Annotated in this window: 206 protein-coding genes, 1 tRNA gene and 3 pseudogenes; 118 read left to right on the top strand and 92 right to left on the bottom strand. The window is 68.0% G+C overall.

The features are described from left to right. From BGO20_RS09440 to BGO20_RS09430, 3 genes are all read left to right on the top strand, one after another. A partial coding sequence (locus BGO20_RS09440; RefSeq protein WP_299857454.1) for a PLP-dependent aminotransferase family protein occupies nucleotides 1-876 on the top strand: 876 nt, incomplete at its 5' end. After that, entirely contained in the window at nucleotides 876-2,450 is a 1,575-nt protein-coding gene (gcvPB, locus tag BGO20_RS09435; RefSeq protein WP_291661673.1) for an aminomethyl-transferring glycine dehydrogenase subunit GcvPB, read from the top strand. The genes BGO20_RS09440 and gcvPB, both read left to right, overlap by 1 nt. Nucleotides 2,451-2,579: 129 nt before the next feature. After that, nucleotides 2,580-3,842, top strand: a complete 1,263-nt coding sequence (locus BGO20_RS09430; protein WP_291661672.1) for a L,D-transpeptidase family protein — start codon at nucleotides 2,580-2,582, stop codon at nucleotides 3,840-3,842. 5 nt (nucleotides 3,843-3,847) lie between these two features. Here the strand turns inward: BGO20_RS09430 and BGO20_RS09425 are convergent, their stop codons facing one another. The 9 genes from BGO20_RS09425 to BGO20_RS09385 form a co-directional block, all read right to left on the bottom strand. Further along, nucleotides 3,848-4,654: a dienelactone hydrolase family protein gene (locus BGO20_RS09425; protein ID WP_291661670.1), complete on the bottom strand. Its 807-nt coding sequence runs from the start codon at nucleotides 4,652-4,654 to the stop codon at nucleotides 3,848-3,850. A 140-nt stretch (nucleotides 4,655-4,794) separates the two neighbouring features. Beyond that, nucleotides 4,795-5,271 carry a F0F1 ATP synthase subunit B family protein gene (locus BGO20_RS09420; RefSeq protein WP_291661668.1) on the bottom strand — a complete coding sequence of 159 codons (477 nt, stop codon included), beginning with the start codon at nucleotides 5,269-5,271 and terminating at the stop codon, nucleotides 4,795-4,797. A gap of 11 nt (nucleotides 5,272-5,282) precedes the next feature. Further along, nucleotides 5,283-5,876 carry a F0F1 ATP synthase subunit B family protein gene (locus BGO20_RS09415; RefSeq protein WP_291661667.1) on the bottom strand — a complete coding sequence of 198 codons (594 nt, stop codon included), beginning with the start codon at nucleotides 5,874-5,876 and terminating at the stop codon, nucleotides 5,283-5,285. A gap of 112 nt (nucleotides 5,877-5,988) precedes the next feature. Continuing rightward, on the bottom strand, nucleotides 5,989-6,216 hold the full coding sequence (locus tag BGO20_RS09410) for a F0F1 ATP synthase subunit C (protein WP_038360954.1): 228 nt from the start codon (nucleotides 6,214-6,216) through the stop codon (nucleotides 5,989-5,991). A gap of 61 nt (nucleotides 6,217-6,277) precedes the next feature. Then, nucleotides 6,278-7,042 carry a F0F1 ATP synthase subunit A gene (locus BGO20_RS09405; protein ID WP_291661665.1) on the bottom strand — a complete coding sequence of 255 codons (765 nt, stop codon included), beginning with the start codon at nucleotides 7,040-7,042 and terminating at the stop codon, nucleotides 6,278-6,280. A 42-nt stretch (nucleotides 7,043-7,084) separates the two neighbouring features. Further along, nucleotides 7,085-7,435, bottom strand: coding sequence for an AtpZ/AtpI family protein (locus tag BGO20_RS09400; RefSeq protein ID WP_291661664.1), 351 nt, complete (start codon nucleotides 7,433-7,435; stop codon nucleotides 7,085-7,087). A gap of 295 nt (nucleotides 7,436-7,730) precedes the next feature. Next, a complete protein-coding gene (smc, locus tag BGO20_RS09395) occupies nucleotides 7,731-11,186 on the bottom strand; it encodes a chromosome segregation protein SMC (RefSeq protein WP_291661662.1) in 3,456 nt (1,151 codons plus the stop codon). 120 nt (nucleotides 11,187-11,306) lie between these two features. Next, nucleotides 11,307-11,927 (bottom strand): DsbA family protein, encoded by a 621-nt coding sequence (locus tag BGO20_RS09390; RefSeq protein ID WP_291661660.1) that lies wholly within the window; start codon nucleotides 11,925-11,927, stop codon nucleotides 11,307-11,309. A 105-nt stretch (nucleotides 11,928-12,032) separates the two neighbouring features. Then, nucleotides 12,033-12,533, bottom strand: coding sequence for a DUF721 domain-containing protein (locus BGO20_RS09385; protein ID WP_291661659.1), 501 nt, complete (start codon nucleotides 12,531-12,533; stop codon nucleotides 12,033-12,035). 322 nt (nucleotides 12,534-12,855) lie between these two features. Between BGO20_RS09385 and BGO20_RS09380 the strand changes: the two genes are divergently transcribed. Then, a complete protein-coding gene (locus BGO20_RS09380; RefSeq protein WP_291661658.1) occupies nucleotides 12,856-13,476 on the top strand; it encodes an alpha/beta hydrolase family protein in 621 nt (206 codons plus the stop codon). Between the two features lie 137 nt (nucleotides 13,477-13,613). On the opposite strand, the gene BGO20_RS09375 is transcribed toward BGO20_RS09380, so the two are convergent. Beyond that, nucleotides 13,614-14,255, bottom strand: coding sequence for a VOC family protein (locus tag BGO20_RS09375; protein WP_291661657.1), 642 nt, complete (start codon nucleotides 14,253-14,255; stop codon nucleotides 13,614-13,616). A 111-nt stretch (nucleotides 14,256-14,366) separates the two neighbouring features. Between BGO20_RS09375 and mutY the strand changes: the two genes are divergently transcribed. Further along, the gene (gene mutY, locus BGO20_RS09370) at nucleotides 14,367-15,440 is read left to right on the top strand and encodes an A/G-specific adenine glycosylase (RefSeq protein ID WP_291661655.1); all 1,074 of its coding nucleotides are present in this window, start codon (nucleotides 14,367-14,369) and stop codon (nucleotides 15,438-15,440) included. Nucleotides 15,441-15,472: 32 nt separating this feature from the next. Here the strand turns inward: mutY and BGO20_RS09365 are convergent, their stop codons facing one another. The 3 genes from BGO20_RS09365 to BGO20_RS09355 form a co-directional block, all read right to left on the bottom strand. Next, entirely contained in the window at nucleotides 15,473-16,678 is a 1,206-nt protein-coding gene (locus BGO20_RS09365; RefSeq protein WP_465246014.1) for a DNA methyltransferase, read from the bottom strand. Nucleotides 16,679-16,869: 191 nt separating this feature from the next. Continuing rightward, nucleotides 16,870-17,481: a ribonuclease HII gene (locus BGO20_RS09360; RefSeq protein WP_291661652.1), complete on the bottom strand. Its 612-nt coding sequence runs from the start codon at nucleotides 17,479-17,481 to the stop codon at nucleotides 16,870-16,872. A gap of 163 nt (nucleotides 17,482-17,644) precedes the next feature. After that, nucleotides 17,645-18,766: a PA0069 family radical SAM protein gene (locus BGO20_RS09355; RefSeq protein WP_291661741.1), complete on the bottom strand. Its 1,122-nt coding sequence runs from the start codon at nucleotides 18,764-18,766 to the stop codon at nucleotides 17,645-17,647. A 207-nt stretch (nucleotides 18,767-18,973) separates the two neighbouring features. Here BGO20_RS09355 and BGO20_RS09350 point away from each other — a divergent pair, with 207 nt between their 5' ends. Continuing rightward, nucleotides 18,974-19,450 carry a glycosyltransferase family A protein gene (locus BGO20_RS09350; protein ID WP_291661651.1) on the top strand — a complete coding sequence of 159 codons (477 nt, stop codon included), beginning with the start codon at nucleotides 18,974-18,976 and terminating at the stop codon, nucleotides 19,448-19,450. A gap of 223 nt (nucleotides 19,451-19,673) precedes the next feature. Here BGO20_RS09350 and ypfJ read toward each other — a convergent pair whose 3' ends face one another. Then, nucleotides 19,674-20,561: a KPN_02809 family neutral zinc metallopeptidase gene (gene ypfJ, locus BGO20_RS09345; protein ID WP_291661649.1), complete on the bottom strand. Its 888-nt coding sequence runs from the start codon at nucleotides 20,559-20,561 to the stop codon at nucleotides 19,674-19,676. A gap of 189 nt (nucleotides 20,562-20,750) precedes the next feature. Next, complete coding sequence (locus BGO20_RS09340) at nucleotides 20,751-21,587, bottom strand: uracil-DNA glycosylase (protein ID WP_291661648.1); 837 nt, start codon at nucleotides 21,585-21,587, stop codon at nucleotides 20,751-20,753. A 172-nt stretch (nucleotides 21,588-21,759) separates the two neighbouring features. On the opposite strand from BGO20_RS09340, the gene BGO20_RS09335 reads away from it, so the two are divergent. The 3 genes from BGO20_RS09335 to BGO20_RS09325 all read left to right on the top strand — a co-directional run bounded on the left by BGO20_RS09335 (nucleotide 21,760) and on the right by BGO20_RS09325 (nucleotide 26,738). Then, complete coding sequence (locus tag BGO20_RS09335; protein WP_291661647.1) at nucleotides 21,760-23,439, top strand: electron transfer flavoprotein-ubiquinone oxidoreductase; 1,680 nt, start codon at nucleotides 21,760-21,762, stop codon at nucleotides 23,437-23,439. 583 nt (nucleotides 23,440-24,022) lie between these two features. Beyond that, a complete protein-coding gene (locus BGO20_RS09330) occupies nucleotides 24,023-25,798 on the top strand; it encodes a tetratricopeptide repeat protein (RefSeq protein WP_291661739.1) in 1,776 nt (591 codons plus the stop codon). Between the two features lie 13 nt (nucleotides 25,799-25,811). Continuing rightward, on the top strand, nucleotides 25,812-26,738 hold the full coding sequence (locus BGO20_RS09325; RefSeq protein WP_291661737.1) for a 4-(cytidine 5'-diphospho)-2-C-methyl-D-erythritol kinase: 927 nt from the start codon (nucleotides 25,812-25,814) through the stop codon (nucleotides 26,736-26,738). A gap of 109 nt (nucleotides 26,739-26,847) precedes the next feature. Here BGO20_RS09325 and BGO20_RS09320 read toward each other — a convergent pair whose 3' ends face one another. After that, the gene (locus tag BGO20_RS09320; protein ID WP_291661646.1) at nucleotides 26,848-27,783 is read right to left on the bottom strand and encodes a polyprenyl synthetase family protein; all 936 of its coding nucleotides are present in this window, start codon (nucleotides 27,781-27,783) and stop codon (nucleotides 26,848-26,850) included. Between BGO20_RS09320 and BGO20_RS23665 the strand changes: the two genes are divergently transcribed. Together BGO20_RS23665 and BGO20_RS09310 are read left to right on the top strand one after the other, a co-directional pair. Next, complete coding sequence (locus tag BGO20_RS23665) at nucleotides 27,709-28,245, top strand: putative signal transducing protein (RefSeq protein WP_465246013.1); 537 nt, start codon at nucleotides 27,709-27,711, stop codon at nucleotides 28,243-28,245. The two genes, BGO20_RS09320 and BGO20_RS23665, sit on opposite strands and share 75 nt — an antisense overlap. Continuing rightward, nucleotides 28,238-29,011 (top strand): tRNA1(Val) (adenine(37)-N6)-methyltransferase, encoded by a 774-nt coding sequence (locus BGO20_RS09310; protein ID WP_291661645.1) that lies wholly within the window; start codon nucleotides 28,238-28,240, stop codon nucleotides 29,009-29,011. The genes BGO20_RS23665 and BGO20_RS09310 overlap by 8 nt, the downstream gene beginning before the upstream one ends. A 3-nt stretch (nucleotides 29,012-29,014) precedes the next feature. On the opposite strand, the gene BGO20_RS09305 is transcribed toward BGO20_RS09310, so the two are convergent. The 3 genes from BGO20_RS09305 to BGO20_RS09295 all read right to left on the bottom strand — a co-directional run bounded on the left by BGO20_RS09305 (nucleotide 29,015) and on the right by BGO20_RS09295 (nucleotide 30,170). After that, complete coding sequence (locus BGO20_RS09305; RefSeq protein WP_291661644.1) at nucleotides 29,015-29,320, bottom strand: hypothetical protein; 306 nt, start codon at nucleotides 29,318-29,320, stop codon at nucleotides 29,015-29,017. Between the two features lie 160 nt (nucleotides 29,321-29,480). Further along, on the bottom strand, nucleotides 29,481-29,756 hold the full coding sequence (locus tag BGO20_RS09300; protein WP_291661643.1) for a hypothetical protein: 276 nt from the start codon (nucleotides 29,754-29,756) through the stop codon (nucleotides 29,481-29,483). A 132-nt stretch (nucleotides 29,757-29,888) separates the two neighbouring features. Beyond that, on the bottom strand, nucleotides 29,889-30,170 hold the full coding sequence (locus tag BGO20_RS09295; RefSeq protein WP_291661642.1) for a hypothetical protein: 282 nt from the start codon (nucleotides 30,168-30,170) through the stop codon (nucleotides 29,889-29,891). 240 nt (nucleotides 30,171-30,410) lie between these two features. On the opposite strand from BGO20_RS09295, the gene BGO20_RS09290 reads away from it, so the two are divergent. From BGO20_RS09290 to upp, 6 genes are all read left to right on the top strand, one after another. Further along, entirely contained in the window at nucleotides 30,411-31,328 is a 918-nt protein-coding gene (locus BGO20_RS09290) for a glycine--tRNA ligase subunit alpha (protein WP_291661733.1), read from the top strand. Continuing rightward, nucleotides 31,328-33,703: a glycine--tRNA ligase subunit beta gene (gene glyS, locus BGO20_RS09285; RefSeq protein WP_291661641.1), complete on the top strand. Its 2,376-nt coding sequence runs from the start codon at nucleotides 31,328-31,330 to the stop codon at nucleotides 33,701-33,703. Before BGO20_RS09290 ends, glyS begins: the two co-directional genes overlap by 1 nt. Before the next feature lie 338 nt (nucleotides 33,704-34,041). Continuing rightward, a complete protein-coding gene (locus BGO20_RS09280; RefSeq protein WP_291661640.1) occupies nucleotides 34,042-34,203 on the top strand; it encodes a Thivi_2564 family membrane protein in 162 nt (53 codons plus the stop codon). 100 nt (nucleotides 34,204-34,303) lie between these two features. Next, on the top strand, nucleotides 34,304-35,566 hold the full coding sequence (locus BGO20_RS09275) for a GTP cyclohydrolase II (protein ID WP_291661639.1): 1,263 nt from the start codon (nucleotides 34,304-34,306) through the stop codon (nucleotides 35,564-35,566). A 24-nt stretch (nucleotides 35,567-35,590) separates the two neighbouring features. Next, nucleotides 35,591-36,808, top strand: a complete 1,218-nt coding sequence (locus BGO20_RS09270) for a URC4/urg3 family protein (RefSeq protein ID WP_291661638.1) — start codon at nucleotides 35,591-35,593, stop codon at nucleotides 36,806-36,808. Nucleotides 36,809-36,859: 51 nt separating this feature from the next. Next, nucleotides 36,860-37,501: a uracil phosphoribosyltransferase gene (upp, locus tag BGO20_RS09265; RefSeq protein ID WP_291661637.1), complete on the top strand. Its 642-nt coding sequence runs from the start codon at nucleotides 36,860-36,862 to the stop codon at nucleotides 37,499-37,501. 87 nt (nucleotides 37,502-37,588) lie between these two features. On the opposite strand, the gene BGO20_RS09260 is transcribed toward upp, so the two are convergent. From BGO20_RS09260 to BGO20_RS09230, 7 genes are all read right to left on the bottom strand, one after another. Next, nucleotides 37,589-38,020 carry a DUF1236 domain-containing protein gene (locus BGO20_RS09260; RefSeq protein ID WP_291661635.1) on the bottom strand — a complete coding sequence of 144 codons (432 nt, stop codon included), beginning with the start codon at nucleotides 38,018-38,020 and terminating at the stop codon, nucleotides 37,589-37,591. 232 nt (nucleotides 38,021-38,252) lie between these two features. Further along, the gene (locus BGO20_RS09255) at nucleotides 38,253-39,227 is read right to left on the bottom strand and encodes a tripartite tricarboxylate transporter substrate-binding protein (RefSeq protein WP_291661633.1); all 975 of its coding nucleotides are present in this window, start codon (nucleotides 39,225-39,227) and stop codon (nucleotides 38,253-38,255) included. A 64-nt stretch (nucleotides 39,228-39,291) separates the two neighbouring features. Beyond that, the gene (locus tag BGO20_RS09250) at nucleotides 39,292-40,794 is read right to left on the bottom strand and encodes a tripartite tricarboxylate transporter permease (protein WP_291661632.1); all 1,503 of its coding nucleotides are present in this window, start codon (nucleotides 40,792-40,794) and stop codon (nucleotides 39,292-39,294) included. Between the two features lie 3 nt (nucleotides 40,795-40,797). Further along, a complete protein-coding gene (locus BGO20_RS09245) occupies nucleotides 40,798-41,316 on the bottom strand; it encodes a tripartite tricarboxylate transporter TctB family protein (protein ID WP_291661631.1) in 519 nt (172 codons plus the stop codon). Continuing rightward, on the bottom strand, nucleotides 41,313-42,302 hold the full coding sequence (locus tag BGO20_RS09240) for a LysR family transcriptional regulator (protein WP_291661630.1): 990 nt from the start codon (nucleotides 42,300-42,302) through the stop codon (nucleotides 41,313-41,315). Before BGO20_RS09240 ends, BGO20_RS09245 begins: the two co-directional genes overlap by 4 nt. Nucleotides 42,303-42,429: 127 nt before the next feature. Continuing rightward, nucleotides 42,430-43,356: a DMT family transporter gene (locus tag BGO20_RS09235; RefSeq protein WP_291661629.1), complete on the bottom strand. Its 927-nt coding sequence runs from the start codon at nucleotides 43,354-43,356 to the stop codon at nucleotides 42,430-42,432. Nucleotides 43,357-43,446: 90 nt separating this feature from the next. Then, on the bottom strand, nucleotides 43,447-44,109 hold the full coding sequence (locus BGO20_RS09230) for a glutathione S-transferase family protein (RefSeq protein WP_291661628.1): 663 nt from the start codon (nucleotides 44,107-44,109) through the stop codon (nucleotides 43,447-43,449). Nucleotides 44,110-44,442: 333 nt separating this feature from the next. On the opposite strand from BGO20_RS09230, the gene mgtE reads away from it, so the two are divergent. After that, nucleotides 44,443-45,810 carry a magnesium transporter gene (mgtE, locus tag BGO20_RS09225; protein WP_291661627.1) on the top strand — a complete coding sequence of 456 codons (1,368 nt, stop codon included), beginning with the start codon at nucleotides 44,443-44,445 and terminating at the stop codon, nucleotides 45,808-45,810. 34 nt (nucleotides 45,811-45,844) lie between these two features. Here mgtE and BGO20_RS09220 read toward each other — a convergent pair whose 3' ends face one another. Together BGO20_RS09220 and BGO20_RS09215 are read right to left on the bottom strand one after the other, a co-directional pair. After that, a complete protein-coding gene (locus BGO20_RS09220) occupies nucleotides 45,845-47,413 on the bottom strand; it encodes a GGDEF domain-containing protein (protein WP_291661626.1) in 1,569 nt (522 codons plus the stop codon). A gap of 320 nt (nucleotides 47,414-47,733) precedes the next feature. Continuing rightward, nucleotides 47,734-50,769 carry an ATP-binding protein gene (locus BGO20_RS09215; protein ID WP_291661625.1) on the bottom strand — a complete coding sequence of 1,012 codons (3,036 nt, stop codon included), beginning with the start codon at nucleotides 50,767-50,769 and terminating at the stop codon, nucleotides 47,734-47,736. A gap of 222 nt (nucleotides 50,770-50,991) precedes the next feature. Between BGO20_RS09215 and BGO20_RS09210 the strand changes: the two genes are divergently transcribed. From BGO20_RS09210 to BGO20_RS09195, 4 genes are all read left to right on the top strand, one after another. Continuing rightward, entirely contained in the window at nucleotides 50,992-51,387 is a 396-nt protein-coding gene (locus BGO20_RS09210) for a phasin (RefSeq protein ID WP_291661624.1), read from the top strand. 104 nt (nucleotides 51,388-51,491) lie between these two features. After that, nucleotides 51,492-52,340 carry a phasin family protein gene (locus BGO20_RS09205; RefSeq protein WP_291661623.1) on the top strand — a complete coding sequence of 283 codons (849 nt, stop codon included), beginning with the start codon at nucleotides 51,492-51,494 and terminating at the stop codon, nucleotides 52,338-52,340. 168 nt (nucleotides 52,341-52,508) lie between these two features. After that, nucleotides 52,509-52,585, top strand: a tRNA-His gene (locus BGO20_RS09200). Between the two features lie 163 nt (nucleotides 52,586-52,748). Continuing rightward, nucleotides 52,749-53,060 carry a hypothetical protein gene (locus BGO20_RS09195; protein ID WP_291661622.1) on the top strand — a complete coding sequence of 104 codons (312 nt, stop codon included), beginning with the start codon at nucleotides 52,749-52,751 and terminating at the stop codon, nucleotides 53,058-53,060. A 73-nt stretch (nucleotides 53,061-53,133) separates the two neighbouring features. Here the strand turns inward: BGO20_RS09195 and BGO20_RS09190 are convergent, their stop codons facing one another. The 5 genes from BGO20_RS09190 to BGO20_RS09170 form a co-directional block, all read right to left on the bottom strand. Beyond that, a complete protein-coding gene (locus tag BGO20_RS09190) occupies nucleotides 53,134-54,048 on the bottom strand; it encodes a dihydrodipicolinate synthase family protein (RefSeq protein ID WP_291661621.1) in 915 nt (304 codons plus the stop codon). Nucleotides 54,049-54,075: 27 nt separating this feature from the next. Next, complete coding sequence (locus tag BGO20_RS09185) at nucleotides 54,076-55,587, bottom strand: tripartite tricarboxylate transporter permease (RefSeq protein WP_291661620.1); 1,512 nt, start codon at nucleotides 55,585-55,587, stop codon at nucleotides 54,076-54,078. A gap of 17 nt (nucleotides 55,588-55,604) precedes the next feature. Then, nucleotides 55,605-56,093, bottom strand: a complete 489-nt coding sequence (locus BGO20_RS09180; protein WP_291661617.1) for a tripartite tricarboxylate transporter TctB family protein — start codon at nucleotides 56,091-56,093, stop codon at nucleotides 55,605-55,607. 125 nt (nucleotides 56,094-56,218) lie between these two features. Next, on the bottom strand, nucleotides 56,219-57,214 hold the full coding sequence (locus BGO20_RS09175; protein WP_291661616.1) for a Bug family tripartite tricarboxylate transporter substrate binding protein: 996 nt from the start codon (nucleotides 57,212-57,214) through the stop codon (nucleotides 56,219-56,221). Nucleotides 57,215-57,283: 69 nt separating this feature from the next. Continuing rightward, nucleotides 57,284-58,276, bottom strand: coding sequence for a 4-hydroxythreonine-4-phosphate dehydrogenase PdxA (locus BGO20_RS09170; protein ID WP_465246021.1), 993 nt, complete (start codon nucleotides 58,274-58,276; stop codon nucleotides 57,284-57,286). A 250-nt stretch (nucleotides 58,277-58,526) separates the two neighbouring features. Here BGO20_RS09170 and BGO20_RS09165 point away from each other — a divergent pair, with 250 nt between their 5' ends. Together BGO20_RS09165 and BGO20_RS09160 are read left to right on the top strand one after the other, a co-directional pair. Next, nucleotides 58,527-59,993: an SAF domain-containing protein gene (locus BGO20_RS09165; protein WP_291661614.1), complete on the top strand. Its 1,467-nt coding sequence runs from the start codon at nucleotides 58,527-58,529 to the stop codon at nucleotides 59,991-59,993. Then, nucleotides 59,990-60,655 carry a GntR family transcriptional regulator gene (locus BGO20_RS09160; RefSeq protein WP_291661613.1) on the top strand — a complete coding sequence of 222 codons (666 nt, stop codon included), beginning with the start codon at nucleotides 59,990-59,992 and terminating at the stop codon, nucleotides 60,653-60,655. The genes BGO20_RS09165 and BGO20_RS09160 overlap by 4 nt, the downstream gene beginning before the upstream one ends. 90 nt (nucleotides 60,656-60,745) lie before the next feature. Here BGO20_RS09160 and BGO20_RS09155 read toward each other — a convergent pair whose 3' ends face one another. Continuing rightward, the gene (locus tag BGO20_RS09155) at nucleotides 60,746-61,582 is read right to left on the bottom strand and encodes an alpha/beta fold hydrolase (protein WP_291661611.1); all 837 of its coding nucleotides are present in this window, start codon (nucleotides 61,580-61,582) and stop codon (nucleotides 60,746-60,748) included. A 342-nt stretch (nucleotides 61,583-61,924) separates the two neighbouring features. Between BGO20_RS09155 and BGO20_RS09150 the strand changes: the two genes are divergently transcribed. Continuing rightward, nucleotides 61,925-62,353 carry an Hsp20 family protein gene (locus BGO20_RS09150; RefSeq protein ID WP_291661609.1) on the top strand — a complete coding sequence of 143 codons (429 nt, stop codon included), beginning with the start codon at nucleotides 61,925-61,927 and terminating at the stop codon, nucleotides 62,351-62,353. Between the two features lie 119 nt (nucleotides 62,354-62,472). Further along, nucleotides 62,473-62,739, top strand: coding sequence for a BQ00720 family protein (locus tag BGO20_RS09145; protein ID WP_291661608.1), 267 nt, complete (start codon nucleotides 62,473-62,475; stop codon nucleotides 62,737-62,739). Nucleotides 62,740-62,752: 13 nt separating this feature from the next. Here the strand turns inward: BGO20_RS09145 and BGO20_RS09140 are convergent, their stop codons facing one another. Next, on the bottom strand, nucleotides 62,753-63,520 hold the full coding sequence (locus BGO20_RS09140; RefSeq protein WP_291661607.1) for an alpha/beta hydrolase: 768 nt from the start codon (nucleotides 63,518-63,520) through the stop codon (nucleotides 62,753-62,755). Between the two features lie 108 nt (nucleotides 63,521-63,628). On the opposite strand from BGO20_RS09140, the gene BGO20_RS09135 reads away from it, so the two are divergent. Then, nucleotides 63,629-64,846, top strand: coding sequence for a glycosyltransferase family 4 protein (locus BGO20_RS09135; protein WP_291661606.1), 1,218 nt, complete (start codon nucleotides 63,629-63,631; stop codon nucleotides 64,844-64,846). Between the two features lie 117 nt (nucleotides 64,847-64,963). Beyond that, a pseudogene (gene infC, locus BGO20_RS09130) lies at nucleotides 64,964-65,506 on the top strand (translation initiation factor IF-3). Between the two features lie 116 nt (nucleotides 65,507-65,622). Here infC and BGO20_RS09125 read toward each other — a convergent pair. Then, nucleotides 65,623-66,648 (bottom strand): amino acid ABC transporter substrate-binding protein, encoded by a 1,026-nt coding sequence (locus BGO20_RS09125; protein ID WP_291661604.1) that lies wholly within the window; start codon nucleotides 66,646-66,648, stop codon nucleotides 65,623-65,625. 314 nt (nucleotides 66,649-66,962) lie between these two features. On the opposite strand from BGO20_RS09125, the gene rpmI reads away from it, so the two are divergent. After that, nucleotides 66,963-67,163 carry a 50S ribosomal protein L35 gene (gene rpmI, locus BGO20_RS09120; protein ID WP_038361062.1) on the top strand — a complete coding sequence of 67 codons (201 nt, stop codon included), beginning with the start codon at nucleotides 66,963-66,965 and terminating at the stop codon, nucleotides 67,161-67,163. A 28-nt stretch (nucleotides 67,164-67,191) separates the two neighbouring features. Then, nucleotides 67,192-67,566 carry a 50S ribosomal protein L20 gene (gene rplT / locus BGO20_RS09115; RefSeq protein WP_291661602.1) on the top strand — a complete coding sequence of 125 codons (375 nt, stop codon included), beginning with the start codon at nucleotides 67,192-67,194 and terminating at the stop codon, nucleotides 67,564-67,566. 68 nt (nucleotides 67,567-67,634) lie between these two features. Here rplT and BGO20_RS09110 read toward each other — a convergent pair whose 3' ends face one another. Together BGO20_RS09110 and BGO20_RS09105 are read right to left on the bottom strand one after the other, a co-directional pair. Further along, entirely contained in the window at nucleotides 67,635-68,354 is a 720-nt protein-coding gene (locus BGO20_RS09110) for a class I SAM-dependent methyltransferase (RefSeq protein WP_299857412.1), read from the bottom strand. Nucleotides 68,355-68,482: 128 nt separating this feature from the next. Next, nucleotides 68,483-69,244, bottom strand: coding sequence for an LOG family protein (locus BGO20_RS09105; RefSeq protein WP_291661598.1), 762 nt, complete (start codon nucleotides 69,242-69,244; stop codon nucleotides 68,483-68,485). Nucleotides 69,245-69,373: 129 nt separating this feature from the next. Between BGO20_RS09105 and pheS the strand changes: the two genes are divergently transcribed. The 7 genes from pheS to BGO20_RS09070 all read left to right on the top strand — a co-directional run bounded on the left by pheS (nucleotide 69,374) and on the right by BGO20_RS09070 (nucleotide 77,813). Then, on the top strand, nucleotides 69,374-70,456 hold the full coding sequence (pheS, locus tag BGO20_RS09100; RefSeq protein ID WP_291661597.1) for a phenylalanine--tRNA ligase subunit alpha: 1,083 nt from the start codon (nucleotides 69,374-69,376) through the stop codon (nucleotides 70,454-70,456). Nucleotides 70,457-70,484: 28 nt separating this feature from the next. Further along, nucleotides 70,485-71,666 carry a ceramide glucosyltransferase gene (locus tag BGO20_RS09095; protein WP_291661596.1) on the top strand — a complete coding sequence of 394 codons (1,182 nt, stop codon included), beginning with the start codon at nucleotides 70,485-70,487 and terminating at the stop codon, nucleotides 71,664-71,666. Between the two features lie 26 nt (nucleotides 71,667-71,692). After that, nucleotides 71,693-74,116 carry a phenylalanine--tRNA ligase subunit beta gene (gene pheT / locus BGO20_RS09090; protein ID WP_291661595.1) on the top strand — a complete coding sequence of 808 codons (2,424 nt, stop codon included), beginning with the start codon at nucleotides 71,693-71,695 and terminating at the stop codon, nucleotides 74,114-74,116. A gap of 159 nt (nucleotides 74,117-74,275) precedes the next feature. After that, complete coding sequence (locus BGO20_RS09085) at nucleotides 74,276-75,187, top strand: alpha/beta fold hydrolase (RefSeq protein ID WP_291661594.1); 912 nt, start codon at nucleotides 74,276-74,278, stop codon at nucleotides 75,185-75,187. Next, entirely contained in the window at nucleotides 75,184-76,263 is a 1,080-nt protein-coding gene (locus BGO20_RS09080) for a tartrate dehydrogenase (RefSeq protein WP_291661593.1), read from the top strand. Before BGO20_RS09085 ends, BGO20_RS09080 begins: the two co-directional genes overlap by 4 nt. A gap of 86 nt (nucleotides 76,264-76,349) precedes the next feature. Beyond that, nucleotides 76,350-77,054, top strand: coding sequence for a TerC family protein (locus BGO20_RS09075; RefSeq protein WP_291661592.1), 705 nt, complete (start codon nucleotides 76,350-76,352; stop codon nucleotides 77,052-77,054). Between the two features lie 18 nt (nucleotides 77,055-77,072). Beyond that, complete coding sequence (locus tag BGO20_RS09070; RefSeq protein WP_291661590.1) at nucleotides 77,073-77,813, top strand: TerC family protein; 741 nt, start codon at nucleotides 77,073-77,075, stop codon at nucleotides 77,811-77,813. Between the two features lie 3 nt (nucleotides 77,814-77,816). On the opposite strand, the gene BGO20_RS09065 is transcribed toward BGO20_RS09070, so the two are convergent. Beyond that, complete coding sequence (locus BGO20_RS09065) at nucleotides 77,817-78,431, bottom strand: 4'-phosphopantetheinyl transferase family protein (protein WP_291661589.1); 615 nt, start codon at nucleotides 78,429-78,431, stop codon at nucleotides 77,817-77,819. Nucleotides 78,432-78,598: 167 nt separating this feature from the next. Here BGO20_RS09065 and BGO20_RS09060 point away from each other — a divergent pair, with 167 nt between their 5' ends. The 4 genes from BGO20_RS09060 (at nucleotide 78,599) to BGO20_RS09045 (ending at nucleotide 81,633) form a co-directional block, all read left to right on the top strand. Then, nucleotides 78,599-79,336 (top strand): AzlC family ABC transporter permease, encoded by a 738-nt coding sequence (locus BGO20_RS09060; protein WP_291661588.1) that lies wholly within the window; start codon nucleotides 78,599-78,601, stop codon nucleotides 79,334-79,336. Further along, nucleotides 79,323-79,640, top strand: coding sequence for an AzlD family protein (locus BGO20_RS09055; protein ID WP_291661587.1), 318 nt, complete (start codon nucleotides 79,323-79,325; stop codon nucleotides 79,638-79,640). Before BGO20_RS09060 ends, BGO20_RS09055 begins: the two co-directional genes overlap by 14 nt. A 126-nt stretch (nucleotides 79,641-79,766) precedes the next feature. Then, nucleotides 79,767-80,639: a branched-chain amino acid aminotransferase gene (locus BGO20_RS09050; RefSeq protein ID WP_291661585.1), complete on the top strand. Its 873-nt coding sequence runs from the start codon at nucleotides 79,767-79,769 to the stop codon at nucleotides 80,637-80,639. A 16-nt stretch (nucleotides 80,640-80,655) separates the two neighbouring features. Beyond that, nucleotides 80,656-81,633 (top strand): NAD(P)H-dependent flavin oxidoreductase, encoded by a 978-nt coding sequence (locus BGO20_RS09045; RefSeq protein WP_291661583.1) that lies wholly within the window; start codon nucleotides 80,656-80,658, stop codon nucleotides 81,631-81,633. A gap of 4 nt (nucleotides 81,634-81,637) precedes the next feature. Here the strand turns inward: BGO20_RS09045 and murJ are convergent, their stop codons facing one another. After that, nucleotides 81,638-83,164 carry a murein biosynthesis integral membrane protein MurJ gene (murJ, locus tag BGO20_RS09040; protein WP_291661581.1) on the bottom strand — a complete coding sequence of 509 codons (1,527 nt, stop codon included), beginning with the start codon at nucleotides 83,162-83,164 and terminating at the stop codon, nucleotides 81,638-81,640. Between the two features lie 6 nt (nucleotides 83,165-83,170). After that, nucleotides 83,171-84,202, bottom strand: a complete 1,032-nt coding sequence (locus BGO20_RS09035; RefSeq protein WP_291661579.1) for a glycosyltransferase family 2 protein — start codon at nucleotides 84,200-84,202, stop codon at nucleotides 83,171-83,173. A gap of 123 nt (nucleotides 84,203-84,325) precedes the next feature. Here BGO20_RS09035 and BGO20_RS09030 point away from each other — a divergent pair, with 123 nt between their 5' ends. Together BGO20_RS09030 and BGO20_RS09025 are read left to right on the top strand one after the other, a co-directional pair. Next, nucleotides 84,326-85,159 carry a ChbG/HpnK family deacetylase gene (locus BGO20_RS09030; RefSeq protein WP_291661578.1) on the top strand — a complete coding sequence of 278 codons (834 nt, stop codon included), beginning with the start codon at nucleotides 84,326-84,328 and terminating at the stop codon, nucleotides 85,157-85,159. 106 nt (nucleotides 85,160-85,265) lie between these two features. Then, a complete protein-coding gene (locus BGO20_RS09025; RefSeq protein WP_291661575.1) occupies nucleotides 85,266-86,951 on the top strand; it encodes a methyl-accepting chemotaxis protein in 1,686 nt (561 codons plus the stop codon). A gap of 63 nt (nucleotides 86,952-87,014) precedes the next feature. On the opposite strand, the gene BGO20_RS09020 is transcribed toward BGO20_RS09025, so the two are convergent. After that, entirely contained in the window at nucleotides 87,015-87,617 is a 603-nt protein-coding gene (locus tag BGO20_RS09020) for a superoxide dismutase (protein WP_291661574.1), read from the bottom strand. 310 nt (nucleotides 87,618-87,927) lie between these two features. Here BGO20_RS09020 and BGO20_RS09015 point away from each other — a divergent pair, with 310 nt between their 5' ends. After that, the gene (locus tag BGO20_RS09015; protein ID WP_291661572.1) at nucleotides 87,928-89,358 is read left to right on the top strand and encodes a hypothetical protein; all 1,431 of its coding nucleotides are present in this window, start codon (nucleotides 87,928-87,930) and stop codon (nucleotides 89,356-89,358) included. A 36-nt stretch (nucleotides 89,359-89,394) separates the two neighbouring features. Here BGO20_RS09015 and BGO20_RS09010 read toward each other — a convergent pair whose 3' ends face one another. After that, on the bottom strand, nucleotides 89,395-91,560 hold the full coding sequence (locus BGO20_RS09010) for a S9 family peptidase (protein WP_291661571.1): 2,166 nt from the start codon (nucleotides 91,558-91,560) through the stop codon (nucleotides 89,395-89,397). Nucleotides 91,561-91,889: 329 nt separating this feature from the next. Between BGO20_RS09010 and BGO20_RS09005 the strand changes: the two genes are divergently transcribed. The 3 genes from BGO20_RS09005 to BGO20_RS08995 all read left to right on the top strand — a co-directional run bounded on the left by BGO20_RS09005 (nucleotide 91,890) and on the right by BGO20_RS08995 (nucleotide 93,667). After that, nucleotides 91,890-92,306: a Ros/MucR family transcriptional regulator gene (locus BGO20_RS09005; protein WP_291661569.1), complete on the top strand. Its 417-nt coding sequence runs from the start codon at nucleotides 91,890-91,892 to the stop codon at nucleotides 92,304-92,306. Between the two features lie 189 nt (nucleotides 92,307-92,495). Further along, entirely contained in the window at nucleotides 92,496-92,864 is a 369-nt protein-coding gene (locus BGO20_RS09000; protein ID WP_291661567.1) for a helix-turn-helix domain-containing protein, read from the top strand. Further along, complete coding sequence (locus BGO20_RS08995; protein ID WP_291661565.1) at nucleotides 92,864-93,667, top strand: DUF6456 domain-containing protein; 804 nt, start codon at nucleotides 92,864-92,866, stop codon at nucleotides 93,665-93,667. The genes BGO20_RS09000 and BGO20_RS08995 overlap by 1 nt, the downstream gene beginning before the upstream one ends. Before the next feature lie 40 nt (nucleotides 93,668-93,707). On the opposite strand, the gene BGO20_RS08990 is transcribed toward BGO20_RS08995, so the two are convergent. Further along, a complete protein-coding gene (locus tag BGO20_RS08990; protein WP_291661564.1) occupies nucleotides 93,708-94,133 on the bottom strand; it encodes a SufE family protein in 426 nt (141 codons plus the stop codon). A 72-nt stretch (nucleotides 94,134-94,205) separates the two neighbouring features. Then, nucleotides 94,206-94,472 carry a hypothetical protein gene (locus BGO20_RS08985; RefSeq protein WP_291661563.1) on the bottom strand — a complete coding sequence of 89 codons (267 nt, stop codon included), beginning with the start codon at nucleotides 94,470-94,472 and terminating at the stop codon, nucleotides 94,206-94,208. A gap of 319 nt (nucleotides 94,473-94,791) precedes the next feature. On the opposite strand from BGO20_RS08985, the gene BGO20_RS08980 reads away from it, so the two are divergent. From BGO20_RS08980 to BGO20_RS08970, 3 genes are all read left to right on the top strand, one after another. Beyond that, nucleotides 94,792-96,597, top strand: coding sequence for a PAS domain-containing sensor histidine kinase (locus BGO20_RS08980; protein WP_291661561.1), 1,806 nt, complete (start codon nucleotides 94,792-94,794; stop codon nucleotides 96,595-96,597). Nucleotides 96,598-96,748: 151 nt separating this feature from the next. Then, nucleotides 96,749-97,186 (top strand): hypothetical protein, encoded by a 438-nt coding sequence (locus BGO20_RS08975; protein WP_291661560.1) that lies wholly within the window; start codon nucleotides 96,749-96,751, stop codon nucleotides 97,184-97,186. A gap of 16 nt (nucleotides 97,187-97,202) precedes the next feature. Then, the gene (locus tag BGO20_RS08970; RefSeq protein WP_291661558.1) at nucleotides 97,203-97,538 is read left to right on the top strand and encodes a DUF1491 family protein; all 336 of its coding nucleotides are present in this window, start codon (nucleotides 97,203-97,205) and stop codon (nucleotides 97,536-97,538) included. Here the strand turns inward: BGO20_RS08970 and BGO20_RS08965 are convergent. Beyond that, nucleotides 97,535-98,674 (bottom strand): DUF2336 domain-containing protein, encoded by a 1,140-nt coding sequence (locus tag BGO20_RS08965; protein WP_291661557.1) that lies wholly within the window; start codon nucleotides 98,672-98,674, stop codon nucleotides 97,535-97,537. The two genes, BGO20_RS08970 and BGO20_RS08965, sit on opposite strands and share 4 nt — an antisense overlap. A gap of 162 nt (nucleotides 98,675-98,836) precedes the next feature. On the opposite strand from BGO20_RS08965, the gene BGO20_RS08960 reads away from it, so the two are divergent. Beyond that, a complete protein-coding gene (locus BGO20_RS08960) occupies nucleotides 98,837-99,046 on the top strand; it encodes a hypothetical protein (protein WP_291661555.1) in 210 nt (69 codons plus the stop codon). After that, nucleotides 99,043-99,837, top strand: a complete 795-nt coding sequence (locus BGO20_RS08955; protein ID WP_291661554.1) for a hypothetical protein — start codon at nucleotides 99,043-99,045, stop codon at nucleotides 99,835-99,837. Before BGO20_RS08960 ends, BGO20_RS08955 begins: the two co-directional genes overlap by 4 nt. A 13-nt stretch (nucleotides 99,838-99,850) precedes the next feature. Here BGO20_RS08955 and BGO20_RS08950 read toward each other — a convergent pair whose 3' ends face one another. The 3 genes from BGO20_RS08950 to BGO20_RS08940 form a co-directional block, all read right to left on the bottom strand. Continuing rightward, on the bottom strand, nucleotides 99,851-100,390 hold the full coding sequence (locus BGO20_RS08950) for a DUF1254 domain-containing protein (RefSeq protein ID WP_291661553.1): 540 nt from the start codon (nucleotides 100,388-100,390) through the stop codon (nucleotides 99,851-99,853). Nucleotides 100,391-100,515: 125 nt separating this feature from the next. Further along, nucleotides 100,516-101,091, bottom strand: coding sequence for a DUF1214 domain-containing protein (locus BGO20_RS08945; RefSeq protein WP_291661551.1), 576 nt, complete (start codon nucleotides 101,089-101,091; stop codon nucleotides 100,516-100,518). A 770-nt stretch (nucleotides 101,092-101,861) separates the two neighbouring features. Next, nucleotides 101,862-104,081 carry a transglycosylase domain-containing protein gene (locus BGO20_RS08940; RefSeq protein ID WP_291661550.1) on the bottom strand — a complete coding sequence of 740 codons (2,220 nt, stop codon included), beginning with the start codon at nucleotides 104,079-104,081 and terminating at the stop codon, nucleotides 101,862-101,864. A gap of 243 nt (nucleotides 104,082-104,324) precedes the next feature. Between BGO20_RS08940 and BGO20_RS08935 the strand changes: the two genes are divergently transcribed. The 4 genes from BGO20_RS08935 to BGO20_RS08920 all read left to right on the top strand — a co-directional run bounded on the left by BGO20_RS08935 (nucleotide 104,325) and on the right by BGO20_RS08920 (nucleotide 108,963). After that, nucleotides 104,325-104,822 carry a YcgN family cysteine cluster protein gene (locus tag BGO20_RS08935; protein ID WP_291661548.1) on the top strand — a complete coding sequence of 166 codons (498 nt, stop codon included), beginning with the start codon at nucleotides 104,325-104,327 and terminating at the stop codon, nucleotides 104,820-104,822. Nucleotides 104,823-105,004: 182 nt separating this feature from the next. Continuing rightward, nucleotides 105,005-107,689 (top strand): pyruvate, phosphate dikinase, encoded by a 2,685-nt coding sequence (ppdK, locus tag BGO20_RS08930; RefSeq protein WP_291661546.1) that lies wholly within the window; start codon nucleotides 105,005-105,007, stop codon nucleotides 107,687-107,689. 3 nt (nucleotides 107,690-107,692) lie between these two features. After that, nucleotides 107,693-108,247 (top strand): cytochrome c oxidase subunit II, encoded by a 555-nt coding sequence (locus BGO20_RS08925; RefSeq protein WP_291661545.1) that lies wholly within the window; start codon nucleotides 107,693-107,695, stop codon nucleotides 108,245-108,247. Nucleotides 108,248-108,261: 14 nt separating this feature from the next. Then, nucleotides 108,262-108,963 carry an HAD family hydrolase gene (locus BGO20_RS08920; protein WP_291661543.1) on the top strand — a complete coding sequence of 234 codons (702 nt, stop codon included), beginning with the start codon at nucleotides 108,262-108,264 and terminating at the stop codon, nucleotides 108,961-108,963. A gap of 35 nt (nucleotides 108,964-108,998) precedes the next feature. On the opposite strand, the gene BGO20_RS08915 is transcribed toward BGO20_RS08920, so the two are convergent. Then, complete coding sequence (locus BGO20_RS08915) at nucleotides 108,999-109,493, bottom strand: GFA family protein (RefSeq protein ID WP_291661541.1); 495 nt, start codon at nucleotides 109,491-109,493, stop codon at nucleotides 108,999-109,001. A gap of 271 nt (nucleotides 109,494-109,764) precedes the next feature. Between BGO20_RS08915 and BGO20_RS08910 the strand changes: the two genes are divergently transcribed. The 4 genes from BGO20_RS08910 to BGO20_RS08895 all read left to right on the top strand — a co-directional run bounded on the left by BGO20_RS08910 (nucleotide 109,765) and on the right by BGO20_RS08895 (nucleotide 112,272). After that, nucleotides 109,765-109,974, top strand: coding sequence for a cold-shock protein (locus tag BGO20_RS08910; protein ID WP_158443655.1), 210 nt, complete (start codon nucleotides 109,765-109,767; stop codon nucleotides 109,972-109,974). A gap of 177 nt (nucleotides 109,975-110,151) precedes the next feature. Then, nucleotides 110,152-111,636, top strand: coding sequence for a DEAD/DEAH box helicase (locus BGO20_RS08905; RefSeq protein ID WP_291661538.1), 1,485 nt, complete (start codon nucleotides 110,152-110,154; stop codon nucleotides 111,634-111,636). A 91-nt stretch (nucleotides 111,637-111,727) separates the two neighbouring features. Then, entirely contained in the window at nucleotides 111,728-111,997 is a 270-nt protein-coding gene (infA, locus tag BGO20_RS08900; RefSeq protein ID WP_047578165.1) for a translation initiation factor IF-1, read from the top strand. Nucleotides 111,998-112,005: 8 nt separating this feature from the next. After that, nucleotides 112,006-112,272, top strand: coding sequence for a hypothetical protein (locus BGO20_RS08895; RefSeq protein ID WP_291661536.1), 267 nt, complete (start codon nucleotides 112,006-112,008; stop codon nucleotides 112,270-112,272). A 115-nt stretch (nucleotides 112,273-112,387) separates the two neighbouring features. Here the strand turns inward: BGO20_RS08895 and BGO20_RS08890 are convergent, their stop codons facing one another. Both BGO20_RS08890 and BGO20_RS08885 read right to left on the bottom strand, forming a co-directional pair. Next, on the bottom strand, nucleotides 112,388-112,981 hold the full coding sequence (locus BGO20_RS08890; RefSeq protein WP_291661534.1) for a hypothetical protein: 594 nt from the start codon (nucleotides 112,979-112,981) through the stop codon (nucleotides 112,388-112,390). Between the two features lie 180 nt (nucleotides 112,982-113,161). Next, a complete protein-coding gene (locus BGO20_RS08885) occupies nucleotides 113,162-114,355 on the bottom strand; it encodes a cell wall hydrolase (RefSeq protein ID WP_291661532.1) in 1,194 nt (397 codons plus the stop codon). Nucleotides 114,356-114,684: 329 nt separating this feature from the next. On the opposite strand from BGO20_RS08885, the gene BGO20_RS08880 reads away from it, so the two are divergent. Beyond that, nucleotides 114,685-115,917: an MFS transporter gene (locus tag BGO20_RS08880; RefSeq protein WP_291661531.1), complete on the top strand. Its 1,233-nt coding sequence runs from the start codon at nucleotides 114,685-114,687 to the stop codon at nucleotides 115,915-115,917. Nucleotides 115,918-115,961: 44 nt separating this feature from the next. Here the strand turns inward: BGO20_RS08880 and BGO20_RS08875 are convergent, their stop codons facing one another. Next, a complete protein-coding gene (locus BGO20_RS08875) occupies nucleotides 115,962-116,789 on the bottom strand; it encodes a DNA ligase-like domain-containing protein (RefSeq protein WP_291661529.1) in 828 nt (275 codons plus the stop codon). A 143-nt stretch (nucleotides 116,790-116,932) separates the two neighbouring features. On the opposite strand from BGO20_RS08875, the gene acuI reads away from it, so the two are divergent. Beyond that, entirely contained in the window at nucleotides 116,933-117,919 is a 987-nt protein-coding gene (gene acuI / locus BGO20_RS08870; protein WP_291661528.1) for an acrylyl-CoA reductase (NADPH), read from the top strand. A 93-nt stretch (nucleotides 117,920-118,012) separates the two neighbouring features. Here acuI and BGO20_RS08865 read toward each other — a convergent pair whose 3' ends face one another. Together BGO20_RS08865 and BGO20_RS08860 are read right to left on the bottom strand one after the other, a co-directional pair. Further along, entirely contained in the window at nucleotides 118,013-118,915 is a 903-nt protein-coding gene (locus BGO20_RS08865) for a LysR family transcriptional regulator (protein WP_291661527.1), read from the bottom strand. A gap of 112 nt (nucleotides 118,916-119,027) precedes the next feature. Beyond that, complete coding sequence (locus tag BGO20_RS08860) at nucleotides 119,028-120,011, bottom strand: L-threonylcarbamoyladenylate synthase (protein WP_291661526.1); 984 nt, start codon at nucleotides 120,009-120,011, stop codon at nucleotides 119,028-119,030. Nucleotides 120,012-120,184: 173 nt separating this feature from the next. On the opposite strand from BGO20_RS08860, the gene BGO20_RS08855 reads away from it, so the two are divergent. After that, nucleotides 120,185-121,960 (top strand): acyl-CoA dehydrogenase, encoded by a 1,776-nt coding sequence (locus tag BGO20_RS08855; protein ID WP_291661524.1) that lies wholly within the window; start codon nucleotides 120,185-120,187, stop codon nucleotides 121,958-121,960. A 17-nt stretch (nucleotides 121,961-121,977) separates the two neighbouring features. Here the strand turns inward: BGO20_RS08855 and BGO20_RS08850 are convergent, their stop codons facing one another. After that, nucleotides 121,978-122,772, bottom strand: a complete 795-nt coding sequence (locus BGO20_RS08850; RefSeq protein ID WP_291661522.1) for a class I SAM-dependent methyltransferase — start codon at nucleotides 122,770-122,772, stop codon at nucleotides 121,978-121,980. 89 nt (nucleotides 122,773-122,861) lie between these two features. Here BGO20_RS08850 and BGO20_RS08845 point away from each other — a divergent pair, with 89 nt between their 5' ends. The 4 genes from BGO20_RS08845 to BGO20_RS08830 all read left to right on the top strand — a co-directional run bounded on the left by BGO20_RS08845 (nucleotide 122,862) and on the right by BGO20_RS08830 (nucleotide 127,459). After that, complete coding sequence (locus BGO20_RS08845) at nucleotides 122,862-123,734, top strand: SDR family NAD(P)-dependent oxidoreductase (protein WP_291661520.1); 873 nt, start codon at nucleotides 122,862-122,864, stop codon at nucleotides 123,732-123,734. Continuing rightward, nucleotides 123,718-124,578, top strand: coding sequence for an SDR family oxidoreductase (locus BGO20_RS08840; protein WP_291661518.1), 861 nt, complete (start codon nucleotides 123,718-123,720; stop codon nucleotides 124,576-124,578). The genes BGO20_RS08845 and BGO20_RS08840 overlap by 17 nt, the downstream gene beginning before the upstream one ends. A gap of 79 nt (nucleotides 124,579-124,657) precedes the next feature. Next, nucleotides 124,658-125,647, top strand: coding sequence for a magnesium transporter CorA family protein (locus tag BGO20_RS08835; RefSeq protein ID WP_291661515.1), 990 nt, complete (start codon nucleotides 124,658-124,660; stop codon nucleotides 125,645-125,647). A gap of 33 nt (nucleotides 125,648-125,680) precedes the next feature. After that, a complete protein-coding gene (locus BGO20_RS08830; RefSeq protein WP_291661513.1) occupies nucleotides 125,681-127,459 on the top strand; it encodes an SLC13 family permease in 1,779 nt (592 codons plus the stop codon). On the opposite strand, the gene corA is transcribed toward BGO20_RS08830, so the two are convergent. Together corA and BGO20_RS08820 are read right to left on the bottom strand one after the other, a co-directional pair. Then, complete coding sequence (gene corA, locus BGO20_RS08825) at nucleotides 127,460-128,452, bottom strand: magnesium/cobalt transporter CorA (RefSeq protein WP_291661730.1); 993 nt, start codon at nucleotides 128,450-128,452, stop codon at nucleotides 127,460-127,462. It lies immediately after the preceding gene. Nucleotides 128,453-128,618: 166 nt separating this feature from the next. After that, complete coding sequence (locus BGO20_RS08820) at nucleotides 128,619-129,665, bottom strand: cysteine synthase A (RefSeq protein WP_291661512.1); 1,047 nt, start codon at nucleotides 129,663-129,665, stop codon at nucleotides 128,619-128,621. A 141-nt stretch (nucleotides 129,666-129,806) separates the two neighbouring features. On the opposite strand from BGO20_RS08820, the gene BGO20_RS08815 reads away from it, so the two are divergent. The 5 genes from BGO20_RS08815 to BGO20_RS08795 all read left to right on the top strand — a co-directional run bounded on the left by BGO20_RS08815 (nucleotide 129,807) and on the right by BGO20_RS08795 (nucleotide 135,461). Further along, nucleotides 129,807-131,045 carry a class I SAM-dependent RNA methyltransferase gene (locus BGO20_RS08815; protein WP_291661510.1) on the top strand — a complete coding sequence of 413 codons (1,239 nt, stop codon included), beginning with the start codon at nucleotides 129,807-129,809 and terminating at the stop codon, nucleotides 131,043-131,045. Between the two features lie 15 nt (nucleotides 131,046-131,060). Beyond that, nucleotides 131,061-132,473: an FAD-binding oxidoreductase gene (locus BGO20_RS08810; protein ID WP_291661508.1), complete on the top strand. Its 1,413-nt coding sequence runs from the start codon at nucleotides 131,061-131,063 to the stop codon at nucleotides 132,471-132,473. Between the two features lie 169 nt (nucleotides 132,474-132,642). Continuing rightward, nucleotides 132,643-133,716 carry an ABC transporter substrate-binding protein gene (locus tag BGO20_RS08805; protein ID WP_291661729.1) on the top strand — a complete coding sequence of 358 codons (1,074 nt, stop codon included), beginning with the start codon at nucleotides 132,643-132,645 and terminating at the stop codon, nucleotides 133,714-133,716. Nucleotides 133,717-133,933: 217 nt separating this feature from the next. Then, entirely contained in the window at nucleotides 133,934-134,659 is a 726-nt protein-coding gene (locus tag BGO20_RS08800) for an ABC transporter ATP-binding protein (RefSeq protein WP_291661728.1), read from the top strand. Between the two features lie 25 nt (nucleotides 134,660-134,684). Continuing rightward, on the top strand, nucleotides 134,685-135,461 hold the full coding sequence (locus tag BGO20_RS08795; RefSeq protein ID WP_291661507.1) for an ABC transporter permease: 777 nt from the start codon (nucleotides 134,685-134,687) through the stop codon (nucleotides 135,459-135,461). 1 nt (nucleotide 135,462) lies between these two features. Here the strand turns inward: BGO20_RS08795 and BGO20_RS08790 are convergent, their stop codons facing one another. Next, nucleotides 135,463-137,061 carry a gamma-glutamyltransferase family protein gene (locus tag BGO20_RS08790; protein WP_291661506.1) on the bottom strand — a complete coding sequence of 533 codons (1,599 nt, stop codon included), beginning with the start codon at nucleotides 137,059-137,061 and terminating at the stop codon, nucleotides 135,463-135,465. Between the two features lie 47 nt (nucleotides 137,062-137,108). After that, nucleotides 137,109-137,873: an SOS response-associated peptidase gene (locus BGO20_RS08785; RefSeq protein WP_291661505.1), complete on the bottom strand. Its 765-nt coding sequence runs from the start codon at nucleotides 137,871-137,873 to the stop codon at nucleotides 137,109-137,111. Between the two features lie 91 nt (nucleotides 137,874-137,964). On the opposite strand from BGO20_RS08785, the gene BGO20_RS08780 reads away from it, so the two are divergent. Further along, the gene (locus BGO20_RS08780; RefSeq protein WP_291661504.1) at nucleotides 137,965-138,465 is read left to right on the top strand and encodes a hypothetical protein; all 501 of its coding nucleotides are present in this window, start codon (nucleotides 137,965-137,967) and stop codon (nucleotides 138,463-138,465) included. Here BGO20_RS08780 and BGO20_RS08775 read toward each other — a convergent pair whose 3' ends face one another. After that, nucleotides 138,466-139,194, bottom strand: coding sequence for a TlyA family RNA methyltransferase (locus tag BGO20_RS08775; protein WP_291661503.1), 729 nt, complete (start codon nucleotides 139,192-139,194; stop codon nucleotides 138,466-138,468). A 10-nt stretch (nucleotides 139,195-139,204) separates the two neighbouring features. Then, nucleotides 139,205-141,115 (bottom strand): 1-deoxy-D-xylulose-5-phosphate synthase, encoded by a 1,911-nt coding sequence (dxs, locus tag BGO20_RS08770; protein ID WP_291661502.1) that lies wholly within the window; start codon nucleotides 141,113-141,115, stop codon nucleotides 139,205-139,207. 188 nt (nucleotides 141,116-141,303) lie between these two features. Here dxs and BGO20_RS08765 point away from each other — a divergent pair, with 188 nt between their 5' ends. Beyond that, entirely contained in the window at nucleotides 141,304-142,533 is a 1,230-nt protein-coding gene (locus tag BGO20_RS08765; RefSeq protein WP_291661501.1) for an MFS transporter, read from the top strand. Between the two features lie 28 nt (nucleotides 142,534-142,561). Here BGO20_RS08765 and BGO20_RS08760 read toward each other — a convergent pair whose 3' ends face one another. The 5 genes and pseudogenes from BGO20_RS08760 to BGO20_RS08740 all read right to left on the bottom strand — a co-directional run bounded on the left by BGO20_RS08760 (nucleotide 142,562) and on the right by BGO20_RS08740 (nucleotide 145,509). Continuing rightward, nucleotides 142,562-143,062 (bottom strand): pirin family protein, encoded by a 501-nt coding sequence (locus tag BGO20_RS08760; protein ID WP_362889452.1) that lies wholly within the window; start codon nucleotides 143,060-143,062, stop codon nucleotides 142,562-142,564. Nucleotides 143,063-143,077: 15 nt separating this feature from the next. Continuing rightward, nucleotides 143,078-143,887, bottom strand: a pseudogene (locus BGO20_RS08755) (pirin family protein); the annotation flags it as partial. Between the two features lie 167 nt (nucleotides 143,888-144,054). Beyond that, a complete protein-coding gene (locus BGO20_RS08750) occupies nucleotides 144,055-144,312 on the bottom strand; it encodes an exodeoxyribonuclease VII small subunit (RefSeq protein ID WP_291661499.1) in 258 nt (85 codons plus the stop codon). A gap of 76 nt (nucleotides 144,313-144,388) precedes the next feature. Continuing rightward, nucleotides 144,389-144,853, bottom strand: a complete 465-nt coding sequence (locus tag BGO20_RS08745; RefSeq protein WP_291661497.1) for an Lrp/AsnC family transcriptional regulator — start codon at nucleotides 144,851-144,853, stop codon at nucleotides 144,389-144,391. A 143-nt stretch (nucleotides 144,854-144,996) separates the two neighbouring features. Continuing rightward, nucleotides 144,997-145,509, bottom strand: a complete 513-nt coding sequence (locus tag BGO20_RS08740; protein WP_291661495.1) for a tyrosine phosphatase family protein — start codon at nucleotides 145,507-145,509, stop codon at nucleotides 144,997-144,999. 115 nt (nucleotides 145,510-145,624) lie between these two features. On the opposite strand from BGO20_RS08740, the gene BGO20_RS08735 reads away from it, so the two are divergent. After that, a complete protein-coding gene (locus BGO20_RS08735; RefSeq protein ID WP_291661494.1) occupies nucleotides 145,625-146,185 on the top strand; it encodes an acyl-CoA thioesterase in 561 nt (186 codons plus the stop codon). A 3-nt stretch (nucleotides 146,186-146,188) separates the two neighbouring features. Here BGO20_RS08735 and BGO20_RS08730 read toward each other — a convergent pair whose 3' ends face one another. Next, entirely contained in the window at nucleotides 146,189-149,764 is a 3,576-nt protein-coding gene (locus tag BGO20_RS08730) for a hybrid sensor histidine kinase/response regulator (protein ID WP_291661493.1), read from the bottom strand. Between the two features lie 260 nt (nucleotides 149,765-150,024). Between BGO20_RS08730 and mscL the strand changes: the two genes are divergently transcribed. From mscL to BGO20_RS08710, 4 genes are all read left to right on the top strand, one after another. Then, complete coding sequence (gene mscL, locus BGO20_RS08725) at nucleotides 150,025-150,444, top strand: large conductance mechanosensitive channel protein MscL (RefSeq protein ID WP_291661491.1); 420 nt, start codon at nucleotides 150,025-150,027, stop codon at nucleotides 150,442-150,444. A gap of 120 nt (nucleotides 150,445-150,564) precedes the next feature. Continuing rightward, on the top strand, nucleotides 150,565-151,758 hold the full coding sequence (locus BGO20_RS08720) for a pyridoxal phosphate-dependent aminotransferase (RefSeq protein ID WP_291661489.1): 1,194 nt from the start codon (nucleotides 150,565-150,567) through the stop codon (nucleotides 151,756-151,758). Nucleotides 151,759-151,926: 168 nt separating this feature from the next. After that, the gene (locus BGO20_RS08715) at nucleotides 151,927-152,952 is read left to right on the top strand and encodes an AbrB family transcriptional regulator (RefSeq protein WP_291661487.1); all 1,026 of its coding nucleotides are present in this window, start codon (nucleotides 151,927-151,929) and stop codon (nucleotides 152,950-152,952) included. 118 nt (nucleotides 152,953-153,070) lie between these two features. After that, a complete protein-coding gene (locus BGO20_RS08710; protein ID WP_291661486.1) occupies nucleotides 153,071-154,426 on the top strand; it encodes a protoporphyrinogen/coproporphyrinogen oxidase in 1,356 nt (451 codons plus the stop codon). Between the two features lie 15 nt (nucleotides 154,427-154,441). Here the strand turns inward: BGO20_RS08710 and BGO20_RS08705 are convergent, their stop codons facing one another. Together BGO20_RS08705 and BGO20_RS08700 are read right to left on the bottom strand one after the other, a co-directional pair. Further along, nucleotides 154,442-155,374 carry an SMP-30/gluconolactonase/LRE family protein gene (locus tag BGO20_RS08705; protein ID WP_291661485.1) on the bottom strand — a complete coding sequence of 311 codons (933 nt, stop codon included), beginning with the start codon at nucleotides 155,372-155,374 and terminating at the stop codon, nucleotides 154,442-154,444. 60 nt (nucleotides 155,375-155,434) lie between these two features. Beyond that, nucleotides 155,435-156,340 (bottom strand): LysR family transcriptional regulator, encoded by a 906-nt coding sequence (locus BGO20_RS08700; RefSeq protein WP_291661484.1) that lies wholly within the window; start codon nucleotides 156,338-156,340, stop codon nucleotides 155,435-155,437. Between the two features lie 128 nt (nucleotides 156,341-156,468). Here BGO20_RS08700 and BGO20_RS08695 point away from each other — a divergent pair, with 128 nt between their 5' ends. The 8 genes from BGO20_RS08695 (at nucleotide 156,469) to BGO20_RS08660 (ending at nucleotide 165,562) form a co-directional block, all read left to right on the top strand. Further along, on the top strand, nucleotides 156,469-157,905 hold the full coding sequence (locus BGO20_RS08695) for an FAD-linked oxidase C-terminal domain-containing protein (protein WP_291661483.1): 1,437 nt from the start codon (nucleotides 156,469-156,471) through the stop codon (nucleotides 157,903-157,905). Next, nucleotides 157,902-159,089: a glycolate oxidase subunit GlcE gene (gene glcE, locus BGO20_RS08690; RefSeq protein ID WP_465246012.1), complete on the top strand. Its 1,188-nt coding sequence runs from the start codon at nucleotides 157,902-157,904 to the stop codon at nucleotides 159,087-159,089. The genes BGO20_RS08695 and glcE overlap by 4 nt, the downstream gene beginning before the upstream one ends. Next, complete coding sequence (locus BGO20_RS08685; protein ID WP_291661482.1) at nucleotides 159,089-159,724, top strand: DUF2585 domain-containing protein; 636 nt, start codon at nucleotides 159,089-159,091, stop codon at nucleotides 159,722-159,724. Before glcE ends, BGO20_RS08685 begins: the two co-directional genes overlap by 1 nt. 6 nt (nucleotides 159,725-159,730) lie before the next feature. Next, on the top strand, nucleotides 159,731-161,101 hold the full coding sequence (gene glcF / locus BGO20_RS08680; protein WP_291661481.1) for a glycolate oxidase subunit GlcF: 1,371 nt from the start codon (nucleotides 159,731-159,733) through the stop codon (nucleotides 161,099-161,101). Nucleotides 161,102-161,183: 82 nt separating this feature from the next. After that, entirely contained in the window at nucleotides 161,184-162,758 is a 1,575-nt protein-coding gene (gene hisS, locus BGO20_RS08675; protein WP_291661479.1) for a histidine--tRNA ligase, read from the top strand. Between the two features lie 109 nt (nucleotides 162,759-162,867). Continuing rightward, nucleotides 162,868-163,980, top strand: coding sequence for an ATP phosphoribosyltransferase regulatory subunit (locus tag BGO20_RS08670; protein WP_291661478.1), 1,113 nt, complete (start codon nucleotides 162,868-162,870; stop codon nucleotides 163,978-163,980). Beyond that, nucleotides 163,977-164,948, top strand: coding sequence for an ATP phosphoribosyltransferase (hisG, locus tag BGO20_RS08665; protein ID WP_291661477.1), 972 nt, complete (start codon nucleotides 163,977-163,979; stop codon nucleotides 164,946-164,948). Before BGO20_RS08670 ends, hisG begins: the two co-directional genes overlap by 4 nt. A gap of 131 nt (nucleotides 164,949-165,079) precedes the next feature. Next, nucleotides 165,080-165,562 (top strand): META domain-containing protein, encoded by a 483-nt coding sequence (locus tag BGO20_RS08660; protein WP_291661475.1) that lies wholly within the window; start codon nucleotides 165,080-165,082, stop codon nucleotides 165,560-165,562. A 75-nt stretch (nucleotides 165,563-165,637) separates the two neighbouring features. On the opposite strand, the gene BGO20_RS08655 is transcribed toward BGO20_RS08660, so the two are convergent. The 4 genes from BGO20_RS08655 to groES form a co-directional block, all read right to left on the bottom strand. Next, the gene (locus BGO20_RS08655) at nucleotides 165,638-167,731 is read right to left on the bottom strand and encodes an ABC transporter ATP-binding protein/permease (protein ID WP_291661474.1); all 2,094 of its coding nucleotides are present in this window, start codon (nucleotides 167,729-167,731) and stop codon (nucleotides 165,638-165,640) included. Between the two features lie 171 nt (nucleotides 167,732-167,902). Next, nucleotides 167,903-169,009, bottom strand: a complete 1,107-nt coding sequence (locus tag BGO20_RS08650) for a branched-chain amino acid ABC transporter substrate-binding protein (protein WP_291661473.1) — start codon at nucleotides 169,007-169,009, stop codon at nucleotides 167,903-167,905. 390 nt (nucleotides 169,010-169,399) lie between these two features. Next, nucleotides 169,400-171,037 carry a chaperonin GroEL gene (gene groL, locus BGO20_RS08645; protein ID WP_291661472.1) on the bottom strand — a complete coding sequence of 546 codons (1,638 nt, stop codon included), beginning with the start codon at nucleotides 171,035-171,037 and terminating at the stop codon, nucleotides 169,400-169,402. A 54-nt stretch (nucleotides 171,038-171,091) separates the two neighbouring features. Continuing rightward, a complete protein-coding gene (gene groES, locus BGO20_RS08640; RefSeq protein WP_089176366.1) occupies nucleotides 171,092-171,379 on the bottom strand; it encodes a co-chaperone GroES in 288 nt (95 codons plus the stop codon). A gap of 228 nt (nucleotides 171,380-171,607) precedes the next feature. On the opposite strand from groES, the gene BGO20_RS08635 reads away from it, so the two are divergent. Together BGO20_RS08635 and BGO20_RS08630 are read left to right on the top strand one after the other, a co-directional pair. Then, nucleotides 171,608-172,075, top strand: coding sequence for a MarR family winged helix-turn-helix transcriptional regulator (locus tag BGO20_RS08635; protein ID WP_291661471.1), 468 nt, complete (start codon nucleotides 171,608-171,610; stop codon nucleotides 172,073-172,075). 72 nt (nucleotides 172,076-172,147) lie between these two features. Further along, nucleotides 172,148-172,627 (top strand): PaaI family thioesterase, encoded by a 480-nt coding sequence (locus BGO20_RS08630; protein WP_298921831.1) that lies wholly within the window; start codon nucleotides 172,148-172,150, stop codon nucleotides 172,625-172,627. Between the two features lie 15 nt (nucleotides 172,628-172,642). Here BGO20_RS08630 and BGO20_RS08625 read toward each other — a convergent pair whose 3' ends face one another. The 3 genes from BGO20_RS08625 to BGO20_RS08615 all read right to left on the bottom strand — a co-directional run bounded on the left by BGO20_RS08625 (nucleotide 172,643) and on the right by BGO20_RS08615 (nucleotide 174,807). Then, entirely contained in the window at nucleotides 172,643-173,485 is an 843-nt protein-coding gene (locus BGO20_RS08625; protein ID WP_291661469.1) for a DMT family transporter, read from the bottom strand. After that, a complete protein-coding gene (locus BGO20_RS08620; RefSeq protein WP_291661467.1) occupies nucleotides 173,482-173,979 on the bottom strand; it encodes a GNAT family N-acetyltransferase in 498 nt (165 codons plus the stop codon). The genes BGO20_RS08625 and BGO20_RS08620 overlap by 4 nt, the downstream gene beginning before the upstream one ends. A 63-nt stretch (nucleotides 173,980-174,042) precedes the next feature. Then, on the bottom strand, nucleotides 174,043-174,807 hold the full coding sequence (locus BGO20_RS08615) for a sulfite exporter TauE/SafE family protein (RefSeq protein ID WP_291661466.1): 765 nt from the start codon (nucleotides 174,805-174,807) through the stop codon (nucleotides 174,043-174,045). A gap of 178 nt (nucleotides 174,808-174,985) precedes the next feature. On the opposite strand from BGO20_RS08615, the gene BGO20_RS08610 reads away from it, so the two are divergent. After that, on the top strand, nucleotides 174,986-176,425 hold the full coding sequence (locus BGO20_RS08610; RefSeq protein WP_291661465.1) for a lipopolysaccharide biosynthesis protein: 1,440 nt from the start codon (nucleotides 174,986-174,988) through the stop codon (nucleotides 176,423-176,425). A gap of 171 nt (nucleotides 176,426-176,596) precedes the next feature. Continuing rightward, on the top strand, nucleotides 176,597-177,406 hold the full coding sequence (locus BGO20_RS08605; RefSeq protein ID WP_291661464.1) for a L,D-transpeptidase: 810 nt from the start codon (nucleotides 176,597-176,599) through the stop codon (nucleotides 177,404-177,406). Nucleotides 177,407-177,418: 12 nt separating this feature from the next. On the opposite strand, the gene mbfA is transcribed toward BGO20_RS08605, so the two are convergent. Then, the gene (gene mbfA, locus BGO20_RS08600; RefSeq protein WP_291661463.1) at nucleotides 177,419-178,375 is read right to left on the bottom strand and encodes an iron exporter MbfA; all 957 of its coding nucleotides are present in this window, start codon (nucleotides 178,373-178,375) and stop codon (nucleotides 177,419-177,421) included. A gap of 233 nt (nucleotides 178,376-178,608) precedes the next feature. Here mbfA and BGO20_RS08595 point away from each other — a divergent pair, with 233 nt between their 5' ends. Both BGO20_RS08595 and BGO20_RS08590 read left to right on the top strand, forming a co-directional pair. Then, nucleotides 178,609-179,037, top strand: coding sequence for a MerR family transcriptional regulator (locus BGO20_RS08595; protein ID WP_291661462.1), 429 nt, complete (start codon nucleotides 178,609-178,611; stop codon nucleotides 179,035-179,037). After that, nucleotides 178,973-179,371 carry a carboxymuconolactone decarboxylase family protein gene (locus tag BGO20_RS08590; protein ID WP_291661460.1) on the top strand — a complete coding sequence of 133 codons (399 nt, stop codon included), beginning with the start codon at nucleotides 178,973-178,975 and terminating at the stop codon, nucleotides 179,369-179,371. Before BGO20_RS08595 ends, BGO20_RS08590 begins: the two co-directional genes overlap by 65 nt. A gap of 75 nt (nucleotides 179,372-179,446) precedes the next feature. On the opposite strand, the gene BGO20_RS08585 is transcribed toward BGO20_RS08590, so the two are convergent. The 3 genes from BGO20_RS08585 to BGO20_RS08575 all read right to left on the bottom strand — a co-directional run bounded on the left by BGO20_RS08585 (nucleotide 179,447) and on the right by BGO20_RS08575 (nucleotide 182,919). Then, a complete protein-coding gene (locus tag BGO20_RS08585; protein WP_291661459.1) occupies nucleotides 179,447-180,244 on the bottom strand; it encodes a DUF2076 domain-containing protein in 798 nt (265 codons plus the stop codon). Between the two features lie 102 nt (nucleotides 180,245-180,346). After that, nucleotides 180,347-181,057 (bottom strand): L,D-transpeptidase, encoded by a 711-nt coding sequence (locus tag BGO20_RS08580; RefSeq protein ID WP_465246020.1) that lies wholly within the window; start codon nucleotides 181,055-181,057, stop codon nucleotides 180,347-180,349. Between the two features lie 452 nt (nucleotides 181,058-181,509). Continuing rightward, nucleotides 181,510-182,919, bottom strand: coding sequence for an MATE family efflux transporter (locus BGO20_RS08575; protein ID WP_291661456.1), 1,410 nt, complete (start codon nucleotides 182,917-182,919; stop codon nucleotides 181,510-181,512). Between the two features lie 137 nt (nucleotides 182,920-183,056). On the opposite strand from BGO20_RS08575, the gene BGO20_RS08570 reads away from it, so the two are divergent. From BGO20_RS08570 to BGO20_RS08520, 11 genes and pseudogenes are all read left to right on the top strand, one after another. Further along, the gene (locus BGO20_RS08570) at nucleotides 183,057-184,286 is read left to right on the top strand and encodes a M20 family metallo-hydrolase (protein WP_291661454.1); all 1,230 of its coding nucleotides are present in this window, start codon (nucleotides 183,057-183,059) and stop codon (nucleotides 184,284-184,286) included. 9 nt (nucleotides 184,287-184,295) lie between these two features. Next, entirely contained in the window at nucleotides 184,296-185,708 is a 1,413-nt protein-coding gene (locus tag BGO20_RS08565) for an amidase (RefSeq protein ID WP_291661453.1), read from the top strand. A gap of 206 nt (nucleotides 185,709-185,914) precedes the next feature. Beyond that, entirely contained in the window at nucleotides 185,915-187,510 is a 1,596-nt protein-coding gene (locus BGO20_RS08560) for an ABC transporter substrate-binding protein (RefSeq protein WP_291661452.1), read from the top strand. A 133-nt stretch (nucleotides 187,511-187,643) separates the two neighbouring features. Beyond that, complete coding sequence (locus BGO20_RS08555; RefSeq protein ID WP_291661451.1) at nucleotides 187,644-188,585, top strand: ABC transporter permease; 942 nt, start codon at nucleotides 187,644-187,646, stop codon at nucleotides 188,583-188,585. Further along, nucleotides 188,582-189,496, top strand: coding sequence for an ABC transporter permease (locus BGO20_RS08550; protein ID WP_291661450.1), 915 nt, complete (start codon nucleotides 188,582-188,584; stop codon nucleotides 189,494-189,496). Before BGO20_RS08555 ends, BGO20_RS08550 begins: the two co-directional genes overlap by 4 nt. 103 nt (nucleotides 189,497-189,599) lie before the next feature. Continuing rightward, nucleotides 189,600-190,541: an N-carbamoyl-D-amino-acid hydrolase gene (locus tag BGO20_RS08545; protein WP_291661449.1), complete on the top strand. Its 942-nt coding sequence runs from the start codon at nucleotides 189,600-189,602 to the stop codon at nucleotides 190,539-190,541. A gap of 5 nt (nucleotides 190,542-190,546) precedes the next feature. Then, nucleotides 190,547-191,134, top strand: coding sequence for a hypothetical protein (locus BGO20_RS08540; RefSeq protein ID WP_291661448.1), 588 nt, complete (start codon nucleotides 190,547-190,549; stop codon nucleotides 191,132-191,134). 46 nt (nucleotides 191,135-191,180) lie between these two features. After that, nucleotides 191,181-192,344, top strand: a complete 1,164-nt coding sequence (locus BGO20_RS08535) for an amidohydrolase/deacetylase family metallohydrolase (RefSeq protein ID WP_291661447.1) — start codon at nucleotides 191,181-191,183, stop codon at nucleotides 192,342-192,344. A 19-nt stretch (nucleotides 192,345-192,363) separates the two neighbouring features. Next, nucleotides 192,364-192,762: pseudogene (locus BGO20_RS08530) on the top strand (GNAT family N-acetyltransferase); the annotation flags it as partial. 135 nt (nucleotides 192,763-192,897) lie between these two features. Continuing rightward, entirely contained in the window at nucleotides 192,898-193,356 is a 459-nt protein-coding gene (locus BGO20_RS08525) for a RidA family protein (RefSeq protein WP_291661725.1), read from the top strand. Further along, nucleotides 193,353-194,474 (top strand): D-TA family PLP-dependent enzyme, encoded by a 1,122-nt coding sequence (locus tag BGO20_RS08520; protein ID WP_291661446.1) that lies wholly within the window; start codon nucleotides 193,353-193,355, stop codon nucleotides 194,472-194,474. Before BGO20_RS08525 ends, BGO20_RS08520 begins: the two co-directional genes overlap by 4 nt. A 6-nt stretch (nucleotides 194,475-194,480) precedes the next feature. Here the strand turns inward: BGO20_RS08520 and BGO20_RS08515 are convergent, their stop codons facing one another. The 6 genes from BGO20_RS08515 to BGO20_RS08490 form a co-directional block, all read right to left on the bottom strand. Continuing rightward, nucleotides 194,481-195,047, bottom strand: a complete 567-nt coding sequence (locus BGO20_RS08515; RefSeq protein ID WP_291661445.1) for a DUF2345 domain-containing protein — start codon at nucleotides 195,045-195,047, stop codon at nucleotides 194,481-194,483. Nucleotides 195,048-195,129: 82 nt separating this feature from the next. Then, on the bottom strand, nucleotides 195,130-195,858 hold the full coding sequence (locus BGO20_RS08510; protein WP_291661444.1) for a DUF1028 domain-containing protein: 729 nt from the start codon (nucleotides 195,856-195,858) through the stop codon (nucleotides 195,130-195,132). A 12-nt stretch (nucleotides 195,859-195,870) separates the two neighbouring features. Continuing rightward, complete coding sequence (locus tag BGO20_RS08505) at nucleotides 195,871-197,670, bottom strand: gamma-glutamyltransferase family protein (protein WP_291661443.1); 1,800 nt, start codon at nucleotides 197,668-197,670, stop codon at nucleotides 195,871-195,873. 32 nt (nucleotides 197,671-197,702) lie between these two features. After that, nucleotides 197,703-198,581, bottom strand: a complete 879-nt coding sequence (locus BGO20_RS08500; RefSeq protein WP_291661442.1) for an ABC transporter permease — start codon at nucleotides 198,579-198,581, stop codon at nucleotides 197,703-197,705. Further along, complete coding sequence (locus BGO20_RS08495) at nucleotides 198,581-199,525, bottom strand: ABC transporter permease (RefSeq protein ID WP_291661441.1); 945 nt, start codon at nucleotides 199,523-199,525, stop codon at nucleotides 198,581-198,583. The genes BGO20_RS08500 and BGO20_RS08495 overlap by 1 nt, the downstream gene beginning before the upstream one ends. Nucleotides 199,526-199,545: 20 nt before the next feature. Then, entirely contained in the window at nucleotides 199,546-201,063 is a 1,518-nt protein-coding gene (locus BGO20_RS08490; RefSeq protein WP_291661440.1) for an ABC transporter substrate-binding protein, read from the bottom strand. 283 nt (nucleotides 201,064-201,346) lie between these two features. Here BGO20_RS08490 and otnK point away from each other — a divergent pair, with 283 nt between their 5' ends. Continuing rightward, nucleotides 201,347-202,612, top strand: coding sequence for a 3-oxo-tetronate kinase (gene otnK / locus BGO20_RS08485; protein ID WP_291661439.1), 1,266 nt, complete (start codon nucleotides 201,347-201,349; stop codon nucleotides 202,610-202,612). Between the two features lie 65 nt (nucleotides 202,613-202,677). Next, nucleotides 202,678-204,006 carry a malonyl-CoA decarboxylase gene (locus BGO20_RS08480; RefSeq protein ID WP_291661438.1) on the top strand — a complete coding sequence of 443 codons (1,329 nt, stop codon included), beginning with the start codon at nucleotides 202,678-202,680 and terminating at the stop codon, nucleotides 204,004-204,006. 51 nt (nucleotides 204,007-204,057) lie between these two features. Here BGO20_RS08480 and BGO20_RS08475 read toward each other — a convergent pair whose 3' ends face one another. Together BGO20_RS08475 and BGO20_RS08470 are read right to left on the bottom strand one after the other, a co-directional pair. Further along, complete coding sequence (locus BGO20_RS08475) at nucleotides 204,058-204,822, bottom strand: MBL fold metallo-hydrolase (protein WP_291661437.1); 765 nt, start codon at nucleotides 204,820-204,822, stop codon at nucleotides 204,058-204,060. Between the two features lie 100 nt (nucleotides 204,823-204,922). Continuing rightward, nucleotides 204,923-205,516 (bottom strand): NADPH-dependent FMN reductase, encoded by a 594-nt coding sequence (locus tag BGO20_RS08470; RefSeq protein WP_291661436.1) that lies wholly within the window; start codon nucleotides 205,514-205,516, stop codon nucleotides 204,923-204,925. Nucleotides 205,517-205,605: 89 nt separating this feature from the next. On the opposite strand from BGO20_RS08470, the gene soxR reads away from it, so the two are divergent. Further along, a complete protein-coding gene (gene soxR / locus BGO20_RS08465) occupies nucleotides 205,606-206,061 on the top strand; it encodes a redox-sensitive transcriptional activator SoxR (protein WP_291661435.1) in 456 nt (151 codons plus the stop codon). 1 nt (nucleotide 206,062) lies between these two features. Here soxR and BGO20_RS08460 read toward each other — a convergent pair whose 3' ends face one another. Then, the gene (locus BGO20_RS08460) at nucleotides 206,063-206,863 is read right to left on the bottom strand and encodes a creatininase family protein (RefSeq protein ID WP_291661434.1); all 801 of its coding nucleotides are present in this window, start codon (nucleotides 206,861-206,863) and stop codon (nucleotides 206,063-206,065) included. A 140-nt stretch (nucleotides 206,864-207,003) separates the two neighbouring features. Here BGO20_RS08460 and BGO20_RS08455 point away from each other — a divergent pair, with 140 nt between their 5' ends. Genes BGO20_RS08455 through BGO20_RS08445 form a run of 3 tightly spaced genes read left to right on the top strand, consistent with a single transcriptional unit; the run spans nucleotide 207,004 to nucleotide 209,740 of the window. Next, nucleotides 207,004-208,035 carry an ABC transporter substrate-binding protein gene (locus BGO20_RS08455; protein ID WP_291661433.1) on the top strand — a complete coding sequence of 344 codons (1,032 nt, stop codon included), beginning with the start codon at nucleotides 207,004-207,006 and terminating at the stop codon, nucleotides 208,033-208,035. Between the two features lie 20 nt (nucleotides 208,036-208,055). Beyond that, entirely contained in the window at nucleotides 208,056-208,871 is an 816-nt protein-coding gene (locus BGO20_RS08450) for an ABC transporter ATP-binding protein (protein WP_291661432.1), read from the top strand. Next, nucleotides 208,868-209,740 carry an ABC transporter permease gene (locus BGO20_RS08445; RefSeq protein WP_291661431.1) on the top strand — a complete coding sequence of 291 codons (873 nt, stop codon included), beginning with the start codon at nucleotides 208,868-208,870 and terminating at the stop codon, nucleotides 209,738-209,740. Before BGO20_RS08450 ends, BGO20_RS08445 begins: the two co-directional genes overlap by 4 nt. A gap of 25 nt (nucleotides 209,741-209,765) precedes the next feature. On the opposite strand, the gene BGO20_RS08440 is transcribed toward BGO20_RS08445, so the two are convergent. Next, entirely contained in the window at nucleotides 209,766-210,617 is an 852-nt protein-coding gene (locus BGO20_RS08440; RefSeq protein ID WP_291661430.1) for a hypothetical protein, read from the bottom strand. Between the two features lie 299 nt (nucleotides 210,618-210,916). On the opposite strand from BGO20_RS08440, the gene BGO20_RS08435 reads away from it, so the two are divergent. From BGO20_RS08435 to BGO20_RS08415, 5 genes are all read left to right on the top strand, one after another. Then, nucleotides 210,917-212,062, top strand: coding sequence for an ABC transporter permease (locus tag BGO20_RS08435; RefSeq protein ID WP_291661429.1), 1,146 nt, complete (start codon nucleotides 210,917-210,919; stop codon nucleotides 212,060-212,062). A 134-nt stretch (nucleotides 212,063-212,196) separates the two neighbouring features. Beyond that, nucleotides 212,197-212,919, top strand: a complete 723-nt coding sequence (locus tag BGO20_RS08430; protein WP_291661724.1) for an ABC transporter ATP-binding protein — start codon at nucleotides 212,197-212,199, stop codon at nucleotides 212,917-212,919. 2 nt (nucleotides 212,920-212,921) lie between these two features. Then, nucleotides 212,922-214,064, top strand: a complete 1,143-nt coding sequence (locus BGO20_RS08425; RefSeq protein WP_291661427.1) for an MlaD family protein — start codon at nucleotides 212,922-212,924, stop codon at nucleotides 214,062-214,064. A gap of 3 nt (nucleotides 214,065-214,067) precedes the next feature. After that, nucleotides 214,068-214,667: an ABC-type transport auxiliary lipoprotein family protein gene (locus BGO20_RS08420; protein ID WP_291661425.1), complete on the top strand. Its 600-nt coding sequence runs from the start codon at nucleotides 214,068-214,070 to the stop codon at nucleotides 214,665-214,667. Between the two features lie 194 nt (nucleotides 214,668-214,861). After that, nucleotides 214,862-215,593, top strand: a complete 732-nt coding sequence (locus BGO20_RS08415) for a DNA helicase (RefSeq protein WP_291661424.1) — start codon at nucleotides 214,862-214,864, stop codon at nucleotides 215,591-215,593. A gap of 94 nt (nucleotides 215,594-215,687) precedes the next feature. Here the strand turns inward: BGO20_RS08415 and BGO20_RS08410 are convergent, their stop codons facing one another. After that, nucleotides 215,688-221,780, bottom strand: coding sequence for an apolipoprotein A-IV repeat region-like domain-containing protein (locus BGO20_RS08410; RefSeq protein WP_291661423.1), 6,093 nt, complete (start codon nucleotides 221,778-221,780; stop codon nucleotides 215,688-215,690). A 268-nt stretch (nucleotides 221,781-222,048) separates the two neighbouring features. On the opposite strand from BGO20_RS08410, the gene BGO20_RS08405 reads away from it, so the two are divergent. The 3 genes from BGO20_RS08405 to BGO20_RS08395 all read left to right on the top strand — a co-directional run bounded on the left by BGO20_RS08405 (nucleotide 222,049) and on the right by BGO20_RS08395 (nucleotide 223,375). Next, the gene (locus tag BGO20_RS08405) at nucleotides 222,049-222,387 is read left to right on the top strand and encodes an Hpt domain-containing protein (protein ID WP_291661420.1); all 339 of its coding nucleotides are present in this window, start codon (nucleotides 222,049-222,051) and stop codon (nucleotides 222,385-222,387) included. Between the two features lie 112 nt (nucleotides 222,388-222,499). Then, on the top strand, nucleotides 222,500-222,820 hold the full coding sequence (locus tag BGO20_RS08400) for a 2Fe-2S iron-sulfur cluster-binding protein (RefSeq protein ID WP_291661418.1): 321 nt from the start codon (nucleotides 222,500-222,502) through the stop codon (nucleotides 222,818-222,820). Nucleotides 222,821-222,895: 75 nt separating this feature from the next. Further along, nucleotides 222,896-223,375 carry a universal stress protein gene (locus BGO20_RS08395; protein WP_362889334.1) on the top strand — a complete coding sequence of 160 codons (480 nt, stop codon included), beginning with the start codon at nucleotides 222,896-222,898 and terminating at the stop codon, nucleotides 223,373-223,375. Nucleotides 223,376-223,377 lie beyond the last annotated feature (2 nt).

Raw genomic sequence — 223,377 nt, 5'->3', positions numbered from 1 at the left:
GCGGTGCTCTCCGGCGGCCTGCATCCGCATTACACCGCGGTCGTCGAGACGCTTTCCGAGATGGCCAGTGACGAGGTCGTGGCGCTGAAGCCCGACGTCTCGGCCCAAGAGGACATCCTCTCCCGGATCGACGACAGCACCTCCTGCGTCGTCGTCCAGTCGCCGGACGTCTTCGGCAACCTGCGCGACCTGAAGCCGATCGCGGAGAAGGCCCATGCCCATGGCGCTCTCCTGATCGCGGTCTTCACCGAGGTCGTCTCGCTCGGGGCCGTCGTGCCTCCGGGCGCGCAGGATGCCGATATCGTCGTCGGCGAGGGCCAGTCGATCGGCAACGCCCTGAATTTTGGCGGCCCCTATGTCGGCCTCTTCGCCGCCAAGTCGAAATATATCCGCCAGATGCCGGGCCGGCTCTGCGGCGAGACTGTCGATTCGACCGGCCAGCGCGGCTTCGTGCTGACGCTCTCGACCCGCGAGCAGCATATCCGCAGGGACAAGGCGACCTCGAACATCTGCACCAATTCCGGCCTCTGCGTGCTGGCCTTCACCATCCATATGACGCTGCTGGGCCAGGCCGGCCTCGCCCGTCTCGCCGAAGTGAACCACGCCAATGCCGTGAAGCTCGCCGACGCGCTCGCGGGCGTCGAAGGCGTGACCGTACTGAACGACAGCTTCTTCAACGAGTTCACCGTGAAGCTGAAGAAGCCCGCGGCCGAGGTCGTCGAGGTGCTCGCCGCCAGGGGCATCCTGGCCGGCGTCCCCGTCTCCCGCCTCTTGCCCAAGGCCGGGCTGGACGACCTGCTGATCATCGCCTCGACCGAGGTGAATACCGATGAAGACCGGGCGGCCCTCGTGGCGGCGCTCGTGGAGGTGCTGTGATGCTGAACCGTCAGGGACGTCCCACCCATGCCGGCGAGGCCTCGCATGAAGAGCACCTCACCTTCACCGGCAACAAGGCTCTCCAGCAGATCGAGCCGCTGATCTTCGAGATCGGCCATCACGAGGCGACCGGCGTCGATATCGACAAGCCCGCCCCGTTCAAGTCGCGCCTCGGCAAGCATGCCCGCCAGGGCGAGATCGGCCTGCCCGGCCTCTCCGAGCCCGAGACGATGCGCCACTATGTGCGCCTCAGCCAGAAGAACTACGGCATCGATACCGGCCTCTTCCCGCTCGGCTCCTGCACGATGAAGCACAATGCCCGCCTCAACGAGAAGATGGCGCGGCTTCCGGGCTTCTCCGACGTGCACCCGCTGCAGCCGACCTCGACCGTGCCCGGCGCGCTCGACCTGATGCTGGAGCTTTCCCGCTACCTGATGACGCTGACCGGCATGCCGGCGGTGGCCCTCTCGCCCAAGGCCGGCGCCCATGGCGAGGCCTGCGGTATGATGGCGATCAAGGCGGCTATCGCGGCAAAGGGCGAGGGCGCGACCCGCAATGTCGTGCTCGTCCCCGAATCGGCCCACGGCACCAACCCGGCGACGGCGGCCCTGATCGGCTTCTCGGTGCGCTCGGTTCCCGCCCGCCCGGACGGCACCGTCGCGGTCGAGGACGTCAAGGCCCTGCTCGGGCCGGATATCGCCGCGATCATGCTGACCAACCCCAACACCTGCGGCATCTTCGAGCCTGAAATCGTCGAGATCGCCGCGGCGATGCATGAGGCTGGCGCCTATTTCTACTGCGACGGCGCCAACTTCAACGCGATCGTCGGCAAGGCGCGTCCGGGCGATCTCGGTGTCGACGCCATGCACATCAACCTGCACAAGACCTTCTCGACGCCCCATGGCGGCGGCGGTCCCGGTGCCGGCCCGGTCGTGCTCTCGGAGCGTCTGGCGCCCTTCGCGCCGGTGCCCTTCATCCATGTCGAGAACGGCAAGCCGCATCTGATCGAGTCGCGCGATGAAGCCCCAGTGGGCAACCAGCCCTTCGGCCGCATGACCGCCTTCCACGGCCAGATGGGCATGTATGTCCGCGCGCTCGCCTACATGCTGAGCCACGGCTCGGACGGCATGCGCCAGGCGTCCGAGGATGCGGTGCTGAACGCGAACTACATCCGTGCCGGCCTCGCCGACCTGATGTCGCTGCCCTTCCCGGACCATCCGTCGATGCACGAGGTGCTGTTCGACGACGAATGGCTGAAGGGCTCGGGCGTCTCGACGCTCGATTTCGCCAAGGCGATGATCGACGAGGGCTACCATCCGATGACGGTCTATTTCCCGCTCGTCGTCCATGGTGCCATGCTGATCGAGCCGACCGAGTCGGAATCGAAGGCGGCACTCGATCTCTTCATCGCGACGCTGCGCGACCTCGCCATCGCGGCCAAGGGCAACGACAAGGAGCGCTTCACCGGCGCCCCGCATCACGCCCCGATCCGCCGCCTCGACGAAACCCGCGCCGCCCGTTCGCCGGTCCTGAAATGGGAAAGGCCGGCCCCGGCCAAGGAAGCCGCGGAATAGGACGCCCGGCCCCGGTCCTGACGAGGGCCGTCAGCATGGTGAAGGGCTTCGCGCCGCTCTTAAGCTTTCCTTGACCATGTGGATCAATGATCGCTCCCGTGCCGCTCCTTGCGGCTCGGGGGTTGCTTCATGTTCGCGCGTAACTGCATCTTCGCCACGGCGGCTGCCGGCTTCCTCGCCGCCACAGCGTTCGGTGCGCGCGCCGAGGAGCCGAACTACGGCCCCAACACCTATGACCGCACGCTTCAGGCGCTCGTGGCGCATGAGGAGATTGCCAGCCGGGGCGGCTGGCCGCAGGTCCCGGCTGCCGTCCGCAACCTGAAACCGGATTCGCAAGGACCCGACGTCGTTGCGCTGAAGCGGCGCCTCGCCGCCAGCGGCGATCTGCCGGCCGATGCGCTGCCGGGCGACGTCTACGACGCCGCCGTCGTCGAGGCGGTGAAGCATTTCCAGCGCCGTCATGGCCTGTCCGACCTCGGCACGGTCGGCCGCCTGACGCTCAAGGCCATGAACACGCCGGTCGAGACGCGCCTCAACCAGCTCACGGCGACGCTGGAGCGGCTGAAGGGCAACGGCTTCAATTTCGCCCATCGCTATGTCGTGGTGAACATTCCCGGCGCCAGCGTCGAGGCTGTCGAGGACGGGCAGGTGCGCGAGCGCCATCTCGCCATCGTCGGCCGTCCCGACCGACCCTCGCCGGTGATCCAGGCCAACATCACGTCGGTCAACCTCAATCCCTACTGGACGGTGCCGATGTCGATCGTGAAGGCCGACGTCATCCCGCATATGCGCAAGGACCCGTCCTTCATCGCCAAGTCGAACATGAAGCTGCTCGGCGCGGAGAACAAGGAGATCGACCCGGCCAGTGTCAACTGGGCGACTCTGACCAACCCCTATTTCTACGTCCGGCAGGAGCCCGGCCCGACCAATTCGCTGGGCCAGCTCAAGATCGACATGCCCAACGGCGAAGCCGTCTATATGCACGACACGCCGAAGAAGACGCTGTTCCGCAACGATGTGCGCTTCAACTCCTCCGGCTGCGCCCGCATCGAAGGTGTGCGCGACCTCGCCGCCTGGCTGCTCGAGGGCACGGAATGGACCCGGGCGGCGATCGAGGACGAGATCGCCAAGGGCGAGCGCAAGAACATCCCCCTCAAGAAGTCGGTGCCGGTGGCCTGGGTCTATCTCACCGGCTGGCAGGGCGGCGACGGCCAGGTCCAGTTCCGCGACGACATCTACGGGCTCGACACGCCGCAGGGCATCGTCACCTCGACGATCCAGCCGCGCAAGCCGAAGCCGAAGGCGCTCGCCATGCCGCGGCCGCGGCCGGCCACCGTCCCGATGACGGCGGCGGGGAATCCGCCGGTGCCGGCGGCGACCGCGAGCAACTGACCCGGTCAGGGCGTCTTCAGGATCGCCATTACGGCGGAGATCGCTTCGCTGCGCGCCTTCGCGTTCGTGCCGATGGTGACCCTGCCGTCTGGCCGCTGCGAATAGGAGGCACGCCGCTGGCGCAGCGGCAAGTCCGGATGGTCGAAATCGTGATAGGCGCCGGGAAAGCCAACGAAGCGCAGCCCGCCACGCTGCGCGAGTTCTTCGCAAGGAGCAGCCGGCGTCCAGTCATCGGCCAGCCCCTGGAAGATTGCCGTGTCGGTCTGCGCGCGCCAGTCTCGCTTCAGCAGGACGCGGCAGCCGGGATAGAAGGCGATGATATGGCGCAGGCGCCCGGCTTCGCGGTCTCCGGCTACGCGGAGCGCCGTCGAGCCGCCATTGGACCAACCGATCAGGCTGATCCGGTCGGCCATGGCGAAATCCTGCCTGCTGAGCCAATCGACCGCCGCGAAGGCGTCGCGGGCGCGGCCGGCCGGCGTCAGCGCGCGGTCGCGTACGTTGCAAAGCGCCTTGATGCCGCGTGGACCGAAGCTGTCGACCAGCAGCACGGCATGGCCGGCTTGAACGAGGCGCCGCGACCAATCGGCCTCGCGCGCGCCGATCTCGCCCGAGCGCGTATAGAGCCCGGCGCAGCCATGCAGGCCGATGACGGCTGGAAAGGGGCCGGCCCCCGGCGGGCGCGCCAGCCAACCGACGAGATCCGGGGAGTCTCGCGACGGCAAGCTCACCTTGTCGAAGGCGTGAGCCGCGCCCGACATGAACAGGAGAAGGGCGGGTACGACCCGTAAGCGGCGGAGCAGGGGGCCGATCATCGCATCAGTTCTCCGGTTCCGGAACGGGATGCCGACGGCTGGCGCCGCATCCCACATCGCGATTCCGGCGGAAGCCGGGCAAAGAAAAACGCCGCGCTCGGTTGAGCGCGGCGTCGAATGGTCGAGCGATCAGGCCGGGCTCAGTTGAGCTTGGCCTTGACCTCGCCCAGCCCGGCGGCGAAGGCGGCGTCGCCCGCCTTGCCGGCCATCTGGCCGCGCAGGATGCTCTCGGCTGCCTTGCTGGCAGCCTCGGCCGCCGCGGCACGAACCTCGGCCTCCGCCTGGCTCTCGGCCTGGGCGATCTTCTCCTCGGCCGCCTTGGTACGGCGGGCGACGAAGTCGGCGAGCTTGGCCTCGGCCTCTGCCGCGAGGCGCTTGGCCTCGTCATTGGCGGACGAGACGATCTCCGCGGCCTCGGCCTCGGCGGCCTTGCGCTTCGAGTCGTACTCGGCCAGCAGCTTCTCGGCCTCCTGGCGCAGGCGGCGAGCCTCCGCCAGCTCCTGAGCAACCCGCTCGCCGCGTGCGTCGAGCCCCTTCACGATCATGCCCGGCACGCCGAACTTGACGAGAATGGCGAGGAAGATGACGAGCGCGACGCCAACCCAGAAAGTATCCATCAGAACTCTCCTCAGCCGCGGGCCAGGGCCTGGTCGACCGCTTCCGTCGCCTCGGCGGCGCTGGGAGCCTGGCCGGTCAGCTTGGTGACGATCGCGACGGCGATGTCGCTGCCGAGACCGCGGACGTTGCTCATCGCCTCGGTCTTGGTCTTGGCGATGGTCGCTTCGGCCTGGGCGAGCTTGGCGGCGAGTTCGGCCTCGGTCGCATGGCGCTGCGCGTCGCTCGCCTTGGCGCCCGTCTCGCGCGCCGTCTGGGCGATGCCCTGGGCGTTCTTGCGGGCTTCGGCGAGGGCCTTCTCATAGGCCTGCGCCATCTCCTCGGCCTTGGCCTGCATCTCGGCCGCCTGGTCGAGGTCTCGGCCGATCGTGCCGGCGCGCTCTTCCAGGATCTCGCCGATGCGCGGCAGCGCGATCCTCGACATCAGCCAGTAGAGCACCGCGAAGGTGATCGCGAGCCAGAACAGGTTGCTGGCGAAATGCGACGGGTCGAAAGGCGGGAAGGAGGCTCCCTCGCCGCTTTCGCCGTGGGTCTGCTCGGCAGCCCGCGCCGCTCCCGCCGCCAGAGTGGCGAACGAGGCGACAGCCAGCGGCCATCCTTGTCGCACGAACCCTGAAGATCGAACCGGCATAGCGTGCCTTTCAGCGCAAAGAAAAGGAACCGTCGCGCGCCTGGCCGAGTGGCCCGAACGCGCGACGAAAAAGCGGTCGACGGAAGCGTCAGACCACGAAGAGCAGCACGAGCGCCACGACGAACGCGAAGATGCCCAGACCTTCGGCGAGCGCCGCGCCGATGAAGGCGCGCGGGAACTGGCCGTCGGCGGCCGACGGGTTGCGCAGGGCGCCCGAGAGGAAGTTGCCGAAGATGGTGCCGACGCCGATGGCGGCGAGGCCCATGCCGAGCGAGGCGAGGCCGGCGCCGATGAACTTGGCTGCAACAGGATCCATGATGTTTCTCCAGTGGGAAGGCTAAAGGGCGGGTTGAACTCGTCCGGGCGCTGGACCGGCCTCAGTGGCCGGGGTGCAGCGCGTCGTTGAGATAGACGCAGGTCAGGATCGCGAAGACATAGGCCTGCAGGACGGCAACGAGGACCTCGAGCGCCGTCAGCGCGACCGCCAGCAGCAGCGGCAGCGGCGCGATCGCATAGTTCAGCACGGCGCCCGAGCCCAGCAGCACGACGACGAAGCCGCCGAAGACCTTGAGCGCGATATGGCCGGCGAGCATGTTGCCGAAGAGACGAAGGGACAGCGAGACCGGGCGCGAGACGAAGGAGACGATCTCGATCAGCACCACGAAGGGCAGGAGCCAGCCCGGCACGCCCGACGGCACGAACAGGCCGAAGAAATGGCTGCCGTGCTTGGCGATGCCGTAGATCAGCACGACGCTCATCACCAGGACCGCGAGAGCCGCGGTGACGATGATCTGGCTGGTGACGGTGAAGGAGCCGGGCAGGAGGCCGAGCAGGTTCGAGGCCAGCACGAACATGAACAGCGAGAACACGAAGGGGAAGAACTTCATGCCTTCCTTGTTCATCACGCCGGTCAGTGTCGATGCGACGAACTCGTAGACCATCTCGGCGAGCGACTGCAGCCGGCCGGGGACGACCGCGCGCTGGCTCGAGCCATAGACCATGATCGCCGAGACGACGGCGACCACGATCACCATCCACAGCGAGGTGTTGGTGAAGGACAGGTTGAGGCCGAAAGGCTTCAGTTCCACGATCGGATTGATGTGGAATTGGTGGATCGGATCGATTCCGCCGCCAGCCGCCATGGTCTCGTCCCTCGTCGCGCGGCCTCGAGGCCGCCCCTACGGTCAATCTCTCTTCGGATCGCCCTTCGACCCGGAGGTCGGGCGCGAGCCGAGCCGATAGACGGATCTGAAGCCCGCGATGGTTCCGATCACCATGAAGGTGATCAGCAGGAACGGGGACGTTCCAAGCCATCGGTCGCCGAGATACCCGATCAGGGCACCCGCGATGACGCCGCCTGCAAGATCCGTCGCGGCGCGAAAGCCTGAGGACATCGCGCCCGCGAGGGCCTTGTCCTCTCCAGCCGGACCCGCGCCCGGCTTTTCGCTCTCCTCCGCCCGCTTGATTGCGGACTTCAGCGAGCCCAGTCTTGCGCGCAACTCCGAGTCTGAGGCGTTGGGGTCGGGTTCAGACATGGTTCTGGCTCCGTCTTGATCGCGAAAGCGCCGCGATCCGGCGAAAAACCACTATAACCTCGTCCAAACCCGCGCATCGAGCCGTCGTCAGCACGGCCTCCTTTATTGGCAGCCCCCGGCGCTGTCAAGGCAGGTGGATAATGTCTAACGCATTGGAATGTCTATAATTTCTGGCAAACTGCGACATTCTTGCCGCATTGCGGCAGCGAATGTGGCATTTTTTCAGCGGCGCGTGGCCCGTTTCCGTCGCTGCGCCGCGCCGCCCCGGGACGGCCGCAGAGGCCGGTCGCGCCGGCTATCCCGCCTCGCGGATGCGCTCGGCGGTGGCCAGGTCGACCGAGACCATCTGGCTGACGCCGCGCTCGGCCATCGTGACGCCGAACAGGCGCTCCATCCGCGCCATGGTGATCGGATTGTGGGTGATCAGGATGAAGCGCGTCTGGGTGTTGCGCGCCATCTCGACCAGCAGGTCGCAGTAACGCTCGACATTCGCGTCGTCGAGCGGGGCGTCGACCTCGTCGAGCACGCAGATCGGCGAGGGGTTGGTCAGGAAGACCGCGAAGATCAGCGCCGTCGCGGTCAGCGCCTGCTCGCCGCCGGAAAGCAGCGTCATCACCTGCGGCTTCTTGCCGGGCGGGCGGGCGAAGATCTCGAGGCCCGCCTCCAGCGGATCCTCCGAATCCACCAGCCGGAGCTCGGCCTCGCCCCCGCCGAACAGGATGCCGAAAAGCTGCTGGAAATGGCCGTTGACGATCTCGAAGGCGGCGATCAGCCGTTCGCGCCCCTCGCGGTTGAGCGCGCCGATCGCCTGCCGGAGCCGTCGGATCGCCTCCGTCAGGTCGTCGCGCTCGGATGACAGCCCCTCGCGCTTGCTCCTGACCTCGGTCAGTTCCTCCTCGGCGCGCAGGTTGACGGCGCCGAGCCGCTCGCGCTCGCCCTTGAGGTTGGCGAGGCGCCGTTCGACGGCGTCCGCATCCGGCAGCGGGTCTCCCGCCTTGTGCCCGGCAATGGCCTGCAGCCCGTCGAGCCCGGTTTCGAGCCCCTCCTCGATCTGGCGCGCGATGTCGGCGACACGCTGGCGCGCGGCATCGCGGCGCGCCTCGGCGGAAGCCCGCCGCTCGCGCGCGCCGGCCAGCCCTTCCAGCGCGATGCGCGCCTGCCGGTCGGCATCCGCCAGAGTGGACTCGCCGGAAGCCAGCCTGTCGGCCGCCTCGCGCCTTGCCGCCTCGGCCTGCTCGATCTCGGCGACCATCCGCCTGCGTTCGCTCAGGAAGATATCGGGCGCCTCCAGCAGCGCTTGTCGCTCGGCGGTGGTGGCGGCGATTCGCTGCCGGCTCTCCTCGGCGCCCTGGCTGCTGGCATCCGCACGCTTGCGCCAGGCCTGTGTTTCCTCGGCGATGGCGGCGCGCCGGCGCAGGCGCAGCTCGGACTCCCGCGCCAGGGTCTGGAGCCGGGCACGGGCGTCCGATGCCGCGGCGCGCCGCTCTCCCAGAGTGGCCCGCGCCTTCAGCAGCGCCGTTTCAAGCTCCGCCGAAACGGGCAGGTCTGCCAGGGCCTTCTCCTGTTCCGCGGCCTGCGCGCGGGCCTCGGTCACGCTCTGGCCGAGCCGGCCGATTGCCTCCGTCAAGCCGGAGAGGCGGGCAGCCGTTTCGGCCGCCTTGCGCTCGGCCGCGGCAAGCTGGTCGCGGCTCAGGTCGAATTGCCGGCGGGCCTGCCGCGCCGCCTCGATCGCCGCGGTCTCGGCCGTCGCCGCGTCACGCGTCTCCGCGGTCGCGGCCTCCAATGTCTTGCGCATCGCCTCGGCCACCTCGCGGGCGGCGAGCGCCTCGCGCTGGAGGTCGTCGAGCCGGTTCTTTTCGGCGAGCCGCCGTGCAGCGGGCGAGGGGGCCTCGGCGGCGCTGGTGAAGCCGTCCCAGCGCCAGATGTCGCCCTCTCGCGAGACCAGGATCTGCCCCGGCGCGAGCCGGGCGTACAGGTTCTCGCCCTCGGCGCGCGCGACGACGCCGATCTGCGCAAGGCGGCGCGCCAGCGCGGGCGGGCCTTTCACATGCAGGGCGAGCGACTCGGCGCCGGCCGGCAGGGCGGGATCGCGGTCCCCGACGCCGGTCTCGCGCCAATGAGCCGGTGCGGCCGTATCGGCCGATGCATCGAGATCGTCGCCGAGCGCCGCACCCAGCGCGATCTCGAATCCCTTGGCGACCCGGACCGCCTCGACGATCGCCGGCCAGCGGTCCCCCGCCGCCGGCGCCAGCAGCTTGCGCAGCGTGCCGACCTCGGTCTCGAGCCGCTGCGCCTTGCGATCGGCCTCGGCGAGCGGCCCGCGCATCCGGGCCTCGCTCTCCCGGGCGCCCGCGAGCCCTGCACGCGCCACCGCTGCCTGCGTATCGGCCGCCTGCATGGCGGCTTGCGCGACGGCGAGAGCCTGGCGCAACCCGTCCAGCGGCGCGCCGGTGCTGGCGGCTTCGATCGCGGCCTGGTCGCGCTGGAGCTTGTCGCGCTCGGCGCCGGCACGTCCCTCGCGCTCGCGTGTCTCGCGCAGGGTCCGTTCCAGCGCACCGCGCCGCGCGGCAAGGTCGGAGAGGGCGGCCTGCGCGGCTGTCTGCTCGGCCTCGGCGGCGGCGAGCGCCTGCTCGGCCTGGTCCAGGACTGCCGAAGCCGCCTCGGTGCTGCCGCCGCTGCCCGCGCTCTCGCGGGCGAGCACGGCGTCCTCCTCGGCGAGGCGCGCGAGGCTCTCGCCCGCGTCGCGGCCGATGCTTTCCTGCCGGGTCAGATCGATCTGCAGTTCGGCAAGGCGCCTGCCGAGTTCCTCGGCCCGCTGCCTGGCACGGCGGTTCTCGGCTTCGATCTCGTCGAGGCCGCGCTTCAGCCGCACCAGCGCGGCAGCCGCCGCAGCTTCGCTCTCGCGCAGCGCCGGCAGCTCATGCGCGGCAATCGCCTGACGCTTCGCGGCCTCCGCCTGGATGCCGGTCTGATCGGCGACCGCGCGCTCCGTCTCTTCCAGCACATGCTCGGCCTGGGCCTGATGGGCCCGCGCTTCATGGAGCGCGATCAGCGCCAGCATCGCCTCGGCGCGGCGGATATCGGCGGCGAGGCTGCGATAGCGCCCGGCCTGCCGGGCCTGTCGCTGCAGCGCCTCGATCTGCCCATCGATCTCGCCGAGTACATCCTCGAGCCGGGTCAGGTTCTCCTCGGCGCCCCTCAGCCGGAGCTCGGCCTCGTGGCGGCGGCTGTGCAGCCCGGCGATGCCGGCGGCGTCCTCCAGGATACGCCGGCGCGACTGCGGCTTGGCCGAGATGATCTCGCTGATCTGCCCCTGCCGGACGAGTGCCGGCGAACGTGCTCCGGTCGCCGCATCGGCGAAGAGGAGCTGCACGTCCCTGGCTCGCACCTCCTTGCCGTTGACGCGGTAGGTCGAGCCCTCTTCGCGTTCGATCCGGCGCGTGATCTCGAGTGTCTCCGCCTCGTTGAAAGCGGCGGGCGCCTTGCGATCGCTGTTGTCGAGAGTCAGCGCGACCTCGGCCATGTTGCGGGCCGGGCGCTCGTTCGAGCCGCCGAAGATGACGTCGTCCATGCCCGAGCCGCGCATGTTCTTGAACGAACTCTCGCCCATCACCCAGCGCAGCGCCTCGACCAGGTTGGACTTGCCGCAGCCATTCGGCCCGACGATGCCGGTCAACCCCGGCTCGATCGGGAATTCCGTCGGCTCGACGAAGGTCTTGAAGCCGGTGAGCTTGAGCCGCGTCAGCTGCATGGAGGCGCGCCGCGGGCTTGAAACGCGTCAGCCCCCGCCCTGCGCGGCCGCATAGCGGCGCCGCGCGGGGCGGGGGCTGGGAACGATCGGTCCTGGCGAGGGCGCGTCGACGCGCCCCGCTCACTTGGCGAGCAGCGGCTCCAGCACCTTGTCGAACTCGGCGATCGAGACTGCACCGGAGACTTTCTGGCCGTTGACGAAGAAGGTCGGCGTCGCGTCGACGCCGGCCTTGGCGCCGCCGTCCTTCACCTGGGTAATGGCGTCATAGATGTCCTGCCTTTTCAAGCAGGCCTCGAAGGATTCCTGGGTGAAACCGGCCTGCTTCACCAGCGTGGAAAGCGCATCGACCGGCTTGTCGACGAAGGCCCAGTTCTTCTGCTGCGCGAACAGCAGGTCGGTCATCGGGTAGTATTTGTCGTTGCCGTTGCAGCGCGCGAGCATGAAGCCGGCCATCGCCAGGGGGTCGAGCGGGAATTCGCGCAGCGTGAAGCGGATCTTGCCGGTGTCGATGTACTTCTTCTTCAGCTCCGGCCAGGTCGTCTCATGGAAATGGGCGCAGTGAGAGCAGGTCATCGAGGCGTATTCGATCACGGTCACCTTGGCGTCGGCGGGGCCGAGCCAGACATCGCCGAGCGGGCCCGCGTCGGGAAGCTTGGTCTGGGCGCGGGCGGCGGATGTGCCGATCAGCGCGGCGGCGGCGATCCCGGCTGCGCCGGTCAGGAGCTGTCGCCTGTTCGTCATCGTGATGGGTCCTCGAAGGTCAAAGGTCGCAAGCGGGAGCTATAGAGGCCGGCGCATTGTGGCAAGAGCGCATCGGCGCCTGCGGCGTTTGCTCACGAAGCCGTGTCAATCGCGGCCTTCGCCGCTCTGACGACGCCCCTGCTGCGCCACCGCGCGGCCGAGCCGGGCCAGCGCCTGCCGCAATCCCTCGTCCGCGATCGCCGAGACCTGGCCGTCGATCCGTGCCTGCGCCGCCGGGTCGAGCGCCGGCGCCGGTCCTGCTGCGGCGGGGGGAGGCGCAACGGGCCCCTGCTTCAGCACCAGCTTGCCGACGGCCCGCCAGCCGAGATGGGTGTTGACGCGCTCGACCACGAGCGGGCCGAGCTGCTGCATCTCCAGCGCGAAGGCGCCTTCGACCCGGACCACCATCGTCGCCGGCTCCGCCACCTCGCCGGGCGCCGGGCGCCGCTTGGGCCACTCGATCTTGAGCGGGCGGGAGCGCTGGCCCAGCCTCTCGCCGACGATCTCCGGCCACAGCGTCACGATGGCCCGCGTCGCAAAACCCTGTGCCGCGAGCACGGGGGCGATACAATCCTCGATCAGCTCTGCGAGTGGCTTGGCGGACATGGCCTATTGTGCGCGAGGCGACGGCGGCGTGGCAAGCGCGGCGGCGGGGAGGCCGTTGCCGCTCCGACGCCTTTTCAGACGCAGAGGCTCTCGATAGGGTTCGACCGGCTCCGACCGTCGGAAGGCCAGGTCGGGCCGATGGCCTGCCAAGGGATTGCTGCGAGGGAAATCACCGATGGCGAGGTCGTCTCTCTTTGGCCTGGCGCTGGCCGTTCTGCTCGCGCTCCTTGCGGCTCCGGCCCTCGCATGTGCCGGCGCCGACGATTGCGTCGAGGGTCTCGTCTTCAAGCACTACGCGTCGGAAGGGCGTGCGAAAGGCGTCATGGCGGTCTTCCTGCACGGCGACGTATCGAACGGCCGCAATGGCGACTACATGCTCAGCTCGGCGCAGAGGTTCGTGAAAGACGTGCCTGGCGCCGATGCGGTGGTGCTGCTCAGGCCGGGGTATTTCGATCGCGACAATCGCAGGAGCGCGGGGACGGATTGCGGACGCCGCGATTGCTATACCAGCGAGGTCGTCGCGACCGTCGCGGACGCCATCGCGCAGCTGAAGGAGCGCTTCCGTGCGACGACGGTGCTGGGGTTCGGGCACTCGGGGGGATCGGCCATCCTCGCCAATGTCATGGGCCGGCGCCCGGGCCTGCTGCACGGTTCGGTGCTGACCTCCTGCCCGTGCGACATTCGGAGCTGGAAGCCGAATTGGAGGCACAGCCTCTCGCCCCTCGATGCCGTCGCGGGCGTGGCGAAGACGGCAAAGGTGGTCGCCGTTACCGGTCGAGACGACGACAATACGGCGCCACCGATTGCTGAGCGCTATGTCGACGCGCTCAAGGCCGCGGGCAAAGATGCAAGACTTGTCGTCGTCGACGGAACGCATGACTACCGAACCGTCCGCGGCGCAGGGCTTGATGCCCTCGAGACAATGGCGGGCCAGCCACGCTGAGCAGGGCTGCTCGTTCGCGAGATCTGGTTGTCCACAAGCGGCCTGTGCGGCGATTGAAGGCGCCGTCGTTCAGCTTGAGCGCTTGCTCCGCCGGTCGAATGCTCGAGCCGACGTCGCGGAATCCCTTGCGAGAAATTCTAGAAGAGTTCCCTGATCCCGCGCTCCGGCGTCGCGATTCGAGCCAGATAGCGCAGCTCGCCGCCTCGTGTGACAGCTGGTGGCCGGTCGACGGCGAGCTCCCGCAACAGCGCCGCGATCCTCTCGGGCTCGGGATGCTCCAGAGAAAAATCGCACAGCCGCGCGCCCATATCCGGGATCGAGGCCATCGCGCGCGGCTTGCCGCGCCGGTCGATGATCGACGGGGCGGCGCCGTCGAGCGGTAGCGAGCCGTCATCGGGAATGGCAAAGTCGAAGCTCGGCGCCTCCATCGGCAGGACCACCTTCCGTCCGAAAATCGTTTCGCGGCTCTCGATCACGCCGTCGATGTCGTCGGTTCTGGCGACCCAGCCGCGGAGCCGTCGGCCGGCATCCCAGTCGCGCCTGACCTGGCGCTGGTCGTCGAGGCCGAACCAGCGTGCCCGGCCGGGGCTGCGGCCGTCCGGGTCGAGGGCGACGATCTCCAGATAGACCGTGCCTCCGAGCTGGAGCAGGTGGTTGTAAGTGCCCATATAGCCGTGCCGCTGCCCGAACGGGACGTCGAGGTCGAGGCAGGCCCGGACATGGTCGACCCCCTCCGCCAGGGTGGGGGCGATGACGCTGAGGTGGTCGAGCGCGAGCATGGCCCATCAGTGAAGCCGACCGCGGGCGCTGTCCATCGAAAGGCGTGCCTGGCGGGATCGATTGCCGTCCGGGCCTTTCGCAGCCACGCTCCGTCGCGCTACATCGGCGGCATGGACGCTCCCGTTCCGGCTCCACGCGCCGCCGACCTCCTCGCCTGGTACGACCGGCATCGCCGCGCCTTGCCGTGGCGGGCGGGAGCGGGCGAGCGCCCCGATCCCTACCGCGTCTGGGCATCCGAGATCATGCTGCAGCAGACCACGGTCGCGGCGGTGAAGCCCTATTACGAGCGCTTCATGGCCCGCTTCCCGACCGTGCGGGCGCTGGCCGAAGCCCCGTCCGAGGAGGTCATGCAGGCCTGGGCCGGACTCGGCTATTACTCCCGCGCCCGCAACCTCCATGCCTGCGCGCAGGCGGTGGTGGCGGAGCATGCCGGCCGCTTCCCCGATACCGAAGAAGCCCTGCGCGCCTTGCCCGGCATCGGCGCCTATACGGCCGGCGCCGTCGCAGCGATAGCCTTCGACCGGCCGGCGGCCGCGGTGGACGGCAATGTCGAGCGTGTGATGACCCGGCTTTTCGCCATCGAGGACGCCTTGCCCGGTGCGCGGCCGCAGGTCCGGGACAAGGTGCTGGCGCTGCTGCCGCATGACCGGCCTGGCGATTTCGCTCAGGGCCTGATGGATCTCGGCGCCACCATCTGCACCCCGCGCAATCCGGCCTGCGGGCTCTGCCCATGGCGCGAGCCCTGCCGGGCACGGATCGAGGGCACGCAGGAGAGCTTTCCGCGCAAGGCGCCGAAGAAGGCCGGAATCACGCGCTACGGCGCAGCCTTCGTGCTGATCCGCGCCGACCGCGCGATCCTGCTGCGCACGCGCCCGGCGAAGGGCCTGCTCGGCGGCATGGCGGAGGTGCCGACCAGCGAATGGCGGGCCGATTACGAGCTCGACGGCGCGGCGCAGGATGCGCCGCTGCCGCTGCGCTGGCACAGGCTCGCGGAGCCGGTGCGCCACGTCTTCACCCATTTTCCGCTGGAGCTGACCGTGTTTACGGCCGAGGTGCTGCCACGGACCGCGCCGCCTGCCGGTATGCGTTTCACGCCCCTGGCGGCGCTCGCCGGCGAGCCCCTGCCCAGCCTGATGCTCAAGGTGGTGGAACGCGCCGGGCTTGCCGGCCGAAAGGCGAGCTGAAGCCTCGCCTGCCAACGGAAACCGACAAGCGCTCAGCCCGCCTTGGCGAGCTCGCTGCGGGCGGCGCTGCGGAAAACGTCGATCGAGACGAGCTTGTCCGCGCGCTCGACATGCCAGAAAGTCCAGCCGTTGCAGGCGGGCAGGCCCTGCGCCAGCGCGCCGACCTTGTGGATCGAGCCGATCGCCGGGCCCAGCATCAGGGTGCCGTCGGCGCGCACCACCGCCTTGTGGCGGCGCTTCTCGTCGATCACCGTCTCGCCGGCCTTCACCAGCCCAGCCTCGACGATGCTCAGGAAGGGGATGCGCGGCTCGGAGCGTTTCGAAGGCGCTGCCGCGAAGGCTTCCGGCGCCAGCGGCTGCACCGCGGCGATGCGCTCGCGCGCCGCCTTGGCATAGACCTCTTCGCGCTCCAGGCCGATGAAACGGCGGCCGAGCGCCTTGGCGACTGCGCCGGTCGTGCCGGTGCCGAAGAACGGATCGAGGATCACGTCGCCGGGGTTCGAGGCCGAGAGCAGCACGCGTGCCAAGAGCGCTTCCGGCTTCTGCGTCGGATGGACCTTGGCCCCTGCGGCGTCCTTCAGGCGCTCATCGCCGGTGCAGAGCGGCAGATACCAGTCGGAGCGCATCTGCAGGTCGTCGTTGCCGCCCTTCAGCGCCTCGTAATGGAAGGTGTATTTCGAGCTTTCGCCGCGCGCCGCCCAGATCAGCGTCTCATGCGCGTTGGTGAAGCGCCGCCCGCGGAAGTTCGGCATCGGATTGGCCTTGCGCCAGACGATGTCGTTCAGCATCCAGTAGCCGAGATCCTGCAGGATCGCGCCGACGCGGAAGATGTTGTGGTAGCTGCCGATCACCCACAGCGCGCCGTCCGGCTTCAGCACCCGGCGCGCGGCGGCGAGCCAGGCCCGCGTGAAGGCGTCGTATTCGGCGAAGGAGGCGAACTTGTCCCAGTCGTCGTCGACCGCGTCGACGAGGCTGTCGTCGGGCCGGCGCAGGTCGCCGCCGAGCTGGAGATTGTAGGGAGGATCGGCAAAGATCAGATCGACGCTCGCCGACGGCAGCGCGTTCATCGCCGCGACGCAGTCGCCGACGATAATCTGATCGAGCGGCAGCTCCTGAGGAACGCCGTTCTGTTCGGGAAGGCCCTTGGCCTTCATCCGAGCCCCCAGCGCGGGCCGTCCGGTACGCGAAACCTGAATCCGGACGGGAGCGCTGGCGGTCCCGGTACGCGAGATACCCATGACGCCAAGACCGTTACGCAACTTCAACGAGCGCGATACTGGCGAGTCAGGGTAAAGGCGGGGTTTCCGGTTTGAAAAAAATGCGTGCCATTCTGGGGCTGCAGTTTTTGCCTAGCCCTTTGGCAGAAAAAGGAAATTCGTAAACGGGCGTTAACCGGCGAACGTGCCCTTGGGGCAGCCCGGGCCGCGTCCTACCGGAACCAGACGCCCTTCACCGGTGCGAAGGAATAGCGGTGCTCGGGGCAGGGGCCGTGGTCCGCGATGGCGCGGCGGTGGCGCGGCGTCGCATAGCCGGCATGGTCGGAGAAACCATAGGCCGGGTAGTGTCGGCAGAGCCGCGCCATCATCCGGTCCCGCGTCACCTTGGCGACGATCGAGGCGGCGGCGATCGAGGCTATCGCGCCGTCGCCCTCGATGATCGCCTCGCAGCCGCAAGCCAGCGACGGCGGATCGTTGCCGTCGACCAGAACATGCAGCGGCGCGAGCGGCAGGCCGGCGACGGCGCGGCGCATCGCCAGCAGTGTCGCCTGCCGGATATTGACGCTGTCGATCTCGATCGCGGTGGCACTGGCGACGGAGACGGCGAGCGCCCGCTCCATGATCTCGCCGAACAGCTCCTCGCGGATCGGCGCCGCCAGCTTCTTCGAATCGTCGAGCCCGTCCGGCACGCGTGCGGGATCGAGAATCACCGCGGCGACGACGACTGGGCCGGCCAGCGGCCCGCGCCCGACTTCGTCGACGCCGGCGAGCGGCCAGCGGCCTTCGGTGATGGCGAGCGTCTCGCGGCTGAAATCGGCGGGCATGGCGGGGTTATGCAACGGATAGGCTGCCGGTGCCAGAGGGCCGGCGAGTGCTCCGGCATAGAACGAAAACGGAGATGGCGCTGCGTGAAGCCTGTCTCCCGATAGGAGAGGGGTTCCCGCGCTGCCTTCGCCAGCGCGCAATCTGCCCGCGACGACTGCCGACTCAAAACAGGCTGAGCTGCGCTTTCTCCTTCTCCAGCTTGACGAACAGGTCGGTGCGCAGCCGCCGGCGCGCCGTATCGAAGCCGATGCGCTCGGCCGCCATCTCGAAGCGCCGGCCGACCATCCAGGCATAGGGCCCCGAGCCCACCATGCGCTGGCCCCATTGCGAATCGTAGTCCTTGCCGCCGCGGGTGGAGCGGATCAGCGACATCACATGCCGCAGCTTGTCGGGGTGATGCGTCAGCAGCCATTCCTGCACGATGTCGCGCACTTCGAGCGGCAGCCTGAGCAGCACATAGCCGGCTTCGCGCGCGCCGGCCGCCTTGGCCGCATCCAGGATGCGTTCGATCTCATGCTCGTTGATCGCCGGGATGATCGGCGCCACCAGGACCGTCACCGGGATGCCGGCTTCCGACAGCTTCCGGATCGTCTCCAGCCGTTTCGGCGGCGAGGCGGCGCGCGGCTCCATGCCGCGCGCGACCTTCGGGTCGAGCGTCGTCACCGAGAGCGCGACCTTGACCAGTCCTTTCGCCGCCATCGGCGCGAGGATGTCGATGTCGCGCTGAACCAGCGCCGATTTGGTGACGATGCCGACCGGATGGTTGAACTTCGCCAGCACCTCCAGCACCTGCCGCATGATCCTGAGCTTCTTCTCGATCGGCTGGTAGGGATCAGTATTGGTGCCGATCGCGATGGTGCGCGGCTGGTAGGACGGCGAGGACAGCTCCTTCTCCAGCAGAGCGGCCGCATCGGGCTTGGCCGTCAGCTTGCTTTCGAAGTCGAGCCCCGGCGAGAGCCCGAGATAGGCGTGGGTCGGCCGCGCGAAGCAGTAGACACAGCCATGCTCGCAGCCGCGATAGGGATTGATCGAGCGGTCGAAGGAGATGTCCGGCGAGTCGTTGCGCGTGATGATGCTGCGCGCCTTCTCATAGGCGACCTCGGTCCGGAAAGGCGGCAACTCGCCGAGCGAGCCCCAGCCGTCATCCTCGGCGACGCGTTGCTCGGCCTCGTAGCGGCCGCCGGGATTGATCGTGGCGCCCCGGCCCCGCCGCCGCTCGGGATCGATGCGGTGTCCGGCATGGGCGAGCGGATCGGCCGGTGCCACGCGCGCCGAGATCGACATCGACTCGCTGTCCTGGCGCCGGAGCGGCTGGGCCGTCGGCATCGGCCGGGAGGTCGGTCTGGCCTGGCGCATGGCTGTTCGATCCCGTCGGACGCCGGGAATCGGCGCCCGTCTCTTGCTGGAATGTGAACATAAGGAGAACAAAAGGCAAGTGGCAGGATTGCGGCATGCTGCGCTGCGCCATAGACATTGCGTATGCTCACTGCCGTGATCCGCGCGCCCGGCTCGGCGCACGCTTTGGCCGCCACCTTCTCCGTGCTGATTCCCGCGGTGGCGGACGGCTTCCTCGGGCATGCGGTCGTTGTTGACACCCGGGGCGAGAACGATCTGGAGCGCATCGCCGATGCGACGGGGGCAAGCTACCTGCGCGCCGGCGCGGCGGAAGCCTGGCAGGGCGGTGCTGCGGCGGCGCGCGGCGACAGGCTGCTGCTGCTCGATTCCGGCGATGTGCCGCAGCTCCATTGGGTCGAGGCGGTCGAGCGTCATCTGCTGACCGCGCCCGGCATTCCCGCATTGCTGCCTCTGCGGGGCCTTGGCCGTTCGCTGCGGGAACGCGCCGCCATCATCTGCGAGCCCCGCGCGCTGAGGCCTGGCCTTGTCGTGCCGAAGGGTGCTGCGATCCTGGGCCGACTCGCGGCGTCGCCGCAACGCTTGCCCGTCGGCCGAGAGCGCGCCGACGGTTAGCGCAGGCCCGCATGTCTGCCCGTCGCGGCGTCGCCGTGACGGGTCGGTGCTGGCTCTGCCGGAAGACGCTCGGCAGCCCGGAAAAGAAGCGCCCCGCCAGCAGGGCTGGCGGGGCGAGAAGGGGCTCGAAACAGGAGAAGTGCCCTCATTCGTCGCGGCCGCAGGCGGGGCGGTTCAACGCGTCGCAAAAAAAATCGTCGGGTCGCGCCGATGAGGCGCGCCGTCAGACCTGATTGCGGAACGTATCGCAGCTCTGCATGGAGCCCGACTGGAAGCCGGTGTTGAACCACTTGGTCCGTTGCGCCGACGAGCCATGGGTGAAGGAGTCCGGCACGACGACGCCTTGCGCAGCCTTCTGCAGCTTGTCGTCTCCGATGGCCGAGGCGGTCCGGATCGCCTCCTCGATATCGCCCTGGTCGAGACGGCCCATCGCCTCGATGTTGTGCGCCCAGACGCCGGCGAAGCAATCGGCCTGCAGCTCGATCCGCACCGAGATCGCGTTCGAATCGCGCTCGGAGGAGCGTTCCCGCAACTGATTGGCGCGCGGCAGGATGCCGATCAGGTTCTGGATGTGATGGCCGACCTCATGGGCGATGACATAGGCATAGGCGAAGTCGCCGCCACCGCCGAGCTTGCGCTGCATCTCCTGGAAGAAGGAGGTGTCGAGATAGACCTTGCGGTCGTTCGGGCAGTAGAACGGCCCCATCGCCGCCTGCGCCACGCCGCAGCCGGAGCGGTTGATCCCCGAATAGAGCACGAGCTGAGGCGCCTGGTAGCGGGTGTTGGCCTGCTGCGGCAGCACCTTGGTCCAGACGTCCTCGTTCTGCGCCAGCACGGCCGAGACGAAGCGTCCCATCTGGTCCTGCGGCGGACCCGACGACTGGCGCGTCTGCGGCGTCTGCTCGCGCCCGCCGATGCCGCCGATCATCTCGGCGCCGCCGATCAGGATCCGCGGATCGATGCCGAGCGCCCAGCCGAGCAGGCCGAGCACCACCATGGTGCCGATGCCGATGCCGCCGCGGCCGCCGGGCATGCCCGCGAAGCCGCCGCCGCCGCCGCTTCCGCGCCGGTCCTCGACATTGTCGGACTGGCGATAGTCTTCCCACTGCATGTCAGGGCCCCCGACGAAACTCTTCGCAATTTCGCCAAGAGAGACGACGAACTCAAGAGGCGACGAATTCCGGCATCCTCACCGGCGACGGCTGAACGCGGGCTGACTGCGCCGGTTCCGTATCCGCTGCTGCGGCGCCACCGCTCGAGCCCCGGCGCCGCGCGGGCAGGTCGCTCCCGGTTCCCCGTGCTATTGTCCTTCGGTGTCGAGCGCGGCCTTCAAGGCGCGCAGGTCGCGCCAGCTCAGGCGCTTGTCGAGCGGCCGGCGCAGCAGATAGGCCGGGTGCAGCGTCGCGATCGCGCGGATGCGCCGGGCGCCCGTGTCGTATTCCACCCATTTGCCGCGCGAGGCCATGATGCCCTTGAAGCCGAGCAGGCCCTGGGCCGACGGGGCGCCGACGCAGACCAGGATGTCCGGGTCCGCAAGTTCTATCTGGCGCTGGATGAAGGGCAGGCAGATCGCCACTTCCTGCGGCGTCGGAGTCCGATTGCCAGGCGGGCGCCAGGGCAGCAGGTTGGCGATGTAGACATCGTCCTTCCGGCTGAGCCCGATTGCCGCCAGCATTCGGTCGAGCAACTGGCCCGAGCGGCCGACGAAGGGCAGGCCGATGCGATCCTCGTCGGCGCCGGGCGCCTCGCCGACCATCATCACCCGCCCGGCCGGATTGCCGTCGGAAAAGACGAGGTTCTTGGCAGTGGCCTTGAGCGCGCAGCCCTCGAACCTGGCCAGCGCCTCCCTGAGCTCGTCGAGCGTGCGCGCCTCGCGCGCCAGGGCGCGCGCGGTCAGCGCGGCGTCGTCGGGGGCAGTGGCGGCGGCCGCGATCGGGCGGCTCGCGGCCAGCCGCACCGGGCTCCCCGGCGTCCGGACAGGGGAGAGCGGCGTGCGCTGGGCCGGCGGTGATGCGGGTTCGGCAAATTGATCGTGCGGCTCGTCGTCCAGCGCTTCCGTCACGCCCATCTCGGCGTACCAGCTCAGGAGCTCATAGGGGCTCGGCTCGTCTGGAGGGGCTGCGTCGGACAGGCTCATCGCGGCATCCTATACGCTGCAAAGCCGGTTCGCGAGCCTTCGCGGTTGCAAAGCGGCCCATAGGCTTGGATAGAGGTTTTCCAGACTGGATAGCGCCCGGCGTTGAGCGGGCGGGCAAGATGGTTTATATATAAACTAATTGAGTGATGCGTTTTCGCATGCGGAGGACGGGATGGATCTGAAGGAAGCGCAGAGCGAACCGCGCGAGAGCATGGACTACGATGTCGTCATCGTCGGTGCCGGCCCGGCAGGGCTCGCCGCCGCCATCCGTCTGAAGCAGCTCGACGAGACGATATCCGTCGTCGTGGTCGAGAAGGGTGCGGAGGTCGGCGCCCACATCCTCTCCGGCGCGGTCATCGACCCGATCGGCCTCGACCGGCTGGTGCCGGACTGGCGCGACGATCCCGAGCGGCCCCTGACCACCGAGGTCAAGGAGGACGTCTTCTATTTCCTGACCGAGCCGAACGGCATCCGCCTACCGAATTTCGGCATGCCGTCGCTGATGAACAATCACGGCAATTTCGTCGGCTCGCTCGGGCTGGTGGCGAAGTTTCTGGCGGCGCGGGCCGAGGCGCTGGGCGTCGAGATCTATCCGGGATTCGCCGCCGCCGAACTACTCTACAACGAGGATGGCTCGGTCGCCGGCATCGCCACCGGCGACATGGGCATCGCCAAGGACGGCACCGTTTCCGACCGCTTCACCCGCGGCATGGAACTGCGCGGGCGCTATACCCTGCTGGGCGAGGGCGCGCGCGGCTCACTCTCGAAGATCGCGATCCGGAAGTTCGGCCTCGACGAAGGCCGCGAGCCGCAGAAATACGGCATCGGCCTGAAGGAACTCTGGCAGGTCAAGCCGGAGAAGTTCCACAAGGGCCGCGTCCAGCACTCCTTCGGCTGGCCGCTCGACAACACCACCGGCGGCGGCTCCTTCCTCTATCATTTCGACGACAATCTGGTCTCGGTCGGCTTCGTCGTGCATCTGAACTACCAGAACCCGACGCTTTCGCCCTTCGACGAGTTCCAGCGCTTTAAGACCCATCCGCTGATCCGCGACACCTTCGAGGGCGGAAAGCGCATCGCCTATGGCTCGCGCGCCATCACCGAGGGCGGCTTCCAGTCGGTGCCGAAGCTGACCTTCCCGGGCGGAGCGCTGATCGGCTGCGCGGCCGGCTTCGTCAACGTGCCGCGCATCAAGGGCAGCCACAACGCCATCCTCTCCGGCATGCTCGCCGCCGACAAGCTGGTGCCGGCGCTGCAGGCGGGCCGAAGCCATGACGAGGTCGTCGAAATCGAGACGAGCTGGCGCGACAGCGCCATCGGCAAGGATCTGAAACCGGTCCGCAACGTCAAGCCGCTCTGGTCGAAGTTCGGCACCCTCGTCGGCATCGGGCTCGGCGGCATCGACATGTGGCTGAACCAGCTCTTCGGCTGGTCGCCCTTCGGCACGCTGAAGCACGGCAAGCCGGACTACGCGACGCTGAAGCCGCTCGCCGAGGTCACGCCGATCAGCTATCCCAAGCCGGACGGCAAGATCTCCTTCGACAAGCTTTCATCGGTGTTCCTCTCCTCGACCAATCACGAGGAAGACCAGCCGGCGCATCTGAAGCTGGCCGACCCGACGATCCCGATCGCCAAGAACCTCCCGCTCTATGGCGAGCCGGCGCGGCTCTACTGCCCGGCCGGCGTCTACGAGGTCGTCTACGAGAATGCGGAGGCGAAGACCAATCCGCGCTTCGTGATCAACGCGCAGAACTGCGTCCACTGCAAGACCTGCGACATCAAGGATCCAGCCCAGAACATCACCTGGACGGTGCCGGAAGGCGGCGGCGGCCCCGGCTACGCGAATATGTGATCGGTGTGGCCGCCGGCTGCGGCGGAGCCTCGTCAGCACAATGGGCGCGCCAGCCGGAGCGCCCATTGTCGTTTCGTCGCGATGATCAGCCCTTGCGGACGATCGGAGCCGTCGGCTTCGGCTCTTCCTTGGCGCAGCCGGCCACGAATCCGGCAAGAAGCGCCACTGCTGCAATGCTCAGGACGATCTTTTTCATTTGAAAGCCCTCAATAGAACGCCCGCATGATCTACGGGCAGCAAGAATATAGACTTGCCGCTGAGCGGAGGGTGACCGGTTTCAGTTGCATGTTCCTCTCCGTCGTGCGGTTTTGGACGACTGTTGCGCCGCCGCTACGAAATTGTCGCATCTGCGAGGAAACTGCCGCCATTTCGGGCTGTGCAGGCTCGCCGCGTGGCAGGAACATGCGAGAAAACAAGGCATTGCGCAGTTTGCGCCTGAGGGCGTGGTCGGGAAAAGCTGCGGCTTGCCGGTTCGCCCGGAAACGGCCATCTTGACCGCCTACGCGAGCGATCACGGTCCGCTGGAAGGGCGCCCCGGAACAGTGAGGCGTCGGGCCGAGGGAGAATGGCAGTCGTGACATTTATGAAGAAGGTGCGTGCCTCCGGTACGGCTGCCGCATTGTCTCTGGTTCTGGCGCTGCCGGTGGCCGCCGCCGCGCAAGGTGCGACACCGCGCGCCGCCGAATCGCTCGAGCCCGCCGATACGCTCGAGGGCAACTATCTCGCCGCCATCGTCGCCGGCGCCTCGCGCGATCTCGGCGCGGCATCGGTCTATCTGCGCGAGGCGATCAAGGAAGATCCGCAGAACAACGATCTGCTGGAGCGCGCCTTCGTCGCCTTCCTGGCCGATGGTTCGATGCCCGATGCCTTCCGCGCCGCCGACCGGCTGATCCGCATCGATCCCGGCAATGGTCTCGCGCAGCTCGTCATCGGCGTGCGCGCCATCAAGCAGAAGAGCTACCAGACCGCGCGCAACCACCTGCAGCGCGGCGGGCGGGGGCGTGCGGCCGACATCACCGCGACGCTGCTTTCGGCCTGGTCGTATCTCGGTTCCCACAACACCCGCCGCGCCATCGACACGCTCGAGCGCCTCAAGGGCGAACCTTCCTATAATCTGTTCCGGGACTATCACGCCGGTCTCATCCTCGACGCGGCCGGCCGGCGCAGCGACGCCGAAAAGCGCCTGAAGAGCGCCTACGATGCCGAGAAGACGACGCTGCGCCTCGTCGACCTCTGGGCCCGCTTCCAGGCCCGCAGCGGCGATTTCGACGGCGCCGCCGCGACCTATGCCGAATTCGACCGTTTGCTGCCGAACCATCCGATCATCCGGGAGGGCATGGCTTTGGTCGCGAAGAAGGAGGCGCCGCCGCGCCAGATCGCGACGCCCCAGCAGGGTGCGGCCGAAGTCCTCTACGGGCTCGCCAGCGCCGGCAATCGTCAGGGCGACGAGGCGGCAGCGCTGCTCTACCTGCGCATGGCGATCTATCTCGACCCGAGCCACGACCTTGCCGTCCTGACGCTGGGCGACATCCTGGAGCGTTCGCGCCAGCCCGAGGACGCGGTCGCAGTCTACGAGAAGATGCCGGCCACCTCGCCGCTGCGTCCCAATGCCGAGATCCAGGCCGGGCTTGCTCTCGAGAACCTCGGCAAGCACGACGAGGCCGTGAAGCACCTCGACAAGGTCATCGCCGAGCGACCGGACGATGTCGACGCGCTCGCCGCGCTCGGCAATATCTATCGCTCCCGCAAGCAGTTCCAGGAGGCCGCCGACACCTACGACAAGGCGATCGAGAAGCTCGCCTCGCCGGGCCGGGCCAACTGGGACCTGTTCTATTTCCGCGGCATCGCGCGCGAGCGGATCAACCGCTGGCCCGAGGCCGAGGCCGATCTGCGCAAGGCGCTCGAACTCCTGCCCGACCCCCTCGGCCGCGAGCGTGCGCTGGTGCTGAACTATCTCGGCTACTCGCTGGTCGACAAGCACATGAAGCTCGACGAGGGGCTGGACATGCTGCGCCGGGCGGTCGAGCTCAGGCCGCGCGACGGCTACATCATCGATTCGCTGGGCTGGGCCTATTACCGCCTCGGCCGCTATGAAGACGCCTCGCGCGAGATCGAGCGGGCGGCGGAACTGCGCCCCTCCGACCCGGTGATCAACGACCATCTCGGCGACGTCTACTGGAAGACGGGCCGCAAGCTCGAGGCGAAGTTCCAGTGGAACCACGCTCGCGACCTCAAGCCGGAGCCCGAGGACCTGCCGAACATCCTGCGCAAGATCGAGCGCGGGCTGGACGAGCCGCCCTCCGCCAATGCCGGAGACCAGAACACGCCTGCCGAGCAGACCAAGAAGGATGGCGGCTGACGCCGCCGTTCCGATGGCGCCTGAAACCGAGGGCGAACCCCGCGCCGGTTCCGCTTCGCGGGATGGCGCGCCGCTCCTGCGGACGCGCGCCCGCGCCAAGGTCAATCTCGACCTGCGTCTGCGCGGCCGGCGTGCCGATGGCTATCACGAGCTGGAAAGCCTGGTCGCCTTCGCCGGCGTCGCGGACGAGCTGAGCCTAGACCCGCTCCGCCCCCTCGCGCTGACGCTTTCCGGCCCGCGCGCCGCCGGGCTGGACGCCGAGGACGGCAATCTCGTGCTGCGGGCGGCAGGCGCTTTCGAGGATGCATTTCCAGGCGCGCGGACGGGCGCTTTTCACCTGGTCAAGCGGCTGCCGGTCGCCTCCGGCATCGGTGGCGGTTCGGCCGATGCGGCGGCGGCCTTGCGCCTGCTCGCGCGGCTCAATCGAATTCCGCTCGCCGATCCACGATTGCGGGCTTCGGCCGCGAGTGTCGGCGCCGATGTGCCGGTCTGCCTCGAATCGCGGGCGCGGCTGATGTCCGGCATCGGCGACAGGCTGGGGCCGGCCTTGCGACTCCCTTCGCTGTTCGCCGTGCTGGTCAATCCGGGCGTGCCGGTCGAGACTGCCGGCGTTTTCCGCGCTCTGGGCTTGGCGGCGGGCGGCCCCTTGCGGATCGCGCGGGAGGATTGGGCGGCGCCACCCGCCGAAGCTGAGGCATTTCACGCCTTGCTGGCAAGCTCCGGCAACGATCTCGCCGCGCCGGCTGGGCGCCTGGCACCGGAAATCGGCGAGGTCATCGAGCGGCTGGCCGCGCTGCCCGGAGCACGGCTCGCCCGCATGTCGGGCTCGGGCGCAACCTGCTTTGGCCTGTTCGGCGATCGCCAAGCCAGCGCCGCCGCGGCCGCCGCGCTGGCGAGCGAGCGACCCGGCTGGTGGGTGAGGGCGACGCTGTTGCGGTGAGGCTTCCGCCGGCTCGGGTCATCCGATCGGACGCGATAATGATGATGTGTCGTGTTGGCACCGCACCGGACCGTTCTGAAAAGCGGAGTCCGCTTTTCGCTCCGATGCTTCAGTGGGCCCGCGCCACGCAGAAATCGACGGCGTCGTTGAGCGCCTGCTTCATCGGCGAGGCGGGGAACAGGCCGAGCGCATCCTTCGCCATCTTGGCGTAGTGGCGCGCGCGCTCGATCGTATCCTCCAGCGCCTTGTGCCTGCGCATCAGCGCCTGCGCCTGTTCGAGATCGCCGTCGCGGACATCGCCGTCCTGCAAGGTGCGCTTCCAGAAGGCGCGCTCCTCATCGCTGCCGCGGCGGAAGGAGAGCACGACCGGCAAGGTGATCTTGCCTTCGCGGAAATCGTCGCCGGTGTTCTTGCCGAGCTTGGCGGCGACGCCGCCATAGTCCAACGCATCGTCGATGAGCTGGAAGGCAATGCCGAGATTGAGGCCGTAGCTGCGGCACGCGGCATCGTTCGCCTTCGACGAACCTGCGATCACCGGCCCGACCTCGCAGGCGGCGGCGAAGAGCTCGGCCGTCTTGCCGCGGATGACGGAGAGGTACTCGTCCTCGGTCGTCTCGGTGTTCTTCGCGACGGAGAGCTGCAACACCTCGCCCTCCGCAATCACGGCGGCCGCGGTCGACAGGATGTCGAGCGCGCGCAGCGAGCCGACCTCGACCATCATCTTGAAGGCCTGGCCGAGCAGGAAATCGCCGACCAGCACGCTCGCCTCGTTGCCCCAGAGCATGCGGGCGGCGAGCTTGCCGCGGCGCATGTCGCTCTCGTCGACGACATCGTCGTGGAGCAGCGTGGCGGTGTGCATGAACTCGACGGAAGCGGCGAGCTTCACATGGCCTTCGCCCCGGTAGCCGCAGAGGTCTGCCATCGCCAGCGTCAGCATCGGCCGCAGCCGCTTGCCGCCCGACGAGATCAGGTGATTGGCGACTTCCGGAATCATCGTCACGTCCGAGCCGGTGCGCGACAGAATCATCGCATTGACGCGCTCCATGTCATCGCGCGTCAGTGCCACGAGCGGCTCGATGCCTCGCTGGCCCGATTCCCGTTCCTCAAAGGAGACGACGACACCCAATGGACAAACTCCCGCCGGACTCGCACGCCGCGCGGCGCGCCAGAAGCCATTGCCACAACCGTCGCATGGGACGCCAGCCCCCGCAATCGCACCGCAACGCCGCAGGCTCGCCAGATCGCCCTTGCGCCCGGCGCCGCGCTTCGGCTCCATGGCGGCATGCATGAACTCGTCCGCACCAACGATCTGGTCCTGCTCGGCGCGCTCGAGGCGCTTCTGAGCGCGGCCGATCTCGACTGCCTGATTGCCGACCAGCACATCAGCGCGCTCGAAGGCATGATCGGTGCGTTCCCGCGCCGGCTGCTGGTGCGCGAGCAGGATGCGCGGCGCGCTCGCGCCCTGTTGATCCAGGCAGGCTACGGCGCCGAGCTGCGCGATGATTGACGCGGAAGCGACGGGCGGCCTCGGCGAGATCGTCGAGGACCGGCTGCTCGATGGCCGGCTGCGGCTGCGCCAGCCCCGCAAGGGCCATCGCGCCGGCAGCGATGCGGTGCTGCTCGCGGCTGCCTTGCCGGAACGGGATGGCGGGCATCTTCTCGACATCGGCACCGGCGTCGGCACGGTCGGGCTCGCGGCGGCGCTGAACGCGCCACGGCTGCGCGCCACCTTGCTGGAGCGCGATCCCGACCTCGCTGCTCTCGCGGCCGAGAATGCGGTCTTGAACGGCGTGGCCGACAGAACGCGGGTCGTCCTCGCCGATGTGGCGGCGAAGGCGAAGGAGCTTGCGGCGCTCGGCCTGCTGCCGGCCAGCTTCGACGTGGTGACGATGAACCCGCCCTTCTATCCGCCGGGCGGGACGCGCGCCTCGCCGGTGCCGAACCGGCGCGCTGCGCACGTCGCGGAGACCGATCTGGCGCTGTGGCTGCGGGCAGCCCGGCGCCTGTTGAGATCCGGGGGATCGATCGCGGTGATCCACCGCGCCGAGGCCCTGCCCGAGCTGCTGTCCGGCCTCGAAACCGGCTTCGGCGCTCTTGTCATCCGGCCCGTCCATGCCTTGGCCGAGCGCCCGGCGATCCGGGTGATCGTCACGGCGGTTCTCAACAGCAGAAAGCCGGCAGAGCTGCTGCCGGCTTTCGTGATCAACGGACCTGACGGGCGCCTGACGGCCGCGAGCGAGGCTGTTCATCGCGGCCGCTCGAGGCTCGGCTGAGCCTTACCAGTAGCGCGGGCCGTAGAAGTAGCGCGGCCCATAGACCGGCGGTGGGACGTAGACGGGCGGCGCGTAGTAGCGCGGGCCGTAGTACCGGCGCGGGCCATAATAGCGCGGCCCGTAATAGCGCGGGCGGTAGTAGCGCCGCGGGCCGTAATAGTACTGGGCCTGCTGGACCAGCTCGCCGGGGGCGGCGACCGCGCTGGCCGCCGCCGGCGCCAGCGGCATGGCGGAGACGGGGGAGGCGACGAGGGCGGCTCCTCCCAGCGAGGCTGCGGCCACGAGGCCCGTAATCAGAGTCCGGAACATGAGATCCTCCAGGGAGTGCCGCGGCTGAGGGTAGCCGTCGGACCGAAAGTCGCCATGACGGGCAGGCTAGGCCCGGAAACCTGAACGGCGCGAAACCGCGCCGTTCAGCCTCTCTTCAGGGAGCGGCCCGATCATGGCCGCATTGCGACGTCGCCTGCGATCAGCGGCAGACGCGCACCGGGCGGACGACCCAGCGCCAGCCGTTCCAGACCCGCCGGTTCGACCAGAAGCAGCGCGGGCGATAATAGGGGCGGCCATAGTAGCGGCGCGGGCCGCGGTAGTATTGCGCCTCCTGCAGCAGGTCCCCGGCAGGTGCGGCCTGCACCGGCTGGGCCAGCGCCGCGGCGGCGGGGGCGGCGATCGCCGGAGCGGTGGTCAGCGCCGCGCCGCCGACGACACCGGCGAGGGTCAATCCGAGAAGCATCGTCCGGATCATGAGAACTTCCTCCAATGAAAGCGCCGGCCCGATGCCGGCGGATCTGAAAAACGCGCCCTGGGAAGACCCTATTACTCTTGGCATGAACGGCGCGAAACCGCGCCGTTCATCTTGCCTTCATCCAGGCGTGGCTCAGCGGCAGACGCGTACCGAGCGCACCACCCAGCGCCAGCCGTTCCAGACGCGGCGCGGCGCGTACCAGCAGCGGCGACGGTGCCAGTGGCGGCGATAATGGTGGCGGGGCCGGTAATGCGGCCTGCCATGGTGCCAGACCTGCTGCACCAGGCCGGAATCGGCCTGGGCTGCCAACGGCGTTCCGGCCGAAACCGGCGCGGCGTCGGCAGGCGCTGCGCTCATGGCGGCACCGAGAAGGGTCGCGCCGAAGGCGGCGGCGATCATACGGGTTGTCATCATGGGCTTTACTCCTTGTGATTGCGGGCCGAGCCGCAGCGGCTTCAGACCCGACGATCCAAGTGACGGCTGCAGCCCTATCAGACAGTCCATGAACGAATGCTGTCCGAGCCCGGTTCCCCGGTCCGGCTTGACCGCGCCCCGCGCAAACCCCTAATCACGCCGCACTCATCCGCGTTTTCGGAAGGCTTTTCGCCCTTGTCCGCCCTCGCCCAGCATTCGCCCGCCACGCCGTCCCCGGCGCTGGACCCGACCCGCTCCTTTCAGGGGCTGCTGCTGACCCTGCAGCGCTTCTGGGCCGAGCGAGGTTGCGTGGTGCTGCAGCCCTACGACATGGAGGTCGGTGCCGGTACCTTCCATCCGGCGACGACTTTGCGCGCGCTCGGGCCCAAGCCGTGGAAGGCGGCCTATGTCCAGCCTTCGCGCCGCCCCAAGGACGGCCGCTATGGCGAGAACCCCAACCGCCTGCAGCACTATTATCAGTTCCAGGTCATCCTGAAGCCGTCGCCGCCGAACCTGCAGGAGCTCTATCTCGACTCCCTGCGCGCCATCGGCGTCGATCTCGGCCTGCACGACGTCCGCTTCGTCGAGGACGACTGGGAAAGCCCGACCTTGGGCGCCTGGGGTCTCGGCTGGGAATGCTGGTGCGACGGCATGGAAGTCAGCCAGTTCACCTATTTCCAGCAGGTCGCGGGCGTCGAATGCGCGCCGGTCGCGGGTGAACTGACTTATGGCCTCGAGCGTCTGGCGATGTATGTCCAGGGTGTCGAGAACGTCTACGACCTCAATTTCAACGGCCTCGATGGCGAGGACCGCATCTCGTATGGCGATGTCTTCCTGCAGGCCGAGCAGGAATATTCGCGGCACAATTTCGAGCATGCCAATACCGAGATGCTGTTCCGGCACTTCTCGGATGCGGAAGCCGAGTGCAAGGCCCTGCTCGCTGCCGGCGAACCGGCGGCCGGCGCCAACCAGCCCCGCCACGAACTCGCCTTGCCGGCCTATGACCAGTGCATCAAGGCCAGCCACATCTTCAACCTGCTCGATGCGCGCGGCGTGATCTCGGTCACCGAGCGGCAGAGCTACATCCTGCGCGTGCGCGAGCTCGCCAAGGCCTGCGGCGCAGCCTGGCTGAAGACCGCCGGCGGGGGAGCCATCTGATGCCCGATCTTCTGCTCGAACTCTTCTCCGAGGAAATCCCGGCGCGCATGCAGCGCAAGGCCGGCGAGGACCTGAAGAAGCTCGTCACCGACGCGCTGGTCGAGCGCGGCCTGGTCTATGAGGGCGCCAAGGCCTTCGTCACGCCGCGCCGGCTGGCTCTGCATGTCGCCGGCCTGCCGGTTCGCGGCCGCGACGTGCGCGAGGAGCGCAAAGGTCCGCGCGTCGGCGCGCCCGAGGCCGCCGTTCAGGGCTTCCTCAAGGCGGCGGGGCTGAGCTCGCTCGACCAGGCCACCATCGTCAGCGACCCGAAGAAGGGCGATTCCTACGTCGCCATCATCGAGAAGCCCGGCCAGGAGACGATCCAGGCCATCGCCGAGATCGTCCCGGCGGTGATCCGCTCCTTCCCCTGGCCCAAATCGATGCGCTGGGGCAAGGCGTCCGCCGCGGGCGCCAGCCTGCGCTGGGTCCGCCCGCTGCATTCGATCCTCTGCACCTTCGGCGCCGAGACCGAAGACACCGAGATCGTGCCCTTCGAGGTCGACGGCATCGTCTCCGGCAACGTCACCTATGGCCATCGCTTCCACGCGCCCGGCCCGATCACGGTGAAGCGTCTCGACGACTACGTGACCTCGCTGGAGAAGGCGAAGGTCGTGCTCGATGCCGACCGGCGCAAGGAGACCATCCTCACCGACGCCCGCAACCTCGCCTTCGCGCAGGGGCTCGACCTCGTCGAGGACGAGGGGTTGCTGGAGGAGGTCGCCGGCCTCGTCGAATGGCCGGTCGTGCTGATGGGCTCCTTCGAGGAGCGCTTCCTCGACATCCCCGGCGAGGCGATCCGCGCCACCATCCGCGCCAACCAGAAATGCTTCGTGCTGCGCGATCCCGCGACCGGCAACCTCACCAATCGCTTCATCCTGGTCTCGAACCTCGTCGCCAGTGATGGCGGCGTGGCGATCACCGCCGGCAACGGCCGCGTCGTGCGCGCCCGCCTCTCGGACGCCGCCTATTTCTGGCAGACCGATCGCGGCTCGCTGCCGGACCTCGATACGCTCAAGGACAGCGCCGGGAAGCTCGGGCTCGATCTCGCCAAGCCGCTGGACCAGCGCATGGCCAAGCTCGACAAGCTCGGCGTCGTCTTCCACGCCAAGCTCGGTACGCAGGGCGAGCGCGTGCAGCGCATCGCCGCGCTGGCGAAGGAACTGGCGCCGATCGTCGGTGCCGACCCGGACAAGGCCGAGCGCGCCGCCAAGCTCGCCAAGGCCGACCTGCCGACCGAGATGGTCGGCGAGTTCCCCGAGTTGCAGGGGCTGATGGGCCGGAAATATGCCGAGCTGCAGGGCGAGGACGCCTCTGTCGCCGCGGCGGTCGAGGAGCATTACAAGCCACTCGGGCCCTCGGACCGCGTGCCGACCGATCCGGTCTCGGTGGCGGTGGCGCTGGCCGACAAGCTCGACACCCTTGTCGGCTTCTGGGCCATCGACGAGAAGCCGACCGGCAGCAAGGACCCCTACGCGCTGCGCAGGGCGGCGCTGGGCGTGATCCGGCTGGTGGTCGAGAACGAAATTCGTATTGGGTTAGCCAAATTCATTGAGTTAGCTGCTGTGCCAATCCTCAGCGCCGAAGCTGAGAAGTTCTTCGCGCCCAGCCGTGAGCAGGTGGCAGAGGTCTCAAGCATGCTTGATCAGCCAGAGATGGTTGAGGCATTCGAGAATTCGTCGCCGATGGTCGAAGGTTGGTCTGACCACGTCTTTCACGGCGTCCTGCGTATTCAGATGCAATTGCTCGAGTTTATGCATGAGCGCATCGAAACGCAGTTGAAAGCTCAGAACCACCGCTACGATTTGGTGAGGGCGGTTGTGTCGACTTCGGCCGTCAATGAGGCGTTGTTAGATGAGTTTGGTGGGTTAGCCGAAGACGTAGCTGGTAAACTTAGTGGTCAGGATAATCCTTACCTCATCACCCGCCGCGTTGCCGCGCTCGGCCGCTTCCTCGATACCGAGGACGGCAAAAACCTGCTCGCGGGCTACAAGCGCGCCGCCAATATCCTCAAGGCCGAGGAGAAGAAGGACGGGGAGGGCGCCTTCGCCGGCAGCCCGGACCTGCACCTCATCGCCGATGCCGGCCTGATCGAGGAGAAGGCGCTGGCCGTCGCTCTCGCGCAGGCGACGCCGAAGGCGGAGGCTGCCGTCGCCGCCGAGGATTACGAGGGCGCCATGGCCGCGCTCGCCGAAATCCGCCCGGCGGTCGATGCCTTCTTCGACAAGGTCACGGTCAACGATCCCGATCCGGCCCAGCGCGCCAATCGCCTGAAGCTGCTCAACCAGCTCCGGCAGGCAACGCGCGCGGTCGCGGATTTCGATCGCATCGCCGGATAAGGCGGGGGCAGCGCGGGGAACCCTCTCCCGGAGGGAGAGGGCAGGGTGAGGGGTAGGCCGTTGGTCGCCCTTGTCGTGCCCTGACCGCGGCCGCGGTTGGTTTCGCGCCAGACTGGTCCAAGGGTCTACACCTCACCCCTACCCCTCTCCTTGCAGGAGAGGGGTTTTCTGTTTGCGGCTCCCGCGCTGTTCCTGCAAACAGCCGCCTTTCGCCGGCAAACCCACCTCCGGAACCTATTCCCGCCCCGCGACGTTCTGTTCGCGGGGCCGACATGCCGCGAGAGCGTCGCGGCGGGGCTCCGGGGGGCCGGCTCTCCGGCCGAGATACGGAGTTTTCGATGAACATCCTGATTTCGCTGCTGATCACCATCCTCGTCATCGGCCTGGTGCTCTATCTGGTGCGGATGCTCCCGCTCGACGGGCAGATCAAGAACATCGTCCAGATCATCGTCATCGTGATCGGCATCATCTCGCTCTTGCGCTATCTCGCTGTTTTCTAAGGCGATTGACGGCGCCTTCGCGCTGGTTCAGATTCACCGAAATCCAGAGGGCCCCGGACATGCCGTCGCGGGGCCCTTATCCGTTTCAGGGCGAAACCCGATGAACGCGCCGAACCGCAACGGCCATATCAGGCTGACCTCCCATCCCGAGCCGGGCAGCGCCGCCGCGCGCTTCCCCATCCGATGGGGCGCACCCACCGCCGCCGAGCGCGGCCCGATCATCGCCTCGACCACAAACCCCGCCGATCGCAACGTCATTGGCGCCCATGGCGGCTCCTATTCGGTCTATCGGGCGCTGGCGATCTCGGCCCGCGCGATGAACCCGCAGCAGCGCCCGGACCTGACCAACACCCATCCGACGGCGGAAATCCTGCCGCAGCGGCAATGGGCCGACCCGAAGAAGATCGTCTCGCTCGATCCGTTCGGCCACACGGTCGCGCAGGATTTCGGCAAGCTGATCGGCGAGGGCATCGATATCCGCCCCTCGATCGCGATCACAAAGGCCAGGCTCAACCTGCCCGAGATCCTCGCCGCGATGGGCGCCCATCGCCTCGCCGCCGACGGCCATATCCTGCACGCGTCGGGCGATATCAGCGTCACCAAGATCGCGGTCGATCCGGTCTGGTACCTGCCGGGCATCGCCGAGCGCTTCGGCACGACCGAGAGCGATTTGCGCCGCACCCTCTTCGAGCAGACCGGCGGCATGTATCCCGAACTCGTCACGCGGCCGGACCTCAAGGTCTTCCTGCCGCCGATCGGCTCGATCACGGCCTATGTCATGGGCGAGGCCTCGCGGCTCGCCGATCCGAAGACGCGCATCGCCTGCCGCGTCCATGACGAATGCAACGGCTCGGACGTCTTCGGCTCCGATATCTGCACCTGCCGGCCCTATCTCACGCATGGCATCGAGGAGTGCGTGAAGGAGGCCCAGAGCGGCGGCGTCGGCCTGATCGTCTACAACCGCAAGGAGGGCCGGGCGCTCGGCGAGGTCACGAAATTCCTCGTCTACAACGCCCGCAAGCGCCAGGAGGGCGGCGATTCCGCCGCGACCTATTTCGAGCGCACCGAATGCGTCGCCGGCGTGCAGGATGCCCGCTTCCAGCAGCTCATGCCGGACGTGCTGCACTGGCTCGGCGTTACCCATATCGACCGGCTGATGTCGATGTCGAACATGAAATACGACGCCATGGTCGAGAGCGGCATTACCATCGGCGAGCGCGTCGCGATCCCGCCCGAGCGGATCCCGCCCGACGCCTCCGTCGAGATCGAGGCCAAGAAGGCGGCGGGCTATTATTCGCCCGACGGCGCGCCCGGCGACAACGCCCTGAAATCGACGGTCGGGCGCGACCTCGACAAGTTCTGATTCCGCACGCCTGCCGAGTTGACGATGCCCGACCGCGATCCCGAGACGTTCCGCGCCCTGTTGAAACCCGCTGCGGTGCGCGCGCGCGCGCAGGAGATGCTGGAGCTCGGGCTCGCCGGCAGGCTCCTGCATTTCAGCGTTCATCCGGAACGGCTCGAAGCCTGCGCCGACTACGTGCTGGAGACGATCCGTGCGAACTATCCGACGCTCGACATCCCCTTCCACGCCCGCTGGCGCCATTTCGTCGTCGCTGGCGATGATCGCTGGCAGAAGCTCGACAAGGCCGCCGCTTTCGCGAACCCCGCTGCGCGCGGCCGCGCCGCCTATGATCTTGCCGTCGTCAGCGTCCTGCTCGATGCCGGTGCGGGGCCGGACTGGCGCTATCGCGATGCCGCGAGCGGCCGTGAAATCGGGCGATCGGAGGGGCTGGCGCTCGCCTCGCTCGATATGTTCGCCGCCGGCCTGTTCTCCAGCGATCCCGCCAGGCCCCTGCAGGCCGACGCGAACGGCCTGAAGCGCCTCGACGCGGCGGCGCTGGCGCACGGCTTCCAGGCCGGGCCGGACAATCCGCTGCTCGCGCTCGAAGGCCGCGCGGCGCTGCTCAACCGCCTCGGCGAGGAGCTGGAGCGGCAGGGCCTGTCGCGGCCCGGCGCCCTGTTCGACCGCTTCGCCGGCGAGGCCGACACCGGGACGCTCCGCGCCGGGCACATGCTCGGCGAAGTGCTCGGCACCTTCGGCGGCATCTGGCCGTCTCGGCTGACGCTCGCCGGGGTCGCGCTCGGCGATACCTGGCGCCATCCGCTGATCGCGCCGGGCGAGCCGACCGAGGGGCTCGTGCCCTTCCACAAGCTCTCGCAATGGCTGACCTATTCGCTGATCGAGCCGCTGCAATGGGCCGGCATCGCCGTCGTCGATGTCGATGACCTCACCGGCTTGCCGGAATACCGCAATGGCGGGCTCTTCCTCGATAGCGGCGTCATCGCGCTCAAGGACGAGTCGGATCGGACGAAGGCGCATGAGGTCTCGTCGCCGCTCGTGGTCGAATGGCGGGCGCTGACCGTCGCGCTGCTCGACGAGGTTGGCGCGCTCATCCGCCAGCGGCTCGGCCGCTCGCGCGAGGAATTGCCGCTCGCAAAGGTGCTGGAAGGGGGCACCTGGGCCGCCGGGCGCCGGATCGCGCGCGAAAAGCGTGTGGATGGCGGCCCACCCTTGACCATCGTCAGCGATGGTACGGTATTTTGAGGGTAAGCCAAGGTTCAAGAGCAAGGTCCGAGATAGAGGGGTAACCGGCGTATGACTTCGAGCCAGGACGGCGTCACCGTCGTCGATCACCCGCTGGTCCGGCACAAGCTGACGCTGATGCGCGAGAAGGACCGCTCCACCAAGAGCTTCCGCCAGCTCCTCAACGAGATCGGCATGCTGCTCTGCTACGAGGTGACGCGCGATCTGCCGACCGAATTGATCGAGATCGAGACGCCGCTGCAGAAATCGATGCAGCCGGTCATTTCCGGAAAGAAGCTGGTCTTCGCGCCGATCCTGCGCGCCGGCGTCGGCTTTCTCGACGGCATGCTGGAGCTGGTGCCGGCCGCCCGCGTCGCCCATATCGGGCTCTATCGCGATCCGGATACGCTGCAGGCGGTCGAATACTATTTCAAGGCACCCTCCGACATCACCGAGCGCATGATTGTGGTGATGGACCCGATGTTGGCGACGGCGAACTCGGCTGTCGCCGCTGTCGAGCGCCTGAAGGAGCGCGGAGCGAAGGACCTTCGCTTCGTCTGTCTGCTAGCGGCGCCGGAGGGCATCGCCCGCTTGCGTGCGGCTCATCCGGATGTCCGCATCTGGACGGCTGCGATCGACGAGCGCCTCAACGATCACGGCTACATCGTGCCGGGGCTGGGCGATGCGGGCGACCGGATGTTCGGCACGCGCTGATGACATGGCGAGGCCCGCCCCGGAGAACGGAGCGGGCCTCGGCCGAAGGCAGGCGGGATGGGCAGGGCCTTCGGCGCGCTTTCGGTCTTACTGGATGACCTGCACGACGCGGCGCGTACGCGGCTCGACGATCACCGTGCGGTCGTTCACCACCGTGTAATTGTAGCGGGTCGCCTGCGGGCCGTACTCAGCCGGCAGGCGATGGTAGACCACGCCCTCCTCGGGCAGGACCGTGCCGACCGCAACCGGCTCGGCATAGGTGTAGGACGGCACCTGCTGCTCGACGACATAGGTGCGGAAGCGGGGCTGGGCCGCATCGCCGACGATCGCGCCGACAACGGCGCCGCCGACACCGCCCACCACCGCACCGACCGGGCCGCCGACCACGGCGCCACCAACGGCGCCAGCCGCGGCACCGCTGGTCGCGCCGCCGACGGCGCCGCCCGAAGGCTGGCTCTGGGCGAAGGCGACAGCCGGCGCAAGGGTAAGCGCGGCAACGATGGCAATCTTCTTGAACATGATTGTCTCTCCTCTCGAAGTTGACTTCGGCGAGGACAACCGGAGGAACGGGGAAGGGTTCCTCCTGTGACGGTCACGAGATGTTAACGCGCCGTAAGGCTTTCGAAAAACGTTCATCGGAACAAGGGCCTGCTGGTTCATGCGCTGCTGCGCCGTCCAGGGAGCATAACCACGAACGCAAACGGCGGCCCCGGAGGGCCGCCGTCCGTTTGGTGTCCGAGTGCCGGGCGGATTACTGCTTCACCGCCGCGGAAAGAGCCGGCGAAAGCTTGTCGGCATCGCGCTTGATGATCGCGGCGAAGCCGGCCGGGGTGCGGGCCTCGGCGTCCGGCAGGACCGTGCCGAGATCGAGCAGGCGCTTCTTGGTCGCGTCGTCGTTGAGCGCCTTGTTGAGCGCGTCGACCAGCTTGTCCACCGCCTCCTTCGGCATGCCCTTCGGGCCGGCGATGCCGTTCCAGGCCTCGATCTGGAAGTCCGGCAGGCCGGCTTCCTTGGTGGTGGGCACGTCCGGCAGGGCCGGCGAGCGCTCGGCCGAGGTGACGGCATAGGCCTTGATCGTATTGGCGCGGACCTGTTCGGCGACGGAGACGATCTGGTCGCACATGAAGTCGACCTGGCCGGAGACGAGATCGTTCAGCGCCGGGCCGGTGCCGCGATAGGCGACGGAGTTGATCTTGGGAGTGCCCAGAACGCCCTTCAGCAGGGTGCAGGTCGTCCAGGAGACCGAGCCGACGCCGGCATGCGCCTCGTTCACCTTGTCGGTGTTCGCTTTCACATAGGATACGAACTCCTTCAGGTCCTTCGGCTCGAAGGTCTTGCGTGCCACGATCAGGATCGGCGTGCCGCCGGCCAGCCCGATCGGCTGCATGCCGTTGATCGGGTCGTATTTCAGGCCGGGATAGGTCGCAGGCGCCGCCGAGAAGGTGCCGAGATGCCCCATGGCGATGGTGTAGCCGTCGGGCGCGGCGGTGACCGCGCGGGTGATGCCGGTGGTGCCGCCGGCGCCGGCGACGTTCTCGACCACGATCTGCTGGCCGAGCGTCTTGGACATGTGGTCGGCGACGATGCGCGCGATGATGTCGGTCGGGCCGCCGGCCGCGAAGGGCACGATCATGGTGACCGGCTTCGTCGGATAGCCCTGCGCCTGCGCGCCGCCGGCCAAGGCCAGCGTCGCCGCGGCGGCGAGCCCGAGAACGAGTTTCTTCATGCGTATTCCTCCCTGGAGATTGTCGGACGTAAGACTAGGGGGGGATGCCGGGGCGGCAACCCCGTCATTCGGTGAAGACCTCCTCGCGCTTCTTCGAGATCGACGGCAGCAATGCGATCGCCAGAACCAGCACGGCGACGACGAGAAGGCCGGCGGAGATGGGGCGTTCGACGAAGGTCATGAACGAGCCGCGCGAGATGATCAGCGCCTGCCGGAGCTTCTCCTCCATCAGCTTGCCGAGCACGAAGCCGAGCAGCATCGGCGCGGGCTCGAAGCCGAGCTTGATCAGGAGGTAGCCGAACAGGCCGAACAGCGCCGTGAAGGCGACGTCGAGCGGCTGGTTGTTCACCGAGTAGATGCCGATGCAGCAGAAGATCAGGATCGCCGGGAACATCAGGCGGTAGGGCACCTGCAGGAGCTTCACCCACAGCCCGACCAGCGGCAGGTTGATGATCAGCAGCATCAGGTTGCCGATCCACATCGAGGCGACCATGCCCCAGAACAGTTCCGGGTTGCGGGTCATGACCTGCGGTCCGGGGATGATGCCGTGGATCGTCATCGCGCCGACCATCAGCGCCATCACCGCGTTCGGCGGAATGCCCAGCGTGAGCAGCGGGATGAAGGCGGTCTGCGCGCCGGCGTTGTTGGCCGATTCCGGGCCGGCCACGCCTTCGATCGCGCCCTTGCCGAAGCGTGACGGGTCCTTCGCGATCTTCTTCTCCATGGTGTAGCTGGCGAAGGGGCCGAGCACCGCCCCGTTGCCCGGCAGAATGCCGAGGATGCCACCGATCGCCGTGCCGCGCAGCACGGGCGCGATCGACTGCTTGATGTCGTCCCAGCCCGGCAGGAGCCGGCCGATCTTGCCCTTGACGACGTCGCGCGCCTCGGGGCTCTCGAGATTGCGCAGCACCTCGGCGAAGCCGAACACGCCCATCGCCAGCACCGAGAAGTCGATGCCGTCGGAGAGCGAGGCGACGCCGAAGGTGAGGCGCTCCTGCCCGGTCTCGAGATCGGTGCCGACTGTCGAGAACAGCAGGCCGAGCATGATCATGCAGAAGGCCTTGAGGATCGAGCCGCGCGCGAGCACCACCGCGAAGCACAGCCCCATCACCATCAGGGAGAAATACTCGGCCGGGCCGAACAGCAGGGCCATCTTGGTCAGCGGCGCGCCGAGCGCGGCAATGATCACGGTGGCGACGCAGCCGGCGAAGAAGGAGCCGATCGCGGCGGTGCCGAGCGCGACGCCGGCACGCCCCTGCTTGGCCATCTGGTGGCCGTCGAGCGTGGTGACGACCGAGGTGGCTTCACCGGGGATGTTGACCAGGATCGCCGTGGTCGACCCGCCATACTGCGCGCCGTAATAGATGCCGGCGAGCATGATCAGCGCCCCCGTCGGGTCGAGCCCGAAGGTGATCGGCAGCAGGATCGAGATCGTGGCGATGGGGCCGACGCCCGGCAGCACGCCGATCAGCGTGCCGACCAGGCAGCCGGCGAAACAGAGCGCGATGTTCTTCAGCGTCAGCGCGACGCCGAAGCCGAGCGAGAGGTGGGAAAGCGTCTCCATCATCGCTCAGATACCCAGAAGCCAGGGCGCGAGCGGGATCGGCAGGCTCAGCGCGTATTTGAACAGGAGGATGCAGCCCGCCGACATGGCGAGCGCGAAGATCACGAGCTCCTTGAGCTTGCGGTCGTCGGCGGCGAGGCCGGAGAAGAAGATCAGGAGCGGACCGGCGACCAGCAGGCCGAGCGCCGGGACCTGAACCGGGCCGATCTCGAAGCCGCGGATCGTCAGTGCGAACAGGCAGGCGCCGCCGAGGGCGAAGAACACGCCTTTCCAGGACCAGCCCGAGAGCTTCTCGCCATGGTAGCGCAGCGAGGTCAGGGTCAGGATCGCTCCCAGGACGCCGCAGATCACGGCGAAGGCCTTGGGCAGCATGCCGGGGCCGAGCTGGCGCAGCGAGCCGGCCGGGAGGTCCCAGGAGAAGGCATAGGCGCCGAGCGCCAGCAGGATCATGAAGAGCCCGCCCGCGAAGTCCTGCGTCGAGCGTATGCGCAGCCCCTGCGCCCGTTCTATCTGGTTCAAGCTCATCGGGTTCCTCCGGCGGGGGATAGCGGGCGTGCCGACTGCCTTTGCGGCTTGGGCGGGTTGGCGAGCGGCAGAACGTGCCGCTCCTCGAGCAGGGTCACGCTTTCGCGCAGGATGGCGAGGAAGTCGTCGCGGGCCGGCAGCTTCTGCTGCGGCCGCCAGGCGACGCCCACGAGCGCGCCGGGCGGCGGCGGATCGAGCATCGCGCCGCGCAGCCGCCGCATGGTGACGCCCGGGAAGGACAGTCGCGACACCCAGTCGGGCGCCAGCGCCATGCCGAGCCCCGCCGCCACGGCCGACATCATCGCCGGCTTCTCGGTGGCCTCGATCACGACGTTCGGCACGGCGCCGACGCTCTCGAAATACGCCATGACGAGATCGTAGGCATAGGGACGGATCCGCTTCGAGGGAACCACGAAGGGCTCGCCGACCAGGTCGTTCATGCTCAGATGCTCGCGCGCGGCGAGCGGGTGGTCCTCGCGCAGCACCACGATCGGGCGCTCGACGCGCAGGATCTCGAAGGCGCAGTCGGTGGGTTTACGTGGAGGGCGGACCAGCGCGAGGTCGAGCTTGCCGGCCTCCAGCATCTGTACCAGCGCGACCGTCATCGCCTCCGCGAACTTGATCTCGATGCCGGGAAAGCGCTTGCGGAAGGTCATCAGAGCTTCCGGGACGAAGCTCGACGAGGCGGCGTCGATGGCGCCGACGCGCAGCACCTTGCCGGAGGCGAGCGAGGCCTCCCGCACGGCGCGCGAAGCCTGCTCCATCTTGACCAGGATGCCCTTGGATTCCTCCAGCATGATCAGGCCCGCCCGCGTCAGCGCGACCTGCCGCGTGGTGCGGGTCAGGAGATTGACGCCGAGCTCGTCCTCGAGCGCGCTGATCTGGCGGGAAAGTGCCGGGGGAGCCACGCCGAGCCGCTCGGCCGCTCGGCCGAAATGCAGCTCTTCTGCCACCGCGATGAAGCATCGCAGTTGCCGCACATCCATGGTCGTCCCCTGTTCCCCGTATCGCTTGCCGCGATATCTCAGTCAGTGGGGCGTGGCCAATAAAGCGTCCAGCCGCCAAGTCGACCCTAGAACAATTCATAATCTTTCGGCAATAAAGTCTTTGGGCCTAGGCCGGTCTCGTCCGTGCCGTGCCGAACAGCCGGCCGTCGATCAGGGCGAGACCGACGAAGATCGCCGCCATGCCGGCGAAATGGCGCGGCCGCAGCGCCTCGCCCAGCAGGCCGGAGCCCAGCAAGATCGCGCTGACCGGGATCAGGAAGGTGACGAGCATCACGTTGCTGGGTCCGGCCGCCCGCATGATCCGGAAGAACAGGAGATAGGCCAGGGCCGTCGAGATCAGCGCGAGGCCGACAAGGGCCAGAATGGCCTGGTGCGACGGCACCGGCAGCGTCCAGGGCGGATGCAGCACGAAGACGATCGGGATCATCATCACCGTTGAGGCCGAGAGCTGGCCGGTCGCGGCGACCAGCGGCGAGACCCCGCGGAAGCGTCGGCCGAGCAGGCCGGAGAAGGCATAGGAGACGGCGGCGAGGACGCAGGCGAGCTGCGCGGCGAGATTGGAGCCGAGGCCGCCGATCGCGTCCGGTCCCATCAGGATGGCGACGCCGACAAGGCCCGCCAGCACGCCGCCGAGCTTCAGCCCGGTCGCCTTCTCGTTGCCGAAGCAGTGCATCACCAGCACTGCGAAGATCGGCGTGGTGGCGTTCAGGATCGAGGCGAGGCCGCTCGCGATCTGCTGCTGGCCCCAGAGAAACAGGCTGAACGGGATCAGGTTGTTGAGGATGCCCATTCCGAAGAAGGCCAGCCACAGCTCGCGCCCGACCGCCATCGATTGCCCGGCGATCCGGACCACAAGGAGCAAGGCCAGCGCGGCGAGGCCGACGCGCACCTGCACCACGGCGAAGGGCGGCCATTCCGCCACGGTCAGCTTGTTGAAGAAGAACGAGCCGCCCCACAGGATCGACAGGATGATCAGCAGGAGCCATTCGAGCGGGCCCATGCGCGGCGCGGGAGCGGAAATCGGCTGTGTCATGGCGGAAGCTCTGCTCTCGGGCCGGGTCATTCCGCGTCAGTAGGTGGCCGGACGAGGTCCGGCCACCCGGATTCTGTGCGGTCCTGCTGTTCAGGCCGCTTCGGCGTCGCGCGCCTGCCACATCGCCTGGAAGGCCGGACGGGACTGGCAGGCCTCGAGCCAGGCCTTGACGTTCGGATTGGCGTCGAAAAGCTGCGTCGCCGGCTTGGCGTAGCGAATGACCTCGGCGACGTTGATGTCGGCCACGGTGAAGCGTCCGCCCATGACGTTGCCGTTGCCGTCGGCCAGCACCTTGTCGAGCACGGCGAAGGGCGCCTTGAGCGCGGCCAGCGCGGCCTCGACCAGCTCCGGCCGGCGCTTCTCGGGCGGGAAGGCCACGAGATGCTGTTGCAGGTTGAGCGCATGCGTCTCGCATTCCGTCGCGGCCCAGAGCGCCCACATGATCGCGAGCCCTTCCTCCTGCGCATCCTTCGGGGCGAGCGGGCCGCCATGCTTGCGCGCGAGGTAGAGGTTGATCGCCAGCGATTCGTGCAGCTTGAAGCCGTCGTCGTCGATGCTGGGGATGTGGCCGTTGGGGTTGACCTTCATGAATTCGGGACTGCGCGTGTGCAGCGGCGCGCCGGGAGCGCCGGGGTCCGGCAGGCGGTAGGCCTGGATGACCGGCACGTGGTTGAACGGCAGGCCGAGCTCGTTGGCCAGCCAGATGACGCGCGTCGCGCGCGAGCGGTAGCAGCCGTAGATCGTCAGGGTCATCGCATGGAATCCGGTATCGGAAGGGGGGTGGCCGAGGCGGCGGCTGCGCCGCTGCCCCGGGTGTGCCCACCATAGGCGGAGGCCGGCTTTCGACAAGAGCCCGCGATCGATGCTGCATCGCCAAAAAAGGTTTGACGGCGATGCGTTGCGGGTGCATGTGGCCAGCCGTCGCCGGCTCCCGCAGCCGGCACTCACAGGACAACCAGACCCGATGCCAGCCGACAGTCCCAGTCGACAGTCGAAGCCGTCTGCCGCCGCCTCGCGCGGCTGATCCGGGTCCCCGGCTCAGCCTTGCGATCGGTGCCGACGGCCGATCGCCAGGAATTAAGAGCCATGAACGAGATCGAACTCGCCCCCGACCTCCTCTCGGTCGTCGTCGCCAAGACGCTGGCCGAGGAACATGTCGCGGACATCGTCGAGATGCTGGACGAGCAGGACAGCGCCACGATCGCGCATATCCTGCAGGAGATGCCCTTCGAGCGCGCCGTCGAGGTGCTCGACCAGCCCGAGCTCGCCGATGCCGCCGAGGCGCTGGCGCTGCTGCCGGACAAGCGCGCGGGCGCGCTGCTGTCGGCGATGTCGGCCGACCGCGCCGCCGACGTCTTCCAGGAATTCGACGAGCCCACCCGCCAGCGCCTCGGCGCGCGCATGGATCGCCAGACGCGCTCGGACCTGCGCCGGCTCCTGGCCTATCCCGAGCACAGCGCCGGCTCGATCATGACGACCGAGTTCGTGAGCGTGCCGTCGAACTGGACCGTGCAGCAGACGCTCGATCATATCCGGCGCGTCGAGCGCTCGCGCGAGACGGTTTACGCGACCTATGTGCTCGACCCCGCGACGAAGAAGCTCGTCCGTGCCGTCTCGCTGCGCCGCCTGATCAGCGGCGACCCGGATGCGCCGGTCGAATCGGTGGTGCCGGCCCATAAGCCGATCACGGTCACCCCCGAGACCGACCGCGAGGATGTCGCGCGGCTGATCACGAAATACGACCTGCTCTCGGTCCCGGTCGTGGATCCGGACGACCATGTCATCGGTATCGTCACCTTCGATGACGTCATCGACGCGATGATCGCCGAAACGACCGAGGACGTGCAGAAGCTCGGTGGCATGGAGGCGCTCGACGAGCCCTACAACGAGATCGGCTTCGTCGCGATGATCCGCAAGCGCGCCGGCTGGCTCTCGATCCTGCTGCTCGGCGAGATGCTGACCGCCTCGGCCATGCAGTTCTTCGAGGCCGAGCTGGAGAAGGCGATCGTCCTGACCCTGTTCATCCCGCTGATCATGAGCTCGGGCGGCAATTCCGGCTCGCAGGCGACCTCGCTGATCATCCGGGCTCTCGCGCTGCGCGAGATCACGTTGAAGGACTGGTGGCGGGTCGCGCTGCGGGAACTCCCCTCCGGCCTCGTGCTCGGCGCGATCCTCGGCGCGATCGGGATCGCGCGGATCGCGCTCTGGCAATGGCTCGGCTTCTACGATTACGGCCCGCACTGGATGCTGATCGCCGCCACGGTCGGCGGCGCGTTGCTCGGCATCGTCACCTTCGGCTCTCTGATGGGCTCGATGCTGCCTTTCGCCCTCAAGCGCTTCGGATTCGACCCGGCAAGCGCCTCGGCGCCGCTGGTGGCGACGCTGGTCGACGTCACCGGCCTCGTCATCTATTTCGGAGTGGCGGCGCTGATCCTGACCGGAACGCTGCTGTGATCGGCCGCCCTGCCGTCCATCCCCCCGTCGCGCGCTAGCCGGCGGCCGCACCGGCGACTACGCGATTGCGGCCGCGTTCCTTGGCCTCGTAGAGCGCGGCGTCCGCAATCTGCAGCAATTGCGCCCAGACATCCGGCGCAGCCTTTGCTCTGGCAACGCCGAGGCTCGCCGTGATGGAGGTTTCGCTGCCGTCGGGCAGCCGGAAGGGCTTCGCCTCGATCACCTGCCTCAGGCGCTCGGCGATGTCGGCGAGGACGCCCTCCAGCGGGTCGAAGGTCAGGATCGCGAACTCCTCGCCGCCGAAGCGCGCGACGACGTCGCCTTGACGCAACGCGTTCCGCAGCCGGGCGGCGGCGAGGCGCAGGACCTCGTCGCCGGCGGCATGGCCGTGTCGGTCGTTGACCGCCTTGAAGTGATCGAGATCGAGCAGGATGAGCCCGATCACGCCGGTATCGGTCCTCGCCAGCCGCGGGACCATCCGTTCCAGCGCACCGCGGTTGAGCACGCCGGTCAAGCCGTCCGTGTCGGCAAGCTGCTTCAGCTGCGCCTCCAGCCTGTTGCGCTCGGCGTCGATCTCGTCGCGCTCGATCAGCCGCGCGCGCAGCGTCTCCAGCGCCTGGAAGAGCTCCCGCATCTCGCCGCGCAGCCCGGCAGGGGCGACGGCCGGATCCAGGCGGTTGTCCGCGAGGCGCACGATGTGCCGGCGAGCCGACAGCAAGGGACGGAACAGCAGCTGGCGCCCTGCCAGCAGAAGCAGGAGCTCGACGGCGAGGGCGAGCAGAGTGGCGAGCGAAGCCAGTACGAGGGCGCGCTGCGCTCCTTGCCGGCCGGCGTCGAGCTGCCTGATCGTGCTGTCGACGAAGGCGTCGCGCAGGCGCTCGATCGCCACGAAATGCGGAACGATGTCGCGGGTGAAGCTTTCGGGCGTGAGATCGAAGTCGCCGTTCCGCAGGCGGGCCAGCGTGGCGTCGATCAGGGCCATGCCGCCTTGGATGAAGTCCCGTTCGACGGCCCGGCCGGCTTCGACGATGGCCGGCTCGCGGCTGGACGAGGCCTGCTGGCCGATCAGGGGCCATAGCTGCAGCACCCGGCCGCGCGTCTGTTCGAACGCGGCCTGCTGCGCGGGCCGGGGAGGCTGCATCTGCGCGATCGCGATGACCAGGTGGGAGCCGAGCCGCCCGGCATAGTCGCGCATCTCGCCGAGCATCCGCGCGACCATCGCATGCCCGACCAATTGAGGGTCGTCCGCCAGCAGCGCGGTCATTGCGGTGTCGAGCAGGGGCTGCGCCGCATCATAGGCGGAGAACATGGCTTCGATCGCCCGCTCGACCGCTTCCGGCTCGCGTTCGGCCCGCGGACGGTCCAGCAGGCGGTCGACCTCCCTGCGCGCCGCTGCGAGGCGCTCTTCCAGAGCCGCCAGCGATGTGCCGAACGGACCGATGCGACGAACCGCGTCGAGCGCGTCGTCGCTCGCGCGGCGAAAGCTGCGGAACCGGTCGTCCCTCGCTGCGGCGCCGCTCGCGTTCCGCCCGAGGGCGGCATTCGTCGGTCCGCGCTCCGCGGAGACCCTGTTCGCGGCGTCGAGCACTGCACGAAACGCCATCAGCCGCGCCAATCCGTGCCGGCTGTCGGCAAGAGCCGTATAGTAATTATGCAGAAGGCTCGTTCCGAGCCCCAGCGAGCAGGCCAGTATCAGGGCGACGGCGCCGAGGAAATACTGGTTGAGCGTCAGGCTTCCGAAGAATCTGGTTCGACCGCTAGAAATCGTCGCCTCTGGGACAGCGTTGTCTTTGCGCAGCTGGAGCGGTTGCCCCAGAGGAAGCGGTTAAGACGGAAATGTCTTAACAATTGCCAATTGCGGCAGCAGCCGCATCTCGCGGCTACGCAGGTCTTCCAGCCACGCCGACGCGCTGCGGCGCGCCGTCAGCTGGCGAGGACGCGCTGCGGCGGGAAGGTGATCTCGACCAGCGTGCCTTCCTTCTTGACGCTGGTGATCGCCATCGCGGCACGGTTGGCCTCGACCAGTGCCTTGGTCAGCGGCAGGCCCAGGCCGGTGCCGCCTGAGCGACGGGTCGTCGGCACCTGCCGGAAGGGTTCGAGCGCGAGCTTCAGCTCGTCGTCGTCCATGCCGATGCCGGTATCGCGCACCCGCAGGATCGCCTCGCCCTGGTCGCCGAGCGCCGTGGAGATGATCACCTGCCCGCCGGCATCGGTGAACTTCACGGCGTTGGAGAGAAGGTTGATCGCGATCTGGCGGATCGAGCGCTCGTCGGCGACGACCGGCGGCAGCTTGGGCGAGAGCCCGGAGCGTAGCACCACGCGGCCGCGCTGGGCCTCCGGCTGCAGCAGCGCCACGGTCGAGAGCGCGATCTCGTTCAGGTTGACGCTGGCGAAATCGAGCTCGAGCTTGCCGGCCTCGATCTTGGCGAGGTCGAGCAGGTCGTTGACCAGGCTGATGACGTAGCCGCCCGACTGGTGGATGTCGCGCAGATACTCCTTGTAGCGCTCGTTCTCGATCGGCCCGAAGCGCTCCTCCGCCATCACCTCGGCGAAGCCGATGATGGCGTTGAGCGGCGTGCGGATCTCGTGGCTGATCTTGGCGAGCACATCCGACTTCTGGGCGCTCGCCATCTCGGCCGCCTTGCGCGCGTCGACCAGCTCGCCCTCGGTCTTTTTCCAGGCGGTGATGTCGCGCAGCACGGCGCAGAAGCGCGGATCGGCCCCGTGCGCGATCTGGCCCATGGTCATGAACAGCGGGATCTTGCCGCCCTGGCGCACGCGGCCGACGACCTCGCGCCCGTCATTCAGCACCGAGGCGACGCCGCCGCCCTTCAGCCCCTCGAGATAGTCGAGCGCCGGGGCATGGCTCTCCGCCGAGAACAGCAGCGTGAACAGCTCGCCGGTGACCTCGCGCTGGTCGTAGCCGAACAGCGCTTCGGCCGCCTTGTTGAGCGACAGGATGCGGCCGCGCTCGTCGACGGTGACGACTCCGTCGGTCGCCGTATCGAGCATCGCGGTCAGTTCGGCGATGCGGCCGTCGCGCACCTCGGCGTCGAGCCTGAGGGCCTCGACGCGGGCCGCCGACTCGGCCTCCTCGGCCTCGAACTCCGCCGCGAGCTCCGCTTCTTCCGCCTCTTCGGCGGTCATCACCGGCACTTCGCCGCCGCCAGCGGCAGGATGGCGGAAGGCCATCAGCGTCGCCGCCTCGCCAAGCCAGTCGACGCTCGACAGAACGGCGTCGACGCCGACCAGATGCCCGACCCTGTCGATCAGGGTCATCGCCCCGCCGCCGCTGCGCGAGGCCTCCTTGATCAGCCGGCTGACGCCACCGGCCTTCAGGTCGTCCAGGTCGGCATAATCCAGCAGATCGAGCAGGGTGCGGTTGGCGTAGAGCGCCTCGTCGCCACGGTTGACGAGAACCGCCGTCGGCAGCCGGTCCAGCACATCGGCGTGGGAATTGCGCTGACGCGTTGGCGCGGACACCGGCTGGGCCGGCGCATCGACGACGGAGGCCGTCTCCGCCTCGGCTTCCCTCACGCGCAGTTGCGCCGCCGGCGGCAGGCGCGGCGCGTCGCTCGGTTCCTCGTCCGCAAGCCGCGCGCCCAGCGCCTTGGCGATCTCGCGGAAGGCATTGCGCTCGGCCGAGCTGAGGTTCGCCTTGGACGGTTCCAGGACCGGGCGGATCGCCGTCTGCTGGCCGTTGCGCAACGGCACGATATTGGCGGCTGGCAGTTCGTCCGGGCGGGTCGGTGTCGGAGCCGGCTCGGGCACGGCCGCCGGTGCGGCGGCCTTCGGCTCCGGCTCGTCGCCCTCCGGCTTCCGCTCGGCCGGGGGAGGGACCGATGCCTCGCGCGACGCATCGGTGGGCGCGTCGTCGCACTGCCCGGAGATGACCTGCCAGTCACGGGCAGTCTCGTTTTCCGCCGGCTGCCCAGCCTCGGCACTGCCGGGGGCTTCGGTGGCCTTTGCGTCCGATGCCGCGTCGATGCCGGAGCCGGCGGTCTCCTGCGTGTCCGGTCCCGCGATCGCTTCTTGCGCCTCGGATGCAGCGCGGTCCGACGCGGCGGCCCGCTCGGCGGTATCAGGCGCTGAGGCAGCCTCGGCCTCGGAAGAATCCGTCTGCCCGGCAGGTTCATCCGCCTGCGGGAAGGGCTGGCGCGCATTCAGTCGCGCGATCCCGAAGCCGCGGAAGCCGGCGAGCTGCCGGTCGGCGCCGAAGACGGGCACGCCCGAAAGCTCGACGGGGGCGGCCTCGCCCGGCGTCTCCGTGCGCCACAGCACGGTGTGGCCGCTCCAGGTGGCCGGCGTCGCGAGCCGTGCGAGCAGGGTGCCGTCGGTATCGCTGAACCGGCTCGCCGCCAGATCGTCCCAGCGCTCGCCGACGAGCTGCGAGGCGGCGGCGCCGGTCAGGACGGCGACGTTCTCCGACACTTGCGTCAGGCGGCGATTCGCATCGCTCTGCCAGAGAAAGCGAATCGTCGACGCTTGCGCCGGGGCTGGGCCATCGGGGATGACGGCGGATGCCGCCGCCGGAGCGGCGGAAGGGGCCGGTGGCGGGCTCGCCTCCGGCGGAACCGTCACGCCCAGCCGGCGCAGTTCGGAAGCCGGCACGGCGATGGCGAGCACGGTGCGGCCGTCGTCTCGCGTCAACAGCTTGACGCCGCAGGTCACGGGGGCGGCCGTGAAGCCAGTCGTCAGCCTCAAACGTTCCAGGCGGAGGCCGGAAGCGGAGGCCAGCCCCCCCGCGAGCAGGGACAAGCGCTGGCGCGTCGGGGCAGGCAGCGCCGCGGCGGCAGGCTCGGCACCGAGCAGGGCCCGGCCGGCCGGGTTCATGAAGCCGGGGCGGCCGGAGGCCGCGTCCCACAGGACCAGGGCGCCGCCGGCGGCAAAGGCCGTCACGGCCGGGTCTTCACCCGCCGCTGCACCCCATTGCATCCAGTCCTGTCCGGCTTCGCTCATGCTGGCCCGCTCGTCCGATCCGCCTCATTATAGCTAACAAATCTTTAATAGCTTCCAAACGCGGCCGAATCCATGGAACCAAAGATCGCTCTCCCGCTTCTCCTCGAAACAGCGTTAACGTAGCCGCGCGCCGGTTCCGTCGCAGCGTTGTCATCGCACTGCAGTAATGATATTGCAGTGCACAATGAGTTTGAGGCGCCTTTCGCAACAGGAGGAACGACCATGGACGGTAAGCATCCCTATGAGGTGCCGGCAGAGATGCGCGAATTCGCCGAGCGCAGCGTAGAGCAGGCGCGCAAGGCTTTCGACGGCTTCATCGGCGCGGCCCAGAAGGCTGTGGATAGCGCGCATGGCTCGGCCGAGAGCGCGCGCGTCAACACCCAGGAGGCGACCCGCAAGGCGATGGCCTATGCCGAGAACAACGTCGCCGCCGCTTTCGATTTCGCCCAGAAGCTGGTGAAGTCGAAGGATCTGACCGAGGTGATGCAGCACCAGTCGGATTTCGTGAAGGCCCAGATGGCGACCTTCCAGAACCAGCTCAAGGATCTCGGCGCCGCCGCCCAGGATGCCGCGTCCAAGGCCGCCGAGACCGTCAGCAAGGCCACGAAGGGCCGCTGAACATTGCCTCGGGGCGGCCGCGCCTGCCGCCGCCCCGCCAGACCGACGCCGAATCAGGGATCATTCCCCGTCCGTCCATTGCCAGCCGTTGAAGGAGAGCCGTGATGGTCAAGCCGCCTCCGACCCGTACGCGAGCCAAGGCCCCGGTCAGCCTGCCTTCCGTCAAGGCGTTGTCGACGCCGCCTGCCGAGGTGAAGGCCGCTCCGGCGCAACCTGCCATCAAGCCTCCGCCCGCTCCCGCCGCGGCGGCCACAACCTCGCCGCCGGCGCGGCCGGCGCCGGTCGTGATCAAGGCTGCGGTGCCTGCCCCCTCCGGGAATTCCGGCAAGGTTGGTGCTCCCGCCGTCACCGCGGCGGCACAGCCCCCGGCGAAAGCCGCGGCCAAGCCGCCCCGCAAGGCCGTTTCCACCAAGCTGAAGGTCGAGAAGCCGGTCGCGAAGGTCGCTGCGGCGCGGAAGCCGGCGCCATCCGCTCCGGCCGAGAAGGCCGCCGAGGCCAGGCCGGAGCCGGTCTTGGTCAAGCTGCCGCCGAAGCCTGCGGCCGAGGTGGTGCCGCCCCCCAGGCCGGAGCCGGCAGCCGCTCCTCCCGCCACGGCCGTGGCTGGGCCCGCGCAGGCCGCGCCCGCTGCGGCGAAGGAGCCGGTGAAGCCTTCTGCGATCGATTCGCTGTCTCTGCCGCGCCCGCCCGCATTCGCGGCGATCGCGAGCGAGACGGTGATGAGCCAGGCGCTCACCATGGCGCGCGCCTTCGGCGCCCTGCAGGCGCGGATGCTCGAGCATGCCTGCGCCGAGTTCAAGGCGACGCTCGGCGACGCCGAAACGCTGGCGCGGACGGAGAGCGCCTCGGAGGCGATCGCGTTGCAGGCGAAGGCCGTGCGCCGGAGCTACGAATCCTATGCGGAGCATTTGAAGGAGCTCGCGCGCATCGCCAACACCGCGCTTCGCAAGGATTGAGCGGCCCCGGCGGCGCCGAAACCGGCCGGCCATCGCCGCGGCCGCGTTCGGTGCCGGTTTTTCGGTGGCAAAGATGAATTACGCGGTTGCAAAAGCGCGGCGCCGGTTCTAGTTTCCGCGCCGCTGGAGACCCCGCCGGAAGTGCCGGGGCCGCACAGCCTGTCATGGGCAGCCATAGCTCAGTTGGTTAGAGCGCTAGATTGTGGATCTAGAGGTCCCCCGTTCAAGCCGGGGTGGCTGTACCATTCCCCTTCGGAAAATCGATGGTTGAGCTGAGCACGCGAGGCGCTGAGCTGCGGTGCGAAGCCGGCCTGCCTTGCAAGGCAGATGAACGAAGATGAACAATCCTGTTCAGGCAGCGTTCTGTTGGCGAATGCTTCAATGCCGTCAGCAGAAAGGAAGACCCTCATGCGTCGGTTCGCTATCGCAGCCTTGATCTCCCTGGGCGCCATGGCGGCGGTTCCCGCCGCTCGCGCCAACGAAGCCCTCGACCCGTCCGTGGCACATCGTCTCGACGGCCAGTCGGCCGCCTACAGCATGACCGCCGCGAAGCGCGAGCGGCTGATGATCATTCAGGAAAACCTCGCTCGCCAACGCCACTACGAGCACCGCTACGGGCCGCGCGGCCCCTATGGCGGCTACGGCTACGGGCGTCCTTATGGCCCGCCGCCCTATGCTCCCGCCTATGGCTATCGGCGGCCCTATTACGATCGCTGGTAGTCGGCGAGGGTGAAGTCGGCGGCCGATAGGCAACCGCGCCGGCCGATCGGCGAGGACCGGCCGGGCCGGCTTCTCATCGCCAGCGGAGTGCCAGCGGATCGAGCTCACGCGCGAGCTCGATCAACCCGTCGCGGGTCTTCGGATGCAGCGGCGCCAAGGGGTGGCGGACGGCCTCCGATTTGATGACGCCGCCCTCTCTCAGAACGGCCTTGGCGGCGCGCAGCCCACACTGGCGGTTCTCGTAATTGATGATCGGCAGGACCCTGGCATAGAGCGCCGCCGCCTGCTTGCGGTCGCCCGCGGCGTGGGCTGCGAGAATCGGCTTGATCAGGTCCGGGATCATGGCGCTCGTCATCGTCCCGGTCGCGCCGGCATCGAGATCGGCCATCAGCGTGATCGCTTCCTCGCCGTCGAAGGGCCCGACCACGGCGTCGCCGCCGGCCTCGATCAGGGCGCGCAGCTTGGCCGCCGTGCCCGGCATCTCGATCTTGAAATAGCGCACCAGCGGCACTTCCCTGGCCAGGCGCACCATGAAGGGCACGGTCATGGTCACGCCTGAGAGCGGCGCATCCTGCAGGATGATCGGGATGCCGCAGGCATCGGCGACCATCTTGAAGTGCTCGATCATGCCCTGTTCGTCCGCCTTCAGCAGGGCGCCGTGATAGGGCGGCATCATCATCAGCATCTTCGCCCCGGCCTCCGCCGCAGCCTTGCCGCGTTGTGCGGCGATGCGCGTCGAGAAATGCGAGGTGGTGACGATCACCGGCACGCGTCCGGCGACCTGCTCGATCGAGAGCCGCATGACTTGCTCACGTTCCTCGTCGGTGAGCAGGAACTGCTCGGAGAAATTGGCGAGGATGCAGATGCCGTCGACACCCTGGTCGACCATCAGGTCCATGACCCGCCTGTTGCCGGCGAGGTCGAGGTCGCCGTTCTCGTGGAAGACGGTGGGGGCGATCGGCAGGATGCCGCTATAGGGTTCGTTCATGGGAAGCACCTTCGGTGGGGCTGACGGTCAGACGGTGCGTGCTTGGCCCAGGCCGCGCAAGCGCCGGATGCCCGCGCCGATAACCGGCATGAACAGCAGGACGAGCCCGATCGCCATCAGCGTGCCGACGAGGGCGTTCGACCAGAAGATCGAGAGCGAGCCCTGGCTGAAGATCATCGACTGGCGGAAGGCGTCCTCGGCCTTGTCGCCGATCACCATGGCGAGCACGAGCGGCGCGATCGGATAGTCCAGCTTCTTGAAGACATAGCCGACGAGCCCGAAGATCAGCGCGAGCCAGATGTCGAATTCACGGTTCGCCGCGGTGAAGGCGCCGATGAAGCAGATCACGACGATCAGCGGCCCGATGATCGAGAACGGGATGCGCAGGATCGAGGCGAAGAGCGGCACCGTCGCGAGGACGATGACGACCGCGACGATGTTGCCGAGATACATCGAGGCGATCAGGCCCCAGACGAAATCCGGCCGGTCCGTGAACAGGGTCGGGCCGGGGTTGAGACCCCAGATCATCAGCCCGCCCATCATCACCGCGGCGGTCGCGGAACCGGGGATGCCGAGCGCCAGCATCGGCAGCATGGCGGAGGAGCCTGCGGCATGGTCCGCGGTCTCCGGCGCGATGACGCCCTCCGGCTCGCCCTTGCCGAACTTGGCGGGATTGCGCGAGGAGCGCTTGGCCATCGCGTAGCTCATGAAGGAGGCCGCGGTCGGCCCGCCCGGCGTGATGCCCATCCAGATGCCGATCAGCGAGGAGCGCAGCAGGGCCAACCAGTAGCGCGGCATCTTCGCCGCCGTGCGCAGCACGTCGCCGATCCGCACCTTGGCGGCCACGCCCTCGAACTTCAGGCCTTCCTCCATGGTCAGCAGCAATTCGCCGATGCCGAACAGGCCGATCACCGCGATCAGGAAGCTGACCCCGGCCAGCAGCACGTCGAACTCGAAGGTGAGCCGCACATTGCCGGAGACCGAATCCATGCCGACCGTCGCCAGCGCGAAACCGATGCCCATCGAGACGATGGTCTTCAGCGGCGAGGCGCCGCCGAGGCCGATGAAGCTCGCGAAGGTCATGAAGTAGACCGCGAAATATTCCGGCGAGGAGAAGCGCAGCGCGAAGCTGGCGACCCACCCCGACAACAGCGTGATCAGGATGACGCCGCAGAGCGCGCCGAAGCCGGCCGAGAGGAAGGCGAAGGACAGGGCCTCGGTCGCCCGTCCCTGCTTCGCCATCGGGTGACCGTCGAAGGTCGTCGCGACCGAGGAGGGCTCGCCGGGGATGTTGAACAGGATGGAGGTGGTCGAGCCGCCGAACAGCGCGCCCCAGTAGAGCGAGGCGAGCAGGATGATCGCCGAGACCGGGTCCATGCTGAAGGTGAGCGGCAGCAGCAGCGAGACGCCGTTGGGGGCGCCCAGGCCGGGAAGCACGCCGACGAGCACGCCGAGCAGCACGCCGGCGATCATCAGCATGATGTGGTGGGCCGTAAGCGCGACCTCGAAGCCGTGCATCAGGTTGGCGATATTGTCCATGCTCTCTTGCCTGCCTGTCAGAGGCCGAGGAGGGGTTCGAGCGGGCCCTTGAGCAGGCCGATCTGGAAGAATTTTTCCAGAGAGAGATAGAGGAACGCGACGGTCAGGAAGGCCGTTGCCAGGCTGGCGAGCCAGCCATATCCGCCCTGGAAGCGCATCGCGAAGACGAGGTAGAGGATCGTCGCGACATACATGCCGAGCGTGACGCTCAGCACCACGAAGGCGGCGAGCGGGAGCAGGAAGGCGAGGACGCGCCTGCCGCGCTCGGCATCGATGAAGGATTCGGCGAGCACGGGGCTGCCTGCGAGCTGCTTGCCCAGCGTCAGCGCCAGCGTGCCGAGGCTCGCGGCCGCGACGAGCGCGCCGACATAGAACGGGAAGGCTCCCGGCTGGGGCCCGGACGAGTCCCAGCCGATGCCGAATTCGAGCGAGCCCTTCACGATGACGAGCCCGAAGACGAGGGTCAGGATCGCGGTGCCGATCTCGGCCCAGAAACGGGTGATCATGAGGAGATTTCCTCCGCCTTGGCAGCCGGGAGCTCGCTGCGTCTGGATGGAAGGCTCGCCATCCCGGGAGTGCCCCGGGATGACGGCGGTTTCAGAGCCGGATCAGCGCGCGCCGATCACGAACCTCACTTCACCACCCAGCCTTCCTCCTCGAAGACCTTCTTGTTGGCGGCGTCGTCCTTGGCCACGAAGTCGGTGAATTCCTTGCCCTTCATGAACTTCCCCGTCTGGGCGGTCCGCTTGATGAATTCCTTCCACTCCGGCGTCTGGCTGACCTTCTCGAGCACGTTGGCGTAGTAGGTCACGGCATCGGCCGGCACGTCGGCCGGCATCCAGACGGTGCGCGGCATGCGGAAGGATTCGATCGGGATGCCGGCCGATTTGCAGGTCGGGATATCGCCCCAGCCCTTGCCGTCATGGATCGGGTCGCCCTTGGCGAGATGCTCCGGCGCGAAGACGCAGAGCGGCTTCACCTGGCCGGCCTTCCACTGGCCGATGTTCTCGTTCGGGTTGTTGGTGTTGGAATCGATGTGACCGCCGGCGAGCTGCACGGCCGCGGCGCTGCCGCCCTGGAACGGGACGTAGATCCATTTGGCGCCGGTGGCGTCCTGGATCATCGAGGTCAGGGTCTGGTCGGTGTCCTTGGACTGGCTGCCGCCCATCTTGAAGCCCATCGGCTTCGCCTTGACCGCCTCGATATAGGCCTTGGCGTCGGCATAAGGCGCATCGCCCTTCACCCAGAGCAGGAATTCGTCGAGCGCCATCGCCGCGACGGGCGTGAGGTCGGTGAACTTGTAGCCGAGCTTGGCGACGTAGGGCAGCAGATAGGCGTTGTTCGTGCCGAAGATCAGGTGGGTAGGATCGCCCTTCGCACCCTTGCCGTAGACATAGCCCTCGGCGCCCGAGCCGCCGCCCTTGTTCACCACCACGATCGGCTGCTCCATCAGCTTGTGCTTGGTGATGATCGACTGGACGAGACGGGCGAAATTGTCGGTGCCGCCGCCGGCGCCGGACGTCACGACGAACTCGACGGGCTTGGTCGGCTCCCATGCCTGAGCGGCGCTGAAGCCGCCGAGCGTGAGCGCGCCTGCGAGCGCGGCGGAAATCGCGATGGTCTTCATGTGTTTCTCCCTGGGTGTCGATTGAATGATGCCGCTCTTGGATGGCGGCTTGCGGTGAGCGGATCCGGCTCAGGCGGCCGTCCGGGCTGCCTCCTTGCCGTCACGTGCCATCTTGATCGCCAGCGCGAGGGCGGCACGGCTCGCGCCGAGATTGGCGATGCCCTTTCCGGCGATCTCATAGGCCGTGCCGTGGGCCGGCGTGCAGATCGGGAAGGGGAAGCCGCCGATCAGCGTGACGCCGCGGTCGAAGCCCATCAGCTTCATCGCGATCTGGCCCTGGTCGTGATACATCGTCAGCACGGCGTCGAAATCGCCGTTCTTCGCCCGCAGGAACACGGTGTCGGACGGGAACGGGCCCTCCACCGTGAAGCCCTTGGCCTTGGCCGCCTTCACGGCCGGTTCGATCGTCTCGATCTCGTCGCGGCCGAAATTACCGCCGTCGCCGGCGTGGGGATTGATGCCCGCGACCGCGATGCGCGGCGGGTTGAAGCCGGCGGCGCGCAGATTGGCGTCGGCCAGCGTCAGCGCCCGCAGGATCCGCTCCTGGGTGATGTTGCGCGCCACTTCGGACAGCGGAATGTGCGAGGTGACGCGGGCGTTCCACAGCTTGTCGAGGATGTTGAACTCGCTCGCCGCACCGTCGAAGCCGATGGCGTCCCGCACGAAGCGGATCTCGTCGTCATAGGCCGGATAGGCGAAGCGCATCGCCGCCTTGTTGAAGGGCGTGAAGAACACCGCATCGGCCTTGCCGGCGGCGGCGAACTGCAAGGCGCGGCGGAAGTTCCCGGTTGCCGCCTCGCCGCCGGCGAGCGTCGCCTTGCCGCGCTGGAGATCGGCGGGGTTGTGGTTGGCGAGATCGATGAAGAGTGGCTTGTCGGAATTCGCCGGCAGCGCCTCCTCGGAGGCGACGAGCTGAACGTCGGGGTCGACCTTGCCGTCGGCGGCGCCGAGGTCGAGCAGGCGCTTGTCGCCGAAGATGACGTAGCGTGCCGCGTCGCGCAGGTCCGGCTCGCAGAGCAGCCGTGCCAGAAGCTCGGGACTGATGCCCGAGGGGTCGCCCATCGCAATCGCGATGACCGGCTTTGCGCCGTTATCGGAGCTCTGCACCGCCATCCTCCCTCGTCGAAGACTCTGGCCGGATTGCCGCGGAAAAAGGGGCCCGGCATTTCCGTTGGTTTCATTCGTTCCAATCTCGCTAACACAGCTCGAAGGCTCGCCGCAAGTATGCTGTATGCAGCATAATGAAAGCTCGCTAAAGTGACCAGAAGGACGGGCGGGCTCGCGAGCGCGCCCGCGGCAGGAGAGAGAAACGATGAATTTCCACGCGCATTATGCCGCCATCCGCGAGCCGATCGGCACCTGCCTGGTGGGCAGCGGCGGCTTCGGGCGCAGCTATCTGGCACAGGCGCGGCGCGCGCGCCTGATCGAGGCACGTATCGCGGTGGACATGACGGCCGAGGCGGCGGGGCGGGCCTTTGCGGCGGCCGGCTATGACGCCTCCGAGGTCGCATTGTGCGAGACGGCGGCGGAGGCGCGGGTGGCGTGGGAGGCGGGGCGCTGCGTGGCGGCCGGAAAGCTCGAGACGGTGATCGACCTGCCCTTCGCCCTGCTGGTGGAGGCCACGGGCTCGCCCGAAGGCGCGACGCGCCATGCGCTGATGGCGATCGAGGCCGGGCGCCATGTCGCGCTGGTTTCGAAGGAGGCCGACAGCGTCGTCGGTCCCGGCCTTGCGCGTCTGGCAAGGGACAAGGGAGTCCTCGTCACCCCGGTCGATGGCGACCAGCCGAGCCTGTTGATCGCGCTCGTCTCCTGGGCGGAAGTGCTGGGCCTGGAGATCGTCGCTGCCGGCAAGTCGAGCGAGTATGATTTCGTCCTCGATCCTGCGACCGGAAACGTCACCTGCAACGGCGTGACGAGGCATTTGCCGGAGTTGTCGGCGCATTGGCTGCCGGGCGAGCGCCCGGTCGCCGCGGTCGCCGCCGAGCGGGCTCGCATTCTCGGTGCGGCCTTTCCGCTGCGCGCCGTGCCCGACCTCTGCGAGATGACGCTCGTCGCCAATGCGACCAATCTCGCCGCAGACCGCGCGGACTTTCACGCGCCGCCGGCACGCATTCCCGAGATCGCGGACCTGCTCGCGGCACGGGCGCAGGGCGGCCTGCTGTCCGGGAACCGACGCCTCGACGTCTTCCACCACCTGCGCCTGGCCGAGGAGGCGAGCTTCGCCGGCGGCGTCTTCGTCGTCGTGCGCTGCGAGAATGCCGAGACCTGGGAGATGCTGGCCGGCAAGGGCCACGTCCTCTCGCGGGACCGCGAGGCGGCGATGCTCTATCTGCCGCGCCATCTGCTGGGCGTCGAAGTGGCGACGAGCATCCTCGATACGGCGGGGCTGGGCCGCTCCGGCTACGGCGACGACTACCGCCCGCGGCAGGACCTCGTCGCCGTCGCCATGCGGGATCTGGCCGCCGGCACCGTCCTCGCCATGGGCGGCCACCACCACAGCATCGCCGATGTCGCCGCCGAGGTCAGGCCCGCCGTGGCGCTGGCAGAGGATCGCCCGGCCCCGTTCTACCTCGTCGCCGACCGGAAGCTGAAGCGGGATGTGAGGGCGGGGGAGGCGATTCGGCTCGGCGATGTCGAGATGCCCGCCGATTCGCTCCTGTTGGCGACGCGCCGGCGCCAGGACGCGCTCTTCGCCGCCGATCGGTCCGGGCGTGGTTTGACAGAGCAGGGCACCCATGGCGTAAACGAGCGCACTCCGGAACCGATGGCGGCACGATGAGCGAGGCAGCGACCGACTTCCCCCGCATCACCCGCCGCACCTTGCATGACGAGGTGCTGGAGCGCGTCCGCGACATGATCATCGAGGGCAGGCTCGAGCCGGGGCAGCGTATCAACGAGGGACTGATCGGCGCGCAGCTCGGCGTCTCGCGCACTCCCATGCGCGAGGCGATCAAGACGCTCGCGAGCGAGGGGCTCGTCGAGATCCTGCCAGCCAAGGGCGCGGTCGTCCGCAAGTTCTCGGCGCGCGATCTCTATCAGGTGCTGGAAGTGCTGAAGGCGCTCGAGCAGCTGGGTGGCCAGATCGCCTGCGCCGAGGCCTCCGACGAGACGATCGCGGCGATCCACGCGTTGCACCGCCGCATGCTGGAGCTCTACGCGACGCGCGAGCGGCTCGAATATTTCAAGCTCAACCAGGCGATCCACAGCGCCATGGTGGCGGCCTCCGGCAACCAGGTTCTGCTCGAAATGCACGGCACCTTGCAGTCGCGGATCAAGCGACTGCGCTTCATCGGCAATGAAGGGCCGGAAAAATGGGCCGGTGCGGTGGCCGAGCACGAGGAGATGATGGCGGCGCTGCTGAAGCGCGATGCGCCGGCTCTGTCGGCCGCGATCGGCAAGCACATGGAATCGACATTGACGCGCGTGCGCGGCGTGCTCTGAGCCGCCGGGCGGCGCGAGCTTCCGGCGGGGAAGCCCCGGCAGAAGCAGGACGAATGCCGGGGCATCCGCCCTGCTGCCGTGCGGCCCGCCTCAACCCTTCGCGAAGGCGAGCAGGTCGGCGTTGAGCGTCTCGGCGTTGGTGGTCAGCATGCCGTGCGGATAGCCCGGATAGACCTTGAGCGTGCCGTTCTTCAGATGCTTGATCGATTCATGCGCGGAGGCGCCGATCGGCACGATCTGGTCGTCGTCGCCATGCAGGACGAGCGTCGGCACGGTGATGGCCTTGAGGTCGCCGGTCTGGTCGGTTTCCGAGAACGCCTTGATGCCGTCGTAATGGGCCTTGGCGCTGCCCATCATGCCCTGGCGCCACCAGTTCCAGATCACGCCCTGGTCGACCTTGGCGCCCGGCCGGTTGAAGCCGTAGAACGGGCCCGTCGGGACATCGAGGAAGAACTGGGCCCGGTTGTCGGCCAGTGCCTTGCGGAAACCGTCGAAGACCTCGATCGGCAGCCCGCCGGGGTTGGTCTCGGTCTTGACCATCAGCGGCGGCACGGCCGAGACCAGCACCGCCTTGGCGACACGGCCCTGGGGCTCGCCGAATTTCGCGACATAGCGGGCGACCTGGCCGCCGCCGGTCGAATGGCCGATATGGACGGAATTCCTGAGGTCGAGATGCTCGACCACGGCCGAGGCATCGGCGGCATAATGGTCCATGTCATGGCCGTCCCAGACCTGGGCCGAGCGGCCATGGCCACGCCGGTCGCTGGCGACGACGCGATACCCCTGGGCCAGGAAGAACAGCATCTGGGCGTCCCAGTCGTCGCTGCTCAGCGGCCAGCCGTGATGGAACATGATCGGCTGGGCGTCCTTCGGTCCCCAGTCCTTGTAGAAGATCTCGACGCCGTCCTTGGTGGTGACGAATGGCATGGCAATGGTCCTCCTGTGCAAGCGCGCCCAAGCGAAAATGATGCCGTCGGCGAGCAGGGCCGACATTGCAGAGTTTTGTGTCAGCTCGCTGGTCGTATCGAGCGAGACCCTAGCAGATCTTGGCCGGCGGTCACCGGCGTTCCGGAGGCCGCGTATCGTGGCGCCGGTCGGATGCGAATGGGGGCCGACCGGTGCGGCCGCCACGCTTCGCCGGCTCCTCTTGAAGCCGGGCGCGCGCTTCGCCATATGTCGGTCAAGCGGAAGGGTTCGCCTTCCGCCCGCGGGATGCTGCCAGCGGCGGGTCCCGATGGTTCGTGAGGCGCCTTTCGGGGGCTTCGGTTGATGACGCGTACGCCTAGCCTGTCCCATCCGTTCCTGCTCGGCTTCGACGATATCGAGCGCGCGCTGGATCGCGTCGCGAAAGGCGCGAGCGAGGGATATCCGCCCTACAATATCGAGCGGCTGCCCCGGACGGACGATGAGCCCGACCGCCTGCGCATCACCTTGGCGGTTGCGGGTTTCGCGCGCGAGCAGCTTGAGATCACGCTGGAAGAGAACCAGCTCACGATCCGTGGCCGCCAGAGCGACGACAAGAGCCGGCAGTTCCTGCATCGCGGCATCGCCGCGCGCCAGTTCCAGCGCAGTTTCCTGCTCGCCGACGGCATGCAGGTACTGGGAGCGGATCTGTCGAACGGCCTGCTCGCAATCGATCTGGTCCGACCGGAACCGGAGAGGCTCGTCAGGCGTATCGATATCATGAGCCGCGACTAGAGTGAGTAGAGGACGAGGGGTTCGTCCGGCTTTGAAGGATGCGTTCGCGGTTTACGCATCTGTTCATATTTGAAGGCGCAGTATCGAACCGCATTCGCACTGCTCTGAAGGAGGGCGCGATGAAACAGGACATGATTCTAACGCAGGACAGCCCGCTGACCCCCGCCGAATTCGCGGCGCTCGGTACCGGCGAGGTGGCCTATGTCAAGCCGATGACTTCGGACGAGCTGATGCGGATCTTCCCTCAGGCCCCGAAGATCGAATCCGGCCTCAACCTCTACACCCTGCTCTCGGCCGACGGCGCGCCGATCCTTGTGACCGACACCCGCGAGGCGGCCACGGCCAATGCCTGGGAGCACGACCTGAAAATGGTCAGCGTCCACTGACGCGGTCCGGAATTCAGGCGGCGGTCGCCACTGCGGCGACCGCCGCCTGCAATCGGGCGATGTCGGCAGGCGTCGACAGGCGATGATCGCCGTCCTTGACCAGTGTCAGGACCACCGGGTCGCCGCTGAGATGCTCCACCAGCTTGACCGCCTGCCGCCACGGCACGTCCGGGTCGCGCATCCCTTGCAGGATGTGCACGGGGCAGCCCGCCTTGATCTCGCTGCCGAACATCAGATGCCGGCGGCCGTCCTCGATCAGGGCGCGGGTGATCGGCGTCGGATCCGGCGAATACTCGGACGGGCGCAGCCACACGCCTTCTTGCTGGATCGTCCGGCGGATCGCGTCGGGCATCTGCGCCCACATCAGTTCTTCGGAGAAGTCGACGGCCGGTGCGATCAGGACGAGCCCTGCCGGCTGCAGCGGCGAGCCAAGAAGCTTGCGCGCGGCCAGCAAGGCGATCCAGCCCCCCATCGAGGAGCCAACCAGGATCGGCCGCCGCCTGCACTGGCTTTCGATCACGGCTAGCGCGTCGCCGAGCCAGTCGGAGAGGGTGAAATCGCCGAAATTGCCCTCGCTCTCGCCGTGGCCGCCATAGTCGAAGCGCAGATAGGGGCGGCCGTGGTCCCGGGCCCAGTCCGCCAGCGCCTCGGCCTTGGTCGCGCGCATGTCGGAACGGAAACCGCCTAGCCAGACCACCGGCGCGCCATCGCCCTCCTGCGTCAGGAAGGCGAGGCGGCGGCCCTGGCCGATCTCGAGCCATTGCGGGGGCTGGCGCTCCAAGGCAAATCTCCTGTGACGAATCCGGGGAGCCGCGGCGAATAGGGGCTGCGGCAACGATCCGATAGGGGCATATTCGCCCGGCCGAACGAAAGTCCAGACCAAGAGCGCATGTCCTTCAAGCCGGGTGCCCATCTTTCACTGCCTTCGACCGAAACCCACCCGCTCGCCGGGCGCACGATCCTGCAGATCATTCCGGAGCTGGAAGCGGGCGGGGCGGAGCGCACGGCGGTCGACATCGCCAGGGGCCTGACCGATGCCGGCGCGCGGGCGCTGGTCGCCACCGAGGGCGGACGCCTCGTCGCCGAGCTGCAGGCCAAGGGCGGGGTCTGGCTGCCGTTCCCTGCCGCTTCGAAGAATCCGGTCGCGATGGCGCTCAACGTGCGCAAGCTCGTCATGCTCTGCCGCGAGGAGGAGGTCGAGCTGATCCATGCCCGTTCGCGCGCGCCGGCCTGGGTGGCGCTCGCCGCCGCGAAGATCCTCAAGCTGCCTTTCGTCACCACCTATCACGGCTCCTACAACAGCCGTTCGGCGGTGAAGACGCTGTACAACTCCGTGATGGCGCGCGGCGACATCGTCATCGCCAACTCGGCCTATACGGCCGGGCTCATCCTCGCGAAGCACCCGATGGCGCGCGACAAGGTGCGGGTGGTCAACCGCGGCACCAATTTCTCGGCCTTCGCCCCGGCTGCGGTGGGCGCCGAGCGGGTTCAGGCGCTGCGCAAGGCCTGGGGCGTCGAGCCGCACCAGCGCATCGTGCTGCTGCCCGGCCGGCTGACTGGCTGGAAGGGCCAGCGCGTGCTGATCGAGGCGGCCCGCATCATGCGGGATGCCGGCGACACGGATACCGCCTTCATCCTCGCCGGCGACGCACAGGGACGCGACGGCTATGTCAAGGAGCTCGACGCGCTGATCGCCAAGGCAGGGCTGGAAGGCCGCGTCAAGCGCGTCGGCCATTGCAGCGACATGCCGGCGGCGATGCTCTCCGCTGCGGTCGTGGCGGTACCCTCGACCGATCCGGAGGCCTTCGGCCGCGTCGCGGTCGAGGCGCAGGCGATGGGCACGCCGGTTGTGGTGTCGGATCTCGGCGCCGTGCCCGAAACCGTGCTCGCCCCGCCGCAGGTGCCGGCCGGCGAACGCACCGGCTGGCGCATCCCGCCTGCCGATCCGGCGGCTTTGGCGGCCGGCCTGCGCGAGGCGCTGGAGCTGCGCCCATCGGCCCGCGAGGCCCTGGCGCGCCGGGCGCGTGTGCATGTCGAGAGGCATTTCTCGCTGGAGGCGATGGTCGCCGAAACTCTCGACGTCTATTGCGCGTTGCTCGAAGGCTGACCCGTCTCCGCCGTCGCGGATGGCTGCCGCAGCGGCGTCATGCATTGACAACGCGCATCATTGTGCAATGTGTCTGAATCGACGGCGCGAGCCGCGCCAAATACAGGAGAATACCCCATTCGTCGTCCGTACCGTGCCGCCCCCACCCCGACCAAGGAAGGTCCTCGCTCGAACCGCGACATCCGCGGCGTTCGCGAGGTGCAGCTGATTGATGATACCGGCGCCAACCGTGGCGTGGTGTCCTTCTTCGACGCGCTGAAGATCGCCGAGGACGCCGGCCTCGACCTTGTCGAGATCGCGCCGAACTCCGTTCCGCCCGTCTGCAAGATCCTTGATTACGGCCGCTTCCGCTTCCTTGAGCAGAAGAAGGCTGCCGAGGCGCGCAAGAAGCAGCGCACCATCGAGATCAAGGAGATCAAGCTCCGCCCCGGCATCGACAAGCACGATTACGACGTGAAGATGAAGGCCATGTGAGGCTTCTTCGAGGAAGGCGACAAGGTGAAGGTCACCCTGCGCTTCCGCGGCCGCGAGATGGCGCATCAGGATCTCGGCGTGAAGGTGCTGGAGCGCGTCAAGGCCGATCTCGTCGAGATCGCCAAGGTCGAGAGCGACTGGCAGCTCGAAGGCCGCCAGATGGTCATGGTGCTCGCGCCGCGCTGAGGCGCGAGCTGTCCTCGCGATCGCGTTGCGATCGAGAAAAAGGGCGCCGCTGGCGCCCTTTTTCGTGTCGGAGATGCTTTGCGACCGGCCGCCCTCGGTAGCCGGTCGCGCCGCGCTCAGCGGATCGGCGGGCCGTATTGCAGGCCACCCTGCGTCCACAGCTTGTTGACGCCGCGCGGCAGCGGGTTGCTGCTCTTCGCGCCGAAATGACGCTCGAAGCTCTCGCCGTAATTGCCGACCGCCTTGATGATGCGCACGACCCAGTCGTTGGTCAGCCCGAGCGACTCGCCGAACTTGCCCTCGGCGCCGAGCATGCGCCGGACTTCCGGGTTCTGCGAGGTCTTGGCCAGCTCCTCGACATTGGCCTGGGTCACGCCGAGCTCCTCGGCATTGATCGTGGCGATCACCGTCCAGCGCACCAGGTCGAACCAGGCGTCGTCACCCTTGCGGACCCAGGGGCCGAGCGGCTCCTTGGAGATGACCTCTTGCAGCAGCACATGCTCGCTCGGGTCCTTCAGCTTGCCGCGCGTGCCGGCGAGCGAGGACAGGTCGGTGGTATAGGCGTCGCAGCGTCCCGCCTCATAGGCCTGCACCGTGTCCTCCAGCGTCCCGAAGGCGACCGTCTCGAACTTGATGCCGTGGGTGCGGCCGTAATCGGCGAGGTTGAGCTCGGTCGTGGTCCCCTGCGCGACGCAGATCGAGGCGCCGTTGAGGTCCTTGACCGTGTTCACGCCGAGCTTCTTGCGGACCATGAAGCCCTGGCCGTCGTAGTAGTTGACGAAGGTGAAGCTGACGCCCTGCCCGATGTCGCGGCCGAGCGACCAGGTCGTGGTGCGCGACAGCACGTCGATCTCGCCGGCCTGCAGGGCGACGAGGCGGTTCTTGCTCGACAGGGGCAGGTAGGTGGCCTTGTCCGGGTCGTTGAAGATCGCGGCTGACAGCGCACGGCAGACATCGGTGTCGAAGCCGTGCCAGACGCCGTTCTTGTCCTGCAGCGAGAAACCGGGCACGCCCTCGCTGGTGCCGCAGATGATGTGGCCGCGGGCCTTGATCTTGTCGAGCGTCGACTGGGCGAGCGAGGGGGTGGCGGCGGCGGCCGTCAGGGCCAGGCCGGCGGCCAGGCTGATGAGGAGGCGTTTCATGATCGATCTCCGGATGGCGGGACAGCGGCAGATGGTCCGGCTCTGTGAAGGGCGTATGAAGGTGTTATAGTAAGCCGACGAAATATCGGCTCCTACGCTCAACCGCTCGCCCGCCCTTGCGTCAAGCCCTGACCTTGGCCTGTGTGGTGTCCGGAGGTTCCGCTTGCCAAGCGGACGCATTTCTGCGATAGGCGCGGCCTTCGATCGCCCGGCTGATAAGGGCTGCCGTGGCGATCGTGCTTTGCTTCCTGAAAGCAAGACATTGGCTTCAGCCGCCGCGAGGCGCGCTGGCCTTATGACCGATAGGAGCTGAAATGCCCAAGATGAAGACCAAATCGGCCGCCAAGAAGCGGTTCAAGATCACCGGTACCGGCAAGGTGCTCTACGCCCAGGCCGGCAAGCGTCACGGGATGATCAAGCGGACCAACAAGCAGATCCGCAATCACCGCGGCACCACCACCCTCTTCGAGGGCGATGCGGCCAACGTGAAGAAGTACTTCCTCCCCAACGGCTGACGCCACCTGACACACCGGAGATCATGACATGGCTCGCGTGAAACGGGGCGTGACGTCCCACGCCAAGCACAAGAAGACGTTCAAGGCCGCCAAGGGCTTCTACGGCCGCCGCAAGAATACGATCCGCGCCGCCAAGGCGGCCGTCGATCGCTCGATGCAGTTCGCCTATCGCGACCGCAAGAACAAGAAGCGCTCGTTCCGCGCTCTGTGGATCCAGCGCCTCAACGCCGCGGTGCGCGAGCACGGCCTGACCTATTCGGTCTTCATCGGCGGCCTGATCAAGTCGGGCATCGAGCTCGACCGCAAGACCCTGTCGGCCATGGCCATCGACGATGCGGCCTCGTTCGCCGCGGTCGTCGAGACGGTCAAGGGCGTGCTGGGCGCCGAGGCCAAGGCCGCCTGAGCGGTTCTGCGGCATGGAATTTGGAAAAGGCCGGCAGCGATGCCGGCCTTTTTCGTTTCGACGCAGCCTCAGCCCTGATATCGGGCCAGGCAGGCGCCCCAGAACAGGCTCGAGAAAAACCAGGTCGGCGGCCCGAAGCCGGCGCGATCCAGGAGCGCGGCGACTTCGCTTTCCGACGCCGGCGGATCGGCACCCTGCAGGATCTTGCCGCGCTTGGCTTCGACCTCGGCGGGGCTTGCTCCCTGCATGCGCCAGCGCTCGGCCCAGGCCGCCATCAGCAGCGGCTGCGCATCATAGGCGAAGCGGTTCCCCGCGACGATCAGCGGCGCGCCACGCTTGAGCCTGGCGGCGATGGCGGCGAGCATGGCGCTCTTGGCTTCGGCGCCGGGCAGATGGTGCAGGACGCCGATCAGGGTCGCGGCATCGAACGCCCGATCCGCGGGCAGATCCTCGACATAGCCGATATGGAGTTCGGCTCGCCCGATCAATCCGAGCTCGTTCAGGCGCCCGGCCGTAACGTCCATCATCTGGGGCGACGGGTCTACGGCGACGAAGGTCCAGCCCGGTTCGAGGGACGCTGCGCTGACGATCTCCTGGCCGCCGCCGCCGGCCCCTACGGCCAGCATGCGGGCCGCCTGGCCCGTGCCCAGCGCGGCAGCGAGCATGCAGGCCGAAAGCTCATGGCAGGCGTCGTAACCCGCCAGCGCGATCCGGCTCTGGACGAGGTACTCGCCGGCACGCCCGGCGTCGAATTTGGCGACCGAAGGTGGCGTTGAGCCCGTCGACATCATGCTGGCAGCTCGGCAATGCGGAAAGCACATCAAGGTTCTGTCGATCTTCTGTCGCTGCCGGCATGCCGGCAAGCCCGCCGGCACGATGGCGCGACCGCGCGCGGCTCATGGGGCTGAAACATCCCTTATGTTTGCACGCTTCCGTTCCCTGGTGGGTTCCAGCCTTCGCCCGCGCCGTGGACGATGCAGTCATAGGCCTGTTCCGGCGTGTCGGCATAGGAAAACAGCTTCAGGTCCTCCGGGCGGATGAAGCCCGCCTCCGTCATCGTGTCGAGGTGGAGCAGCCCCTTCCAATAGGACGAGTCGAACAGCACGATCGGCACCGGCCGCATCTTGCCCGTCTGAACCAGCGTCATGATCTCGAACAGCTCGTCCAGCGTGCCGAACCCGCCGGGGAAGACCACCAGCGCGGCTGCCCGCATCGCCAGGTGCATCTTGCGCATCGCGAAATAGTGGAAGCGGAAGGTCAGGTCCGGGGTCGACCAGGCATTGGGCTCCTGCTCGTGCGGCAGGGTGATGTTGAAGCCGATCGAGAGCGCGCCGGCCTCGATGGCGCCGCGGTTGGCCGCTTCCATGATGCCGGGACCGCCGCCGGTCGCGATGACGTGATGGCGTCCGGCCTCGCCGTCACGCAGCGCCCCGCCGCGCTCCGAGGCGATGCGGGCGAACTGCCGCGCCGCCTCGTACCAGCGATTGCCTTCGCGCACCCTGGCCGAGCCGAAGACGACGATGGTCGAGACGACGCCGCGCGCCCTGAGGTGATCCTCGGCCTTCTGGTACTCCAGCATAAAGCGGGCGCCGCGCGTCGAATCGCCGAGGATGAAGTCGGGGTCGAGGGCGGCGAGGCGATAGGAGGGGGATTCCTTCTGGGCGGTATTGTCTGGCATGAAGCTGCATCCTGCTGCGGCATGGGCGGGCGCCGCCCGAATGCGACGCGCTGCTTCGCTCTGGCATATGCCGGCCGTTCCCGCTAGAACGCGCCCGATCCCACGCCTTCAAACGCTTGCGACCTGTTCATGACCGATATCGCCGCCCTGGAACGCGACACCCTTGCCGCGATCGCCGCCGCTGCCGACGAGGCCGCCGTCGAGGATGTGCGCATCGCTGCGCTCGGCAAGTCGGGCTCGGTCTCGGCGCTGCTGAAGACGCTCGGCGGCATGACACCGGATGAGCGCAAGGAGAAGGGGCCGCAGATCAACGGCCTGCGTGATCGCGTGCAAACTGCGATCGCAGCCCGCAAGGAGGCGCTGGGCGAGGCGGCGCTCGAGGCGCGGCTCGCTTCCGAGCGTCTCGACGTCTCGCTGCCGGTGCAGGACGGCCCGGAGGCGCGCGGCCGCATCCACCCGATCAGCCAGGTCATCGACGAGATCACCGCGATCTTCGGCGACATGGGTTTCGCCATCGCCGAAGGGCCGGATGTCGAGACCGACGACCTCAACTTCACCAAGCTGAACTTCCCCGTAGGCCATCCCGCCCGCGAGATGCACGACACCTTCTTCTTCGCGCCGGACGAGAACGGCGAGCGCAAGCTGCTGCGCACCCACACCTCGCCGGTGCAGGTCCGCACCATGCTGGCGCAGCAGCCGCCGATCCGCGTGATCTGCCCGGGCCGGACCTATCGCAACGATTCCGACCAGACCCACACCCCGATGTTCCATCAGGTCGAGGGGCTGGTCATCGACAAGTCCGCCAATCTCGGTCACCTGAAGTGGATCCTCGAGGAGTTCTGCAAGTCCTTCTTCGAGATCGACGACGTGAAGATGCGCTTCCGCCCGTCCTTCTTCCCCTTCACCGAGCCGTCGATGGAGGTCGACATCCAGTGCTCGCGCAAGGGCGGCGAGATCCGCTTCGGCGAGGGCGACGACTGGCTCGAAATCCTCGGCTGCGGCATGGTGCATCCGAACGTGCTGCGCAATTGCGGGCTCGACCCGGATGTCTACCAGGGCTTCGCCTGGGGTATGGGCATCGACCGCATCGCCATGCTGAAATACGGCATGCCGGATCTGCGTCCCTTCTTCGAGGCCGATGTGCGCTGGCTCAGCCATTACGGCTTCCGCCCACTCGATCTCCCGACCCTGACGGGTGGCCTTTCCTCATGACGGCGTCGGCCGGGCGGGGGAGGGCGCGATGACGCCTGCGGGCTGGGCGGCGGCGATTGCCGTGCTGCTGGTCGTGATGAACCTGGCGAGCCAGGCCATCGCGCTCTGGCGGCTGCGCCGGCCCCTGCAGCGCTCGGCCCTGCTCGCGGAACTGCCGCCCGTGACCATCGTCCGGCCGGTGCGCGGCATCGAGGCCTTCAGCCGCGAGACAGCGGTTTCGGGCCTGGAGCTCGACTATCCCCGCTACACCACGATTTTCTGCGTCGCCGACGGCGAGGACCCGATCGTGCCGCTGATCGAGGAGTTGATCGGGCTGTATGGCGCCGACAAGGTCAGCCTGCTGATCGGCGACGTCTCCGTCAGCGCGAATCCGAAGCTCAACAATTGCGTGCGCGGCTGGGAGGCGGCGGCGACCGACTGGGTCATTCTCGCCGATTCCAACGTGCTGATGCCGAAGGACTATATCCAGCGCATGCTCGCGGCCTGGCGGCCGGGAAGCGGGCTCGTCTGCTCGACGCCCGCGGGCTCGCGGCCGCAGACTTTCGGCGCCGAGGTCGAATGCGCCTTCCTGAATCCCTTCCAGGCGCGCTGGCAATATGCCGGAGAGGCGCTGGGGTTCGGCTTCGCGCAGGGCAAGTCGATGCTCTGGAACAAGCCGTTCCTCGATGCCAATGGCGGCATCGCGGCACTCGGCGCCGAGATCGCCGAGGATGCGGCCGCGACGAAGCTCGTGCGCGGCGCCGGCAGGCATGTCCATCTCGTGGGCCAGCCCTTCGAGCAACCGCTGGGCGCGCGCCGTCTGGCCGACGCGGTGCAGCGCCAGTTCCGCTGGGCGAGGCTGAGGCGCGTCACCTTCCTGCCCTTCTTTGCGCTGGAGATCCTGGCCGCGCCGCTGCTGCCGGCCGTGCTGGCCATAGGGGGAGCCGCTTCGCTCGGCCTGCCGGTCTGGCTGGCGCCGCTGCTCGTCCTGGCGATCTGGTATGCCGGCGACATCGTGCTCTCCGCGGCTGCCGGCTGGTTCGTCAACTGGCGCTCGCCGCTCGCCATGCTGATCCGCGACGTCGCCTTCCCCGGCATCTGGGCCTATGCCTTCATCGGCGGCGAGGTGAGCTGGCGCGGCAACGCCATGACGATCCGCACCGACGGGACCAACGAACTCAACCAGGCGGCGCCGGCGCTTTCGGCGGCGCGCGCCAAGATTTCCGACTGATCCGGCAAAGCTGATCCGATACGACGATGAAATTCACGACATCCTGGCTCAAAGAGCACCTCGATACCGACGCTTCCGTTGCCGAGATCGCCGAGACCCTGACCCGCATCGGCCTCGAGGTCGAGGCGATCGAGGACCGTGCGGCTGCGCTCGCCGCCTTCACCATCGCCTATGTCATCGAGGCGAAGCAGCACCCCAACGCCGACCGCCTGCGCGTCTGCATGGTCGATACCGGCGCCGGCGAGCCGGTGCAGGTCGTCTGCGGCGCGCCGAATGCGCGCACCGGCATGAAGGGCGTGTTCTCGCCGCCGGGCAGCTACATCCCCGGCAAGAAGATCACGCTCGGCAAGGGCGTGATCCGCGGTGTCGAATCCAACGGCATGCTGGTCTCGGAAGCCGAGCTCGAGCTCTCCGAGGATCATGACGGCATCATCGAGCTGCCGGCCGATGCGCCGGTCGGCCAGCCCTATGCGACCTATGCCGGGCTCGATGACGCTGTGATCGAGATCGCCGTGACGCCGAACCGGGCCGATGCGCTCGGCGTCGCCGGCATCGCCCGCGACCTCGCCGCCGCCGGCCTCGGCAAGCTGAAGAATGCGCCGATCCAGCCGATCAGCGGCTCCTTCCCGTGCCCGGTGAAGGTCACGTTCGATCTCGCTGGTGACGACAAGAAGCTCTGCCCGGCCTTCGCGTTGCGCCTCGTGCGCGGCGTCAAGAACGGTCCCTCGCCGGACTGGCTGCAAGCGCGCCTGCGCGCCGTCGGCCTGCGCCCGATCAACGCGCTGGTCGACATCACCAATTTCATGACGCTCGACCGCAACCGGCCGCTGCATGTCTTCGACGCGGCCAAGGTCCAGGGCAACCTCACGGTGCGCCGCGCGAAGGAAGGTGAGACCATCCTCGCGCTCGACGGCAAGACCTATGCGCTGACCGATGAGCAGGTCGTGATCGCCGACGAGCACGGCGTCGAGTCGCTCGCCGGCATCATGGGCGGCGAGGCCTCCGGCAGCAGCGAGACCACCACCGACGTGCTGATCGAGAGCGCGCTCTGGGACCCGCTGAACATTGCCCGTTCGGGCCGCGCTCTCGGCATCAATTCGGATGCGCGCTATCGCTTCGAGCGCGGCGTCGATCCCGATTTCGCGCGCCCCGGCCTGGACCTGGCCACCGCGATGGTCATCGAGCTCTGCGGCGGCGAAGCCTCCGAGATGGAATTCGTCGGCGACCTGCCGGAGAGCCCGGCCGCGATCGATTTCCCCTGGTCCGAGGTCGAGCGCCTGACCGGGCTGGATCTGCCGCAGGCCGAGATGAAGCAGGCGCTCACCTCGCTCGGCTTCGACGTCTCGGGCGAGGGCGAGCGGGTCACGGTCGCGCCGCCGTCCTGGCGTGCCGATGTCGGAGGCAAGGCCGACCTCGTCGAGGAGATCGTCCGCATCGCCGGGCTCGACCGTGTCGCTTCGACGCCGCTGCCGCGCATCAAGGGCGAGGTCGTCAAGCCGGTGCTGACCGTGCTGCAGAAGCGCACCCGCACCGCCAAGCGCACGCTCGCGGCGCGCGGGCTCGTCGAGGCCGTGACATGGTCCTTCATCTCGCATGATCAGGCGAAGCTCTTCGGCGGCGGCTCGCCCAAGCTCGCGCTGGCCAACCCCATCGCGGCCGACCTGTCCGACATGCGCCCTTCGCTGCTGCCGGGGCTGATCCGCGCCGCGCAGGGCAATGCCGATCGCGGCTTCCCGGATGTGGCGCTGTTCGAGGTCGGCCAGATCTTCCTCAGCGACGAGCCGGAAGGCCAGCTCGTCGCCGCGACCGGCCTGCGCCGCGGCACCGCTCGTCTCGAGGGCACCGGCCGTCACTGGGACGGCGGGGCTAACAATGTCGATATCTTCGATGCCAAGGCCGATGTGCTCGGCCTGCTCTCCGCTCTCGGCGTTCCGACGGGCGGCCTGCAGGTCGTCGCGGGCGGCCCAGCCTGGGCCCATCCCGGCCGCTCGGCGACGCTGCAATTCGGCCCCAAGGGCGTGATCGGCGCCTTCGGCGAGGTCCACCCCAAGATCCTCAAGGCTCTGGACGCGAAGGGACCGCTGGTCGCCTTCGAGATCCATCTCGATGCGCTGCCGTTGCCCAAGGCCAAGCCGACCAAGGTCAAGGCCAAGCTTGTGCTGTCCGACTTCCAGCCTGTCACGCGCGATTTCGCCTTCATCGTCGACAAGGCGGTGGCAGCCGGCGACATGATGAAGACGGCGCAGGGCACCGACCGCGCGCTCATCGCCAACGTCGGCGTCTTCGATCTCTATGAGGGCGCGGGCGTCGAGGCCGGCAAGAAGTCGGTCGCGCTCGCCGTGACCCTACAGCCGGTCGAGAAGACCCTGACCGAGGCGGAAATCGAGGCTGTCGGAGCCAAGATCGTCGCCGAGATGGCCAAGCGCTACGGCGCGACGCTCCGGGGCTGACGGCATCACCGGAATTCCGCAGCCGGTGCTGGGTGCCGGCTGCGGAACGATGCTGTCCTCGGCCGCCTCACCATTGATCAGGATTATGTAATAATCCGCGGCAGAAATCCCGGCGCGTTCGGGGTATCGGCTCCCGCATTGTTGCAGAATTCTGGCCTGATGAGTCTGACCGAACTCCCCGTCACCGACAATCTGTTCCCCGGGTTTCGTCTGCTCGACGTGGCGACGCCGGGCGCGCGCATCCGCGTGCGCGTCGGCGGCGAGGGGCCGCCGCTCCTGCTGCTGCACGGCTATCCGCAGACCCATGTGCTCTGGCACAAGGTCGCGGCACGGCTGAAGGACCGCTTCACGCTCGTCTGCGCCGATCTGCGTGGCTATGGCGACAGCGACAAGCCGAAGGGTGAGGCGGATCACGCCAACTACGCCAAGCGCGCCATGGCTCTGGACATGGCCGAGGTGATGACGGCGCTCGGCCATGAGCGCTTCTGTGTCGGCGCGCATGACCGCGGCGCCCGTGTCGCGCATCGCCTCGCGCTCGACCATCCCGGCCGCGTCATCCGCCTTGCGACGCTCGACATCGCGCCGACCCGTGAGATGTATGCCAACACCACCGACGCCTTCGCCCGCGCCTACTGGCACTGGTTCTTCCTGATCCAGCCCTCGCCCTTCCCGGAGCGGATGATCGGCGCGGATCCGGCGGCCTTCTGGCGCAAGAAATGCGGCTCCGGCTCGGCCGGGATGACGCCTTTCGTTCCCGAGGCGCTCATCCACTACCTGCGCTGCTTCGCCGATCCCGCGACGATCCATGGCAGCTGCGAGGATTATCGCGCCGCCGCGACCATCGATATCCGCCACGATGACGAGGATGGCGGCCGCAAGCTGACTCAGCCGCTGCTGGCGCTCTGGGGCGCCAACGGCATCATCGGCAAGTGCTTCGACCCTCTGGCCTTGTGGCGCGAGCGTGCGCAGGATGTGCGCGGCCATGCCCTGCCGGGCGGCCATTATCTCGCGGAAGAGGTCCCCGACCTCGTTGCCGCGGAATTCGGATCTTTCTTCGGAGAAGCCGCATGAGCGGGACCAATCGCGTCTATCGGATCGCCGTCATACCGGGTGACGGCATCGGCAAGGAAGTCATGCCCGAGGGGCTGCGCGTGCTCGAGGCCGCCTCGAAGAAATACGGCTTCGAACTGCGCCTCGACGCGTTCGACTTCTCCTCCTGTGACTACTACGCCAAGCACGGCAAGATGCTGCCGGACGACTGGAAGGAGACCATCGGCGGCCATGACGCGATCTATTTCGGCGCCGTCGGCATGCCCCAGCAGGTGCCGGACCATATCTCGCTCTGGGGCTCGCTGCTGCTGTTCCGGCGCGAGTTCGATCAATATGTCAACCTGCGCCCCGTGCGCCTGATGCCGGGCGTGCCCGGCCCGCTCGCCAATCGCAAGCCCGGCGATATCGACTTCTTCGTCGTCCGCGAGAACACCGAGGGCGAATATTCCTCGGTCGGCGGGCGCATGTATGCCGGCACCGAGCGCGAGATCGTCATCCAGGAGACGGTCATGAGCCGCGTCGGTGTCGACCGCGTGCTGAAATACGCCTTCGAACTGGCGCAGCGCCGCCCGCGCAAGAAGCTGACCTCCGCAACCAAGTCCAACGGCATCTCGATCACCATGCCGTACTGGGACGAGCGGGTGAAGGAGATGGCCAGGCACTACCCGGACGTCGCCGTCGACCAGTACCATATCGACATCCTGACCGCGCATTTCGTGCTGAACCCTGACCGCTTCGACGTGGTCGTGGCTTCCAATCTCTTCGGCGACATCCTCTCCGATCTCGGTCCGGCCTGTACCGGCACCATCGGCATCGCGCCGTCGGGCAACATCAACCCGACCGGCGACCATCCCTCGCTGTTCGAGCCGGTCCATGGCTCGGCGCCGGACATCGCGGGCCAGGGCATCGCCAACCCGGTCGGAATGATCTGGTCCGGCGCGATGATGCTGGATCATCTCGGGGAGCACGAGGCCGCCAAGGGCATCGAGGCGGCGATCGAGCGAGCGCTGGGCGATGCCCGCACCCGCACGCGCGATCTCGGTGGCACGCTCGGCACCGAAGCCGCGGGCAAGGCCGTCGCGCAGGCGCTGGATTGAACAGGCGCGGTACCGGTGCGGCCTCGGCCGCGCCGATCGTTGAATGGCCGCAGGCGGCCGGGGGCTGACGAGGAAAGTCGCGCAATATGGATCTGACAACGTTTTCGCTGAGCGACCCGCTGATCTGGGGCAAACTCTTCGAAATCATCCTGCTGAACGTCATCCTCTCGGGCGACAACGCGGTGGTGATCGCGCTGGCCTGCCGGGCGCTCGCGCCGGAGCAGCGCACCAAGGGGATCGCGCTCGGCGCTGCCGTGGCCGTAGTGCTGCGGATCGCCTTCACGGTGGTGATCGCGTCGCTGCTGAGCATGCCGTTTCTGCGCGTTGTCGGCGCCGGCCTGCTGGTCTGGATCGCGGTGAAGCTGCTGGTGGAGGAAGAGGGGCAGGACGAGGATTCGATCGCTGCGAGCAGCAAGCTCTGGAAGGCGGTGCAGACGGTCGCGATCGCGGACATCGTGATGAGCCTCGACAATGTGCTCGCCATCGCCGGCGTGGCGCGCGATTCGATGGCGCTCCTGATTGCGGGCCTCGTCATCTCGATTCCGCTGATCGTGGTCGGCGCCTCGCTGATCACCAACCTTCTCACCCGCTTCCCGATTCTGGTCTGGGCGGGCGCGGGCCTGCTCGGCTGGGTCGCTGGGGAGATGCTCGACAGCGATCCCTGGCTGATCGGCCGCTTCGGAGCCGAACTGCTGCACCGGCTCGAATATCCCGCCGCCATCCTGGGCGCGTTGCTGGTGCTCGGGCTGGGCTACCTCATCAAGTCACGCCGGCCGGACCCGGCCCTCTGAAAAGGGACTGACCGACACATGGATTTCTCGTCCTCGACCTTCTGGATCTCGCTGCTGCAGATCATCTGGATCGACCTGCTGCTCTCCGGCGACAACGCCGTCGTCATCGCGCTGGCGTGCCGGTCGCTGCCCGAGAACCGCAAGAAGCTGGGCATCTGGCTGGGCGCGGGTGCTGCGGTGGGGTTGCGCATCATCTTCGCGCTCGTCGTCACCTACCTGCTCGGCGTGCCCTATCTGAAGGTGATCGGCGGCGTCCTGCTGTTCTGGATCGCGATCAAGCTCGCGGTGGGCGAGGAGGAAACGCACGGCAACATCGAGGCCAGCACCAGCCTGTGGAAGGCGGTTCGCACCATCGCCATCGCCGATGCGGTGATGAGCCTCGACAACGTCATCGCGATCGCGGCCGCAGCCCGCGGCCATGCCGAGCTGTTCATCTTCGGCCTGCTGCTGTCGATTCCGCTCATCATCATGGGCGCGCAGCTTCTCACCTCGATCATCGAGCGCTTCCCGCTGCTGGTCTGGATCGGCGCGGCGCTGCTCGGCTGGATCGCGGCGGAGATGATGCTGGGCGACGTTGCGGTGCTGCAATGGCTGCAGGCCAACTGGCCGAGCTGGGTCAAGGCGGTGCCGGTCGAGACCAATCCGATCGGTCTTGGCCCTGCCGACCTGCCGCACTATGCGGCGGCGGCGATCGGCGCGGCCTTCGTCTGTGTCGCCGGCTATGTCCTCAAGCGCAGGCCCGCCGACCAGCCGGGCTGAAGCTCAGGTGTCATCGAGAACGATCGCGGCGGCGGCCAGGGTTTCCCGGCCGCCGTTTTCGATGGTGCGCAGCCATCCTTGCACGGCGGTGGAGCGCGACGGATCCGCGACGCGAAAGGCCGCCCCCGAGAGGAGCGTGACCGCGAAGCTCTCCGGCGGCCGGGCAAAGCCCGTTCCCAGTGCCTTCACATAGGCCTCCTTCGCCGCCCACAACCGTGCGAAGGCGAGCGGCCTGTGCTCCGGGGCGATCGCCTGCAGCGCCCGCCATTCGTCGCCATGCAGCATCGCTCGCGGGATGGCCCCGTCCGGCTCGGCGCGCTCGATATCGATGCCCACCGGGCGCTCCGCCAGTGCGACGGCGACGGCTCCCGCGCGCGTCGCGAGCGAGAGGTGCAGGCCGCTTGTGCCGGGCCCGGTCGGCCATGGCCGTCCCGCCTCGTCGTGGGCGACGGCGATCTCGGCCTCCGAGCAGCCGAGTTGACGCGCCAGGATGGTGCAGGCGGTCCGGCGCCGCATCTGCGAGCGCTCCGGAAGGCTGCGTGGTTGCTGCGGGGTCTGCACCAGCCAGGCGGCAGGAAGGCCGGGCGCGATCGCCGCGATGGACTGGAGCCAGTGCATGCTTCCAGATGACCGCATCCGGTCGAAAAGCAAAGAGAGCTTGCCGGAAAAGCCGGTGCCGTCGAGAGCCACCGTACCGACCGCTGGAATCCGCCTTGCATGAAACACATGCGTGGGCGCGGCCGGCATGCGTTGACCGCGTCGCGTCTTCGGCCTTTGGAAGGACCATGCCGTTGCCCCAGGACGCCGAAACGCCAACCGCCGCCAGCGCCGCGCCGCTGACGCTGCAGGGCATGCTGCTCGGCGTGCGCAAGGTTTCGGTGCTGATGCCGGGCATCGTCGTCTTCGCCGTCGCCTTCGGTGCTGCCGCGGCGGCGAAGGGAATGAGCCTCGCCCAGACGCTGATGATGAGCGCCTTCGTCTATGGCGGCGTCTCGCAACTCGTGGCCATGGAGCTGTGGCGCCCGGAATGGAGTTGGGGTGCCATCGCTGGCCTGGCCGTGGTCACGGCGACGGTCAACGCCCGGATGATCCTGCAGGGCGCCTCGCTCCAGCCCTGGTTCGCGCGCTATCCCAAGGCGATCAACGCCTTCCACCTCTTCTTCTTCACCGACGCCAACTGGCTGATCGGGACGCGCTATCGCTCCGAAGGCGGGCGCGATCTCGGCGTCCTGGTCGGGGCGGGGTTGGCCTTGTGGATCGTCTGGATCGTCGCCACTGTGCCCGGCCACATGCTGGGGGCGCTGGTCGCCGATCCACGCCGCTACGGCATCGACCTCGTCATGCCGATCTTCTTCGCCGCCATGATCGTGCCGCTCTGGCGCGGCTCGCGCGGGCTCGTCCCCTGGGTGGTGGCCGGTTGCGTCGCGCTCCTGACCGCGAAGCTCGTCGATGGATACGCCTTCATCATCACCGGCTCGCTTGCCGGCGCCGTCACGGGAGCCTTCCGCGATGACGCTGCCTGATCCCGGCGCCTGGGGCGCCGTTCTTGCAATCGGCGCCATGGCGGTCGCAACCTATCTCTGCCGCCTCGCCGGCGTCGTGCTGATGAGCTTCGTGCCGCTGACGCCGCATGTCCGGCGCGGCCTTGCCGCGCTGCCCGGCTCGATTGTGGTGGCGACGGTTCTCCCCCTGATCGAGCGGCTCGGCCTGGCGGCCGCCGTGGCGCTGCTCGCCGCCGTGGGCGCGATGTTCGTCACCCGCAGCGAGCTCGTCGCGCTGCTGACCGGCATGGCGATGATCTCGGCGGCGCGGCTCCTCGGATTCTGATCCATCAGCCTGTCCGATGGCTTCCATCACATCCCGTCATCGCGCCATGCGCCGCTTGCTGTTGACGGCGCCTGGCGGCGGGAGGACGGTGCAAATCAGCAAAATCGACTGAAGCGGAGCGCCTCCATGGCATGGTATTCTCAAACCTGGACCTGGTTCGATGGAGCCTGGCACGAGGGCAATCCCGGGCTTGTCGGCCCCCGCAGCCACGCGCTTTGGCAGGCTTCCTCGGTCTTCGACGGTGGCCGCTACTTCGATGGTGTCGCCCCCGACATCGACCTGCACGCCGCCCGCGTGAACCGCTCGGCCGCCGCGCTCGGCCTCAAGGCCACGGTCACGCCGGAATTCATCGTCGAGAAGATGTATGAGGGCGTGAAGAAGTTCGCGCCAGGCACCGCGATCTACGTCAAACCGATGTATTGGGGCGAGGCCGACGGCCCGTCCACGATCATGCCCGATCCGGACTCCACGCAGTTCGCCCTGTGCCTCTTCGAGGCGGCGATGCCGCAGCCCTCGAACGGCTTCTCGGTGACCAAGGGTCTCTATCGCCGTCCGACCTACGAGACAGCTCCGACCGATTCCAAGGCCGGCTGCCTCTATCCGAACAATGCCCGCATCCTGAAGGCCGCCAAGGCCGCCGGCTTCGACAACGCGTTGGTGCTCGACATGCTCGGCCATGTCGCCGAGACGGGGACCTCCAACGTCTTCCTCGCCAAGGACGGCGTGGTGAAGACGCCTGTGCCGAACGGCACCTTCCTGAACGGCATCACGCGCCAGCGTGTCATCAAGCTGCTGCGCGACAGCGGCGTCACCGTCGAGGAATGCAGCCTGCGCTACGAGGAGTTCGAGAAGGCCGATGAGATCTTCATCTCCGGCAACTATTCGAAGTGCATGCCGGTGACCCGCATCGACGACCGCACGCTGCAGCCCGGCCCGCTCTTCCGCAAGGCCCGCGAGCTCTACATGGACTTCGCCCACACCAAGGCCAAGGCCGCCTGAGGCCGGGGAAGCGGCCATGGCGCGCCTCGCCACGCGGCTGACAGAGCGGCTCGGCATCACCCATCCGATCCTGTCGGCGCCGATGGCGCTGGCGGGCGGCGGGGCGCTGGCGGCCGCCGTGACGCGGGCGGGCGGCCTGGGGCTGATCGGCGGCGGCTATGGCGACGCCGATTGGCTGGAGCAGCAATTCACCGCTGCCGGCAACACGCAGGTCGGCTGCGGCTTCATCACCTGGTCGATGGCGAGGAAGCCCGAGCTCCTGACGCAGGCGCTGGCGCATGAGCCCTCAGCGCTGATGCTGTCCTTCGCCGACCCGCGGCCCTTCGCCGCCGAGATCGCGGCTGCCGGCGTGCCGTTGATCTGCCAGTGCCAGACGCTTGACCATGTCCGCCAGGCGTTCGAGGCCGGCGCCGCGATCATCGTCGCGCAGGGCACGGAGGCCGGCGGCCACGGCGCCAGCCGCGCGACATTGCCCTTCGTGCCGGAAGCAGCCGACCTCATCGCCCGAGAAAGCCCCGCTACGCTGTTGCTCGCCGCTGGTGGCATCGCCGACGGGCGCGGGCTCGCTGCCGCCCTGATGCTCGGCGCCGATGGCGTGCTCATCGGCACCCGGTTCTGGGCGAGCCGGGAGGCGCTGGTGCATGAGCGCCACCATGCTGCCGCAGTCGCCGCGACCGGCGACGGGACGGTGCGTTCCTCGCTGCCCGACATCGCCCGCCAGCTCGACTGGCCGAAGCCTTTCGACATCCGCGTCGCGAACAACGCCTTCATCGCCGCATGGGCCGGGCGGGAGCAGGATCTCAAGGCTGCCATCGCCGCCGAGGCACCGGCCTATCGCGAGGCCTTCACGGCCGGAGATCCCGAAAAGGCAGCCGTGATCTTCGGCGAGGCGGCGGGGCTGATCGCCGATATCCCGTCCGCCGGCGAGATCGTCGAGCGTATGGTGAGCGAGGCCGTGGCGCAGCTCGACGGGGCCAGGCGCTTCCTCGCCTGAGGCTTCAGCGCAACAGCCGGAACAAGCCCGTCGCCTTGAGGCCGATGCCGGCCAATCCCGCATAGATCACGCCGGCCGCCGTCGAAATCGCAAGCACGCCCATGAGCAGCGGCTGGAAGGACAGGCCGGCTGTCAGACGCAGGGCGAGCGGCGCGAACCACCAGGCGAACAGCCCGGCAGCGAGGGCTGCCATGCCGACCAGGGCAAAGAAGCCCGGCAGTCGCGGATCAGGCGTGGTCCAGCCGCGCTTCAGGCCGAGAACGAAGAGTGTCGCCAGGTTGATCCAGGCGCCTGCTGCGGTCGCCAGTGCCAGGCCGGGCGCGCCCCAGTCGCGCCAGAGCAGGAGCTTGAGCGCCAGGTTGCAGGCGATGGCGCCGAGCGAGACCAGCATCGGCGTCGTCGTGTCGCCGCGCGCCTGGAAGGCGGAGATCTGCGAGCGCATCATCACGATGGCGGGCAAGCCGAGCGCATAGGCGAAGAGCACGGTGCCGGAGGCGAGGCTGGCCTCGGCATCGAACGCGCCGCGCTGGAACAGCCCAGCGACGATCAGCTCCGGCATCGCGATGAAGGCGGCGACGAAGGGAGCGCTGGCGACGAAGGCGATGGCGAGAGCCCGGTTCTGGGCTCGGTTGGCGGCGCCTTCATCGCCGCGCGCGATCGCGCGGCTCATGGCCGACAGCGCGACCGTGCCGACCGCGATGCCGATCAGCCCGATCGGGAGCTGGTAGAGCCGCTCGGCATAGTACAGTGCGGAATACGCGCCGCGCGGCAGGAGCGAGGCGATGATCGTGTCGGCGAAGATCGCGATCTGAACGCCGGCCGAGCCGATCACCGCCGGCCCGAAAGCCTTGAGGAAACGGCGCACGCCCGCGTCCATATGCGGCCGCACCAGCCTGCTGGAGACCCGCGCGCGCCGCGCGGCTGCGTAGAGCAGGAGCCATTGCGCCAGCCCCGAAAGCGCGACGCCCCAGGCGGCCGCGTAGGCCGCGCTCGGGAACAGGAAGGAGACGGAGAGCGCCGCCATCATGCCGACATTCAGCAGGATGGGCGCGGCCGCGAAGGCCGCGAAACGATCGACGGCGTTCAGCGTCGCCCCGAGGAAGGTGACCATCGTGACGAAGAGGAGGTAGGGAAAGGTGATCCGCGTCAGGTTGACCGCGAGCGCGAAGACCGCCGGGTCCTCCCTGAAGCCGGGAGCGAGCAGCGTCACCAGCCAGGGCATCAGCGGAAGCGCCAATGCCAGCAGGACGAGCTGGATGGCGAACAGCACGGTAAACAGCCGGTCGGCGAAGAGATTGGCCGCCTGCTGGCCCTCCTTCTCGGCGATATGGGCATAGGCCGGCACATAGGCCTGGTTGAAGGCGCCCTCGCCGAAGATCGCGCGGAAATGATTCGGCAGGCGCAGGGCCACCGAGAAGGCGTCCATCGTCGCGCCCGCACCGAGCACGGCAGCGAGCATGATATCGCGCGCGAAGCCGGTGAGGCGCGAGATCAGCGTATAACCGCCGACCGACAGGATGTTTCTGAGCATGAAGGCCTAGCGGATGAGCGGCGGCAGGGCGTCGCCGCGCGGATGGTCGACAGTGCGCGCCTCGAAGCCGACGCGCTCGCCGATGAGATAGAGCGGCCGGCGCTTCACCTCGGCGAAGATGCGCCCGACATATTCGCCGATCATGCCGAGCGAGACGAGCTGGATGCCGGAGAAGAACATGATCGACACGATCAGCGAGGGGAAGCCGGGCAGGTCGGTGCCGTAGAACAGCGTGCGGATCAGGAAGTAGAAGGCCGTCAGCGTCGCGACGAAGGCGATGATCGCTCCCGACCAGGTCGCGATCTTCAACGGGACCGTCGAGAACGAGGACAGCCCGTCGAAGGCGAAGGAAAACAGCTTGCGATAGCGGAATTTCGACTGCCCGTGCTCGCGCTCCGCCACCTCGAACGGGACGCCGATCGAGCGGAACCCGACCCAGGCGTAGAGCCCCTTCGAGAAGCGGGCCCGCTCGGGCAGGGCGCGCAGCGCGTCGACGGCCTTGCGGTCGAGCAGGCGGAAATCGCCCGCTCCCTCCGGCAGGTCGGTTTCGCCGAACTGCGAGAAGATGCGGTAGAAGGCCTTGGCGAAGTTGCGCTTCAGCCGCGTCTCGCCGGTGCGGTCGGTGCGCTGGCCGTAGACGTTGAGAAAGCCCTCGTGCCATTTCTCGAGGAAGGCGGGGATCACCTCGGGCGGGTGCTGCAGATCGGCATCCATGATCACCACCGCGTCGCCGAAGGCATGGTCGAGCCCGGCGGCGATCGCGATCTCCTTGCCGAAGTTGCGGCTGAACGAGACGGCGCTGATTCGCGGGTCGGCGGCGTTGAGCTCGCGGATGGTCTGAAGGGTGGCGTCGCGGCTGCCGTCGTCGACGAAGACGATTTCCCAGGAGGAGACGGCCCGGGCCAGCACGGACCGCAGCCGCTCGACGAGCGGCCGCAGGTTCTCGGCCTCGTTATGCACGGGCACGACGACGGAAAGCTCCGGCCAGCGGGAGGCCCGGGGCGCGCGCTGAGCCGGTTGGGACGCGATGTCCGACACGAAGGACCTCTCGAAAGGCGTCCGCCGACAGGGTGACGCGCGACGCACAGAACCGTAAAGCTTGCCGGCCGACAAGCCCGCCGCGTCACGATGTCCGCGGCCAAACGAGGGACAGCGACGAGCATGCCGACCGGCTTCGTCCTTTGCGCCGACGATTTCGCCATCACGGCGGGGGTCAGCCGCTCGATCCTCGAGCTTCTCGGGCGTGGAAAGCTCAGCGCGACCGGGGCGATGACCAGCCGGCCGCATTGGCGCGGCCTGGCCCGGGAACTCGGCGCCTTCGCGGAGACCGCCGATCTCGGGCTGCATTTCAACCTGACCTGCGCCGCCCCGCTCGGTGCCATGCCGCGCCTGGCGCCGGGCGGCGAGCTTCCGGCGCTTGGCATCGTCGCGCGCGCTGCCGTGCTCGCGCCGGCGGTGCGCCGCGAGATCGCCGCCGAGTTTCGCCGCCAGCTCGACGCGTTCGAGGAGGCGCTGGGCCGGCCTCCGGATTTCGTCGACGGACACCAGCACGTGCATGTGCTGCCGGGGGTGAGGCGCGCGGTGCTCGACGGCCTGGCGCGGCGCTACCCGGCCGGCTCGGTCTATGTCCGCGATCCCGCCGACCGGGTGTCCGCGATCCGCGCACGCGGCGTCGCTGTCGGCAAGGCCTTGGTCATTGCCGGCCTTGCAAGCGGCTTCCGGACGGCTGCCCTGCGCCGGGAGCTGCGCGTCAATCGCGGCTTCGCCGGGGTGGCCCCGTTCGATCCGGCGCGCGATTTCGCGGCCGACCTCGCGCGCTTCCTGGTGTGTCCCGGGCCGGCGCATCTGGTGATGTGCCATCCGGGTTTCGTCGATGACGAACTGGAGCGCCTCGACCCGGTTGTCGCCACCCGGCCCGTCGAGCATGCGGCGATCGCAGCCTTCGTGCCGCCGTCCGATCTGCCCTTGCGTCGCCTGAGCCAGCTCGGGGTCTAGAAGCGCCGCCACTGCAAGCGATTTGTTTACCCGGCTCGGGCAATGCTTTCCCGGTGGTGGGGCGTCGTTCTTCGGGATTGCGCCGAGTACGAGGGGCAGTCGCTCGATGGCATGGTTGATGCGGGCGGCCGAGGCGGCTGACGACAAGCAGACGACAAGCCGGATGAAGGGCCCCAGCTCGCTCAGCCGGCAGATCGCCTTGGCGGCCGTGATCATCGTCGCCGCCGCGATCATCTTCGTCGTGATGGCCGTGGCGCGCTACAACGACACGCGCACCCGCGCTGATCTCGACCAGAAGGCGACGGCGCTGACCCTGATGGTGGCGAATGCCGCCCCGTCGCCGATCCTTTCGCGCGACAACCTGATCCTGGGCAACATTCTCGAATCGCTGCGTCGCGACCCGGATTTCGACGCCGCCATCGTCGCCGACGACCTCGTCTCCCTCGCCTCGGCGGGGCGGACGGAAGAGGCGCGGCTGGCGCTGACGCCGCGCGGCCTGACTGCGGCCATCGGCGAGGAGCCCTGGACCAGGCTGCAGACCGGCGGTCCGATCGAGATCGAGGATGCGACGAGCATCACCAAGATCCAGCCGGTGCGCGTCTCCAGCAAGCAGATCGGCTATGTCGCGGCCCGCTTCGACAAGACCCGGCTGATCGCGCGCGCAGCCTGGGAGCAATTCGTCATCATCGGCCTCGGCCTGGCGGTTCTCGTCGTGCTCGGGCCGCTGCTCTGGATATCGCTGTCGCGCACGATGCGGCCGCTGCGGGGCATGACCAACGCCATCGTCAGCATTTCGGACGGCAATCTCGAGACCCCGATCGACGCGCTCGAGCGCCGCGACGAGATCGGCGCCATCGCGCGCGCGCTCGGTGTCCTGAAGATCAGGCTTGCCGAGCGCGCGGCTCTCGAAGAGAAGCAGAACCTGTCCGAAAGCGAGCGCCGGATCCGCCAGCAGAACGTCGACGGCGCCATCGCGATGTTCCGCACCGAGGTCGGCCTGGCGCTCGAAGCCTTCAAGAACAATGCCGACCAGATGCAGGAGGCCTCGGGCGGCCTCGCTCGCGTGGCGGCGGAATCCTCCGAGCGTGCCGCGCGCGCCGCCCACAACGCCCATGACGCGTCCGGCAACGTCGAGAGCGCAGCGCAGGCGGCGGAGGAGATGGGCGCGGCGATCCGCGAGGTCGAGTTCCAGGTCCGGCGCGTCCGCACCGAAATCGTCGAGGCCGCCTCGGCCTCGCGCGATACGGCGGGGTCGGTCCGCGAACTGGACGACACGGCCCGCGCCATCGGGGAAGTGGTCAACCTCATCCGCGACATCGCCGCGCAGACCAATCTTCTGGCTCTGAACGCCACCATCGAGGCGGCGCGCGCCGGCGAGGCCGGCCGCGGCTTTGCCGTCGTCGCCTCCGAGGTCAAGTCGCTGGCGGCGCAGACGGCGGATGCGACGGACCGCATCGTCTCGCAGGTCGCCGCCATCCAGGGCGCGACGGGGCAGGTTGTCGGCGCGATCCAGAACATCGCGGAACGGATGAACGCGATCGAAACCTTCGCCAATTCGGTCGCGGTGTCGATCGAGCAGCAGGCTCTCGCGACGGGCGAGATCGCCAGCGGCGTCGCCATGGCGAGCTCATCGGCGCTGTCGGTCTCGAGCGATCTCAGTGTCCTGGCTGACAGCGTCGAGGAGACCGGCCGCTCGGCGGAGCAGGTTCGCAGCGCCGCAGGCGAGGTGGCCGCGCAGGCGCAAAGGCTGGATTCGACCGTGGACCAGTTCCTGCGCAGCGTCGCGGCCTGAAGCGGCACGCATCAGCACAAAAAACGGGGCCGCGAGGCCCCGTTTCCGTTAGGCGCGACGAGATCAGCCCTTGGCGGCCTTCTCGTACAGCTCCGCCACGTATTCCCAGTTCACCAGGCTCTCGAGGAAGGCCTTGAGATAGTCGGGGCGGCGGTTGCGGTAGTCGATGTAGTAGGAGTGCTCCCAGACGTCGACGCCGAGGACCGGCGTGCCGCCATGGACCAGCGGGTTCTCGCCGTTCGGCGTCTTGCTGACGGCGAGCTTGCCACCCTTGACCTCGAGCCAGGCCCAGCCGGAGCCGAACTGCCCCACGCCGGCGGCGGTGAAGTCTTCCTTGAACTTGTCGACCGAGCCGAAGGCGTCGACGATCGCCTTTTCGAGCGAGCCGGGAATCTTGCCCCCGCCATTCGGCTTCATCCACTTCCAGAAATGGAGGTGATTGTAGTGCTGGCCGGCATTGTTGAAGACCGCGGCGTTCTTGCCATAGGAGCCCTTGACGATCTCTTCGAGCGACTTGCCCTCGAATTCCGTGCCCTTGATGGCGTTGTTGCCGTTGTTGACATAAGCGAGATGGTGCTTGTCGTGGTGGTACTCCAGCGTCTCCTTCGACATGAAGGGCTGGAGCGCGTCATGAGCATAGGGAAGATCAGGAAGAGTAAAGGACATCAGGCCTCTCCTTGGGCTGTGAAATGGCTTGAATCAGAATGGCTTGCCATTCGGAGGCGGGGCCATGACAACCCGGCCGCTCCGCCTGGATAGTTAAGCGCCCCGGCCCCGCTCGACAACCGCCAAACGCGCCGAAAGCTGATCTCCGGCGGGGAAACCTCCGGCGCCCTCGACAGCTGGCCATAATCGAGCCAGATTCGCCCCGTTTAGGCGGGGCGATTGGAAACTCTCTCTTATTCAATATGTTAGAAAGATGCGCGCTTGCGCTCGCCTGCCGGGCCGGCGCAGGCACTGCTTCAGGGATGCCCAATTGATCGCGATTTTCTCTCTCCTCGGCCTCGGGCTCTTCGGTGGCGGTCTCTATGCCATCTATGACGGCTGGCCGTATCTGGTCCTGGAGCGTGGCTTCACCGAGGTCATCATCGGTTCGATCGCGGCGACGGGCGGCCTGATCATGCTGTCGCTGGCCTGGGTGCTGAAGCAGGTCGGGGCGCTCCGGGCTGAGCTCGCCGAAGCGGCCGAGGCGCGGACGCTTGCGCCGGCACCTGCGGACGCCGCCATGCCGGCCGCGCCGCCCGTAGCGCGCGGTCTCGTTCCGGCGGACGAAGCCACCGCCGCCCTGCCTGCCCTGCCCGTTACCCTCGGTGTCGGCGCGACCGGAGCGGCCGTTGCCGTCGCGGCTGCGGTTGCGGAACCGAGCGAGGCGGCACCACCTGGCCCGGAAGCGCCGGCGCGCGACCTGTTCGGCGCCCTGGTCACCGACCATTTCGCAGAGCCTGCCGCTGCCGAGGAGGCGCTGGACGAAGAGCCGGAGCCCGCACGCGACGAAGCCGTGCCGGACATGTTCGAGCCAGAGGCGGATGCAGCGGAACGCGACGCTCTCGACCATCCGGCGATCCCAGCCGAACCTGACGAACTCGCCGGGGCAGCCGTTGAGGCTTTCGAGCTGCCGAGCGAGGACGCGAGAGGCTTCGCGGATCATTTCGCACTCGACGAAGCCGCCGAAGCGACGATCGAGGTCGAGGGTGGCGAGCGGCCGCCGGAGCCGCCTGGTGCGGAGTCCGAGCCGCCCCGCGCCGAGACGGAAGACGACGAGACGCTCGCAGGGCAAGCCGAGCGCGACGAGTTCGCGGCACTGCGCGAGAGCCTGACCAACCAGCTGGGCGGCTTGTATCAGCCGACGAGCCGGATCGAGCCCTCCCTTGCCCCGGAGGATACCTTCTTCGCCCGGGAGGAAGCCTGGACGGGCGGGCATGGCGGACGGCGCGAGCCTTCTTTTGACACGTCCTCCTCCGACTCCTCCGAGGTTGGAGTGGATATCGAGCCGCCCGTTCGGAGCGAGCCTGCCGTGCCGGCCTGGCCGCCGCGCACCGAGCCGCATGCCGCCGACGTCCCGTCCGTTCAGGAAACTGGTGTGGAAGCCGCGCCCTTCGAAGAAGCTGGTGGCGAGCCAGCGCCGGCCGAGCCCGTTCTTGCGGCGGAGACCGAGCCGCACGAGGTGCAACCGGAAGCCGACGGAGCCCGGGATGAGGCCGCCCGGCCGGACGCCGAGCCTGCGGTCGCGGAACCGGCCGCGTCGGAGGAAGGCATCGTCGGCGCCTATCAGGTTGGCGAGACCCACTTCACCATCTACGCCGACGGCTCGATCCGGGCGCGCACGCCCGACGGCGAATACAGCTTCGCATCGATGGACGAGCTCAAGGTCTATCTGGCGAGCGAGAAGAGCAGGCTCGGCGTCTGAGCCTGCGCCGCTCTTCGCATTGCGCAGCGGCGTCGTTCAGCTTTCAGCCGCCACGGCCGGCCAGCCGTCGCCCGCCGCCTTGATCGCGAAGGCATAGGCGAGTGCCGTCTCTTTCAGCGAATCGAAGCGCCCGGCGGCTCCGCCATGGCCGGCTTCCATATTGGTGTGGAGCAGGATCGGTCCGCCCCCGGTCATGGTCGCGCGCAGCCGCGCCACCCATTTCGCCGGTTCCCAATAGGTCACGCGCGGGTCGGTCAGGCCGCCCATCGCCAGGATTGGTGGATAGGCCTGCGCCGCGATATTGTCGTAGGGCGAGTAGCTGCGGATCGTCTCGAACGCCTTCGCGTCGCGGATCGGGTCGCCCCATTCCGGCCATTCCGGCGGGGTCAGCGGCAAGGTGTCGTCGAGAATGGTGTTGAGGACGTCGACGAAGGGCACTTCCGCGACGATGCCCGCGAATAGCTCGGGTGCCATGTTGGCGACGGCGCCCATCAGCATGCCGCCGGCGCTGCCGCCCTCGGCGACGATGCGTCCGCGCGCGGTGAAGCCGGCGTCGGCCAGTGCTTCCGCCGCGGCGATGAAATCGGTGAAGCTGTTGCGCTTCTTCTCGCGCTTGCCGTCGAGGTACCAGCGCCAGCCCTTGTCGGTGCCGCCGCGGATATGGGCGATGGCGTAGACGAAGCCGCGATCGACCAGGCTCAGCGGCCGGGTCCTGAAGGCGGCCGACATCGCCGAGCCGTAGGACCCGTAGCCATAGAGCAGGCAGGGCGCACGCCCGTCGAGCTTCATGTCGGCCCGGTGCAGAACCGAGACCGGCACGCGCTCGCCATCCTGCGCCGTGGCGAAGATGCGCCGGACCTTGTAGGCGGACGGGTCGTGGCCCGACGGCACCTCCTGGCGCTTCAGCAATATCCGCTCCCCGGTGGCGAGGTCGTAGTCATAGGTTTCGGTCGGCCGCGCCATCGAGGCGTAGAGGAAGCGCAGCGTATCCGTGTCGAACTCGTAGCCCGCATCCATGCCGAGGCCATAGGCTTCCTCGTCGAAGGCGATGCTGCTTTCCGCCCCGGTCCGGAGATCGCGGATCGTGATGCGTGGCAGGCCGTCTTCGCGCTCCAGCCTGATCAGGCGGCCCCTCAGGCAAACATGGTCGAGGATCAGCCGTCCTTGCCTGTGCGGCACGAGATCGCGCCACTGCGCCGGTGCCGGATCGCCGAGCGGGGCCGTTACGATCTTGAAGTCTTCCGCGCCGTCGGCATTGGTCAGGATCAGGAAGTCCTCGCCATGATGTTCGAGGCTGTATTGCCGGCCGGGCTGGCGCGCGGCGACCAGGGTCACCGCCGCTCCGGCCACGTCGAGATCGAGCAGACGGACTTCCGAGGTCTCGTGGTCGCTGATCGAGATCGTCAGGAAGCGGCCGGACTGGCTCCTGTCGATATCGACGAACATGCCGGCATCGGCCTCGTCATGCAGCAGTTCATCCGTCGCGGCAGCCGTGCCGAGGCGGTGGCGCAGCACGCGGGAGGGCCGGTGGTCGGCATCGAGCGCAACATAGAAGAAGGAGCGCGCGTCCCGCGCCCAGACGATCTCGCCGGTCGTGTCCTCGACGGCGTCGGCAAGGTCCTCGCCCGTTTCGAGGTCCCGCACGCGTATCCTGTGCAGTTCCGAGCCGGCCTCGTCCGCGCTCCAGGCGAGCAGGCGATGGTCGGGGCTGTGGGCGGTGTCGGCCAGATCGAAGAAGTCCTTGCCTTCGGCCAGCGCATCGGCGTCGAGCATGATCTGCTCCCGGCTCTTAGTCTTGTTCTTGCCCTGACCGTCGCGCGGCCGCCGGCAGATCAGCGGGTGCTCGGCGCCCTTGCGATAGCGCGAATAATAGAGCCACTCGCCATCCGGCTGCGGGACGCTGGAATCGTCTTCCTTGATCCGCCCGCGCATCTCCCCGAGGAGCTCGCGCTGCAACCCGCGCGTCGTGCTCATCATCGCCTTGCAATAGGCGTTTTCCGCTTCGAGATAGGTGCTGATATCGGCGGGAAGCGCTTCTGGATGGCGCAGCACCTCCTTCCAGTTGGGGGCGCGGAGCCAGTCGTAGTCGTCGCGCAGCGTGACACCGTGCACCACGCTCTCCTTCGGGCGGACCGCGGCCACGGGCGGGGCCGGCGGGCGGCCGGATCGGCGCGGATGGCGAGGGTCGGGGGCAGGGCGCATCGGGATATCTCCAGGGCGGGGGGCCGAGACGTAGAGCCCGGTCGCCGGCCTGACAAGACGCGCTGGGCGAGGGGGCATTCAACTTGATTGAAATGGGAAAACGCAGTCATATTCATTTTCGAATATTGAGGTGAAATATTCTTGTTCGGACGAATTGTTCACTTGCATGACTAGGCAGTATCCATTACAGGCGGAATGCGATCGATCGGGTCGATGATTCTGTTGCCGGTAGTGGCTGTCACTATTGGCGAGGCTGGCCGGGAAAGCCGGGCTTCCGTAGACGTGCGGTCGGGTAGTGCATAGCAAGAACGATAAGGAGCGACAGAACTATGGCCGATAACGAGGGTGCAGATTTCATCGAATTGACGGCGGACATCGTCTCTGCCTATGTCTCCAATAATTCTGTCCCTGCGTCCGACTTGCCGGCGTTGATCAGCGAAGTCCACTCGGCGCTGAGCCGCGTCATCGGTGGTGCTGCCCCAGTGATCCCGGTCGAGGCGCCCAAGCCCGCCATTCCGGTCAAGAAGTCGATTACTGCGGATTATCTGGTCTGCCTCGAGGACGGCAAGAAGTTCAAGTCGCTGAAGCGCCATCTGCGCACGCAGTACAACATGTCCCCGGAGCAGTATCGCGAGAAGTGGGGCCTGCCGCCCGATTACCCGATGGTCGCGCCGAATTACGCCGAGGCCCGCTCGCAGCTCGCAAAGAAGATGGGCCTGGGCCAGCAGCGCCGCAAGCGCCGCTGATACCACGCGGCACCGCAAGAATTCGAAAAGGAGAAGCCGCCGGGCACCCGGCGGCTTTTTTCATGCCGGTCTTCCGCCGCAGGCGGTGCGGGGATAACTGCGACCGGGGCTTGCCATTCCGAGAATAGGAATATAATCATATCTCCCATGCTCCCCGTCGGAGCGACGCCTCGGAGGGGTATGGAACATATGGTGAACATCATTTCGACAGGCCCTGACATCGTCTTGCAGGAGACGGCAGGGGCGCGGCTGGCGGAAAGCGCTGTGGCCGCCGCCGCCGGTGTCGCCTCACCGGCGATCCGGGCCCGCAGCCGCGGCCGGAAGCCCGTCGCCAATGCACGTCAGAGGGCGATGTATCTCGCTCATGTCACCTTCGGATTGAGCCTGACGCGGGTCGGCGCCTGCTTCGGAAGGGATCGCACGACGGTCCGTCACGCCTGTGCGCTGGTCGAGGACAGCCGGGACGATCCCCGCTGCGAACTGGGCCTGGACATGTTGGAGGAGGCGCTGCTCGCGATCGAGTCCAGCCTGGCGCTGCGTTCCAGGGAGGTGCTGTGATGGTGCAGGACATCGAGATCCGCGACCGTGCCCGGCTGTTGAAGCATCTCGGTTCGCCTACCTCCTACGGCATTTCCTCGCCGCTGGGCTGCGGCCGCATCGCCTTGTATCGGATGGAGAACGGCGCGAGCCTCGGGGCCGGCTATGTCGTGCCGGCCGCCGCCGCGGCGCTCGTTTCCGAAGGGGTCGCCGTCTGGCGGACCGAAGGGCGGCGGGCCCGTCTCGTTTTGAAGGAGGATGCGGTGCCGCGGGCTTCTCCCGCGGTGGCCGCCGCCTCCACGGCGCCGCCGCAGCCTGCCGTGCCGCGACGCGACGAGCGCGAAAGTCCGTTGCTCTGGCTGCATCGCCGTCCCGGCAAGGACGGCAAGCCGCAGATCGGCGATCAGGAGTTTGCGGCCGGCGAGCGTTTCAGAGCGGATCTGACGCGCGCCCGGATGCTGCCGCGCACGACGATGAACTGGGACGCGGCGCTCACGCCGGATGAACGGGGCCCCGGTGCGCGCGATCCTGCCGGAGCCTCCGACGCCGCGGTCGCCGCCCGCCAGCGCGTTCGGCGCGCCTGCGAGCGGCTGGGGCCCGAGCTTTCCGGCGTCGCCATCGACGTTTGCGGCTTCCTGAAGGGGCTCGATCTGGTCGAGCGCGAGCGGCAGTGGCCGGCCCGTTCAGCCAAGGTGGTGCTGCGCCTGGCGCTGGCGACCTTGGCGTCGCATTACGGGATCGACCGCGTTCGCGAGCGGGCCGACATCGCCGGCTGGCAGGCCCCCGGCGCTCGCCCCGGCATTCGGCCGTCGCCGGAGCGCTGAGTGACCTGTCAGGGCAGGGGGCTTTGCCCCGCGGAGGCGCTCAGCCTGCCGTCGCGCGGGCGTCGTTCTTGATGCGCTCGATCATGGCGCGCACGCCGTTGGAGCGCTGCGGCGTGAGATGGGCGGCAAGGCCGAGCTTCTCATAGATGGCGAAGGCGTCGGTCGCGAGAATCTCCTCGGCCGTGCGGCCTGAGAAGATCGAGAGCGCGAGCGCGACCAGGCCCCGCACGATATGAGCATCGCTGTCGCCGCGGAAATGCAGCCGGGTCCGGGGGCCGGGACCGTCTTCGCGATGCATGTCCAGCCAGACCTGGCTCGCACAGCCGCGCACCTTGTTGGCCTCGCTATGGGCCTCTTCCGGCAGCGGCTCGAGGCCCTTGCCGAGTTCGATCAGGTAGCGATAGCGATCGTCCCATTCCTCGAGCAGTTCGAAATTGGCAACGATCTCGTCGAGGGTGGTGGTCATGTCCTGCCTTGCCGCCCGCGCCTTGTCCCGGGCCGGCGGGTTGTCTTCCCGCGGCTGGCTCGCGTCAAGTATTCAACGCGTCGTCGGCCGAGTTGTTGCCGCCGACGCGACGGCGCTCAGGATGCGCCCGCGTGTTTCCGGATCGAGCCCGGCCAGGATCTGGGCCGCCTCCCGCGCGGCGGCGAGACTGCCGGCCGCGGCGCGTGTCTCCGCCTGCACCGCGTTCACGACCTGCCCCGCGGCCTGCGGCGGCCCGGCCTCGGCCGATTTGCCGCCATGCACCGGCGAGTTCATGGCGATCAGGCCGATGATCGCGACCTTGCGCAGGAAATAAGCCATCTCGATCTCCAATGCGGCTGGGAGCCGCGATACGGACCTTAGCCCCCGATCCGGAAAAATCGCGTCATTTGGAATGCTCAAATACGAGTCGAATGCGCGCAGCCCTCTTCAGCTTCCGTTCACCTTGCTTTGAACTGGCCGGAAGCTGCGGCAATCCGCCGAAATGCGCGTAAGATAATGATGTATTTATATAAAATGAGAACGGACGCGGGCTCGCCGTCGCCGCCGCTGTCGCGCTTTAAGCCCCGCTTAAACCCCCCATGGCGAGATAGCGCGCAGCGGACGAACCGGTTCGCGAGAGTTAGGCGTTGCGTTGTTGATGATGGCAGCATTGAGGATACAGGCGGCGGCGCTGGTGCATGCATCGGTGCGCTCCGACAGCCGCGAAAGGATGCGCCACGAGCGCTTCATCCTGTCGCGCCTGCTCGTCGGTGCCGTATCGTTGGGGCTCGCCCCGGCCTACCTCGCCTGGCGTGGCGCACTCGGCACCTTCGAGGCTGCTCTGGTCGTTGCGGCGGCCTTGCCCTTGCTGGCGGTCTTCATCCTGTCGCGCACCGGCCGGCTCGACATCGCGCACGCGGTCTCGGCTGCTGCGCTCTCGCTCTTCGTCGTGTCCCTGGCGGGGGCGACGGGCGGCGCGAATTCGCCTCTGCTGGCCGGGCTGGTCGTCGTGCCGGTCGAGGCCGCCAGCTTCGGCGGCCGGAAATTCGTGTTCCGGGCGGGTGTGGTCGCGGTCGCGGCGCTCCTGGCCGTTGTCGTCGGCGGCGAGATCGGTGCTTTCTCCGCGCCCGCCGAGTGGTCGCGGCAGGCGATGCCGCTTTTCGTCGTCGGAGCGCTGGTACAGGCACTGATGGTCACGGCACTGATGCTGCGCCGGCGCGATGCGGAACTCGGCGAATATCGCGCATCGGACGAGCGGGCCCGGGCGCTGCTCGACCACGTCGGTGATCTGGTGACCTGGCACGACGGCGACGGGGCGGTCGTCTTCGCGAACGCGGCGGCGCGCGCGCTTGCGGGCGCCGAACCGCGGGAATTGATGGGGCGCGGCCTGTTCGAGCGCGTTCACATCGCCGATCGGCCGCTCTTCCTGAAGGCCCTGAGCGACGCTGCCCATGGCGATGCCGGCGTCAGCGCCTGCTTCCGCACCCTGTTCGTGCCGCTCGATGGGCACGGTCCGGGGCGGGTTCCGGTTTCGCGCTGGCTCGAGATGCAGGCCCACCGGGTCGAAGGTTCCAAGTCGCCCAAGGGCGCTACGGTGGTCTGCGTGATGCGCGATGTCACGGCGCGCCGGGCTCAGGACGAGGAGCGCGATCGCGACCATGCCGAGGCCCTCAAGGCCAACGACGTCAAGGGGCGCTTCCTCGCGACCGTCAGCCATGAGCTGCGCACGCCGCTCAATGCGATCATCGGATTCTCCGAAATGCTCAGCATGGACGATGCGGGCCGGCTGGATGCAAAGAAGCGCGCCGAGTACGCCGAGATCATCCATGCCTCCGGCCACCATCTGCTCGACGTGGTCAATACCCTCCTCGACATCTCGAAGATCGAGAGCGGCGCCATGTCGATCGAGCATGATCCGCTCGATATCGCCGCCCTCGCCAAGGATTGCTGCGCTCTGATGGCGCTGCGTGCGGAAACCGGCGGCATCGCGCTCGAGCATGTGCTCGGCCCGGCGCTGCCGCAGGTGGAGGGGGACCGGCGCGCCCTCAAGCAGGTCGTGCTCAACCTGTTGTCGAACGCGATCAAGTTCACGCCTGCCGGCGGACGCGTCACCCTCGCCGTCGTCCGCGACGGGGATGTGATCGACCTCTCCGTTTCCGATACGGGGATCGGCATCGCCGCCGCCGATCTGCCGCGGTTGGGTGATCCCTTCTTCCAGGCCAAGGGATCCTATGACCGCTCCCATGAGGGCACCGGCCTCGGCCTTTCGGTCGTGCGCGGTCTCGTCGGCCTCCATGGCGGGCGCCTGAGCGTGGAAAGCGCGCCGGGCGTCGGCACCCGCGTTTCGGTCCGCCTGCCGATCGGCGCCGCCGCCATGGTCGAGCAGCCGGGCAAGATCATCACTTTCGCCAGAGCGCCTCGCCGGGGCCTCGACACCAAAGAACCGCTTCGTCTGACCGCCTGAGAGCCGCACGATGTCCGCTACAATGGCCGCCCGCGCCCGCACCGGCGCTTCCTTGTCCGCCCCGGTCCGGCGGGCTCAGCCGGCGCGTCGGAAGTCGCCGTCCTGGTTCGCGCAGACGATCCGCGCTGCGATCCGGCGCCCGGGGCGGTCCATGCTCTTCCTGATGTTCGGCATGCTTTCCCTCGCCATCGTCGCGAACGCCCTGATGTTCCAGAAGGCCCGCCATCCCCGCCCGATGCTGGCCGCACCCGTCGAGGAGGCCCGCCCCGCGGCCTCCGCCCGGCGTGGGGAGCCGCCGGCTGCCCCGGTCATGGCGCCCCCTGCCGATATTCCGGCGCTGCTCGGGCCGGCCCTGCCGCCGTCGCGGCCGAGCGACCTGTCGCAGGCGCAGCCGACGGCGCGCGAGACCGCACCCCGTCCGCCGGCTACGGTCGCCGCCGCGCCGCGCACGGCCGCTCCGGCGCGCAATGCGGTCGTGCATGACCCGATCGCGGATCTGATCAACGGCACGGGCATTCGCCCGCCCGCGGATATCCGGGGCGCGAACGCCCGCTCGGGCGGCGCTCCCCGCCACACGGCTTCGAACTGAATCGGGAGCGCCGCCGATGGCGCGCCTCACCAGCGAGTTCTGGGTGTCGGCATGGCTCCGCCAGGCGGGGCTCGACGGGCTGGTCGCGGTGCTGCGCCGCCGCGGCGCCGCCGAAGCCGGCGCCATTTTCGTCAAGCTCGACCGCCTGGACGGGACCGCCGCCCTTTACGGCCCGGCCCCGCAGGCGCTTGCGGCGGATGACGGGGTGCGCCGCTTCCAGCTCCTGCTCGATTCCGATCCGCTCGCGGTGGAGGACCGAGTCACGCGCGAATTGCGCTTCGACGGCGACCTGTGGCTCGTCGAAATCGAGAACCGCGAGGGCGATCCGCGACTGGAGCTGGCGCCGGACTAGCCGCGTTCGCGTTGCAGGCCGACCCGGCCGAGCACGTCCGACATCGCCGGCTGGCTATCCGGCCTGGCGGCGCCGGTTCCGGCCCGCGACGGCGTGCCGCTGGGATCCATGACCGGCTGGTGCTGGCCGCGCCGCTGGGCCGCAGCAGGCGTGAGCCCGGCGATGTGCTGGATCAGGCGTCGGGCGATGACCGGCCTCGTCGCGCGCATTAGCGCCACGAGCGCGAAGATGCGCTCTACCGAGCGGGCCGTCTCGTCGCCGAGGCGGATGAGGAAGCGGGTCGCTTCCTCGACCGTCGTACCGCTCGCGACGAGGGAGAGCGCGGCAAGCTCGCGGCCGGCATCGTCTTCCATTGCCCGGGCGAAGGCTTCGTCGCCGCCGTGGAAGCGGGCGATCGCCTCGAACGCCCGGGACCGGTCCTCGCTGGCGAGATCGAGCCATTCGACAAGGGCTGTCGTTGCGAGCGGGAGAGTACGTTCCCCCGGATGCAGCGCCTCATAGGCGGAAAGCGAATCGATGATCGTCAGCCGCCGTTCCGGGCCGGCGCGCAGAAACAGTGGCGCCAATTCGAGATTGGACAGGTCGGGGCGGCCGAGGAGCCCGGGTTGATAGGCGGCGCGGCTGCGGGCGCGGGCGATCAGGATCGCGGCCGCAGGTCGAGGCAGGGGCGCCTCGATATTGGCGATCAATGCAAGGTCGAGGCTCTCCAGGTCGCGGTCGACCAGCATGAGCGTCGCGACGCTGGTCAGGTCCGGGCGCGAGGCCAGAGCGGCGAGCAGCATGTCGTCGCCCGTCTCCGCGAGCTCCTCGATTTCGCCGGTGCCGAGCGGCAGGCCGTGCCGCACCATCTCGGCGAACACGGCGCCGCCGCGGTCCCGCAGGGCCAGCAGGACCGGCGGCGGCGTGTGGCGCCAGCCGGCGAGCTTGCGCGCCAGGATCAGCGCGGTCGCCTCGTCGATGGTCGGCACGAGCGCCGTCGCCATCTCCGCAAAGGCCCTCAGGTCGTCGATCGGGGGCTGCTGCGCGGAGAGCAGGAGGTCCGCCTTGACGCGCAGCGACACCTGGCTGAGGTCGAGGCCGCCGTCGCGGGCGAGCCTGGCGAGATGGGCGAGTTCGGTGGTGTCGGGTTTGGTCATCGAGGCAGCAGATCCGGTGTCGAGGCGCAGATTATCCCCGAGGCCTTAAGACCGCGTTAACCATGTACGGGCCTGATGATCTTGAGAGCTGCGACTCGGGGTGCGGCTTCCGCAACCTCCGTGGCTCCCGCGATCGCAACCGCGCTGAGCAAGGAGGCGCACATGGCCGACGTCATCCCTCTCGCGCTGCGGCGGCGCTGGCAGCCTCGCTTCTGCGCCTATCCGCAGCAAACCGCCGCGATCCTGTTCTTCACCGGCGTCCGCTACGAGCGGCCGACGGAACCGGCCGCGAAGCGCACCTCCGCGCAGCGCGACGGACGCGCGGCGCCGGCCAAGCCGGTCGGCCGCAGGAAGGCAAGGCGGCCGGCGTGATCGATGCCGCGGGTGCAGAGATGGGTGGGGCGCGCAGGCTCCGCACGCTCGGTGCCGTCCTCGCGACGGCGCTGCTCGCGGCGGGCTGTACGGCGACCACCGGCGATCTCGGCCGCCCGCGGCCAACCATCTGGTCCCAGCTTCTGGCGCCCGAGGCCGGTTTCCTCGCGGCATCGGCCCGTGGCGAAGCCGCTTCGCCCTTCCGCCTGACCGATGACGAAGAGCAGATGCGCGATCGCGCCTGGCGCTTCATCATGCCCGCGAGCCCGCATAGCGTCTTCCAGGGCGAGGTCTCGAACCTTGCCCATACGCGCATTCTGCCCGTCGCGGCCCAGTCCGTGGACGTCTCCGACTACTTCCGGGGCCTGACCGCGACCTCCTTCGCCTCGCAGGCTTCGCGCTACAACCGCCTGGCCGAGGATGCCAATGCGGACCGCCTGCTCATCGGCCCGTTTCGCGCCAATGCCGGGCGGGTGGTGAGCATGGACCGGGTGCGGATGCGCACCGTTGCGGCTTCCCCCGACGTCGCGCCGGAAAAGGGCGAGCCGGCGCTGGCGCGCGTCGTCGAGAACGAAGGCCTCGTCTTCTGGGTCTGCGAGCGTCTCGATTTCCGCATCCGCAGCTATCGTCACGCGCTCGCCAACCTCGTGGTCGAGATGCCCTCGCGCGAGGCGATCAAGGCCGAGCGTGCGGTGATGGCGCTCGAGGCCGAAGCGGGGCCGCTCTGCACGATGCCGCTCAACGATGCCTTTGGCGGCGGCACGAAGCGGCCGGTGGTCTACAAGGGCTGAGTCGGGCAGGGCCTCATTCGACGGGGCCGCACCGCACGCTCGCGGCGAGCGCTTCGGCGTCGCCCCGGTCCGAGGGGCGCTTCGCCAGAACGCGCGCGACGATCAGACCGCGCGCGCTGTCGGACACCACGCGCAATTCGCGGCTGGTCTCGCCTTCCTCGTCATTGGCGACGCGCTCGTCGTACTGGGCCTCCGTCAGGATCAGGAATTCCAGCACGCCGCGGATCGCGGCCCGGTCGGTGATCGCATAGATCACGCCGCCGCCTTGCCGGTGCAGCGTGAGCCCGAGCGGCAGGGTCCCGGTTCGGGCGACCACCCGCACCGGCCCTGCCGAAAGATCGTAGCCGCAGACCGCCGTCACCTCGTTGGGGTCGGCCTCCTGCAGGACGGGCATTCCCCCGGGACTGGCGGCGAGCGGAACGAGTTCGGCATGTCCTTCTGCCCCGAGCAGGCGATAGGCATGGGCGGCATCGCGTTGCGACAGGGCCGGGATCAGCAGGATCGTGACGATATGCACGATGGCCGCGAGCATCAGCCCGGCGAGGGTCGTCATGGCAAGACGGGTCGCAGCCGCGCGCAGCCGCTGCGGCAGGCGCCGCCGCGCTGGTAAGGGCGGGCGAGCGGCCGGCGGCGGAGATTCCTCCGCGGGGAGCAGCGCTGAACCATGGTCGACCGCGCTCATCGGCAGTCGACGCGCGTGATCTGGGGCAGGTTCGTCGCCCGGGTCTCGCCGGTCTGGCCGGAGACAGGGGTGTCGTAAAGCCGCAGCCGGAACTGGAAGCGGCCCTCCGGCGGCAGCGGCAGCCAGTTGCCGGCCTGGGGCGGCGCGGCCGCCATGATCGCGAGCGCGCCGTCCTCGCTGCGCACCACTTCGGCATCGGTGAAGCTCGCCCGCTCGAGCGGCAGGCGGAAGGGCCGGCCGGCGGCGTCGGTGACCTCGAGCGTCCAGCCCCGCGTCGTCGGCACGCTGCCGCTGATTCGATAGCGGCAGCGCCCGTCGAGCGGTGCGCCGTCGTCGCTGCGCGCGGCGATCAGCTGCAGACCCTCGCCGGCGCCGAGCGGCAGGTGCACGCCGCGCGCCAGATAGGCCCGCATATAGGGGTCGACGTCGCGGCTGCCGCTGCCGGGCCAGGCCATCCAGGAGCCGACCTCGACCTTGCCGACCGCCGGGCGGCCGGCGACGGCCCAATGCGCCGAGACCAGCCCGAGGCCGGCACCGAGGCCCAGGATATAGGCGAGATCGAGAATCCGCACGCTTGCCTTCCGCGCCTGCCCTGCGTCGCAGGCCGGCGGAGTTGAACCTCGCCGCCTCGCATCGTCAACCACCGGCGATGTCCCGGTTTTGAATTTCGGAGTTCGGCCCTTGCGGAGTTTGGCTTGAAGCTTCGGAAGCCAAATGGACCTACGCTCCTGTGACTTCGAGGCATATGCACTGTCACGGAAAAACGGATTGGGCTGATGGGTCTGTTCTGGCGCTTATTGAACCCACTTCTCCCCTGGGGCTTACAGCGCCAGTCCGACGATAGAAAGCATCGACCCGAAGAGCCCCAACTATATACTGTGAAAGAAGGACGGCATTTGAGCGGCGCGGAGCTTTTTGAGAAAGTTCGTCTCGACAACGATGCTGAGTCTGCGAGGGAGTTGACGGAGTTCCGCCGTCGCATCGGTGAGAACGCGTTGGGATAAGAAGTCCAAGTTCTGCTTCCGACCCATCTCAGAACTTCGCCGCGGCTCGATCATTTATCGTCGCCAGGTGCTCGCCCTAACCACCAAACGAACGTTAAGCCGCATGCCAGGAAAACCAGGAGTGCAATCGCAATAACGGCGGTGTGCCTGCCGGCAGCTTCATACACGAAGACGAGGGTGCAGAGCCCTCCGAGTATGATCAGGTTCGGTCTGGTCTGAACCCTCCATACCCAACCGATTATCGACTTCAGCATGTCCATAGTGGCTCTTGGTAGCGGAGGCGAATTAACTTCCGCTTCCGACCCACTGCCGACCTCAAGCCGACCCGCCGCCATCGCTCAGCGCAGTCGCGTCTCCGGCCCCGAGACCTCCCGGATGCCGACCTGCACCGGCCGGGGTGCGCTGCGCGAGGGTTCGATCGTCTTGAACATCGAGCCGACGGCCGACAGCACCTCGAAGGACTGGCGCGGCATATGGCCGGCGCCCGGCGTGCCGGCGCCGAGCGGGTCGCGCGTAGCGCCGCCCGCCTTGGCGACCGCGGCCGCCTTCGGATCGGCGGGCACGCCCGGGATCGGCTTCAGCTCCAGCCCCTGATGGGCGAACTGCATGACCTCCTTGAACGTCATCGCCGGCAGCGAGCCGCCGGTGAGGTTCGCGGTCTCGGAGGAATCGTCGTTGCCGAACCAGATCGCCTCGACGAGGTTGCCGGTGTAGCCGACATACCAGGCGTCCTTGTAGCCATTGGTCGTGCCGCTCTTGCCGGCCGCGACGATCCCGTCCAGGGCGGCGCGCCGACCGGTTCCTTCCGTGGGCACCTTGGACAGCATGAAGTTCATGTCCTGCACGACCTGCGTGCTGAGCACCTGCTGCGGCTCCGGCTCGTCCCGGGCGTGGCTGTAGATCAGCTCTCCCTGCGAATTGGTGATGTCGATCGCGGCGTAGGGTTTTGCGCGCTTGCCGCCATTGGCGAAGACGGCGTAGCCGGCGGCCTGATCGATCACCGTCACCTCCGCCGCGCCGATCGGCAGCGAGACCGTGTCGGTCAACGGCGTGGTCAGGCCCATCGCGCGCGCCGTCGCCACGATCTTCTTGCGGCCGATCGCGGCGGCGCGTGCCTCGTGCGTCTCGCCGGTCGCGCGGCCGATGGCGATCGACATCTGCACCGGGATCGTGTTGATCGACTTCGCCAGCGCCACGTAGAGCGGTACCGAGCCCGCATAGGAGTGGCCGTAGTTGCTCGGGCACCAGTTGCCGATGCAGACCGGCCGGTCGGTGACGATCGTATTGGGCCTGTAGAGCCCGGCCGAAAGCGCCGTCGCGTAGACATAGGGCTTGAACGACGAGCCGGGCTGGCGCTGGCCCGCCGTCGCGCGGTTGAACTGGCTCGCGCCGTAGTCGCGCCCGCCGACGATGGCGCGCACGGCGCCGTCGGGATCCATCACCACCGTCGCCGCCTGCTTCACGCGGTAGGCCGGGCCGTGCTGGCGCAGGATCGTCTCGATCGCCTCGTCGGCCCGCTCCTGGATCGCTGCGTCATGCGGGGTCTTGACCGTCAGCACGCGGTCGGAGCCGAGCTTGCCCTCGTCGGCCAGCTCCTTCACCTGGTCGAAGGCCCAGTCGAGATAGTAGTCGGGGCTGGAATCGCGCTTGCGGTCGACCGGCGTCGCCGGGTTGCGCTTGGCGCTGTCGACCTGGCCGGCGGTCATGAAGCCGGCATCGACCATGGCGTTGAGCACGTCGTTGGCGCGGGCCCGGGCGGCCGGCAGGTTGACGTGCGGGGCGTATTTCGTCGGCGCCTTGAACAGGCCGGCCAGCATCGCCGCCTCCGCCAGCGAGACGTCCTTCACCGACTTGCCGAAATAGTATTCGGCCGCCGCCGCGACCCCGAAGGTGCCGCCGCCCATATAGGCGCGGTCGAGATAGAGCTTGAGGATCTCGTTCTTGCTCAGTCGCGCTTCCAGCCAGAGCGCTAGGAAGGCTTCCTTGATCTTGCGGTCGAGCGAGCGCTCGTTGGAGAGGAACAGGTTCTTGGCGAGCTGCTGCGTCAACGATGAACCGCCCTGGACGACGCCGGAGGCGCGGGCGTTGACGGTCAGCGCCCGGAAGGTGCCGATCACGTCGATACCGAAATGGTCGTAGAAGCGCCGGTCCTCGGTCGCGATCACGGCCTTGAGGAGGTGGTCCGGCATCTCCTCCAGCTTCAGCGAATCGTCGTGCCGGGCACCGCGATGGCCGATCGGGTTGCCGTAGCGGTCGAGGAAGCTGACGGCGAGAACCTGGCTCTTCAGGGCATCTTCGTTGCCGATCCGGAAGGCGGGCAGGGCCAGCATCAGCATGAACAGCGCGCCGACGATGCCGATGTTCAGCCCCTCGCTGGCGAACTCGGCCGCCAGGCGCCTGCCGCCGGTGACCGTAAGGCGATCGGCGTAGCTGCGGATGCGCTCGTAGATCTCGCCGGCATGCCGGCCCGCGCCCCACAGCCCGGCATCCAGCCATGAATCGGCGGCGAGCGCATGGCGCTTCAGCCGCGTCCTCCAGCCTGCCTTCCTGAACTCCATGGCCGTTCCAGGCTTCCCGAATGGCCCCCGACACAGTCCTGCCGCGCGAGCGCCGCGTTGGCAACAGGAGAGCGCCCGGGAATGGACACATAATCACGACCCGCACAGGCGATAAGCCCAGCATGCGCGGAATTCCTTCCGAACAGCAGGATCCGAGCCAGCCTCGCTGTCCCGGAGTGGGACAGCAGGGCCGGCAACGGCGCGGCCCTTCCATCTTCCCGCGCATCGGCGCATAAGCCTGCCATGAAGCCGGAAAGCGCCCTGGACGAGCCGTTCTGGCGGACCACGCCCCTGGAGGCGATGGACCGCACGCAATGGGAGTCGCTCTGCGACGGCTGCGGGCGCTGCTGCCTCGTCAAGCTCGAGGATGAGGATACCGGGCGTCTCTTCGCCACCGATATCGGCTGCCGCCTGTTCGATGCCGGCACCTGCCGCTGCCGCGACTATGCGAACCGGTCCCGCGCGGTGCCGGATTGCGTCACGCTGACCCCGGAGGACGTCCGCACGCTGCCCTGGCTGCCGCCGACCTGCGCCTACCGCCTCGTCGCCGAGGGCCGGGACCTGCCCTGGTGGCATCCGCTCGTCTCGGGCGATCCGGAGACGGTCGTGGCGGCCGGTATTTCGGTGCGGGGCCGCGTCTTCGCGAACGAGGACGAGGTGCCGGAGGACGACGTCGCCGAGCGCATCGTGGCCTGGCCGCTGCGCTGGCCGCGCGGCGCGCGCGATCGCCAGACGAAATGATGCGTCGTCGCTTGTGCGCCTGCGGAAAGTTTGTTGCACCTGCTCATTGATTGTTCAGGTGCTTTTGGGCATGACCGCCGCGTCCCGCTGCGGGTGCCGGTACGGCATCGGTGGCTCGCACACGAAACTTTCGCATCGCCGCGGCGTTGCTGCGTCCGGCTGCAAACGAAGAGGTTGAAGTGATGGCAGGTGGGAAGTGGGTCTACACCTTCGGCGACGGCAAGGCCGAAGGTGAGGCGGGGATGAAGAACCTGCTCGGCGGCAAGGGCGCGAACCTGGCCGAGATGAGCAATCTCGGCCTGCCTGTCCCGCCCGGCTTCACCATCACCACCGAGGTCTGCACCTACTATTACGACCACGGCAAGCAGTTCCCCGCCGATCTGGATGCGCAGGTCAAGGCCGCGCTCGCCGGCATGGCGGAGCTCACCGGCAAGACCTTCGGCGACCCGGCCAACCCGCTGCTCGTCTCGGTTCGCTCCGGCGCGCGCGCCTCGATGCCGGGCATGATGGATACCGTCCTCAACCTCGGACTCAACGACGAGACGGTCGAGGCGGTGGCCAAGGCTTCGGGCGACGCCCGCTTCGCCTGGGACAGCTACCGCCGCTTCATCACGATGTATTCCAACGTCGTGCTCGACATCGACCACGGCCTCTTCGAGGAGGCGCTGGAGGATTACAAGGAGCGCAAGGGCCTCCATCTCGACACCGACCTCTCGGCCGAGGACTGGAAGGTGCTGGTCGGCCGGTACAAGGACATCGTGAAGAAGGCGCTCGGCTCCGACTTCCCGCAGGAGCCCGAGAAGCAGCTCTGGGGCGCAGTCGGCGCCGTTTTCTCGTCCTGGATGAACGCCCGCGCCATCAAGTATCGCGAGCTCAACAGCATCCCTGCGAGCTGGGGCACGGCGGTCAACGTCCAGTCGATGGTGTTCGGCAACATGGGCGACACCTCCGCGACCGGCGTCGCCTTCACGCGCAATCCCTCGACCGGCGAGAACGCGCTCTATGGCGAATTCCTGATCAACGCGCAGGGCGAGGACGTCGTCGCCGGCATCCGCACGCCGCAGGACATCACCGAGAAGGCCAAGAAGGAGGCCGGTTCCGACAAGCCGTCGATGGAGATGGCGATGCCGGAGGCCTATGCGGAGCTTGTCCGCATCTACGGCATCCTCGAGAAGCATTACCGCGACATGCAGGACATGGAGTTCACCATCCAGGAGGGCAAGCTCTGGATGCTGCAGACCCGGTCCGGCAAGCGCACCGCCAAGGCGGCGCTGAGGATTGCGGTCGATCTCGCCAGCGAAGGGCTGATCTCCGAGGAAGAGGCCGTCGGCCGTGTCGAGCCCTCGGCCCTCGACCAGCTCCTGCACCCCACCATCGATCCCAAGGCCGAGCGCCGCGTGCTGACCACCGGCCTGCCGGCTTCGCCCGGAGCCGCCGCCGGCGAAATCGTGTTCAATTCGGACGATGCCGAAGCTGCCAAGAAGGCCGGCAAGAAGGTCATTCTCGTGCGCGTCGAGACCTCGCCTGAGGACATCCACGGCATGCACGCGGCCGAAGGCATCCTCACCACCCGCGGCGGCATGACCTCGCATGCGGCGGTCGTCGCGCGCGGCATGGGCAAGCCTTGCGTCTCCGGTGCCGGACAGATCCGCGTCGACTACGCCAAGGGCACGCTTTCGGTCGGCCCGACGACGCTGAAGGCCGGCGATTTCGTCACCATCGACGGCGGCAACGGCCAGGTTCTGCTCGGCGAGATCAAGATGCAGAAGCCGGAACTCTCCGGCGAGTTCGCGACGCTGATGGGCTGGGCCGACAAGGTCCGCCGCCTCAAGGTCCGCGCCAATGCCGAGACGCTGGAGGATGCCAAGACCGCCCGCGAATTCGGCGCCGAGGGCATCGGCCTTTGCCGCACCGAGCACATGTTCTTCGACGAGAACCGCATCCAGGCGGTCCGCGAGATGATCCTCGCCCAGGACGACAAGGGCAGGCGCGCCGCGCTCGCCAAGCTGCTGCCGGTGCAGCGCCAGGACTTCGTCCAGCTCTTCAGCATCATGAGCGGCCTGCCGGTGACGATCCGCCTGCTCGATCCGCCGCTGCACGAGTTCCTGCCGAACGGCGACAAGGAGATCGCGGAGGTCGCCGGCGCGCTCGGCGTCACGCCGGATGCACTGCGCCAGCGCGCCGCCGAGTTGCACGAGTTCAACCCGATGCTCGGCTTCCGCGGCTGCCGCCTCGCCGTCGCCTTCCCCGAGATCGCCGAGATGCAGGCCCGCGCAATCTTCGAGGCCGCCGTCATCGCAGCCAGGGAAACCGGCAAGCCGGTGATCCCCGAGGTGATGGTGCCGCTCGTGATGGGCAAGCCGGAGCTCGATCTGGTCAAGTCCCGCATCGACGCGATGGCCAAGGCGGTGATGCAGGAGAGCGGCACGACGATCGACTATCAGGTCGGCACCATGATCGAACTGCCGCGCGCCGCCTTGCGCGCCGCCGAGATCGCCGAAAGCGCCGAGTTCTTCTCCTTCGGCACCAACGACCTGACCCAGACAACGCTCGGCATCAGCCGCGACGACGCCTCGTCCTTTCTCGGTTCCTACACCGCCAAGGGCCTGCTGGAGGCCGATCCCTTCGTCACCATCGATCAGGACGGCGTTGGCGAATTGGTCAAGCTCGCCGCCGAGCGCGGCCGCAAGACCCGCTCCGGCATCAAGCTCGGCATCTGCGGCGAGCATGGCGGCGACCCGGCCTCGATCGGCTTCTGCGAGAGCGTGGGCCTCGACTACGTCTCCTGCTCGCCCTTCCGCGTGCCGATCGCCCGGCTTGCCGCCGCGCAGGCGGCCCTGGGCGCGATCAGGCCCAAGGATGGCTGAGCCGTGACGGGCGGGCGGCTCACCAGCTTCGGCGGGTTGCTGCTAGCCTTGGGCTGCGGTTTTGCTGCCCCATCGGTGGCGCAGACGCCCGATCTTTGCAGTGGGCAGCCTGCCGCGATGCAGAAGCCTTGCCGCGAGGCGCTGGAGTTGCTCGTGCAGAGCCATCCGCAAGAGCAGGAGCCTGCTCGCCGCATCCTCGCGACCGGCACATCGCAAGGTTGGCGTTACGATTATCTCCAGCCGGGCGGAGCGGGCTCCGACGACGACTGCATCGTAAATGGAACTCTCGTGCTTCCGGCCGATACGCCCGTGCGTCTGCTGGTGACGGCGAGCGATACGATCCGCCCGTGGCGGCTGCCGCAATTCGGTCTGGATTTGAGCGGGATTCCCGGGCGGATCGAGGAAGCCACCATCAAGTTGCCACCTGGAGAGGTCGGCGATCGGGATGCCTCGCCCGGCGCCGACGAAAAGCCGGTGGCGGTCCGGGTGTTGGCACCCGACGCCTATGCCGATTGGGAGGGGCAAACGCTACCCCCTTCCTGCTTCGCGTCCGGCTGAGGACCTTGCGAGCTATGTCAAGCCTGACCACCATCGGCTTCGATGCCGACGACACGCTCTGGCAGAATGAGCAGTTCTTCCGAATGACGGAGGACCGTTTCGTCGCGCTGCTCGGCGCCCATGGCGAGGCGGCCGAGATCTCCGGGCGCCTCCTGGAAGCGGAGAAGCGCAATCTCGGCTTCTACGGCTTCGGCATCAAGGGCTTCGTGCTCTCGATGATCGAGACGGCGATCGAGGTCACCAAAGGCCAGGTTTCCGCGGCCGTCATCGGCGAGATCCTTGCCGCCGGCCGCGAGATGGCGGCGCACCCCGTCGAGACGCTGCCGCACGCCCGCGAGACGTTGGCGGCGTTGGCCGGCGACTACCGGCTGGTCCTGATCACCAAGGGCGATCTCTTCGACCAGGAGCGCAAGCTCGCCCAGTCCGGTCTCGGCGATTTCTTCGATGCGGTCGAGATCGTCAGCGACAAGAAGCCCGCCACCTACGACCGGGTCTTTGCGCGTCACGGCGACGGGGCAGGGCGGGCAATGATGGTCGGCAATTCGCTGAAATCGGACATCCTGCCGGCCCTGGAAGCGGGATCCTGGGCGGTCCATGTGCCGCATGAATTGACCTGGGCGCTGGAGCACGCCGAGGAGCCGGTCGGGCATGGCCGCTATCGCGTCATCCCGGATCTGGGGCCGTTGCGGGGCTTGATCGAGCAACTCGCTCGATAGCCGATTGAGCGCTGGGCGTGGCCGCTGCCGGCGGGTCAGTCGACCCAGAGGCCGCGCTTGCGGTGCCAATCCTCGATCGATTCCTCGGGGTAGTCGTCGAAGCTCTGGTCGCGCGGACCGATCGCCGGCTCGACCCAGCTCGCCTTGAAGCGCAGCATCATATGGGTCTTTTCCGGCGCCCGCGGCAGATGGCTGTCGATCGCCGAGGCGAAGGGGTGCAGCAGTTCCGGCCAGCGCGGGTCGAACAGCCAAAGCGCGGTGCCGCAGCCCGTGCAGAAGCGGCGTTGCGCCTGGGAGTGCTCGCAGGCACCGTCATCGCCTCGGATCTCGGCGCTGAAACTGCCGACCTTGTCCTCGCCCTCCACCTTCAGCGTCGCGGCTCCGGCCGAGAGGTTGATGGCGAAGCCGCCGCCGCCGGCCGTCTTGCGGCAGATCGAGCAGTAGCAGAGCTGGTAGGGGACGGGAGCATGGCTTTCGACCGAGAAATGCACCGCCCCGCAGCGGCACGAACCCTTCAGCGTGATCGGCATGGTGCGGCCCTCCATCTGACGATCGAACCCGGGCTGGCCCGGCTTGTTCCGCAGTTTCGCCCGCCTTACTGGACCCTTCTTGCATTTCATGCTACCGGTACCGATGTAAGACGAGATGCGGCCGGGTTCTGGCCACTCCTCCGCTTGGCGGCTTGTCCGGTGGCGGTTACGAATCAGATCCACCACACATCGCTACAAGGCCATGGCGAGGCGTCCGCGCGTCCGTCGTGTCATACCGATAGACGCGGATCTGAACGTAAGGACTAACACCATGAACAAGGGCACCGTGAAGTGGTTCAACGCCACCAAGGGCTACGGCTTCATCACCCCTGAGAACGGCGGCCAGGACGTTTTCGTCCACATCTCCGCCGTCGAGCGGGCCGGCCTGCGCGAGCTGCGCGACGGCCAGGTCGTCTCCTATGAACTCGTTGCCGATCGCAAGACCGGCAAGACCTCGGCCGGCAACCTCGTCGCCGAGTGATATGACCGATTGACCGGGCGTGCCTGTGGCCGCCCGGTCCTACGACAAGCCTGCCGGCGCTGTGGCTAGCGGTTCGCCGGCAGGACCGATTCTCTGATATCCAGGCCGGGTACGGGCCGTCGGCGCAGCCGAGACCACATGCGCCCCCCGTCATCACGGCGTCCAGAAAGCTTCTTCTTGACCAAGTTTACCGATCTCGGACTCGCCGAGCCGCTCCTCAAGGCGCTCGCGACCGAGGGCTATGAAACGCCGACGCCGATCCAGGCGCAGGCCATCCCCCATATTCTGCAGGGCCGCGACCTGCTCGGCGCCGCCCAGACCGGCACCGGCAAGACGGCCGCCTTCGCGCTGCCGATGCTGCACCGGCTGCTGGCAAATCCGCGGCGCCTGTCGCCACGCGCCGTGCGCGTCCTGATCCTGTCTCCCACGCGCGAGCTTGCGGCCCAGATCGAGACCTCGATCCGTGCCTACGCCCAGTTCACCACGCTGCGTTCGACCGTGATCTTCGGCGGCGTTCCCGTCGGCAAGCAGATCCGTGCGCTCGGTGACAAGATCGATATCCTCGTCGCCACGCCCGGCCGTCTGCTCGATCTCGTCGACCAGCGCGCCGTCTCGCTGCGCGAGATCGAGTTCCTCGTCCTCGACGAGGCCGACCAGATGCTCGATCTCGGCTTCATCCATGCGCTGCGCCGCATCGCGACGCTGATCCCGAAGGAGCGCCAGACGCTGCTCTTCTCGGCGACCATGCCGAAGCCGATCCGCGACATCGCCTCCGCCTACCTCACTGACCCGGTCGAGGTCGCGGTGACGCCGGTCGCCACTACGGCGGAGAAGATCGACCAGCGCGTCATCTTTACCGAGCCCGGCGACAAGCCTGCGCTGCTGGCGAAGACGCTCTCCGTGCCGGAGATGGAGCGCGCCATCGTCTTCACCCGCACGAAGCATGGCGCGGACAAGGTCGTGCGCCAGCTCGAGCAGTCAGGCATCGAGGCGGCGGCGATCCACGGCAACAAGAGCCAGGGCCAACGCGAGCGAGCCCTCGGCGCCTTTCGTGATGGGCGTCTGCGCATCCTCGTCGCGACGGACATCGCCGCGCGCGGCATCGATGTCGACGGCATCAGCCATGTCGTGAATTTCGACCTGCCGAACGTTCCCGAGACCTATGTTCATCGTATCGGCCGCACTGCGCGCGCCGGCGCGGCCGGCGTCGCCATCGCCTTCTGCACGCCGGAAGAGCGCGGCGACCTCGCCGCCATCGAGAAGCTGACGGGCGTCAAGCCGGCCCCGGTCGGCGAGGTGCCCTATTGGGATGGCCGCACGCCGAAGAAGCCGCAGCAGAATCGCGGCGGCCGCGGCCAGCAGCAGGGCCGGCCGCAAGGGCAGGGCAGGCCGCAGGGACAGGCCAAGCGGGCGGACGGCAAGCGCTCCGACCAGGGCGGCCATCGCAACCATGCCGGCGGGGCGCCGCGGCAGGAGCGCCAGGATCGTCAGGAGCAGCGGCAGGAGCATCGCCCTCGCACGGGCGAGCGGCAGCAGCGTCCTGAGCAGAGGCAGCAACGAAAAGAAGCGGTTTCCGCGAAAGAAGGGCTTGGCGGCGTCGCATTCTTGCAGCAAAGAACACAACAACCACGCACCGACGGCGCCCGGCGGCGCGCGCGCTGACGCGCAATCGGCCAGAACAGGGCGGGCTCATTCGTTATCCTGACGGGACGATGGCCCGCCTTTGCGCACAAGGGCTCACGAAGGACGACAGATGGCGAAAGAAGAACTGCTTGAATTCGACGGCACGGTGGTCGAGGTGCTCCCGGACGGCAACTATCGGGTCAAGCTCGACAATGACCACGTGATCCTGGCCTATGCAGCCGGCAAGATGAAGAAGAACCGCATCCGTACGATCGCCGGTGACCGCGTCATCGTCGAGATGTCGCCCTACGATCTCGACCGTGGCCGCATCAACTTCCGCCAGAAGACGGCGGGTCCGGCGCCGGGCGGCCCGCCGCGCCAGAATTTCCGCCGCCGCTGACGGCTGTGATGCGCCTGTCGCGGAACGAGCTTCTCTTCGTCGCGCTTGGTGCCGTCCTGGGTGCCGCCGTCGCCTATGCCGTGAAGGCCGGTGTGGTCGCGCGGGACGGGGCCCTTCCGCCTTTCGCGATCGTGCTGCTCGGCCTCGGCCTCGTGGAACTGCTGGCAGGCTATGCGGCCGGGCGCTCGCCCGGCACGCTGGTCGGCATGCCGGCTCGCTTCCTGGCCTTCGTCATCGGCGTCTGCGTGCTGCTGCTCGGCGAGCGCTACGTCTGAGCGGCTGCCGCCGTGCGGACCCCGAAGCCGCAAGAAAAAACCCCGGCGCGAAGCCGGGGCTGAAAGTGGTCGTTCCGTGGATAAAGGGTCTGCGTGAAACTCTGCGGGACCGCGCTCAGTAGCGGGCGCGGGACCAGTACTGCGAGCCGGGGCTGACCAGAACCTGGCGCTGCCGTGTCGCATAGGCGGCGGGAATCTCCTCCCGCACGACCTGGGTGGGGCGCACCATCACCTTGCGCTGACGCTGCGTGTAGACGGCAGGAACCGTCTCATATTCGACGGAGGCCGGCGAAACCTCGACCCGGCGACTCTGGTAACCGTACTGCGCGGGCACATCGACCCAGCATCCGACCGTGTTGCCCCACGCGTCGCGGGTCACCTCCCAGCGCCGCGTCGCGGGCGCGATCAGCACTTTTTCGGTGACGGTGTCGTAGACGGCGGCCCGGTAGTGCGGGATCTGCCGCGCCGGAGCAATCATCACGGTGTCGGTCACGGTCTCGTATTCAGCCGGGACGACATGGCGCTGAACCTGTGCGGGCCGAACCTGATAGGTCTCGTCGATCGTGCCGTAGACCGGCGGGGTGTCGACGAGGTTGTAGCAGGCCGAGCCATGGCAGCCGCCCGCCTGCGCTGCGCCGGCGCCGAGCAGAACTGCGGTCGTGAATGCCGAGGCGGCGACGAGGCGCCGCGAAGAAAGCGTTCGCACCATGTTGGACCTTGACCTGTCGGTTCCGGCGGCTGTCGCGCCGTTCGTCGTGGTCAGGAAGCCCGCTCGGGGTGATGAACGCAAGGTAAACGCTAAAACAAGGTAAAATTAACCACGCCCACGAGCGCGGCGTCCTTCATCCAGATTGCCGGCAGATGAAGGAAATCATTGGCATTTTACCGATCAGGTCTGCCCGGGCCGAAGCTGGTAGAAGACGTGCTGGCCGATGGTGTCCATCTTCTTCAGCCGCTTCGCCCAGTAGGGCCTGACGTAGCGGGCGTGATAATGGGTCGAGGCGCCGACCTCGGCCAGATAGGTCTGGCCTTCGTAGACCTCGCGGGCGATCCGCACCGCATCGCGCCAGGGGCCCGGCTCCGTGATGCGCAGGGACTTGCCCTCGCAGGCGAAGGTGAACTGGCAGGACAGGTAGCGGTTGGCGTTCTGATAGACCGTGCCGCAGACGCTCGCGGGGTACAGCCCGCTCTTGACCCGGTTGAGCACGACCTGCGCGACGGCGGCCTGGCCCTCGGCCGATTCCGAGCGCGCCTCGAAATAGACCGCCTCGGCCAGGCAGCGCTGCTCGCGTGCCATGTTCTCGGGCGCGATCAGCCCGGCATAGCTCTGTCGTTCGCCCGGCGCCGCAAGCCGCAGGTCGCGGGTCGCCGGCGCGGAGGCCAAGGTGATGCGCGCCGCCGGCTGCGCGCCATGCGCGGGCAGGGCGGGCGGCGTCAGTTCGGCCATGGCGATGGCCGAGTGCGGCGTCGCGGAATCGCGTTGCCGCGCGGCCGGAACCGAAGGCGAGGACCCGTCGATGCTGTCGAGATAGAGCTCGGCCTGCCGGGCGGAGGTGATCTTCGGCTTCAGCGAGACCGGCGAGGAATCGGACAGCGCCGGGTCGGTCAGTCCTTCGTCGATCGGGTAGGGCTCGAAACCGCTCGGCGGTCCCTCGACGGCCTCGGCGGCGCGCATCGCGTCGATCGAGAAGCCGCCCGAGATCAGCCGGGGCTGTGTCTCGCCGAAGACGACGGCCTCCAGCTCGACCGATGGATGCCCGGACAGGCCCGGCCGCAGGCTCGGCAGCATGTCGCCCTTGGCGGTGCGGTCGACCTCCGGGAAGTTCGTCACCGAGCGCTTCATATCCTCGCGGGGCTGGCGCGGGTCGACCACGATACGCCGTTCGGGATCCTCGAACGACAGGCTCGTCCGCACGATGGCGGAAGTCAGCGCGAGGCCGGGCAGGCGGAACGCGCTTGCCGCCACCAGCATGGAGGGTCCTTCGGCCAGGGCCGATGCCGGGCCGGGAGCGACGCGCGGGATCGCGCTGGAGGGCAGGCCGTTCGGCCCGAAATTCTGACCGGCCGACGCGGTGAAGGACACCAGCAGCCCGACCGAGAGCGCCCAGGGCGCTGCCGTTGCCGCGGCCCAGCGCAGTCCCGGCGCCCGACCTCCACGTTTCCGTCTGTGAAGACGCAAATGACTCAAAGCGACGCACCCGTCCCGGCGACACGGAACCGAAGACGGCCGGCGATTCCCGGGGCCTTCGTTGGAATCCGTTATCGCCTCGGTAAGGTTGAGCGCCGGTTAACGCCGCTGCGTCGGCGCCGGTCCATATCGGTCTGTGATGCCGGATTTCACGAAAACGCGCTGGTTGCGGCAAGGGCGAGTCGCTAACGTGTAACCACACATTCCAGCCTTCGGAGAGATCCATGAGCTCCAATCCGGCCCGCAGCTACGCACCGGAGATCGTCGTCGCGGCAGGCTGCCTGATCGCGCTCATCACCTTCGGTCCGCGCGCCAGCGCCGGCCTGTTCCAGATTCCGATGACGGTCCAGTTCCACTGGGGCCGTGATACCTTCAGCCTGGCGCTGGCGATCCAGAACCTGCTCTGGGGGCTCGGCGCGCCCTTCGCTGGTGCGATCGCCGACCGCTACGGCACGGTCCGCGTGCTCTGCGTCGGCGCGCTGCTCTATGCAGCTGGCCTCGTGACGATGGCCTATGCCACGTCGCCGCTGCAGCTCCATCTCGGCGCAGGCGTGCTGATCGGCTTCGGTCTCTCGGCCTGCTCGTTCAACCTCGTGCTCGCCGCCTTCGGCAAGCTGCTGCCGGAGCAGTGGCGTCCGATGGCCTTCGGCGCCGGCACGGCCGCCGGCTCCTTCGGCCAGTTCCTGTTCCCGCCGATCGGCAACATCCTGATCGATACGCTGGGCTGGCAGCAGGCGCTGGTCGTCTTCGCCTTCACGCTGCTGCCGATCCTGCCGATCTCGATCGTCATGGCGACGCGCAAGACCGGCGCTGCGGCCGGTGCCGCCGCACCCAATCTGCCGAACCAGACCATCGTGCAGGCGCTGGGCGAGGCCTTCAAGCACCGCAGCTACGTCCTGCTCGTGCTCGGCTTCTTCACCTGCGGCTTCCAGCTCGCCTTCATCACGGTGCATATGCCGGCCTATCTGAAGGATGCCGGCCTGCCGGCCTGGGTCGGCGGCTGGACGCTCGCGGTGATCGGCCTCGCCAATGCGGTCGGCTCGCTCTCGTCGGGCTGGCTCTCGACGCGGATGCCGAAGCGCCATCTGCTCGCCTGGATCTATCTGGGGCGCGCGGTGGCGATCGCCGCCTTCATCCTGATCCCGGCGAGCCCGCTGACGGCGCTGACCTTCGGTGTGGTCATCGGGCTGTTCTGGCTCTCCACAGTGCCGCCGACCTCCTCGCTGGTGATGCTGATGTTCGGCACCAAATACATGGCGATGCTCTATGGCTTCGCCTTCTTCTCGCATCAGGTCGGCGGCTTCCTCGGTGTCTGGCTCGGCGGCGTGCTCTACGAGTCGATGGGCAACTATCAGTTCGTCTGGTGGCTTTCGGTCGCGCTCGGCGTCGCCTCGGCGCTGATCAACCTGCCGATCGTCGAGCGGCCGGTCGAGCGCTCCGCCGCACAGCCCGCCTGAGGCGCTGCGCATCCGCGTCGGCTGAGCCGGCCGGCAGGTCCGGCTCAGCCCCTTGCCTCATAGCCTGCGACATGGCCGTGGGCGGTGTTCGATACCGCGCGCGCCACGTAGACGGTCGGGCAGCCGGCGAAGCCGCCGCTCGGCTTGTCGATGGTGAAGAGTGTGCCGCGGTCCTTGACCGATCCCTTGGTGATCTTGTGGCTGCTGTACATGATCTTGCCGCCACTCTGCGCGATATCGACCTGGTTGTAGTGGCCGGGCGAATCGACGACGCCGATATGCGCGAAGTTGGAGGCGATCACGACATCGCCGACTTCGAACTCCGCGACGTTCTTCCTGAAGTTTGCGGCCGGCAGCGACTTGTACCACTGGCTCGGGGCATGTTGCTCTGTCAGCCCGGCGAGCGACGGGAATTGCCGGAGGTAGTTGCCGACGAAGCCGTTGCAGTCGAGCCCGATGAAGGCGTAGGCGAAGCGCGCGAGCACGTCCGTCGAAGGCGTGGCGAGAATCTCCGCGGCCTTGCGCCGGTTCGGGTCCGGCGACTTGATGTATTTCTCGACGAAGGGACGCCGGTACTCGAAGACGGCGCCGAGCCCCCTGGCGATGGTCGCCACGCTGGCCTTGCCGGTGAAGATGTCGACGATGTTCTGACCGCCGCCGAAGGCCTTGAGAACCTCCTTGTGGGTCTGGAGCAGCGCGTCCTTGACCGACAGCGCATCGTCGCAGCCGCGGGCGCCGTGAGCGAATTTCTTGAGACAGCGATATTCCGTGACCGCGGCCGTCAGGGTGCCGGCGGTGGTCGTGACCGCAATGTTGGCGTAGTCGTCGATCTGCTGCCAGGGTGGGTAGCTGTCGAAGGTGACGGCAACCATGCATGCGGCCTTTCAGTGCAGCCGGGAATGCCGGCATGCTAGGGCGGCCACCGATCGGCGGACGTCCGTCAAACGGAGGAGAACCGGCTTGCGTCGGCGTCCGGGCCGCTGTTCTCTGACGCGGACGATCCAGGGAGACGGCGATGACGACATTCAGGGCCCTTGTGGCGACGAAGGGCGAGACGGGGCCGAGCCTCGCCTTCGCCGATTTCGCCGAGAGCGATCTGATGGAAGGCGACGTCACCGTCCGCGTCACGCATTCGACGGTGAACTACAAGGACGGGCTCGCGATCAGCGGCAAGGCGCCGGTGGTGCGCCGCTGGCCGATGATCCCGGGCATCGATTTCGCCGGCCGCGTCGAGACCTCCGAGCATCCCGATTTCAAGCCGGGCGATCTCGTCGTGCTGAACGGCTGGGGTACGGGTGAGACGCATCTCGGCGCCTATGCCCAGAAGAGCCGCGTCAAGGGCGATTGGCTGGTGCCGCTGCCGGCGGGACTCACGCCTGCCGAGGCGATGGCGATCGGCACGGCCGGCTATACTGCGATGCTCTGCGTGCTGGCGCTGGAGCGATACGGCCTCAAGCCCGCGGATGGTCCCGTCGTGGTCACCGGCGCGGCCGGCGGCGTCGGCTCGGTCGCGATCGCACTGCTCGCCAAGGCCGGCTGGCATGTCATCGCCTCGACCGGACGTGCGGAGGAGGCGGACTATCTCAAGGGGTTGGGCGCATCCGAGATCATCGACCGCAACGAATTGTCCCAGCCTGGCCGCCCGCTCGGCAAGGAGCGTTGGATTGCAGGTGTCGACGCCGTCGGCTCGCACACGCTGGCCAACCTGCTCTCGATGACGAAGTACGGCGGTGCCATCGCGGCATGCGGCCTGGCGCAGGGCATGGACCTGCCGGCCTCGGTCGCACCCTTCATCCTGCGTGGCGTTGCGCTTCTCGGGGTCGATTCGGTGATGTGTCCCAAGCCCCGCCGTCTCGAGGCCTGGCAGCGTCTCGCGGCCGATCTCGACCGTGACAAGCTCGCCGCCATGACCACGACGATCCCGCTGGAGGACGTCATCGAGACCGGCAAGGCGATCGTCGAAGGCAAGGTCAAGGGCCGCGTCGTCGTCGAGATCGGCTAGAGATCGGGCGGCAAGTCCACGACTCGGAACACATCCAACGCACGAACAATAAGACAGCTCGTCGTGATCGCGTCGGAACACTCGCGCGATCGTCTAGGCGCCACCCTCGATCAAGGGCCGGTGCCGCATCAGCTCGTTGCTGCAGTAGTCCATGAACGCCCGCACGCGCGGGACGTGGCGGATGTCGGGATGGGTCAGCACCCAGAGCCCGGTTGCGAAATCGGGGTTGGGCGGCATCAGGCGCATGAGCCCCGGCCGCCGGTCGGCGATGAAGCAGGGCAGGGGGCCGATGCCCAGCCCGAGCTCGACCGCCTCGGTGATGCCGAGCACCGCCGAGCTCTTCAGCGCGATCTGCTCGGGCGCGACGTGCTCGCGCACGAAGCGCGCCGCCTTGACATGCGAGAGCTGGTCGCCGAGCGCCACCCAGTCGCGTCTGTAGAGTGCCGCCGGGTCGGCGGTCTCGGCCGCCATCTCTTCGTCCGCGCGGCCGTAGATCGCCCAGGCCAGCGTCGCCACGCGCCGGCCGACCAGCGTCTCGCCCGGCGTATCGCTCGCACGGATGGCGACGTCGGCATCGCGCTTGGACAGGTTGAGCGCCTGATTCCCGATCACCACATCGAGCCGGATCGCCGGATGCTCCCGCCGGAAACCGGCGAAGATCGGCAGGAGCAGATGGAGATGGAGCGTGTCGGTCGTCGTCACCCTGATCTCGCCCGAGGGAGCGACGTCCCGGCCGGCGAGGCGGCGTGAGAAGGCGGTGACGTCCTCCTCCATGCGCCCGGCCAGCGAGGCCATCTCGGCACCGGCCACGGTCGCGACATAACCGGTCTTGCGGCGCTCGAAGAGGGGCATGCCGACCAGCTCCTCGATCTGCCCGAGGCGTCGGAACACGGTGGAATGATTGACCGAAAGCGCCGCGGCCGCCCCCGTCAACCCGCCATGGTCAGTGATGGCCTTGACCAGACGGAAATCGTCCCAGGCGAGCTTGGAAGACATCGGCGCATTTTCTCCTGCCGGCACGCAAGCCGATATCTTGCATTCATGCAAGCTGCTGGTGTTCAGATCCGGGCGAGGCGCCGAACAATATGGCCCGAACGGACGCGACCGGTCAGCGCGGCGCGGCGGCCCGGCGCAGCCGGTCGTTGATCGCCTCGCCCAGCCCCTGCTCGGGGATGCGCGCGACCGCGATGGCGCTCGGCCCGAGCGTATCGAGCCGCCGCAAATATCCGAAGAGATGGCTCGCCGCCTCGCGCAGGTCGCCGCTCGGGCTCAGATTGAGGGCCTGCGGATGATCGTCGTTCCCGTCGGGTCCGAAGCCGAGCCAGGCCTCCCCCGGCTGCGGTGCCTCGGCGTCGAGCCTGACCCGCGCCGCCGGGGCATAGTGGGAAGCGAGCATCCCGGGCGAGATCGGCGCATGCCCGGCATCGCCCGCGATGACGAGCGGGCGGCCGATGACATGCTCGATCGCCTCGCGCGGCACGCCGCCTGGGCGCAGCAGGCGTGGCGCGCCGTCAAGGCAGGAGACGACGGTCGATTCGACGCCGACCTCGGTCGGGCCGGCATCGAGCACGGCGTCGATGCGTCCGCCGAGATCGGCAAGCGCATCTTCGGCGCTCGTCGCACTGATCCGGCCGGAGCGATTGGCCGAGGGCGCCGCGATCGGCCGCCCCGCCGCCGCGAGAACCGCATGCGCGACGGGATGTGCCGGCACGCGCAGCGCTACCGTTGCGAGGCCGGCCCGCGCCAGCTCGCTCACCGTGCAGCCGGGAGAGGCCGGCACCACCAGCGTCAGCGGCCCCGGCCAGAAGTTCTGCGCCAGCGCCAGTGCGTTGGCGTCGAACAGCCCCTGACGACGGGCGCTTGCCAGATCGGGGAGATGCGAGATCAGCGGGTTGAAGCTCGGCCGTTCTTTCGCGGCGTAGATGCCGGCGACGGCGGTTCCGGAGGTCGCATCCGCCGCAAGCCCGTACACCGTCTCGGTCGGCAGGGCGACGAGCCCGCCGGCCCGCAGCAGCTCGGCCGCCTCCGCGATGCCGACGGCATCCGCTGCAAGGAGCTTCGTCTGGCGGGGAGCGGAAGGAGACTGGTTCAAGGCGCGATTGACCGGGTATGGTTTATATATAAACTAACTGACGGCCGCGACACGGAACGAAGGTCGGGCTTGGCTTGCGTGGCATAGGCGATAGTTCCTCGCTACCATCGCGGCAACGGTAAAAGCGGGCGGCCGCCGCTCTCAGCTCGCGCCGCTCCCAGGGAGACTGATCGATGAGCTATCGCGCCCCGGTTTCGGACATGCTCTCCACCATGCGCCATGTCGCGGGTCTCGACCGGCTGATCGCCGATGGTCTCGCGCCGGAGCTCGAGGGCGGCATCGCGGAAGCCGTGCTCGATGAGGCCGCGAAATTCGCTGCCGACGTCATCGCGCCGCTGAATCGCGTCGGCGATCTCAACGGCTCGAAGCTGAAGGACGGCGCCGTCACCACCCCGCCGGGCTGGAAGGAGGCCTACAAGGCCTGGTCCGAGGCCGGCTGGAACGCGCTGCCGGCGCCCGAAGCCTATGGCGGGCAAGGCCTGCCGACGCTGCTGCAATCGGCTTGCATCGAGATGTGGAACTCGGCCGCCTTCGCCTTCGCGCTCGGTCCGCTGCTGACGGTCGGCGCGATCGAGGCGCTTTATGCGCATGGCTCCGAGCACCTCAAGGAGACCTATCTCGCCAAGCTCGTCTCGGGCGAATGGATGGGCACGATGAACCTGACCGAGCCGCAGGCGGGCTCTGACCTCAACGCGCTGCGCAGCAAGGCCGAGCGCGCGGGGGACGGCACCTATCGCATCACCGGCCAGAAGATCTTCATCACCTATGGCGAGCACGACCTCACCGAGAATATCGTCCATCTCGTGCTGGCGCGCCTGCCCGACGCCCCTCCCGGGACGCGTGGCATCTCGCTCTTCCTCGTGCCGAAATATCTGGTGAACGCCGACGGCTCGCTCGGCGCTCACAACGACCTGCGCTGCTCCGGGATCGAGCACAAGCTCGGCATCCATGCCTCGCCGACCTGCTCCATGGCCTTCGGCGACAAGGGCGGCGCGATCGGCTGGCTGATCGGCGAGGAGAATCGCGGCCTCGCCTGCATGTTCACGATGATGAACAATGCCCGGCTCAACGTCGCCTTGCAGGGCGTCGCCATCGCCGAGCGCGCCTATCAGCAGGCGCTGGCCTTCGCCCATGAGCGCAAGCAGGGCACCGCGCTCGACGCGCCGAAGGGTGCCCCGATGAGCCCGATCATCGTCCATCCTGACGTGCGCCGCATGCTGATGGACATGCGCGCCAAGACCCAAGCCGCGCGCGCGATTTCCTATCAGGTCGCGGAGGCGCTCGACCGCTCGCATCGCGAGACCGACGAGGCCAGGCGCAAGGCCGCCTCCGAGCGCGCCGCCATGCTGACGCCGATCGCCAAGGCCTATGCCACCGATATCGGCATCGACGTCGCCTCGACCGGTGTGCAGGTCCATGGCGGCATGGGCTTCATCGAGGAGACCGGCGCGGCGCAGCATCTGCGCGATGCCCGCATCGCCGCAATCTACGAGGGCACCAACGGCATCCAGGCGATCGACCTCGTGACCCGCAAGTTGCCCCTGTCCGGCGGCGACGCGGTCCAGGCACTGATCGCCGAGATGCGCGATATCGTCGCCGAGGTCGAGCGCGCCAACACGCCGGGTTTCGGCCATGCGGCGGCCCGGCTGCGTGCGGCCGTCGATTCCCTGGAGCGTGCGACGGAATGGATGCTGGCTGCGCTCGGCAGCAGGACGGCGGACGTGCTGGCCGGCGCCACGCCCTATCTCAAGCTCTTTGCGCTGGCGCAGGGCGGTACCGGGCTGGCGAAGAAGGCACTCGCCACGCGCTCCGAGGCGGAAGGCACGGGCGATCTCGCGACGGCGCGGTTTTACGCCGAGTGCATCGTGACCGAGGCGCCCGCACTCGAGCTGGCGGTGACGGAAGGTGCCGGCGCCATCGCCGATGCGGCTGTGGTCTTCGCGGCGTGAGGGCAGCCGCGCCCCGTTCAGGCCGTCGCGCCCTTGCGGGCACGGATATGCAGGAACAGCGGCGCGACATGGGTATCGGCCAGATAGGGCGTCGTCCGCGCGGTCTCGGCATCGACGCGCGGCTCGCCCATATGCTCGATCGCCAGCCCGGCGGCGACGATCATCGCAACCCATTCGCCCAGCGTGCGATGGAAACGCGGCACGCGGAAGGGCTCGACGCTGGCCCTGACCTCGGCCGGGGCAGCGCCGAAGCGCCAGGTCTCCATCTCGCCGTCGACGCCGTCGAAATAGCGGCCGACCTCGATGGCGCGGACGCGGCCATCCGCCTCACGCAGCACCTTGCGATAAGGCGGGGCGAAGCAGGGATGCAGGATCGAGAACTGCACGAAGCCGCCGGGCTTGAGCACCCGCTGCGCCTCCGCCAGGGCATGGTCCTGCCGCGGCATGTCCATCAGCGACATGAAGGCGGTGGCGAAGTCGAAGCTCTCGCCAGCGAAGGGCAGGGCGGTGCCGTCGCCCTCCAGATAGGTGATGCCAAGGGGTGCCGCCGCCTCCGCCACTCGCGCGTGGCGGATGAAGGTCGGCGCGATGTCGACTGCCGTCATCCGCGCGCCGCGCTCGGCGAGCTTGCGCGTGTTCGAGCCTTCGCCGCAGCCGATGTCGAGGCCTTTCAGGCCCTCGATGAGTGGCAGGTTCGCCAGGAACATCGGCGTGTTCAACGCGTCGCGATAGAGGTCGTAGCCGGCGCGCGCATGGCGCGTCCAGGTTTCGGCGTTGGCCTCCCAGCAGGCGGCGACATCGGTGCTGTCCATGATGCTGCTCCGTTGCGGGGGGAGCGGGGCTATAGGGCAGCGGCTGCTTCCTGGCCAGCGATGATTCGCAGGGGCCGCGCATGAGTGCCATGCAACCTTCCCTCTCCGGCCGCATCTGCCTCGTCGCGGGCGCCTCGCGCGGGCTCGGGCGCGGCGTCGCGCGGGCGCTGGGCGAGGCGGGTGCCACCGTCATCGTCACCGGCCGTTCCAGCGAGGCCGGCTCTCACACCGACCAGCGTCCCGAGACCTTCGAGGACACCGCGCGCGAGGTCGAGGCCGCCGGCGGCAGAGGCCATCCCTATCGCTGCGACCACACCAGCGAGCGCGATGTCGACGGGCTCGTTGCCTGGGCCCTGCGCCGCTTCGGCAGGCTCGACTGCGTCGTCGACGCCGTCTGGGGCGGCAATGAAGGCTATGACGGCGACCGCTACCCCGATGGCTCCGGCTACGGCACGCCGTTCTGGCGCCGTCCCGCGGCGCGGCTGGGCGAGAGTTTCGAGAGCGGTGTCTATGCGCAGCTCCTGCTGGCGCGCGCCGTGGCGCCGGCGATGGTGCAGGCGCGTTCCGGCCTCATCGTCACGGTGAGCTTCGGCACCGATGGCGGTTATCTCGGCGACGTCTTCTACGACCTCGCCAAGGCTGCGACGAACCGCCTGACCTTCGCGATGGCGCAGGAGTTGAAGCCCTTCGGTGTCACCGCGCTGGGGATTTCGCCGGGTCATGTCCTGACCGAGCGCGTCCGCGACGCCGGGCTCGGGCCGCATACCACCGAGACGCCGCTCTATGCCGGCCGGGCCGTCGCGAGGCTCGCGGCCGACCCGGAGGTCGCGCGCCATACCGGGCAGGTGCTGCATGTCGCGGATCTGGCGCGTTCCTATGGCTTCACCGACCGCGACGGCTCGCAGCCGGGCCGTTTCACCATCACGAACGCAGAGGGAGGCGGCGATGTCGCTCGAGGGTAAGACGCTCTTCATCACCGGCGGGTCGCGCGGCATCGGCCTCGCCATCGCGATCCGCGCGGCGAAGGACGGCGCGAACGTCACCATCGCCGCCAAGACGGCCGAGCCGCATCCGAAGCTGCCCGGCACGATCCACACGGCCGCCGCCGAGATCGAGGCGGCCGGCGGCAAATGCCTGCCGCTGATGGTCGATGTCCGGGACGAGCAGAGCGTGGCGGACGCGATCGCGAAGACGGCGGAGACCTTCGGCGGCATCGACATCGTCGTGAACAACGCCAGCGCTATCCAGCTAACCAATACCGCGATGACCGATATGAAGCGCTTCGATCTGATGCATCAGATCAACACGCGCGGCACCTTCATGGTCTCGAAATACGCGATTCCGCATTTGGAGAAGGCCGAGAACCCGCACATCCTGATGTTGTCGCCGCCGCTCGACATGAAGACGCAGTGGTTCGCGCCGCATCTGGCCTATTCCATCGCCAAATACGGAATGAGCCTGTGCGTGCTGGGCCTGGCCGGCGAGCTGGCGCCGAAGGGCATCGCGGTCAATGCGCTCTGGCCGCGCACGACGATCGCGACCGCGGCCGTCCAGAACCTGCTCGGCGGCGACAAGATGGTGCAGGCGAGCCGCACGCCCGAGATCCTGGCCGACGCGGCCCACATGATCTTCTCGAAACCGTCGCGCGAATTCTCCGGAAACTTCCTGATCGACGATAGCTTCATGGCAGCCGAAGGCGTAACCGACTTCACGCCCTATCGTGTCGATCCGTCCGTGCCGCTGATGCCGGATTTCTTCGTGCCGGCCGACTCGAAGCCGCCGCAAGGCGTGAAGGGTGGCGTCTGAGCCGTCATCGGTTTGACATGCGCTCCGGTTCGGAGTTCCTGCAGGTCCTTCCTCCCGACCGTGCAGCGAGATTCGCCCCATGCTGACGATCCACGGCATCTGCCCGGATTCGCGCGACAAGCTGCGTCCTGCTGTCGCGGGGGCCGGGGAGATCCTGCCCGCCGATGCCATCTGGATCGACCTGCTCAACCCGACGCCGGAAGAGGACAAGCGCGTCGAGGGCCTTCTCGGCATCTCCATCCCGACGCGCGAGGAGATGCATGATCTCGAGCCCTCCGAAATCATCTATACGGAGAACGGCGCGCACTACATGACGTCGCGCGTCATCTGCCAGTCGGACAGCATCGTCCCCAAGCTCGCCGACGTCACCTTCATCCTCACCGAGAAGGCGCTCGTGACGGTTCGCTACGATGAGCCGGGCGCCTTCAACATCTTCCTCAACCGTGCGACCAAGCCGGGCGGCTGCGGCCAGCAGCCGGAGGCGGTGCTCGACGGCTTGATCGAGGCGATCGTCGACCGTGCCGCCGAGGTGCTGCGCGGCGTCGGCGACAAGGTCGACATGGCCTCGCGGCGGATCTTTGCCGGCCGGGCCCAGGACGTCGAGCAGGGCGGCGTCTACCAGGTCGTGATCCAGCATATCGGCCAGCACGAGCACATCATCTCGAACGTCCGCGAGAGCATGATGTCGATCGAGCGGGTGCTGCTCTTCCTCTCGGCCAACTACAACCGGCCGAAGAAGGCGCAGACCGGCTTCTCGGCCGAGTGGCGTTCGGCGGTCCGCGACGTGCAGGCGATCGAGGAGCACGCCACCTTCCTCTCCAACAAGCTGCAATTCATGCTGGACGCCACGCTCGGCCTCGTCTCGATCGAGCAGAACAAGATCATCAAGCTGTTCTCGGTGGTCTCGGTGGCGCTGATGCCGCCGACGCTCATCGCCTCGATTTATGGCATGAACTTCAAGACCATGCCGGAGTTGGAGTGGCAGTGGGGCTATCCGCTCGCGCTGATGTCGATGGTGCTTTTCGCGGTGCTGCCCTATCTGTTCTTCCGCTGGAAGAAGTGGCTGTGAGGCGACTGTCCGGCAAACGCTCGTGATGACCGGATGACCCAGCAGCAGATTCTCTCTGTCCTTCTCGTCGCGGGCATGATGGGGGCCTTCCTGTGGGGCCGCCTGCGCTACGACGTCGTGGCCATGCTGGCGCTGCTCGCCGCGGTCGCGCTCGGGCTCGTCCCTGCGGCCGAGGCCTTCAAGGGCTTCTCCGACGACATCGTTATCATCGTCGGCAGCGCGCTGGTGCTGAGCGCCGCTGTGGCGCGCTCGCGCATCATCGAGCGGGTCTTCTCGAAGCTGAGCTCCGGCACGGCCTCGACGCAGCTGCAGGTGCCGCTGCTGGTCTTCACCGTCGCCATCATGTCGGCGATCATCAAGAACATCGGCGCGCTCGCCATGATGTTGCCGATCGCCTATCAGCTCGCCCGCAAGGACGGCAAATCGCCCTCGGTCTTCCTGATGCCGATGGCCTTCGCCTCGCTGCTCGGCGGCATCGTCACCCTCGTCGGCACCTCGCCGAACGTCATCGTCGCCCGCGTGCGCGAGGAGCTCGGCGGCAAGCCCTTCCACATGTTCGACTTCGCCCCCGTCGGCATCGTCGTGGCGCTCGCCGGCTGTGCGTTCCTCAGCGTCGGCTACCGCCTGCTGCCGCGCGACCGGCGCGGCGCCGTTTCCCTCGACCAGGCGATCGAGATCAAGGACTACCTGACCGAAGCCAAGGTCGGCCCCAAATCGGCCCTGGCGGGCAAGACGGTCGATGCGCTGAAGGCGATCGGCGGCGGCAATGTCGAGATCGTCCAGATCCTGCGCGACGAGCGGCGGGTCAAGGCGCCGCTGCCGGATGCCGGCCTGCGCGCCGGCGACATCCTGCTGCTGCGCGGCGATGCCGCGGTGCTGGAGCGGGTCGTGGCCGAGGGCGGTCTCGACCTGATCGGCAAGGACAGGCCGACGCAGAAGGACGATGCGCTCGATCCCGATCGCATCGCCGAAGCGATCGTTGGGCCCGATTCCGTCGTGATCGGCCAATCCGCCGGCGATATGGCCCTCCACGCCCGCTTCGGCGTCAACATGCTGGCTATCAGCCGCGCTGGCGAGCGCTTCAGCCAGCGCCTGCGCGATATCCGGCTGCGCGCGGGCGACATCGTGGTGATCCAGGGCGACGAGAAGCTTCTGCCGGAGAAGCTCTCCGAAATGGGCCTTCTGCCGCTGGCCGACCGTCTCGTGCCCCTGGGCTCGACCCGGCGCGTGGTGCTGACGGTGGCGATCACGCTCGCGACCGTCGCCACGCTCGCTGCCGGGCTGGCACCGGTGCCGCTCGTCTTTTTCGCGGCGGCGGTCCTGCTGATCACGTTCCGATGCGTGCCGTTGCGCGAGGCCTACCGCAACATCGACGCGCCGATCCTGCTGATGCTGGCCGCCCTGATTCCCGTCAGCGATTCGTTGCGGACGACCGGCACGACCGAACTCTTCGCCTCTTGGCTTGCGACCATCGGTGCTGGTTTGCCGGGCTGGGCCGCGGTCGCCCTGATCCTGGTCGCGGCGATGGCGGTGACGCCCTTCCTCAACAATGCCGCCACCGTGCTGGTGATGGCGCCGATCGGCGCCGGCTTCGCCCGCAACCTCGGCTACAACCCGGACGCGTTCCTGATGGCGGTGGCGATCGGCGCGGCCTGCGACTTCCTCACGCCGATCGGGCACCAGTGCAACACGCTGGTGATGGGCCCGGGCGGCTACCGCTTCAGCGATTACGCCCGGCTCGGGGCGCCCTTGTCCCTGATCGTCATCCTGCTCGCGGTGCCGATGATCCTGCTTGTCTGGCCGTTGCGCTAGCTACAGCCAGCCATTGCGCTTGAAGCGCCAGTACAAGACGGCGCAGGACGCGACGATGAAGGCCAGCACGCCATAATAGCCGTAATGCAGGTCGAGCTCCGGCATGTTCCTGAAGTTCATGCCGTAGATGCCCGCGACCGCGGTCGGCACCGCCAGGATCGCCGCCCAGGAGGCGAGCCGCTTGGTGATGGCGTTCTCCTGGCTCTGGCCGACGAGCAGACTGGCCTCGAAGGCGAACGCCAGCACCTCGCGCAGGCTGTCGATCTTTTCCTGCACGGTGCGAAGGTGGTCGGTGACGTCGCGGAACATCGGCGCGAGCGTCGGCCGCACCTGCGGGACGTTGCCGTTGGTCAGCCGCTGGCAGACATCGACGAGCGGCATGATCGCGTTGCGCAGGCGCAGCAGATCCCGCCGCAGCATGTAGAGGCGCTCGATCTCGGTCCGCGCCATCGGCCGGGCGAGCACCATGTCCTCGATCTCCTCGACCTCGTCATGGATCGCCTCGAGCACGGGCATGTAGTTGTCGACGATGAAGTCGAGGATCGCATAGAGGATGAAGTCCTCGCCCTTGGCCAGGGATGTCGGGCAGGTCTCCCAATGCTGCCGGACCGATCTGTACGAGGTCGAGGCGCCGTGCCGCACGCTGACGATGTAGCCGCGGCCGAGGAAGATGTGCGTCTCGCCGAAAGCGATGCGCCCGTCGATCAACTGCGCGGTGCGTGCGACGACGAACAGCGCGTCGCCATATTGCTCGAGCTTCGGGCGTTGGTGCGCGTTCGTGGCGTCCTCGACCGCGAGGGGATGCAGGCCGAACTGCTGCTGGACGCAGCGGAGCAGGGTGGCGTCCGGCTCGAACAGCCCGATCCAGACGACATGGTCGCCCTTGCGCGCCCATTCGCCCGCTTCCTCGACGGGGATGTCGGCGACGCGCACGCCATGGGCATAGACGCTCGAGGCGATCACGCCGGCCGCGTGCAACTGGCCCTGATCCATTCCGGGATCGCCGGGGCCATGCTCGGGCGGTTCGACCGTGGCGAGCCTGATATGCGAGACCGGCATGCCTCCACCCCCTCGCTCGCGGGACAGGGAAGGCAGGCTAGAACTGTTCCGGCTTCGTGGAAATCACTTTTGCGGCAAAGGATCGCGCCGGTGCCGGCCTCTAGGCGAGCACGCCCGCGACCATCTGCTTCAGCGCCCGCTCGTCGCGCTCGAGCCAGGCCGGCACCGGTAGGTTCTTGGCGCGCAGGAAATCGGGGTTGAACAGCTTGGATTGATAGCGCGTGCCATAGTCGCACAGCACCGTCACGATGGTATGGCCGGGACCCAGCTCGCGTGCCAGCCGGATCGCCCCCGCAACATTGATTCCGGACGAGCCGCCGAGGCAGAGCCCTTCATGCTCCAGCAGTTCGAAGACCACCTGCACCGCTTCGGCATCCGGAACCTGGAAGGCGATGTCGACCGGCGCGTCCTGCAGATTGGCGGTGATCCGCCCCTGGCCGATGCCCTCGGTGATCGAGGAGCCTTCGGACTTGAGGACACCGGTCGTGTAATAGGAGTAGAGAGCCGCGCCCATCGGGTCGGCGAGGCCGATCGTCACCTTGGGGTTGCGCGCCTTCAGCGCCATGCCGACGCCGGCGAGCGTGCCGCCTGAGCCGACCGCGCAGATGAAGCCGTCGACCTTGCCGGCGGTCTGCTCCCAGATCTCGGGGCCGGTGGTCTCGAAATGGCCCTGGCGGTTGGCGGTGTTGTCGAACTGGTTCGCCCAGATCGCGCCGTTCGGCTCGGTCCTGGCCAGTTCGTCGGCAAGGCGGCCGGAGACCTTCACATAATTGTTAGGGTTGGCGTAGGGCGCGGCCGGGACCTCGACCAAGGTCGCGCCGGCGAGCCGCAGCATGTCCTTCTTTTCCTGGCTCTGCGTCTCCGGGATGACGATGACGGAGCGATAGCCCAGCGCGTTGCCGACCAGCGCGATGCCGATGCCGGTATTGCCCGCGGTGCCCTCGACGATGACGCCGCCAGGCTTCAACTGCCCCTTCGCCTCCGCATCGCGGATGATGGCGAGCGCGGCGCGATCCTTGACCGACTGGCCGGGATTCATGAACTCGGCCTTGCCGAGGATGGCGCAGCCGGTTTCGGCCGAGGCGCGCTGGAGCTTGATGAGCGGGGTATTGCCGATGGCTTCGATGACGCCGTCGCGGATGGTCATGGCCGGATTTCCCAATTCGTCCCCGACCTGATAGGCGAAAGCCTCACCGAGGTCACCAGCGAGCGGGCGACCAGCCCCGAGTTCGGAACAATGCCAGTCGCCAAGCCGCAGGCCGGAGAAAATCCTTCTCCGAAGCTCGCCATGAACGAAATCCTGACCGTCGACCATCTGGGCCAGCGCGGCGATGGAATCGCACGGATGGCGTCCGGCAGCGTCTTCGTTCCCTATGCACTGCCGGGCGAGACCGTGCGCGCCGTCGTCGACGGCGAGCGGGGGCAGCTCGTCGAGATCCTGGCGCCCTCCGGGTCCCGCATCGCTGCGATCTGCCCTCTCTTCACCCGCTGCGGCGGTTGCGCCGCCCAGCACATGGCGCCCGACCTCTACCGCGAATGGAAGCGCCGGCAGGTCGTGACGGCGCTGGAGCGTGCGGGTGTCGCGGCGCCGGTCGGCGCGTTGATCGACGCCCACGGCGCCGGACGTCGCCGTGTCACCTTCCATGCCCGCCGCCAGGGCGAGGCGATGGTCGTCGGCTTCATGGCGGCGCGCAGCCACGAGCTGATCGAGGTCGAGGCCTGCCCGGTGCTGGTGCCCGGCCTCGACCGCGCGCCGGCCGTCGCGCAGATGCTGGCGAACCGCATGGGCGGCGCCGGCAAGCCGCTCGACATCCAACTCACCGCTTCGGAGGCCGGGCTCGATGTCGACCTGCGTGGCCATGGCCCGCTTGGCGACAAGCTCAGGCTCGCCCTGACGCAGCTCGCCGAGCGGCTCGACCTCGCCCGGCTCTCCAACCATGGCGAGATCGTCGTGGAGCGCCGTCCACCCCTGCAGCAGATGGGCAAGGCGCTGGTCGCGCCGCCGCCGGGCGGCTTCCTGCAGGCGACGGCGCTTGGCGAGGAGACCCTGGCGGGGCTCGTCATGGCGGCGTTGCCGAAGGGCAAGCGCGCCGCCGATCTCTTTGCCGGTTGTGGTCCCTTCAGCGTCCGCCTGGCGGAGCGGATGCAGGTGCTGGCGGTCGAAAGCGACAAGGCGGCGATGCTGGCGCTGGCGAAGGGTTTCGGCGCGACGCCCGGGCTGAAGCCGATCGCCACCGAGGCGCGCGATCTGTTCCGCCGCCCGCTGCTGGAGCATGAACTCAACGGCTTCGACGTCGTCGTGCTCGATCCGCCGCGGGCCGGGGCGGAGGCGCAGGTCAGGCGGCTGGCGGCCTCGAAGGTGAGGGACGTGATCTACGTCTCCTGCGACGCCGGCAGCTTCGCGCGCGACGCCGCGACGCTGGCTGCGGGCGGATATGCGCTGGAGGCCGTGACGCCGGTCGACCAGTTCCGCTATTCCGCTCATGTCGAGCTCGTCGGCGTGTTCCGGCGCGGCAGGAAGGGCTGAGGGCAGGGCTTCAGGATGAGCACAATTCTCGATCGCATGGCCGGGATCGTCGGCGCGAAGAACATCGTCACCGATGCCGACGCGATGGTGCCCTATCTCAAGGAGTGGCGGGATCTCTTCCGCGGCAAGGCGCAGGGCATCGTTCGCCCCGGCTCGACCGCCGAGGTCGCCGAGCTGGTCAAGCTCGCGGCCGAGACCGGCACGACCCTGGTGCCGCAAGGCGGCAATACCGGCCTGGTCGGCGGCCAGATCCCGATCGCCGACGGCAGGGAGGTCATCCTGTCCCTGCAGCGCCTCGACCGGGTCCGGGCGGTCGATGCGGACGGCGACACCATGATCGTCGAGGCCGGCGTCACGCTGAAGCGGGCGCAGGATGCCGCGGAAGCGGCGGGACGCCTCTTCCCGCTTTCGCTCGCCTCCGAGGGGTCCTGCACCATCGGCGGCAACCTCTCGACCAATGCGGGCGGAACCGCCGTGCTGGCCTATGGCAATGCCCGCGAGCTCTGCCTGGGTCTGGAGGTCGTGCTGCCGGACGGGCGCATCTGGAACGGGCTGCGCCAGCTCCGCAAGGACAACACCGGCTACGACCTGAAGGATCTCTTCATCGGCGCCGAAGGCACGCTCGGCATCATCACGGCAGCGGTGCTGAAGCTCTTTCCGCTGCCGGCCGCGCGCGCCACCGCCTTCCTCGCCGTGCCGAGCCCCGAGGCGGCGCTCGCATTGCTGAACGCCGCCAAGGCCGGGGCCGGCGGCACGCTCACCACCTTCGAGCTGATGCCGCGCATCGGCCTTGATTTCGTCCTGCGGCACGCCTCCGGCGCCCGCGATCCGCTCTCAGAAGCGTCGCCCTGGTACGTGCTGATGGAGGTTTCGGCCCAGTCCGCCGCCGGGCTCGACGAGCATGTCGAGGCCTTTCTCGGTGAGGCGCTGGAGAAGGGCATCGTCACCGACGCCGCGCTGGCGGGGTCGCTGACCCAGCGCGCCGATTTCTGGAAGCTGCGCGAGATGATGTCCGAGGTGCAGACCTATGAGGGCGGCTCGATCAAGCACGATGTCTCGGTGCCGGTCCATGCCACGCCGGAGTTCCTGAAGCGGGCGATCGCGGTCGTCGAGGCGATGGTGCCCGGCTGCCGGCCGGTGCCCTTCGGCCATCTCGGCGACGGCAACATCCATTTCAACATCAGCCAGCCGGTCGGAGCCGACAAGCAGGCCTTCCTCGCGCGCTGGAGCGAGATGAACGAGGCGGTGCACGCGATTGTGGCGGAGCTGCACGGCTCGATCTCGGCCGAGCACGGCATCGGCCGTCTCAAGCGAGACCTGCTGCCCGGCGTCAAGGATCCGGTCGAGCTCGACCTGATGCGCGCCATCAAGAAGACGCTCGACCCGAAGGGCCTGCTGAATCCCAATGCGGTGCTGGCGCAGGGCTGAGAGGCCCCGCAGGAGGCCTGCCCGCGCCATCGGCACGCTGCATGGTCAAGCATCGCTGTCGGAACCTGCTGCCCAAAAATCTGGCAGGATCGCCCGCGCGCTCGATTGACCGCTTTTCGCCTCCTCTCTAGCCTTCGGCCGCATAACGAGAAGGCGAAGGGTGGCGGACATGATCGGCGTGGCGCGGATGCTGGCGGATGGCGCGGAGACGCGGAGCCGGGGAGCGACCCGGCGGATGCTCGGTGGTCTGGCCCTGGCTGCGGCGGCGGCGCTCGCGGGCGTGGTGCCCGCCGCCGCCCAGACCTCGCTGAAGTTCACGCTCGACTGGGTTTTCCAGGGCCCGACCTCGCCGTTCCTCGTCGCGCTCGACAAGGGATATTACAAGGCCGAGGGGCTGGACGTGACGATGGATCCGGGCCAGGGCTCGGCCGGGGCGGTGCAGCGCGTCGCGACGGGTGCCTACGACATCGGTTTCGCCGACGTGAACTCGTTGATCGAGTACAACGCCAAGAATGCGGGCAAGGAAGTGCTGTGCGTGTTCATGGCTTATGACTTCCCGCCCTTCGGCGTCCACACGCTGAAGAAGACGGGCATCGCCAAGCCTGCCGATCTGGCGGGCAAGAAGCTCGGCGCCCCGGTTTTCGACGCTTCCTACCGGCTGTTCCCCGCCTTTGCCAAGAAGGTCGGGCTCGACGCCTCGACAGTCCAGTTCGTCAACCTGACGCCGCAGCTGCGTGAGCAGTCGCTGGTGCAGGGCAGCGTCGACTTCATCACCGGGCACTACTTCTCCTCGGTGCTCGATCTGGAGGCGCGCGGGGTGAAGCCCGAGGACATCGTCTCCTTCAACTATTCCGACTACAAGATGGACGTCTATGGCAACGGCATCATCATTTCCCCCGCTCTGGCGGCCAAGCCCGATGTCGTGAAGGGGTTTCTGCGCGCCACGGCAAAGGCCTGGAAGGAGGTCGCCGCCAATCCCGCGATCGGCATCGCGGCGGCGGCCAAGCGCGACCCGTTGCTCGACCAGAAGCTCGAGGCCCGGCGGCTGGACCTGTCGCTGAAGATGAACGTGCTGACCCCCTATGTGAAGGAAAACGGCATGGGTGATGTCGACCCGGCCCGCTTCGCCCGGTCGGTCAAGGACGTGGCTGAGGCCTTCGGGCTTCCGACGGCGCCTGATCCGGACAAGGTCTTCTCCGGCAAATACCTGCCGCCGAAGGCCGAGCGGATGGTGGCACCCTGACGCTTCTGCAGGATCGCAGCCCTGATCCGGGGGGACCGCTCCGCCCGGACCGGCTCCTCGACGGATGCCCCAGGAGGCTCCCGTGACATCTGGTCCATCCTCCGAGACGCAGACCGTGCGGCCTGCTCCCCAGGATGACGGCGCGCGCGAGCGGGCCGAGACGCCTCTCGTCGAGCTGCGCCAGGTCAGCCTCGCCTATGGCGGCGGCGCCGGCCGCATGCTGGCGCTCGAGGACGCGACCCTTTCCATCGCCAAGGGCGAGTTCATCGCGGTGGTCGGCCCGTCGGGCTGCGGCAAGTCGACCCTGATGAAGCTGGTCACCGGGCTGCTGCCCCCGACCGGCGGCGAGGTCCGGGTGCATGGGCAGGTGGTGAAGGGGCCGATCCGCGGCGTCGGCATGGCCTTCCAGGCGCCGACGCTGATGCCGTGGCGCACGACCCTCGACAACATCCTGTTGCCGCTCGAGGTCGTCGAGCCGCACAAGCGCCGCTTCCGCTCGAACAAGGCGGAGTACATCGCGCGTGGCGAGGCGCTGCTGTCCTCGGTCGGCCTGGGCGGTTTCGGCCAGAAATTCCCCTGGCAGCTCTCGGGAGGCATGCAGCAACGCTCGAGCCTGTGCCGCGCGCTCGTCCACGAACCCGAGATCCTGATGCTCGACGAGCCTTTCGGCGCGCTCGACGCCTTCACGCGCGAGGAACTCTGGAGCGTGATGCAGAAGCTCTGGCTGGAGCGCCGCTTCACAGCGGTGCTGGTGACGCACGATCTGCGCGAGGCGGTCTATCTCGCCGACACAGTCTATGTGATGAGCCGGCGCCCCGGCCGGATCGTCAAGATCCGCAAAATCGAGCTGCCGCGCCCGCGCACGCTGGAGACGACCTTCACGGCCGAGTTCGTCGACATCGTCCACGAACTGCGAGAGCGCATCCACATGGAGCACGCATGATGCGGCCGCCGGCGGAGCAAAGATCGTGACGGAGAGGCAGAAGCGCCTGTTGCTCCTCGCCATGCCATGGCTCGCCATGGCCGGCCTGCTGCTGCTGTGGGAACTCGCCTGCATCGTCTTCGATGTTCCGGAGATCCTGGCGCCGCGCCCCAGCCGCATCATCGAGACGATGATCCAGCGCTGGGACATCCTGCTGCGCTTCTGCCTGGAGACGCTCTGGACCACGATCATCGGATTCGGGCTGGCGATCGGCTTCGGCCTGCTGCTTGGCCTCGCCATCGGTGCCTCGCCTTTCGTCTATTCGGGTCTCTATCCGCTGCTGATCGCCTTCAACGCGATTCCCAAGGTCGCGATCGTCCCGATCCTGATGATCTGGGTCGGCGTCGGCGCCCTGCCGGCCGTCATTACCGCGTTCGTCATCTCCTTCTTCCCGATCGTCGTAAACGTCGCGACCGGGCTCGCCACGATCGAACCCGAGATGCGCGACGTCATGCGCTCGCTGGGGGCCAGCCAATTCGAGATCCTGACCAAGGTCGGCGTGCCCCGCGCCATGCCCTATCTCTTCGCCAGCCTGAAGGTGGCGGTGACGCTCGCCTTCGTCGGCTCGGTGCTGTCCGAGACGGTGGGGGGCAATCGCGGCATCGGCTTCCTGATGCTCTCGGCCGGCGCGCGCAACGACGCGCCCACGACCTTCGCCGGCCTGTTCTCCATCGCCATCATGGGCATGGCGCTCTATGCGCTCTGCGCCCTGGTCGAGCGGCGGATGACCCGCTGGGCCTTCCGCGGCGAGATCGTCTCCTGATTTACGGCGTCGCGACGTAACCGTCGCGGCGCGGGTCGGCCGCACCGGTGAAAATCCCGGTCGCCGGGTCGACCGCGATGGCCTGCATGCCGCCGCAGCGCATCGTCCAGCCGATATCGAAGGCCTGCGCATCGTGCCCGCGCCGGACGAGCTCGGCGATGGTCTCGGGGGCGATCCGGTTTTCGATCTCGACGAGGCGCCCATCCCAGAGCCGGGCACGCGGCGCCTCGATCGCCTCCTGCAGGGGCAGACCGAAATCGACATACTGCACCATGGCCTGCGCCTGCGTCTGCATGATGCCGTAGCTGCCGGGCGTGCCGAGCGCGAGCACGGGCTGGCCGTCGCGGGTGGAGATCGAGGGCGACATGCACATCGCCAGTGCGTCGCCGGGCCGGGCCCGGTTCGGGCTGCCGGTCTGGACGTCCGCCCAGTACAGGAAGTTGTTGAGGCACAGGCCCGTGCCCGGCACCACGACGCCGCTGCCGAAGGGGCTGCCGAGGCTCTGCGTGATGCAGATGAGGTTGCCGTCGCTGTCAGCGACCGAAAGCGATGTCGTGTGCGCCGGGTCTTCCTGCTCCTGCGGCGTCCACTGCTCGGTCGGCCCGGTCACGGGCCTGCCGTCGGTGAGGCGCCGGCGCAGCCGTTCGACGGCGGCATCCGACAGGATCTCGGCCAGCTGCTCCGCGCTCGGGTTGTTGTGGGCGATGCGCTCGCCGGCCGCCAGGCGGATGGCGCGATAGACGAGGTCGAGATGCTCCGGGCCGTCCTTGGGCAGGGCACCGATGTCCAGCCCCTCCAGCAGGCGCAGCGTCAGCAGGAACTGGAAGCCCTCGCAATGCGGGGGCGGCACATGCACGTTCAATCCGCGATAGCTGACCGCGAGCGGCTCGCGCCAGACGGTCTTCACGGCGGCGAGGTCGGCCATGGTGAGCGAGCCGCCCAGGGCCTGGAGGTGCTTCACGACAGCCTCTCCGAGTGCACCCCGATAGAAGTGGTCCGGCCCCTTGGCGGCGATGTCGCTTAGCGATCGGGCAAGGTCGGGCTGGATCAGCAGGGAGCCGAGCTTCAGGGTCCTGCCGCCGGGTTGATAGTTTGCGGACCAGGCGGGGTAGAGTTCCGCATGGGCCTTGAGCAGCGGATCGTTCTCCTCGAACTCGGCCGCACCGAATTCGGCGAGCGCGAAACCGTCCCGGGCGAGTGCGATGGCGGGCGCGAGGACGTCCGCCAGCGGCTTGCGTCCGTAGGTCTTCACCAGCTCGCACCAGCCGGCGAGATTGCCGGGAGACGCGACCGACAGGGCCCCGCGCGCCAGGTCGGTGCGCTGGCTGAAGCGATCGGTTGGGAAGCTCGCCGGGATCGGTGGGACGAAGTCGAGAACGCGCACGCGCTGCTCGGCACCGACCCACATCGTCGCGAAACCCATCCCGGCCAGGCCGGACATGAAAGGCTCGACCACATTCAGGGCGGCCGCGGTGGCGGCGGCGGCGTCGAAGGCGTTGCCGCCTTGCCCGAGGAGGCGCGCTCCGGCCTGGGCTGCGAGGGGATGGGCGGCGGCGACCATGCCGTGGCGGGAGGTCATGGTGGGGCGTCGGCCAAGCATCGGTGCATCCTTATCGAGCGTTGCCCGATCAGAGCATGATTCCGCCGTCAGAAAAGGCTGCCTTGCCCATCGTCGGCGGGACGCCGGGTCGCTCTGCGCGCATGGCGCTGCGGCTCGTGAGCAGGAGTATCCTCCGGGGAGGTCACCGGCATCTGCACATCGGGTGCGTCGTTCACGACCTTGTTGACAGCCGGGCCGATGGCCACGGCCTCCAGCAGGTCGTCCGGCGGCGGCTTCAGCAGATGCTGCACCTGCTGGGAGGTCGCTTCGGGGTCGAGCCAGGCGCCGTGGTCGCCGGTATCGAGGATGATCGGGCAGCGATGATGGATCGCCGCCATGGTGCCGTTGGCCGGGCCTGTCATCATCGCGACCGTGTCGAGCTCGGAGCCATCCGGCGAATGCCAGGTCTCCCACAGCGCCGCGAAGGCGAAGAAGCCGCGATCCGGCCGGCGGAACAGGAAGGCGTCCGCGCGGGCCTGCCGGCCGGTGCCGTTGCGCCGCCACTCGTAGAACCCGTCCGCCGGCAGCAGGCAGCGGCGCCGGGTCAGCGCGTGGCGGAAGGACGGCTTCTCGGCCGCGCTCTCGGCGCGGATATTGATGACCAGCGGGAAATCCCTGAGATCCTTCACCCAGCCGGGGACGAAGCCCCAGCGCATCAGCACAAACTGCCGCGACCCGTCCTGCGGTCGGATGACCGGTACCGGCTGCGTCGGCGCGATGTTGTAGCGCGGCGGAAAATTCGGCTGCTCGCGATAGCCGAAGGCGGCGCGCATCGCCTCGGGCGGCAGGGTGATGGCATAGCGTCCGCACATGGCGCCTGTTTAGCGCGATAGCGAGTGCGCGAAGCAACACTTTCTTCGGGGTTGGGCCACCATAGTCGCGCCCGCCGGTTTGGGGCTCGGGATGATCGCCTCCGCGACGAAGATGCAGATGGAGAAGATGGCCGACGGGATGGACGGGGTGCTCGCGCCCCGGCTCTCGACGGATTTTCTCAATCGTTTCAGCGAGGCTCTGATGCTGATCGAGCTCGCCGAGAGCGACGACAGCATCATCGAGGACCTGCAGGCCTGGCGCAGCGTCGGCTATCGCGAGCATTTCGAGGCCTCCTCCCTGCGCTGCGCCGCAACCGCGCTGGCGGCCTATGACGGCGTCGATCCCGGCCGACGCAGGGCCTTCGAGGATGTCTGCAGGTCGATGACGCGGCTGGTGGCGACCGTGAATGCCCTGCTCGCCGAAACGCCGCGCCCGGCCGAGCTGCCGATGATCATCGAGGTCGCAGGCGAAGCGCTCCGCAAGCTCATCTCCCGGTCGACGCAATTCATCAACGCGAACGGCACGGTGGATATCGCGGCCTTCGACGATGCGGCCCTGCAAAAGGAGATCGACCGGCTGCTGGCCGGCTGATCAGCCGCCGCGACGCGCGCCTGCGAGAAACTCGCGGTTGCCGTCGCCGCCCTCGATCGGGGAGGGGATCGGCCCGGCGACGCGGAAGCCCAGTTCGCCCAGCAGCAGGACGATCTCGTCGCAGACCTGCTTTTGCACCGCTTCGTCCCGCACGATGCCCTTCTTCAACGCTGCGCGGCCCGCCTCGAACTGCGGCTTGATCAGCGCGGCGATACCGGCCTGCGGAGCAAGCAGCGCGGCGACGGCCGGCAGTACGAGCTTGAGCGAGATGAAGCTGACGTCGATCGCGGCGAGGACCGGCCGCTCCGGCAGGGCTTCGGCTGCGAGCAGGCGGATATCCTGTCCTTCGAAGCTGCTCACGCGCGGATCGCCGCGGAGCGAGGCGTGGAGCTGGTCGCGCCCGACATCGACCGCGATCACATGCCGTGCTCCGCGCTGCAGCAGGAGATCGGTGAAGCCGCCGGTCGAGGACCCCACGTCGAGGCAGACGCAGCCCTTCGGATCAAAGCCGAAGACGTCGAGCGCAGCTTCGAGCTTGAGGCCGCCGCGCGAGACGTATGGGTGCGGGGCCTCGGCGGTCAGGGCGGCACTCCGCGCCACCATCTCCGAAGCCTTGCGCACGGCGACGCCGTCTGCGGTGACGAGCCCGGCCGCGATCGCGGCCTGCGCCCGCGCCCGGCTCTCGAAGAAGCCGCGCTCGACGAGCAACTGGTCCGCCCGGCTCTTCATGGCGAGGAGCTCAGGCGCGCTTGATCGAGCTCGGGTTGCCGAGTGCGCCTTCGACAGCCTTCACGATCCCGGCCGCGTCGAGCCCCGCAGCGGCATACATGGCGTCGGGCTTGTCCTGATCCTGGAAGACGTCCGGCAGCGTCAGCGAGCGAACCTTCAGGCCTGAATCGAGCAAGCCGCTCTGCGCCAGCAGGTGCAGCACATGGCTGCCGAAGCCCCCGACCGAGCCTTCCTCGATCGTGATCAGGATGTCGTGCTCGCGGGCGAGCTTGAGGATCAGCCCTTCGTCGAGCGGCTTGGCGAAGCGCGCATCGGCCACGGTGGCTGAGAGGCCGCGCTGCGCCAGCAGCTCTGCGGCCTTGAGGCTTTCGCCGAGCCGGGTGCCGAGCGAGAGCAAGGCGATCTGCGTGCCCTCGCGGACGATGCGGCCTTTGCCGATCTCGAGCGGCACGCCGACATCGGGGATCTCCACGCCGACGCCCTCGCCGCGCGGGTAGCGGAAAGCGATCGGACCGGCGTCGTAGGCGGCCGCGGTCGCGACCATATGGGTCAGCTCGGCCTCGTCGGCCGCCGCCATCACCACCATGTCGGGCAGGCAGGCGAGATAGGCAATGTCGAAGGAGCCGGCATGCGTCGCGCCGTCGGCGCCGACGAGCCCGGCCCGGTCGAGCGCGAAGCGGACGGGCAGCTTCTGGATCGCCACGTCATGCACGATCTGGTCGTAGGCGCGCTGCATGAAGGTCGAGTAGATAGCGACGAAGGGCTTGTAGCCCTCGGTGGCGAGCCCGGCGGCGAAGGTCACCGCATGCTGCTCGGCGATGCCGACGTCGAAAGTGCGGCCCGGGAACTCCTTGCCGAAGGCGTCGAGACCGGTTCCCGACGGCATGGCGGCGGTCACCGCGACGATCTTGTCGTCCTCCCGCGCCTGCTTGATCAGCGCTTGGGCGAAGACGGCGGTGTAGCTCGGCGCATTGGCGGGCGCCTTGGCCTGCAGGCCGGTGACCGGGTCGAACTTGACCACGGCATGGTACTTGTCAGGCGTCGCCTCGGCCGGGGCGTAGCCCTTGCCCTTCTGCGTGACGACATGGACCAGGATCGGCCCGTTGCCGGCGTCGCGGACATTGCGCAGCACCGGCAGCAGATGGTCGAGATTGTGCCCGTCGATCGGCCCGACATAGTAGAAGCCGAGCTCCTCGAACATGGTCCCGCCGGTCCAGAAGCCGCGGGCATATTCCTCGGTCCGCCTCGCCTTGTCGTGGAAGAAGCGCGGCAGCTTCTCGGCGAGCTGCTTGGCGACCTCGCGCAGCGAGCGATAGGTCCGGCCCGAGACGAGCCGCGCCAGATAGGCCGACATCGCGCCGACGGGCGGAGCGATCGACATGTCGTTGTCGTTGAGGATGACGATCAGCCGCGAATCGAGCGCCCCGGCATTGTTCATCGCCTCATAGGCCATGCCGGCCGACATGGCGCCGTCGCCGATCACGGCGATGACGTTGTTCTTGCGGCCTGCGAGGTCGCGCGCCACCGCCATGCCGAGCCCGGCCGAGATCGAGGTCGAGGAATGCGCCGCGCCGAACGGGTCGTAGGGACTCTCGGCGCGCTTGGTGAAGCCGGAGAGGCCGCCGCCCTGGCGCAGCGTGCGGATCCGGTCGCGGCGGCCGGTGAGAATCTTGTGCGGATAGGCCTGGTGGCCGACATCCCAGATCAGCCGGTCGCGCGGCGTGTCGAAGACATGATGCAGGGCGACCGTGAGCTCGACTACGCCTAAGCCCGCGCCGAGATGGCCGCCGGTGACCGAGACGGCATCGATGGTCTCCTGCCGCAGTTCTTCGGCGAGCTGGCGCAGCTGCGTGTCGTCGAGCCTGCGGAGATCGGCCGGGTCGTGAATGGTGTCGAGGAGCGGCGTGACGGGGCGGGGCACGAGGCAATCTGATCCTTCGGTGATGTCGTCTGGAATAAAGCTTACGCGGCGCGCTGGCAAACCGGAGCTGAAACGGCCGTCGACCCTGGTGCCGGCTGTGGCTGCCGTGGCCGCTTTCCACGAAACGGGTGGTTCCGGCGCCGAAGACGCACTTCAGTGCGCCGACGATCTTTCCAAGGACCTCGGCGATGAATCCCACTGACAATGCCCCGCTTCCGGCAGCCTTCCGGCGCATCGGCTGGTCCAATCTCTGCGCCCAGTTCTCCGAGCAGGTCGCACTGGCGGCCGCGCCCCTGGCCGCAGTTCTGCTGCTATCCGCCGGGCCCGCCGAGACCGGTTGGCTGCAGACGGCGCAGACCCTGCCGTTCCTCCTGCTCTCGATCCCGGCCGGACTGATCGTCGACCGCGCCTCGCGGCGCCGGCTGATGGTCGGCACGGAAGCGTTGCGCGCGCTGTCGCTGCTCGCCATTCCGCTGTTGCTGGCCGCGGGAGGGCTCAACCTGCCCTGGCTCGCCATGCTCGGTGCGCTCGGAGCGGTCGGCACGGTCTGCTACAGCGTGGCGGCCCCGGCCTTCGTGCCGTCCGTGGTGCCACGCCAGCGCCTGGCGGATGCCAATCGCTGGCTCGAGCTGGCTCGCAGCGTCGCCTATGCCGGCGGGCCGGCGCTCGGCGGGGCGCTCGTGGGCTGGATCGGTGTCTCCTCGGCGTACGGTTTGGCGGCGGCGCTCTCCATCCTCGCCGTGGTCCTGCTGGCGGGACTGCCCAAGGACGAGCCGCGCTCCGGGCCGCAACGGGACCTGCTGCATGATCTGGGGGAGGGCGCCCGCTTCGCTGCCGGTCACGACCTGCTCCGGCCGATCCTGCTGACGGCCGTCTTCTTCAACCTCTCCTGGTTTATCCTGCAGGCGGTCTATGTCGCCTACGCGGTGCAAACCCTCGGCCTGAGCGCGACGGAGGTCGGCGCGACGCTCGGCATCTATGGCGCGGGCATGATCGTCGGAGCAGCGCTTGCGCCCGCCATCGCCCGGCGGCTCTCCTTCGGCGCACTTGTCCTGCTCGGCCCGCTCTGTGGCCTCTGCGCCGCGAGCGTGATGCTCGCCACGCTGTGGCTTCCATCCGTCGTTCTCGTGGGGACGAGCTTCTTCCTGTTCGGCGTCGGGCCGATCATCTGGACGATCTCGACGATGACATTGCGTCAGGCGGTGACGCCCAATGCCATGCTCGGCCGCGTCTCGGCCCTGATCATGACGGCGACCTTCGGCGCACGGCCGCTGGGCGCTGCGATCGGCGCCGCGGTCGCGGCGCAGGCCGGCACCGCCGCCTGCCTGGCGCTGGCGACGGTGGGCTTCCTGATCCAGCTCCTCGTCATCGGCTTTTCGCGGGTGCCGAGGCTGCGGGATATCGCCGAGCTCGCTTGAGCAGAATGTCGGCTGCCGGCGAGCTCGATCAGCCTTCCGGCAGCGGGATGAACTCCTTGTCGTCGCCGGGCACGGTATCGAAGCGGCCGGTCTTCCACTCTTCCTTGGCCTGGTCGATGCGCTCCTTCGACGACGAGACGAAGTTCCACCAGATGTGGCGCTGTCCGTCCATCGGCTCGCCGCCGACGATCATCACGCGGGCCTGGTCGATGGCGAGGATCGAGATGCGGTCGCCCGGCTTGAAGACGAGGAGCTGGCCGGCGCCGAACTCGTCGCCGGCGATGTCGACCTTGCCGGAGACGATGTAGATCGCGCGCTCGTCATAGTCGGGGTCGAGCGGCAGGATCGCGCCCGGCGAGAGCACGGCCTCCGCATAGAGTGCGTCCCAGGGAAACTTGACCGGCGAGGTCTGGCCATAGGCCGAGCCCATGATCAGGCTGATCCGCTTGCCGCCCTCGACGATGCGGGGCAGGTCCTGCGCGCCGTGATGCTTGAACTCGGGCGCGACCTCCTCATGCGTCTTCGGCAGGGCGAGCCAGGCCTGGATGCCGTAGAGCTTGGGGCCGGTGGCGCGGGCTTCCATGCCGGTGCGCTCGGAATGGACGATGCCGCGCCCGGCGGTCATCAGGTTCCGGTCGCCCGGCTTGAAGACGAGGAGCTGGCCGGCGCCGAACTCGTCGCCGGCGATGTCGACCTTGCCGGAGACGATGTAGATCGCGCGCTCGTCATAGTCGGGGTCGAGCGGCAGGATCGCGCCCGGCGAGAGCACGGCCTCCGCATAGAGTGCGTCCCAGGGAAACTTGACCGGCGAGGTCTGGCCATAGGCCGAGCCCATGATCAGGCTGATCCGCTTGCCGCCCTCGACGATGCGGGGCAGGTCCTGCGCGCCGTGATGCTTGAACTCGGGCGCGACCTCCTCATGCGTCTTCGGCAGGGCGAGCCAGGCCTGGATGCCGTAGAGCTTGGGGCCGGTGGCGCGGGCTTCCATGCCGGTGCGCTCGGAATGGACGATGCCGCGCCCGGCGGTCATCAGGTTCACCGCGCCCGGCTTGATCGCGAGCGCGGTGCCCAGCGAGTCGCGATGCATGATCTCGCCGTCGAAGAGATAGGTCACGGTCGAGAGCCCGATATGCGGATGCGGCCGCACGTCGAGCCCTTCGCCGAGATGGAACTCGGCCGGGCCCATCTGGTCGAAGAAGATGAAGGGGCCGACCATGCGCTGGCCGATCGCCGGCAGCGCCCGGCGGACCTGGAAGCCGCCGAGGTCATGGGAGCGCGGCACGATCACCTTCTCGATCGCCTCGCAGGAGCGGGCATCGCCCAGGATCGGATCGTCGGCGGGGAGTTGCGACATGAGGGCCTCCTTGGTTGAGGCCGAATCTGACCCCGTGGAGGCGCTCAGGCAAGCGCCCGGTCGCAACCGGGCGCTGGCAGAAATGCAATGCCGCGGCACCCGGGGCGCCGCGGCATTGCAAAATTGGTTCGTTTTGTTTGTCCCGGTGCGGAGGCGCTGCCGGGGGCTCAGTTCTCGACGTCGAGCAGGGTCGCGCCCGTCGGCTTGCCGTCGGCGCCGAGCGTGATGCGCTCGATCCGGGCTTCCGCCTGCTTCAGCAGCGCGTCGCAGCGCGCCTTCAAAGCCTCGCCGCGCGTGTAGATCGCGATCGATTCCTCGAGCGGGACGTCGCCGCGCTCCAGCCGCGCGACGATGCCTTCGAGCTCCTTCATTGCCGCCTCGAAGGGCAGGGCGGCGACATCGGCGTTGGTCTTCTCTTCGCTCACGGCCTGATTCCTCTTTGCGGGAGAGTTTATCGGCCGGAGCGCGGCTGGCCGCAACCCGCTTCGCGCCGCTCCTGACTCAGACCGGCAGCGCCGAGGTCTTCTTGATCGTGCGCAAGGTCAGCGTCGACTGCACGCGGGTGACGCCGGGCAATTGCGTGATGATGTCGGTGTGGATGCGCTCGAAATCGGCGCTGTCGCGATAGATCACCCGCATCAGATAATCGTGGGCGCCGGCCAGCAGATGGCATTCGAGGATCTCGGGCAGGTTCTGCACGGCCTGCTCGAAACTCTCCAGCGAGGCGCGGCCCTGCTGGTCGAGCGTGACGAAGACGAAGGCCGTACCGGGGAAGCCCGCGATCTTGTCGTCGAGCATCATCGCATAGCCGCGGATAAGGCCGCTGTCCTCGAGCTGGCGCACGCGCCGGAGGCAGGCGGAGGGCGACAGGTGCACCTTCTCGGCCAGGTCCGAATTGGTGATGCGCCCGTCCTGCTGGAGGATCCGCAGAATCGAGCGGTCGCGTGAATCCAGTTCGATCGTCATGATGCCGGTATTGCCTCCCGCGCGATCAATCGTCGCAAAATTGATGGAAAGCAAGCAATCTTCTGTATCGTTGCGCGGCTGATGCCGCATCATTCACGGCAAGGAGTGCTTCACCCGCATGAAATTGCTGCGCCGGTCCGCGCTCAGTCCAGACCGAGGACGAAGGGCGTGCCTTCGAAGGCGTCGGCGCCGCGGCCGATGCGCCGGATGGCCCGCACCATTCGCCCGCCACGGCCGAGGAGCTCATCGGCGAGGGCGACGAGCCGGGCATTGGGCGTGGCCGAGGGCGAGGCCAGGCGCAGCGCATCGGCCGCTGCGTCCTCGTCGCGTGCCGGCGCCAGGGCGCAGGCCGTGATATAGGCCGCGGCGGTGGAGCGGCTGATGCCGGCCCAGCAATGGATGACGAGCGGCGCGGCGCGGTCCCAGCCGCGCACGAAGGCGACCAGGCGTTCGACATGCTCCCGTCCGGCCAGTACATGGCCTTCCGTCGGCTGGCTGATGTCGGACATCCCGAGGAAGAGATGCCGGCCTTCGGCAATACCGGGTGGGCGCTCGACCGGGGTGGCGAGATTGATCAACGAGACGAGGTGGCTCGCGCCGCAGGCGGCGACGGTCGCGTCGAGCTTCGACAGTGGCGAGACGTGCAGGGTCGGCAAGACCGAGGCTCCGTTGCTGCGTTGTGGCGGCATCGGACGATAGCATGATCGACAGCGGTGCCGCTTGCGTGACATGGCATCGAAGTCTTGCCTCTCCACAACCGCGACGGTGGTCATGAACCTCTGGCTTCGCCTCCTCTGGCTGCTGGCCACTTTCCGGATGCGTCCGCGCCTGGCCCTGCCGGGCGGGGCTTCGCTGCTGCCCTTCCGGGTCTGGTTCCACGATCTCGACACCAGCCTGCATCTGAACAATGGCCGCTACTGGACGCTGATGGATCTGGGCCGCACCGATCTGGTGCTGCGCAGCGGCCTGTGGCGGGCGATCCTGCGGCATCGCTGGGTGCCCGTGGTCAATGCCGGCACCATCCGCTTCCGGCGGGAGATGCGGCTCTTCCGCACTTTCGACTTGGAAACCCGCATCCTGTGCTGGCGCGAGAACTGGTTGGTGATGCAGCATCGCATGCTGATGCGCGGGCGCGACGGTACCGAGATCGTTGCCGCCGTCGCGCTCGTGCGGGCAGCCATCTACGATCGCGATGCGAAGGCCTACGTGCCGGTCTCGCGACTGCTGCGCGAGATCGGCGTCGCGGCGGAAAGCCCGCCGCCCAGCCCCGAGGTCGAGGCCTTTCTGGCATCGGAGGAGGTCCTGCGCAGCGCCGCCGCCAGCGAACGCTGACGCCTATTCGGCGGCCAGCCTCGTCGCGCGCCACTGCGCCAGCAGGGCCCGCAGCGCGGCCGGCTTCAGCGGCTTGTTCAGCATGTGCACGTCAAGCGCGGCAGCGGCCTCGCGGACATGCGGCGTGCGGTCCGCCGTCAGCAGGATCGCTGGCATCGGCGCGCGGGCGCGGGCCCTCAGCGAGCTGATCGCGGTCAGGCCGTTGCCGTGGTCGAGATGATAGTCGGCGATCACGACGTCCGGCTCGGCCTTGCCGCCGACATGGGGCAGTGCCTCGTCGAGGCCAGCCGCGATCGTGACCCGGCAGCCCCAGCCTTCGAGCAGGCGCTTCATCCCGTCGAGGATCGCCGGCTCGTTGTCGATGACGAGCAGCCGCATTCCGGCGAGCTGCCCGGCCGGAGACTGGCGGGTGGCGGTGGCGGTGGCCATTGCCGGGAGCGGGGCGGCACGCGGCACGGTGAGCGAGAAGCGCGTGCCGCGGCCCGGGGCGGAATCCAGCGTCAGCGCGTGGTCGAGCGCGCGTGCGATGCGCTGCACGATGGAGAGGCCCAGGCCGAGGCCGCGCGCGACACGCGCCCCTTGGTCGAGCCTCTGGAACTCGCGGAACACGGTCTTCTGCTTGCTCTGCGGGATGCCGAGGCCGGTGTCGATGACCTCGACGGCGACCTGCCCCTCGCGCCGCCGGCAGCCGACCAGGACCTTGCCGTTCGGCGTATATTTGATGGCGTTCGAGATCAGGTTCTGCAGCAGCCGCCTGAGCAGGCGCCGGTCCGAGCGCACTGCGAGGCCGGTCGGCACGAAGACGAGCTTCAATCCCCGTTCCTGCGCGCTCGGCTCGAACTCGCGCTGAAGCTGGCGCATCAGCTCGTCGAGGCGGAACGAGGTCAGCTCCGGCCGCAGCGCGCCCCCGTCCAGCCGCGAGATTTCCAGCAGTGCGGTCAGGATCTCCTCCACCGCGTCGAGCGAGGCGTCGATGTTCTCGGCGAGGTCGGGCTGGCCGGCGGACCGGTCCCGCTCCACCAGCGAGGTCGCGTAGAGGCGGGCGGCGTTGAGCGGCTGCAGGATGTCGTGGCTCGCGGCCGCGAGGAAGCGGGTCTTGGAGAGATTTGCGGCCTCGGCCTCGGCCTTGGCCCGCTGGAGCTCGGCGTTGACGTGCAGCAGTTCCTCGGTGCGCTCGGCGACGCGCTTCTCGAGGCTCTCGTTGGCCCGCTCCAGCTTCTCCTCGCCCGCCACGGTCTCGGTGATGTCCGTGTAGGTGGTGACGAAGCCGCCGTCCGGCAGCGGATTGGTCCGCACCTCGATCACGGTCTTCGACGGAAAGAGCTTGAGGCGGACCGGCTCGCGATCCCTGACGAAGCTTTCGAGCCGCGCCGCCATCAGTTCGTCCTGAGCCCCGTCGCCATAGGCTCCGCGCGCGGCGTTGTAGCGCACGATCTCGTCGAGTCCGGTGCCGAACCGCACCAGCGACGGCGGCAGGTCGTAGAGCCGCAGGAAGGCCTGGTTCCAGGCGAGCAGCCGGAGGTCGCGGTCAAGGACCGTGATGCCCTGGCCGGCATGGTCGAGGCCGTGCTGGAGGATGTCGCGGTTGTATTGCAGCGCGGCCGAGGCATCGTCCAGCAGCTTGAAGGCGGCCTCGGTCGAGAGATTGCGCTTCTTCAGCAGCAGCGACAGCACCAGCCGGGAGGAGGCCGCCCCGATCGCCGAGGACAGGAGATGCTCGCCGAAGCGCAGCAGATGGATGTCGGCGTCGCGTCCGGCCTCCGGCTTTTCGCCGCGGCTGAGGTTGAAGCTCTCGAAGGCGCGCTCCGTGCGCTCCTGGCCGAGATAGCGGGCGATGGTCGCCTGCAGCTCGCCTTCGGTGACGCTGGTGCGCCAGAGCGAGAAGGTCTGCGCCATGGTCGCCCGGTCGGATTCCACGAAGGCGTTGGCCTGCAGCCGTTCCATCGCATTCGCCGGCCGCAGCAGGGAGAAGCCGACATAGGCGAGGATGTTGAGGCCCAGGCTCCAGACCACGCCATGCGTCAGCGGCGGCATGCCGAGCCCGAAGAGCGCTTCCGGCCGCAGCATGTCGGTGCCGAACGGGCCATGGGCGACCACGTCGCTCCACCAGCTTCCGGGAATGGCAAGGCTCGGCATCAGCAGCGTATAGGCCCAGACCAGCGTGCCGATGGCGAGGCCCGCCACGGCGCCCAGCGCGGTGCCGCGTCGCCAGACCAGCCCTCCGAGGAAGGCCGGGGCGATCTGCGCTGTCGCCGCGAAGGACAGCAGGCCGATCGAGACCAGGGCGGCCTCGCCGGCCGCGCGGTAGTAGGCATAGCCCAGCAGGATGACGAGGAAGATGCTCACGCGGCGGATGATGACCACCTGCGAGCCGAGGTCGCCGCCGAGATTGGTGTTGGCCGAGGTCCAGGCGCTGGTCTGGGCCGTCCCGCCCTTCGGCTCGCTGAGCGCCCTGCGGCCGCGCAGCAGCAGTGGCATCACCAGATGGTTCGAGATCATGATCGCCAGGGCGACCGAGGCGACGATGACCATCGCCGTCGCCGCCGACAGGCCGCCGACGAAGACGAACAGCGCGGCCATTCCCGCGCCGTGCTGAAGCGGCAGGAGCAGCACCGTCATGTCGCGATCGACGCCGGTGCCCGGCATCAGGATTTCTCCTGCCGCTGCCAGCGGCAGGACGAAGAGATTGATCAGCAGGAGATAGAGCGGGAACATCCAGGCCGCACGGCGCACGTCGCGGCGGTCGCGGTTCTCGACGATCGCCATGTGGAACTGTCGCGCCAGCAGCAGCGCTGCGCAGCCCGACAGCAGCGTCAGCGTCAGGAAGCCCGGCAGGCTCGAGGTTCGCTCCCAGATCGGCGGCAGCCCCGCCGGGGGCGCTGCGGCCGCACGGCCCAGGAGATCGCCCATGCCGTCGAACAGCCCGTAGACGATGTAGAGGCCGAGGACGAGGAAGGCGACGAGCTTGACGAGGGACTCCGCGGCGATGGCCAGAACGAGCCCGTCCTGATGTTCGGTGGCGTCGATATGGCGGGTGCCGAAGGCGCAGGCGAAGCCGGCGAGCACCATGGCGACCAGGAAGGCCAGATCGCTCAGCACCGGCACGTTCGCGACGGGGGAATGGCCGCCGGTGGCGGCGAGGAACACGGAGAGCGAGTTGGCGACCGCCTTGAGTTGCAGCGCGATGTAGGGCAGGGCGCCGATGACGGCGACGATGCAGACCAGCGCCGCCACCCGCTCGCTCTTGCCATAGCGCGCGCCGACGAAGTCGGCGACCGAGGTGATGTTCTGCGACTTGGCTATTCCGACGATCCGTTCGACGAAGCGGTGACCCAGGCCGATCACCAGGATCGGCCCGACATAGATGCCGAGAAAGTCGAAGCCGGCCAGGTTGGCGAAGCCGACGGAGCCGTAGAAAGTCCAGGAGGTGCAGTAGACGCCGAGCGCCAGCGCATAGATCGTCGGGCGCGCGCGCCCGGTCATCAGGCGGCGGCCCGACGTATCGGCCGTATGTGCGACCGCGAAGAGACCGCACAGATAGGCGAGCGCGACCAGGACGACGGACCAGGCCGGAATCACTGTGCGATCTCCCGCCAGACTGCCTGCAATCGACGACGCAAAGCTGACCGCATGACCTTCCGTTTCAGGTTTTCGGGCAGTCTAGCGGCCGGCCAATCGCTCCGCCACAGGTCATTCGTCTTGGTCGTCCCCAGATTATTTCGCGCAGACCGCGCCTGATGCTGCTCTGGCTCCCCGGCGGGCTTTTCCTGGCACCTCTGCGTCGTCTACGCTGCCCGTGCCGATGGGCAGGTCCTGGCGATTTTGAGGAAAGGTGCAGCATGCTCGAGGAATTCAAGAAATTCGCGCTGCGGGGCAACGTCATCGATCTCGCGATCGGTGTGGTCATCGGCGCCGCTTTCGGCAAGATCGTCGACTCCCTGGTCAACGACATCATCATGCCCTTTATCGGTGCCCTCGGCGGCGTCGACTTCTCGAATTACTTCGTCGGACTGAACAGCGGCGTCACCGCGACGACGCTGGCGGAGGCCAAGAAGCAGGGCGCGGTCCTCGCCTACGGCAACTTCATCACGGTCGCGGTCAACTTCATCATCATCGCCTTCGTGTTGTTCCTCGTCGTCAAGGGCATCAACATGCTTCAGGCCAAGAAGGCGGAGGCACCGGCCGCGCCGGCCGCGAAGCCGGACGATGTCGTGCTGCTCGGCGAGATCCGCGATCTCCTCAAGCAGAAGACGGTCTGACGGCGCATCGCATCGGTCGCGATTCATCACCGCGACCGATCGACCCGATCTCGCGATTTCATGCCGGGCGGCGCCGTCATCGGCTAAAGCTGTGCCATGGCAATCGCGAGGTTGAACCCGATGAATTTCGTCGCTCCCACGGGCAGCACCTTGATCCCCGATCTGCGGCCGGAGGCGCGGGAGGCGCCTGAAAGCGGCATCGTCGAGGTGATGAATTACGGCCGGCTGCGGGAGGGCTTGATCCCGCTTTGGGTCGGCGAGGGTGACCTGCCGACCCCCGCCTTCATCCGTGAGGCCGCAGCCCGCTCTCTGGCCGCCGGCGAGACGTTCTACACCTGGCAGCGCGGTATTCCGGAGCTGCGCGAGGCGCTGGCGCGCTATCACGAGCGTCTCTACGGCCAGCCCTTCTCGCCGGAGCGCTTTTATGTCACCGGCTCGGGCATGCAGTCGCTCCAGATCGCGGTGCGGATGATCGCGGGCACCGGCGACGAGCTCATCATTCCGACGCCGGCCTGGCCGAATTTCGTCGCTGCGGCGAGCGTCGGCGGCGCGAGGCCGGTCTGCGTCCCGATGGACTACGAGCAGGGGCGCTTCACGCTCGATCTCGGCAAGCTCGAGGCCGCGATCACGCCGAGGACGCGCGGCATGCTGATCAACTCGCCCGCCAATCCGACGGGCTGGACCGCGACGCGGGAGGAGCAGGAGGCGCTGCTGGCGCTCTCGCGCAAGCACGGCATCTGGATCGTCGCGGACGAAATCTACGGCCGCTTCGTCTATGACGGCTCGGCGCGGGCCCCGTCCTTCCACGACATCATCGCTGAAGAGGATCGGGTCCTTTTCGTCCAGACCTTCTCGAAGAACTGGGCGATGACCGGCTGGCGCATCGGCTGGATCGAGGCGCCGACCGCGCTGGGCCAGGTCATCGAGAACCTCGTACAGTACTCGACCTCGGGCTCGCCGGTCTTCGTGCAGCGCGCTGCCGTTGCGGCGCTTGACGAAGGCGAGAGCTTCATCGCCGAGCAGATCGCGCGCGCCGCCGAGGGCCGCCGGATCGTCTACGAAGGGCTGAAGGCGACCAACCGCGTCTCGCTCTCGGCCCCGGTCGGTGCCTTCTATCAGTTCTTCTCCGTCGACGGCCGTGAGGATTCCCGGGCGCTCGCGCTCGATCTGATCGACAAGGCCAATGTCGGGCTGGCGCCGGGCCTCGCTTTCGGCCCGGGCGGGGAGAAGGGCCTGCGGCTCTGCTTCGCCCGCAAGTCATCCGACCTGACGGAAGCCGTGGCCCGGCTGCAGAAGGCGCTGATGGCGGCCTGACCGCCCGCCGCGCAAGGCGGCCCTGCGTGGGCCGTCGGGCGGCGCGGTTGACCGCCGCCTCGGCCGTGGCCATGAACGCCCGGCGCCGTCGACGCGGCGCTTCGGGGCAGAATGAGAGTTTTCGGCTACCCTTCCTCGCGATCGGCGATCCTGGGGCGCGAAGCGGTCGTGATCGCGATCGCGGCGACCGGCGGCGCCCTGTTCGCGACGCTCGGCATGCCGGCGGCCTGGTTGTCGGGCTCGATGCTGCTCAGCACCGTCGTGGCGCTGATCCGGCCGCTGCCGGCACTGCGGCGCCCCTGGTTCGATTCGACGATGCTGCTGTCGGGCACGATCCTCGGCTCGGCCGCGACGCCGGAGGCCCTGGCCGCGCTCGGCCGCTACCCCGCCTCGCTGGCCATGCTGCTCGTCGGCGTCGCCGCGATCATGCTCTCGACCGGGGCCTATCTGCGCCATGTCGCGCGCTGGCCCTGGATCGATGCCTTGCTCGCGGCTGCCCCGGGCGCGCTCTCGACCGTGCTGGCGATCGCCCAGGCGAAGGGCGCCAATATCGGCCGCATCTCCGTCGTTCAGCTCTTCCGGCTTCTGGTGCTCGTCGCCTTCCTGCCGAGCCTGATGCAGGCGACCGGCACGTCGGCGGGCGCGCCGGCGCCTGTGCTGAGCCCGGTCGGTCCGGCCGTCATGCTCGGGCTGACCATGGCAGGGCTTGTGCTCGGGTTGGGCTTCGAGCGCGTCGGTCTCGCGGCGCCGTTGATGTTCGGCGCGACGTTCTCCAGCGCGATCTTCCACGGTACCGGGCTGGTGGAAGGCAGCCTGCCCATGCCGATTCAGATCGCCGTGCAGATCCTGCTGGGCTCGACGATCGGCGGCCGCATCGCCCATATTCCGCGCAGGGAGCTTCGCGGCCTGTTTCCGCTGGCGGTCGGAGGCTTTGCGGTCTCGATGGGCGTCGCCTTCCTCTTCGCCTGGCCGGCGGCTCTCCTGGCCGGCGTGCCCTACGCCAGCGGCATGGCCGCCTTCGCACCGGGCGGGCTCGAGGCCATGGCCATGCTCGCCTTCGCCATGGGGCTGGATACGCTCTATGTCGGGGCTCACCACCTCGTGCGTTTCGTGGTCATCGGCCTGGCGATGCCGCTGGTGCTGACCCGCATCCGGGACGAGCCGCGAGGCTCCGGTCAGCCGCCGCGCGATTAGCCTTAACGATTCATGACGATTGCTTTCCTCGATTGCGAGGTCGGTTCAAGCCGGGATTCATCCGCTCCTGCTAGGGCAATTGCTGCCGGACCTTGCCGGCATGTCCGGAGGAGCGGCCATGAACATCGCTGTCAAGGCGCCGGCGGTCTGGCGCCGCCTGGCGCGGCCTGTGGCCGTCATCGGGGCCGGCATCGCCGGCCTGACGGCCGCCGCGGAGCTGGAGCGGCGGGGGCTTCAGGCTGCTGTGTTCGAGACCGGCCGCGCGGTCGGCGGAATGGCCGCTTCGTTCAAGGACGCTGACGGCTACAGCTATGATTTCGGGGCGCATTTCGTCAGCAACCGGCTGGCGCGTGCGCTGGGAGCCGAGGACATCTCGCATACGGTCGGCCATTACGGCGAGGCCGTGGCGCTGCGGGGACGCAGCTACGCCTATCCGTTCGGCCTCGCCGCTTCGCCGCGCTATGCCGCCAGCGCCCTCGCGGCCCGGCTGAAGCCCGGCAGTGTCGAGAGCGCCGCCGACTGGTTCCGCAATGCCTACGGGGCGGCGCTGGCCGAGGACGTCGCGATCCCGCTGGCGGAGGCCTGGTCCGGCGCTCCGGCCTCGGAACTCTCGCCGGCCGTCGGCCAGAAGCTTTCGGCCGGGGTTCTGAAGACGCTCTATCTCAAGGCCGCCTCGCGTCTGACCGGGCGTGCGGTCTGCAACGGATACTCGCATGAGATGCCGGAAAGCGCGGCCGTCTATCACGTCTATCCGGAGGGCGGCGTCTCGCGGCTGCTGGAGCCGACGCTGAAGCGGGTCGGCCACCGCGTCGCGCTGGAATCGCGGGTCGAGCGCATCTTCGTCGAGGGCGGCCGTGTCGTCGCCGTCAGGGTGAACGGCCGCGAGGTCGGCGTCTCGGCCGCGGTCAGCACCGCGCCCGTACACGTTCTGCCGCGCCTCGTGGAGGGGACTGACAAGCTCGACGAGCTCGCCCGGTTCCGCTACCGGCCGATGATCTTCGTCAACCTGCGCTTCGAAGGGCGAAATCTCCTGCCGGATACCATGTTGTGGGTGCCGGACCGGTCGCAGCCGTTCTTCCGGGTCACCGAGGCGCCGTTCTCTATGCCCTGGCTTGCTCCGGAGGGGCGCACGCAACTGACCTTCGACATCGGTTGTGAGGTCGGCGATGCCCATTGGTCGATGTCGGACGAGGACCTCGCCCGGATCTGCCTCGACGGGCTGTGTCGGATCTATCCGCATCTGCGTGCGCGCTACATCGGCGCCGGCGGCATGCTGAAGACGCCCTTTGCCTATCCGGTCTATCTGTCGCGCTACGAGCGGCGGCGGCAGGAGTTCGCTCGCGAAACCGGCGTCGCGGGCCTCTACAGCATCGGCCGCAACGGCGAGTTCGCCCATCTGCTGATGGAGGACATCTACTGGCGCACGCTGAAGCGCATGCAGCAGGTCGCCGACTATGTCGGGCAGGACGTGTAGCCGGCGGTGGCCGGCTCAGGGCCGGCCCGCGCCGTTCGTATGGGTCATCACGGCGTAGAGCGAGGTCGTCCCGCAGATGAACAGGCGGTTGAGCTTCGGCCCGCCCCAGCAGACATTCGCGACAATCTCGGGAATCGCCACCTTGCCGACGAGGGTGCCGTCCGGGTGGTAGATGTGGACGCCATCGGCGGCGCTCGACCAGATCCGCCCTTCGATGTCCAAGCGGAAGCCGTCGAAGAGCCCGCTCGTGCAGGTGGCGAAGACCTTCGAGGCGCCCAGCGTCTTGCCGTCAGCGCCGAGCTTGAAGGCACGGATATGGCGCGGGCCGTTCTCGGGGTCGTGGCTGGCGCCGGTATCGGCGATGTAGAGGATGCTCTCGTCCGGCGAGAAGGCGAGGCCGTTGGGCTTGACGAAGTCATCGGCGACGATGGCGATCTCGCCGCTCTGCCCGTCGATCCGGTAGACATGGCAGGCGCCGATCTCGCCCGGGGATTTGTCGCCTTCGTAATCGCTCAGGATGCCGTAGTCGGGATCGGTGAACCAGATCGAGCCATCCGACTTGACCACGACGTCGTTGGGCGAGTTCAGCTGCTTGCCGCCATAGTGGCTCGCAAGCACCGTGATCGAGCCGTCATGCTCGGTGCGCGTCACTTGCCGCCCGCCATGCTCGCAGGTCACAAGGCGGCCCTGCGCGTCGACCGTGTTGCCGTTGGAATTGCGCGCCGGCTGGCGGAAGACGCCGACCTGACCGGTCAATGCGTCGTAGCGCAGCATGCGGTCGTTCGGGATATCCGACCAGACCAAGGTGTTGTGGGCGGGGAACCAGGCCGGCCCCTCCGACCAGCGCGCACCCGTCCACAGCCGCTCGACCCGCGCCGAACCCGGCACGACGCGATGAAAGCGCGGATCCAGAACCGAAACCCCAGTGCCGTCGAGCACGCCGAACATGCCTGTCCTCCCTCGGATATCATCCCGACCATCCCCGCAGGCGCGACGCAGGGCAATGGCCTATAGCGCAAGCCCCGCATCCCAATAGGGCGTGGCGCCGTAGAGCTCCGCCAGATAGTCGACGAAGGCGCGCAGCTTCTGCTCCATGTGTCTGCGGCTGGGATAGACCGCATAGACCGCAACGCGCGAGCCGACGGCGTAGGCGGGCAGCACTCTTTGCAGCGCCCCGGACTTCAGTTCGGGCCCGACATCCCAGGTCGAGCGCAGGGCGATGCCGACGCCGGCCAGGAGCGCCTCGCGCACCACCTCGCTCGAATTGGTCCGCAGCGGGCCGTTGACCCGCACGGAGACGGGCCCCTCCGGCCCGTCGAGCCGCCAGTGATCGGCGTTGTGGGCGATCAAGGTGTGCCGTGACAGCGCCGCGATGCCGGTCGGCGTGCCATGGGCGGCAAGGTAGCCCGGCGTCGCGCAGAGCACCCGGTGATTCGGGGCGAGCCGCTTTGCCACCAGGCTCGAATCCTGCAGGTCGGCGATGCGGACCGCGAGGTCGAAGCCTTCCCCGACCACGTCGACGAAGGCGTCGCTCAGCACGAGTTCGACCGTCACCAGGGGATTCGCGTCGAGAAAGCGCTTGAGATGCGGCGCGATATGCAGGCGCCCGAAGGAGGTGGGCGCCGAGACGCGGAGCGTGCCGCGGACCTGCCCGGCACCGCTGGAAACCCAGGCCTCCGCCTCCTCGATCGAGGACAGGATGGAGACGACGCGCTCGTAGAAGCCTTGTCCGGCCTCGGTCAGGGCGAGCTGGCGCGTCGTGCGCTGCAGCAGGCGCACGCCAAGACGTTCTTCCAGGCGCCGGATGCGCTTCGAGATCACGGCCGGCGACAGGTTGAGCTGCCGGCCGGCGGCCGACATGCTTTTGGTCGTGACCACATGTGCAAACACGTCGAGATCGCCGAACCGGTCCATGATCGGGCCACCTTTTCCATTTTGGAAATAATTGCTGGCTTTCCACACACGCTGCAAGGGGCCTTGAATTGGTCTAGTCTGCAGCGCAATCAGTGATCGGAGCGATGTGGCTCGCGAGGGGGAGGGAGATGAGCGCGATTGCTTTTCCGGCGCCGGATGCCGGCATTCTCGCCCGCCGCGATGCGATCATCGCCGGATTGGCGCGACTCGTCCCGCCGCAGGCGCTGATCACCAGCGACGACGAGCGGCGACCCTACGAGACCGACGCACTCACCGCCTATCGCCGCATGCCCCTGGCCGTCGTGCTGCCCGAGACGACCCGGGAGGTCGCGGCGGTGCTGCGCTATTGCCTGGAGCAGGGCGTGCCTGTGATTCCGCGCGGCTCGGGCACCTCGCTCGCGGGCGGAGCGATCCCTCAGGAGGATGCCGTCGTCATCGGCGTCTCGAAGATGAACCGCATCCTCGAGATCGACTATGCCAATCGCGTCGCCAGGGTCGAGGCGGGCGTCACCAACCTCGCCGTGACGGGTGCCGTTTCGGCCGAGGGCTTCTTCTATGCGCCCGACCCGTCCTCCCAGCTCGCCTGCTCGATCGGCGGCAATATCGGCATGAACTCGGGCGGCGCCCATTGCCTCAAATACGGCGTCACCACCAACAATGTGCTGGGCGTCACGATGGTGATGCTCGATGGCGAGGTTGTCGAGATCGGCGGCGCCCATCTCGATGCCCCCGGCTACGATCTGCTCGGCCTGATCAACGGCTCGGAGGGGCAGCTCGGCATCGTCACCGAGGCAACGGTCCGCATCCTGCGGGCGGCCGAAGGCGCGCGGCCCGTGCTCTTCGGCTTCCCGACCAGCGAGCAGGCGGGCGCGGCCGTGGCTGCGATCATCGGCGCGGGCATCATCCCGGTCGCGATGGAGTTCATGGACAAGCCGGCGATCGAGATCTGCGAGGCCTTCGCCAAGGCCGGCTATCCGATGGATGTCGAGGCGCTCCTGATCATCGAGGTCGAGGGCTCGGATGCCGAGATGGACGCGCAGCTTGCCCGCATCGTCGCCATCGCCCGGGAACACGGCGTCACCACCGTCAAGGAATCCAAATCGGCGATGGAGGCGGCGGCGATCTGGAAGGGGCGCAAATCGGCCTTCGGCGCGACCGGCCGCATCGCCGACTACATCTGCATGGACGGCACGATCCCGACCGGTCAGCTCCCCTACGTGCTCAAGCGCATGGACGAGATCGTGAAGGGTTATGGCCTGCGCGTCGCCAACGTCTTCCACGCCGGCGACGGCAATCTCCATCCGCTGATCCTCTACAACTGCAACGACCCGGTCGAGGCGCAGAAGGCGGAGGATGCCGGCATGGACATCCTCAAGCTCTGCGTCGAGGTGGGCGGCTGCCTCACCGGCGAGCACGGCGTCGGCATCGAGAAGCGCGACCTGATGACGGTCCAGTTCAACGAGGCCGATCTCGCCCAGCAGATGCGGGTGAGGGCGGTCTTCGACGCGCGCTGGCTGCTCAACCCGGCCAAGGTTTTCCCGCTGGAAGGGCGGATCGCCGCGTGATCATCCACACGCCCACAACCGAGGCGCAGGCCTGCGCCGTCGTGAAATCCGTCGTCGAGAACGCCGTGCCGCTGACCTTGCGCGGCGGCGGCACGCGCGCCGGTCTCGGCCGCCCGCCCCAGGTGGCGAGCACCCTGTCCAGCGCCGGCCTCACCGGCATCACGCTCTATGAGCCGGCCGAGATGGTCATCGCCGCCCGCGCCGGAACGCCGCTGGAAACCGTACAGGAGACGCTGGCCGAGCGCGGCCAGATGCTGCCCTTCGAGCCCATGGACCACCGGCCGCTCTTCGGCTCCGACGGCACGCCGACCATCGGTGCGGTCGCCGCCTGCAACGTCTCTGGCCCCCGCCGCATCAACGCCGGCGCCGCGCGCGATTCCTTGATCGGCGTGCGGCTCGTCAATGGCCGCGGTGAGATGGTGAAATCCGGCGGGCGGGTGATGAAGAACGTCACCGGCCTCGATCTCGTGAAGCTCGTCTGCGGCAGCTACGGCACGCTCGGCTTCCTCACCGAGGTCACCTTCCGCGTGCTGCCGAAGCCCGCCGAGACCGCCACGCTGCAATGGCGCGGCCTCTCGGATGCTCAGGGCGTCGCGCTCTTGTCCAAGGCGCTGGGCTCGCCCTTCGAGCCGATGGCGGCGGCGCATCTGCCCGCCGGCCTCGGCGGCGAGGAGGCGCTGACGCTCCTGCGGCTGGAGAATTTTCCGGACTCGCTTCGATACCGCTCCGGCGAGCTCGCGCTGCTGCTCGGCGAATATGGCGTGCCCGACAATCTGGAAGGCGAGCCCATGGCGGCGCTCTGGCGTCATATCCGCGACGCGGCCTTCTTCGCCGGGACGCAGGAGGCGGTCTGGCGCCTGTCGGTCAAGCCGACCGACAGCCCGAGAGCCGCAAGCGCCATCGCGCAGATGTTGCCCGGCGCCCGCTGGTTCTACGATTGGGGCGGTGGCCTGGTCTGGCTTGCAGCGCCGGCCGGAAGCGACGCCGGCTCAGCGGCCATCCGCGCAGCACTGAAGCCGCTCGGCGGCCATGCGACGCTGGTTCGCGCGCCCGATGCGATCCGCGCCGCCGTCGCGGTCTTCCAGCCTCTGTCCGAGCCGCTGATACGTGTGACAGTCGGCATCAAGAAGAGTTTCGATCCGGCCGGCATCTTCGAGCCCGGCCGGATGTATGCGGGGATCTGATGGCGCTCACCGAATCGATCTCCACCGACCTGGCCGAGCCACGGACGCGCTGGGCCTCCGGGCGATTGAACCGGCTCGCCGTTGCAGGGGCGGCTCTGCTGCTCGTGGCCGCCGCCGCGGCGATCCTGCTGGCGATGGGCCGCGAGCCGATGTGCAAATGCGGCTATGTGAAGCTCTGGCAGGGACAGGTGTTCTCCTCCGAGAACTCCCAGCACATCGCCGACTGGTACACCTTCTCGCACATCATTCATGGCTTCCTGTTTTACGGGTTGTTCTGGCTGATCCGCCGCGTCACCGGCCTGCCGATCTCCTTCGGCGCCGCGCTGCTGCTCGCCATCGTCATCGAGAGCGCCTGGGAGATCACCGAGAATTCGCCGGCCGTGATCGAGCATTATCGCTCGGCCACGATCTCGCTCGACTACTACGGCGACAGCGTCCTGAATTCGGTCTGCGACATCCTCGCGATGGTGCTCGGCTTCCTGATCGCCCGGCTGGCGCCGGTCTGGCTGACGGTTTCGAGCGCGCTGGCGATGGAGCTGATCGTCGGCTGGCTGATCCGCGACAACCTGACCCTCAACGTCATCATGCTGCTCTGGCCGATGGACTGGATCAAGGCCTGGCAGGGTGGAGCCTGACGCGCCATGCAGACCAACTTCACCCCCGAGCGCCTCGCCTCCGACCCGCGCATGCCGGCTTCGGAGAAGATCCTGCGCACTTGCGTGCATTGCGGCTTCTGCACCGCGACCTGCCCGACCTATCTGCTGCTCGGCGACGAGCTCGATTCCCCGCGCGGGCGCATCTACCTGATCAAGGACATGCTGGAGAACGGCAAGCCCGCCACCGAAGAGGTGGTGAAGCATGTCGACCGCTGCCTATCCTGCCTCTCCTGCATGTCGACCTGCCCCTCGGGCGTGCACTACATGCACCTCGTCGACCATGCCCGCGCCCATATCGAGGAGACCTATACGCGCTCCTGGCATGATCGTTTGCTGCGCAAGGTGCTGGCGGCGATCCTGCCCTATCCCGGCCGCTTCCGCGCGGCGATGCTGGCGGCGCTGCCGGCGAAGCCCCTCGCTCCTGTTCTCGGCCTGCTGCCCGTCTTCGGTCCGCGTCTGAAGGCGATGCTGGCCCTGGCGCCCGCACGCCTGCCGACACGCTCGGCGATGGAGGGACCGCGCAGCTTCCCGCCGTCGGCCGGGCGCAAGAGGCGCGTCGCGCTGCTCTCGGGCTGCGCCCAGCCGGTGCTCGATCCCGCGATCAACGAGGCGACGATCCGCCTGCTCAACCGCCATGGCGTCGAGGTCGTGCTGCCGAAAGGCGAGGGCTGTTGCGGCGCGCTCGTCCATCATATGGGGCAGGAGCACGATGCGCTCGCCTTCGCCCGGAAGAACATCGACGCGTGGACCGCGGAGATCGACGGCCAAGGGCTCGACGCCATCCTGATCACGGCCTCCGGCTGCGGCACGACGATCAAGGATTACGGCTTCATGTTCCGCAACGAGCCGGATTATGCCGAGAAGGCGGCGAAGGTCGCCGCGTTGGCCAAGGACGTCACCGAGTTCCTGGAGACGCTGGAACTTGCGCCTGTCCGCGACGTCGCGATGCCGATCGCCTATCACTCGGCCTGCTCGATGCAGCACGGCCAGCAGCTCAAGGACGGGCCGAAGCGCTTGCTCTCGGGTGCAGGCTTCAAGGTCAAGGACGTGCCGGAGGGCCATATCTGCTGTGGCTCGGCCGGCGTCTACAACATCCTGCAGCCCGAGATCGCAGGGAAGCTGCGCGAGCGCAAGGTCGGCAATATCGAGCGCACCAGGCCGATGCTGGTCGCGACCGGCAATATCGGCTGCATGACCCAGCTCGCGAAGGGTTTTGCCGACAAGGGAGCCACCACGCCGGTTGTGCATACGGCCGAATTGCTGGACTGGGCGACCGGTGGCCCGCTGCCGGAGAAGCTGGCGCGGGCGGGGATCGAGGACCGGCCGTTGCGGCCTGCGCAACTGGTGGCTGAGTAGCGAGAAGGACGCGCTTGCCCCTGGCGCTCGTACGGTCTAACCCGCAATCGACTTTTTGTTGATTGTCCGAGTTTCGCACGCCATGTCCGCCGACAAGACCGCCCCTGCCAAGCTGAAGGCCCGCCAGCCGCGCGGCTTCGTCGATCGCGGCCCCGCCGATGTTGCTGCCACCGAGCGCATGCTCGCAGTCATCCGCGAGAGCTTCTCGCGTTATGGCTTCGATCCGGTCGAGACGCCCTTTGTCGAATACACCGATGCGCTCGGTAAATTCCTGCCGGATCAGGACCGGCCGAACGAGGGCGTCTTTTCCTTCCAGGACGATGACGAGCAGTGGCTCTCGCTGCGTTACGACCTGACGGCGCCGCTCGCCCGCCATGTCGCGGAAAATTTCGACGCGCTGCCGAAACCCTATCGCGGCTATCAGGTCGGCTATGTCTTCCGTAACGAGAAGCCCGGGCCGGGCCGCTTCCGCCAGTTCATGCAGTTCGATGCGGACATTGTCGGCAGCGGCTCGGTCACGGCCGATGCCGAGATCTGCATGCTGGCCGCCGACACGATGGAAGCGCTCGGCATCCGGCGCGGCGACTATGTCGTGAAGGTCAACAACCGTAAGGTGCTCGACGGCGTGATGGACGCGGCGGGCATCGATGCTGCTGCGCGCCTCACCGTGCTGCGCGCGATCGACAAGGCCGACAAATTCCCGCTGGAGGAGGTCCGCAAGCTCCTCGGCGAAGGCCGCAAGGACGAGAGCGGCGACTTCACCAAGGGCGCAGGCCTCTCCAGCGCGCAGTCCGACCGCATCCTGCGCTATCTTGAACTCGGCCAGAAGCTTGCCGAGCTGGGCAAGACGAACGCCAGGGACAGCGAAGGCTCCGCCAAGCTTTCAGCCGCGGCGCTTACCGATTTGCGTGGCCTCGTCGAAGGTGCCGAGAACGGCCAGGCCGGCATCGCCGAACTGGAGCAGATCCGCGAACTGATCACGGCGGCCGGGTATCTCGGCCGCATCATCATCGACCCTTCCGTCGTCCGCGGCCTCGAATACTATACCGGCTCTGTTTACGAGGTGGAGCTGACCTTTCCGGTCACCAACGAGGACGGGCAGGTCGTGCGCTTCGGCTCGGTTGCCGGCGGCGGGCGCTATGACGGCCTCGTCGGCCGCTTCCGGCCCGAACCGGTGCCGGCGGTCGGCTTCTCGATCGGTGTCTCCCGGCTCTATTCGGCGCTGAAGGCGGTGAAGTCGCCCATCGTCGACAGCAAGAGCGAGCTGCCGCTCGTCGTCGTCACCGCCATGGACAACAAAAGCCCCGAATTCATGCCGGGCTATCAGGCGATGGTGTCTTCGCTCCGGCAGGCGAGGGACGAGGACGGCAGGTCGCTCTGCCGCGCCGATCTCTATCTGGGTAGCTCCGGCTTCAACGCCCAGATGAAATATGCCGACCGGCGCGGCGCGGTCTGCGCCGTGATTCAGGGCTCGTCGGAGCGCGAGGCCGGCACGGTCGTCGTCAAGGACCTGATCCTCGGCGCCGAGCTCGCCGCCGCCAGCCGCGACGTCAAGGATTCGGCCGAGCACAAGGCCAAGCAGGCCGAGGCGCAGTTTGCGGTGCCGGTGGCCGAGCTGGTCGAGGGCGTGAAGAAGGTTCTCGCGCGACACGCGTGAGCCCTCTCCCTTGCCGGAGAGGAAAGACCGTTCACCCAATTCGCTCAAATCTGTCGAAAACGCCGGGTATCGCTGCTAGGACGACGCTCGCAACAGGACAGGACGACCCGTGCCCGCAAGCCGTGCCCGCATCGATGACGTGATCGCCCTTCTCGCCGGCGAGGGCTACGCCTGCGCCGAACCCGCCATCCTCCAGCCTGCCGACGTCTTCCTCGATCTTTCGGGCGAGGATATCCGCCGGCGAATCTTCATGACGCAGGATGCCGACGGCCGCGACTGGTGCCTGAGACCCGAATACACCATTCCCGTCGCGCTCGATCACATCGCCTCCGGCTCGACCGAGCCGGCGGCTTATGCCTATGCCGGCCCGGTCTTCCGCATGCGCTCCGGCGAGCCCGGCGAATTCCAGCAGGCGGGGCTCGAATCCTTCGGGCGCGAGGATTTCACCGCGACCGATGCCGAGATCATGGCGCTGGCGGTCGAGGCTGCCGTTACGCTCGGGCTGAAGGCGCCGCGGATCGTCATGGGCGATGTCGCGCTGCTTGGAGCGCTGCTCGACCGCCTGGCGGTGTCGCAGGGTGCGCGTCGGCGGCTGGTGCGCGCGATCGTGCAAGGCAAGGGCACTGACGCCGTCGCCGCGCTCGATCCTCCGGCACCGGATGGCGAGGCCGCCCATGCCGGCCTGCTCAAGGCGCTCGAAGGGCAGGACCCGAAGGCCGCCCGCGCCTTCGTCGAGGACGTGCTCTCGATTGCCGGCATCTCGACGGTCGGCGGACGCAGCGCCGCCGATATCGCCGAACGCTTCCTCGCCCGCGCGGCCGAGCGCGAGAACCCGGTCAATGGCGACGTCAAGGCGCTGCTGGGCCAGGTGCTGGCCATCGTCGGCGATCCCGATGCCGCTTCCGCCTCGCTCCGGGCGCTGGCCGACCAGGCCGCGCTCGACCTCAATCGCGAGCTCGATGCCTTCGACGAGCGCACCGGCTTCCTCGCCGCACGCGGGGTCGATGTCGGTGCCATCCAGTTTTCGGCCGGTTTCGCCCGCAATCTCGACTACTACACCGGCTTCATCTTCGAATTGCACGACCCCGCCCGTGGCGACGCCAAGCCGGTGGCCGGCGGCGGACGCTACGACAATCTGCTCGGCCGCCTGGGGGCGAAGCGCGCGGTTCCCGCGGTCGGCGCCTCGCTCTGGCTCGACCGTCTGGCGGGAGAAGCCGCATGACCGACGCCCCTCTCGTCCTCGCTGTCCCCTCGAAGGGCCGGCTGCAGGAGAACGCCACCGCCTTCTTCGGCCGCGCCGGGCTGAAATTCGTCAAGGCCAGCGGCGAGCGCGGCTATCGTGGCACGATCGCGGGCGTGGAGGGCGCGGAGGTCGCTTTCCTGTCGGCCTCGGAGATCGTCGCGCAGCTCGCCTCCGGCGCTGCCCATCTCGGCGTCACCGGAGAAGACCTGGTGCGCGAGCAGTTGTCCGATGCCGATGCGGCGGTGGAGATGCTGACCCCGCTCGGATTCGGCCACGCCAATGTCGTCGTCGCCGTGCCGCAGGCCTGGATCGACGTGCGCAGCATGACCGATCTCGAGGATGTCGCCTCGACCATGCGCGCCCGCCATGGCCGCAAGCTGCGCGTCGCCACCAAATATGTGAACCTGACACGCCGCTTCTTCGCCGAGCACGGCTTGGCGGATTACCGGATCGTCGAGAGCCTGGGCGCTACCGAAGGCGCGCCCGCCGCCGGCACGGCCGAGATCGTCGTCGACATCACCACCACCGGCGCGACGCTCGCCGCCAACGCGCTGAAGGTGCTCGACGACGGCGTGATGCTCGCCTCCGAAGCCAATCTCGTCGCGTCGACGCGCGCGCCCTGGAGCGCTCGGGCCCGGGCCGCGGTCCGCACCATTCTCTCCCGCATCGCCGCCGAGGAAGAGGGCCGCACCATCCGCGAGATCCGCGCCAGGCTCGATCTCGACGCCGCGGCGCTGTCGGCCCTGACGGAGAGTTTCGGGGCGCGGTTGCCCTTCGGAGCGCCGCTGGCCGGCGCGCCGCTGACGCTGCACTGCCCGGGCAAGGCGGTTTTCGCGCTGGTCGAGGAGCTCGACCGCAAGGGCGCCGACGACATCACGGTCACGGCCCCGGCCTATGTCTTCCGCCGCGCGAACCGGTTGCTGGAGCGGCTCGACGCCCGTATCTGACCGGCCGCTTGTGGCAAGGGCTGTGCGCTTTCGCGCGCGGCAGCCTTGATCCCGAACGAATTGGCCTCTAGGCGTTTAACCATGAAGGGGCCCGTGCCGCTTTCGCGCGCGTGAACGCAGGTAAGATGACGATGACTCCACGCCTTGGCCTTGCGGCCGTCCTCGCCGCGTTGGTCGTGCCGATGCTGGTTCCCGGAGAAGCCGCCGCACAGCGTCAGAGGATGCCGTCCCGTCAGGAGCTCGGCGGCGGCAATACGCCGATTCCGACACCGCAGCAGGAGAAGACCTTCCCGCTCGGCGCCAGCTGGAGCCTCGTTCAGCTCAACGGCAAGCCGGTTCATGATCGCCGGGTCACGCTGCTGATCGACCAGAATCTGCGCGGTACGGGCTTCGCCGGCTGCAACACCTTCTCGGCTGCCGCCTATCCGCTGCGCCAGCAGGGTTTCGCGGTGGGGCCGATCGCCATCACCAAGCGGAGCTGCGACAAGGGCACGCTCGATTTCGAGCGCACCTTCCTCATCGCCCTGCGCGCCACCCAGAAATGGGACCTGGTGAACGGCCGGCTCGTCCTCAAGGGCGGTGCGGGCGAACTGGTGCTCAGCCGCTCGCTCTGAGCAGTCCCGCGGAAGGGGCCGCGCCGGGGCATCCGGCGCCTCCGTCGAAACCGCTCGATCGGGCGCCGGCTGCCTTCAGGCGACCGGCGCTTTTGCCGTCGGGATCGGCGTGAAGGTGCCGTCCTCGTTCGGTTCCATCGTGACGATGGCATCATGCATCTCGCGCAGCGTGGCGCGGTGACCGATCGAGACGATGTGCGCTTGCGGCAGTTCCCGATCGATCGTCGCGTAGATCTCGCCTTCGAGCTTCTCGTCGAGCGAGGCAGTGGCTTCGTCGAGGAAGAGCCAGTCCGGCTTGCTCAGCAGGGCGCGCGCCACGGCCAGCCGTTGCTGCTCGCCGCCCGACAGGCGCTGGCCCCAGAGATCGACCTCGTCGAGCCTGTCCGCCAGATGCCCGAGTCTGACCTTGGCCATCGCCTCGCGGATCGCGTCGTCGCCATAGGCCTCCTCGCGCTCCGGATAGGCGAGGGCGGCGCGCAGCGTGCCCTGCGGCAGATAGGGGCGTTGCGGCAGCAGCATGATCCGCGCCTGCGCCGGGATTCCGACCTTGCCGTCGCCGAACGGCCAGATGCCGGCAATGGCGCGGAACAGCGTCGACTTGCCCGAGCCGGAGGGGCCGATCACCAGGGTCGAGCGCGTCTTGCCGAAGTCCAGCCGGTCCAGCCGGACGATTGGCTGGCCGTTGGGCAGCGCCAGCACCGCCTTGCCGACATGCAGGCCGCCGTCTCGCGAGGTCTCGCGGCTTAGTGCATCCTCGCTGATCGGGCCGTGCTGAGCCTCTGCGATCGCCTTCTCGAAGGTCGTCAGGCGGCTGATGGCGGCGAGGTACTGCGCGATCGAGGAATAGCTGTTGATGATGAAGGACAGCGCCGTCTGCACCCGGTCGAAGGCGCCCGCGACCTGCATCATCACGCCGAGCGTGATCGTGCCGGCGAAGTAGTAGGGCGCAAGGATGATCGTGGGAACCACGACACTGGCTTGATTGTAGGAGAAGGTGAAGGCGCTCAGCTTCAGCCGCCGCCAGACCAGCCGGTAGAAGTTCTCGACGATGGCGCGGAAGCGCCCGGCCAGATGCGCACGCTCGGTCGGCTCGCCGACCATGAGCGCGATCTGCTCCGAATATTCGCGCAGGCGCGCCAGCGAGAAGCGGAAGTTCGCCTCGCGCTTTTCCTGCTCGAATTCGAGGTTGATCAGCGGCCGGCCGATCAAATGCGTCAGCCAGGTCGCGACCGCGGCATAGAAGAAGGCGACCCAGAAGATGTAGCCGGGGATTTCGATCGCGGTGCCCGGCAGGGTGAACTTCGCGTCGATATTCCAGAGGATGATCGAGAAAGAGACCAGCGTGGAGACCTGCGAGAGCAGCGGCAGCGCGAAGTTGTAGGTCTGGTTGACGAAAGAGCGCGTATCTTCGGCGATGCGCTGGTCCGGGTTGTCGACGCTGCCTGCGAGCGCGATCCGGTAGTGGGTGGCATGGCTCAGCCAGCGCTCGGTGTATTCATGCGCCATGAACTGCCGCCAGCGGATCAGCAGGGTGTAGTTGGCGAAGATCTCGACCAGGCCGGAAACCACCCAGATCGTCGCCCATGGAATGAAGACCCAGAGCTGCTGATACCAGAAGGCGGCCGCGTCCTTGTTCTGCAGCGCGTTGTACATGTCGCGGCTGAAGAACGAGATCCTGAGGGTGATGCCGACCTGCGCCTGGTTCAGCACGATGAGGAAAACGAACAGGGCCACGGCCAGTCGTCCCAGCCGGATCTGGTAGGGGCCGATCGGCCAGAGATTGGCCGTGGTGATCTCGTCCGATTCGAAGAAGGGCGAGGCGATGCGTGAAATGCGGGCGATCACCGGCACGAAGGAGATCGCGTAGATCATGATGCCGAAGACGCCGACCGTGGTCGGCAGGCTGGTCGGCACCGGCGGGATGCCGAGGGACGCCGGCCACAGCCCTGCCTGGGCCAGCAGAGCCGTCGCCGCGAACAGCACATATTCGATCGCGAAGATGCCGGAGAAGATGCGCAGGAAGAAGGTCAGCGTCGGCGAGCGGAAGGTGACGACCGCCAGAAGCAGGCCGACGATGCCCATCCCGATGATGCCGGCCGAACCGGCCGGGACGCCGACCGCCAGCGCGGCAGCCGCCATCAGGGCGACGAGGATACTCAACGGGCGCATGGGCTGAAATCCTGGCGGGAAGGGGTCGATGCCATGATTCGGACCATGTCCCAGCGCCGATGGCCTTTCAATGGCGCTGCGCCGAGATGAGCAAATTGTCATCTGCCGGAGAGGCGAATGGTAGGTGGCCGGGGCGCGGCGACTGGCTGCGCGGCACCCCGGCCGGGAGGATCACTCCGCCGCGACGATCTTGCCGGCTTCCCACTTGTACATCGAGAAGCTCGGCGAGGTCAGATCGCCGGTCTTGCCATAAGTCAGGGTGCCGATGGCGGTCTTGATCGCCATGCCGGCATGCAGCGCCTTGGCGGTGGCCGAGGGATCGGCCTTGCCGGCCTTCTCGATGCCGGCCTTGATGACCTCGACGGCGGCATAGGCGTTCAGCGTGAACGCCTCCGGCGGAAGGCCCTTTTCCTTCAGAGCGGCCACGGCCGCTGCCGAATCCGGGTTCTTCAGCGCGTCGCTGGCATTGGTGAACAGCGTGCCGGTGGCGTTGTTGCCGCCGATCGCCGCGAATTCGGTATTGGAGAGGCCGTCGCCGCCGATGATCGTCGCCTTGACGCCGGCATCGGCGAGCTGGCGGGCGAGCAGGCCGCCCTCGGGGTGGTAGCCGCCGAAATAGATGACGTCGGCTCCGGCGGACTTCAGCCGCGTGATGACGGCCGAAAGATCCTTCTCGCCCGGCGTCAGCGCCAGATAGGCCACTTCCTTGAGACCGCCGGCGTGAATGCCCTTCTGGAAGTTGTCGGCGAGGCCCTTGCCGTAGGTGCCCTTGTCGTGGACGATCGCGATCTTCTTGTCCTTCAGGTTCTTCACCGCATAGGCGGCGGCGACCTCGGCCTGCTGATCATCGCGGCCGCAGGTGCGGAAGACGTTGGTGAGGCCACGCGTGGTCAGCGCCGGCGAGGTCGCGGTCGGCGTCACCATCAGCACGCCGCTCTCCGCGAGCGCGTCGGAGGTCGCCATCGCGACGCCGGAGGTCACTGGTCCGACGACGAACTTCACCTTGTCGCCGACGAGCAGATTGGCGGAGGAGACGCCCTGCTTCGGGTCGCCGGCATCGTCCGCCAGCTTGAGCACGAGCTTCTCGCCCAGCACCCCGCCATCCTTGTTGATCACGTCGACGGCCGTCTGGGCGCCGTTCTTGACCTGCTCGCCATAGGCGGCGACCGGGCCGGTCAGCGGCGCGATCAGGCCGATGGTGATATCGGCGCGCGCGGCCTGCGCCGCGAGGAGCGTGGCGGCGAAAGCGACGCCGGTGAGGAGTTTCGAGGTTTTCATGGGCCTCTCCCGATCGGTTGGCATGATCGCGCGTCCAAATTGGAGGCGCTTGCCGCTTTTATAGGCGAGGAGCGGTGACGATGACATCGCATCGGCTCCCGAGCGGGCCGCTTCGGATGCATGGCGTGGGCGGAGGCGCGCCGTGAACGGACAGAGCACTTGGAAGCGCTGGGAACCCTCTTCCGGAGGGAGAGGGCGGGTTAAGGGGTGTCGCGGTTGGACGCTGTAGCGGGCGCCCGAGCGTTGCTGCAACGGGGTGAGGGCGAACGGTCCCGCGGCCGACATCTCACGCCTACCCCTTTCCTTTCCTTTCCTGGACGCGTCCGCGCTCAAGAAAAAAGGCCCGGCTTGCGCCGGGCCTTCCTTGTAGCTGTGAGAAGCTGGACGTCCTCAGAAGTCCATGCCGCCCATGCCGCCGCCGCCCATCGGGGGCATCGGGGCGTCCTTCTTCGGCTGGTCGGCGACCATCGCCTCGGTGGTGATCAGCAGGCCCGCGATCGAAGCCGCGTCCTGGATCGCCGTGCGGACGACCTTGGTCGGGTCGATGATGCCGGCCTTGACCAGATCGCCGTACTCGCCGGTCTGGGCGTTGTAGCCGTAGGAGTAGTCCTTCGACTCGAGCAGCTTGCCGACCACGACCGCGCCGTCATCGCCGGCGTTGTCGACGATCTGGCGGGCCGGAGCGGCGATCGCCTTGCGGACGATCTCGACGCCGGTCTTCTGGTCGTCGTTCTGGGTCTTGATGCCCTTGACCGAGTTGAGGGCGCGCAGCAAAGCGACGCCGCCGCCCGGCAGGATGCCTTCCTCGACCGCAGCGCGGGTCGCGTTCAGGGCATCGTCGACGCGGTCCTTCTTCTCCTTGACCTCGACCTCGGTCGCGCCGCCGACGCGGATCACCGCGACGCCGCCAGCGAGCTTGGCCAGGCGCTCCTGGAGCTTCTCACGGTCGTAGTCCGAGGTGGTCTCCTCGATCTGGGCCTTGATCTGGCCGACGCGCGCCTCGATGTCCTTCTTCTTGCCGGCGCCGTCGATGATCGTGGTGTTCTCCTTCTCGATGCGCACGCGCTTGGCGCGGCCGAGCATGTTGAGCGTCACGGTCTCGAGCTTGATGCCGAGGTCTTCCGAGATCATCTGACCGGCGGTCAGGATCGAGATGTCCTCGAGCATGGCCTTGCGGCGGTCACCGAAGCCCGGAGCCTTGACGGCCGCGACCTTCAGGCCGCCACGGAGCTTGTTGACGACGAGCGTGGCCAGGGCCTCGCCCTCGACGTCCTCGGCGATGATGAGGAGCGGCTTGCCGGTCTGCACGACGGCCTCGAGGATCGGCAGCATCGCCTGCAGCGAGGAGAGCTTCTTTTCGAAGACGAGGATGTAGGGGTCGTCCAGCTCCGCGATCATCTTCTCGGAGTTGGTGATGAAGTACGGCGAGAGATAGCCGCGGTCGAACTGCATGCCCTCGACGACGTCGAGCTCGGTCTCGGCGGTCTTGGCTTCCTCGACGGTGATGACACCCTCGTTGCCGACCTTCTGCATGGCCTTCGAGATCATCTCGCCGACCGACGAGTCGCCGTTGGCCGAGATGGTGCCGACCTGCGCGACTTCCGCGTTGGAGGTGACCTTCTTCGAGTTCTTCTTGAGGTCGGCGACGATGGCCTCGACAGCGAGGTCGATGCCGCGCTTCAGGTCCATCGGGTTCATGCCGGCCGCAACCGACTTGGCGCCCTCGCGGACGATCGCCTGAGCCAGGACCGTGGCGGTGGTGGTGCCGTCGCCGGCATGGTCGTTCTGGCGCGAAGCGACTTCGCGGACCATCTGGGCGCCCATGTTCTCGAACTTGTCGGAAAGCTCGATTTCCTTGGCGACGGTGACGCCGTCCTTGGTGATGCGGGGAGCGCCGAACGACTTCTCGATCACGACGTTGCGGCCCTTCGGACCGAGCGTGACCTTCACGGCGTTGGCGAGGACATCCACGCCGCGCAGCATCTTGTCGCGGGCGTCGGTGCCGAACTTGACGTCTTTGGCAGCCATGAGAGCTACTCCTTGGACTGGAACTGGAAAGGTGAGGAGGCGGTCAGGCGGCTATCAGCCGACGACGCCCATGATGTCGGATTCCTTCATGATCAGGAGGTCCTGACCATCGATCTTGACCTCGGTGCCCGACCACTTGCCGAACAGGACGCGGTCGCCCTTCTTGACGTCGAGGGCGACGAGCTTGCCGGCCTCGTCACGCGCGCCGGGGCCGACGGCGACGATTTCGCCCTCCTGGGGCTTTTCCTTGGCGGTCTCGGGGATGATGATGCCACCCTTGGTCTTTTCCTCGCTGTCGAGGCGGCGGACCACGACGCGGTCATGCAAAGGACGGAACTTCATGGTTCTGTCTTCCTCTTGTCATATTCGGTTCGGGCGCCGCTGAAGGGCCCCGGGGTGAGGCTGTTAGCAGTCCTCCCAGGAGAGTGCTAACAGATGCCAGCGCAGATAGGCGTGGGGCTCAGGAGAGTCAAGGAAGCGACGAGCGATAAAGTGAACGCGTGTGCACGCGACGTCGCAGCCCTTCGCCTGCCGGCTGCGGCCAAGCCCAGAACACGCTAAGATGGCTATATGACGACATCAGCGACGATCCTTGCGCCCGACGCCCGTCTCGACGACATCGCCCGCTCCTGCGTGGCGCTGCACGTGCGCATGACGGCCCGCGCCGTCACGCGTGCCTATGACGAGGCGATGCGCCCCAGCGGGCTGAAGATCACCCAGTTCGTGCTGCTGTCGGCCCTGAGCACGGGGCAGTGGAAGTCGATCACCGAGCTGGCCGAGCGCTTCGCGCTGGAGCGCACGTCGCTGACGCGCAACCTCCAGCTTCTGGCGGCGGAGGGCATGGTCGAGCCCGTCGAGTGCCGCGGCCGGGCCGCCGTCTACGCGGTGACGGAGAAGGGCAGGGCCGCGATCGAGGCCGCCATTCCCTATTGGCGCGCGGCACAGGACAAGATCGAGGGCGGCTTCGGCGAGGAGCGCTGGCGCGAGACGCGCGACGGACTGAAGGCGCTGCGCCGCGCCGCACGGGGCGAGCGCTGAGGCCGCGCTTATCGGTTGACCACCGCCAGCTCGCAACTCTATCGTGCAGATACACGAATGGAGATCGACAGGATGCGCGCGGTTGGGGTGGTGTCTCGCGAGGAGCTTGTCGCGGGTGACGGGCTGAGCTTCCTGCGCGGGATCATTGCCGGCGGCAATCCGGCGCCGCCTTTTGCGGATACCATGGATTTCGAGCTTGCCGAGGCGGATGAGGGCCGGGTGGTCTTCACAGGCCGGCCGTCGCCGCGCTTCTTCAATCCGCTCGGCACGATTCATGGCGGCTGGACCGCGACGATCCTCGATTCCGCCATGGCCTGCGCGGCGCATTCCACGCTGAAGCCCGGCGAAGGCTACACGACGCTGGAGATGAAGCTGAACTATGTCCGCCCGGTCATGCCGGATTCCGGCACGGTGCGTTGCGAAGGCCGGCTGATCCACCGGGGCGGATCGGTCATCACCACTGAAGGCAGTCTCGTCGACGCGCGCGGCAAGCTGCTGGCGCATGGCACCGAGACCTGTCTCGTCCTCGCGGCAAGGAAGACGGGCGGCTGAGGGCGGGAGTGGCGGCTACCTCCGGCTGACGGCGACCGCGCCCGCGACGATCAGGAGCGCGCCGGCATAGGTCGTGTAGAGCGGTACCTCGCCGAAGAAGTGGAAGCCGAGCAGGCTCGCCCAGATCAGCGCGGTATATTCGATTGCCGCCAGCTTCGACGCTGCCGCCCGGGCATAGGCTGAAGTCAGGGTCAGGTGGCCGGCGACGCCCAGCGCTCCCGCGCCGAGATAGATTGCCAGATCGGTCAGGCTGATCGGCACGAGGACGCTCATCGCCGGCACTGCGAGGCACAGCGCCGGTCCGACATTCTGGAAGGCGACGATGACGGCCGGATGCTCGCGCATCGCGATGCGCCGGAGCAGGACGAGGTTGAAGGCGTAGCTCACGGCAGAGAACAGAGCCGCTGCCACGCCGAGCCCCGCGCCGCTGACATGGCCCTGCAGCCGCGGCCAGACCATGATCAGCATGCCTGCGAGGCCGAAGGCGAGCGCCTGCAGCACGCGTCTGTCGATCCTTTCCCGGAGCAGCAGCCCGCCCAGCAGCGCGACGAAGACCGGCGCGAGGAAGGACAGCGTCAGGGCCTCCGCCATCGGCAGCACCGAGAGCGAGTAGAAGAAGCTGCCGGCGGTCAGCACGACGAGCGGAATGCGGGCCAGGTTGCCTATCAGGCTTTCGCGCGTCGGCCTTGCAGGCCGGACGACGAGAAGGACGGCGAGCGCGCAGAGCCCGCCCATGGCGAAGCGCATGAACAGCGCCAGCGCGAAGGGATGCTTCTGCATCTGGCCCTTCAGGACGGCGTCCATGCCGGTGAGGAGCGCGATGCCGAGCGCGGCGCGCAGCGCTGTCGACCAGGTCATGCAGGGCTGCGCAGCGGCTTGCGGAAATGATATTCCCAGGTGGCGGAGACGTCGGCGAGATAGCGCTCGCCGGGCCAGCGCCGGAATCCGAGCTTCTCGTAGAAGCGATGGCCGCGGGCGAAGCGCGTATCCGACCAGAGCATCATCTCGGCGAAGCCGCCGGCTTCGGCGAAGGAGAGCGCCTCCGCGAACAGCGCCTGCGCCAGCCCGGTCCCGCGAAAGGCAGGATTGGCATAGACCTTGGTGAGCTCGACCGCATTCTGTTCCGCCACCGGCGTGACGCCCAGCGAGCCGGCGATGCCGCCACCCGGTGCATCGACGATCCAGAGCTTGCCGCCCTTGGTGGCGAAAGCGGTTGCCGGCTGCCTCAACTCCGGGAATTCCTCCCAGGCGAAATGACAGTTCGGATATTCGGCGAAGCTCGCCGCGATCAGGGTGGCGAGCGGTTCGGAATCGGCGTCGCGGGCGGGGCGGATCGGCGGGAGGACGGTCATGACAGCGCCTCTAGGCACAAATTTTATGCGCGCCTAGTGGGTCTGCGGCATTCCGTCATGCCGCTATCGCATCAGGGCGAGGGCGGCATCGACCGTCAGCTTCAGCGCCGCGACCGCGAGCAGGACATAGCACCAGAAGAACAAGGCTTTCTGCTCAAGCCGATCATGCAGTACGCGGCCGAGCCAGATTCCGATCGGGACGGCGGGAGCCAGGGCCAGCGCGCCCCAGAGCGCTTCGGTGTGCCTCAGGCCGAGGCTGAAATAAGGCGGTAGCTTCAGCCAGTTGCCGAGCGTGAAGATCGCCACCGTGGTGCCGACGAAGAGCGTCTTCGGCAGGCCGCGTGCGAGCAGATACATCGCGACGGGCGGCCCGCCGGCATGGGCGACGAAGGTGGTGAAGCCCGAGGCCGCGCCCGCGGTCAGCGCCAGCGCTGGCGAGACCGGCCTGTTACCCGGCGGAGCGAGGCGCCCCTTCAGGAACCAGTGCGCCGTGAAGAGCAGCGTCACGACGCCGATCATCAGGTTGACGATACGCGGGTCGACGCGGACGAAGACGAGGTAGCCGAGCCCGATGCCGAAGACCAGCCCCGGCAGCAGCCAGACCAGATCGGGCTTCGACCAAGTGTCGCGGCCGAAGCGCTGGAGCGCCATCAGATCCATCAGCGAGACCAGCATCGAGACCATGATCGCGGCGTTCTGCGGCGTGGTGACCATCGCCAGCAGCGGAATGCCGAGAATGGCGAGGCCACCGCCGAAGGCGCTCTTGCCGATCGCGATGATCAGCGTCGTCACCCAGCCGACGAGATAGAAGGAGAGCGGCTCGGACATCAGAGTGCCTGATCACGGACCGGCCGCTGCGGCTGCGAGGCTCCGGCACCTTCCGCTTGGAAATCCATTTGCGCCCCGCTACGCCATGTTTCACCGAGTTTCGCGACTTGCCTGCGAGTCGCAAGGTTGCCGGCCGCATGGGTGTCGTGACGGAAAACAAGGGGATGAGCCAGGCGAGATGACCGTCCTCCTGCCCTTCCTCGTCAATGCGGCGTTGAATTTCGTCCTGGGGCTGCTGATCGCGCTGTTCCTCGGCCCCGAGGCGTTCGGCCTCTACGCGATCGGCGCGGCGCTGGTCGTCCTGGTCAATACGGCGGCTCTCGACTGGCTGAAGCTTTCGGCGGTGCGCTTCTATACGGCGCAGACGCGCGAGAGCGACCCCAGCATCCGCGCGACGCTGGACCTGCTCTTTGCAGCGGTCGCGCTGGTGCTCTGTCTGCTGCTCGTCCTGGCCTTGCTCGCCGGGTTCGATGGCGGCCTGCCGCGGGCCCTGCTCGCCGCCGCCGTCCTGGCCGCGATCGGCGCCGGCTGGTTCGACTATCACGGCGCCATCGCGCGGGCTCGCTTCCTCGACGCCGCCTATGCCCGGCTGATCTTCGTCAGGGCCGTGATCGTCCTCGTCCTGATGGTGGGTGGCGCCTGGCTGACGCGCGATCCGGCGACCGTGCTGCTGGCCGGCCTTGTCGGCACCATCGCCTCGGTCCTGAGCGTGCGCACCCGACTTTCCGACGGGCCGGTTTCATTCGCCGGTGCGCGCAAGGAACTGGCGCGCGACTTTCTCCGCTACGCCTTGCCGCTCGTCGCCGGAAACGCCGTCTATTCGTTGATTCCGCTGCTCAATCGCAGCCTGCTCGCCGAGGCGCATGGCTTCGCCGAATCCGGCTATTTCTCGCTCGCCTCCGATATCGGGCTGCGACTCTTCCCGATGCTGGCGACGATGCTCGAGATCGTGCTGTTGCGCGAGGTCATCCGCCTCGACGAGACGCGCGGCCGCAACGCCGCTCGCAGGCGCATCGCCGGCAACCTGGTGCTGGTCCTCGCCGTGGTCCTGCCCGCTGCGCTCGGCTTCTGGCTGGTCCTGCCGGCTTTCGAGGCACTCTTCGTACCGGCGGCGTTCCGCGGCCATTTCGCTCACTTCATGGCGCCGCTGCTCCCGGGTTTCGCCGCCATCGCGCTCTTCCAGGCGGCGATCTACCCGGTCTTCCTGCTCGAGAAGCGGACCCTGATCGCGGCGGTCGTCGCGGTCGCCGGCCTGGGCGTGAACCTCGCCTGGCTGTGGGCGCCAGGCGCGGCTACGTCGCTGCGCTTCGCGGCCGCCCAGAGCGCGGGCTTCGTCGCCGTGCTGCTGATCACCGGATTCGTCGCCCTGCGCTCCCTGCCGAAGGGACTGCCGCTGCGCGACATGGCCTGCGTCCTGCTGGCGGGCCTCGCCATGGCGCTGGCGATCTGGCCGCTGCGGGGCAGCCTGCCGCCGCTGCCGGAGTTCGTGCTGCAGATTGGCCTGGGCGGTCTGATCTACGGCGCCGTGATCCTCGCTTGCGATGTCGCGCACTGGCGAACCGGGCTGAGGCTGCGGTGGCTCGCGCGAAAGGCTTCGCTCTCCCGAAAGCCCCGGTGAGGCAGGCATCGAAAGCTTTCCTTCACCCTGTCCCTTGCCGGGATGCTAAGGTTAATTTGGCGAATTGACGCTTCCTGCGCGGATTGCGCGGCGGAAGAGTCAATGATTCACCATTCCTTTGATGCCGACCCGCAGGCTTTCCCGCAGTCTTTCCGGCGAGAGAGTTGCGTCATGCGTCGAGCGTCCACCCTTTCCTTGCTGGCTGTCGCGGGCGGTCTCGCTGCGATCGGCCCGGCCGCCGCGCAGGGCTACGGCGGCGACCCGATGCTGCAGGCGCGCCGCGGGGGCGCGAACTATGGCGGCGGTCTCATCGAGATGCTGATGACCGGGCGCGATCCGACGCCCTACGGCCGCGGCGGCGCCGTCTACAACCGTCCGGGTGGCTACGCCTACGGACAGGCGGTGCGCGGGCCCTCCAGCTACGGCGCCGACCCTTTCGCGGAGGAGCGCCGCCTGCAAGGCGCATCGCGGCCGGAGGGCCGGGTTGCGGCGCTCGGCCGTCCCGCCGAGCCTCAGGCCGGTATCCCGTATGTCATCGAGCCGCGCTTCCGTAAGCAGGAGGTCGCCTATGACGGCCCGCAGAAGCCGGGCACCGTCATCGTCGACACACCGAACCGCTTCCTCTTCCTGGTGCAGCCCGGCGGCCGGGCGCTGCGCTACGGCATCGGCGTCGGCCGTCCTGGCTTCTCCTGGGCCGGCACCAAGACGGTCACGCGCAAGGCCGAGTGGCCGAGCTGGACGCCGCCGGCCGAGATGCTGAAGCGCCGGCCCGATCTGCCCCGCTTCATGGCGGGCGGCCCCGAGAATCCGCTCGGCGCGCGCGCGCTCTATCTCGGCTCCACGCTCTACCGCATCCACGGCACGAACGAGCCGAACACCATCGGCCGCGAGGTCTCTTCAGGCTGCATCCGCATGACCAACGACGACGTGATCGACCTGTACGGCCGCGTCGGTGTCGGCGCCAAGGTCGTCGTCATCTGACGACGCTTCGCGTCAGGAACTGCCGATCAGGATGCCGACCGCCAGCACGGCGAGGCCGCCCAGGATGATCTGCACGATCGCCGAGGTGAACGGCGTTTCCATGTAGCGGAAGCGCACCCAGGCGATGATGACGAGCTCGCAGGCGACGATGACGCCGGCGATCGCCGTCGCCAGCCAGAAATCCGGGATGAGATAGGGCAGGGTGTGGCCGAGGCCGCCGATGGCGGTGGCGATGCCGCAGGCGGCGCCGCGCACCCAGGGGTGGCCGCGTCCGGTCACCACGCCGTCGTCCGAGAGCGCTTCGGTCAACCCCATGCTGATGCCGGCGCCGATCGAGGCGGCGAGGCCGACGACGAAGGCGTTCCAGGAATCATGCGTGGCGAAGGCGGCGGCGAAGATCGGGGCCAGCGTCGAGACCGAACCGTCGATCAGCCCGGCCAGCGCCGGCTGCACGATCTGGAGCACGAAGAGGCGCTTGCGCGTCTCTTCCTCCTCGTCGGCCGCGCCCGAGCTCTTGAGTTCGTCGTCGAGCTGCTCCGCCAGCTTCTCGTGGCCACGCTCCGCTTCGGCCAGGTCGGCGAGGAGCTTGCGCGTCGCGGTATCGTGGGCGCGCTCGGCCGCCCGAGCATAGAACTGGCTGGATTCCAGTTCCATCACCGCCGCGTGGCGGCGCGCCGCCTCGAGCTGCAGATCCTCGTGCAGCCAGACCGGGTTGCGCTTAAGGAAGCCCTTGACGTCCTGTCTGGTAATGAGCGGCAGGTCGGTGCCGAAGCGCCGCTCGTACTGGGCAAGCAACTGGTGTCGGTGGCCGCTCTCCTCGGCCGCCATCTCCTCGAACATCTTGGCGGAGTGGGGATAATTCGAGCGCAGCTTCTGCGCGAAGGTCAGGTAGATCCGGGCATCTTCCTCCTCGCTGGCGATGGCGAGAGCGAGCAGTTCGGCTTCGCCGAGGTCGTCGAGGCGCTTCATGGCTGGTCCATAGATTGGAATAATTCTAACCTATATCGCGACTGCCTGCTTGTGAAGGCCCCGGAGGCGGCAAGATCGGATTTTTGCCAATGCCGAATTGCTCCGCGCTGTGAGGACCTGTGAGGCGCTGAGCCGTCCGAGCCGCGCGTCACGGCGAAGGCGCGGAACGGGTGCTTGACTTAGAGTGCGCTCGAAGAAGTAGTTCCCTTGCATCGTGATGAGAAGCGAGCGTTATGAGGATTGGTGAACTGGCACGGCGTTCGGGGCTCTCGGCCCATACGATCCGCTACTACGAGCGGATCGGGCTGCTCCCCTATGCCGACCGCAACCAATCCCGCCACCGCGACTACGATGCCTCGATCCTGGTCTGGATCGAGTTTCTCGACCGGCTGAAGACGACCGGGATGCCGATCCGCGACATGCTGCGCTACGCGGCGCTGCGCGAGGAAGGCTCCGGGACCGAAGCGGCGCGCCGGGAATTGTTGCAAAGGCACCGCGAGCAGGTTCGTGCGCACCTGGCCGAACTCAACGCCTGCCTTCTCGTCCTCGATGCCAAGATCGACGGCTATGTCGAAACCGAGAAGAGGATCGAGAACCATGGCTTCATCAGAGCTGAACGCAAGCGAAAGCCGGCTGGAGCGCGGAAGGCGCGTGCTGGCTGAAGTCGACGGCCAGGCGGGGCAGAACGTGATTGCCGCGCTGGCCGACATCGCGCCCGACTTCGCGACCTACGTGTTCGAATTCCCCTTCGGCGACATCTACTCGCGCGGCGGCCTCGGCCTGCGCGAGCGCGAGATCGCCACGATCGCCGCATTGGCGGCGATGGGGAATGCGGCGCCGCAGCTGAAGGTCCATATCGCGGCGGGTCTGAACGTCGGTCTCAGCGAAACCGAGATCGTCGAGGTTCTCGTGCAGATGTCGGTCTATGCGGGGTTCCCCGCGGCGCTCAACGGCCTGTTCGCGGCGAAGGAGGTGTTTCAGGCCCACCGGTCCTAGGCCACAACGGGCGGTTGCGGCCCCAAAGAAAGGCCCGCCTGGCGAAGGCGGGCCCGGGGTCGGTGAAACCAGTGCTCAGACCCAGCTGTCGTCGTCCGTGCCGCCGTCGTCGTAGTCGGCGCTGTCGTAGCTGGCCTGGTCGTAGTCGTTCTGGCTGTCGTCCTGGGTGTCGGCGGCCTTGTCGACGCGGGCCTGGTCGTCTGCTCCACGGTCGAAGGCCGCCTGGTCGGACGCGCCGCGATCATAGGCCGCCTGCTGTGCGTTTCCGCCGGCTCCGAAACTGTCGACCGAACTCGCAAGGCTGTTGGTGCTTGCGCTCGACCCGCTGCTGCCCCCGCCGAAGGCGTGCGACAGGACATTCCCGAGCATCATGCCGCCGGCGACGCCGGCCGCCGTGGTGAGCGCACTCGCCATGAAGCCGCCGCCGGCGCTTTGCTGCGGCTGGCTGCTCCAGGGGCCGGGCTGCGGCTGCGGCGGGGCGGCCTGCATGGATTGGCCACCCTGCGTGTTGACCCAGGCGGATGATGGCGTCGCGTCCCCGCGCGGCGGGATCGGCGGGACGGAACCCGCGCGAGGCTGGGCGGGGGCGCCTCCGAAAATGCCGGACAGGAAGCCGCCCGACGGAGCCGGCGCGTCGCTGGCCCGGCTCTGCAGATCGCGAAGCTGCGCCTGCAGACTCTCGACCTGTTGATGCAGGTTGGTCAGCGCCTGCTCCTGCACATACACGGCCTGCGCCATCGCATACGGCGCATAGGGCTGTTCGCGCAGCCGTTCGGCAATGAAGGCTTCGGCCTCCGGGTCGCGGGGCTGATTGGCAGCTTGCCTGAGCCGATCAAAAATCCCGGCGATCACGTCGCGTTCCTGCGGCGTCATCGTCATCTCCTCTGGTTGGACGGCGCATCTGCGCCGCCCTCAAGAGGTGGGACCGGGCTGTGACGGTATCAAGGCGAATGAAGCGCGTCCGCGTGCCGCTTCTCAGAAGTCGCCTTCGGCCGGCAGGAAGGCGTCGTCCGGCGGGGGCGCCTCGTCGCTCGTCTCGGGCGCGGCGAGCTTGCCGCGATTGAGGACGAGCACGTTGGTGCCGGCAGGGACGCGGCTGTAGAGGTCGATGATATCCTGGTTGAACAGCCGGATGCAGCCCGATGACATCGACTTGCCGATCGACCAGGGCTCGGAGGTGCCGTGGATGCGGTACAGCGTGTCGCGGTCGCCCTGGTAGAGATACAGCGCGCGGGCGCCGAGCGGATTGTCGAGGCCGCCCTTCATTCCGCCGGCCCAGGGACCGTTCTTCTTCGGCTCGCGACGGATCATGTCGGGCGTCGGGGTCCAGCGCGGCCACTCGGCCTTGCGGGCCACGCGGGCGCGGCCGCGCCACGACATGCCCTGCTTGCCGACGCCGATGCCGTAGCGGACGGCCTTGCCACCTGCCTGGACGAGGTAGAGGAAATGATTGTCGGTATCGACGACGATCGTGCCGGGATGCTCGGCGGTCGGATAGGAGACGATCTGGCGCAGGAAGCGCGGATCGACCTCCGAGATGTCGGTGGCCGGCAGCGGATACTTCTCGTTCGGCTTGTCCCCGTACATCTCGAGATATTCGGGGCTGACATAGTGCACGTTCGGGTTGGGCACCTCGAAGGGCTGCTGGCGCTGGCTGACGCAGGCCGCCAGGAACAGCGGCGTCATGGCCGCGAAGACGCGGCGGGTCGGCCGGGCGAGGGGAGAAGCATCGAGGCGGGAAGACATGGACGGCGAACTCTGTCTGGGCGGCGGGCGAAGGCGGCGGCGCGACCACACAATTCCCTGCGCCGTCGCTTGTTCCGGTTGAAGGTGCCGGAGATGGCTGTGGGGTGAATACCGTGTGGCCAAATTGTGGCAGGCAATGAATGTTGCGCAAGGGCAACATCATGCGGTGCTGCGGCAATCGGCCTGGCTGAGCTCCCTGGATCTTGCGCCTAGGCGCGGCTTTTGCCTGCAAAGCAACGATTCTCGTCGTGATCAGGAGAGCCGCGCAAGGTTAATAAATTGTGACGTTTGGCGTGCCGGCTTGCTGCCGCAGCGTAGCAGTGGATCACAGCTTGGAGAGCCATGCGCTCCGGGTATGGACGTGAGGCGCCGTTGCGCCGTGCCGTCCCGGTTCAGAATGTTGCCGCGCGGGCGGTGGTGACGAGCCCGAGCTTCTCGCGTGCAAACCATCGGCCGAGCATCATCGCGGCGACGACGGTCAGGCCGATCGCCAGGCCGATCCAGATGCCGCGTCCTGCGAGCGGGGTCAGAAAGCCCAGCGCAGCCGACAGCGGCAGTCCGATGCCCCAATAGCCGAGCCCCGCGAAGATCATCGGCAGCCGCGTGTCGCCGAGCCCCCGCAGGATCGCGGAGCCGACCACCTGCGCCCCGTCGGCGAGCTGGAAGATCGCCGCATAGGAAAGGAACGCCATCGCCAGCACCGCAACCTCGTCGGCGCCCGGCCTCGAGCGGTCGAGAAAGGGCGCCACGAGCCATTGCGGCGCAAGCGCCATCAGCAGGGCGGTCAGCGCCATGAAGCCGAGGGCCAGCGTCAGCGCCACGGCGCCGGCGCGGCCGACGGCGTCGTGCGAGCCTGCCCCGAAGGCGCGTCCCACCCTGACGGTGCCGGCCTGCCCGATGCCGAGCGGTACCATGAAGGTCAGCGAGGCGATCTGGATCGCGATGGCGTGCGCCGCCAGCGACGCCTCGCCGATCAGCCCCATCATGAAAGCGGCACCGTTGAAGATCACCACCTCGAAGGCGACCGTCAGCCCGATCGGAAAGCCCAGCCGCCAATAGGTGCGGTAGCGCTGCCAGTCCGGAACCCAGAAGCGCCCGAGAAGATGATAGCGGCGGAAGCGCCGGTCGAGCGAGACCACCAGGGCGAGGCCGGCGAACATCAAAGCCGAGGACAGCGCGGTCGCGAATCCCGAGCCCGGCAGTCCGAGTGCCGGGAAGCCGAGATTGCCGAACATCAGGCACCAGTTGGCGAAGGCGTTGAAGGGAACGGCGAAGAGCACGACGACGAACGCCCAGCGCGGCCGCTGCAGCGCTGCCACGAAGCCTCGCAGGCACAGATAGAGGAAGAAGGGCAGCAGCCCCCATTGCAGCGTGTGGACGTAGGAAGCGGCGGCCTTCGCCAGGACCGGGTCCTGCCCCATGGCGTTCAGGATGCTTTCGGCCTGCCACAGGATCAGCCACATCGGCCCGGCCATGGTGGCGGCCGCCCAGAAGCCCTGACGCACCGTCCGGCGCAGGTCGCGCACCGCGTGGCGGTTGCGGCCGAGCTCGATCGCGATCATCGGCGAGACGGCGCTCATGACGCCGATGCCGAAGATCAGGAAGGCGGTATAGAGATTGCCGCCGAGCGCGCCCGCTGCCAGCGCCCGCGGGCCGAGATGGCCCATCATCACCACATCCGTCGCGGTCATCGCCGTCTGCGCGACATTGGTCAGCACCATCGGCCAGCTCAGGGCAAGCATGGCCCGGGCTTCCGTGAGCCAGCTCTGTGGCGAGGTGGGATTGGCGGCGATCGTCGACATGGGGAGCCGCTTCTACCCGCGATTGCATCGCGCCGACAGCCACGCGCCGGAGGGGGCATGATGCATGCCGGGCGGGTCGACAAGCCGCCCGGCGGCCTGCATCTTGCCTGCGCCGAAGCGAGGAGGACGGGGGGGCCATGAGCACCAATCTGCGGATCGATGGCGCGCGATTGACCTCGCGGCTGGCTGAGCTCGCGCGCATCGGCGCGACGCCGGAAGGCGGCTGCCGGCGGCTCGCCTTGACCGACGAGGACAAGCAGGGGCGCGACTGGCTGGTCGGCCAGCTTCAGGCGCTCGGCCTCGCTGTCCGCATCGATGCGATCGGCAACATCGTCGGCATCCTCAAGGGGCTGGAGGACGGGCCGGCCGTCGTCATGGGCTCGCATATCGACACGGTCGGCACGGGCGGGCGTTTCGACGGCGCGCTCGGCGTGATCGCCGGCGTCGAGGTACTGGCCGCGCTACGTGACGCGGGGCTGACGCCGAAGCGCGACATGGCCGTCATCGCCTTCACCAACGAGGAGGGCGCACGCTTCCATCCCGACATGCTGGGCTCCTATGTCTGGGCCGGCGGCATGAGCGTCGAGGCGGCCCATGCTGAAGTGGATTCCGAAGGCGCCGGCCTCGGCGCCGAGCTGAGGCGCATCGGCTATGAAGGTGCGGAAAGGCCGGGCTTCCTGCCGGCCCATGCCTATCTCGAGATGCATATCGAGCAGGGGCCGGTGCTGGAGAACGAGGGCGGCGGCCTCGGCGCCGTCACCGGCATCCAGGCGATCACCTGGCTGGAGCTGACGCTGAAGGGCCGCCCGAGCCATGCCGGCACCACCCCGATGGCCTATCGCAAGGACCCGGGGCTCGCCGCGGCACGGATCAACATCTTCGCCAACGAGCTCACCAAGACGATTCCGCACCAGCTCGCCAATTCCGGCGTCATCCGCGTGCAGCCCGGCAACGTCAACGTGGTGCCCGAGACCGTCGTCATGACGCTCGACCTGCGCAACCCGCAGGACGCGCCGCTCGCCCAGGCCGAGGAGGCCGTCAGGCGCTTCTGCGCCGAACTGTCCGAGCGCGACGGCATCCAGATCTCCTTCCGGGACCTCGCTCGCTTTCCCGCCACGCCTTTCGCCGAGGAACTGATCGCCGAGGTCGAGCGCAGCGCGCGCGAGTTCGACCTGCCGATCCGGCGCATGATCTCGGGCGCGGGCCATGACGCGCAGATGATGGCGCGGCTCTGCCCGACGGCCATGGTCTTCATCCCTTCCATCGGCGGGTTGTCCCACAACCCGGCCGAGTTCAGCACCGACGAGGACATGGTGGCGGGTGCCAACGTGCTGCTCGCCACCGCCTGGCGCGTCGCGAACGCCTGAGGACAAGCCATGACGACGATCGCCTCGCTCTCGGCCGCCGAGCTCGGCCCCCTCTATGCCAGCAAGGAGCTGTCGCCGGTCGAGGTGGCCAAAGACGCGCTCGCCCGGATCGAGCGCTTCGAGCCGGAGATCAACGCCTTCGTTCACCGCGACGAGGCGACGACCCTGGCCATGGCCGAGGCCTCGCAGGCGCGTTGGCTGAAGGGAGAGGCGATCGGCCCGCTCGACGGCGTTCCGGTCACGATCAAGGACAACATCGCCGTCGCCGGCTGGCCGATGCGGCGCGGAACCTCGCTTGCGTCCGACGAGCCGTTTCCCGACGACGCGCCGGCGACGGCGCGGCTGCGCGAGGCGGGCACGGTCTTCCTCGGCAAGACGACCATGCCGGAATATGGCTGGAAGGGCGTCGGCGACTCGCCGCTGACGGGCATCACCCGCAATCCCTGGAATACCGCAACGGGTCCGGGCGGCTCGTCCTCCGGCGCGGCGGCCTGCGCGGCGCTCAATCTCGGTTGCATCCATGTCGGAACGGACGGAGCCGGCTCCGTCCGCATCCCGGCCGCATTCACCGGCGTGGTCGGCCTGAAGCCGAGCTACGGCCGCGTCCCGGCCTGGCCGAGCTCGACCATGGGCTTCCTCGCCCATCTCGGCCCGCTGACCCGGACCGTGACGGATACGGCGCTGGCGATGAAGGTGATCGGACAGCCCGACGAACGCGACATGACGGCGATGACGAGCCGCCCGCCCGACTATGTCGACGGCCTCCAGGGTGGCTTGCGGGGCCTGCGCATCGCCTGGTCGCCGACGCTCGGCCTCGATGTCCCGGTGGATCCCGAGATCGCCGCCTTGACGCATGCGGCGGCGCAAGCCTTCACCGAGCTCGGCGCGACCGTCGAGGAGGCCGAGCCCGGTTTCGCCGACCCGCTGGAGACGTTGACGACGCTTTGGTCGGCAGGAGCCGCGCTGGCTCTGCGCGGCGTCGATGCGGCCGGTCGCGCCCGCATGGATCCGGGCCTGGTTGCCGTGGCCGAGCTGGGCGAGCGCATTCCGGCGTCAAGCTACGTCGAGGCGCTGCTCTATCGCCGCAACGAGCTCGCGTTGCTGATGGCGCGCTTCCACGCCAGCTATGATCTCCTGTTGACGCCGGCCCTGCCGCTGCCGGCCTTTGCGGTCGGGCGCAATACGCCGGAGCACGGCGCCTATGGCGAGGACTGGACGCGCTGGACGCCCTTCACCTACCCTTTCAACATCACCCAGCAGCCTGCGATCTCCGTGCCCTGCGGCCTGACCCGCGCCGGCCTGCCCGCGGGGCTGCAGATCGTGGGCGCCTTCGGACGCGACGCGCTGGTCCTGCGGGCCGCCGCCGCCTTCGAGCAGGCAAAACCGTTCGCTCGGGTCGAACAGCCGATCAAACCGATTTAACGGCGATTTTTTTGTACTTCCGCCATTGCTGGCGCCAAGGGCCGGAAAATCCGGCCCTTTTTCGTTTCGAGCCGATCTGGCACGAACCCTGCAGGTCTCGTCATTGCCTCGGATCGTTGCCTTGGGCGTGTTGTCAGGGACGTTTTTTCTGCCCAAACTTGCGCCAAGGCCGCCCGTCAGAGGCTGTCGCTTCAGGGGAGTGAATGATGGATCGCAGGACGTTTCTCAAATCCGCGACCGGTGCCGGCGTCGTCGCCGCCGCCGGGGGGCTGGCGATGCCGGCCATAGCGCAGGGCTCTGCCAAGACGCTGCGCTTCGTGCCGCAGGCCAATCTCGCCAATTTCGACCCGATCTGGGGGACGCAATACGTCGTCCGCAATGCCGCGGCGCTGGTCTGGGACACGCTTTACGGCGTCGATTCGAAGTTCCAGCCGCAGCGCCAGATGGTCGAAGCGGAGGAGATGTCGTCCGACGGGCTGACATGGACGTTCAAGCTGCGCTCGGGGCTGAAGTTCCATGACGGCACGCCGGTGACCGCGAAGGATGTGGTCGCCAGCCTCAACCGCTGGGCCGCGCGCGACCCGATGGGCCTGATGATCAAGGCCATTCAGGTCGAGCTCGCCCCGGTCGACGAATTGACCTGGAAATGGGTGCTCAAGGAGCCCTATCCGAAGATGCTGCTGGCGCTGGCGAAGAACAATTCGCCCTGCACCTTCATCATGCCCGAGCGCATTGCCAAGACCGATCCGTTCACCCAGATCACGGAATATGTCGGCTCCGGGCCGATGAAGTTCCTGAAGAGCGATTGGGTGCCGGGCGCCAAGGCCGTCTTCGAGAAGTTCGCTGACTACAAGCCCAGGAGCGAAAAGGCGGACTGGCTCGCCGGCGGCAAGAACATGCTCGTCGACCGCATCGAATGGGTGATCATTCCCGATCCGGCCACGGCCGCAGCGGCGCTGCAGAACGGCGAGGTGGACTGGTGGGAGACGCCGCTCGCCGACCTCGTCCCGGTGCTCCGGAGCAACAAGGACATCAACGTCGATATCGGCGATCCGCTGGGCAATATCGGCGCCTTCCGGATGAATCATCTCTTCCCGCCCTTCAATAACGTGAAGGTGCGCCAGGCGGTGCTGACGGCGCTCAACCAGGAAGATTACATGCGCGCCATCGTGGGCGACGACGACAAGCTGTGGAAGCCGCTGCCGGGCTTCTTCACTCCGGGCACTCCGCTCTACACCGAAGAGGGCGGCGACATGCTCAAGCAGCGTAACGTGGCCGCGGCGAAGAAGCTGCTCGCCGAATCCGGCTACAAGGGCGAGCCGGTGATCTGCATCGTCGCGCAGGACATGGTGCCGACCAAGGCGATGGGCGACGTCACGGCCGAACTGCTCAAGAGCATCGGCATGAAGGTCGATTTCGTCGCGACGGACTGGGGAACGGTCGGCGCCCGCCGTGCCCAGAAGACCCCGCCCGATCAGGGCGGCTGGAGCATGTTCCATACCTGGCACGCCGGCGCCGACTGCGTGAACCCGGCCTCCTATACCGCGATCCGCGCCAATGGCGACAAGGCCTGGTTCGGCTGGCCGAACGTCCCGGCCGTCGAGACCGAGGTCACGAACTGGTTCAAAGCCAAGGATCTGGCCGAAGAAAAGGCCGCAATCGGCCGGCTCAACAAGGCCGCCGTCGAAAACGTCGTCTACGCGCCGACCGGCTTTTACCTGAGCTACCAGGCCTGGCGGAAGAACGTCTCGGGCGTGACCTCAGGCCCGCTGCCGTTCTTCTGGGGCGTGTCGAAGGCTTGATCGACGATGGCGGGGAGGCGCCGCCTCCCCGCTGCCTGGGGGCCGCCGGTCCCGAAACTTCACCTTGCTGCGACCGGGACATCTTTTCCGGCCGCCGCATCCGGTCAGATGTGAACGAGGTTCGGACGGTTCCATGCTTGCATTCATCGTCAGACGCATCCTGGCGACCATCCCGGTGATGGCCTTCGTTGCGCTGTTCGTGTTCTCGCTGCTTTACATCGCGCCCGGCGACCCGGCGGCGATCATCGCCGGCGACCAGGCTTCGCCCGCCGACGTTGTGCGCATCCGCGAGAGCCTGGGGCTGGATCGTCCCTATCTCATCCGCTTCGGCGAATGGTCGTGGCGGATCGTGCAGGGTGATCTCGGCACCTCGATCTTCACGAACCTGCCGGTGACCCAGCTCATCGCGCAGCGCATCGAGCCGACGGTGTCGCTGATGGTGCTGACGCTGATCTTCGCGGTGGTCATCGCCGTTCCGATGGGCGTCATAGCAGCCTGGAAGGCGGGCAGCTGGGTCGACAAGGCGGCGATGGGCTTCGCCGTTTTCGGCTTTTCGGTGCCCGTCTTCGTCGTCGGCTACCTGCTGGCCTGGATCTTCGCGCTGAAGCTCGATTGGCTGCCGGTGCAGGGCTACACGCCGCTGTCGGAGGGCCTCTGGCCCTGGCTCCGCAACCTCATCCTGCCGACTGTGACGCTCGGGCTGGTCTATGTCGCGCTGATCGCGCGCATAACCCGGGCGACCATGCTCGAGGTGCTCCAGCAGGACTATGTCCGCACTGCCAATGCCAAGGGCGTGGCCCAGAAGGATGTGCTCTTCCTGCATTCGCTGAAGAACGCGGCGGTTCCGATCGTCACCATCATCGGCATCGGCATCGCGCTGCTGATCGGCGGCGCCGTCGTCACCGAGAGCGTCTTCGCCATTCCCGGCCTCGGCCGCCTGACGGTCGATGCCATCCTGCGGCGCGACTACCCGGTCATCCAGGGCGTCGTGCTGATGTTCAGCCTGGTCTACGTGCTGGTGAACCTGCTGATCGACCTGACCTACACGCTCGTCGACCCGAGGATCCGCTATTGACTGTTCCTTCCGCCATTCCGGCCCCGCCCGTCGCCGCCACCCCGGTCGTTCCGGCCAAGGCCGCCGAGCCCGGCCGGCTCGCGCGCTTCGGCCGCTATCTGCGCCGCCATCCCTCCGTCGCGATCGGCGGCGGCCTGCTCGTGCTGATGGCGCTGATCGGCATCCTCGCGCCGCTGCTCGGCACCGTCGACCCGACGGCGATCTCGCCGGTCCGGCGCACGCGCGTCCCCTCCGAACTCTATTGGTTCGGCACCGACATGCTCGGCCGCGATGTCTATTCGCGTGTCATCTACGGGGCGCGGGTCTCGCTGCTCGTCGGCTTCAGCGTGGCCGTGCTGGCCTCGCTGGCGGGGCTCGCCATCGGCCTCTTCGCCGGCTTCATGCGCTGGGCTGACGGCATCATCATGCGCATCATCGACGGCTGGATGTCGATCCCGCCGATCCTGCTCGCCATTGCCCTGATGGCGCTGACCCGCGGTTCGATCGGCAACGTCATCGTCGCGATCACCGTCGCCGAGATTCCGCGCGTGGCGCGCCTCGTTCGCGGCGTCGTGCTGTCCCTGCGCGAGCAGCCCTATGTCGAGGCGGCGGTGGCCAACGGCGCCAAGGCGCCGCGCATCATCTGGCGCCACATCCTGCCCAATACCTTCGCACCCATGAGCGTGCAGGCGACCTATATCTGCGCCTCGGCCATGATCGTCGAGGCGATCCTCTCCTTCATCGGGGCGGGCGTGCCGCCGGCGACGCCGTCCTGGGGCAATATCATGGCCGAAGGCCGGGCACTCTGGCAGGTCAAGCCGCACATCATCGTGTTCCCGGCCGTCTTCCTCTCGATCACCGTGCTCGCGGTCAACCTGCTCGGCGACGGGCTGCGCGACTCGCTCGATCCGCGCATCGCCAAGCGGCTCTGAGCGAGCACCTGCCTGGGCAGGACGGTTCCACCAATCGGATCGGCGCGCGGAGCGCCGGCCCGCCCCATCGCTTCTTGCCTCGCATGTTCCAGGAGCTCCCGCCGTGAGCCGCATCCTCACCGTCGCCGCCGCCCAGCTCGGCCCGATCCAGCGCAGCGACAACCGGGCTTCGGCCGTGGCGCGGATGATCGCCCTGATGCGGCAGGCGAAGGAGCACGGCGTCGATCTCGTCGTCTACCCTGAAGCGGCGCTGACCGCCTTCTTCCCGCATTGGTGGATCGACGACGAAGCCGAGATCGACAGCCATTTCGAAACGGCTATGCCCTCCAACGAGACCGCGCCGCTGTTCGAGGAGAGCAGGCGGCTGGGGGTCGGCTTCCATCTCGGCTATTGCGAGCTCGCCCATGAGGAAGGACGCAGGCGCCGCTTCAACACCGCGATCCTCGTCGACAAGACCGGCACCATCGTCGGCAAGTACCGCAAGATCCATCTGCCCGGCCATCGCGAGCACCGCCCCGACGCTCCGTTCCAGAATCTCGAGAAGCGCTATTTCGAGACCGGCAATCTCGGCTGGCCGGTCTGGCGCACGATGGACGCCAACATCGGCATGATGATCTGCAACGACCGGCGCTGGCCCGAAAGCTACCGCGTCATGGGTTTGCAGGACGTGGAGCTGATCGTGCTCGGCTACAACACGCCCAAGCACAACCCGCCCGCGCCCGACCATGACCGCCTCGGAAACTTCCACAATCAGCTCGTGATGCAGGCCGGCGCCTATCAGAACGCCACCTGGGTCGTCGGCGCCGCCAAGGCGGGGCCGGAGGCGGGTGTCGACCAGATCGGCGGCTCCTGCATCATCGCCCCGACCGGCGAGGTCGTGGCGCAGGCTGTGACGGAAGGCGATGAACTCGTCATCGCCCGCTGCGACATGGATCTCGGCAAGAGCTACAAGGCCTCGACCTTCAACTTCGCGAAGCATCGCGAGCCGCAGGCCTATGGGCTGATCGTCGAGCGCAAGGGAGCCGGGCCTTCGCTGAAAGGATAGAGGCCGTGTCGCCCGACCCGCTGAACAGGAATTGCTTCTTCCCGCCGAAGCTGGCCGCCTCCGAGCAGGCCGCACGCGGCTTCTCCCCCCAGGGGCAGAACGGCGGCATGTCCCATATCCAGCGCGTCCATCTGAGCGTCGGCCAGAACTATTATCGCTTTTGCGATTCGGCCCGCTTCGCCGCGGATCCGCTGCGCGCGACCACCGGCGGCTGGTGGGCCGATCACGAGGTCTTCACCAAGGTCAGGACGGTTGCTGCCGCTTCCGCGACGATGGCGCGCTATGCCCGCAGCATCGGCGAGGCGACGCTGAGCTACGCCGCCAAGCTCCATTTCGCGATTCCCTATGAATGGGGCGATTGCGGCGTGGTTGTCATCGCCCGTCTCACGGACCGGCTTGATGCCTTTCGGGGGCGCGGCCTGACCGCCTATGTCGCGAGTGCCGGCGCCGCAAACGCGGATGCGCGCGACGGTGCCGCGAAATACACGCCCCTTCAGGACCCGACGATTTCGCAACTCTTCATTCCCGAATTGCATCTGTATTTCGGGCGCGCCTTCTCTATCGTGCGGCAGGGGCCTGCTTCTTCCTTCTGAGCGGCGCCGTCGTCTTCTCGCCTGCTGGCCTGCGGAGTAGTTCTCGATGACTCACGACATCATCCTCAAGGGCGGACGCGTCATCGACCCGTCCCAGAAGCACGACGGCGTCATCGATGTCGCCTTCACCGACGGCAAGGTCTCCGGCTTCGGCAAGGACCTGAAGGGGGCAAAGGAAATCCGCGACGTCTCCGGCTACATCGTCACACCGGGCCTGATCGATCTGCACACCCATGTCTACTGGGGCGGCACCTCGCTCGGCATCGATGCGGACGAGTTCTGCCGGCTCTCCGGCGTCACCACCTCGGTCGACACCGGCTCGGCCGGCCCCGGCAACTGGGCTGGCTTCCGCAAGCACGTCATCGAGCCGAGCCAGGCCCGCATCCTCGCCTATCTGCACGTCTCGCATGCCGGCATCTACGGCTTCGACCATCGCGTCATGGTCGGCGAGAGCGGCGATATGCGGATGATGAACCCGATCGACTGCGCCGAGGTCGCCGACAAGAACCGCGACTACATCGTCGGTATCAAGGTTCGCGTCGGCCTGCACGCCTCGGGCGATCAGGGCACCAAGCCGCTCAACATCGCGCTGCAGGTCGCCGACGAGGTCGGCATGCCCCTGATGTGCCATATCGACCACCCGCCGCCGTCTTACGAGGAAGTCATCGGCATGCTCAGGCCGGGTGACGTGCTGACCCACGCCTTCCGCCCCTTCCCGAACGCGCCCTGCACCGCGCAGGGCACGGTGAAGCCCGAGGTGATCGCCGCCCGCAAGCGCGGCGTCATCTTCGACATCGGCCACGGCAAGGGCTCGTTCTCGTTCAAGACCACGCGCGCCATGCTCGCCAACGGCTTCGAGCCGGACGTGATCTCGTCGGATGTCCACAAGCTCTGCATCGACGGCCCGGCCTTCGACCAGGTCACCACCATGTCGAAGTTCCTCTGCATGGGCATGAGCCTGAACAACGTCGTCGCCGCCTCGACGGTGAACGCCGCCATGGCGCTGAAGCGTCCGGAATACGGCTCGCTCAAGGTCGGCTCGCTCGGCGATGCCACGATCTTGACGGTCAAGGAAGGCAGGTTCGACTATGTCGACGTCGTCGGCGAACATCTGATCGGCGACAGGAAGTTCGTCTCCGAGGGCGTCGTGCTCAAGGGCAAGTGGTGGCACCCGAAGCGGACCAGCAAGTTCCCCAAGGTCGCGGCTTGAGACCTTCGTGACGCGTGAAATGGCCTGGCGCCGGATGGCGCCGGCCGATCTGCCGGCCGTGATGGAGATTGCGGCCGTCTTGCATCCCGACTACCCGGAAGACGAGGCAGTCTTCGCCGAGCGGCTGCGGCTGGCGCCGAGCGGCTGCCATGTGCTGGCAGATCTGGCGGGCGCGCTGCTCGGCTATCTCGTCAGCCATCCCTGGCCGGCGGGTGCGGTCCCGGCCCTGAATTCGCTGCTCGGCGCCATCCCGGTCGGAACCGCGAACTGGTACATCCATGACCTCGCGCTCCTGCCGGCGGGCAGGGGTACGGGTGCGGCCGGGCAGATCATTGCGTGGATTGCCGGCGAGGCCGTGCGAACAGGTTGTCCGGGCCTGGCGCTGGTTGCGGTCAACGATTCGACCGGCTTCTGGGAACGGCAGGGTTTTCGCGTGGTGCATGACCCCGCGCTTGATCGCAAGCTCGCAAGCTACGACGATGCCGCCCGCTACATGCGCCGTGATTTGCAGGGTCGAGACGACCTTGCGTCGAGAGCGTTCGAGGAGAAGAGCATGAGTGCCGACGACAAGCTGAAGGAACTGGGGCTGACCTTGCCGGAGGTGCCGAGCCCCGTCGCGACCTATGTCAGCTTCAAGCAGGTCGGCGACATGGTCTATCTCTCGGGCCAGGGCCCCAAGCGTGCCGATGGCAGCTATCCGACCGGCAAGGTCGGCGCCGACGTCACGATCGAGCAGGCCTATGAGCATGCCAAGCAGACCGGCCTCGGCCTGCTCGCCGCGATGAAGAAGGCGGCCGGCTCGCTCGACAAGGTCGAGGTCGTCAAGCTGCTCGGCATGGTCAATGCCGCGCCGGACTTCTCGGACCATCCCAAGGTCATCAACGGTTGCTCGGACCTGTTCGTCGCCGTGCTCGGCGACCGCGGCCGCCATGCCCGCTCGGCCGTCGGCCTGGGCTCGCTGCCGAACCGCATGACTGTCGAGATCGAAGTCATCGTCAAGGTGCACCCATGAGCGTGACCGCGACCACCTCCAGGGCCGTCGACCAGCCGGCCGCGACCCCGCTCGCCGCCGAGATCGCGCGTGTCTACGGCACGCCCGCCGTTGTCATCGATCTCGACAAGGTCGATGCCAATATCGCCCGCCTGCAGGCCACCTGCGACGCCGCCGGCCTTGCCAACCGCCCGCATATCAAGACGCATAAGTCGCCAGAGCTTGCGCGGCTCCAGATCGAGGCCGGCGCGCGCGGCATCACCTGCCAGAAGCTCGGCGAGGCCGAGATCATGGCCGATGGCGGCATCGACGACATCCTGATCAGCTACAACATCCTCGGCGAGGAGAAGCTGGGCCGGCTCGGCGCGCTCCAGCGCCGCGTCCGGATGATCGTCGCCGCCGACAACCCCGTCACCATCTCCGGCCTGCCGCGCGCCGGCGAGATCGCCGGCCGTGACCTCGAAGTGGTCATCGAATGCGACACCGGGCGCAAGCGCGCCGGCGTCGAGACGCCTGGCGAGGCGGTCGAACTCGCGAAGATGGTCGCGGCCTCGCCCGGCCTGCGCTTCGCCGGTTTCCTCATGTACCCGCCGGAGGATGGCTGGGACCGTACGCAGGTCTTCCTGGACACGGCCAATGCCGGCCTGCGCGAAGCCGGCCTCAAGGCCGATATCGTCTCGACCGGCGGCTCGCCCAATCTGCCGCATATCGGCAAGCTCAAGGGCTCGACCGAGCACCGCTCGGGCACTTCGATCTTCAACGACCGCATGCAGATCGCCGCCGGCGTGGCGACGCTCGAGGACTGCGCGTTGACGGTCTACGCTTCGGTGGTGAGCCGGGCGGCGCCCGAGCGAGGCATCCTCGACTCCGGCTCGAAGACGCTGACGAGCGACAAGGGCAACCTCGACGGACACGGCTACATCCTCGAATATCCGCGGGCGCGGATCGCGCAGTTCGCCGAGGAGCACGGCTTCCTCGACCTCTCGGGCACGAATGAGCGCCCTGTTGTCGGCGAGGTGGTGCGCATCGTGCCGAACCATGTCTGCGTCGTCGTCAACATGGTGGATCGGCTGGTGACCGTGCGCGGTGACAAGCTGATCGGGGAGCTGCCGGTCGCGGCGCGGGGCAAGCTGACCTGACCGCGGTCAGTTCTGCAGGATCTTGGACCCTTTGATCGTGACGTTGCCGGACGCCTTCGCTTCGAGGCGTCCGGAGGCGACCAGTGCGATGTCGCGCCCGTGCAGCTCGACGCTGCCATCCTTCTTCATGCTCAGCCGGGCGTCGCCGCTCTTCGACGTCGTCGCGTCGGCGCTCGTGATGGCCAGCGTCTTGCCGGCTGTGACGGTCATCTCCTTGCCCGAGCTCACGGCCAGGGTCTGGCCGCTGTCGATCGCGCATCCGACGGCTGCAGCGACATTGAAGCTGCGTGCCTCGAAGGCGATCTCCTGGCCGCTGCTGATCCGCATGCGGTTGCCGATTGCGAAGCTGGCATTCGCACCGGCCGTCACCGCCATGCTGGCGCCGGCGGTCAGCGTCATGGCGCTGCCGGCGCTGAGCGCGATGCCGAGCCCGCAATTGACGGTCAGCGAGCCCGGTGCGTTGATGACGACGTTGCCGCCCCGATCTGCCGAGATTGCCTGCAGCAGGGCTGCGACCTGAGCCTCCAGGGTGGCGATGCGCCTCTGGAGGGCTTCGTTGTCCCGATCGGCCATCGCATTCCCCGCTTGTCGGCATGGCAGGATGACGAAACGTCACCCTATCACGCGACAGGCCCGTCGAGAATGGGGTTTCCGGTCAGGCGCCAGGGTGCCGGGCGTTCCACGCTGCGGCGTATTCCGCGCATAGCCGGTCGAGCTCGGCGCGGTCGGTGACGCCGGCCGGGCGGCTGCGTGAAGGCGAGGCCTGCTGGAAGGGGACCGCGCGCTGATGCGCGACCCGCCAGAGGCGGCGCAGCTCGGCGAGCGGGTCGGTATGGTCGTCGACGCGGATGTCGAGGCCTGGCACCGGCTCGCCGTTCCAGATTCGGATGGCGGCCGATTGCCTGCCGCGCTTGTCGCCGCCGGCCTTCTCGCCGGCTTCGAGCGCGACGAGCAGGCGCTCGTCGAAATCGAGCGCCGAGGCGGCGATATAGGCCTTGAGCGTCTGCTGGATGACGTCGGGGCCAGCCAGCATGTTGCCGGCGACCGAGACCTGCGGCCCGTCCACGGCGCCGCACCAGTCGATGCAGGCAGCGCCGGTATGGGCGGCGATCCTGCCGTCGCGGTCGATGACATGCAGCTGGCGATGCGCCCGGCCTTCATCCGCGGCCGTCAGGGTTGCGACGATCTCGACCGCCGAGCGACCCTCCTGGAGCAGCCGCAAGCCGTCGATGCCGTAGAGCGGATTGACGAAGGCCTGGGTCGCGATGGCTCCGACGCGTCCACCGCCATAGGGCACGCGGGCGCCGACGGCGAAGGCGCAGGTCGACACGGCGACGCCATAGGCGCCGGTCGCGGCGTCGCGGGCGACGATGGACCAGGTCATCGGCTCGGTTCCTCAGCGGCCAGCGGCATAGGCCTGCATCAGACGCGGCGTCGCCGCGGCGCGCAAGAGGCCATCGCTGTCGCGTTCCGCCGCGGTGAGGCGGCCGACCGTCCAGGCCGGTGCCTTCTCGATCGCATGGCCGCGTCGCGCGAGCTCGGACAGGGCGGCCGTGCCGATGCTCTCCTCGATCATCAGGTGGCCCGGCCGCGAGGCGCGGGGATAGAAGGAGGAGGGGAAGTGCTGCGTGTGGAACAGCGGCAGGTCGATCGCCTCCTGCAAATTCAGGCCGTGATGGACGCGGCGCAGGAACAGGCCGAGCTGCCACTGCTCCTGCTGGTCGCCGCCCGGGGTGCCGAAGGCGAGGCGCGGCTCACCTCTTTCGAAAGCGATCGAGGGGGTCAGCGTCGTGCGCGGCCGCTTTCCAGGCGCAAGCGAGGCCGGCAGGCCCTCTTCGAGCCAGAACATCTGCGCCCGCGAGTTGAGCGGGAATCCGAGTTCCGGGATGACCGGCGAGGATTGCAGCCAGCCGCCGGACGGCGTCGCCGCGATCATGTTGCCCCATTTGTCGATGACGTCGATATGGACGGTGTCGCCCTTGCGCCCGGCCGCGACCATCGAGGCCATGGTCGGCTCCCCGACGGCGGCGCTGGTCTGGCCCGGCTGGGCGATGGCGCCGAGCGCCTTCAGCGCATGCGCCACCTGCGCCTCGAATCCGGGGACGATGCCGGGACGCAGCTCAAGTGAGGCCCGCTCGCCGATCAGGCTGCGGCGGCCGGCGGCATAGTCCTCGGAGAGCAGGGTGGCGAGCGGCACCTTCACGAAATCCGGGTCGCCGTAATAGGCCTCGCGATCGGCGAAGGCGAGCTTCATCGCTTCGACGACGTGGTGGACGAAGTCGGGGCTGTCGGGCCCCATGCCGGCAAGGTCGATGCCCTCCAGGATCTTCAGCGTCTGCAGGAAGGCTGGACCCTGGCCCCACGGACCGATCTTGAAGACCTCCCAGTCGTGATAGGTCGCCGAAGCGGGCGTCTCGTAGGTGGGCTGCCAGCGCGCCATGTCGTCGGCGGTGAGCAGGCCCTTGTTGCGCCGGCCCGAGGAATCCATTGCCTCGGTGCTGCGGCAGAAGCGATCCATCGCCTCGGCGACGAAGCCCTTGTACCAGGCGTCATAGGCGGCCTGGATCTGCTTCTGCCGGTCTGAGCCGGCGGCTTCCGCCTCGGAGAGGATGCGCCGATAGGTGGCCGCAGCCGCCTTGTTCGCGAAGAGCTTGCGCGCTTCCGGCACGTTGCCGCCCGGCAGGTAGACCGCGCCCGAGGTCGGCCATTCGTTGCTGAAGAGGTCGGTGAGCTCGCGGATCGAATCCGAGACGCGCGGCAGCATCGGGTGGCCGTGCTCGAAATAGCCGATTGCCGGCTCCAGCACCTCGCGCAGCGCCAGCCGGCCATGGTCGCGCAGCAGCGTCATCCATCCGCCGAAGGCGCCGGGCACGACGGTCGCGAGCAGGCCCGAACCGGGGATCATGTCGAGCCCGAGCGCCTTGTAGGCGGCGATCGTCGCCGCCTGCGGCGCCGGCCCCTGCGCGCAGAGCACTTCGACCTTCTTCGTGTCGGCCGCATAGAACACGGCCGGCATGTCGCCCGCCGGTCCGACCAGATGCGGCTCGACCACCTGCAGCACGAAGGCCGCGGCGGCGCAGGCGTCGAAGGCGTTGCCGCCCTTTTCGAGCATTGCCATGCCGGAGGCGGTGGCCAGCCAGTGCGTCGAGGTGACGACGCCGAAGGTGCCCAGGATTTCGGGGCGTGTGGTGAACATGGGGCGATCCTTGAAGTTGGGTCTTCGGCCGGTCAGTTCTCCCTCGGATCGAGCGCGTCGCGCAAGCCGTCGCCGAGGAGGTTGAAGCCGAGGACGGCCAGGAAGATGCAGACGCCCGGCGCCACCGACATCCATGGCGCCTGCTCCATGAAGTTCTTGGCGACGTTCAGCATCTGCCCCCAGGACGGCGCCGGCGGCTGCTGCCCGAGACCGAGGAAGGAGAGGGCGGCTTCGAGAATGATCGCCCGCGCCATGAACAGGGTCGATTGCACGATGATCGGGGAAAGCGTGTTGGGCAGGACATGCCGGAACATCAAACGCAGGTCGCGCGCGCCGACGGCCCGGGCGCCCTCGACGAAATCCTCGACCTTCACGCTCATCACCTGCCCGCGCACCAGCCGGATGAAGATCGGCACGGCCGACAGGCCGATCGCGATCATCGCGTTGGTCAGCGACGGGCCGAGCACCGCGGCAAAGGCGATGGCGAGGATCAGGAAGGGGCAGGCCAGCAGCGCCTCGGTGACGCGCGAGATCACGATGTCGATCCAGCCGCCGTACCAGCCGGCCAGAAGCCCGAAGGGCAGCCCGACCGCGACGGCGATCAGCACCGAGACGATGCCGGCAAGCAGCGAGGCCTGTGCGCCGAAGAACAGTCTCGCAACCTGGTCCCGGCCTAGTTCGTCCGTGCCGAACCAGTAGATGGAAGAGGGCGGCTTCCGGATGGCGAGGAAATTGGATTTGAACGGGTCAGCCAGCGGCAGCGCTGGGGCCAGGACCGCCATCAGCACGAATAGCAGCACGAGCCCGCCGCCGATCAGCGCCGCGGGGTTGCGCGACAGCCGGGCAAGCACGCCCGGCCGCGCCGTCGCTCCGCCCGTCGCTCCGGAGGAGATCGAATCCACCGATGCCATCAGGCCGCCCTCAGCCGTGGATTGACGAGTATGTACAGGACGTCCGCGAGAAGATTCATCAGGATGAAGCCGATGGCGGTGCACAGCACCACGCCCTGCACCACCCCGTAGTCGCGGTTGAACACGGCATCGACGATGAGCTTGCCGAAGCCGGGAATGGTGAAGACCTGCTCGGTCAGCACCGCACCGGCCAGCAATTCGCCGAACAGCAGCGTCGTCAGCGTGATGATCGGCACCAGCGCGTTGCGCAGGGCGTGGCGATGCACGACGGTATCCTCATCCAGTCCCTTGGCGCGGGCGGTGCGAACATAATCGGAACGCAAGACCTCGAGCATGGCGGAGCGGGTGTGGCGCATCAGGAAGGCCGCCAGGCCGCTGCCGAGCACGAAAGCCGGCATGATCAGGCGTTCGATCGCCGCCCAGGGATGCACGAAGATCGACTCGTAGCCTGAGGCCGGCAGCCATTTCAGGTGCACCGAGACGAGCAGGATGAGCATGATCCCGAGCCAGAAGTTCGGGATCGACAGCCCGGAAAGCGCAAGCGCGCTCGTCGAATAGTCGACCACCGTGCCCTTGCGCCGCGCCGCCAGGATCCCGGCGGGAACGCCGATGGCGATCGCGACGAGGATCGCCGCGGTCGCCAGTTGCAAGGTTACCGGCAACTTCTGCAGGATCAGGCCCAGCACCGGCTCGCCGGTGCGCAGTGAACGGCCGAAATCGCCCTGCACGACCTGCCCAAGCCAGGCGAAGAACTGCACGAAGAGCGGATCGTTCATGCGATAGAGCTCGCGCAGCCGGGCCAGCACCTCCGGATCGCGCTCTTCGCCGGCCATCACCAGGACCGGGTCGCCCGGCAGCGCGCGCTGCAGGGCGAAGACGAAGAGGGAGACCAGGAACAGCGTCGGAATCGCGATCAGGATCCGCCGGAGGATGAGCGTGATCATCGGCTGTCGCGCCGAGCCGCCTAGGAGCGCTTCAACCCCGCCAGACGGATCATGCCGTCCGGATTGATGACGAAGCCGTCGAGGTTCTTGCGCAAGGCGAAGAACACCGTCTGATTGTAGAGATACACGATCGGCAACTCGTCCTGCAGGATCTTCTGCGCGGCGTCGTAGAGCTTCTTGCGTTCGGCCGGGTCGTAGACCGTGCGCGCCTGGTTGAGCAGGCGGTCGACCTCCGGGTTCGAATACTTGCCGTCGTTCTGCCCGCCTCCGGTCGTGACGAAGGGGTGGATGTTGCCGTCCGGGTCGATACGGCCCGACCAGCCGATGCGGCTCATCTGGAACTTGCCCTGCTGCTGGTCGCGCAACTGGCTGGCGAATTCGGTCGAGCGGATCTGGATGTCGATCCCGGCCTCCTGCGCCATCGCCTGGAGGACCTGGCCGAGTTGGTTGTCGACGGGATTGTTGGTGACGAAGAGCTCGACCGAGACCTTCTCGTGGCCGGCGGCCTTCAGAAGGGCCTTGGCCTTGGCGACGTCGCGCTCCGGCACCGGAAAATCGCTGCTGAGGTAGAAGTTTCCGGGGTTGAAGGGTTGGTTCATCGGCTCGTACAGCCCTTCGAACACCACCTGGCTCAGGACTTTCCGGTCGATGGCGAGGGAGAGCGCCTGGCGCACGCGCTTGTCCTGGCCCATCGGCTGCTTGGCAGCGTCGCCGTTGCGGGTGTTGATGGTGATGCCCTGATAGCCGAGATTGGCGATGCTCTCGACTTTCAGCGAGCTGTCCGCCTTCGCCGATTTCACGTCGGTCGGGGCCAGCCGTTCGAGCATGTCGAGTTCGCCCGAGCGCAGGTTGGCGAGCCGCACTGTCGTGTCGGGAATCGCGCGATAGATGATGCGGTCGAAGTTGTATTTGTCGGCTTCCCAGTGTTCCTTGAACTTCTCCAGCACGATCCGGTCGTTCTGAACGCGCTCGACGAACTTGTATGGGCCGGAGCAGATCGGCTTGGCGCTGACGTCGCCGGAGAAGGACTTCGGCGACAGCATCATGCCGGCACGGTCCGTGAGCGCGGCGAGCAGGGTCGCGTCGGGACGCTTCAGCTTCATGACCAGCGTCGCCGGATCCGGTGCCTCGACCGTGTCGACCGAAGACAGTTCCGACTTCCGCAGCGATTCCGGCAGCGTCTTGGCCCGCTCGATATTGGCCTTGGCCGCCGCCGCGTCGAAGCGCTCGCCGTCGTGGAACTTCGCATCGGTGCGCAGCTTCATCGTCAGCGTCAATCCGTCGGCGGAGAACGCCCAGGAGGTCGCCAGGCGAGGCACCAGCTTGAGCTCCGGCGTGATGTCGACCAGCCGGTCGCACAGCCCCATGAAGACGATGCGCCCGACGAAGGTGCGCGCCTTGTGCGGGTCGAGCATGTCCGGATCTTCCTGGAGCCCGATCCGCAATGTCGAGGGCGTCTGGGCCTTTGCCGGCGAGAAGCTGTGCAGCGCCGCCAGCGCCAGGACGGAGGCGGTCGCCAGAGTTCTGAGAAGCGTCATGGTTGTCCCCTCTTCGAACGCGATTTGCGACGCACGTCCGGCAGCAGGAGAGAGCGCCCCGATCCGGCCTCGTATCCGCGAACTTGTTCCTTCCGGGACCAAGTTGACTCAGAACGGCGGCGCCGTCGACGCTGCGCTGCATCAATTCGAGGGCAGGGATGCCCGGTTTTTGGGCGAGGCTCGACGACATGCCGGATGGGCAGGCAGGCGATGCGGCGAGGGCCCTCGCTTCGCCCGCAGCCGGCGGCTAGAACAGCCCCAGAAAGCGGGAGAGGAGAACGCCGTGCTTCTGGGAGTGATCGCCGACGACATGACCGGGGCGACCGATGTCGCGTTGATGCTGAACCGGGCCGGGATGCGCACGGTGCAGGTCATCGGCGTGCCGGCGCCCGGAGTGTCCTTGCCGGAAGCCGATGCCGTGGTGGTGGCGCTGAAGTCGCGGACCAACCCGGTGGCGGAGGCGGTGGACGATTCGCTCGCCGCCTGCGAGGCGCTGCTGGCAGCCGGCGCCCGGCAGATCCTGTTCAAATACTGCTCGACCTTCGATTCCACCGCGGAAGGCAATATCGGCCCGGTCGCGAACGCGCTGATGCAACGGCTCGACGCCAAGCTCTCCATCGTCTGCCCGGCATTTCCGGCGAATGGTCGCTCGATCTATCAGGGCTATCTCTTCGTCGGCGCGGTGCCGCTGCATGAGAGCTCGATGAAGGATCATCCGCTGACACCGATGCGGGATTCGAACCTGATGCGGCTGATGGCGGCTCAGGCGAAGATGGATGTCGGCCTCGTCGACTATGCGACGGTTCTCGCCGGCCCCAGCGCGGTGAAGGCCCGCCTTGCCAAGCTCGAGGTCGAAGGCGTGCGCTATGCGGTGACGGACGCGCTCACCAACGAGGACCTGATGACGCTCGGCCATGCTGTGTCCGAGCAGGTCCTGCTGACCGGCGGGTCGGGCATCGCGATGGGCTTGCCGCAGAATTTCCGGCGGGCCGGCTTGCTGCCGGAGCGCCCGGGGCCGCAGGACATCAAGGCTCCTCCCGGCCGCGCGGGCATCATCTCCGGCAGTTGCTCGACCGCGACACGCGGGCAGATCAAGGCGGCGCTGGAAGCAGGCTATCCGGCGCTCAAGGTCGATCCCTTCGCGCTGATCGAGGGGCGGCAGGACGCGCCCGGCCTCGCCCGCTGGGCGCTGGCCCAGCCCGAGGACAGGCCGTTCCTGCTCTATTCGAGCGACGATCCGGCCGAGGTCGCAGCCGTGCAGGACAAGCTGGGCCGCGAGAAGGCCGGCAGCACCGTCGAGCAGGCCTTCGCCGAGGTAGCGCGGCTTCTCTCCGAAGGTGGTGTCACGCGACTGCTGGTCGCCGGGGGCGAGACCTCCGGCGCCACCGTGCTCGGTCTCGGCATCCGCACGCTCGAGGTCGGCCCGGAAATCGACCCCGGCGTGCCCTGGACACGCGTCGTCGACGGCCCCGACATGGTGGTCGCGCTCAAGTCCGGCAATTTCGGCGCTCCCGATTTTTTCCTCAAGGCGTGGAACCTGTTGCGCTGAGACCCGGTTTTCCGAGGGCCGATCTCGTATATGATTGCGGTGCAACATAGGGAGCCCGCATCGACATGGCGTTTCTCGGCGAACTGCTGATCAATGTCGCCGACCGCGGCCGTGCCCTGATCGGCTTCGAGCGCTTCCTCGGCAAGGGAGCCCGCTCGATCGACCGGCTCTGCGAGGACCTGCTCTCCGGCCGGGGCGAGGCTTCCGGCATGGCGCTGGCCCAGGCGGTGCTCGAAGCCTGGCAGCGCCTCGACAAGCCGGGGCGGCTCGCCTTCTTCAACCTGCTGAAGGAGCGCTTCGGACCGGATCCGGAGGCGCTCGACAAGGCGATCGAGCGCTATCGCGAGGCACCGGACGCGGCTGCCATTGCGGCGCTGCATCTCGCCTCCGAGCCGCGCCGGCAGGAATTGCTGCGTCGTCTCAACCTCGCGCCCGAGGGTACGCATGTGCTGGTCCAGATGCGCGAGGCCCTGTTCGAGGCGATCGAGGTCGAACCCGATCTCAAGGCTGTCGATACCGATTTCCGGCATCTCTTCGGTTCCTGGTTCAACCGCGGCTTCCTCGTGCTGCGGCGGATTGACTGGCGCACACCGGCCAACGTGCTGGAGAAGATCATCCGCTACGAGGCGGTTCACGAGATCCAGGGATGGGACGATCTGCGCCGCCGGCTCGAGCCGGCGGACCGGCGCTGCTTCGCTTTCTTCCACCCGCAGCTCGTCGACGATCCCCTGATCTTCGTCGAGGTCGCGCTGACGACTGCGATCCCGCACTCCATCGGCGAATTACTCGAGCCGGAGCGCGATGTGATTCCGGCGCAGCAGGCGACGACGGCGGTGTTCTATTCGATCTCGAATTGTCAGGAAGGGTTGCGCGGCATCTCCTTCGGTAATTTCCTGATCAAGCAGGTCGCCGAGGATCTCAAGCGCGAATTGCCCGGGCTCGATACCTTCGTCACGCTCTCGCCGGTACCGGGCTTCGCTCGCTGGCTCGCCGGCATCGCGGCAGAGCCGGGGGACTTCCGCCTCAGCAGCGAAGAGCGCTCCGAACTCGCGCGGCCGGCAGGCGAGACGATTTCGCTCGACGAGTTGACGAAGGCGCGCCGCGACAAGCTGCTCGGACAGATGGCGGCTCAGTATCTGCTGCGCGCACGCACGAGCTCGGGACGCGTCATCGATCCCGTGGCGCGTTTCCATCTCGGCAATGGCGCGCGGCTCGAGCGCATCAATGTCGGTGGCAACCTGTCGGCGCGCGGGTTGCGGGAGTCCCACGGCGTAATGGTCAACTACCGCTACGATCTCGCTGAGATCGAGACCAACCATGAGGCTTTCGCCACGCGTGACACGGTGGTCGCGTCCTCGTCGGTGCGCAAGCTGCTTCGCCCGGCCAATCCCTGAGCGCGCGAAGACGCCCTGCTCATCCGGGCCGGCGCCTGCCGATGCTCGCCGTTACACCATCGCAGGAGCCGATATCGCGAGCGTTTCTCCATCCGCCGGTATCCGCAGGCGCTCGCTGTCGATGCCGCGTTCCTTTGCCGCCTTGCGCAAGGCGGCGCGGGTCACCGTGCAGTGGTCGAGCGCCTCCATATGGGTCGCGATCACCATGGCGCGTGGGAAGGACTCGGCGAGGGCCAGCGTCTGCGCGGCGTCCATGATGATCGGCGTCCCGTCCCACATCGCCCCGCCGGAGTGGCTGACGATGACATCCGGACCGGTTGCGGTGATGGCATCGCGCAGCGGTGGGTAGAGCACGCTATCGCCGCACCAGTAGAGCGTCGGCTCGCCCGGCGCCTCGAAGCTCAGCCCCATCACCGGCCCCATCGTCTCGGCCACGGCGCCGGTGCCGTGCTGGGCCGGATGGCGCTTCAGCACGATCGGCCCGAGCCTGACATAGCAGTCGACCGCCGTGACGGCGGCGAAGCCGGCTTCGGCGATCGCCTGCTCCTGGCCGGGCTGGCAGATCACCGGCAGGGTCTTCGGCACGCGGGCCTTGGCGATGTCGTCGAAATGGTCGGCATGGAGATGGGAGACGATCACCGTGTCCACGCCGGCGACGATGTCCTCGATCGGCTCGGGCAGCGGCACCATCGGGTTCTGCGAGCGGCCGGTGAAGGAGCGGCGGCTAAGGGGCACGCCGAAATCCGGGTCGATCAGGAAGGTCCTGCCGCCATATTCGAGCTTCAACGTCGCGTTGCGGAGAAGTTTGAGCTTCATATCCGTCCCGGCTCCCTTGCTTGCAGGGCTATTGTTCAACCCCGCGGGCACGGACGCCAGTTCGGATTTGTGAAGCACTCCCCCACGCTCGCGTGACGTATCAGGCAGGTGCGAACTGGCCATAGGGCACGGTTTGCCGGGCGGTCCGCAATGCGCTCGCCCACCAGTGGAGCTGCGCCAGCATCGTCGCCATCGCCTGTTCGGCCCGGTCGGCATCCAGCAGCCGCCCCTCGGAATCGAAGCGGCTCCAGGCATCGGAGAAGGCGACGCCGTCACGGATCGGTGCTGCATGCAGCTCGCCGAAAACGAGCCGAAGCTGCTCGACCGCGCGCAGGCCTCCCGAGATCCCGCCATAGGACACGAAGCCGACCGGCTTGCCGCGCCATTCCGGGCCGATCGAGTCGATCAGGAACTTCAGGATCGCCGGATAGGCGCGGTTGTATTCCGGCGTGACGACGATGAAGCCGTCGGCCCAGTCGACGGCCTGCCGCACCTGCTCGAGCGCCGGGTGGCCGCTGCCGACATGGCGTGGCGGCAGTTCCAGCGAGACGGGATCGATGATCGCCAGTTCAAACGGGCCGTCGCCTTCGATCTGCGAGATCGCCCAGCCGGCGACCTTGTCGCAGAGACGGCCTTCACGGCCGCTGCCGTAGATCAGCGCCAGCCTGATCCTCGAGTCGAGCTTCTTGAGCATGGATGCGCTCCGGTTTGCGTCACGGGAGCGGGGCTTATAGAACCTCAAGTAAGGTTAAGGTCAATACCCGAAAAGCGGAGGGGTCCCGCATGGCCGTCGCGCGGCACCTGCCCATGGAACTGAGCGTCGGTGACGTGGCCCGCCGCAGCGGGCTCGCCGTCTCGGCCCTGCACTTCTATGAGGCGGAAGGGCTGATCCGGAGCCATCGCACGGCGGGAAACCAGCGCCGCTATGCCCGCGAGGTGCTGCGGCGCGTCGCGATCATCAAGGTCGCGCAGCGCGCCGGCATCCCGCTGAAGACGATCCGCGAGGCGTTCAAGGCGTTGCCGCGGGAGCGCACGCCGACGGCGGCCGACTGGACGCGCCTGTCCTCGGCCTGGAAGCTGGAGCTCGACCGGCGCATCGAGAGGCTGACGCATCTGCGCGACCACCTCACCGGCTGCATCGGTTGCGGTTGCCTGTCGGTGAAGGACTGCCCGCTGCGCAATCCCTGGGACCGGCTGGCGGAGGAGGGAACCGGCGCGCGCCTGCTCGATCCCGACTGAATCAGTCGGCCTTGTGCAGCTTCGCCAGCGGGAAGCGGGCTACATCGGCCATCAGCTCGGCAAAGCCCTGCGCCTGCAGCGCGGCGGTGGCCTTGCCCTTCTCGGCCGTTGCGAGGCTGGCGTCCCCGGCGACGCCCGCCGGGTGCACATCCTGCGCCATCCAGGCGAAGGCGTGCGGCCCGGTCGGCCGCAGCCAACGATAGCCTTCCCCGGCCATCGGCAGCATCAGCGGCTCGAAGCGCTCGGTCCGGCTCATGTCCACGAGATCGGGCCGGAAATGCAGCATCAGCGCCGTCTCGACATCGCCGCCATGGATGCCGTGGCGGACGTCGAGATCGGCAAAGAGCCCATCCGGCAGGCCGAAGGACATCCAGGCCGTGGTCACCGCCAGCATACCGTGGCTGACGCGCAGTTCGCGCGCGGCGATCTTCATCGGGTCGACATTGCCGCCATGCGAGGTCAGCAGCACGAGCTTGCGGAAGCCGGCGCGCTTCACGCTTTCGCCGATCTCGATCCAGGAGCGGATCGCGCTCTCCCAGCCGATAGTGAGCGTGCCAGGCGAATGCAGGTGCTCGTTCGATTTGCAGACGGCTTGCGTCGGCAGCACCAGCACGTCGAGATCGGGGCCGACCAGCGGCATCGCCTGCGCCAGCATCCCGTTCATGATGGTGGTATCGGTCGAAACCGGCAGATGCGGGCCGTGCTGCTCGATCGCCGCCAGAGGCAGCACGGCGACGGTGCTCTCGCGCGGAAGAGCCGCGAAATCGGAGCTCTTCAGGTCGCCCCAGAAGCGTGCGGTCATGATCGGGCCTGTCGATGGCGGCCTAGGTTGCCGCGGCTGTGCATGCGGCAGGTCGGCGTTGCGATTTATGCCACGCTATCGCATGGCATAAGGCTATAACGCCAGAGGTCGCCGGTCCCGACGCGGGGAGAGTCTTGCAGATGACGATGATGAAATATCGCCTGAACCGGCGCGCTGCCCTCGGCCTGCTCGGCGGCTCCGCGGCTGCCGCGCTGGTGCCGGTGCCGGGCGCGCGGGTCAGCGCGCAGAGCCTCGAGAAGCTCAGCTTCCAGACCAACTGGCGCGCCCAGGCCGAGCATGGCGGCTTCTATCTCGCCCTGGCCAATGGCATCTACAAGAAATACGGCATCGACGTCGAGATCCGGCCGGGCGGCCCGCAGCAGAACCCGTCGCAACTGCTGCTCGGCGGGCGTGTCGACATGACCATGTCGACGAGCTTCGAGGCGATCCGTTTCGCGCAGGAGAACATCCCCTTCCTGGCGATCGCCTCGATTTTCCAGAAGGACCCACAGGTCATCATCTCGCATCCCGACCAGGGTAATGATTCGCTGGCCGCGCTGAAGGGCAAGCCGATCCTGATCGGCGCCGAGGCGCGCACGGCGTTCTGGCCGTTCCTGCGCGCCAAGTTCGGCTACACCGACGAGCAGATCCGCCCCTACACCTACAACATGGCGCCGTTCCTCGCAGACAAGAAGCTCTCCCAGCAGGGCTTCCTCTCCTCCGAGCCCTTCGCCATCCGGAAGGCCGGCGTGAACCCGGTCGTCCATCTCCTGGCCGATAACGGTTTCGACGCCTACAACACGACGATCAACGTCTCGCGCAAGCTGATGGACGCCAAGAAGGACCTCGTGCAGCGCTTCGTCACCGCGACGCTCGAAGGCTGGGACCAGTACATGAAGGCCGGCCCCGAAGCCGCTGCCGCCAACGCCCTGATCCTGAAGGACAATCCGGACATGGATCAGGAGAAGATCGACTACGCCGTCAAGGTGATGAACGAGAACGGCATCGTCCGCTCGGGCGACGCGGTGACGCTCGGCATCGGTGCCATGACCGATCTGCGCTGGGCCAATTTCTACAAGACGATGAGCGACGTCGGGGTTTTCCCGGCGGGCGTCGACGTGAAGAAGGCTTATAGCCTCGATTTCATCAACCAGGGCGTCGGCAAGGGCTGAGAGCAGCGGATCGGTCGGTTTTGGATACGGTCATTGCATCATCGGGCGCGAGCGGACCGGCGCCGGCCGAGGCCGCGCCGCTCGTGGCCCTGCGCAGCGTCTCCAAGCGCTTCGGCAACGGCACGCTCGCGGTCCGCGACGTCGATCTCGACCTCGCGGCGGGGGAGTTCGTCAGCCTGCTTGGCCCCTCCGGTTGCGGCAAGTCGACCCTGCTGCGCATGATCGCGGGGCTGGGAGCACCTTCAGCAGGCACGATCGACTGGCCCGGCCGCGACGAGGCAGGGACGGGGCAGAGGCGCGAGCTCGGCTTCGTCTTCCAGGACTCGACGCTGATGCCCTGGGCGAACGCGCTCGCCAACGTCATGCTGCCGCTGACTCTGAAGAAGGTCGCCCGAAGCGAGGCGCAGGCGCGGGCGGCCGAGATGCTGGCGCTGGTCGGTCTGGCCGGCTTCGAGAAATCGTATCCCCGCGAGCTCTCCGGCGGCATGAAGATGCGTGTCTCCATCGCCCGGGCCCTGGTGATGCGGCCGCGCATCCTGCTGATGGACGAGCCCTTCGCCGCGCTCGACGAGATCACCCGCCACCGCCTGAACAACGACCTGCTCGCGCTTTGGCAGCGCGAACGCTTCACCGCGGTCTTCGTCACCCATTCGGTCTTCGAGTCGGTCTATCTCTCGCAGCGCATCGTGGTGATGGCGGCGCGGCCCGGCCGCGTCATGGCCGATCTGCCGGTCGATGCGCCCTATCCGCGCAACGAGCTCTTCCGCACCTCCGGCGAATACGCCCATCTCTGCCGGATCGCTTCCGGCAAGCTCGAGGAAGCGATCGGCGCATGAGCCCGCCCGACGACACCATGGCGCGAACCTCCGCTGCGGCCGAAGCCTTGCCCGTTCCGGTCGAGACTCGCCTCTTCGGTCTGCCGACCGGCATCTGGCCGCGCATCCTCGCGCCGCTCGTCATCGGCGCGCTGGTCCTGGGCCTCTGGGAATTCGCGGTTCGCTGGAACGACGTGCCGCCTTATGTACTGCCCGGCCCGCTTCTCGTCGGCCGGACCTTGGTCGCCGACTGGGCGTCTCTGTCCGCCTCGCTCTGGGTGACGCTGCGCATCACCTTCCTTGCGCTGGCCGCCGCGGTCGTCATCGGCGTTGCGCTGGCCGTGCTGTTCAGCCAGTCGAAATGGCTGGAGATGGCGCTCCTGCCCTATGCGATCGTGCTGCAGGTGACGCCGATCGTCGCCATCGCGCCGCTGATCATCATCTGGGCCAACGATATCGACCTGTCGCTCCTGATCTGTGCCTGGATCGTCGCTTTCTTCCCGATCCTGTCGAACACGATCCTCGGCTTGAGCGCGGCCGACCACAACCTCGTCAACCTGTTCGAGCTCTATGGCGCCAGCCGTTGGCAGACCCTGCGTTATCTCAGGCTGCCGGCGGCGCTGCCCTATTTCCTGGCGGGGCTGAAAGTGTCGGGCGGGCTGGCCCTGATCGGCGCCGTCGTTGCCGAATTCGTCGCCGGAACCGGCGGCAGCGCCTCGGGGCTGGCCTATCGCATCCTGGAAGCTGGTTACCAGCTCAAGATTCCACGTGTCTTCGCAGCGCTGGCGATGATCTCGCTCTCAGGCGTCGCGATCTTCCTGGCAACCAGCCTCGTCTCGCATCTCCTGCTGCGCCGCTGGCACGAAAGCGCGATCCGGCGAGAGAACTGATCCCGCCGGGAGAGCAAAGGGAGGTTCAGGCGAAGAAGGCGAGCTTCCGTTCGGCCGGCAGCGCGTCGATGTCGCGCAATCCGGTCTCCGACGAGCCCGAGAGCACCGCCGCCGGCGGTTCGCTGAAGACGATGTCGTCGTCGAGCAGTTCGATCGTTCCGATCCGCGGCTCGGTGTCCGCCGGATCGTCGAGCGGTTGCGCCTGTTCCGGTTCGCTGCTGGCCAGGGTTGCGGGCTGCTCGAATTCCTCCGCCCGGAAGCCGTTGCCGGTCGAGGGGGCAGGCCGCGGAGCAAGCCCCGCCAGTTCGGTCGCGGTCAGATAGTGCGGGCTCGGGTCGCGCGCGATCTCGCCGAAGGCGCGCAGGCTCGAATCGAGCATGGCGATGGTATCCGCGATCTTGTCGATGCGCTGGACGACGCTGTCGACGAGGCCGACCGCCTGGGAAGCCTCGGCCGCGTGCCGGTCGAGGCGGTCGCACAATGCCGTCTCGGCGCCGCCTTCCCTGAGATTCCAGGCGACCTCCTGGATGCTTTCCGTCGCCCCGAGGATGGACCCGGCCGCACGTTCGATCTGGGCGGCAAGTCCTGACGAACGCTCCTGCGCCCGGCCGCTGATCCGCTCGAGGTCGACGCGCAGGTCGCTGATCAGGGCGGCCGCCTCGATCAGGCTGGCGTCGCGGCTGGTCTCCTGGACGCCGAGCCCAACGACCCGCTCGATCCGTCCGATGGCGCCCAGAAGCTGCAGCGTGTCGGCCTGCCGGTTGCGTTTGGCGTATTCGGCCATGAACCAGCGGCCACGGGCGGTTTCCATCACGGCCGCTTCGATGGCGTCGTAATCGCTCTGGCTCAGCGGTGTCAGGGAGCGGGCGTCGCTCATGACCGGTCTGCCTTCGATCGAATGGCCGAATCAAGGGGGCCGAAGATGACGGTTCGGAAACCCTGCGCGACGAATGCTTAAGGAATTCCTGCCTGCTTCCGCAGGGAAAACGGCCGCCGCGCCGGCGTCGGCTATGGCGTTTCGGCAACGGTGCCTGCGCGTGAGGCGGGGCGAGGAGCTCCCCGGCTTGCCACGCGGCACCGTGGCGGCAATACAGGGTGCAGGGGTGGATTTCGGTGCCGGATGGTGCGGAGACGGCCGCAGGTGTTCGTCGGCCGGGTGAGGGACATCAGGGGCAGATGCCGAGCGTTGACACCGCCGAGCCTCAGGCGATCTTCCGGGACGATGCCGGCACGCTGGCCGTTGCGCTGGCCGGCTCCTGGAGCGCGGACCGGGCCCCGCGACTGGAGAAGCTCGTCGGCGAGATTTCGGGCCGCTTGCAGCATGGCGCCCGCGCGCGCCTCGATCTTTCGGACGTCAGCCGGCTCGATACGCTCGGCGCCTATGTGCTGAACCGCCTGAAGGCCCGGCAGGAGCGCGACGGCGCCTCGGTCGAGATCGTCAGCAGCAGGCCGGAGCATGGCATCCTGCTCGCCGAGGTCCAGATCCACGACGAGGACAAGCCCCGTTCCCCCGACCATTTCAGCGTGGTCAGCGTGCTCGCGAATATCGGCGAGGCCGTGGTGCGTTTCGGCCGCGACATGGTGGGCGGAGCCATGTTCCTCGGCGAGGTGGTGGTCGGCTCCGCTGCGGTCGTGCTCGGTCCGCGCAAGTTCCGCGGCCCATCGCTCGTCAACCAGGTCGAGCTGATCGCCTTCAACGGCGCGCCGATCATCATGCTGATCTCGTTCCTGGTCGGCTGCATCGTCGCGCAGCAGGGCATCTTCCAGCTTCAGCAGTTCGGCGCGACGGCCTTCGTCGTGAACCTGGTCGGCATCCTCGTGCTGCGCGAGCTTTCCGTGCTGCTGACCTCGATCATGATCGCCGGCCGCTCGGGCTCGGCGTTCACGGCCGAGATCGGCTCGATGAAGATGCGCGAGGAGATCGACGCGCTCCGGGTCATGGGCCTCGATCCGATCGAGGTGCTGGTCGTGCCGCGCATTCTCGCGCTCATCATCTCCTTGCCGATCCTGACCTTCATCTCCTCGATGGCCGGGTTGACCGGCGCCGGCCTCGTTGCCTGGCTCTATGGCGGCATCGGCGTCGACACCTTCCTGGCCCGGCTGCAGTCGGTCATCACCTGGAAGCATTTCGCCGTGGGCCTGATCAAGGCGCCCTTCATGGCCTTCGTCATCGGGCTGATCGCCTCGATCGAGGGCCTCGCCGTGAAGGGTTCGGCCGAATCGCTCGGCCGCCAGGTCACCGCCTCGGTGGTGAAGGCGATCTTCATGGTCATCGTCGTCGACGGCCTGTTCGCGATCTTCTTCGCCTCGATCGAGTTTTGAGCATGGGCGAGCGCGACATCGGCCTGGAGGCGGCGCAGCGACGCGACGGCGGCGGAGAGCCTGCGGGGCAGGGCGGGTCCGGCGCCATCATCCGCGTCCGCAATCTCAAGGTCGCCTTCGGCGAGAAGGTCATCATGGACGGCCTCGATCTCGACGTCATGCGCGGCGAGATTCTCGGATTCGTCGGAGGCTCCGGCCAGGGCAAATCGGTTTTGACCCGGACGATCCTCGGTCTCGTGCGCAAGCAGCGCGGGATGATCGAGATCTTCGGGGAAGACGTCGACCGGCTTTCGCCGCCGCAGCGACGCCGGCTCGAACGGCGCATCGGCGTGATGTTTCAGCAGGGCGCCTTGTTCTCCGCGCTCACCGTGAAGCAGAACATCCAGGTGCCGATGCGGGAATATCTCGATCTGCCGCCGGACCTGCTCGACGAACTGGCGATGGTGAAGCTCGATCTCGTCGGCCTGCCGCAGGATGCGGCCGACAAGGCGCCTTCCGAGCTCTCGGGCGGCATGATCAAGCGCGCGGCGCTGGCGCGCGCCCTCGCGCTCGATCCCGAGATCGTCTTCCTCGACGAGCCGACCTCGGGGCTCGACCCGATCGGCGCTGCCGAGTTCGACGATCTCATCGTGACGCTGAAGGAGACGCTGGGCCTCACGGTGTTCATGGTGACCCACGATCTCGACAGCCTGTATGATGCCTGCGACCGAATCGCTGCGTTGGCGGACAGGAAAGTCATCGCCGTCGGCCCGCTGGCGACGATGCTGGCATCCGACCATCCGTGGCTGAAAGCCTATTTCGGCGGAGAGCGCGCCATGGCCCGGCAGCCGGCCGGGAAGCGGGAGCAAAGCGGCTAACCATGGAATCGCGTGCCAACTACGCTCTCGTCGGTCTTTTCACCTTGGCGGTCCTCGCGGCGGCGTTCGGCTTCGTCTACTGGTTCAACAGTGGCGGCGCCGGCCGCAAGGAAAACATCCGCGTGATCTTCACCGGGTCGGTGACGGGGCTCGGCCGCGGCTCGAGCGTACTCTTCAACGGGTTGCGCGTCGGCGAGGTCACCAATATCGAGCTGCAGCCGGACGATCCCAGGCGGATTTACGCCGTCATCCAGGTGTCCTCGACCACGCCGATCCGCGAGGACACCCGCGCGCGCATCGAGGCGCAGGGCCTCGCCGGCGTCGTCGCCCTCCAACTCATCGGCGGCGCACCAGACGCGCCGGTGCTGACGGCCAAGCCCGGCGAGCCCATGCCGACCATCATCGCCGAGCGCTCCGAACTGCAGGACATCATCGAGACTGTCCGCAACGTAGCGCAGAAGGCCGACGGCATGCTCACCTCGCTCGACGGGCTGATCAAGCAGAACCGCGAGCCGATCAACAACACGGTGCGGAACGTAGAGAAATTCTCCGAGGCGCTCGGCAAGAACTCCGACGGGCTCGACAAGCTGATGGCCGGCTTCGGCAACATCGCCGACACGATCCAGCCGCTGTCGCAGAAGCTGCAAAGCCTCAGCGAGGAGTTGACGGAGGTGGTCAAGTCGGTGGACCGGCAGAAGGTGGCCAATATCGTCGACAATGTCGACAAGTTCACCGGGGCGCTCGGCGGATCAAGCCAGGAGGTCAGCAAGGCGGTCAAGGATATCGCCTCGATCACCGACAAGCTCAATCACGCCGCCGATCAGGTCGAGGGTGTTCTGAAGGGCGCGCAGGCCTTCCTCAACACCGCCTCGGGTCCCGATGGCCGCAGCGCCCTGACCGAGGTCTCGGATGCTGCCAAGTCGATCCGCGTCCTCGCCGACAACCTCGACAAGCGCACCGCCGAGATCACCCTCGGCATTAACCGCTTCACCGGGTCGGGGCTGCGCAATGTCGATTCGACGGTGTCGGAGGCGAAGCGCGTGCTGACGGAACTCAATCGCACGCTCCGGAATTTCGAACGCAACCCGCAGCAATTCATCTTCGGCGGCAAGCCGCCGCTCCCGCAATACAACGGATCCCGCTAGCCGATGACGACCGAGGCATTCCAGACCGTCATGGCCCGTCGCAGCTTGCGCGCGCTGGTCCTCTCCGCCGGATTGGCCCTGGCCGGATGCGGCGGCGGGCCGACGCCGACCACTTTCGACCTCACGGCCCCCAGCGGTTTCGGACGTGTTGGCGGCTCGCACGCCACGATGGTCGTTGCCCGGCCGACCGCCGTGCAGACGCTCGATTCCGACAGGGTCATCGTCAAGGATTCGAGTGGCGCGCTCTCCTTCCTGGGCGGCGCGCAATGGGCCGACCAGGTGCCGGCGCTGGTGCAGACGCGGCTCATCCAGACCTTCGAGAACGCCAGCCGCATCGGTTCGGTCTCGGCGCCGGGGCAGGGCATCACGCCGAGTCTCCAGCTCGTCACCGATATCCGCAGTTTCAACATCGACGCCGCTTCCGGCACGGCCGTGGTCGAGATCACCGCCAAGATCGTCGGCGATGCCAGCGGCAGGATCCAGCGTGCCAAGCTGTTTTCGGCCCGGGTGCCGGTGGCTGCGGTGGATGGCCCTGGCGCGGCTCAGGCGCTCGACCGCGCGCTGTCGCAGGTGCTGATCGACATCGTCCGCTGGGCGCGCTGATCGGCTGTCCGCTGGCTAGGTCCGCGATGTTCCGGCGCGGCGAATCGACCTAGGCTGCGACGCCGGTTTGGCCCGAGCCGCCCCCCTCCAGCGGGAAGCATCAGCATGCGGGGCTTTCGCGACGTTCCGACCGACTGTTCGGGCACACGCATGAGGAGGGATTGCGCCGTCTGCCTGCGATAGGAGGTCTCCGCATGAAGCTCTCGGTGCCGATCCATCATCTCAAGCGCAGGGCCAAGCTCCTGCATCGCCGCGAACAGATTCCACTTCATGCGGCGCTCGACCGCATCGCCGCGGCCGAAGGCTATCGGAGCTGGAGCCTGCTCGCTGCCAGGCAGCCCGTTGCCAGCGCGGCGACGGCGCTCAATCGCCGGCTCGAACCGGGCGACCTGGTGCTCGTCGCGGGCCGCCCCGGCCAGGGCAAGACGCTGGTCGGCCTCGCCCTCGCCGCCGAGGCGGCCAGGGCAGGGCGTCGCAGCGCGTTCTTCTCGTTGGAATATACGCCGGCCGACGTGGTCGAGCGCCTGCGCGTGCTCGGCTTCGAGAGCACTGAGCTCGAAGTCTTCTTCGATCTCGACTGCTCGGATGCGATCAGCGCCGGCTATGTCGGAACGGCGCTGGCGTCGGCTCCGTTCGGCACGCTCGCTGTGATCGACTATCTGCAACTGCTCGACTATCTGCAACTGCTCGACCAGCGCCGCGACACGCCCGAATTGTCGCGACAGATGCGCGACCTCAAGGCGCTGGCCCGCGAACGTGGACTGATCATCGTCCTGCTCTCGCAGGTCGACCGGTCCTACGATCCCGCCGCCAAGCCGTTTCCGGACATCACCGATATCCGCCTTCCCAACCCGGTCGACCTGCGGCTTTTCGACAAGAGATGCTTTCTGAACGGCGGCGACATCCGCGTCGAGACCGCGGCCTGAAGCCGCCCCGAGGGGACGGCGACACAGGCCGGAAAAGAGAAGGCCGCCCGGAGGGGCGGCCTTCGCCGTTTTTCGCGATGCGAGATGCGCAGGCTTACTCGAAGCGCCCGCTGGCATGGGCCAGCATGGTGTAGACCTTGCCGGTCTCCGAAGTCAGGTAGGTCTTCGCCACCATCGAGTCGCGATCGTCCTTCGACGCCTCGCCGAGCAGCCGCTCGAACTCGTCGATATAGCGGTCGACCGTGTCCTTGAACTCCGAGTCGCGCCGGTACTTGCGGCGGATCTCGTCGAAGGTCTGCTGGCCCTGCAGGGTGTAGAGCCGGCGGGTGAAGACATTGCGCTCGCCGCGCTTGTAGCGATCCCACAGCTCGACGGCGGCGTCGTGGTCGATCATCCGCGCGATGTCGACCGAGAGCGAGTCGAGCTTCTCGATCGAATGCGTCGTCGGCTTGCTTGCTTCCGGCGCCTTGTCGTCGCGCGAGGCGCGCACCAGCAGGTCCGAAAGCCAGCCGGACTTCGCGGGCTGCTGCGGCTCGGGCACCCGGCGTGAAGCCTCCTGGGCCGGAGCGGGGCGCTGGGCGGGCTTGGCCTCGGGCTGGGCCGATCCGCTGCGGGCCCCCGGCTCGCTGCGGGGCGCTTGAGGCGCGGCGTCGAGCGAAGGACGCAGGGCAGGGCCTTCGGCCACGGCAGGCTTGGGCGCCGGCGGCGCATAGGCCGGAGCCGGCGCGGCCGCGACGCTCATCCGGCGCGGAGTGCCCTGGTCGATCGGCAGCGAGACGTCGCCACGGCGACCGGCCCGGGTCACGATATCGGTGAGATCGTTCAGGGCCTTGATCTGCTCGGCAACCACGCGGCGCATGGCCGAGGCCGATTCCTGCGTCTCCTGGGGCAGCTCGAGCACGCCGCGCTTCAGCTCGGCGCGCGTCGCTTCCAGCTCGCGCTGGATTTCGCCGGTGACGCCGCGCATCTCCTGCGCCGCCTTCTGGAAGCGCTCGGTGACCTTCGACAGCTCGCCGCCGATCTCGCTCGTGACCTCGGCATAGGCTGCCCGCAGGGCTTCCGCCGTGCGCTCGCGCTCCTTGCCGGTCGTGGCGCGGATCGTCTCGAACTGCTGGGCGATGGCGCTGGTGGTCGCCTCGGCCGAGTCGGAGAGCACGGCGCCGATCTGCCGGGCGCGCGCCTCCGCGGTGCCGAGCGACTCGTCGATCAACGAGGAGAAGGAGCGGGTGATCGCCTCGACATCGTCGGTGCGGCTGCTGATCAGGCCGTGCAGCTCCTCCAGCGAGTCGCGCCGCTCGGCCAGAGCCTTGCCGACACGGGCCTCGACCTGTTCCAGCCGGCCGACCACGGCGCTGAGCGCCGCGCTGCTGGCTTGCGAGACCTCGCTGAGCGAGGTGCCCTTGTCGTCAAGCTGGGCGATGAGGGCGGTGGCGTCGCGCAGCGTGCCTTCCGAGAAGCCCTTGAGATCAGCGATCTGCGTCGTGACCTGTTGCGAGGCGCGGTTGGCCTCCTCCATCACCGTGCCGATCACCGTCTGCAACTCGCCGACCCGGGTCGACAGCCCGTTCTCGACGGCGGCGAGGTTCTTGTTCGCGCCGTTGACGATCTGCTGCATCAGCTTGTTGGCCTCGCCGAGGCGGCCGAGCATGCCGCCCAGCTCCTCGCGCAGTTGCTCGTTGGTGCCGACAAGCGCCTCGATCGACTGGCGCGAGCCGGTTTCCAGCGTCTCCCGTAGCGCATTGGAGGATGTCTCCACGGCATCGGCGATCGCGGCTCCGCGATCGCGCAGTCCGGCGACGACGGCATTGCCGCGCGCCTCGAGGGCGCGCACCACGGTCTCGCCCGCCGCGGAAAAGGCTGCGGCAAGCGCTTCGCCCCGTTCGCCGAGCGCGTCGATCATGCCGCTGCCCCGGGCGTCGAACAGGCTCCGGAGCGCCTCCGTGCGCTCGTCCAGCGAGGCCGAGACCGTCTCGCTGTGGCGCTCGAGCGCGTCGACGATGATGGCCCCCTTGCGGTCGAAGATCGCCTGCAATGCACCGGTCTGCTCGTCCAGCGCATGCGAGATGGCGCTGCCCTGCTGGCCGAGGGCCGCGACGATGTCGCCGCCCTTGTCCTCGAACAGGCTGCGCAGCTGCTCGGTGCGCGCGTCAAGCGCGGTCGAGATCGCATCGCCCCGGCGTCCAAGCGCGGCCACGATGCCGAGCCCGCGGTCGTCGAACAGGGTCCGGAGCTGCTCGGCGCGCTCGTTGAGCGCAGCCGCGATCGCCTCGCTCTGCTGGGCGAGGGCCGAGACCATGCCGGTGCCATTGTGCTCGAAGAGGCTGCGCAGTTCCTGCGCACGCTCGGCGAGCGCCGCGGCGATGGCTTCGGAACGCCCCTGCAGCGTGCTTGCGATCTCTTCCCCGCGCGTATCCAGCGTCTGCGAGACGGTGTCGAGCCTGCCGACCACGCGCTCCTCGAAGCGCGCCACACTCTGGTCGAGCGTGTCGGCGATCTGCAGGGCGCGGCCGCCCAGCGTCGCGTTGATCGTATCGGCCTTGTCGCTGAGCGTGCGCGTGAGCGATTCGCTCTTCGACGTGACGACCTCCCCGATCTCGTCGGCCTTGAGCGCAAGGGCGCGCGTGACCTCGCGCCCGCCTTCCGCCAGTACGCGGGCGATATCGACCGTGCGTTCCACCAGCGCCTCGTTGAGGGCGGTGGCGCGGGAGCCGAGGCTGCCGTCGATGCGGGCGATCAGGCTGTCGAGAGCACCGGCGATCTCGGCGCTCTTGGCGCCGGAACGCTCCTCGAACAGCTTGATCTGTCCTTCCATCGCATCCGCGGCCTCGCGGGTGCGGTTGGCGAGCAGCTCGGCCGCTTCCAGCGCGCGGGTCCCGACCTTGTCGGCCAGCGAGACGCCGTCCTGCGAGATCAGCTTCTCGACTTGGGCGATGCCGCTGTTGAGCGCTTCCGTCAGCTCGCGCGCGTCGCCGGAAATCTTCGCGGTCAGCGTGCCGCCCTGATGGACGATGATATCCTCGAAAGCGGCCAGGCGCGTCGCGAGGCTCTCCTCGACCTGCCGGCCCTGGCTGTCGAACAGCTGCGACAATGCGCCGAGACGTGACCCGATGGCCGTCTCGATCTCGTTGCCGCGCTCGTCGAAGAGACGGCTGAGAGCATCGTGGCGGCTGGCGAGCGCGTCGGACAGTGCCTGGGCGCGCTCCTCGACCGAGCGCAGCATCGTGTCCGCATTGGCGGCCAGCGTCGCGCCGACGCGTCCGCTCTGGTCGTCGAGTGCCAGGACGAGGGCGTTGCCGCGCTCGTCGAAGAGCTTGGTCAGCGCGTCGTGGCGAATGGCCAGTGCCTCGGTCAGCGCCTGGGCACGGTCCTCGACCGAGCGCAGCATCGACTGCGCGTTGGCGGTGAGCGCCTCGTTGACGCGGCCGCCTTGCTGGGTCAGCGCCATCACGATCTCGCGGCCGGTGCCGGCGAGCATGGTGCGCGCATCCTCGGCATGGACGGTGAAGGTCTCGCGCAGCCCCTGCGTCGCCTCCGTGACCCGGTCGGCGACATGGCGGCCGTCGACATTGATCGTCTCGGTGAGAGTGCGGGTCGCCTCCGTCATGCGGCGCGCCAGCTCCTCGCTTTGCTCGCCGAGCAAAGTGTGGACTTCCCGGCCGGTGCTGACGAGATCGCGGACCATGGTCTCGCGATGTTCGCCGAGCAGTTGGCCGACCTTGTCGCCGGCTTCGCCGACGCTGGCGAGGAAGCCGGTTTGCTGCTGCTCCAGCGCGGCGCGGGCGCCTTCCACCGCGTCGGTCACGCGAGCCGCCAGGGCAAGGCCGCGCTCGTCGAGCTTCTGGTCGATGCTTTCGCCGGTTTCGGCAAGACGGCTGACAAGAGCGCCCGAGCGCTCCGACAGGATGGCGTGCACCGAGCGGCCGACATCGGCGATCCGGCTGGCCACCGCCTGGCTCTCGTTGCCGAGCAGGTCCTTGAGCTCGAGCCCGGCCTGGGAAACCTTCACGGTCATGGCGCCGGCCTGCTCATCGAGCAGGGCACTGACGCGCTCGCCAGTCTCGGACAGGCCCGAGATCATGCGCTCGCTCTCCTGACCGACGACACGGCTGACCTCGTGGCCCGCCTGGGTCAAGCGGCTGACAAGGACTTCGCTCTCGTCGCGCAGGCGTGTCTCGACCGCATTGACGGCGCCCGACACGCTGGAAACCAGCGCCTCGCTGCGGTCCTCGAGGAGCTTGGCGACTTCGGCGCCGGCGCCCGAAACGCGGGCGACGACGCTGTCGCTCTGCTCGCCGACGAGCTGGGCGAGATCGCGCCCGGCGCCGGACACGCGCCCGACGAGCGCGTTGGCCTGTTCGTCGAGCAGGGCGTGAACGGTTTCGCCGGTTTCGTTGAGGCGCGTGACGAGCCTGCCGCCATGTTCGTCGAAGAGGCCGTTGACCCGGTCGGCGACCTCGGTGATGCGATGGGTCAGCGTCTCGCCGTGCTTGTCGACCGCCGAGCCGAGCGACTGGCCGGCATCGCCGACGCGCAGGACGATCGATTCGCCGCGCTCGCGCAGCAGGTCGTCGACGGTCTTGACCGTTTCGTTGAGGCGGTTGACCAGCGTGTCGCCATGCGTGCCGATCAGCCCGTGGACATTCTCGCCGACCTCGGTGAGGCGCGCGGCGATAGCCTCGTTCTGACGGGTGAGCAGGTTGTTGACGCCGCGCCCGACCTCGGTGAGGCGCACGGTGACGCTCTCGCCCTCGCTGGAGAGCGCGTTGCGCAGCGCCTCGCCCGATTCCGCCAGGCGCTGCTGCAGGGCTTCGCTCTGGCTCTCGATCAGCGAGACCATGCTGCGGCTCGAGACCTCGAAGCGTTCCGCCGCCTCGACGCCGCGGGCGGAGATGTCCTTGGCCAGCGTCTCGCCGGTCGCCTTCAGCGTATTGTTGACGGTCTCGACCCGGGTGGTCAGCGTCTCGGCGACCTGCATGCCGGTCTCGCTGATGGCGCGGGTGACGTTCTGGGCTTCGCTGGTGAGGCCTTCGGTCAGCGCGATGCCGGTCTTCTCCAGCGAGCCGGCGATCTCCTTTGCGCGGCCGTCGAGCATCGTCGAGAGGTTGTCGCTGGCGCCGGCCAGCCGCTCGGACACCTCGCCCGAGGTGACCTGGAGCCGCTCGACGAGATCATGGCTGCGGCCGCTGATCTCCTCGATCATGCGTTCGCCGGCCCGGCCGAGCGCCTGGGTGATCTGGTCACCCTTGGCGCCGAGCGAGCCGGTGACGCGGTCGCCGGCCTGCGCGATCGCCTCGGCGATGCTGCGGCTGGCGCCGTCGAGATCCTTGGCGATGCCTTCATGGGCTCCGCTGATGGCGAGCTTGACGCGCTCGGCATTGCCAACCACCGCCTCGCGCTGGGTGACCAGTTCGTCGATCAGCGAGCGCAGACGGATTTCATTGTCCGCATAGGCGCGCTCCAGCGTCGAGATCTCGCCGCGGACGATGGTTTCGAGTTCGCCGGCGCGCGCCACGGCGCGCTCGATGCCGTCGCCCATGGCGGCGACCTCGCGGCGGATGGTCTGGCTGAGGGAGAGCACGGAATCGGCGCCTGCCACCTCCGGCTCGGCCAGGCGCAGCGCGACCTCGGTCATCGCCCGCGAGATGAGGCGCATTTCCTGCGTGCGGCGGTAGAGCGCCGCGAGCACGAAGAAAAACACGACCGGCGCGCCGATCGAGAGCGCGAGCAGCGTCCACTCGCCGATGCCGAAGGAGGCGACGGGCTCCGGCAGGCCGTTGCTGAAGGAGCCGAAGCGATGGAACAGCACGAAGGCGGCACCGCCCAGCCAGGCAAGCGATGCCAGCGCTGCGAACCAGTAGGGCTTGCGCGACGGGCGCACCGCGAAGGCCTGAACGAGCGAGCTGGAATCGCGACGGTCGTCATTGGCGACGCGGCTGGTATCTGGCGCGATCGCGGGACGCTGAGGCTGCGCCGCCTGTTGCGCTTCCTGGGGCGGGGCGGCCGGCGCGGCTGCGGGCTCGACGCGCGGCAGCTCGAGCTTCAGGTCGTTCTCGCTGGTGGCGGGCAGGCGCGGCTCGGCCGAGACCGGCGTCTCCGTCTCGCCCTGCGGCTGCTCGAGGCGAAGAGCCTCCTCGATCGCCGACATCGCAGCTTCAGTGGGGTCCTGGAGCTTCTTGGGTCGATTCATGGTTGCCGCCTCGCCACGCTACTGAAGATGGGTACGAACCCATGCGCCGCTGCCCGGCCGCCTCTGGCCGGGTGGACGGCGACACTGCGCCCATCATTTACCAATTGGAAGGGTACTGAAGCCCCGGACCCTTGGAAACCCATTTGAGTGCCTGATTCACAAACGTCGTTAACGCCTCGTTCACCATCAAGGCGCTTCTTGGAATGGGTTGGACCGCCCGCCGGCCGGCTCCAGATTCATGCGTTCAAGCGGTTCCCGAGTTCCTGCAATGTCCCAGACGGCCATCGACACCGCGCATCTCTCCCGCCAGAGCGGCGGAGACCATGCGCTGGAGCGTGAGTTGCTCACGCTTTTCGCCCAGCAATGCGCCAAGCACCTGCGCACCATCCATGGCAGCGCCGATCTGCAGGCGCGGCTCGACGCTGCCCACAGCCTGAAGGGCGCCGCCCGCGCCATCGGCGCGTGGCAGGTGGCCGAGGCCGCCGATGCGGTCGAGCTGCGCCTCGCAGAGGCGGATCAGCGCCGGACCGAAGCGGCGATGGACGCGCTGACGCTTGCCGCCGCCGAGGCCCGTGCCGCAATCTGCCGTTCGGACTGCGCAGCCTGAGCAATGCGTCGCAGCGCCGCAAACATTTCGCCTTGCCTGGAAATGCTCTAAGCGAGGCCGGTCATCCCCGCTCGCGCGCTGGCTGCGTCCGGGCGCGCCGCCGGAGTGCGTCATGCCGAATATCACCTATATCGATGCCCATGGAGAGAGCCGCACCGTCGAGGCGGAAACCGGCTCGACCGTGATGGAGGCGGCGATCCGCAACGCGATTCCCGGCATCGAGGCCGAATGCGGCGGCGCCTGCGCCTGCGCAACCTGCCATGTCTATGTCGACGAAGCCTGGATGGAGAAGGTCGGCCAGGCCGAGCCGATGGAGGAGGACATGCTGGATTTCGCCTTCGACGTCCGGCCGAACTCGCGCCTGTCCTGCCAGATCAGGGTCCGGCCCGATCTCGACGGCCTGGTGGTCCGCACGCCGGCGCGGCAGGGCTGATACAAGGACGCGACCATGCCTCGGTGCCCCCTGTCGGCGCCGGGGCATACGTGATTTGCGTTGGATCAATGCGTCTTGTCGGGCAGACTTCAGGATGGTGATGCCGCCAGCCTTGAGGAGGTCGCGATGTTCAAGTCGATCATGGTTCCCGTCGATCTGGCCGAGGCGGAGCTCGCCCAGCCGGCGATCGACAATGCGGTGGCCTTCGCCAAGGCTTCTGGCGGCACGGTGCGGCTGGTCTATGTCCGCTCGCTGGTCCCCGTCACCTACATGGAGTTCGTGCCGGCCGATTTCGATGCCGAGCAGCAGGACGACGCCGAGGCCAAGCTAGCCGAGATCGCGGCCAAGATCGATCTTCCGCCGGAGCAGGTTTCCGCGAAGGTGCTGATCGGGTCCGTGCATGGCGAGGTGCTGGCCGAGGCCGATGCCAGCGGAGCTGACCTCATCGTCATCGGCTCGCACGAGCCCGGCATGCTGGCCTACGTCATCGGCTCCAACGCATCGGCGATTGTGCGTCGTGCGAAATGTTCCGTGATGGTGCTGCGCCACGCCTGAGG

Origin of the sequence: Allobosea sp. 67-29 (genome assembly GCF_001898115.1) — a bacterium.
Classification (GTDB): Bacteria; Pseudomonadota; Alphaproteobacteria; order Rhizobiales; family Beijerinckiaceae; genus Allobosea.
The sequence above is the reverse complement of the archived record's forward strand: the minus strand, read 5'-3'. Positions and strand labels throughout refer to the sequence as shown.

Coding starts and splice junctions, on each gene's coding strand:
- corA (WP_291661730.1), bottom strand. CDS start 128,452: ATGGATCAGGGCCAGTTGCACGCGGCCGGCGTGATCGCCTCGAGCGTC.
- BGO20_RS09420 (WP_291661668.1), bottom strand. CDS start 5,271: ATGGATACTTTCTGGGTTGGCGTCGCGCTCGTCATCTTCCTCGCCATT.
- BGO20_RS09125 (WP_291661604.1), bottom strand. CDS start 66,648: ATGAAACGCCTCCTCATCAGCCTGGCCGCCGGCCTGGCCCTGACGGCC.
- BGO20_RS08500 (WP_291661442.1), bottom strand. CDS start 198,581: ATGGCATCGGTGGATTCGATCTCCTCCGGAGCGACGGGCGGAGCGACG.
- smc (WP_291661662.1), bottom strand. CDS start 11,186: ATGCAGCTGACGCGGCTCAAGCTCACCGGCTTCAAGACCTTCGTCGAG.
- BGO20_RS08415 (WP_291661424.1), top strand. CDS start 214,862: ATGAAGCTCTCGGTGCCGATCCATCATCTCAAGCGCAGGGCCAAGCTC.
- BGO20_RS08435 (WP_291661429.1), top strand. CDS start 210,917: ATGCCGAGCGTTGACACCGCCGAGCCTCAGGCGATCTTCCGGGACGAT.
- BGO20_RS08410 (WP_291661423.1), bottom strand. CDS start 221,780: ATGAATCGACCCAAGAAGCTCCAGGACCCCACTGAAGCTGCGATGTCG.
- BGO20_RS08975 (WP_291661560.1), top strand. CDS start 96,749: ATGCTCTTCCTGATGTTCGGCATGCTTTCCCTCGCCATCGTCGCGAAC.
- BGO20_RS08585 (WP_291661459.1), bottom strand. CDS start 180,244: ATGACGCCGCAGGAACGCGACGTGATCGCCGGGATTTTTGATCGGCTC.
- BGO20_RS08765 (WP_291661501.1), top strand. CDS start 141,304: ATGAATCCCACTGACAATGCCCCGCTTCCGGCAGCCTTCCGGCGCATC.
- BGO20_RS09060 (WP_291661588.1), top strand. CDS start 78,599: ATGCCGTTGCCCCAGGACGCCGAAACGCCAACCGCCGCCAGCGCCGCG.
- BGO20_RS08445 (WP_291661431.1), top strand. CDS start 208,868: ATGAGCCCGCCCGACGACACCATGGCGCGAACCTCCGCTGCGGCCGAA.
- BGO20_RS08555 (WP_291661451.1), top strand. CDS start 187,644: ATGCTTGCATTCATCGTCAGACGCATCCTGGCGACCATCCCGGTGATG.
- BGO20_RS08590 (WP_291661460.1), top strand. CDS start 178,973: ATGGCTTCATCAGAGCTGAACGCAAGCGAAAGCCGGCTGGAGCGCGGA.
- BGO20_RS09295 (WP_291661642.1), bottom strand. CDS start 30,170: ATGATGACAACCCGTATGATCGCCGCCGCCTTCGGCGCGACCCTTCTC.
- BGO20_RS09205 (WP_291661623.1), top strand. CDS start 51,492: ATGGTCAAGCCGCCTCCGACCCGTACGCGAGCCAAGGCCCCGGTCAGC.
- BGO20_RS08700 (WP_291661484.1), bottom strand. CDS start 156,340: ATGGACCGGTTCGGCGATCTCGACGTGTTTGCACATGTGGTCACGACC.
- BGO20_RS08475 (WP_291661437.1), bottom strand. CDS start 204,822: ATGAAGCTCAAACTTCTCCGCAACGCGACGTTGAAGCTCGAATATGGC.
- pheT (WP_291661595.1), top strand. CDS start 71,693: ATGAAATTCACGACATCCTGGCTCAAAGAGCACCTCGATACCGACGCT.
- BGO20_RS08865 (WP_291661527.1), bottom strand. CDS start 118,915: ATGTCTTCCAAGCTCGCCTGGGACGATTTCCGTCTGGTCAAGGCCATC.
- BGO20_RS08620 (WP_291661467.1), bottom strand. CDS start 173,979: ATGACCGTCCTCCCGCCGATCCGCCCCGCCCGCGACGCCGATTCCGAA.
- BGO20_RS08875 (WP_291661529.1), bottom strand. CDS start 116,789: ATGGTTGCCGTCACCTTCGACAGCTACCCACCCTGGCAGCAGATCGAC.
- BGO20_RS09175 (WP_291661616.1), bottom strand. CDS start 57,214: ATGAAGACCATCGCGATTTCCGCCGCGCTCGCAGGCGCGCTCACGCTC.
- BGO20_RS09135 (WP_291661606.1), top strand. CDS start 63,629: ATGTCCTTCAAGCCGGGTGCCCATCTTTCACTGCCTTCGACCGAAACC.
- BGO20_RS09305 (WP_291661644.1), bottom strand. CDS start 29,320: ATGTTCCGGACTCTGATTACGGGCCTCGTGGCCGCAGCCTCGCTGGGA.
- BGO20_RS08470 (WP_291661436.1), bottom strand. CDS start 205,516: ATGCTCAAGAAGCTCGACTCGAGGATCAGGCTGGCGCTGATCTACGGC.
- glcF (WP_291661481.1), top strand. CDS start 159,731: ATGCAGACCAACTTCACCCCCGAGCGCCTCGCCTCCGACCCGCGCATG.
- BGO20_RS09030 (WP_291661578.1), top strand. CDS start 84,326: ATGCCGACCGGCTTCGTCCTTTGCGCCGACGATTTCGCCATCACGGCG.
- BGO20_RS09155 (WP_291661611.1), bottom strand. CDS start 61,582: ATGCCATTCGTCACCACCAAGGACGGCGTCGAGATCTTCTACAAGGAC.
- BGO20_RS09410 (WP_038360954.1), bottom strand. CDS start 6,216: ATGGATCCTGTTGCAGCCAAGTTCATCGGCGCCGGCCTCGCCTCGCTC.
- BGO20_RS08695 (WP_291661483.1), top strand. CDS start 156,469: ATGAGCGCGATTGCTTTTCCGGCGCCGGATGCCGGCATTCTCGCCCGC.
- BGO20_RS08775 (WP_291661503.1), bottom strand. CDS start 139,194: ATGAAGAGCCGGGCGGACCAGTTGCTCGTCGAGCGCGGCTTCTTCGAG.
- BGO20_RS09310 (WP_291661645.1), top strand. CDS start 28,238: ATGATTGACGCGGAAGCGACGGGCGGCCTCGGCGAGATCGTCGAGGAC.
- BGO20_RS09210 (WP_291661624.1), top strand. CDS start 50,992: ATGGACGGTAAGCATCCCTATGAGGTGCCGGCAGAGATGCGCGAATTC.
- BGO20_RS08990 (WP_291661564.1), bottom strand. CDS start 94,133: ATGACCACCACCCTCGACGAGATCGTTGCCAATTTCGAACTGCTCGAG.
- BGO20_RS09170 (WP_465246021.1), bottom strand. CDS start 58,276: ATGGGCGACCCCTCGGGCATCAGTCCCGAGCTTCTGGCACGGCTGCTC.
- ypfJ (WP_291661649.1), bottom strand. CDS start 20,561: ATGCAGTGGGAAGACTATCGCCAGTCCGACAATGTCGAGGACCGGCGC.
- BGO20_RS09300 (WP_291661643.1), bottom strand. CDS start 29,756: ATGATCCGGACGATGCTTCTCGGATTGACCCTCGCCGGTGTCGTCGGC.
- BGO20_RS09065 (WP_291661589.1), bottom strand. CDS start 78,431: ATGCACTGGCTCCAGTCCATCGCGGCGATCGCGCCCGGCCTTCCTGCC.
- BGO20_RS08940 (WP_291661550.1), bottom strand. CDS start 104,081: ATGGAGTTCAGGAAGGCAGGCTGGAGGACGCGGCTGAAGCGCCATGCG.
- BGO20_RS08635 (WP_291661471.1), top strand. CDS start 171,608: ATGACGACATCAGCGACGATCCTTGCGCCCGACGCCCGTCTCGACGAC.
- groL (WP_291661472.1), bottom strand. CDS start 171,037: ATGGCTGCCAAAGACGTCAAGTTCGGCACCGACGCCCGCGACAAGATG.
- mgtE (WP_291661627.1), top strand. CDS start 44,443: ATGAACGAGATCGAACTCGCCCCCGACCTCCTCTCGGTCGTCGTCGCC.
- BGO20_RS09385 (WP_291661659.1), bottom strand. CDS start 12,533: ATGTCCGCCAAGCCACTCGCAGAGCTGATCGAGGATTGTATCGCCCCC.
- BGO20_RS09195 (WP_291661622.1), top strand. CDS start 52,749: ATGCGTCGGTTCGCTATCGCAGCCTTGATCTCCCTGGGCGCCATGGCG.
- BGO20_RS08650 (WP_291661473.1), bottom strand. CDS start 169,009: ATGAAAACCTCGAAACTCCTCACCGGCGTCGCTTTCGCCGCCACGCTC.
- BGO20_RS08785 (WP_291661505.1), bottom strand. CDS start 137,873: ATGTGCGGACGCTATGCCATCACCCTGCCGCCCGAGGCGATGCGCGCC.
- murJ (WP_291661581.1), bottom strand. CDS start 83,164: ATGCTCAGAAACATCCTGTCGGTCGGCGGTTATACGCTGATCTCGCGC.
- BGO20_RS08520 (WP_291661446.1), top strand. CDS start 193,353: ATGAGCGTGACCGCGACCACCTCCAGGGCCGTCGACCAGCCGGCCGCG.
- BGO20_RS08575 (WP_291661456.1), bottom strand. CDS start 182,919: ATGTCGACGATCGCCGCCAATCCCACCTCGCCACAGAGCTGGCTCACG.
- BGO20_RS08920 (WP_291661543.1), top strand. CDS start 108,262: ATGTCAAGCCTGACCACCATCGGCTTCGATGCCGACGACACGCTCTGG.
- BGO20_RS08980 (WP_291661561.1), top strand. CDS start 94,792: ATGATGGCAGCATTGAGGATACAGGCGGCGGCGCTGGTGCATGCATCG.
- BGO20_RS09405 (WP_291661665.1), bottom strand. CDS start 7,042: ATGGCGGCTGGCGGCGGAATCGATCCGATCCACCAATTCCACATCAAT.
- BGO20_RS09010 (WP_291661571.1), bottom strand. CDS start 91,560: ATGCGCCCTGCCCCCGACCCTCGCCATCCGCGCCGATCCGGCCGCCCG.
- BGO20_RS09245 (WP_291661631.1), bottom strand. CDS start 41,316: ATGAGCTTGAACCAGATAGAACGGGCGCAGGGGCTGCGCATACGCTCG.
- BGO20_RS08780 (WP_291661504.1), top strand. CDS start 137,965: ATGATCGCCTCCGCGACGAAGATGCAGATGGAGAAGATGGCCGACGGG.
- BGO20_RS09335 (WP_291661647.1), top strand. CDS start 21,760: ATGGATCTGAAGGAAGCGCAGAGCGAACCGCGCGAGAGCATGGACTAC.
- BGO20_RS09235 (WP_291661629.1), bottom strand. CDS start 43,356: ATGACACAGCCGATTTCCGCTCCCGCGCCGCGCATGGGCCCGCTCGAA.
- mutY (WP_291661655.1), top strand. CDS start 14,367: ATGGACGCTCCCGTTCCGGCTCCACGCGCCGCCGACCTCCTCGCCTGG.
- BGO20_RS09360 (WP_291661652.1), bottom strand. CDS start 17,481: ATGCCCGCCGATTTCAGCCGCGAGACGCTCGCCATCACCGAAGGCCGC.
- BGO20_RS08480 (WP_291661438.1), top strand. CDS start 202,678: ATGGCGTTTCTCGGCGAACTGCTGATCAATGTCGCCGACCGCGGCCGT.
- BGO20_RS09020 (WP_291661574.1), bottom strand. CDS start 87,617: ATGTCCTTTACTCTTCCTGATCTTCCCTATGCTCATGACGCGCTCCAG.
- BGO20_RS08915 (WP_291661541.1), bottom strand. CDS start 109,493: ATGCCGATCACGCTGAAGGGTTCGTGCCGCTGCGGGGCGGTGCATTTC.
- BGO20_RS08605 (WP_291661464.1), top strand. CDS start 176,597: ATGCGTCGAGCGTCCACCCTTTCCTTGCTGGCTGTCGCGGGCGGTCTC.
- BGO20_RS08430 (WP_291661724.1), top strand. CDS start 212,197: ATGGACGGCCTCGATCTCGACGTCATGCGCGGCGAGATTCTCGGATTC.
- glyS (WP_291661641.1), top strand. CDS start 31,328: ATGCCCGATCTTCTGCTCGAACTCTTCTCCGAGGAAATCCCGGCGCGC.
- BGO20_RS08610 (WP_291661465.1), top strand. CDS start 174,986: ATGACCGTCCTCCTGCCCTTCCTCGTCAATGCGGCGTTGAATTTCGTC.
- BGO20_RS08805 (WP_291661729.1), top strand. CDS start 132,643: ATGATCGGCGTGGCGCGGATGCTGGCGGATGGCGCGGAGACGCGGAGC.
- BGO20_RS08950 (WP_291661553.1), bottom strand. CDS start 100,390: ATGACGACCCTCGCCGGGCTGATGCTCGCGGCCATCGTGCATATCGTC.
- BGO20_RS08515 (WP_291661445.1), bottom strand. CDS start 195,047: ATGGCCGATCGGGACAACGAAGCCCTCCAGAGGCGCATCGCCACCCTG.
- acuI (WP_291661528.1), top strand. CDS start 116,933: ATGACGACATTCAGGGCCCTTGTGGCGACGAAGGGCGAGACGGGGCCG.
- BGO20_RS09240 (WP_291661630.1), bottom strand. CDS start 42,302: ATGGATGTGCGGCAACTGCGATGCTTCATCGCGGTGGCAGAAGAGCTG.
- BGO20_RS08985 (WP_291661563.1), bottom strand. CDS start 94,472: ATGGCTTATTTCCTGCGCAAGGTCGCGATCATCGGCCTGATCGCCATG.
- BGO20_RS09430 (WP_291661672.1), top strand. CDS start 2,580: ATGTTCGCGCGTAACTGCATCTTCGCCACGGCGGCTGCCGGCTTCCTC.
- BGO20_RS08735 (WP_291661494.1), top strand. CDS start 145,625: ATGAACCTCTGGCTTCGCCTCCTCTGGCTGCTGGCCACTTTCCGGATG.
- BGO20_RS09280 (WP_291661640.1), top strand. CDS start 34,042: ATGAACATCCTGATTTCGCTGCTGATCACCATCCTCGTCATCGGCCTG.
- BGO20_RS08525 (WP_291661725.1), top strand. CDS start 192,898: ATGAGTGCCGACGACAAGCTGAAGGAACTGGGGCTGACCTTGCCGGAG.
- BGO20_RS08745 (WP_291661497.1), bottom strand. CDS start 144,853: ATGACGATCGAACTGGATTCACGCGACCGCTCGATTCTGCGGATCCTC.
- BGO20_RS09260 (WP_291661635.1), bottom strand. CDS start 38,020: ATGTTCAAGAAGATTGCCATCGTTGCCGCGCTTACCCTTGCGCCGGCT.
- BGO20_RS09165 (WP_291661614.1), top strand. CDS start 58,527: ATGAATTTCCACGCGCATTATGCCGCCATCCGCGAGCCGATCGGCACC.
- groES (WP_089176366.1), bottom strand. CDS start 171,379: ATGAAGTTCCGTCCTTTGCATGACCGCGTCGTGGTCCGCCGCCTCGAC.
- BGO20_RS08710 (WP_291661486.1), top strand. CDS start 153,071: ATGAACATCGCTGTCAAGGCGCCGGCGGTCTGGCGCCGCCTGGCGCGG.
- BGO20_RS08960 (WP_291661555.1), top strand. CDS start 98,837: ATGGCCGACGTCATCCCTCTCGCGCTGCGGCGGCGCTGGCAGCCTCGC.
- BGO20_RS09190 (WP_291661621.1), bottom strand. CDS start 54,048: ATGAACGAACCCTATAGCGGCATCCTGCCGATCGCCCCCACCGTCTTC.
- BGO20_RS08815 (WP_291661510.1), top strand. CDS start 129,807: ATGAACGAAATCCTGACCGTCGACCATCTGGGCCAGCGCGGCGATGGA.
- BGO20_RS08935 (WP_291661548.1), top strand. CDS start 104,325: ATGAAGCCGGAAAGCGCCCTGGACGAGCCGTTCTGGCGGACCACGCCC.
- BGO20_RS08655 (WP_291661474.1), bottom strand. CDS start 167,731: ATGCGCCCGTTGAGTATCCTCGTCGCCCTGATGGCGGCTGCCGCGCTG.
- hisS (WP_291661479.1), top strand. CDS start 161,184: ATGTCCGCCGACAAGACCGCCCCTGCCAAGCTGAAGGCCCGCCAGCCG.
- BGO20_RS08685 (WP_291661482.1), top strand. CDS start 159,089: ATGGCGCTCACCGAATCGATCTCCACCGACCTGGCCGAGCCACGGACG.
- BGO20_RS09215 (WP_291661625.1), bottom strand. CDS start 50,769: ATGAGCGAAGCCGGACAGGACTGGATGCAATGGGGTGCAGCGGCGGGT.
- BGO20_RS08595 (WP_291661462.1), top strand. CDS start 178,609: ATGAGGATTGGTGAACTGGCACGGCGTTCGGGGCTCTCGGCCCATACG.
- BGO20_RS08820 (WP_291661512.1), bottom strand. CDS start 129,665: ATGACCATCCGCGACGGCGTCATCGAAGCCATCGGCAATACCCCGCTC.
- BGO20_RS08790 (WP_291661506.1), bottom strand. CDS start 137,061: ATGCTTGGCCGACGCCCCACCATGACCTCCCGCCACGGCATGGTCGCC.
- BGO20_RS09390 (WP_291661660.1), bottom strand. CDS start 11,927: ATGACGAACAGGCGACAGCTCCTGACCGGCGCAGCCGGGATCGCCGCC.
- BGO20_RS08615 (WP_291661466.1), bottom strand. CDS start 174,807: ATGTCCGAGCCGCTCTCCTTCTATCTCGTCGGCTGGGTGACGACGCTG.
- BGO20_RS09185 (WP_291661620.1), bottom strand. CDS start 55,587: ATGGACAATATCGCCAACCTGATGCACGGCTTCGAGGTCGCGCTTACG.
- BGO20_RS09050 (WP_291661585.1), top strand. CDS start 79,767: ATGGCATGGTATTCTCAAACCTGGACCTGGTTCGATGGAGCCTGGCAC.
- BGO20_RS08880 (WP_291661531.1), top strand. CDS start 114,685: ATGAGCTCCAATCCGGCCCGCAGCTACGCACCGGAGATCGTCGTCGCG.
- BGO20_RS08855 (WP_291661524.1), top strand. CDS start 120,185: ATGAGCTATCGCGCCCCGGTTTCGGACATGCTCTCCACCATGCGCCAT.
- BGO20_RS08570 (WP_291661454.1), top strand. CDS start 183,057: ATGAGCACCAATCTGCGGATCGATGGCGCGCGATTGACCTCGCGGCTG.
- BGO20_RS09340 (WP_291661648.1), bottom strand. CDS start 21,587: ATGAGCCTGTCCGACGCAGCCCCTCCAGACGAGCCGAGCCCCTATGAG.
- mbfA (WP_291661463.1), bottom strand. CDS start 178,375: ATGAAGCGCCTCGACGACCTCGGCGAAGCCGAACTGCTCGCTCTCGCC.
- BGO20_RS08705 (WP_291661485.1), bottom strand. CDS start 155,374: ATGTTCGGCGTGCTCGACGGCACTGGGGTTTCGGTTCTGGATCCGCGC.
- BGO20_RS09150 (WP_291661609.1), top strand. CDS start 61,925: ATGACGCGTACGCCTAGCCTGTCCCATCCGTTCCTGCTCGGCTTCGAC.
- BGO20_RS09255 (WP_291661633.1), bottom strand. CDS start 39,227: ATGAAGAAACTCGTTCTCGGGCTCGCCGCCGCGGCGACGCTGGCCTTG.
- infA (WP_047578165.1), top strand. CDS start 111,728: ATGGCGAAAGAAGAACTGCTTGAATTCGACGGCACGGTGGTCGAGGTG.
- BGO20_RS09070 (WP_291661590.1), top strand. CDS start 77,073: ATGGATTTCTCGTCCTCGACCTTCTGGATCTCGCTGCTGCAGATCATC.
- BGO20_RS09180 (WP_291661617.1), bottom strand. CDS start 56,093: ATGATCACCCGTTTCTGGGCCGAGATCGGCACCGCGATCCTGACCCTC.
- BGO20_RS09095 (WP_291661596.1), top strand. CDS start 70,485: ATGACGCCTGCGGGCTGGGCGGCGGCGATTGCCGTGCTGCTGGTCGTG.
- rpmI (WP_038361062.1), top strand. CDS start 66,963: ATGCCCAAGATGAAGACCAAATCGGCCGCCAAGAAGCGGTTCAAGATC.
- gcvPB (WP_291661673.1), top strand. CDS start 876: ATGCTGAACCGTCAGGGACGTCCCACCCATGCCGGCGAGGCCTCGCAT.
- BGO20_RS08970 (WP_291661558.1), top strand. CDS start 97,203: ATGGCGCGCCTCACCAGCGAGTTCTGGGTGTCGGCATGGCTCCGCCAG.
- BGO20_RS09080 (WP_291661593.1), top strand. CDS start 75,184: ATGAGCGGGACCAATCGCGTCTATCGGATCGCCGTCATACCGGGTGAC.
- BGO20_RS08810 (WP_291661508.1), top strand. CDS start 131,061: ATGAGCACAATTCTCGATCGCATGGCCGGGATCGTCGGCGCGAAGAAC.
- BGO20_RS09375 (WP_291661657.1), bottom strand. CDS start 14,255: ATGCTCGCGCTCGACCACCTCAGCGTCATCGCCCCCACCCTGGCGGAG.
- BGO20_RS09220 (WP_291661626.1), bottom strand. CDS start 47,413: ATGGCGTTTCGTGCAGTGCTCGACGCCGCGAACAGGGTCTCCGCGGAG.
- BGO20_RS09425 (WP_291661670.1), bottom strand. CDS start 4,654: ATGATCGGCCCCCTGCTCCGCCGCTTACGGGTCGTACCCGCCCTTCTC.
- BGO20_RS08440 (WP_291661430.1), bottom strand. CDS start 210,617: ATGAGCGACGCCCGCTCCCTGACACCGCTGAGCCAGAGCGATTACGAC.
- BGO20_RS09160 (WP_291661613.1), top strand. CDS start 59,990: ATGAGCGAGGCAGCGACCGACTTCCCCCGCATCACCCGCCGCACCTTG.
- BGO20_RS08835 (WP_291661515.1), top strand. CDS start 124,658: ATGCTGACGATCCACGGCATCTGCCCGGATTCGCGCGACAAGCTGCGT.
- BGO20_RS08965 (WP_291661557.1), bottom strand. CDS start 98,674: ATGACCAAACCCGACACCACCGAACTCGCCCATCTCGCCAGGCTCGCC.
- BGO20_RS09085 (WP_291661594.1), top strand. CDS start 74,276: ATGAGTCTGACCGAACTCCCCGTCACCGACAATCTGTTCCCCGGGTTT.
- soxR (WP_291661435.1), top strand. CDS start 205,606: ATGGCCGTCGCGCGGCACCTGCCCATGGAACTGAGCGTCGGTGACGTG.
- BGO20_RS09075 (WP_291661592.1), top strand. CDS start 76,350: ATGGATCTGACAACGTTTTCGCTGAGCGACCCGCTGATCTGGGGCAAA.
- BGO20_RS08850 (WP_291661522.1), bottom strand. CDS start 122,772: ATGGACAGCACCGATGTCGCCGCCTGCTGGGAGGCCAACGCCGAAACC.
- BGO20_RS08535 (WP_291661447.1), top strand. CDS start 191,181: ATGACTCACGACATCATCCTCAAGGGCGGACGCGTCATCGACCCGTCC.
- BGO20_RS08630 (WP_298921831.1), top strand. CDS start 172,148: ATGCGCGCGGTTGGGGTGGTGTCTCGCGAGGAGCTTGTCGCGGGTGAC.
- BGO20_RS08400 (WP_291661418.1), top strand. CDS start 222,500: ATGCCGAATATCACCTATATCGATGCCCATGGAGAGAGCCGCACCGTC.
- BGO20_RS08510 (WP_291661444.1), bottom strand. CDS start 195,858: ATGACCTGGTCCATCGTCGCCCGCGACGCCGCGACCGGCGCCTATGGC.
- BGO20_RS09355 (WP_291661741.1), bottom strand. CDS start 18,766: ATGTCGATCTCGGCGCGCGTGGCACCGGCCGATCCGCTCGCCCATGCC.
- BGO20_RS08490 (WP_291661440.1), bottom strand. CDS start 201,063: ATGACGCTTCTCAGAACTCTGGCGACCGCCTCCGTCCTGGCGCTGGCG.
- BGO20_RS08660 (WP_291661475.1), top strand. CDS start 165,080: ATGACTCCACGCCTTGGCCTTGCGGCCGTCCTCGCCGCGTTGGTCGTG.
- BGO20_RS09320 (WP_291661646.1), bottom strand. CDS start 27,783: ATGGAGCGCGTCAATGCGATGATTCTGTCGCGCACCGGCTCGGACGTG.
- BGO20_RS09250 (WP_291661632.1), bottom strand. CDS start 40,794: ATGATGGAGACGCTTTCCCACCTCTCGCTCGGCTTCGGCGTCGCGCTG.
- BGO20_RS09400 (WP_291661664.1), bottom strand. CDS start 7,435: ATGTCTGAACCCGACCCCAACGCCTCAGACTCGGAGTTGCGCGCAAGA.
- mscL (WP_291661491.1), top strand. CDS start 150,025: ATGCTCGAGGAATTCAAGAAATTCGCGCTGCGGGGCAACGTCATCGAT.
- BGO20_RS08580 (WP_465246020.1), bottom strand. CDS start 181,057: ATGACGCCGCTGTTCCTGGCGGCCTGCGTCAGCCAGCGCCAGCAGCCC.
- upp (WP_291661637.1), top strand. CDS start 36,860: ATGACTTCGAGCCAGGACGGCGTCACCGTCGTCGATCACCCGCTGGTC.
- BGO20_RS08845 (WP_291661520.1), top strand. CDS start 122,862: ATGCAACCTTCCCTCTCCGGCCGCATCTGCCTCGTCGCGGGCGCCTCG.
- BGO20_RS09275 (WP_291661639.1), top strand. CDS start 34,304: ATGAACGCGCCGAACCGCAACGGCCATATCAGGCTGACCTCCCATCCC.
- BGO20_RS09230 (WP_291661628.1), bottom strand. CDS start 44,109: ATGACCCTGACGATCTACGGCTGCTACCGCTCGCGCGCGACGCGCGTC.
- BGO20_RS09110 (WP_299857412.1), bottom strand. CDS start 68,354: ATGTCGACGGGCTCAACGCCACCTTCGGTCGCCAAATTCGACGCCGGG.
- BGO20_RS09000 (WP_291661567.1), top strand. CDS start 92,496: ATGGTGAACATCATTTCGACAGGCCCTGACATCGTCTTGCAGGAGACG.
- BGO20_RS08425 (WP_291661427.1), top strand. CDS start 212,922: ATGGAATCGCGTGCCAACTACGCTCTCGTCGGTCTTTTCACCTTGGCG.
- BGO20_RS08800 (WP_291661728.1), top strand. CDS start 133,934: ATGCTGGCGCTCGAGGACGCGACCCTTTCCATCGCCAAGGGCGAGTTC.
- BGO20_RS09380 (WP_291661658.1), top strand. CDS start 12,856: ATGGCGGTCTTCCTGCACGGCGACGTATCGAACGGCCGCAATGGCGAC.
- BGO20_RS09325 (WP_291661737.1), top strand. CDS start 25,812: ATGGCGCCTGAAACCGAGGGCGAACCCCGCGCCGGTTCCGCTTCGCGG.
- BGO20_RS08565 (WP_291661453.1), top strand. CDS start 184,296: ATGACGACGATCGCCTCGCTCTCGGCCGCCGAGCTCGGCCCCCTCTAT.
- pheS (WP_291661597.1), top strand. CDS start 69,374: ATGACCGATATCGCCGCCCTGGAACGCGACACCCTTGCCGCGATCGCC.
- BGO20_RS08560 (WP_291661452.1), top strand. CDS start 185,915: ATGGATCGCAGGACGTTTCTCAAATCCGCGACCGGTGCCGGCGTCGTC.
- BGO20_RS08830 (WP_291661513.1), top strand. CDS start 125,681: ATGACCCAGCAGCAGATTCTCTCTGTCCTTCTCGTCGCGGGCATGATG.
- BGO20_RS08420 (WP_291661425.1), top strand. CDS start 214,068: ATGACGACCGAGGCATTCCAGACCGTCATGGCCCGTCGCAGCTTGCGC.
- BGO20_RS09270 (WP_291661638.1), top strand. CDS start 35,591: ATGCCCGACCGCGATCCCGAGACGTTCCGCGCCCTGTTGAAACCCGCT.
- BGO20_RS08495 (WP_291661441.1), bottom strand. CDS start 199,525: ATGATCACGCTCATCCTCCGGCGGATCCTGATCGCGATTCCGACGCTG.
- BGO20_RS09005 (WP_291661569.1), top strand. CDS start 91,890: ATGGCCGATAACGAGGGTGCAGATTTCATCGAATTGACGGCGGACATC.
- BGO20_RS08505 (WP_291661443.1), bottom strand. CDS start 197,670: ATGTTCACCACACGCCCCGAAATCCTGGGCACCTTCGGCGTCGTCACC.
- BGO20_RS08720 (WP_291661489.1), top strand. CDS start 150,565: ATGAATTTCGTCGCTCCCACGGGCAGCACCTTGATCCCCGATCTGCGG.
- BGO20_RS09025 (WP_291661575.1), top strand. CDS start 85,266: ATGGCATGGTTGATGCGGGCGGCCGAGGCGGCTGACGACAAGCAGACG.
- BGO20_RS09365 (WP_465246014.1), bottom strand. CDS start 16,678: ATGGGTATCTCGCGTACCGGGACCGCCAGCGCTCCCGTCCGGATTCAG.
- BGO20_RS08405 (WP_291661420.1), top strand. CDS start 222,049: ATGTCCCAGACGGCCATCGACACCGCGCATCTCTCCCGCCAGAGCGGC.
- BGO20_RS08455 (WP_291661433.1), top strand. CDS start 207,004: ATGACGATGATGAAATATCGCCTGAACCGGCGCGCTGCCCTCGGCCTG.
- hisG (WP_291661477.1), top strand. CDS start 163,977: ATGACCGACGCCCCTCTCGTCCTCGCTGTCCCCTCGAAGGGCCGGCTG.
- BGO20_RS08895 (WP_291661536.1), top strand. CDS start 112,006: ATGCGCCTGTCGCGGAACGAGCTTCTCTTCGTCGCGCTTGGTGCCGTC.
- BGO20_RS08995 (WP_291661565.1), top strand. CDS start 92,864: ATGGTGCAGGACATCGAGATCCGCGACCGTGCCCGGCTGTTGAAGCAT.
- BGO20_RS09055 (WP_291661587.1), top strand. CDS start 79,323: ATGACGCTGCCTGATCCCGGCGCCTGGGGCGCCGTTCTTGCAATCGGC.
- BGO20_RS08460 (WP_291661434.1), bottom strand. CDS start 206,863: ATGACCGCACGCTTCTGGGGCGACCTGAAGAGCTCCGATTTCGCGGCT.
- BGO20_RS09145 (WP_291661608.1), top strand. CDS start 62,473: ATGAAACAGGACATGATTCTAACGCAGGACAGCCCGCTGACCCCCGCC.
- rplT (WP_291661602.1), top strand. CDS start 67,192: ATGGCTCGCGTGAAACGGGGCGTGACGTCCCACGCCAAGCACAAGAAG.
- BGO20_RS08910 (WP_158443655.1), top strand. CDS start 109,765: ATGAACAAGGGCACCGTGAAGTGGTTCAACGCCACCAAGGGCTACGGC.
- BGO20_RS08890 (WP_291661534.1), bottom strand. CDS start 112,981: ATGGTGCGAACGCTTTCTTCGCGGCGCCTCGTCGCCGCCTCGGCATTC.
- BGO20_RS08625 (WP_291661469.1), bottom strand. CDS start 173,485: ATGACCTGGTCGACAGCGCTGCGCGCCGCGCTCGGCATCGCGCTCCTC.
- ppdK (WP_291661546.1), top strand. CDS start 105,005: ATGGCAGGTGGGAAGTGGGTCTACACCTTCGGCGACGGCAAGGCCGAA.
- BGO20_RS09045 (WP_291661583.1), top strand. CDS start 80,656: ATGGCGCGCCTCGCCACGCGGCTGACAGAGCGGCTCGGCATCACCCAT.
- BGO20_RS09105 (WP_291661598.1), bottom strand. CDS start 69,244: ATGCCAGACAATACCGCCCAGAAGGAATCCCCCTCCTATCGCCTCGCC.
- BGO20_RS08840 (WP_291661518.1), top strand. CDS start 123,718: ATGTCGCTCGAGGGTAAGACGCTCTTCATCACCGGCGGGTCGCGCGGC.
- BGO20_RS09330 (WP_291661739.1), top strand. CDS start 24,023: ATGAAGAAGGTGCGTGCCTCCGGTACGGCTGCCGCATTGTCTCTGGTT.